The sequence below is a fragment of the Aquabacterium humicola genome (assembly GCF_030167915.1).
GTDB classification, from domain to species: domain Bacteria; phylum Pseudomonadota; class Gammaproteobacteria; order Burkholderiales; family Burkholderiaceae_C; genus Pseudaquabacterium; species Pseudaquabacterium humicola.
The window spans coordinates 843,109-1,072,392 of the sequence record NZ_JARGNB010000001.1 but is presented as its reverse complement, the minus strand read 5'-3'; the positions used below and the strand labels follow the sequence as shown (position 1 = coordinate 1,072,392).

The window sequence follows — 229,284 nt, the reverse complement described above, 5'->3', positions numbered from 1 at the left end:
GGAGTTCAACGACAAAGGCGGCGTGCTCGGCCGGCGCATCGAGGCGCTGCACATGGACACCGAGACCACGCCGGCCACCGGCTCGCGCGTGGCCGAACGCATGATCACGCGCAACGAGGCCGCGTTCCTGATCGGCGCGGTGCACTCGGGCGTCGCCAATGCGATCTCGCAGGTGGCGCAGAAGTACGGCACGGTGTTCCTCAACACCAACTCCAGCTCGCCGACCGAGGCCGGCAAGGACTGCCACCGCGTCAAGTTCGTCTGGGACGGCAACGGCAGCAACTTCTCGCAGGCCATCGTCAAGAACGCGATGAAGACCAGCGGCAAGAACTGGGTGCTGCTGACCAACGACTACGTGTGGGGCCACAACACCTCGAAGGCCACGCGCGCGGTGATCGAGGCCAATGGCGGCAAGGTGATCGACGAACTGCTGGTGCCGCAGAACACGCGCGACTTCTCGCCCTACCTGCTGAAGCTGCAGCAGCTGAAGCCGCAGGTGGTGGCCACCGCGGTCGGCGGCGACGACATCAAGGCGCTGCGCCAGCAGGTGGTGCAGCTGAAGATGCACCAGGCCGCCGCGTGGATCAACAACCAGCAGGACTGGCCCGACGTCTACGGCCTGGGGCCGGAGGCGATCTTCGGTGTCTTCGGCACCACCTGGTACTACCGGCTGAACCTGCCCGGCGTGAAGGAGTTCGTCGCCGCGTACCAGAAGCAGTACCCGGGCATGGCGATCCGCGTGCCGGGCAACGTCTATCACAACGCCTACATGGCCACGCGCGAGCTGCTGCGCTGCGTCGAGGAGGCCGGCACGACGAACAACCTGGCCGTCATCAAGAAGCTTGAGGGCCGCAAGATGGCCGCGGCCGACCGGCTGCAGCACTTCGATGCGTGGATCGACCCGGCCACGCACCAGTGCCAGCAGACGATCTACATGGCCAGCTACAACGACGCGCCGGCGGAGAAGGACGACATCTTCAAGATCCTCGCGCAGGTCGATCCGAAGGAGGTGCAGGACAAGGACGCGGCGGCGGCGTGCAAGCTGGAGAGCTACGAGGCCACGCCGAGTTACGAGGTCTGATCCTTCCCGCATGGCTCAGCTGCTGCCGCACCTGCTGAACGGGCTGTCGCTCGGCCTGCTGTTCGCGCTGATCGCGCTCGGCTTCATGCTGATCGTCGGCGTGATGGAGACGATCAACCTCGCGCACGGCTCGCTGTTCGCGCTCGGCATGTACGCGGCGCTGTTCGTGATTGCGCCGCAGCTCGGCTGGTTCCCCGAGCTGCAGCAGTGGTACCGCGGCCTGCCGGTCGAGCTGCGCTACGCGCTGGCATTGGCGCTGGCGCCGGTGTTCGTCGGCACCTTCGGGCTGCTGCTCGAGCTGTGCCTGCGCCGCACCTACGGCCGCGATCCGCTCTACGGCCTGCTGCTGACCTTCGGTGCCGCGCTGGTGATCGAGGAGCTGATCCGCCTGGGCTGGGGCGCCACCGAGAAGCAGTTGCCGCTGCCGGAGGCACTCAATGGCGCCGTCCTGATCGGCGACCTGATCTACGCGCGCTACCGCTTCTTCGCCACCGGCTTCGCGCTGGCGATGATCGTGCTGCTGTGGCTGTTCCTCGAGTTCACGCCCTATGGCGCGATCATCAAGGCCGGCGCGCACGACAGCGAGATGGTGCGCGCGCTGGGCATCAACCTCTCGCGCTTGCGCATGCTGGTGTTTGCGCTCGGCGTCGCCCTGGCGGCGCTGGCCGGCGTGGTGATGGCGCCGATCTGGGGCATCCGGCCCCAGGTGGGGGTCGATGCGGTGGTGCCGGCCTTCCTGATCATCGTGCTCGGCGGCGTCGGTTCGCTGTGGGGCGCGGTGATCGCCGGACTGATGGTGGGGCTGGTCGTCGGCCTGACCGGCGCCTACGCGTCGGAGTGGTCGCTGATGAGCATGTACCTGCTCTTCATCGCCATCGTCACCTGGCGTTCACGCGGGCTGTTCGGCAAGAAGAGCGTGCTGGACACTTGAGCCCATGACGAGCCTCACGCCGCCGCTCGATTCCGCCAGCCTGCGCGGGCTGTTCGACCTGCGCGGACAGCGCGCACTGGTCGCCGGCGCGACCGGCGGCATCGGCGAGGCGATCGCCTGGGCGCTGGCGATCGCCGGCGCCGGCGTGGTGGTGGGCGGGCGCGACGAGACGAAGGCGGCCGCTGTCGCCGAGCGGCTGCGCGCCGCGGGCCACGAGGCCGCGATCACGGTGATCGATGCCCATTCGGTGGCCTCGATCCGCGACGGCGTGGCCGCCGCCGGACCGCTGGACGTCCTCGTCAACTGCATCGGCATCCAGCGCGAGGAGCCGCTGCTCGACGTGACCGAAGCGGCGTACGACGAAGTGCTGCAGCTGAACCTGAAGGCGGCGATGTTCCTCGCGCAGGCGGCGGCGAAAGCGCAGATCGCCGGTGGCCGGGGCGGCGCGCAATTGCAGCTGCTGTCGGTGCGGGCGCAGCTGGGCCTGCGCGGGCGCGGTTACTCGGCCTACTGCAGCAGCAAGGGCGGCCTGCAGATGCTGGTGCGCCAGCATGCGGCCGAGCTGGCGCCGCACGGCATCCGCGTCAACGGCCTCGCGCCGACGGTCGTGCGCACGGAGATGGCCCGCCACTGGCTCGACAACCCGGCGACGCGCGAGCAGATCACCGCCCGCATCCCGCTCGGGCGGATCGCCGAGCCGGCCGACGTGGCCGGCGCGGCGGTGTTTCTCTGCAGCCCCGGCGCGGCCTTCGTCACCGGCCAGGTGCTGTACCTGGACGGCGGCATCACCGCGACGCAGTAACACTCGATCTACGCGGCAGCGAGCACCGGCTCCGGCGTGCGGATCAGGTGGTCGAAGGCGCCGAGCGCGGCTTTCGCGCCATCGCCGGCGGCGATGATGATCTGCTTGAACGGCACCGTGGTGACGTCGCCGGCCGCGAACACGCCGGGCAGGCTGGTCGCGCCGCGGGCGTCGACGATGATCTCGCCGTGCTTGCTGAGCGCGAGCGTGCCCTTGAGCCACTCGGTGTTCGGCTGCAGGCCGATCTGCACGAAGATGCCTTCGAGCGGGATCTCGTGTTCCGCGCCGACGGTGCGGTCCCGGTAGCGCAGGCCGTTGACCTTGCCGGCCGCGCCGGTGATCTCGGTGGTCTGCGCGTTCACGACCACGCGCACGTTCGGCAGGCTCTCGAGCTTCTTCACCAACACCGCGTCGGCACGCAGCTGCGGCGCGAACTCCAGCAGCGTGACCTCGCGCGCGAGGCCCGCGAGATCGATCGCCGCCTCGACGCCCGAGTTGCCGCCGCCGATCACCGCGACACGCTGGCCCTTGAACAGCGGGCCGTCGCAGTGCGGGCAGTAGGCGACGCCGCGGTTGCGGTACTCGCGTTCGCCGGGCACGCCCACCTCGCGCCAGCGCGCGCCGGTGGAGATCACGATGCTGCGCGCCCGCAAGGTCGCGCCGTTGGCCAGCTGCACGCCGATCGGCGCGCCCGGTTCGTCGGCCGGCAGCAGGCGTTCGGCGCGCTGCGCGTTCATCACGTCGACCTCGTACTCGCGCACGTGCTGCTCCAGCGCGACCGCGAACTTCGGCCCTTCGGTTTCCTTGACCGAGATGAAGTTCTCGATGCCCAGCGTGTCCAGCGTCTGGCCGCCGAAGCGGTCGGCGACCACGCCGGTGCGGATGCCCTTGCGCGCCGCGTACACCGCGGCCGCGGCGCCGGCCGGGCCGCCGCCGACGATCAGCATGTCGAACACCGGCTTGGCATGCAGGCGCGCGGCGTCGCGCTGCGCGGCACCGGTGTCCAGCTTCGCGACGATCTCCTCCAGGCCCATGCGGCCCTGGCCGAAGACGGCGCCGTTCAAGTGCACGGTCGGCACCGCCATGATCTGGCGCGCTTCGACTTCGGCCTGGAACAGTGCGCCGTCGATCGTCGTGTGGCGCACGCGTGGGTTCAGCACCGCCATCAGGTTCAGCGCCTGCACGACGTCCGGGCAGTTCTGGCACGACAGCGACATGGTGGTCTCGAAGACCAGGTCCTGCGCCGGATCGAGCGCGCGGATCTGCTCGATCAGCGCCGCCTCGACCTTCGCCGGGTGGCCGCCGGTCTGCAGCAGCGCGAGCACCAGCGACGTGAATTCATGGCCCATCGGGATGCCGGCGAAGCGGATGCGCGCCGGCTCGCCGGGCAGGCCGATCGAGAACGACGGCGTGCGCTGGCCCGCGTCGGTGCGTTCGACCAGGCTCACCTTGGCCGACAGCCCGGCGATGTCGACCAGCAGCGCGCGCAGTTCCTGCGACTTCGGCGTGTCGTCGAGCGCGGCGACCAGCTCGATCGGGCGCTGCAGCTTCTCGAGGTAGGCCTTCAGTTGCGTCTTCAGGGCGGTGTCCAGCATGGCGAATCTCCGTGCGAAGGCGAAAGTCAGCCCGGCACCTGCGCGCAGCGCAGGTGTCAGGGCTTCGTCAAGCGACCACCGCGGAACCGGCTCCGCCGGGCCGCTGGTGGTGCCCCCTTGAGGGGGAGAGGGCGAAGGCCCGAGGGGGCAACGGCCGCCAGGCCGCTACGGGGGTGGGAAGGTCAGATCTTGCCGACCAGGTCCAGCGACGGCGCGAGGGTCTCGGCGCCCGGCGTCCACTTGGCGGGGCAGACTTCGCCCGGGTGGCTCGCCACGTACTGGGCCGCCTGCACCTTGCGCAGCAGCTCCGAGGCGTCGCGGCCGATGCCGTTGTCGTGCACTTCCATCAGCTTGATCTGGCCTTCGGGGTTGATCACGAAGGTGCCGCGCAGCGCGAGGCCTTCTTCCTCGATCATCACGCCGAAGTTGCGCGTCAGCGTGCCGGTGGGGTCGCCGACCAGCGGGTACTTGATCTTCTTGATCGTGTCCGACGTGTCGTGCCAGGCCTTGTGGGTGAAGTGGGTGTCGGTCGACACGCCGTAGATCTCCACGCCCAGCGACTTGAAGGTGTCGTAGTGGTCGGCCAGGTCGCCGAGCTCGGTCGGGCAGACGAAGGTGAAGTCGGCCGGGTAGAAGAAGACCACCGACCACTTGCCCTTCAGGCTCGCTTCGGTCAGGTCGACGAACTTGCCGGCGTGGTACGCGGTTGCCTTGAAGGGCTTGATCTGGGTGTTGATGAGGGACATGTTCCGGCTCCTTGTAGTGGGTAGAGGGGTCACAACGAGCCAGACTTTAGCTGCGGCGCAGCATTGCGTGGTTTGATTGAACAGATAAGTGTCATTGCCAATCTTTATCGGCCGTCCGCGCGGTCGACCTCACCGGCCAGGCGCGCCCGGGGTCGCGTTCACCCGGGCGATCCAGGCGTCGACCTGACGCTCCAGCACGTCCAGCGGCATCGGCCCCTGGTCGAGGATCACCTGGTGGAACTGGCGGATGTCGAAGCGGTTCCCCAGCGTCTGTTGCGCTTTCTGCCGCAGCGCCAGGATGCGCTGCTGCCCCACCATGTAGGCCAGCGCCTGGCCCGGGTTCGACAGGTAGCGGTCGACTTCGGCGGCCATCGACTCGCCGTCCTTGGCGGTCTGCTCGATCATGTAGGCGAGCGCCCGCTCACGCGTCCACCCCTTGGCATGCAGGCCGGTATCGACCACCAGCCGCGCCGCCCGGAACATCTGCGCCTGCAGGTGGCCGAAGCGGCTGTAGGGGTCGGCGTACAGGCCGAGCTCCGGCCCCAGCGTCTCGGCATACAGCGCCCAGCCTTCGCCGTAGGCGGTGTAGAACGCGCCGCGGCGGAAGGCCGGCAGGTCCTTCTGCTCGACGGCGCGGGCGCCCTGCAGGTGGTGGCCGGGCACGGCCTCGTGGGCGACCAGGGTTTCCATCGTCCAGATCGGATGCGCCTTGTAGGCCTGGGTATTGGCGTTGAACCAGCCGGGGCGCAGGCCGTCGGCGGTGCCGCGCACGTAGGTGGCCGCGGCGCCGGGGCCCAGGTACGCCGGTATCGCGCGGATGCCGTAGGGCATGCGCGGCAGTTCGGCAAAGAGCTTGGGCAGCTCCGGATCGATGCGCTTGGCGATCTCGCGGTAGCCGGCCAGCATCGCCTCCGGGCTGGCGTGGAAGAACTTCGGGTCGGTGTTGAGGTACTTGATGAAGTTGTCCCAGGTGCCGGTGTAGCCGCTCCCGCGCATCACTTCTTCCATCTGCCGCCGCAGCTGGGCGACGAGATCCAGCCCCATCTGGTGGATCTGGTCCGGCGTCATCGTGGTGGTCGTGTGCTCCTGCACCAGCGCCGCGTAGACCTCGGCGCCGCCGGGATAACCGGACAGCGCGCCCTCGGCCGGCGCCGCCGCCATGTACGGGCCGGCGATGAACTCGCGCAACCGGCGCAGTGCGGGCTGCGCTTCGGTCGCGATCGACTTCAGCGCGCGCTCGCGCAGCTGGCGCTGCTCGTCGGGCGGAATGGCCGACCCCAGCGTCTTGAAAGGGTCGAAGATCGGGCTCGCCTCGGGCGCGACCAGCAGGCCGTCCAGCGCCACCAGCGCACGCTGCAGCACCGGCTTCGACGGCACCCAACCCAGCCGCATGCCTTCGCGCAGGTTCAGGATCTCCTGGTCGAGGAAGGCCGGCGCCGCGGCCAGGCGGGCCAGCATCATCTCGACCTGCGCCTTCGTGCCGCTCGGGTTGAAGCGCAGCACCTCGGCCAGCGCGGTGTGCACGCCGCGCATCGCACCGATCGTCATCGATCGGAAGCCGGCGAAGGCCTGGTGCCTGACGTCGCGCTCGGCGCGTTCGAGCGCCATGTCCAGCGACACCTGGTCGGTGGCGCCGAGCTTCGAGCGATCGATGCCGCGCAGCTGCTGCAGCCGCTCGCGCGTGGCGCGGTCGCGGGCGTCGCGGGCGGCCGGGCGGTTGTCGGTCCAGCGGTCGTTGAAGCGCTGGTCGCCGCGAAAGGTGGCCCACTCCGGGAAATCGCGCGCCGACGCTTCCCAGTGGGCGTCGAACAAGGCGTGCAGCTTGCGCGCTTCGTCGGCGTCCGGGCTGGCCGCGGCGGCCGGTGCGGCGGCGGGCGTGGTGACGGTCTGGGCCGAGGCGCCGGCGGCGGTCAGCGCGCCCGTGGCGACCAGGGCGATCAGGGCGAGGGCAGGGCGCTTCGTGGGCATCGTGCGGCTTGATCGTTGTCGAGGGCGGCCATGATAGGTGGGCGGCACAATGATCCGGCTCCAGCCAAGGTTCGCCCGCACACCGACATGACCCGCGCCGATGCCGCTTCCGAAGATCCGTCGCCCGGCCGCCGCCGCGGCCCCGGCCGCCTGAAAGGCCGCCAGCCCGATGAGCAGGCCCTCGCCGACGTGCGTGCGCTGGTCGGCGCGGGCCCCCAGGCGCGCGACCGCCTGATCGAGCTGCTGCACGCACTCAACGACCGCTACGGCCTGATCTACGAGCGCCACCTCGTCGCGCTGGCCGCCGAGATGCGCCTGTCTGTGGTCGAGGTCTACGAGGTTGCGAGCTTCTATCACCACTTCGAGGTGGCCGCCGACGACGTGCCGGCGCCGCGGGCCCTGGTGCGGGTGTGCGATGGCCTGGCCTGCACGATGGCGGGTGCGGCCGCGCTGCAGGCGGGGGTCGAAGCCATCGCCCCGGCCGACGTGCGCGTCGGCCACGTGCCCTGCGTCGGCCGCTGCGAGCAGGCGCCGGTCGCGGTGGTCGGCCAGCGGCCGCTGCCGCGAGCCGACGTGGCCGCCGTGCAGGCCGCGCTGGCCGGCGGCGGCTTCAGCCACGACCCCGGCCCGGACGCCGAGGCGGATTTCGATCCGGCTGCGATGGCCCCCTGCGCGATCACGCCGCCGCAGCACGGCATCACGCCGGGCCATGTCGGCTACGCGGCCTACCGTTCGCGTGGCGGCTACCGCACCGCGGCGGCCATCGCGCAAGGTGAGCGGCCTGGCGACGCGGTCATCGACGCGCTCGACCACGCCGGCCTGCGCGGTCTCGGCGGCGCGGGCTTCCCGGCCGGCCGCAAGTGGCGCATCGTGCGCGGCTACCCGGCGCCGCGGCTGATGGCGGTGAACATCGACGAAGGCGAGCCCGGCACCTTCAAGGACCGCACCTACCTCGAGCGCGATCCGCACCGCTTCCTCGAAGGCGTGCTGATCGCCGCCGCGGTGGTCGGCATCGAGGCCGTGTACCTGTACCTGCGCGACGAGTACGCCGGCTGCCGCGCGCTGCTCGAAGCCGAGCTCGCGCAGCTGCAGGCCGACCCGCCCTGCCCGCTGCCGCGATTCGAACTGCGCCGCGGCGCCGGCGCCTACATCTGCGGCGAGGAGTCCGCGATGATCGAGAGCATCGAGGGCCGGCGCGGCGAACCGCGGCTGCGGCCGCCGTACATCGCCGAGGTCGGCCTCTTCGGGCGCCCGACGCTGGAGCACAACTTCGAGACGCTGTACTGGGTGCGCGACATCGTCGAGCGGGGGGCCGCCTGGTACACGTCTTTCGGCCGGCATGGGCGCACGGGGCTGCGCTCGTTCTCGGTCAGCGGCCGCGTGCGCGAGCCGGGGCTGAAGCTGGCGCCGGCGGGCATCACGCTGAGCGAGCTGGTGGACGAATACTGCGGCGGCATGGCCGAGGGCCATGTGCTCTACGGCTACCTGCCGGGCGGCGCGTCGGGCGGCATCCTGCCGGCCACCCTGGCCGACGTGCCGCTGGACTTCGACACGCTGCAGCCGCACGGGTGCTTCATCGGCTCGGCCGCGGTGACGGTGCTGTCGCAGGCCGATCGTGCACGCGATGCGGCGCTGAACGCGATGCGCTTCTTCGCCGACGAGAGCTGCGGCCAGTGCACGCCGTGCCGCGTCGGCACGCAGAAGGCCGCGCAGCTGATGGAAGCGGCGCAATGGGACCAGGCGACGCTGGACGACCTGTCGGCGGTGATGATCGATGCGTCGATCTGCGGCCTCGGCCAGGCGGCGCCGAACGTCGTGCGCTGCGTGCAGCGGCACTTCCCTGACGAGGTGAAGTGATGGACACCGTGAACTTCACGCTCGACGGCGTCGCTTGCGAAGCGCAGCCGGACGAGACCATCCTGCAGGCCGCCGACCGCCTCGGCGTGCCGATCCCGCGCCTGTGCTACGCCGATGGCCTGCGCGCCGACGGCAACTGCCGGTCCTGCGTCGTCGAGGTGCAGGGCGAACGCGTGCTCGCGCCCTCGTGCTGCCGCGCGGTGCAGCCGGGCATGGTCATCGACACGCAAAGTGAGCGGGTGCAGCGCAGCCAGAAGATGGTGCTGGAACTGCTGCTGGCCGACCTGCCCGAGCACGGCTACCAGTGGGTCGACGGCGATGCGCAGCGCCCGCACGGCGAGCTGAGCGACTGGGCTGCGCGCCTGGGCGTGACGCCGCGTCCGGCGCTCACCGCGCTGCGCCGCGCGCAGCCGCCGGCCGATGTCAGCCACCCGGCGATGGCCGTCAACCTCGATGCCTGCATCCAGTGCACGCGCTGCGTGCGCGCCTGCCGCGAGGTGCAGGTCAACGACGTGATCGGCGTCGCGCACCGCGGCGCCGACGCGGCGATCGTCTTCGACCTGGCCGACGGCATGGGCGCGAGCTCGTGCGTGGCCTGCGGCGAATGTGTGCAGGCCTGCCCGACCGGCGCCTTGAGCGCGAAGACCTTGATCGGCGACCGCACGGTCGACCGCGAGGTCGACTCGGTGTGCCCGTACTGCGGCGTCGGCTGCCTGATCACCTACCAGGTGAAGGACGATCGCATCGTCGCGGTCCAGGGCCGCGACGGCCCGGCCAATCGCGGGCGCCTGTGCGTCAAGGGCCGCTTCGGCTTCGACTACGTGCACCACCGGCAGCGGCTGACGAAACCGCTGATCCGCAAGGCCGGCGTGCCGAAGGAAATCACCGGGCTCAAGCCCGAGCAATGGTCCGAGGTGTTCCGCGAAGCGAGCTGGGACGAAGCGCTGGACTTGGCCGCCAGCGGCCTGAAGCGGCTGCGCGACGCCCACGGCCCGAAGTCGCTCGCCGGCTTCGGCTCGGCCAAGGGCAGCAACGAGGAGGCGTATCTGTTCCAGAAGCTGGTGCGCACCGGCTTCGGCAGCAACAACGTCGACCACTGCACGCGGCTGTGCCATGCCTCCAGCGTCGCGGCGCTGCTCGAAGGCGTGGGCTCGGGGGCGGTCAGCAACCCGGTCAGCGACGTGCAGCATGCCGACCTGATCCTGGTGATCGGCGCGAACCCCACGTCGAACCACCCGGTGGCCGCAACCTGGATGAAGAACGCCGCGGCGCGCGGCACGCGCATCGTGCTGGCCGATCCGCGCCGCACCGACCTGTCGCGCCATGCCTGGCGCTCGCTGCAGTTCAAGGCCGACATGGATGTCGCGCTGCTGAACGCGCTGATCCATGCGGTGATCGACGAAGGGCTCGCCGACCAGGCCTTCATCCGCGAGCGCACCAAGAACTACGAGGCGCTGGCCGCTCACGTCGCAGACTATTCGCCCGAGCGCATGGCACCGCTGTGCGGCATCCCGGCCGCGACCATCCGCGAGGTCGCGCGCGCCTTCGCCACCGCGAAGGCGGCGATGGTGCTGTGGGGCATGGGCATCAGCCAGCATGTGCATGGCACCGACAACGCACGCTGCCTGATCTCGCTGGTGGCAGCGACCGGGCAGATCGGCAAGCCGGGCAGCGGCCTGCATCCGCTGCGCGGCCAGAACAACGTGCAGGGCGCCAGCGACGCGGGCCTGATCCCGATGATGTTCCCGAACTACCAGCGTGTGAACGATGCCGGCGCGCACGCCTGGTTCGAGAAGTTCTGGGGCACGCCGCTCGACGCCGCGCCCGGCTACACGGTGGTCGAGATCCTGCACAAGGCGCTCGCCGACGACAGCGATCCGCACAAGGTGCGCGGCATGTACATCCTGGGCGAGAACCCGGCGATGAGCGACCCGGACCTGAACCATGCCCGCGCCGGCCTCGCGGCGCTCGAGCACCTCGTCGTGCAGGACCTCTTCCTGACCGAGACGGCGTGGCTCGCCGACGTCGTGCTGCCGGCATCCGGCTGGCCCGAGAAGACCGGCACCGTGACCAACACCGACCGCATGGTGCAGCTCGGCCGCAAGGCGCTGCCACTGCCGGGCGACGCACGACTGGACCTGTGGATCGTGCAGCAGATCGCGCAGCGCATGGGCCTGCACTGGCACTACGAGGGCGAGGACGCGGGCGTGGCCGCCGTCTACGACGAGATGCGCCAGGCGATGCACGGCGCGATCGCCGGCATCACCTGGGAACGCCTCGAGCGCGAGCACAGCGTGACCTACCCGTGCCTGACCGAGGACGACCCCGGCCATCCGATCGTCTTCATCGACCGCGTGCCGACCGACGACGGCCGCATCCACCTCGTGCCGGCGGACATCGTGCCGGCCGACGAGCGGCCCGACGAGCAGTACCCGTTCGTGCTGATCACCGGCCGCCAGCTGGAGCACTGGCACACCGGCAGCATGACGCGCCGTACCGACGTGCTCGATGCGATCGAGCCGCTGCCGGTGGCCAGCCTGCACGGGCTCGATCTGCAGCGGCTGGGCGTCGCGCCCGGCGGCCTGCTGACGGTGGAATCGCGCCGCGGCCGCGTCACGCTGCATGCGCGGCGCGACGACGGCACGCCGCCGGGCACCGTGTTCATTCCGTTCGCTTTCGCCGAAGCCGCGGCCAACCTGCTGACCAACGCCGCGCTCGACCCGGTCGGCAAGATCGCCGAGGTCAAGTACTGCGCGGTGCGGCTCACGCCGGGCGGCGCCGCACCGGCGGACGTCGGTTATGGCGGCGGCATCACGTCGCAGCAGGAGACTTCGGCATGAGCCTCAGCATCGTTCGCCTCGGCACCCCGCGCGCGGCCGGCGAAGGCCTGCGCATCGGCACCGTGCGCCGCCCGCCGCGCGGCGTGCCGAAAGCCGAGTTCGCTAAGCGCGACTTCTACGACGTCTGGCTGCCGCAGCTGTCGCCCGAGGACGAGCTGATGAAGCTCGGCCAGGCCGCGGAGACCGAGGCGCATTGGAAAGCCTTCGCGCGTCGCTTCACCGCGCAGCTGAAGCAACCCGACACCGCGCACCTGCTGGATGCGCTGGCCGCGCTGTCGCACACCAGCGACTTCGCTGTCGGCTGCTACTGCGAGAACGAAGCGCGCTGCCACCGCTCGATCCTGCGCCAGCACTTCGAGGCCCGCGGCGCGGCGATTGCGCGTTAGGGCAGGTCGCTGCGCGGCACCAGCGCGGCGCTCGCGATGCTGACCAGCAGCAGCATCGTCGCCGCCGGCACCAGCGACGCGCCGCCGACGAAGGGCGCGATCGCCTGTGTCGCGATCGCGCTGACCGCCAGCAGCGCCAGCACCATCAGCGCCGACGCCCGACCCATCTGCGCCGGCGGCAGCTGCAGCGCGAGGCTGAAGGCCGCCGGCCCGCGCAGCGCGATCACCGCGCAGTAGGCGCACCAGAAGACCACCAGACCGGCGAAGCTCACGGCGTGCAGCAGCGCGGCCACCAGCAGCGCCGCACACAGCAGCACGTGCGCCGCGGCCCCCCAGCGCACCGCCCGCAAGGGCTGCAGCCGCTGGCTGACCCGCCCCGACTGGCTGGCCGCCAGCATGAACGCGCCGACGCCGAACACCTGCAGCACCGCGAAGGCCGAGGTCCCCAGCAGGAAGACCCGCGGCAGCAGCTGCGGCGCGCTGGCGACGAAGCTGATCAGCGCGCCGATGCACAGCGCATGCGACAGCGCCAGGCGCAGGTAGCGGCGGTTGCCGAGGATGTCCACGTAACGCGCGGGCACGCGGCGATCGAGGCCCGGCAGACTGGCCGGCGCGATGCGCACCACGAAGGGCAGCACGGCCAGGAAGGCCGCGGCCAGCACCCAGAAGGTGCCGCGCCAGTCGGTCCAGGCCAGCAGCGCGGTGCCCAGCACCGGACCCGCGGCGGGCACGATGGCCTCGATCGACGCGATCGTCGCCATGCCGCGCACCGCGTCGACATCGGCGAGGCTCGCGCGCACCACGCTGGGCGCGACCACCGTCGCTGCACCGGCCGCGATGCCCTGCAGCAGCCGCATCGCCAGCAGCCAGGTGATGTCGGGCGCCAGCGCGCAGCCGACGCTGGCCAGCAGCAGCAGGCCCACGCCCGCCTGAACGCAGCGGCGCGGGCCGATGCGGTTCAGCAGCTCGCCCCACAGCAGCTGCGAGGCCGCAAGGCCGCCGAGGAAGATCGCCACCGTTGCCTGGGCCTGGTCGATGCCGATGCCCAGGGCCTGCTGCAGCGCCGGCACCGCCGGCAGGAAGAGGTCCATCGCCAGCATGCTCGAGCCGGTCAGCACGGCCAGCGGCAGCACGGTGCGGATCGATGTCGCACTCATCGCGCCGTTTCCTCGTCGTCCAGCGGCGCCATCAGCGTGCGCAGCTCGGCTTCGTCGAAGGGCAGCGTTGGCCCGGCGTCGGCGTCGAGCACGCTGTCGGCGAGCACGCGCTTGCGCGACTGCAGCGCGCGCAGGCGCTCCTCGATGCTGCCGGCGGCGATCAGCTTGTAGACCAGCACCGGCTTGTCCTGCCCGATGCGGTGCGCGCGGGCGCTGGCCTGGTCCTCGACGGCCGGGTTCCACCACGGGTCGACGTGGATCACCGTGTCGGCCGCGGTCAGGTTGAGACCCACGCCGCCCGCCTTGAGCGATAGCAGCAGCAAGGGCACGGTGCCGGACTGGAAGTGGCCGACGATCTCGCCGCGTTCGGCCGGCGGTGTCGCGCCGGTCAGCGCCAGCCAGGGCAGCTGCAGCGTTTCGAGCTCGGCCTGGATCAGCGCCAGCATGCGGGTGAACTGCGAGAACACCAGCACGCGCCGGCCGTCCTCGACCAGCGAGGGCAGCATCGCCCGCAGCCAGTCGAGCTTGGCGCTGCCGGCGCCTTCCGGAACCGCCCGCCCGCGCAGCAGCCGCGGGTCGTTGCACACCTGGCGCAGCTTCAGCAGCGCGTCGAGGATCGACAGCCGTGCATGCGCGAAGCCGATGCGCTGCAGCAGGCGTTCCAGCGATTCGTCGGCGGCGGTGCGCACGCTTTCGTACAGCAGCCGCTGCGCGCCGTCGAGCTTCACGCGGTGCAGCTGCTCGGTCAGCGGCGGCAGCTCGGGCGCGACCTCGTCCTTGCGCCGCCGCAGCACGAAGGGCGCGATGCGCTGCGCCAGCAGCTGTGCGCGCAGCGTCTCGCCGTTCTTCTCGATCGGCGTGCGCCAGCGCCGCGCGAAGCTGCGCGCGTCGCCGAGGAAGCCGGGCATCAGGAAGTGGAACTGCGCCCACAGCTCGCCGAGGTGGTTCTCGACCGGCGTGCCGGTCAGGCACAGGCGGTGGCGCGCCTCGAGGCGGCGTGCGGCGGTGGCCGTGCGGCTGCCGGCGTTCTTCACCGTCTGCGCCTCGTCCAGGATCACGACGTGCCAGCGGCGCCGGCGCAGCGTGCCGGCATCGCGCCACAGCAGCGGGTAGGAGATCAGCACGACGTCGTGGTGCTCGATCGTGGCCGCGTCCTTCATGCGTTGGGCACCTTGCAGGGTCAGCAGCTTCAGCGCCGGCGCGACCCGCGCGCACTCGGCCTGCCAGTTGAACAGCAGCGAGGCCGGTGCGACCACCAGCGCCGGCCGGTCGAGGCGGCCGGCCTGCTGCTCCAGCAGCAGGTGGGCGAGCGCCTGCGCGGTCTTGCCCAGGCCCATGTCGTCGGCCAGGATGCCGCCGGCGCCCTGCGCACGCCACTGCTGCAGCCTCGCGAGGCCGTCGCGCTGGTAGCCGCGCAGCGTGATGCCCAGCCCCGCGGGCGGCGCGACCGGCCGCGGCGAACCGGACTCGGCCATCACGGCGGCGAGCCGGCGCAGTCCTTCGTCGCCGGCCAGGGCCCAGCCGGGTGCGGCCAGTTGCAGGCGCAGCGCTTCGAGCCGGCGCGCTTCCCAGCGCTGCAGCACCAGCCGGCCGTCGACCGGTGGCCGCGGCCCCAGCAGGTCGAGCATCGTGCGCAGGATGGCCTTCAGCGGCGCCGCCGGCGCATCGATGTGGCGCCCGCCGGGTGCACGCAGGCGGATGGTCGCCGCGTCCTCGATCGACTCGAGCTGCGCGGCATCGAGCCAGCGCCGGTCCTGGCCGAGCAGGCGGATCAGCATCGGCGCAAGGTCCAGCAGCTCGCCGTCGACCACCACGCCCAGGCTCAGCAGCCACGAGCCCTCGGGCTTCAGGCCCTTCAGCCGCGGCGGCGGCACGGCCAGCGGCGCGGCGACGGCGCGGCCGGCGGTGGTCTCGACACCGTCGATCGGCTCCAGCACCAGGCGCCAGGCCTCGACCGGCGTGCTCTGGTGCGCGAAGCCGGGCCATACCACCACCGCCCAGCCCGCCTGCTGCAGCGCCGGCAGCTGCTCGGCCCACCAGTCGCCGAAGGCCGCTTCCTGCACCATCGACCACAGCACCGCGTGCTCACCGAAGCCCTCGGGTGCCGCGCCGCGCCACTGCAGCGCGTCGGCCGGCAGGCGGCGCAGGCCGGTGGCCTGCAGGCGGGCGACGGCGTCGGCGACGACGGCCTCGGCCGGGGCAACGCTTGCGCGCTGGGTGCCGGGCTCGAACCACCTCAGCCGGGCGACGGTGACCTGCGGGCCACGCGCGCCGAACAGCGGCGTGCGCGCCGGCGGCAGCACCGGGCCGCAGGGGCGCAGGCCGAGCAGGCCATCGCCGCGCGTCAGCGTTTGCAGCAGCAGCGCGGCTTGCGGCCGGACGCCGCTCACGGCGCCGTCTGCAGCTCGCGCAGCGCCTGCCAGTAGGCCGGCGCGTCGCCGATGCTGTTGTGGTCGGTGCCGCGCAGCACGCGCACCTTGGCGACGCCGGAGGCGAAGTGACCGGCCAGCGCATGGCCGTGCTGCGGCGGGATCAGCGTGTCGTCACCGGCCAGCAGCAGCAAGGCCGGTGCACGCACGCGCGGCGCATCGCGCCAGGCTTCGTAGCGGTCGCGCAGCAGGAAGCGCACCGGCAGCCAGGGGTAGTGCCGCGCCGCGACGGCGGCGATGCTGTCGTAGGGCGTGATCAGCACCAGCCGTTCGACCGCGCGCTCGGCGGCCAGGCGCACCGCCAGCGCGGTTCCCAGGCTGCGGCCGACCACCGTGATCCGGGGGTGACGGTGGCGCAGCGCATCGAACAGCGCGCGCGCGTCGGCATGCAGCGCGTCTTCGCCGGGCAGGCCTTCGCTGCCGGCGTAACCCCGATAGTGCAGGCCATAGACCGCGTGACCGGGGAACGCGTCGGCGAAACCGGCCAGCGCCAGGGACGGGTCCTCCGCATTGCCCCCGAGGTACAGCAGCGCCCGCTCGCCCCCGCGCGGCTGCTCGGCATAGCGCAGCTCGATGCCGTCGACCCGCAGCGTGGCGTAGGCGCGCTTGGACGGCGGCGTCGGGAAGTACAGCAGCGAGTCCTGCATCAGGGCCATCGCCAGGCAGAGCGCGCCATAGGCCAGCACGGCCACCAGCAGCAGCCAGCCGATCAGGCCGGCAATCACTTTCATGCGGGAATCCCCGGTCTTCAGTTCGTTGCGGGCACGCCGATAAGCTCGTCCAGGCGGCCCTGTGCCGTGCATTGTCCGCGTCAATGGCGAGCGCGACGTGGTTTGCGTCGCCCGCTGTCTTGACGCTGCCTGCACGCCAAGCCACAGTGCGGTAACAAAAGGAAACCCCCGTCGTTGGGGGCAATGGATCCATGGGACTTCGGGCCTACGTAGCGCGCAGTGGCTGGCGCGAAACCCCGATCACGGCGGACGAATGGCACGACGCGGTGGTCACCTTGCCGGAACTCGAAGTACACCACGTGCAGGGTGGCGGGCCCGTGCGCGCGATGCTGCGGGGCAGCCAGCGCCGGGGGCTGAGCTGGCACGACGGCTACATCTCGGCGCACCATGCCAACGCGCGGCTCGTCGCCGCGATGTTCGTGCTGGCCGACCGGCTCGGCGCGCAGGTGTACAGCGCGCATCGTCGCCCCTACCTCGACGTCGCCGACTGGGAGCAGCGCACCCAGCGCTACCGGCGTTATCCCGGCGAGAAGAACGGCAGCGGCCGTCGTGGCGTGCTGGGTGCGGGCAGTCCCGCGCTGCGCGGCGCCGCGCAGGTGACCACGCTGTGGGGGCCGTTCATCGTGCTGCTGGTCGTGCTGGTGGTGGGCATCAGCTGGGCGATGCAGTAGGGCGGGCTCAGCCCGCCACCACGCGCACCGCGCCGGGTGTCTCGGGTTCCGGTTCGAATCGCTCGAAGCCCGTGTAGCAGAGGAAGTGGCGGTTCGCCGCGCGGCCGAACAGCGTCATGCCGAGCTGCGTCGCGAGCGCATGGCCCATCGCCGTCACCCCGTTGCGCGACACGATGATCGGCACGCCCATGTGCGCGGCCTTCATCACCATCTCGCTGGTCAGCCGGCCGGTCGTGTAGAACAGCTTGTCGGCGCCGCGGATGCCCCGCATCGCCATCCAGCCGGCGATCGTGTCGATCGCGTTGTGGCGGCCGACGTCCTCGACGAAGTGCAGCAGCTGGGTCCCGGCGAAGAGCGCGCAGCCGTGCACCGAGCCGGCGCGGCGGTGGATGCTGTCCTGCTGCCGCATCGACTCCAGCACGCCGACCAGCGTGCGCTGGCGGATGCGCGCGGACTGCGCATCGGGCAGGTGCACGGCGCCGAGCTGCGCCATCAGGTCGCCGAACACCGTGCCCTGGCCGCAGCCGGTGGTCACCACGCGCCGCGCGGTGCGGGCCTCGACGTCGGCGATGCCGGCATGCGTCTTCACCGCCGCGGCGGCGACGTCCCAGTCGACGGTGACCGACTCGACCTCCGCCGCCGCCCCGATCAGCCGCTGGTTCAGCAGGTAGCCCAGCACCAGCAGCTCGGGCGAGGCGCCGAGCGTCATCAGCGTGACCAGCTCGCGCTTGTCGACGAAGAGGGTCAGCGGGCGTTCGGCGGGGATGTGGATGGTCCGCTGCGTGCCGTACTCGTCGACGATCGTGATCTCGCGCATCGACTCGGCCGCGGCCTGGGTCAGGCGCGGCAGGGGCGCGGCGTGGTCGAGCGGCGAAGGGGAAGCCATCGCGCCAGCATAGACCCAAGCGGCTCCGGCCGATGCCAGGGCCTGCCCGACGCTACAGTCGGCGCGATGGACATCGCCGCCCGGATCGACCGCGACCACATCACCGGTCTGGTGCTGGCCGGTGGCCGCGGCAGCCGCATGGGCGGGGTCGACAAGGGCCTGCAGCTGCACCGCGGCCGGCCGCTGGCGCTGCATGCGCTGGAGCGCCTGGCGCCGCAGGTCGGCCGCACGATGCTCAATGCCAACCGCCACCTCGAGGCCTATGCGGCATTCGGCGTGCCGGTGTGGCCCGATGCGCTGCCCGACTACCCCGGCCCGCTCGCCGGCTTCCTCGCCGGGCTCGAGCATTGCGAGACGCCGTGGCTGGTCACCGTGCCATGCGATACGCCGGACTTTCCGCCCGACCTGGTCGCTCGCCTGTCACGCGCTGCCAGCGATGCCCGGGCCGACCTGGCGATCGCGGCGACGATCGAGGCCGGCGAGCACCGGCGCCAGCCGGTGTTCTGCCTGATGCGGGCGAGCCTGCGCGAGGCGCTCGCCGCAGCCGTGCGGGCCGGCGAGCGCAAGATCGACCGCTGGACCTCGGGCCAGCGCGGGGTCGAGGTGGTCTTCGACGATGCCGGCGCCTTCTTCAACGCCAATACGCTCGACGAGCTGCGCTCGTTGCAGGACGAATGACCAGCGAAGTGAGCGGCCATGACCTGCTGGCGCTGCTGTGCGCGCGCCAGTCGGTCGGCGCCAAGCACCTGGCCGAACCGGGGCCGGACGAGGCGCAGCTTCAACGCATGGTCGAGGCGGCGCTGCGCGCGCCCGACCATGCCGGGCTGGTGCCGTTCCGTTTCGCCGTGGTGCGGGGCGCGGCCCGGGAGGGCCTGGCGGCGCTGTTCGAACGGGCGGCGCTCGAAGGCGGCAAGGATGCCGCCGGCGCCGCGCTGGACGCCGACCGCGCGCGCCGCGCGCCGGTCACTGTCGCGGTGATCGCGCGGCTCGATCCCGGTCACCCGCAGGTGCCGGTGCACGAGCAGTGGGCCTGCCTCGGCGGGGCGCTGACCAACCTGCTGAACGCCGCGGCGGCGCTGGGCTTCGGCGGCAAGATGCTCTCGGGTGCGAAGGTGCGCCAGCCGGCGATCCAGGCGGCGTTCTGCCGGACCGGCGAACAACTGGTGGGCTGGGTGGCGCTGGGCACGCCGGTCGGCAGCCCGCAGCGGGTGCTGCCCAAGCCCCGTGCCGTGGACGTGCTGGGCGACTGGCAGCCGCCCGCGGATGTTCAGGGTAGCGTGTAGTCGAAGCGGTACAGGTGCCGGCCGTCGACGATGTCGATCTGGAACGTGCCGGCCAGGCCGATCAACTCCCCGGTGCCGGAATCGGGCACCACGCTGATCGTCAGCATCGGCGCCCCGCGGTTCATCTGCCCGCTGTGCTGGAACACGAAGCTGCCGCGGCGGCCGTGCAGCGTGCCGCTGACATGCTCGATCGCGACATAACCCGCCGAGCCGATCTCATCGGTGCCGGCGGTCAGCATCTCGCCGCGACCGGTGGCCTGCAGGTCGCCGCTGAACTGCTTGTCGAGCGTCAGGCGGCCCAGCAGCGGCGATGCGGCGTCGTCGCGCGCGGGCTGCGGCGTCATCTGCACCTCGAAGCGGCCGCTCGCGCAGCGGGTGGTTGGGGTGGGCACGGTGCCCGGATTCGTGGTCATGGTCGGCTCCCGGAGTTGGCGGTGGCCGATTCTGCGACGGATGACTGTGGATTTGTACAGTATCCGGGTGGGCTCACGCGGTTTCCAGCGCCCGGCACAGCTCGGCGCCGGCGAAGGGGTGGCGCCGCACCGGCCAGGCCTCGACCAGCGCCGCAATGCGCTGGTTGCGCGGCGCAGCGACGCCGTGGCGCTGCGCCAGCCGCACGACCTCGCCCTGCAGCGCGTCGACCTCGGTGATGCGGCCGAGCGCCAGGTCGTCGGCCATGCTCGAGCGGGCCTGGTGATCGATGCGCAGCATGCGCGCCGCGACGATGCGGAACAGAGGCGTCGGCAGCCGCAGCACCCGCGGGATCCAGCGCGGCGGCAGCGGCGACATCCGGGCCGGCGCGATGCCGGCGGCGGCCAGCACGTCGAGCGTTTCGTCGATCAGCGCCGCGGTGCAGCGGCGCAGGTCGCGGTCGAGCAGTTGCGCGCGCAGCGGCAGGCCGGACAGCGCATTGACCGCGTTGTTCAGGTTCAGCAGCAGCTTGCCCCATTGCACCGAGCGCAGGTCGGCATGCAGCTCGACCGGCAGCCCCGCGGCGGCGAACACCGGCTGCCAGGCCTCGAGCACCGGGTCGCGCTGCGCCGCCAGCACGCCATCGGTGCCGCGGTGCAGGTGGCCCGGAGCGAGCTCGGCGATGTTGTAGGGCACCATGCCCGGCAGACAGCGCAGCGACGGCGCCGCCTGCTGCGCGGCGATCGCGTTGGCGATGCCGTTCTGCATCGACAGCACCGGCGTGCCGGGCGGCAGCTGCGCGCCGAGCTCGCGCGCGGCCTCCGCGGTGGCCGCGCTCTTGACGCACAGCAGCACCAGCGCCGGCACGAGGCCGGCCGGCACGTGTTCGTGCAGGTGCAGCGCGTGGGCGCTCAGGCGCAGGTCGCCGCCGTCGAGGTCGGTCAGGCGCAGGCCCCGGCTGGCGAGCGCCTTCAGCACCCGCGGCCGGCCGACGAAGTGCACCTCGACGCCGGCGGCCTGCAGCCGGCCGCCGAGCCAGCCGCCGACGCTGCCGGTGCCCATCACCAGCACCGGGCCGCGGGCGGCCGGGCTCATCGCACCGGTCTTCAGGGCCGGCCTAGCGCGCCATCGGCGCGGCCAGGTCGCGCAGGTGCGCGGGGCCGGCGCGGCGCTCGATCTCGGCCAGCAGCTCGCGGCCCCAGCCGGCAGCGAAGAGCCACTCGGCGACCACGAACATCGGGCCGACCAGCAGGCCGACGAGGTCGTCGACGAAGGCCGGCTTGCGGCCTTCGTAGTAATGGCCGATGAACTGCAGCACCCAGCCGGCCGCGAACACGCCGAGGCCCCAGCCCAGCCAGCTGCCGAGCGAGCCGGCCGCCAGCGGGATCGCCAGCGCGATCAGGGCCCCGTTGACCACGCTGACCGCGATGCCCAGGGCCAGCTGCCCGCGCGTCAGGTACCAGGCCGTCGTCAGCGCCCAGACGATCCACGCGAGCTTCACGCCGGCGACATCGACGCGCGCCAGCAGCACGCCGATCGCGAAGACGATCAGCGGGATGCCGAAGAAGTGGGTGACGATGTTGCGGCGGTCGCGGTGGTACTCGGCGTACTGCACGAGCAGGTCGTTCGCCGGGCGGAACGGACTGGCGGCCATGACGGCTCTCCCAACTGTCTCGATTGCGCCATCTCAGCACAGCTGCAGATGGCCCGCCATGCGGGCTGGCCCGCACCCCGGTCCTTCTTAGAATCCAGGCCATGAGCATCAAGAGCGACAAGTGGATCCGCCGCATGGCCGAGCAGCACGGCATGATCGAGCCGTTCGAGCCGGGCCAGGTGCGCCAATCGGCCGACGGGCACAAGATCGTCAGCTACGGCACGTCGAGCTACGGCTACGACATCCGCTGCGCGCCGGAATTCAAGGTCTTCACCAACATCCACTCGACGGTGGTCGACCCGAAGAACTTCGACGAGAAGAGCTTCGTCGACATCGAGTCCGACGTCTGCATCATTCCGCCGAACAGCTTCGCGCTGGCGCGCACGCTCGAATACTTCCGCATCCCGCGCAACGTGCTGACGATCTGCCTCGGCAAGAGCACCTACGCCCGCTGCGGGATCATCGTCAACGTCACGCCTTTCGAGCCGGAATGGGAAGGCTACGTGACGCTGGAGTTCAGCAATACGACGCCGCTGCCGGCGAAGATCTATGCCGGCGAAGGCTGCGCACAGGTGCTGTTCTTCGAGAGCGACGAGGTCTGCGAGACCAGCTACAAGGACCGCGGCGGCAAGTACCAGGGCCAGCGCGGCGTGACGCTGCCGAAGACCTGAACTGACATCCCGCGCGGCCGTTTCTCGGCACATCGCGGTGCGGCGCGCACGCGCAAGATGGCTCCACTGCCCATCACGCCGAGGCCGCCGCGATGTCCACCGCGTCCCCCGCCACCCCCGCCGAACTCGAGCGCCTGCCGCAGGCCTACTTTGGCGGTGGCCGTGTTCTGCCGGCGCTGGTGCCGGCCTGTTGCATCGACATGGGACTGCTGGCGAGCTTCCAGTTCCGCATGGAAGGCTTCGGCGAGGCGGTCGCGGTCCAGCGCATGCGCTACGACCGCGCCTACGCCTTCGAGCGCATCGCGATGGCGCACGGGTCGGTCGACCCGCTGCTGCGCCGCCTGGCGCTGATGCTGTTCGAGATCTACCAGGGCGGGCGCTGACCGGCCGGTCCGGGCCGCGTCAGGCCACCGCGCTCGACAGCCAGTCGCAGCGCAGCACGCCCAGGCGATGCAGGCGCGCGCGCAGCCGCACGTAGAGCGACGGCGCGACGTACAGCAGGGGGCAGGCGAGCAGGCCGATCTCCGGCGCCAGCAGCATCGCGGCCGGCAGGCCCATCCAGCCCAGGATCCAGCAGGTCAGCATCGCGTCCCACAGCTGGTACTCCAGGCCCTTCTCGCGGTGATGCGCCTGGTGCCAGCGCTTCACCATCGACAACTGCTGCAGGCTGAGCATCGTGGGCCTCCTCGCGAACTGGGGACTTGCCCGGATCTTAGGCTTCCTGTCAGCTTCGTGTCAGCAAAATAGCGCGTCGGAAAGCTTCAATTGTCGGGGTAGGAGGAGACGCGACATGCCTCATTCATCCCATGCGCACCAGCGCATGAGCGCGCTGCGGGCCGGCAGCCGCGGCAAGGTGGTCAGCGCGGCGGAAGCGGTGCAATTGCTGGCCGACGGCGACATGCTGGCCACCGGCGGCTTCGTCGGCATCGGTTTCCCGGAAAACCTGGCGGTGGCGCTGGAGCAGCGTTTCCTGGCGACCGGGGCGCCGCGCAACCTCGGCCTGGTGTACGCGGCGGGGCAGGGCGACGGGCGCTCGCGCGGCCTCAACCACCTGGGCCATCCGGGCCTCGTCGGCCGGGTGATCGGCGGCCACTGGGGCCTCGTGCCGGCGCTGCAGAAGCTCGCGGTCGCCGGCGAGATCGAGGCCTGGAACCTGCCGCAGGGCGTGATCTCGCACCTGTTCCGCGACATCGCGGCGGGCAAGCCCGGGCACCTGTCGCGCGTCGGCCTCGGCACTTTCGTCGACCCGCGCCAGGGCGGCGGTGCGATCAATACCCGCAGCACCGAGGAGCGGGTGCGGCTGATGCCCATCGACGGCGAGGACTACCTCTTCTACAAGGCCTTCCCGATCGACGTCGCCTTCATCCGCGGCACCACCGCCGACACCGACGGCAACATCACGATGGAGCGCGAGGCCCTGACGCTGGAGGCGCTGGCGATCGCGATGGCCGCGCACAACTCCGGCGGCATCGTCATCGTGCAGGTCGAGCGCCTCGCGGCGCCGCAGTCGCTGCATCCGCGCGAGGTCAAGATCCCCGGCGCGCTGGTCGACTGCATCGTGCTCGCCGAGGACCCCAGCTACCACTGGCAGACCTTCGCCGAGCCCTACAGCGCGGCGTTCGCCGGCGAGCTGCGCGTGCCGGCGGGCCGGGTCGAGCCGATGGCCCCGGGCGAACGCAAGCTGATCGCGCGCCGCGCGGCGCTGGAGCTGAAGCCGAACGCGGTCGTGAACCTGGGCATCGGCATGCCGGAGGGGGTCGCCGCGGTGGCCGCCGAGGAGCGGGTGATCGACCTGATCACGCTGACCGCCGAGCCCGGCGTGATCGGCGGCATCCCCGCCGGCGGGCTGAACTTCGGCGCCGCGGTGAATACCCAGGCGATCATCGACCAGCCCTACCAGTTCGACCTCTACGACGGCGGCGGGCTGGACATCGCGATCCTCGGCCTCGCGCAGGCCGATGCCGAGGGCAATCTCAACGTCAGCCGCTTCGGCCCGCGCCTGGCCGGCGCCGGCGGCTTCATCAACATCAGCCAGAACGCGCAGCGCGTGGTCTTCGTCGGCAGCTTCTGCGCCAAGGGCGCCGACGGCCGGCCGGCGCCGAAGTTCGTGCGCCGCGTCGAGCAGGTGACCTTCTCCGGCCGCGAGGCCTGGCGGCGCGGCCAGCCGGTGCTCTACGTCACCGAGCGCTGCGTATTCCGGCTTCACGAACGTGGCCTCGAGCTGATCGAGATCGCGCCCGGCGTCGACCTGCAGCGCGACATCCTCGCGCTGATGGACTTCGAGCCGGTGATGGAGCGCCCGCCGGCGCTGATGGACGCGGCGATCTTCGCCGACGAGCCGATGGGCCTGCGCGCGCGCCTGCTGCTGCTGCCGCTGGCCGAGCGCTTCCATCTCGACGAGGCCCGGCGCACGCTGTTCATCAACTTCGAGCACCTGTCGATCCGGCGCCCGGAAGATGTCGAGGCGGTGCGCGGCGAGGTCGAGCGCCTGCTCGTGGCGCTGCCCTACAAGGTCGACGTCGTCGTCAACTACGACCACTTTGCGCTCGACCCGGAGGTCGAGGACGACTGGGCGGCCATGGTGCGGCTGATGGTCGAGCGGCACTACCGCAGCGTCGTGCGCTACACGACCTCGGCCTTCCTGCGCGCGAAGCTGGGGCCGGCGCTGGCCGCGCGCGGCGTCACGCCCAGGCTGTACGACAGCGCCGGCGCCGCGCAGGCCGGCCTGGACCAGGACCTGGGTCTGGGCCAGGACCAGGACCAGGACGCCGGCCGATCAGGCTGAGGCCACCGTGAAGCGCTGCCGGCGGTGCTTCGGCGTCGCGAGCTCGTCGGCGATCGCCACCGCGAGGTCGGCCACCGTGATGCCGGCCGGCTGCGCGCCGTCCATCAGCAGCTCTTCGCCACCGAGGCGGTAGGCGCCGCTGCGCGGGCCCGGCTTCAGCATGGCCGGCGGCGACAGGTAGACCCAGTCCAGCTGCGTCTCGCCGCGCAGCTCGCCCAGTGCATCGCGCGCGGCCTGCGCGCCGGGCACGATGTTCGGCGGCACGTGGTCCAGGAAGGCCGGCGTGTCGACCAGCTGCACGCCGGGCGCGACGAACAGGCTGCCGGCGCCGCCGACGATCAGCGCGCGCGGGGTGCCGGCGCGCTTGAGGCCCGCGACGATCGCGCGGCTGCCCGCGAGGAACAGGTCGTAGAGCTTCGGGTCGGACCAGCCGGGATTGAAGGCGCTGACCACGGCGTCGTGTCCTTCGACCGCCTGCGCGACCTGCGCGGCCTGCTGCACGTCGGCCGCGACCACGGTCAGGCCGTCGCGCGGTGCCAGCTTCGTGGCGTCACGAACGATCGCGGTGACGCGGTGACCGCGCTGCAGCAGTTCGTCGAGCACGGCGCTGCCGACGAAGCCGCTGGCGCCGATGAGGGCGATGTTCATGGGGAAGTCTCCGGGGGTGGAATGCAACGTTGCTTATGATTCCCGCTTCACGATCAGCCAACTAGCCGTTGAGAATCGCCATCTGATTGAAGTGCAGCTTCAAGATGGAGGGTCGACATGGATGACTTGCAGGCGATGTCGGTGTTCGCGGCCGTGGTCCGTGCGGGCTCGATGAGCGGTGCCGCGCGCCAGCTCGGCATGACCCCCTCGGCGGTGAGCCAGCGGGTGCGCGCGCTGGAGACCGCGCACGGCGTGACGCTGCTGCACCGCTCGACGCGCAAGCTCGCGCTGACCGAGGTCGGCCAGCGCGTGCATGCGCACTGCGAGGCGCTGGTGCAGTCGGCCGCGCAGGCGCGCGAGCAGCTGCAGCTGGCGCGTGACGCGCTCGATGGGGAACTGCGGCTGGCGGCGCCGGTGGGCTTCGCGCGCCACGTCGGCCCGGCGCTGGCGCCGCTGCTGGCACAGCACCCGGCGCTGAAGCTGCGGCTGCTGGTCGACGACGCGATGATCGACCTGATCGAAGCCCGCGTCGACCTCGCGCTGCGCGCCGGCCGCATGCCCGACTCCAGCTGGGTCGCGCGGCGCCTGTGCAGCTTCGGCTGGGTGCTGTGCGCGTCGCCGGCCTACCTGGCGCGCGCCGGCGTGCCGGAGACGCCGGCCGACCTGGCCCGGCACGAGTGGCTGGGCGGTGATGCGCGGTCCGAAGGCGGCCTGATGCTCGAGCTGGCGGCGGCCGACGGGCGCGTCGAGCGGCTTCGGGTCGAGCCGCGCATCGTCAGCAACAACCAGCTGACGATCGAGCAGCTGTGCGCCGCCGGCCTCGGGCTGGCGCTGCTGGTGCGGCCGGATGCCGACGAGGACCTGCGCGCCGGCCGCGTCGTGCCGCTGCTGACTGGCTGGCGGCTGCCCAGCACGCCGGTGTGGGGGGTGACCCCGCAGCGTGGTGCGCAGCCGGCCAAGGTGCGGCATGCGCTGGCGGCGCTGGAAGCCGCGTTGCGGCGCTTGCCGGGGGCCGAAGTGTGAAGAACGGCCGCCCCCTCGTCGCCGGGGGCGGCTCAGGCCTAGCTTCGCGCGGACCGCGCTCTCGTCGCGGGTGCCGGCGCTGGCGACGCAGCGGCAGCGGCCAGCGCCGCGGCTTCGCGCAGCTTGTCCTTCTTGCTCTTGCGCCGCCCCTTGATGCCACCGGTCGGATCGCTCGCCACCGGCACTTCGGTCGGCTCGAAGCCGCCGATCACTTCACGGGTTAAGCGAAGGCCCTGGCGCTTCTCGATCAGCCGGAAGTGCGCCTCGGTCGCGGCGGTGACGAAGCTGATCGCCAGGCCCGCTTCGCCGGCGCGGGCGGTGCGGCCGATGCGGTGCACGTGGTCGGCGGCCGAGCGCGGCAGGTCGTAGTTCACCACCACCGGCAGGCGCTGGATGTCGATGCCGCGCGCGGCGACGTCGGTGGCCACCAGCACCTGCACCCGGCCGGCCTTGAAGTCGGCCAGCGCCTGGCGGCGCGCCCCCTGGCTGCGTTCGCCGTGCAGCGCGGCCGCGGCGATGCCGGCCCGCCGCAGCTTGTCGGCCACGTGTTCGGTGGCGTACTGCGTCGCGACGAAGACCAGCACGCGGTCCCAGCCGCGATCGCCGTGGCCTTGTGCAATCAGGTGGCGCAGCAGCGGCGTGCGCTGCGCGGTGTCGACCTGCAGCGCGCGCTGGGTGATCGCGGGCGGGTCTGCCGCATCGACGGCCAGGTCGATGCGCAGTGGGTCGCGCAGCAGCGCCCGGGCCAGCGCCTGGACCGCGGGCGGGAAGGTGGCCGAGAACAGCAGCGTCTGCCGCTGCTGGCGTTGCGGCAGCAACGCGACCACGCGCTGCAACTCGTCCTCGAAGCCGGCGTCGAGCAGGCGGTCGGCTTCGTCGAGCACCAGCAGGCCGGCCCAGGCGAGGCCCAGCGCGTTGCGCTCGACGAGGTCCAGCAGCCGGCCCGGCGTCGCGACCACCACGTCGGCGCCGCCGCGCAGCGCCATCATCTGCGGATTGACCGACACGCCGCCGAAGAGACAGGCCACCTTCACCGGCTCGGCCAGGGGTTCGGCGAGCGTGCGAACGGTCTCGGCCACCTGGTCGGCCAGCTCGCGCGTGGGCACCAGCACCAGCGCGCGGGTGCGACGCGGGGTGCGGCGCACGCTGCGCGACAGCTGCTCCAGCAGCGGCAGCACGAAGGCCGCCGTCTTGCCGGAGCCGGTCTGCGCCGACGCCAGCAGGTCGCGGCCCTGCAGGGCCGCCGGGATCGCCGCGGCCTGGATCGGCGTGGGCGACGCGTAGCCCTGCTCGGCCACTGCACGCAGCAGCGGCTCGGACAGGCCGAGCGTCGCGAACAAGGCGCTCACAGCGCGCGTGCCTTCACCGTCTTGCCCTTCACCTTGCCGGCATTGAGCTTGCGCAGCGCGTCCTTCGCGATGCCGCGTTCGACCGCCACGTAGGTCGAGAAGTCGTTGATGTCGATCTTGCCGATCTGCGTGGCCGTGAAGCCGTGGTCCTTGGTCAGCGCGCCCAGCACGTCGCCGGCACGGATCTTTTCCTTGCGTCCGCCCAGGATCTGCAGCGTCGCCATCGGCGGGTGCAGCGGCTCGGCGGACGTGGGCACCAGCTCGCTCAAGGCATGCCATTCGCTCTCGCGGCCCTGCAGCTCGTCGATGCGGCCGACACGGCCCATCTCGTCCAGGCTGGCGAGGCTGAAGGCCCAGCCGGCCTCTCCCGCACGGCCGGTGCGTCCGATGCGGTGCACGTGCACCTCGGGCTCGGGCGAGATGTCGACGTTGATCACCGCTTCGAGCTGCGCGATGTCGAGGCCGCGCGCGGCGACGTCGGTGGCCACCAGCACGCTGCAGCTGCGGTTGGCGAACTGCACCAGCACCTGGTCGCGATCGCGCTGCTCGAGGTCGCCGTGCAGCTCGAGCGCCGACAGGCCTTGCGCGCGCAGCACCGCCACCAGGTCGCGGCACTGCTGCTTGGTATTGCAGAACGCCAGCGTGCTGACCGGCCGGTAGTGGTTCAGCAGCAGGCCGACCGCATGCAGGCGCTGGTCCTCGGCGACCTCGTAGAAGCGCTGGCGGATCGTGGCCGCCGCATGCTGCTCGGTGAGCTTCACCTGCTTCGGCTCGCGCAGGTAGCGGCCGGCCAGCTTCGCGACGTCGTCGGGGAAGGTGGCGGAGAACAGCAGCGTCTGGCGCTGTTTCGGGCAGTGGCCGATCACCGCGGCCATGTCGTCGGCGAAGCCCATGTCCAGCATGCGATCGGCCTCGTCGAGCACCAGCGTGTTCAGCGCGTCGAGCGCGAGCGTCTGCCGCGACAGGTGATCGAGCACCCGGCCCGGCGTGCCGACGATCACGTGCGCGCCGTGCTCCAGGCTGGTGATCTGGGTGCGTATCGCGGCGCCGCCGCACAAGGTGATCACCTTGATGTTCTCCTCCGAGCGGGCGAGGCGGCGGATCTCCTGCGCGACCTGTTCGGCGAGCTCGCGCGTCGGGCACAGCACCAGGGCCTGCACCGCGAAGCGGCGCGCATTCAGGTTGGCCAGCAGCGGCAGGCCGAACGACGCGGTCTTGCCGCTGCCGGTCTTGGCCTGCGCGATCAGGTCCTGGCCGGCCAGCGCCAGCGGCAGGCTGGCGGCCTGGATGGGGGTCATGCGCTCGTAGCCGAGCTGGCGCAGGTTGGCCAGGACCTCGGGGGCGAGCGGGAGGATGTCGAAGGCGGGGCCGGTCGGCGCGCCGGCAGGAGAGGCGGTCATGCCGGATTGTCGGCGACCCGCCGTGCCGGGCCGGCGCGGCCGGCCGGCCCGGCGTCAGGCGGTCGGGAAGGTGCCGGGCAGCAGGATGCTCTTGTCGACCTGCTCGATCTGCGTGCGGCCGCAGAAGGCCATCGTCAGGTCGAGCTCCTTGTGGATCACTTCCAGCGCCTTCGTGACGCCGGCTTCGCCCATCGCGCCCAGGCCGTAGATGAAGGCGCGGCCGATGTAGCAGCCGCGCGCGCCGAGCGCACGCGCCTTCAGCACGTCCTGTCCGGAGCGCACGCCGCCGTCCATGTGCACCTCGATCTGCGAGCCGACCGCGTCGACGATCGCCGGCAGCGCCCCGATGCTGGACTGTGCGCCGTCGAGCTGGCGGCCGCCGTGGTTGCTGACGATCAGCGCGTCGGCGCCGCTGGCCACCGCGAGCTTGGCGTCCTCGACGTCCTGGATGCCCTTCAAGATCAGCTTGCCGCCCCAGTGCTTCTTGATCCACTCGACGTCGCCCCAGTTGAGCGTCGGGTCGAACTGCTGGGCGGTCCACTCGGACAGCGAGCTCATGTCGTTGACGCCCTCGACGTGACCGACGATGTTGCCGAACTGGCGCCGCTTCGTGCCGGCCATGCCCAGGATCCAGCGCGGCTTGGTGGCCAGGTTGGCCAGCGCGGCGAAGGTCGGCTTCGGCGGCACCGACAGGCCGTTCTTCAGGTCCTTGTGGCGCTGGCCGAGGATCTGCAGGTCCAGCGTCAGCACCAGCGCGCCGCACTTCGCTGCCTTCGCGCGTTCGATCAGCCGCTGGCTGAACGCGCGGTCGCGCATCACGTAGAGCTGGAACCAGAACGGCTTGGTGGTGTTCGCGGCGACGTCCTCGAGCGAGCAGATGCTCATCGTCGACAGCGTGAAGGGCACGCCGAACTTCTCGGCCGCGCGCGCGGCCAGGATCTCGCCGTCCGCATGCTGCATGCCGGTGGAGCCGACCGGCGCCAGCGCCACCGGCATCGAGACGGGCACGCCGACCATCGTCGTCGCGGTGCTGCGGCCTTCCATGTTCACCGCGACGCGCTGGCGCAGCTTGATGCGCTGGAACTCCTCGCTGTTGGCGCGGTAGGTGCCTTCGGTCCAGCTGCCGGAGTCGGCGTAGTCGTAGAACATGCGCGGCACGCGCTTCTGGGCCAGCACGCGCAGGTCTTCGATGTTGGTGATGACGGTCATGGTCGGGCCTCGTCTCCTCGTTCGACGGCGATGCTAGCGGCGTGGCCGGCGCGCGGCCGGAAACTTCGTCAGCCGAGGCCGGAAAGCCATTCCGCCGCCCAGGCCTCGGCCTCGGCGCAGACCGCGCGCAGCCAGTCGGCGAAGGCGGCCGCGGCGCCCTGCACGTCGGTGGGCGACAGGAAGTACGGATTGGCCGCCGGCGAGGTGATGGCGAACAGCGGCTGCAGCGTGCCGGTCTCGAGCCAGGCGCGGGCGAGCGAGGGCCGCGCCAGCGCGATGCCCTGGCCCGACACCGCGGCCTCCAGCGTCAGCCCGAGGTCGATCAGCCGCGGCCCGCCGGTCGGCTCCGGCCAGTCGAGCCCTGCGGCGCGGAACCACGGCGTCCACGGCTCCAGCGGCGTGCGCAGCAGGGGCGCGGCGCCCAGGTCCGCCGGGCGCTGCAACGGCGGCAGCTTCGCCAGCAGCGCCGGTGCGGCCACCGGCAGCACGCGGTCGTCGAGCAGCGGCCGACCGATGCGTTCGGGCGCGCGGCCGCCGGCGGCCCAGACTTCGACGTCGCAGTCGTGCGGCGAGCGGTCGAGGTAGGGAATCGACAGCAGCAGCTCGAGCTCGATCTGCGGATGGGCCCGCGTGAACGACTCCAGCCGCGGCACGAGGATCTGGCGCGCGAAGGTCGGCGGCGCGGTGACGCGCAGCCGCTCGATGCGCTGCACGGTGCGCTGGTGCAGCGGCATCGCGGCGAGCAGCCCGAGCGCCGAGCGCACCTGCTCGAGGTATTCCTTGCCGGCGGCGGTCAGCGCCAGCGCCTTGCCGCTGCGCGTCAGCAGCGGCGTGCCGAGCAGCTCCTCGAGTGTCGCGAGGCGCTTGCCGACCGCGCTGGCGGTGATCGCGAGTTCGTCGGCGGCGCGCTCGAAGCTGCCCAGGCGTGCCGCGGCTTCGAAGGCGCGCAGGCCTTCGATCGACGGGAAGCGCAGGTCGCGCGGCGCAGCGGGCATGGCGGGGGACTGTAGCCGCTGGGCCGGACCGCCGGCCGCCCCGGCGGCGCCGATGCCGACGATGACGCCGGCGCCGCCGTGCCGGTCGCTCACGCGGTTAGCATGGCCCGATGACGGTTCCCACCGAGGCTGTCCCGCCGCCCGACCGCCCGCTGTGGCAGCGCTGGCTGTGGCTGATCGCCGGCTGGATGTGTCTGCTGACCGGCATCGTCGGCATCTTCCTGCCGCTGCTGCCCACCACGCCCTTCGTGCTGCTGGCGGCCTACTGCTTCTCGCGCGGCAGTGCGCGCTGGGAAGCGTGGCTGCTGCACCATCCGCGCTTCGGCCCGCTGGTGCGGGACTGGCGGCTGCACCACGCGGTGCCGCTGCGCGCCAAGCAGTTCGCGACGGTGATGATGGTCATCGGCTCGACCTGGGGCGCCTTCATGCTGCCGCTGCGCCTGGCCTGGCTGCCGGCGGCCTGCTGCCTGGCCGTCGGCACCTGGTTGTGGCGGCTGCCGACACGTCGGGCCACCGGCGCCTGACCGGCGCCCCGCGGGGCGCAACGATTGCGCAAACGCAACGCGCGCGACGGGCTGACTCCTAAGCTGGATTCACGGCTTGAAGGGAGTTGCGATGGACACCGGTCATCGGCATGGCGTGCGGCTGGCCTTCGCGGCCGCGTTGCTCGCAGTGGCGCCCCACGTGGCGGCGCAGGTCCCGGCGACCGCACTGGTGACGGTGCGTGTGCACCTGGCGCGGACGGCGTCCGACGCCGATGTGCTGCGCGTCCGTGACAACCTGGTGTCCTTCGGCGGCGTCATCAGGGGTTATGCGGCCGGCGACGTGCTGGTGGCGAGCCTGCCGCCGCATGCGCTCGCCGCGGCACGCAGCATCCACCGGGTCGAGCGTGTGCAGCCGCTGGCGGTGCCAGCACCCGCCGCAGCGGCCGCGCGTGCGCTGCAGCCGGCGATGTCGGCGCAGGAGCGCGTCGCGCTGATGCCTCGGCACTGCACCAGCGGCGCCACCGACGCGCAACGGGCCCGCGCCGGGCGCGTGGCCAAGCCGGCGCCGAACGCGCTGTCGAGGCGGCGGGCCCTGCTGGCCGGCGCGGCCGCCGGCCTTCCGGCGGCCGTCGACAACAGCCTGTCGCACCACTTCCCGCCGATCGGCGACCAGGAGGGGCGCGCTTCCTGCGTCGCCTGGTCGGTGGGCTACTACTGGGCCACCTACACGCAGGCGATGGACGAAGGCCTCGACGTCTCGGGCACCTGGCTGCCCCGCGACCCCGAGTGCCATGTCGCGCGCGCCGAACCGCCGGTCGGCGCCTTCGTGCTGCGCTGCACCGGCCAGCCCGACTGCCCGATCTCCAGCCCCGATCCCGCCAACCCCGGGCAGCACGTCTGGGACGGCGCGAAGTTCGATGCCTGCAATCAGACGATCGCCCCGCCGCGGCCGTCGCGAGCGACCGAGCACATCGCCAGTCCCGCTTTCCTGTACCCGCTGATCAAGTGGGCGGCCTTCGGCAAGGACGGCCAGTGGACGACCGATGACGGCGGCAGCTCGCTGTGGGACGGCATGAATGCCCTCGAGCGCTGGGGCATCGGCAACTGGCAGTCGCGGCCGTACGACCCGTGGCGCTTCGACGACGTGGTGTACGGGTGGCCGACCGAGGCGCAGTGGATCGAGGCGCTGCCGCGCCGCACGGCATCGAGCGCGTTCTTCGACATGACCAGCCCGGCCGGCTTCGACGCGCTCAAGCAGCATCTCGCGAACGGCGGCATCGCGGCCTCGGCCTTCATCCAGTACGAGAACGTGATGCACTGGGGCTGGGACCGCGGCTGCCAGCAGACCGGCGTCGACTGCCCCGGCATGAACAACGATGTGCTTTACGACAATGGCGGCAAGCTTTCCGGCGGGCACGCCGTCACCATCGTCGGCTACGACGACGACCGGCCCTATGTCGACGCGAGCGGACAGAACCGCCGCGGTGCGCTGCTGATGGCGAACTCGGCCTCGCCGCAGTGGGGCGTGCCGAACACCGCCGGCGGCACGTCGAACGGCTTCTTCTGGGTGGCCTACGACTACGCGAGGGCGCACATCGACGCGGTGACCGCCGAGGACCGTGCGCGGTACCGGCCGCGGCTGTACGCGGCCGGGCAGCTGGTATCGAGCCAGCGCACCAACGGCGAGGTGCGGGCCGGGCTCGGCGTTCCCGCGCTGTCGTTTGCGAGCTTCAGCACGCCCGACGTGCTGCCGCACCCGGACGAACACAGCCCGCGGGCATTCGCTCCGGACCAGCGCTTCATCGCCGACTTCACCGACGCGCTGCCCCAGTTCGACCTGAACGGCCCGCTGCCGGTGATGTTCATGTACTACGCCGGCCCGGCCGGCAGCTCGCTGGGCCCGGTCGAATTCCGTCTCGACCGCCTGGGCAACGGCAGCTTCACCCGCATCGCCGCGGTCGATCCGGTGCGCTTCATCGGGGTCGGCGCGCCCGAGGTCGCGGCCTGCAACCACGTGCTGCAGAACGGCGACGTGCTGCAGGACGGCCAGGTCGACCGCGACGACATCACGGCGATCACGCTGTCGATGCGCGGGCCGGCGCTGTGCCGCAGCGACCCGCGCGACATCGACCGCGACGGCCGAATCACGATCCTCGATGCACGCAAGGCGATGCTGCGCTGCGCGCATCCGGGTTGTGCCAAGTGACTTCACAGGGACCTTCGATGAGAACGCTGATCCATTCGCTCGCCGCCGGGTTGCTGGCGGTCGTGCTGGCTGCCGCCGCACACGCCGGACCGGTGCTGCAGTTCATTCCGGACCGCACCAAGGTGCACGGCACCGAGGCGCTGGAGGTCGACCTCGTGCTGTCCGGGCTGGCGCCGGGCACGCAGCTGGCCGGCATCGACCTGTCGCTGCACTACGACCCGTCCATGCTGACGCTCTACGACGTGACCGTGGGCCAGGCGCTCGGCGATCCGCAGGACGCGGCGCAGACGGTGGTCGACGTCGTCGACGCCTTCTGGCTCGGCCAGATCACGCTGGTCGAGGTCTCGCTTCTCGAGGGCTCGGCGCTCGGTTGCGCGTTCTGCGTCGGGCCCTACCTCGACGACTTGCAGTCCGGTGGCCCGTTGCTGCTGGCCACCCTGCTGTTCCACGGCACCGGGACCGGGGTCGGTGCGTACACGACGCTGCAGTTCACCGACCTGATGCTCGCCGACCAGGTGGGCGATGCGATCGGCGGCGTGATGGTTCAGAACGTCACGATCGCGATCGACGAACCCCCTGCCGGAGCGCTGCTGGCCGCCGCGCTCGTCGCCGCCCTCAGTACCGCGGCGGCGGTGCGGCGGCGCCGCGGCGGCGCGGCGCGAAGTTGAGCCTGGCGTCGGCGCTGGCGCTGCCCGCCACCTGCAGCCGGATCGCGGCCTGGTCGCTCAGCTGTTCGGGATGCCACAGCTTCAGCTCGACCTGGCCGTCGGGCACGCCGGCGATGGTCGCGACGCCCTTGTCGTCGGTGACCGCGAACCACGGCGTCGTGCTGACGACGACATGGCCGCGCATCGAGCCGTGCAGGTGGCAGCCGAGGGCGACGGTGCCGGGCACGTCCATCTTCAGGTCCGCCGGCGTGGGGTCCTTGCCCGCGGCGGCCATGCGGAACTCGAACTGCCTGGCCGGCGCGACGTTGCCGAGCGGCCCGCCCGGCTGCGAGCGCACGTGGTGGTCGAAGCGGTCCTGGTTGACGAAGCGCACCGTCGCACCGACCGGCACGACGGTCACGAAGGGCACGAAGCGGATGTTGCGCTGCGCGATCACCACCGGCTCGGGCAGCGGCTGCGCGGTCCATGCGGCCGTGGGATGCACCATCACCGCGACGTCGGCGGCCGGCTGGCCGTCCGGCGTCGTGACGCTGATCTGCACCTGCCCGCCGTGGGCGGCGGCCTGCAGCAGGGCGAGGAGGGAAGCGGCCAGGAGCGTGTTCTTCATCGTGCGTCCATCTTAGGTGGCGGGTCGTGCGGCGCACACCCCGGTGCGACCCGGGGCAGGCTCAGGCGCGCTGCCCGGCACGCCGCAGCGCACTTACGCGCACGCCGAGCAGGCGGATGCGCCTTGCCAGGTCCACGCGCTTCAGGCACAGCCCGGCGGCGAGCCGGATCGTCGCGGCGTCTGCGGTGGGGTCGGCGATCGTCATGTCGCGGGTGACGGTCTTGAAGTCGTCGAAGCGCAGCTTGATGCCGATCGTGCGGCCGACATAGCCCTTGCGCTGCAGGTCCAGCGCCAGCTGCTCGACCAGCCGGGTGAAGATGCCCGAGAGCTCGGCCTTGTCGCGCCGGGCGTGCAGGTCGCGGTCGAAGGTGGTCTCGCGGCTGATCGTCACCGGCTCGCTGTGCGTGACCACCGGCCGGTCGTCGACGCCGTGCGACGCGTCGTGCAGCCAGGCGCCGTAGGCCCGGCCGAAGTGCTGGATCAGCCAGGGCCGCTCGCGCTCGGCGAGCTCGCCGATCGTGTGGATGCCCAGCGTCGCGAGCTTCTCTCCGGCCTTCGGGCCGATGCCGTTGATGCGCCGCACCGGCAGCGGCCAGATGCGCGTCGGCAGCTCGTCGTGCGTCAACAGGGTCAGGCCATCGGGCTTGTCGAGCTCGCTGGCGATCTTCGACAACAGCTTGTTCGGCGTCACGCCGATCGAGCAGCTGAGGCCGGTGGCGCTGCGCACGTTGTTCTTGATGTCCAGCGCGATCGCGCGCACGCCGCCGTGCGGGTCGTGGCCGACCGGCTCCTGCGCGCCGGGCAGGTCAGTCAGGTCGATGTAGATCTCGTCGATGCCGCGGTCCTCGATCAGCGGCGCCACCTCGGCCACCGCGGCCTTGAAGCGGCGCGAGTACAGCCGGTACTGCTCGAAGTCGGTCGGCAGCAGCACCGCCTGCGGCGCCCGCAGCGCGGCCTTCATCAGACCCATGCCGGAATGCACGCCGAGGTCGCGCGCCGGGTAGGTGGCGGTGGTGATGACGCCGCGGCCGGTGTAGTCGGCCAGGCGCGCATAACGTCGGGTGCCGTCGGCCAGCAACTCCGGCTGGTGGCGCCGCCCGCCCCCGATGACCACCGGCTTGGCCCGCAGGTCCGGGTAGCGCAGCAGCTCGACCGAGGCGTAGAACGCGTCCATGTCGAGGTGCGCGATCCAGCGGCGGGCGCGGGGCGGGGACATCAGCGCCCGTCCGGCCGCCCGAAGGGCGCTGAGCCCCCCTTGGGGGGAGCGAACGCAGTGAGCAGGGGGTCGACAGTTCGCCCGCCCGGCCGCCCGAAGGGCGCTGAGCCCCCCTGGATCCAGGGAGGGATCCTTCGGATCCTTGGGGGAGCGAACGCAGTGAGCAGAGGGCGGACCATTCCGGGGATTGTGGGTGCACGCCAAGCAGGCTTCGGCGTACGATGGCCCGATCGAATTCGGAGACGCTCGAGATGATCAACAAGCCGGCCCGCCGGGCCCTCGCCGATTCGGCGCTGGCGCTGGTCGCCGCGGTCGCGGCGATCGCGATGTTCCTGCCGCCGATGGTCAACGACACCACCGGATCGGTGCCGCGCATGGTGGCACTGGGACTGGTGATCGCGGTCGCGATCCCGTTGCACTGGGTGCTGCTGGGCATCGGCGTGCGCCGCATGCGCCGTTCGGCGATCGCGCCGGTCGCGGCCGCGGTGCTGCTGTTCCCGATCGGCGGCGCCGCGGCGCTGATCCTGCTGCTGTGGCTGCTGCACGAGGAACCGCAGGCGCTGTCCGCGGCGTCGCGTTGAGATGCGGCCCGCCGTCCTCGGCGCCGGCCTGGTGGCGGCGGCCATGAGCCTGGGCGACGTGCACGCACAGGCGAGCGCGCCGGACCTCGCCGCGCTGCGCCAGCAGGTGGAGGCGGCCGAACGTTCGTTCGCCAGGTCGATGGCCGACCGCGACCTCGCCGCCTTCGGCCGGCACCTGTCCGAGCACGCCGTCTTCTACGGCAACAACACCGTGCTGCGCGGCAGGGCCGCGGTGATCGAAGGCTGGAAGGCCTTCTATGACGGCAAGCAGGCGCCTTTCTCCTGGGAGCCGGACCAGGTCGAGGTGCTGGCCGACGGCACGCTGGCCCATTCCACCGGGCCGGTGCGCGACCCCTCGGGCCAGCGCGTGTCGCGTTTCAATTCGATCTGGCGCCAGGAGGCGCCGGGCGTCTGGAAGGTGGTCTTCGACAAGGGCCAGCCGATCTCCGACGCGGAGAAGAAGTTGCCGTGATGTAAAGCGAGGCGGGCGCATTTCACGCGCCGCTCCGCCGTTATCGGCCGCACGGCCGATCGAGCGCCCGGCGCCGATAGCATCGCGCGCTTCGTCGATTGCCCGAGGGCTTGTCCACCATGTTCCTGCCGAGAACGGCCGCCGCCATCGCGCTGGCCTTGCTTGCCGTGCCCGCCGTCCATGCTGCCGATGTCGAAGGCTGCAAGGATCACCCCGCGTTCAACCGCATGCCGAACTACCAGATCGTCGACTGCGAGATGAAGGAGTTCGACGCGATGAGCTTCCAGACCAGGATCAGCGAGGACTGCTCGGGGGCCGAGCAGACCATCGAGGGTCGCACCTGGCGCTACGACTACCGCCTGATCGACGGCCGCCCGGCCGGCAGCGCGCTGCAGATCCAGCGCAACTTCGCGAACGCGGTGCGCGCCGCCGGCGGCACGGTGGTGGTCGAAGGCGCGGGCATCACCGCCGACAAGGCGCTGTGCCACAACGGCTCGACCCGCGACCGGGCGGCGCTGTTCAAGCTGGCGCGCGCGGCCGGCGAGACCTGGGCGATGGTGGTGCCCTTCGATGCCGGCGGCGGCTACGAGCTCTTCATCGTCGAACGCCAGGCCATGACGCAGGACATCGTCGCCAACGACCTGCTCGACAGGCTGAACAAGGACGGCCGCGTCAGCCTGTACCTGCACTTCGACACCGGGCTGGCGACGATCAAGGCCGAATCGCAGTCGCAGCTCGACCAGGCCGCGCAGATGTTGAAGGCCGCGCCGGCCCTGAAGCTGGAGGTCGGCGGCCACACCGACAACGCCGGCACGGCGGACGGCAACCTGAAGCTGTCGCAGGCGCGCGCCGCGAGCGTGATGCAGGCCCTGGTCGGCCGCGGCATCGCCGCCACGCGCCTGACGGCCAAAGGCTACGGCCAGACCGTGCCGCTGGCCGACAACCGCAGCGAGGACGGCCGGGCGAAGAACCGGCGCGTCGAGCTGGTGAAGCGCTAGACCCGACGCGGCCGGGCGCTGGGGTGGTTGCTCAGGCGGCCGGTGCGGACAACCTCGCGCGGTGCCGCGCCACCTGCAAGCGCACCTGCTCGGGCGCGGTGCCGCCGGCCACGCGGCGCGCCTCGAGCGAGCCGCGCAGGCTCAGCAGCGGCAGCACGTCGGCCTCGATCGACGGGTGGAAGGCCTGCAGCGCGGCCAGCGGCAGCGCCGACAGGTCGACGCCTTGCGCCATCGCCTGCTTCACCGCATGCGCGACGACCTCGTGCGCATCGCGGAAGGGCAGGCCTTTTTTCGCCAGGTAGTCGGCCAGGTCGGTGGCGGTGGCGTAGCCGCGCAGCGCGGCGCGCTCCATCGCCTCGGGCTTGACGACGATGCCCTCGACCATCTCGGCCATGATGCGCAGCGTGTCGGCCACCGTGTCGACGGTGTCGAACAGCGGCTCCTTGTCTTCCTGGTTGTCCTTGTTGTAGGTCAGCGGCTGGCCCTTCATCAGCGTGATCAGGCCCATCAGGTGGCCGACCACGCGGCCGCTCTTGCCGCGCGCCAGCTCGGCGACGTCCGGATTGCGCTTCTGCGGCATGATCGACGAGCCGGTGCAGTAGCGGTCGGCGAGGTCGATGAAGCCGAAGTTCTGGCTCATCCACAGCACGATCTCCTCGGCGAGCCGCGAGACGTGCACCATCGTGATCGAGGCGAACGAGGCGAACTCCAGCGCGAAGTCGCGGTCGCTGACGGCGTCGAGCGAGTTCTCGCAGATCCCGTCGAAGCCGAGCGCCTTGGCGACGGCGTGGCGATCCAGCGGGTAGCTGGTGCCCGCCAGCGCCGCAGCGCCCAGCGGCAGGCGGTTGACGCGCTTGCGCACGTCGGCCAGGCGCTCGGCATCGCGCGCGAACATCTCGACGTAGGCCAGAAGGTGGTGCGCGAAGCTCACCGGCTGCGCGACCTGCAGGTGCGTGAAGCCGGGCATCACGGTGTCGGCATGCTGCGCCGCCAGCTCGACCAGCGCGTGCTGCATCGCGACCAGCAGCGGGCCGAGGCGATCGATCTCGCCGCGCAGCCACAAGCGCACGTCGGTGGCCACCTGGTCGTTGCGCGAGCGGCCGGTGTGCAGGCGCTTGCCGGCATCGCCGACCAGCTGCGTCAGCCGCGCCTCGATGTTCAGGTGCACGTCCTCGAGGTCGAGCTTCCAGGCGAAGGTGCCGCCTTCGATCTCGGCGACGATCTGCGCCATGCCGCGCTGGATGTCGGCCAGGTCCTGCGCACCGATGATGCCCTGCGCGGCCAGCATGCCGGCATGCGCCAGGCTGCCGTCGATGTCGGCGCGCCAGAGGCGCTTGTCGAAGTCGACGCTCGCGGTGTAGCGCTTGACGAGCTCGCTCATCGGCTCGGAAAACAGGGCCGACCAGGCCTGGGACTTCTTGTCGAGTTGATTGCCGGACATGCTGGATGGAAGACGGGGGAGGGCTGCACGAACGCGCGGCCGACAGCCCGTATTATCCCGGGCACCTTCCGCCGCGACGCCGCCCGCAGCGCGTCCCTCGATGGCCACGCCGATCCGATCCGAGCCCGACCCCCCGGCGCCACCGGCCGGTGAATCGCCCAGCCGTCCCGCGAGCCTGTGGCCCGACACCACGCGGCTGCCGCGCAATGGCCGCAGCGCCTTCTTCGAGGTCAGCGCCTTCGACCCGCTGCACGAACACGAGCAGCGCGAACGCGAGCGCCTGAGCTCGCAGTTCGACCTGTGCCGGCCCGCGCTGGGGCTGCGCGTGATGATCTTCGTGCAGCTGGTGGTGGCGGTGGCGACGCTGCCGGCGTCGGTCGGCTGGATCGACTGGCTGTGGCGCGCGGCCACGCTGGCCTTTGCGTCGCTCGGCGCCAGCCTGGTCTGGCTGCCGACGGTGTGCGCGCTGCGGCCGTGGCTCGGGCGCCTGCGCCAGCGCGTGCGCCAGTCGCTGATCGCGCTGCTGGGCGCCAGTGCGGCGGTGATCGGCTGGGGCTCGATCGCGGTGCTCGCGCTGGCCCCGGCGACGCCCTTCGCCGCCGGGGCCGCCGCGGTCGGCGGCGCGGCGATCGCGACGCTGGTCTGGAGCTGGCTCGGCCTGCGCTCGCGCGCGGCGCAGCCGATCGAGATCGGTGCCCGACTGGCCGAGCTGCAGTCGCGCATCCGGCCGCACTTCCTGTTCAACGCGCTGAACACCGCGCTGGCGCTGGTGCGCATCGACCCCGACCGCGCCGAGACGGTGCTGGAGGACCTGGCGCAGTTGTTCCGCGTGGCGCTGGCCGAGACCGGTGCCGCGGTGACGCTGGACGAGGAGATCGAGCTCGCGCAGCGCTACCTGGCGATCGAGAAGCTGCGCTTCGGCGACCGCCTGCAGGTCACCTGGGACCTCGATCCGGCCGCGGCCGGCGCGCGCGTGCCGCCGCTGGTGCTGCAGCCGCTGGTCGAGAACGCGGTGCGCCACGGCATCGAGCCGGCGGTGGGCGGCGGCCGCATCCTGGTGCGCACCCGCGCGCGCCTGGGCACGGCCGAGCTGACCGTCACCAATACGCTGCCCGACGAACCCGGCCCGCCCGGCAGCGGCATCGCGCTGGCCAACGTGCGCGAGCGGCTGCGGCTGCTGCACGATGTCGCCGCCGGGCTGGAAACCGGCGTCGTCGATGGCCTCTGGCGGGCGCGCATCGACCTGCCGCTGTAGGAATCACAACGATGGAACGAACCCCGCTGTCGGTGCTGATCGTCGACGACGAGCCGCTCGCGCGGCTGCGGCTGCGCTCGCTGATCGAGGCCAATACCGAGCCGCCGGCGCGGGTGGTCGGCGAGGCCGGCGACGCGTCGGCCGCGCTCGCGCTGCTGCAGCAGACGCCCTGCGACCTCGTGCTGCTGGACATCGCGATGCCCGGCCGCGACGGCCTCGGCTTCGCCGACGACCTGCGGCGCCAGCCCGAGCCGCCACTGGTGGTCTTCGTCACCGCGCACGCCGACCATGCGCTGCGGGCCTTCGAGGTCGACGCGACCGACTACCTGACCAAGCCGGTGCGCCGCGAACGCCTGCAGGCCGCGCTGCTGCGTGCCGCCGAGCGCCGCGTGCAGCGCGCCGAGTCCGCGCCGACCGGGCCCGTGCTGGTCGTCAGCGACCGCGGCCGCGTGCTGCGGGTGCCGGCCGCCGAGGTGATCTACCTGAAGGCCGAGCAGAAGTACGTGACGCTGTGCAGCGGCCGCGGGCGCTGGACGCTGGACGACGCGCTGGCCGACCTGGAGCAGCGCCTCGGCGACGGTTTCCTGCGCGTGCACCGCAACGCGGTGGTCGCGGTGTCGGCGGTGCGCGCGCTCGAACGCCGCGGCGACGACGACGGCGAAGAAGGCTGGTCGGTGCAGATGAGCAATGGCGACTGGCTGGCGGTGTCGCGCCGGCAGCTGACGGCGGTGCGCGAGGTGCTGGCAGCCCAGCAGCGGGAGTGATCCGCCCGCTGGATGGTCCAAGGTTTCGCTGATCGCGAAGCCTGGATTTCTGTTTCCCGTGCACACGGCGCCGAGCCTTCGCGCATCATTGCGGTCCGCCCCTTCGCCGCCATGCGCTTCGACCTCACCAGCCTCAACCTCGTGCTCGCCATCGCCGAGACGCGCAGCATCACGCGTGGCGCCGAGCGCGAGCACCTGGCGCTGGCCGCGGCGAGCAAGCGGCTGTCGGACCTCGAGGCGCGCCTGGGCGTGCCGCTGTTCGAGCGCCGCGCGCGCGGCGTCGAGCCCACCGAGGCCGGCCGTGCGCTGGTGCGCCACATCCGCTCGCTGAACACCGCGCTGCATGCGCTGGAGAGCGAGGTGGTCGAGTTCTCGCGCGGCATCAAGGGCCACCTGCGGGTGGCGGCCAATGCCAGCGCGATCGCCGAATGGCTGCCGGCCGACCTGGCGGCGTTCTCGAAAGCCCATCCGGGCATCCGCATCAGCCTCGAGGACCTGACCAGCGCCGAGGTGCAGGCCGCGGTGGCCACCGGCCGCGCCGACGTCGGCATCTTCGTGCCGCCGCAGCACGAGGCCGAGCTGCGCTGCTGTCCGTACCGCGAGGGCCGTCTCGCGGTGCTGGTGCCGCAGGGCCACGTGCTGGCGAAGCGTGGCGCGGTGGCCTTCGATGCGCTGCTGGACTTCGACATCGTCGGCCTGCACCTCGGGGCCGCCGCGCATGAGCTGATGCGCGAGCGTGCGCAGGCACTGGGCCGGCCGCTGAACGAACGCATCCAGGTGCGCGGCTTCGATGCCATCGCGCAGCTGGTCGAGGCCGGCCTCGGCGTCGCGATCCTGCCGGCGCTGGTCGCCGAGCGCGCCGGCCGCATCTTTGCCGTGCAGCCGCTGGCGCTGCACGAAGACTGGGCGCGCCGCCACTACCTGCTGGCTGTAAGGCCGCAGGAGGTGCTGCCGACCATCGTGCAGCGCTTCGTCGACGCGCTGTGCCCCGCCGCTTCGCCTGATCTGCCCGTCGTTTCCGACATGCCCGCGCCCGTGGCCCAGGCTTCCGAGCCGAAACCCGCAGCGCGACAATCCCGCCCCCGACCGAGGAAGCCGTGACATGAGCGCCGCCCCCCGCACCCTCTACGACAAGCTCTGGGACGAACACGTCGTCCACACCGAGGAAGACGGCACGTCCGTGCTGTACATCGACCGCCACCTGGTGCACGAGGTCACCAGCCCGCAGGCCTTCGAGGGGCTGCGCCTGGCCGACCGCAAGGTCTGGCGCATCAGCTCGGTCGTCGCCACCGCCGACCACAACACGCCCACCACCGGCTGGGAGCGCGGCTACGACGGCATCGCCGACCCGATCAGCAAGCAGCAGATCACGACGCTGGACACCAACATCGCCGCCTTCGGCGCCGCCGCGTACTTCCCGTTCCTCGACAAGCGCCAGGGCATCGTGCACGTCATCGGCCCCGAGCAGGGTGCGACGCTGCCGGGCATGACGGTGGTCTGCGGGGACAGCCACACGTCGACGCACGGCGCCTTCGGCGCGCTGGCGCACGGCATCGGCACGAGCGAGGTCGAGCACGTGCTGGCGACGCAGACGCTGCTCGCCAAGAAGGCGAAGAACATGCTCGTGAAGGTCGACGGCACGCTCGCTCGCGGCCTGACCGCGAAGGACATCGTGCTGGCGATCATCGGCAGGATCGGCACGGCCGGCGGCACCGGCTACACGATCGAGTTCGGCGGCTCCGCGATTCGCGCGCTGAGCATGGAAGGCCGCATGACGGTCTGCAACATGGCGATCGAGGCCGGCGCGCGCGCGGGCCTGGTGGCCGTCGACGACATCACGATCGCGTACGTCCAGGGGCGGCCGTTCGCGCCCAAGGGCGTCGAGATGGAACATGCCATCACGCACTGGCGCACGCTGCATTCCGACCCTGGCGCGCACTTCGACAAGGTGGTCGAGCTCGATGCCAGCCAGTTGAAGCCGCAGGTCACCTGGGGCACTTCGCCGGAGATGGTGCTGTCGATCGAGGACCGCGTGCCCGATCCCGAGAAGGAGAAGGACGACGTGCGGCGCGGCGCGATCGAGCGTGCGCTGGCCTACATGGGCCTGGAGCCGAACAAGGCCATCGCGGACGTGCGCATCGACAAGGTCTTCATCGGCTCGTGCACCAACAGCCGCATCGAGGACATGCGTGAGGCTGCTGCCGTCGTGCGCCGCATCGGCGGCAAGGTGGCGGGCAACGTGAAGCTTGCGCTGGTCGTGCCGGGCTCGGGCCTGGTGAAGGCGCAGGCCGAGGCCGAGGGGTTGCACGAGGTCTTCAAGGCCGCGGGCTTCGAATGGCGCGAGCCGGGCTGCTCGATGTGCCTGGCGATGAACGCCGACCGGCTCGAGCCTGGCGAACGCTGCGCGTCGACCAGCAACCGCAACTTCGAAGGCCGGCAGGGCGCCGGCGGCCGCACGCACCTGGTCAGCCCGGCGATGGCCGCGGCGGCCGCGCTGAACGGCCACTTCGTCGACATTCGCCGCGTCTGAGGAACCACCCGCCATGCAAGCCTTCACCGTGCACCAGGGCCTCGTCGCCCCGATGGACCGCGCCAACGTCGACACCGACGCGATCATCCCGAAGCAGTTCCTGAAGTCGATCAAGCGCTCGGGCTTCGGCCCGAACCTGTTCGACGAATGGCGCTACCTCGACCCGGGCCAGCCCGGCCAGGACCCGGCCGCGCGTAAGCCGAACCCGGATTTCGTGCTGAACCAGCCGCGCTACGCCGGCGCCTCGGTGCTGCTGGCGCGCGAGAACTTCGGCTGCGGCTCCAGCCGCGAGCACGCACCGTGGGCGCTGGAGCAGTACGGCTTCCGCGCGCTGATCGCGCCCAGCTTCGCCGACATCTTCTTCAACAACTGCTTCAAGAACGGCGTGCTGCCGATCGTGCTGCCGGCATCGGTGGTCTCGCAGCTGTTCGACGAGGTCGCCGCCTTTCCCGGCTACCGGCTGACGATCGACCTGCCGCGGCAGGTGGTGGTCAAGGGCGATGGCACCGAGATCAACTTCGACGTGCAGCCCTTCCGCAAGTACTGCCTGGTCAACGGCTTCGACGACATCGGCCTGACCTTGCGCCACGCCGACAAGATCAAGGCCTTCGAGGCCGAGCGGCTGGCGAAGATGCCCTGGCTCGCGCACCGCGAGCTCTAGCCTTCAAAAGACGTGGCATCGGTGATCAAGCGCTGGTTCCATCGGATCGTGCTGAGCCGGCTGTGGCTCAGCTTCGTCGTGATGAGCCTCGCGTTCTTTGCGTTCGGCGTCGGCTCGCTGAACCTGTTCTTCCTGCTGCGTGCCAACGGCGCCCTGCTGCTCGACCACGGCTGGCAGGGCCTGATGGACGGCGGTGCCGCGCAGTTGGCCGAGCTGCTGGTCAGCGGCTTCGTCGCGATGGCCGCCTACGTCGTCTTCAAGGCCTGCGAGTACCGCCTGGTGCACTGGCTGGGCGACCCCCGAGATTCCCACTGATCCTTCGAAAGACATTCCCATGAAGATCGCGATCCTGCCGGGCGACGGCATCGGTACCGAAATCGTCGCCGAAGCCGTCAAGGTGCTGCAGGCCCTGGACCTGTCCTTCGAGTCGGAGACCGCGCTGGTCGGCGGTGCCGCGTACGAAGCGCACGGCCATCCGCTGCCGGAAGCCACGCTGAACCTCGCGAAGGCCGCGGACGCGGTGCTGTTCGGCGCCGTCGGCGACTGGAAGTACGACAAGCTCGAGCGCGCGCTGCGGCCCGAGCAGGCGATCCTGGGCCTGCGCAAGCACCTGGGCCTTTTCGCCAACTTCCGTCCGGCGATCTGCTACGAGCAGCTGACGCATGCGTCGAGCCTGAAGCCGGAGCTGGTCGCGGGGCTGGACATCCTGATCATCCGCGAGCTCACCGGCGACATCTACTTCGGCGCCCCGCGCGGCCGCCGCACCGCGGTCGACGGCCACTTCCCCGGCGCCGAGGAAGCCTTCGACACGATGCGCTACTCGAAGCCCGAGATCGAGCGCATCGCGCATGTCGCGTTCCAGGCGGCGCGCAAGCGCGGCAAGCGCGTCACCAGCGTCGACAAGGCCAACGTGCTGGAGACCTTCCAGTTCTGGAAGGACGTCGTCACCGAGGTGCATGTGCAGTACCCGGACGTAGCGCTCGACCACATGTACGTCGACAACGCGGCGATGCAGCTGGTGAAGGCGCCGAAGAAGTTCGACGTCGTCGTCACCGGCAACATGTTCGGCGACATCCTGTCAGACGAGGCCGCGATGCTGACCGGTTCGATCGGCATGCTGCCGTCGGCGTCGTTGGACCGGAACAACAAGGGCCTCTACGAACCCAGCCACGGCAGCGCGCCGGACATCGCCGGTAAGGGCATCGCCAATCCTCTGGCTACAATCCTGTCCGCAGCCATGATGCTCCGCTTCTCCCTCAACCAAGCCGAAGCCGCCGACCGGATCGAATCCGCGGTGCGCACGGTGCTGTCCGCCGGGCTTCGCACGGCCGACATCTGGTCCGAGGGCACGCAGAAGGTGAGCACGCGCGAAATGGGCGATGCCGTGGTCTCGGCCGTCCGTGGCGCGTCGGTCAAAACCATTACCACCATTACCAAGAGCTGACCCAGCTCCGGATTCGTTTCGCCCCACACCTGGACCCCGGCGATTCGAGCCGGGGAAGCTGGGGTCCGGATCGACGGAAAGGTGATTGATATGGCTCTCGTTGGATTGGTCGGCTGGCGCGGAATGGTCGGTTCCGTGCTGATGGAGCGGATGCAGGCCGAAGGTGACTTCGCGCTGATCGAACCGCTGTTCTTCTCCACCAGCAATGCCGGTGGCGCCGCCCCGGCGATGGCGAAGAACGAAACCCGGCTGCAGGACGCGTTCGACATCGAGCAGCTCAAGCGCTGCGACATCGTCATCACCGCGCAGGGCGGCGACTACACGACCGAGGTCTTCCCGAAGCTGCGCGCGGCGGGCTGGAACGGCCACTGGATCGACGCGGCGTCCACGCTGCGCATGAAGGACGACGCGGTCATCATCCTCGACCCCGTCAACATGCCGGTGATCAAGAACGCGCTGGCCAAGGGCGGCAAGAACTGGATCGGTGGCAACTGCACGGTCAGCTGCATGCTGATGGGGGTCGGTGCGCTGTACAAGGCGGGCCTCGTCGAGTGGATGAGCACGCAGACCTACCAGGCGGCCTCCGGCGGCGGCGCGCAGCACATGCGCGAGCTGCTGACGCAGTACGGCACGCTGAACGCATCGGTCAAGGCGCTGCTCGACGATCCGAAGAGCGCGATCCTCGAGATCGACCGCCAGGTCATCGCCAAGCAGCGTGCGCTGTCGGCCGAGGAGACGGCGAACTTCGGCGTGCCGCTCGGCGGCTCTTTGATCCCGTGGATCGACAAGGACCTGGGCAATGGCCAATCCAAGGAAGAGTGGAAGGGCATGGCCGAGACCAACAAGATCCTTGGCCAGGGCGAGGGGTTCGGCACTGCGGCCATTCCGGTCGACGGCTTCTGCGTGCGTGTCGGCGCGATGCGCTGCCACAGCCAGGCGCTGACCTTCAAGCTGAAGAAGGACGTGCCGCTGGCCGACATCGAGGCCATGATCGCCGCCGACAACGAGTGGGTGAAGGTGGTCCCGAATACGCGCGAAGCCACCATCCGCGACCTGACGCCGGTGGCGGTGACCGGCACGATGACGATCCCGGTCGGCCGCCTGCGCAAGCTGGCGATGGGCCCGGATTACCTCGGCGCGTTCACCATCGGCGACCAGCTGCTGTGGGGCGCAGCCGAGCCGCTGCGCCGTATGCTGCGCATCCTGCTCGACCAGTAACGCGGGCCGAAAACAGGCGTTGCCAGAAGGCAACATCTGGCAACCAGTCGCAACGGCTGTGCAGGATCATGCAGAACGTCAGGTTTTGCATGAGCTTGTCAGCCTATATGCTTGATGCTATTGTGGTTTCGGGCATTTAGGCTGTGCGCCAGGCGTTCGCCGGGTTCCTAGCGCCCCCGCACGGGGTGGCCCGGCGATGACTGAGATGATTGCTCTGGCGGCGGGCCTGAACAGGTCCGCCGAAGCCTTTGTGGAGACGCCTTGAACAAACGCACGTTCCTCACTGCCCGCACTGCACTGGCGCTTGCCGCGGCGGCTGCACTCGGTTCGCCCGTCGTCGACGCCTGGGCCCTCGGCCTGGGCCGGCTGAACGTGCAATCGGCGCTCGGCGAATCGCTGCGCGCCGAGATCGACATCACGACGCTGACGCCGGAAGAGGCGTCGACGCTGTCGGTGCGCATCGCGTCGCCCGACGCCTACCGCGCCGCCGGTGTCGAATACAACAGCGCGCTGGCCGGCGCCCAGGCCGTGCTGGCCCGCCGCCCCGATGGCCGCCCCTACCTGCGCGTGCAGACCGATCGTGCGGTGCAGGAACCCTTCGTCGACGTCATCCTCGAGCTGACCTGGGCCAACGGCCGCCTGGTGCGCGAGTTCACGCTGCTGATCGACCCGCCGACCTCGCGCCAGGCGCCGCCGGTGCAGGCGCAGGCCCCGGTCGCCCCGTCGATGGCGCCGGCGCCGGCCGCGCCCGCCCCGGCGCCCACGGCAGCCGCCCCCGCACCTGCGCCGCGCGCACCGGCGCCCCCGCCGGTGGCCGCCGCGCCGCGTCCCGCGCCCGCCCCCGCGCCGGCAGCGGGTGGCGACAGCTACACCGTGCGTCCGGGCGACACGCTGTCGCGCGTCGCCAGCCGCACGCAGCGCCCCGGTGTCGCGCTCGACCAGATGCTGGTCGGCCTGTTCCGCGGCAACCCGGACGCTTTCATCGGCAACAACATGAACCGGCTCAAGTCCGGTGTCGTGCTGTCGGTGCCGTCGGCCGAAACCGTCAAGGCGATCACGCCGGCCGAAGCGCGCGAGGTCATCGTCGCGCAGAGCGCCGACTTCGGCAGCTACCGGCATCGCCTGGCCGAAGGCGCGCCGGCGACCGGCACCGGTGAAGCCGGCCGGCAGGCGCGCGGCAAGGTGCAGGCCGCCGTCGACGACCGCAAGTCCGCCGGCGCCACCTCGCCGGACAAGCTGAAGCTGTCGCAGGCTGCGTCGGCGCCGGAAGCGGCGATCTCCAAGTCGACCGAGCGCAAGGACAACGCGACGCGCGTCGCCGAACTCACCCGCAACGTCGAGGAACTGAAGAAGCTGCAGCAGGGCACCGCCGCCGCCCAGGCGCCGTCCGCGCCGGCCCCGGCGCCCGCCGCTGCGCCGACACCGCCCGCGCCGGCGCCGGTGGCACAGGCGCCGGCTCCGTCCCCGGCGCCCGCCGCCACCCCGTCGGCGGCCGCACCCGCACCCGCACCCGCACCAGCCCCCGCGGCGGCGCCGGCGAAGCCTTCCGCACCGTCGCTCGGCGGCGCCAAGCCGACCCCGGCTCCCGCGCCGGAGCCGAGCTTCCTCGACACCATCGTCGACAGCCCGCTCGCGCTGCCCGGCGCCGGCATCATCGCGCTGGTGCTCGCCGGCCTGGCCTACTACCGCTTGCGCGGCCGCGGCCCGCGCAAGGACCGCTCGGAGACCTCGTTCCTCGAGAGCCGCGTGCAGCCGGACTCGTTCTTCGGTGCCAGCGGCGGCCAGCGGGTCGATACCACCGACCAGTCCGCCGGCGCCTCGTCGATGGGCTTCTCGCTGAGCCAGCTCGATGCGATCGGCGACGTCGATCCGGTGGCCGAGGCCGACGTCTACCTGGCCTACGGCCGCGACCTGCAGGCCGAGGAGATCCTCAAGGAGGCGATGCGCACGACGCCGGATCGCCTGGCCATCCGCACCAAGCTGCTCGAGGTCTACGCGAAGCGGCGCGACACCAAGGGCTTCGAACTGCTGGCGACCCAGCTGTTCTCGATCACCCAGGGCACCGGCGCGGACTGGGAAAAGGCCCAGGAGATGGGCCGAGGCATCGACCCGAACAATCCGCTGTACCAGCCGGGCGGCCGTCCGGAAGAGGTGATGCGCGACGGCCAGGCGGTGCACGAGCCGCTGAGCGCGACGACGCTGCCGCAGTCGGTGCTGCCGTCGCAGCAGCCGATGTTCGGCAGCGACGCGACCCTGCCGGTCGAACCGCCGGCGAGCGCGCTCGACCTCGACCTCGACCTCGACGACAGCCCCACGATGCCGCCGATGCCGGCGCCGTCGCCGATGGAGATGACGCGGCCGCTGCCTACCGATTCGACCGCCGCGCCGGCCAACGTCGACCTCGACTTCGATTTCGGCAACGAGCCGGTGACGATCTCCAAGCGCACCGGTGCCCCGGCGCCCGCGCCTTCGGCGATGGACTTCAACCTCGACGACCTGTCGCTCGACCTGACCGCCCCGCTGCCGCGCCACACGGCCGCCCCGGCACCGAGCAACGAGCCCGCGCTGGACTTCGGCGAGTTCTCGCTGAACACGCCCGCGCCGGCCGGCGACGAGACGCTGCCGATCAGCGCGCCCAACTCCGAACTGCCGCCGGACGAGGCCGACCCGATCGCGCGCAAGCTCGAGCTGGCCGAGGAATTCCGCCAGATCGGCGACATGGAAGGCGCGCGCGACCTGCTCGAGGAAGTCATCGCCAAGAGCAGCGGCACGCTGAAGGCCAAGGCGCAAGGCATGCTCGACGAATTGGGGTGACCACGCGCATCGCGCTGGGGGTTGCCTACCGCGGCACCGCCTACCAGGGCTGGCAGAGCCAGCCTGGCGGCCGCACCGTGCAGGACAAGCTGGAGGCTGCGCTGTCGGCCTTCGTCGACGCGCCGGTCACGACGCTCTGCGCCGGGCGCACCGATGCCGGCGTGCATGGGCTGAACCAGGTCGTGCACCTGGACAGCCCGGTCGAGCGGGATGCCTTCAGCTGGGTGCGCGGCACCAACCGCTACCTGCCGCCGGACATCGCGGTGCAGTGGAGCCGCGAGGTGCCGCCGGACTTCCACGCCCGCAACAGCGCGCGCAGCCGCCGCTACCGCTACCTGCTGCTCGAGTCGCCGGTGCGCCCGGCGCTGGAGGCCGACGCCGTCGGCTGGAGCTTCCGCCCGCTCGACCGCGATGCGATGCGCGATGCCGCCGCACGCCTGATCGGCGAGCACGACTTCAGCTCGTTCCGCTCGTCGGAGTGCCAGGCGGCCAGCCCGGTCAAGACGCTCTACGCCGTCGACATCACGCGCCACGGCGCCTACTGGCGCTTCGATTTCCACGGCAACGCCTTCCTGCACCACATGATCCGCAACATCATGGGCTGCCTGGTGGCGGTCGGTACGGCCCGGCAGCTGCCCGGCTGGATCGATGCCGTGCTCGCTTCGCGCGACCGCGACGCTGCCGCGCCGACCTTCGCCGCGGAGGGCCTGTACTTCGTCGGTCCGCAGTACGATGCCGCGCTCGGACTGCCCGAGCACACGCCGGCGATGGACTGGATCGCATGAGCCTCACCACCCGTACCCGCATCAAGATCTGCGGCCTCACCCGCGAGGGCGACCTCGACGCCGCCGTCGCCGGCGGTGCCGACGCGATCGGCTTCGTGCTGTACCCGAAGAGCCCGCGCGCGGTCAGCCTGCGGCGCGCCACCGAGCTGGCGCGGCGGCTGCCGCCCTTCGTGACGCCGGTGCTGCTGTTCGTCAACGCGCACCGCGACGAGGTCGAGGCGGCGCTCGACGCCATCCCGAACGCGCTGCTGCAGTTCCACGGCGACGAGCCGCCCGCCGACTGCGAACGCTTCCGCCGCCCCTACCTGCGTGCCGCGCGCATGTCGCCCGGCCTCGCTTTGTTAGACTTCGCCACCGCTTATGCAAGCGCCGCCGGCCTGCTGCTCGACGCCCATGTCGAAGGCTACGGCGGAGGTGGAAAGGCGTTCGATTGGTCTCTCGTTCCCGCCCACGTGCCCCTTCCGGTCGTTTTGTCTGGTGGGTTGAATCCTGCAAACGTGATCGATGGGGTCATGAGCGTCCGGCCCTGGGCCGTTGACGTGAGCTCCGGCGTCGAGAGCGCCAAAGGCATCAAGGATCCCGCGCTGATGCGCCGTTTCTGCGAAGCCGTGCGCGAGGCGGATGCCCGCATCGCCGACGCCGACAACTGAACCCCTTGGCGACCGCCCCGCGCGGCGCCTGCGTTGTCAGGACACCATCATGTTCGAATACCACCAACCCGATGCCGCCGGGCATTTCGGGCCCGTCAACAACACCTTCTATGGCGGCAGCTTCGTCGCCGAGACGCTGGTCCATGCGCTCGACGAGCTGAAGGCCGCGTACGACAAGTACCGCGTCGATCCGGCCTTCCAGGCCGAGTTCCGGCACGAGCTGCAGCACTTCGTCGGCCGCCCGAGCCCGATCTACCACGCGGCGAGGCTGTCGCGCGAGCTCGGCGGCGCGCAGATCCACCTCAAGCGCGAGGACCTCAACCACACCGGCGCGCACAAGGTCAACAACACCATCGGCCAGGCGCTGCTGGCCAGGCGCATGGGCAAGCCGCGCGTCATCGCCGAGACCGGCGCCGGCCAGCACGGCGTGGCCACCGCGACGATCTGCGCGCGCTACGGCATCGAGTGCGTCGTCTACATGGGCAGCGAGGACGTCAAGCGCCAGTCGCCGAACGTCTACCGCATGCACCTGTTGGGCGCCAAGGTGGTGCCGGTCGAATCCGGCAGCAGGACGCTGAAGGACGCACTGAACGAGGCGCTGCGAGACTGGGTCACCAACGTCGAGAACACCTTCTACATCATCGGCACGGTGGCCGGCCCGCACCCGTACCCGACGATGGTGCGCGACTTCCAGCGCGTGATCGGCGACGAGTGCCTGACGCAGATGCCGGCGCAGATCGGCCGCCAGCCCGACGCGGTGATCGCCTGCGTCGGCGGCGGCAGCAACGCGATGGGCATCTTCTACCCGTACATCCCGTACGACAACGTGCGGCTGATCGGCGTCGAGGCCGCGGGGCAGGGCCTCGACAGCGGCAAGCATGCGGCGTCGCTGTCCGCCGGCTCGCCGGGCGTGCTGCACGGCAACCGCACCTACCTGCTGCAGGACGACAACGGCCAGATCACCGAGACGCACTCGGTCTCCGCCGGACTCGACTACCCCGGCGTCGGCCCGGAGCACGCCTACCTGAAGGACATCGGCCGCGCCGAGTATGTCGGCATCACCGATGCCGAGGCGCTGGAAGCTTTCCACCGCCTGTGCCGCACCGAGGGCATCATCCCGGCGCTCGAATCCAGCCACGCCGTGGCGTACGCGATGAAGCTCGCGCCGACGATGAAGCCCGACCAGCACCTGCTGGTGAACCTGTCCGGCCGCGGCGACAAGGACATCGGCACCGTCGCCGACCTGTCCGGCGCCGAGTTCTTCTGCCGGCCCTCGTGCCGCGGGCAGACGGTGAAGGGAGGCCGCGCATGAGCCGCATCACCGCCACCCTGAACGCGTTGCAGCAGGCGAATCGCAAGGCGCTGATCCCCTACGTCACCTGCGGCGATCCCTACGCCGAGACCTCCGCCGACGTGATGCGCGCACTGGCCGACGGCGGCGCCGACATCATCGAGCTCGGCGTGCCGTTCTCCGACCCGATGGCCGACGGCCCGGTGATCCAGCAGGCGTCCGAACGCGCGCTGGCCAAGGGCATCGGGCTGCCGCAGGTCTTCGACACGGTGAAGGCCTTCCGCCGCCATGACGACAAGACACCGGTCGTGCTGATGGGTTACGCGAACCCGGTCGAGCGTTACGACCAGCGGCTCGGCGCCGGCGCCTTCATCGCCGCGGCGAAGGAGGCCGGTGTCGACGGCGTCTTGGTCGTCGACTACCCGCCCGAGGAGTGCGAAGCCTTCGCCGGCGATCTCAAGGCGGCCGGCCTCGACCTGATCTTCCTGCTCGCACCCACCTCGACCGATGCCCGCATCGAGCAGGTCGCACGCATCGCCTCGGGCTACGTCTACTACGTGTCGCTGAAGGGCGTCACCGGCGCCGGCCACCTCGACACCTCGGCGGTGGCCGACGCCGTGCCACGCATCCGCCGGCATGTCAAGATTCCGGTGGGTGTAGGCTTCGGGATTCGCGATGCGCAGACCGCCCGGGCCGTGGCCCGGGTCGCCGATGCGGTGGTGATCGGGTCGCGGCTGGTGCAGATCCTCAACGACCAGCCGCGCGAACAGGTCGCCGCCGCGGCGAAGGCCTTCATGGCCGAGATCCGCAGCGCGCTGGACACGCCCTGATGCTGCCGATGCAGCGCAAAGGAACACGATGAGCTGGCTCGAGAAACTGCTGCCGCCGAAGATCCAGCAGACCGACCCCACCGAGCGCCGCTCGGTGCCGGAAGGCCTGTGGGTCAAGTGCCCGGCGTGCGAGACGGTGCTCTACAACACCGACCTCGCGCAGAACGTCAACGTCTGCCCCAAGTGCGACCACCACCACCGCATCGGTGCGCGGGCACGGCTGGACGCGTTTCTCGATGCCGAGGGCCGCTACGAGATCGGCCAGGAAGTGGTGCCGGTCGATCCGCTGAAGTTCAAGGACAGCCGCAAGTACCCCGAGCGGCTGAAGGACGCGCTGGAATCCACCGGCGAGACCGATGCGCTGATCGTGCTCGGCGGCGCGGTGATGAGCGTGCCGCTGGTGGCCGCCTGCTTCGAGTTCGACTTCATGGGCGGCTCGATGGGCTCGGTGGTCGGCGAGCGCTTCGTGCGCGGCGTCGAGACGGCGATCGAGCAGAAGGTGCCCTTCGTCTGCTTCACCGCCACCGGCGGCGCCCGCATGCAGGAGGGCCTGTTCAGCCTGCTGCAGATGGCCAAGACCAACGCCGCGCTGACACGCCTGGCGAAGGCGAAGCTGCCCTACATCAGCGTGCTGACCGACCCGACGATGGGCGGCGTCTCGGCGAGCTTCGCGTTCGTCGGCGACGTGGTGCTGGCCGAGCCGAAGGCACTCGTCGGCTTCGCCGGGCCGCGCGTGATCGAGAACACCGTGCGCGAGAAGCTGCCCGAAGGCTTCCAGCGCGCGGAGTTCCTGCTGAAGAAGGGCGCGATCGACCAGATCGTCGACCGCCGCCAGCTGCGCCCGCGCATCGCGCAGATGCTGGCGATGCTGCAGCGGCAGAGCGCCGACGCCGTGGCCTGACGAGCACGCTCCTGCAACTTCAAGACCGGGCCCTCGCGGCCCGGTTTGTCTTGATGCACACGCCCACCACTCTCGATGACTGGCTCGCGCATTGCGAGCGCCTGCATCCGAAGACCATCGACATGACGCTCGACCGGGTGATCGCGGTGCGCGACCACCTCGGCCTGTCGTTCGGCGACACGCCGGTGGTCAGCGTCGCCGGCACCAACGGCAAGGGCTCGACCTGCGCGATGCTGGAAAGCATCGCGCTGCAGGCCGGCTACCGCGTCGGGCTGTACATCAAGCCTCACCTCGTGCACTTCGAGGAGCGTTGCCGCATCAACGGCGCGATGTGCGACGCGGCGACGCTGCTGCCGCACTTCGAGGCGGTGGAAGCCGCGCGCCTGGCGCTCGGCCTGACGCTGACCTACTTCGAGTTCACGACGCTGGCCATCATGCGCGCACTGGCCGAGTCGAAGCTGGACTTCGTCATCCTCGAGGTCGGCATGGGCGGGCGGCTTGATGCGGTCAATGCGATCGATGCCGACTGCGCGGTGATCACCAGCATCGCGCTCGACCACACCGAGTTCCTCGGGCCCGACCGCGAGTCGATCGGCCGCGAGAAGGCCGGCATCGCGCGTGCGGGCAAGCCGGTGGTCGTCAGCGACCCGCAGCCGCCGGCGAGTATCGCCGCGCATGCGCAAGCGCTCGGCGCCGACCTCTGGCTGATCGGCCGCGACTTCAACTTCCAGGGCGACCAGCAGCAGTGGAGCTGGAGCGGCCGCGGGCGGCGCTGGAATGCACTGGCCTATCCGGCGCTGCGCGGCGCGAACCAACTGCTGAACGCTTCCGGCGCGCTCGCCGCGTTCGAGGCGCTGCGCGAGCGCCTGCCGATCACTGCGCAGGCCGTGCGCCAAGGCTTTGCGCTGGTCGAGCTGGCCGGGCGCTTCCAGATCATCCCGGGGCAGCCGACGCTGGTGCTCGATGTCGCGCACAACCCGCAGTCGGTCGCCGCGCTGGCGCTGAACCTCGACCAGATGGGCTTTTTCCCGACCACGCACGCGGTGTTCGGTGCGATGCGCGACAAGGACATTCCGAGCCTGCTGAAGCACGTCGCGCCGATCGTCGACCGCTGGTACCTCACCGACCTGCCACTGCCGCGCGCGGCCACGGCGCAGGAACTGGCCGACGCGGTGCGCGCCGCGCAGCCGGCCGGACGCAACGTGATGGTCAGCACCCATGCGAACCCCTCGGACGCGCTGCGGCAGGCCGCGGCCGCGTCGGACCCGACGGATAGAATCGTCGTCTTCGGATCGTTCTACACCGTCGGCGGTGTGCTGAAGGAGGGCCTGCCCCGGCTGACGGCCCGGCACATGGGCTGACGGCTTCAGTCCGCACCGCGGCGGCCACCCTGGCTCGCATGGGTCTGTTGTCCTTCTTCCAGCGCAAAGCAAGCACCCCGGCGAGCGATGCCGCCGCGTCCCCCGATGCCGTGGCCCAGGCCCGCACGAAGGCGCGCCAGCGGCTGATCGGCGCGACGGTGCTGCTGGGCATCGGCGTCATCGGCTTCCCGCTGGTCTTCGAGACCCAGCCGCGGCCGATCCCCGTCGACATCCCGATCGAGATTCCCCGCAAGGAGAACGCGCCGCCGCTGCAGCGGCCGCAGGCGGTCACGCGGGCGGCGCCGGTGCCGGCGACACCGCCGGCGCTGGTCGAGGCCCCAGTGCCAGCGGCGCGGACGGCGTCGGCCGCGCCGGCGGACGTCACCACTGAACGCGCGACCGATCAGGGGCGCGACGTCACGGCCCGCGTTGTTGCTTCGGCGCCGGCGGCCGCGTCAAGGCCGCCGGCCGTCGCGGCCTCGAAGCCCGCATCGGCCGCGGTCGCGCGCGCTGCCTCGGCACCGGCGCCCGCGCCGGCACGCGCCAGCGCCCCGGCCGCCAGACCGGCCGACGACGGCCAGCGTGCGCAGGCGCTGCTCGAAGGCAAGGCCGCCGCCGCGAAGGCGGCTTCCGACGCCGCCGGCCGCCTCGTCGTGCAGGTCGGTGCCTACACCGATGCCGACAAGCTGCGCGACGCGCGTCTGAAGGTCGAGAAGCTCGGCATGAAGACCTATACGCAGGTGATCGAGGCCGACGGCGCCAAGCGCACCCGCGTGCGCGTCGGCCCGTTCGCGACCCGCGACGAAGCCGACAAGGCCGCCGCGCGCCTGAAGGCCGCCGGCCTGCCGGCGGCGATCCTCACGCTGTAGACAACGATGGCCGACACCGTGATGCTGCCCGCGCTCGGCTGGGTCGACTGGACCCTGCTGGCGGTGCTGCTGCTGTCGGTGCTGATCGGCCTGTGGCGCGGCTTGGTGTTCGAGCTGATGTCGCTCGCCGGCTGGGTGGTCGCCTACATCGTCGCGCAGGCCTTCTCGCCGGCGCTGGGCCGGTACATCCCGATCGGCGCGCCCGGCAGCGCGCTGCACCAGGGCGTCGCGTTCGCCATCACGTTCCTGCTGGCGCTGCTGGCCTGGTCCCTGGTCGCGCGCCTGGTGCGCCTGATCATCCATGCGACGCCGCTGACGATCCCCGACCGCGCGCTCGGCGGCGCGTTCGGCCTGCTGCGCGGCCTGGTGCTGCTGCTGGTCGTCGCGACGCTGGTCACCTTCACGCCGGCCGCGCGCTCGGCCGCATGGACCGAATCGAAGGGCGCCGCCTGGCTCGGCAGCCTGCTCAAGGGCCTGAAGCCGGTGCTGCCGCACGAGATCGCGCGCCACCTGCCCGCCTGACCGTCTCATTCGCTTTGCCAAGGACCTCCCCATGTGCGGCATCGTCGGCGTCATCTCGAAGACGCCCGTCAACCAGCTGATTTACGACGCGCTGCTGCTGCTGCAGCACCGCGGCCAGGACGCCGCCGGCATCGTCACGATGCAGGGCACGCAGTGCTTCATGCACAAGGCGCGCGGCATGGTCAAGGACGTCTTCCGCACGCGCAACATGCGCGCGCTGCCGGGCACCGTCGGCCTCGGCCAGGTGCGCTACCCCACCGCCGGCAACGCGTTCAACGAGGAAGAGGCGCAGCCCTTCTACGTCAACGCGCCCTACGGCATCGTGCTGGTGCACAACGGCAACCTGACCAACGCGCATGCGCTGAAGCAGGAGCTGTTCGACATCGACCGCCGCCACATCAATACCGGCAGCGACACCGAGGTGCTGATCAACGTGCTGGCGCACGAGTTCGAGCGTGCCGGCCGCGACGTGCCGCTGACGCCGCAGCTGGTGTTCCGCGCGGTGCGCGAGGTGCACAAGCGCATCCGCGGCTCTTATGCCGTGGTCGCTCTGATCGCGGGTTATGGACTGCTGGCGTTCCGCGATCCCTACGGCATCCGTCCGCTGGTGATCGGCGAATCCGACACGCCCGACGGCCACGAAGTGATGGTCGCCAGCGAGACGGTCGCGCTCGAAGGCACCGGCCACCAGGTGCTGCGCGACGTCGCGCCCGGCGAGGCGGTGTTCATCGACCTCGACGGCCGCATCCACGCCGAGCAATGCGCCGAGAAGCCGTCGCTGAACCCGTGCATGTTCGAGTTCGTCTACCTCGCCCGGCCGGATTCGGTGATCGACGGCATCTCGGTCTACCAGGCGCGGTTGAACCTCGGCGAGACGCTGGCGCAGCGCGTGATCTCGACGATGCCGCCGACCGAGATCGACGTCGTTATCCCGATCCCCGAGTCGAGCCGCCCGTCCGCGATGCAGCTGGCGCAGAAGATCGGCAAGCCCTACCGCGAGGGCTTCGTGAAGAACCGCTACGTCGGCCGCACCTTCATCATGCCGGGGCAGGGCGTGCGCAAGAAGAGCGTGCGCCAGAAGCTCAACGCCATCGCGCAGGAGTTCAAGGGCCGCAACGTGCTGCTGGTCGACGATTCCATCGTGCGCGGCACCACCAGCAAGGAGATCGTGCAGATGGCCCGCGAGGCCGGCGCGCGCAAGGTCTTCATGGCCTCGGCCGCGCCGCCGGTGCGTTATCCCAACGTCTACGGCATCGACATGCCGACGCGCGAGGAACTGATCGCGCACAACCGCAGCGTCGAGCAGATCCGCGAATACATCGGCGCCGATGCGCTGATCTACCAGGACGTCGACGCGATGAAGCGCGTCGTCAAGCAGCTGAACCCGTCGCTCGCCGGCTTCGAGGCCTCGTGTTTCGACGGCACCTACATCACCGGCGACGTCAGCGTGGCGGACTTCGAGGCCATCGAGCAGCAGCGCACCGAAGCGCGCAAGGACGACGAGGACGGCGACGCGCGCACGCGGCTGACTCTGCAGAGCCGGGTCGAACAATGAGCGATTCGACGGCACCGAAGGGCATTCCCCGCGTTGCGCTGCCGCCCGACGCACGGCTCGATACGCTGGCCGTGCGCGAAGGCCTGCCGCCGTCGCCGTGGGGCGAGAACTCCGAGGCGCTGTACCTGACCTCGAGCTTCGTGCATCCCGACGCCGCCACCGCCGCGGCCCGCTTCGCGAACGAGGAGGAGGCCTTCGTCTACAGCCGCTTCTCGAACCCGACGGTGACGATGATGGAGCGCCGGCTCGCGGCGCTCGAAGGCACCAGCGGCTGCATCGCGACGTCCAGCGGCATGGCGGCCATCATGCTGCTGGTGATGGGCCTGTTGAAGGCCGGCGACCACGTGATCTGCTCGCGCAGCGTGTTCGGCTCGACGATCAAGCTGCTGCAGGGCGAGTTCGGCAAGTTCGGCGTCGACACCACGTTCGTCTCGCAGACCGACGTCGCCGAGTGGCAGGCGGCCCTGAAGCCGACCACGAAGCTGCTCTTCGCCGAGACGCCGAGCAACCCGCTGACCGAGGTCTGCGACATCGCCGCGCTGGCCGAGATCGCGCATGGCGCGGGCGCGGTGCTGGCGGTAGACAACTGCTTCTGCTCGCCGGCGCTGCAGCGGCCCGCCGAGTACGGCGCCGACTTCATCATCCACTCGGGCACCAAGTACCTCGATGGCCAGGGCCGCGTGATCGCCGGCGCGATCTGCGGGCCGGCTGACGCGATCGAGTCGAAGTTCGTGCCGGTGATGCGCTCGGCCGGCATGAGCCTGTCGCCCTTCAATGCGTGGGTCGTGTTGAAGGGGCTGGAGACGCTGTCGATCCGCATGCGCGAGCAGAGCGCGCGGGCGCTGCAGCTGGCGCAGTGGCTGCAGGCGCAGCCGCAGGTCGAGCGGGTCTACTACCCGGGGCTGGAATCCCATCCGCAGCACGCGCTGGCGATGCGCCAGCAGGGCGGCTCGGGTGGCGCCGTGGTGTCCTTCATCGTGCGCGGCGAGGGCGCCGAGGCCGGCCGCCGCAATGCCTTCGCGCTGATCGACCACACCCGCATCTGCTCGATCACCGCCAACCTCGGCGATACCAAGACCACCATCACGCATCCCGCGAGCACGTCGCACGGCCGGCTGACGGAGGCGCAGCGCCTGGCCGCCGGCATCACGCAGGGCCTGATCCGCGTGGCCGTCGGCCTCGACGACGTCGAGGACCTGAAGAACGACCTTGCCCGCGGCCTCGCCACGATCTGACTTCCCCGATGAGCACTCCATCCAAGATCCGCACCCGCATCGCCCCGTCGCCGACGGGCTTCCTGCACCTGGGCACCGCGCGCACCGCGTTGTACTCGTGGGCCTTCGCGCGCCACTTCGGCGGCGAGTTCGTGCTGCGCATCGAGGACACCGACGTCGCGCGCTCGACGCAGGACTCGGTCGACCAGATCCTCGCGGCCATGCGCTGGCTGGGCCTCGACTACGACGAAGGCCCGATCTACCAGATGCAGCGCCTCGATCGCTACCTCGCGGTGATCGAGCAGATGATCGCCGCCGGCACCGCCTACCGCTGCTACTGCACGCCCGAAGAGCTCGATGCGATGAAGGCCGGCCAGGAAGCGCGCGGCGAGAAGCGCCGCTACGACGGCACCTGGCGCCCGGCGCCCGGCAAGGTGCTGCCGCCGGTGCCGGCTGACGTGAAGCCGGTGGTGCGTTTCGCGAATCCCGTCGACGGCGTCGTCACCTGGGACGACCTCGTCAAGGGCCCGATCTCGATCGCCAACGAGGAAATCGACGACCTGATCATCCTGAGGCCGGACGGGGTGCCGACCTACAACTTCGCGGTCGTCGTCGACGACTGGGACATGGCGATCACGCATGTCTTCCGCGGCGACGAGCACATCAACAACACGCCGTGGCAGATCAACATCTTCGAAGCGCTGAAGGCACCGCTGCCGCGCTTCGGCCACTGCCCGATCATCCTCGGCGACGACGGCCTGAAGCTGTCGAAGCGCCGTGGCGCGGTCAGCGTCACCGCGTACGAGGAGGGCGGCTACCTGCCTGAGGCGATGCTGAACTACCTGGCGCGACTGGGCTGGAGCCATGGCGACCACGAGCTCTTCACGCGTGAGCAGGTCGTGCAGTGGTTCGATGGCACGCATCTCGCGAAGAGCCCGGCGCAGTGGGACCCGGCGAAGCTGGCGTGGGTCAACGCGCAGTACCTGAAGCAGGCCGACGATGCGCGGCTCGCGACGCTGGTCGCGCAGCAGTTCGCGCGGCGCGGCCTCACCGTCGCCGCCGACGAACGCCTGGCCGCGCGCTGCGCGCTGTTCAAGGACCGCTGCAGCACGACGGTGGAGCTGGCCGACTGGCTCGCGATGTACGAAGCGCCGGTGACGCCACCGGCCGACGAACTGGCTGCACAGACGACCGATACCGTGCGCACTGCGCTCGCTGCGCTGCGCGAGCGCCTGGCGACCGTGGCCTGGGACAAGGCCGCGATCAGCCAGGCGATCAAGGACACGATCGGCGAGCACAAGCTCAAGATGCCGCAGCTCGCGATCCCGGTGCGCCTGCTCGTCTGCGGCCGCGCGCAGACGCCGTCGATCGATGCGGTGCTCGCGCTGTTCGACCGTGAAACCGTGCTCGCGCGCCTGGCTGCGTGACCCGGAATGCGGGCTGCGTGCCTTGCACGCGAAAAGTCCTGTGCTATAGTCGCGGACTCGCTTGAACAGTGCTTTTCGCGAAACCCTCGGGGGTATAGCTCAGCTGGGAGAGCGCTTGCATGGCATGCAAGAGGTCAGCGGTTCGATCCCGCTTACCTCCACCAAGATTCACGGTGGCGCTGTTCAAGGGAATGAAGGATCACAGTCCCCTTCGTCTAGAGGCCTAGGACACGACCCTTTCACGGTTGTAACAGGGGTTCGAATCCCCTAGGGGACGCCAGCGTTAGATGTTGAGTCGCTGATTCTCAAGAAGAATCGCGACGGTGACCTGGCAAATGTCGAGAGTGGTTACGCTTGAGGCGTTGACACCTTATGGCATGAAGCAGCAAAGCAAACGGCGCCTTCGGCGCCGTTTGTCTTTTGGCGATCTCGACAACGGGCGAGGGAGTGGTGTCCTCGGTCGCCACCGAGCGCCGAATCGGCCCGCTCGTGGTCCGAAGCGATGCGCCGAGGCGCGAGGCGCGCTAGAGGAGCGGTCAAGGGACTCTGTCAAGTCCGGGGCACGTTGCAGACCTTCGAGCGCTGGGCCCGTCGTCCCTGATGCCCATCACCGCTGGCGCGCGTCGATGCGTGCTCAGCGGTTCGCATGGTTTCCTGCTGATGAGGCGGCGCCCGTGGCGTTTCGCTGGACGCCCCAAATAGAAGCTAGCGGAACGGGCAGGATTGCGCGATGCGGGCGATCGGGGCCATCGGACCCCACAACGTCGTGCCGGTGCTCGCCCGCTTTCGCGCGCAGCGGCCGCGCGTGAGGATCGTCGTGACGATCGGGGACTCGCGCACGGTCGCCCGGCGCGTGCTCGAAGGGTCGTCAGCTGCCGCCGCCCATCTGCGATTGCAGGTAGTTCTGCTCACCGGCCTTGCCCACCAGGTCGAGCTGTGTCTCGAGGTGGTCGTAACGCGGCGCGGTGGTGTCATCAAGTCATCAAGCTGCAGCTGACTCGGCGCCTCAGCCGCCAGCTTGTCGGAGCTGCCCCGGTAGACCCGGCCGGCTCGCTCAGACCCGTTCGATGGCCAGCGCGATGCCTTGTCCGCCGCCGATGCACAGGGTGACGATGCCCCGCTGTGCCTCGCCGCGCTGGATGGCGTGCAGCAGCTTGGTGGCCAGCACGGCACCGCTCGCACCGATCGGATGGCCGTGGGCGATCGCACCGCCATCGACGTTGACGATGTCTTCGGGGAAGCCGATCTCCCGCAGGCAGGCGAGCGCGATGGCCGCGAAGGCCTCGTTGATCTCGACCCGGTCGACGTCACCCGCCGACCAGCCCGCGCGCTGCAGCGCCTGGTGCACGGCCGGTACCGGCCCCAGGCCGAAGAATCCGGGCTCAACCGCGCCGACGCCGTAGCTGACCAGGCGAGCCATCGGCAGGAGGCCCTGCTTCTCGGCCCACGCGGCGTGCGTGACGACCATCGCCGCACCGGCCGAGTTCAGGCCCGGCGCATTGCCGGCGGTGATGGTGCCCTCCTTGCGGAAGGCGGGCTTGAGCTTGGCCAGCGACTCGGCGGTGGTCTCCGGTCGGTTGTGTTCGTCCTTGGCAAACAGCGTCGGACCCTTGCGGCCCGGCACCTCGACGGCAACGATCTCCGCCTCGAACTTGCCTGCGGCCTGGGCCGCTGCGAAGCGCTGCTGCGAACGCAGCGCCCAGCGGTCCTGGTCCTCGCGGCTGATGCCGTTCTTCAGGACCAGGTCCTCCGTGTGCCAGCCGGAGTGCTTGCCGCTGAAGGCGTCGTTCAGGCCGTCGTAGAGCATGCTGTCGAACATCGTCACATCGCCCATGCGGGCGCCCCAGCGGCCCTGCGGCAACAGGTAGGGCGCACGGTCCATGTTCTCCATGCCGCCGGCGATGGCGCAGTCGATCATGCCGGACCAGATCTCGAGTGCCGCGCTCACGACACCCTGGGCACCGGAGCCGCACACGCGGTTCACCGACAGCGCCGGCACCTCGATCGGCAGCCCCGCGGCGATGCCGGCCTGCCGGGCCGGGTTCATCTTGCCACCGGCCTGGATGACGTTGCCCATCACCAGCGTTTCGATCTTGTCGGCCGCGAGGCCTGACCGCTTCAGCGTTTCGCGGATCGCCGCGGCACCCAGGTCGGTGGCAGGCACGTCCTTGAGGCTGCCGCCATAGGTGCCGATCGCAGTGCGGACCGGATGGCAGAGAACGATGTGTCGGCTGGTCATGGTGTCTTCTCCTGTAGGAACAAGCGGCGCACTGGCGATCAGATACCTGCGGACCGCTGCGCTCGTTGATCGCCATCAATCGGCCCGGTCGCCATACAGGTGGCGCAGTTCGGCGGCCATCCGCTCGCGCACGTCCACTCCGGGGCCGAAGACCTTGAACCAGCGACGCGGGCGGCCCTCGCAGCGGAAGTCCACCACCCAGGTCGTCGAGGTCCTGAAGAATTCAGACGGCATGGCTGCCGCTACTCCGCCCGCAACGCCTCCACCGGATCCAGCCGCGCTGCCCGCCGCGCCGGAAGCACCCCCGCCGCCAGTCCGATCACCAGCGCCACGCATTCGGCCAGCACGAGGAACAGCAAGGGCGTCTGCACCGGCAGCGCCGGCACCGCCAGCCGCAGCGCCTGCGCCAGCGCGATGCCGATCGCCAGGCCGAGCAGCCCACCGGCGGCGGACAGCACGACTGCCTCGCCGAGGAAGAGGCGCAGCACGGTGGCGCGGCGCGCCCCCAGCGCCACCAGCAGGCCGATCTCGGCGGTGCGCTCGGCCACAGCGATGGTCATGATCGTGACGATGCCGACGCCGCCGACCAGCAGCGAGATGCTGCCCAGCGCGGCCACCGCCATCGTCAGCACGTCGAGGATGTTCGACAGCGTGCGCAGCATGTCTTCCTGCGTCACCAGCGTGAAGTCCTCGCGGCCGTGGCGCGCCGCCAGCACCGCCTTCGCGGCATCGGCCACCTGGTGCGCATTGGCGCCTTCGGCGTAGCTCAGGTTGATCTCCATCAGCCCGTCGCGGTTGAACAGTTCCAGCGCGCGCGCCGCCGGGATGTAGGCCACGTCGTCGAGGTCGATGCCCAGGAACTGGCCGCGCGGCTGCAGCACGCCGATGACGCGGAACTGCAGGCTGCCCACCCGCAGCCGCGTGCCCAGCGGGCTGTCCGCGCCGAACAGCTCGCGCTGCAGCTTGGCGCCCAGCACGACAAAGTTGCGTGCGCTGTCGGCATCATCGGGCGGCAGGAACCGGCCGCTGCGGATGCTCAGCTTGAAGGCCTCGATCAATGTCGGCGTGGTGCCGTAGACCATCACGCGGCGCAGCCGGCCGTTGCCTTCGACCTCGGCATTGCCGGTCACGCCGGGCGCGACCTGCAGCACCTGCGGAACGCGGCGCAGCGCCTGCGCGTCGGCCAGCGTCAGCGGCCGCACCGACGACGGAAAGCCCGGGTTGGCGCCGCCGGTGGTGGTCCTGCCCGGCGTGATGCCGATGACGTTGGTGCCGAACTGCGTGAACTCGGCCAGCACGAAGCGGTGCAGCCCCTCGCCGATGGAGGTCAGCAGGATCACCGCGGCGATGCCCACCGCGATGCCCAGCAGCGTGAGAAAACTGCGCAGCCGGTGCGCGCTGAGCGCGCGCCACGACATGCCGATCGCGTCCTGCAGCCGCATGCCTGTGTGCCGTGCTAACGCCGTCCCAGCGCGGCCACGGGGTCGAGCGCGGCGGCGCGCTGCGCCGGCAACACGCCGAACAGGAGGCCGGTGAGCAGCGCAGTGGCCAGCGCCGCCAGCACCGCCCAGGTCGGCGGCCAGGCCGGGAAGGCCGGGTAGAGCTGGCGGATCACGAAGGCACCGAAGTGGCCGACGCCGTAGCCGAGCACCGCGCCGGCCACCGACAGCAGCGCCGCCTCGGTCAGGAAGGCGGCGCGGATGGTGCGCGCGCTGGCGCCCAGCGCCTTCAGCAGGCCGACCTCCGCGCTGCGCTGCGTCACCGACACCAGCATCACGTTCATCACCAGGATGCCGGCCACCGCCAGGCTGATCGCGGCGATGCCGGCGACACCGGCGGTCAGCGCCGCCAGCACGCGGTCGAAGGTGGCCAGCACCGCGTCCTGCGTGATCACGGTGACGTCTTCCTCGCCGTCGTGGCGCTGCTTCAGGATCTCGCTCACCTGGGCCTTGGCGGCGGGAATGGCCTCGCGGCTGCGCGCCTCGACCAGGATGCGGAACAGCGTGTTCGAGTTGAACATCGCCTGCGCCAGCACCACCGGCACGATCGCCAGCTGGTCGGTGTTCATGTTCAGCCCCTGGCCGGCCGGGGCCAGCACGCCGATCACGCGCAGCCGGCGCTCGCCCAGGCGCATCCACTGGCCCAGTGCCGGCTGCGCGCCGAACAGCTCGCGCTTGAGTTCCGCGCCGAGCACGACCACCGAGGAGCCGCGGCTCCATTCGTCGTCGGGCAGGAAGCGGCCCTGCGCCAGCGGCAGCCGGCGCACCGCGGTGAACTCGCTGGTGGTGCCCAGCACCGCGGTCTCGCGCAGCCGGCCGGTGGTGCTGGCCTCCGACAGGCCGACGATGATCGGCGCCAGTCGGCGCACCGCGCCGGCACGCTCCAGCGCGCGGGCGTCGGCGATCGTCAGGTCGCGCGTGGTGCTGGTGATCGCGCTGGCCGGGCTCAAGCCGCCGGTCTGCGAGCGGCCGGGCAGCACGATCACCAGGTTGCTGCCGATCGAGGAGAACTGGTCGACCACGTAGCGCCGCGCACCGTCGCCGAGCGCGGTGAGCACCACCACGGCGGCGACGCCGATGGCCATCGCCACCATCATCAGCGCGGTGCGCAGCGGGCTGCCGCCGGCGGCGCTGCCGGCGAAGGCGAGGATGTCGCGCGCTTTCATCGAGGCGCCGCGCTCACGTGACTGCCTGCGCGACGCGCTTCATGTGCTGGCCACGGCCGCGGCCGCGCTGTCGTGCCGGATCGCGCCGTCTTCCATGGCCAGCCGGCGCCTGGCACGCGCGCCCATCTGCGCGTCGTGCGTGACGACGATCAAGGTCACGCCGCGTGCGTTGAGCCCTTCGAGCAGGCGCATCACTTCGTCGCCGGTGGCGCGGTCGAGGTTGCCGGTGGGCTCGTCGGCCAGGATCAGCGCCGGCTGCATGATCGTCGCGCGGGCGATCGCCACGCGCTGGCGCTGGCCGCCCGACAACTCGCTGGGCTTGTGCGCTGCGCGGTCGGCGAGGCCGTAGTCCTGCAGCGCCTGCGCCACACGGGCAGCGCGTTCACGCGCCGGCGTGCCGGCCAGCACCATCGGCAGCGCGATGTTCTCGGCGGCGCTCAGCCGCGGCACCAGGTGGAAGCTCTGGAAGACGAAGCCGATGCGGCGGCTGCGCACCTGCGCCTGCTCGTCGGGCGTCAGCGTGGTCACATCGCGGTCTTCGAGCCGGTAGCGGCCGGCGTCGGGGCTGTCGAGCAGGCCGAGCACGTTGAGCAGCGTCGACTTGCCCGAGCCCGAAGGCCCCATCACCGCGACGTACTCGCCGGCGCCGATGCGCAGGTCGAGCGCGCGCAGCGCATGCACCGGGCTGCCGCCGAGGTGGAAGACCCGCGCGATGCCTTCGAGCTCGACCTGGGCCATCGTGTTCGGCGCGGCTTCAGCGTGCCCTGGCCGGCGCGGCCTCGACGGTCACGCGCGCGCCGGGCTTGACGCCTTCGCGTTCGAGCGAGGTGACCACCCGCTCGCCAGCGGCCAGGCCTTCCAGCACCTCGGCATGCTCCCAGTTGGCCAGGCCCGTCTTCAGCCGGCGCTCGACCAGCCGGTCGCCCTCGACCACCAGCGCACGGTTGCCTTCGCCCAACGCGGCCGCGGGCACGCGCAGCACCTGCTCGCGCACCTCGAGCACCACCTCGACATCGGCGCTGTAGCCCACCAAGAGCGCACCGATCGCTTCGCGCTGGTCGAAGCTCACGTCGATGTCGACGGTGCGCGCCTGCTTCTCGATCGCCGAGACGAAGGGGGCGATGCGCTTGACGCGGCCCGGAAAGCTCTGCCGCGGCAGCGCGTCGATCGAGATGCGCACCACCTGGCCGGGCCGGATGCGCGGCGCGTCCACCTCGTCCAGTGGCGCCTTGACGTACAGGCAGGTGTCGTCGATCAGGTCGATCGCCGGCGGCGTCGGCACGCCGGGCGGCGAGGGCGTGGAGTACTCGCCAACCTCGCCGACGATCTTGGCCACCGTGCCGGCAAACGGCGCCCGCAGCAGCGTGCGGCTTTGCTCGACGCGGGTGACCTCCACCCGCGCCTGGGCCTGCCGCACGTCGGCCTGCGCGGCGGCACAGCTGCCGCGGCGTGCATCGGCCTCGCTGCGCGCGGCGTCCTCACGCGCGCTCGATACGAAACCCTGCTCGCGCAGCGTGGTCTGGCGCCGTGCCTCGCGTTCGGCCGCGTCGGCCATGGTGCAGGCCTCGGCCACGCGGCGGCGCGTGGTCTCGAGCTGCGCCTGCGCCAGCGCCTGCTGCGCCTGCTGGTCGTCGTTCCACAGCTTCATCAGCAGTTGGCCCTTCTTGACGCGGTCACCCTCCTTGACCGCCAGCAGCTCGATGCGGCCGCCGCTGATGGTCGACAGCCTGGTGCGCTGGCAGGCCTCGATGCTGCCGGCGCGTGTATTGGCGACGGTCGATTCGACCCTGCCACGCGTGACCTCGGCCACCACCACCGCGACCGGCTTGCTGCGGCCGAACCACGACACCGCGGCGGCCAGCGCGGCGATCATTGCCAGCAGCAGCAGCCCGCGGCGCCACCACCGTTGTGAGCGGGAAGGGAGCTTCATCGTCGCGGCGATTCTGCCCCCCGCGGACCCGATCGGTCCCTGGCGGCTCGACGTGCTCGTGGCCGACGGCTCGGGCAAGACGCCGACGCACCCGGATCACGGCCATGCCAGCAAGCTGGCGGAGGCATCTCCCGCGCTGCGCGCATGGATCTCAACGAACGGGGCCGCGGCCTCGGTTTCGATCGCGCGCACGAGCGCGGCCTGCAGCGCCCCCGGTCGCCGGGTCTCGAACGTCATCCGGAAGACCGTGCCCCTGCGCTGCACGCCGTGGCAGGTGCTCCGGTCGATCGACGCCGCCAGACGCGCCAGGCGCCGGTGCAGGTCGGCGATCTCCGGTCCCCAGCCCATTCTTGCGCCGCCCACGGCGTCCTCGATGTCGAGGAAAAGCAGCGTCGTCGGCTCGACGGCGCCCGCAGCCCGGGCGCGTCGCCACGCGCGGCGCAGCGCGTTCACGAGCGTCAGACCGAAGCTGGCCGTCGGCCCGGCAGACGCGTCCTGCATGGGGCGCACCGGTGCCCGGCCTCAGCGACGCCAGTCGCGGCCGTCGTGGCGATCGTGCCAGTTCGGGATGCCGTCGCCGTCGCGATCCCGGTCGCGCCGGTTGGGGATGCCGTCGCCATCGACGTCCCAGCGTGGGTTGTACACGCGGTCGTGGCGATTCGGGATCCCGTCGCCGTCATGGTCCCAGCGCGTCGGCTCGCGGTAGAAGCGGTGATCGCGGTACGGCCCGTGATAAGGCCCGTGATACGGCCCATGGTAGAAGGGGGCGGCGACGCGGTAAACGGGATAGGGCTGCACGACCACCGGCGCCGGCCGGGTGTAGACCGGCGTGCCGATCGTCACCGACCACTGCACGTCGGCCCCGTGGCCGGCACGTGCCGCACCGGCGCCGAGCATGCCTGCCAGCGCCAGCGCGCTGAAGACGAACCACTTGCTCTTGCTCATCGCAGACTCCATCGGGGTTGGCATGGCGCCATGTTGTGCCCCCGTGGATGAACCGAAGCTGAACCGAAGTCAGATCGGTCAGAAGGCCGGGAGGGTGATGTCGAGCCGCGCACCGCCCAGGTCCGAGCGGGTCAGGGTCATCTGTCCTTCATGGCTGGCCACCAGGTCGTTGACCACGGCCAGGCCGACGCCGTGGCCGGGCACCTGCTCGTCGCCGCGCACATGCAGCCGCAGCACCGACTGCGTATCGCTGAATCCCGGGCCATCGTCGTCGATGCGGATGTTCAACCCCTCCGCATCGCGCCAGGCCTTCACGGCGACCCGGTGCCGCGCCCACTTGGCCGCGTTGTCCATCACGTTGCCGAACATCTCGAAGGCATCGCCTTCGTCGATCCGCCAGCTGAGTTCGGGCGGGCAGTCGACCGAGAACGCCAGGCCCTTGTCGGCATAGACCTTCTGCAGCGAGTCGCGCGTGCGGGTCAGGACCGGTGCAAGCGGCAGGTAGGGCACGAAGCGAGCCGCGCCGCTGGCCGCCGCCCGGCCGAGCTGGTGCTGCACGATGTCGTCCATGCGCGCCACCTGCTCCTTCACGGCGGCTTCCAGGCGGGCCGGCTCACGCACCGCGGTGCGCAGCACGGCCAGCGGCGTCTTCAGGCTGTGGGCGAGAAAGCTCAGGGCCTCCTTGTAGCGCGTCTGGCGCACGCGCTCCTGCCGGATCAGGGTGTTGAGGTTGCCCGTCAGCGCGGCGATCTCCGCGGGGTAGCGTCCCGCCACCTCGGCCTGCTCGCCATGCTCGATGCGGCGGATCTCCCGCGTGATGCGCCGCAGGGGCGACAGCCCCCATTCCAGCAGCACGGTCTGCGCCAGCAGCAGCAGCACGGCGGCGCCGCCGAGCCAGGTCCACAAGGTGCGCTCGAAGATGCCGACCTCGCGGTCGAGCTCCGCCTTGTCCTCCAGCACCGACAGCACCAGCGGTGCCGCCTGCGTTCGCCCCGCCCACTTCACGCCATAGCCGACGGCAAGGTACGCCCGATCGCCTGCCGCAAGCGTTTCCTGCCGCCACTGACCCACGGCCACGCCGCGCTGGAAGGGCGGGTTCAGGCCAACGACCGACGACGAGTGCCACGCCTCACCGCGAGCGACGTCGACGATGCTCGCGTACAGGCCGGAGCCCGGCAACGACAGTCGGGGCTCGGGGAAGCTCTCGGGCATCACCAGCGCGCCGCCGGCGTCGACCTCGGCGCCGGCCAGCAACAGGTACACGGTGCTGCGCAGCTGGGCGAAGCGGGCCGCGCGCACGCTGTCGGCATGCGCGCGCTGCACGGCGAGCCCGGCCCCCGCCACGAAGGCGATCAGCACCAGCGTGGCGCCGATGATCAGGCGGGCACGGATCGAGTCGTGAAACCTCATCCGAGGGTGAATCGGTAACCCCGCCCGCGCAGCGTCTCGATCGGCGTCAGGCGGCCGTCCGGGTCGAGCTTGCGGCGCAGCCGGCCGATCAGCACCTCCAGCACGTTGCTGTCCCGGTCCTCGTCGTGCGGGTAGAGGTAGTCGGAGAGTTCCTGCTTGCTCACCACCCGCGCCCGCTCGCGCACCAGGTACTCGAGCAGCCGGTACTCGAAGGCGGTCAGGTCGAGGGCCTCGCCGTTCAGGCGCGCGACCTGCGCCGCGAAGTCGATGGCGATCGGCCCCAGCGTCAGCACGTCCGACGTGGCCTTCAGTGAACGCCTCAGCAAGGCCTTGATGCGCGCGGCCAGCTCGGGGTACTCGAAGGGCTTGACCAGGTAGTCGTCGGCGCCCGCTTCCAGCCCCACCACCTTGTCCTGCCAGTTGCCGCGCGCCGTGAGGATGAGGATCGGCAGGGTTCGACCGTCCGCCCGCAGGCGCTGCACCACCGTCAGGCCGTTCAGCTTCGGCAGTCCCAGGTCCACGATCGCCAGGTCGACCGGATACTCGCGCGCCTGGAAGAGGCCGTCTTCACCGTCTGCCGCCTGATCGACCCGGTGCCCGTCTGCTTCGAGCTGGCGCGCGAGCCCGAGCCGCAACGCGGCATCGTCCTCGATCAACAACAGGCGCATGCTTGCCGCCGCACGGGCACACCTACACCGGTCGCCCGCTGACGGCGTCGATCAGGATCACCCGGACTTCGCCTTGCGCGGTGAGGATCTTCACCCGCCACACCGGCCGGCGTTCCGACTCGACCTTCTCCACCGACAACACGCGCCCGGCGCTCACGCGCTGCGCCGCCGCGGCAGCTTCGTCCCGGCCGATGTCGGCCCACGCGGGGGTGGTCATCACGATCAGCAGGGCGCAGGCAAGCTCGAGAAGCGACTTCATGTGCGGCAGGATCGTACTACCGTCGAAACGGGTGTCAGGCGGGATCAACGGAGACGCGCACCCGCAGGTTCGGCCCGGGGTTCTCGCGCATCAGCGTGGTGAAGTGCTGTCCGCGGTACTCGTAGGTGACCTGGTAGCCGACGATGCGGGCCTGGACCTCGTGCACGGTGCGGCAGGTCGTCACCTCACGCGGGACGTCGTCGTGCTGCTCCCACCGGTCACCGCGGTTGGCGATGCGGTCGCCGGCCAGTGCGCCCACGACCGCACCCACGGCCGTCGCGGCTTCCCGTCCATGGCCCTTGCCGACCTGGTTGCCGAGCACGGCGCCCGCGATGCCCCCGATCACGACGCCGCCAGGGTTGCGATGCGGTCCGACAGGTTGGCGCTCGTTGACCCACTGCCGGGTGCACTCCTCCCGCGGAACGCTCACGCGCTCGTACTGCGGCTCGACGTCGCGCACACGGGCCTGGTCGAAGAACGGCTCGGCGTGCACACCGAGGGCTGCGGTTGCCAGCAGGGAAGCAAGGCCGAGGTGTTTCATGGAGGCTCCGGTGTAGGTCATGAGCGCATCCTGCCGGTGCCTGCGTGAACGAACGCTGAACGGAGGCGGCGCTGTCTGCACGCGCGTTCATGTGTCCTGCGCCCCATCGCCGCGCATGCCTGGCCAGGACCGCGGCGCTGCTTGGCGGAATCAGAAGGGCAAGCGCCCGCTTCTGAGCTTCCGACGTTGGGATGCTCAGAAGAAGTAGTCGCGCGCAGCCGCGCAGCCGGCGCAGATCCGTCGCAGCGGTGCCGGGGCTCCGGCGCCGGGCGCGGCCGCCGCGACATGCGCTGGCGGAAAGTGGTCGCCTGTGAGCGGACCACCGGCCAATGCATCCCATCCCAGCGCCACGTTGCCGTTCAGATGCCCCTGGGCGTTGGCCTGTGCAGGCGTGGCGGGGACGGCCACGGGCAAGGGGTCGTAGGGCTGCGCACTTTCGAAGTCATGCGGAGCGGTGTCGAGGCGGTGGAAGGTGGACGTCACGGGCGGTGCCGGCAGCACCGGGGCGTTGCCCCAGCCATTGGCCTGATAGGCCGCCAACGCCGCAGGTCGCGGATGACCCGGACCGCCCACCGCATAGCAGTGCGCGCCGTTGTGGGGCCCGCCGATGCGTGTGCCGTACGAGTAGACGATCTTGTCGCTTGCTGCGACGGGGGCGGCCAGTACGCCCGCGATGCCGGGCTCCAGCGGGATGTGCTGCAAGGCCGCGGCGGCGCCAGCGGCCGGGATCCAGCTATCAGAGCCGTGGTGCGTGGCGACCAAACCCACCGCGTGCAACGGCACGGCGCCGGCGGCCGCCGCGCCTCCCGCAGCGGCAAGTGCCGCCGGCCAGCCGGCAAGCGCGGGCAGGTGGTGGTAGCCCGCATCGCCCGGCAGCACGACATAGCGCTCCTGCGGTGTCACCGGGGCGGCGCCGGGTGTCGTCGGCAGCGCCGCTGGCCCACCGGGAAGCGGAGGAATGGCGGCCGCAGCCACCGGCTGCAGAGGAATCGCCCAGCACGCGCCGGCCCCGCCGCCCCAGATGGGTTGCCACATTGCGGCGCCGGCGGCGAGGCCGACCGCAGGCACCACCAGGGCGCCCGGCGCTGGCAGCGCCCCGGGCGCGCCCGGCAGGCCCGCCGCCACTGGGAGCCAGTTGCTGCCCGGCGTCGGGGACAAGCACATCATGTGCTGGTGCGGGGCGCCGGTGGCAGCCGGCGGGAAATCAACAATGAAACCGCCCAGCGCCACAAAGTCGGCCGCGCTGACCGCCCACCATCCCAGCGCGCTGGGGACGCTGGGCACGTAGTTGCCGCCCACGGCCGGGGGCAGAGGCGCCCCGGCGGGCGGAATCCACAAGGCCATGTTGCCGGTGGCTACCAGCACCTGGCCGAACCCCGCAGGTTGAGCGGCCGCCGGAGGCGCAAGGCCGCCGCCCGCCACAGCTGCGATCGCCACCAGCGCCGGGTTGAAGACCCCGGCCAGCATGTAGTCCACCCACTCGCCGTCGATGAATCCGGGTGCGACAGGCGGCGTCACGATGACGGCGGTGTTCAGCACCATGCCGGGCACCATGCCCGGCGGCACCGCGACCGCGGGAGCGACCCGCGCCCCGAAGCCTGGAGGCATGGCGGCGGCCGGAATCGCGGCTGGATCGTCCTGCACCCGCACGTACATCACGATGCCATCGTCATTGACAGCCGGGCCGGTGGCCCGTTCGGCGAACCCGAACGGCGTCATCAGGTGGCTTGGCACGGCAGCGACCCCGGGCGTCGGCCACAGTTGTAGCGCCGCGCCATTGGGCACTTCGACCAGGAGGCGCACATACAGCTCGCGCCCTGCAACGCTGCCGAAGACCTGTTGCGGTGCGATCCAGCGTCGCCTCAATGCGGCAGGCACCTGCCGCACCATCGCGTAGTGGTCGTAGTCCCAGTGCGATAGCACCATCAGGGGGTCGTCGCAGACACAGGGGTCGGGCGCCGCCGCCGGATAGGTGTTGATGTTCACGTTCGTCGGCAGGCCATAGTCGACAAAGGCCACGATCCGGCCGGCACGGTCGTACAGCGCGATGTTGTTGCCAGCGCCGACCAAGTTGGCGCCGACGAAGGGTTGGAACGCGCCCGGGTGCGGCGCCATCGGGTTCAGCGGCGGCGCCACGGCCACCGCCGGGCCGCCCCCAGGTGGTCCGCCCACCGCGGGCAGCCCGACCGGAGCGCCACCCGCGCCACCCACTGGGGGTCCGCCGCCGCCGCCGGCGGGCAAGCCGGCTCCTCCCCCCACGTCGATACGGCGCCGCTTGTTCGCCCGTGCGAACTGGCGCATCAATGGTGGCGAACCGCCGGATGGTGGAATTGCGGCCGAGGCCCCGGCCGGGCCGCTGATGGGCACAACGCCGCTGTCGGTGTGCCAGTAGAGCGTGCCCTGCAGGTCGACCGCGAGGACCGGATCGCCGCCTCCCGGGGTTCCCCCTGGCGGCGCAGCGTGGCCGGGCTTTGCATCGGGATCAGGCTGAGGGAAGTGCAGCGCCTGCAGCATTGCGTGCAAGGGTGGGTCGAGCCGCGCCAAGGGCTCGATGCGCAGCAGGTCGCACAGCCGCGGTGGGCCGTCCTGCGCGCGGGTCAGGCCCAGGGGCGCGTACGTGAGTTCGCCCTCATCCTCCGGCTGACGCAGCGGGTCCAACGGCGGGCCGGCAATGAACTCCACGACGAACCAGTCGCCCTCACGCAGGGCATCGCGGTCGATGAACGCGTCGCCCGCCAGCAGCTCGATCAGCCCGACCGGGGCCGGATCGCCAGCCAGCATGGTGCGGGTCATGTAGCGCAGGTGCAGTTCGAACAGCCGCCGCCGCACGTCCGGTGGAAGCTGGGGGTGGCCGGCCTGGATCGACTGGCCGCCGAGCGCTGCCGCCAGCGTGGTCTGCAGCGCATCGCCGCCGAACTGCGTCTTGAGCACCTGCCAGACGGCGGCGAACCACTCCGCCTCCAAGGCTTCGAGGCGCAAGAGCCAAGGTCCTGGCGTTCCACGAGGAGACTCATCCTGGTACAGGAACGCGAGGTGGACGTCGTGCTGTTCGAAGACGTTGATCTTGCTGTCCTCGTTCGAAGTCGGTTCGAGTCCGCCGAAGCCGCCCATTGGCTGCGCCGCGCTGAGCACCCACACTGATTCCTGCCGAGGGCGCCGCGGTGATGGCCACTTTGCCCCGCGTGCCACGGCGGTGTGCAGCGGCTCGAGCGTCTGCGGCTCCGACCGCAGCGGCCCCGGCAGAAGGCTACGCGCCATGCACGTCCCGTAACGCATGGCCGGTCGCTTCGTCGAGCGATCCGGTGATGGCGAGGCCGTGTCGGCGCTGAAAGCGCCGCAGCGCCCTGGCGAAGCCTTCCGTGCCGGAGTCTTCGCTGTCCAGCAGCCCCAGGTTCACGAGGCGGCGCCGCGCGCCACTCGCCTCTTCGGAGGGCTCGAGGCCCCCGAGCTGCAGCCGGAACCGTTCATGCGCGCCCAGCATCAGCGTGGCCTCGCGCGCCGCCGGCGGAATGTGTACGACGATGCGGCCCTCGTCGTCGGTCGTGCCCGTGCTGAGCTGGCCGTCCACCCACAGTTCGTAGGCCAGGCCGACGCGCGGCCGGCCCCCGCGCAGGAACTGCAGGCGCAGCAGCTCCGGTACGCCGCGCCGGCGAAAGACATGACGGCGGTCCGTTGCGCAGGCGCAATGCTTCGGATGCGGGTCCGGGACGGTCACGACGTCGCCGGGCGCCAGCACGTTGCCGTCGCGGCGCTGTGCGCGCAGCGAGCCATTGGCCGCATCGTTCCAGATCGTGTCCGGCAGGAAGCCGTGAAGGAAACCGATGCTGGCGATGCAGTCACCCGCTTGCACCACGTGCTGGCGTGCCATCGTGCTCATCTCCCTGATCGACGCTGCGGCTGGCATAACCGGCCAAGTCAGCGGGCAGCCAGTCTGCGCCATGCGCGGCGCTTCGCGCGCAGGCGAGTGACAAATTCCATCGCGTATGAGCGCCTGGGGCGGGGGCGCCTAAAGTGGCATCGGAAGCAGCTGTTGCGTGACGGAGTCGCTGGAGGCCGGGACCGGTATCAGGAGGATGGCGATGTGGTCGGTGCAGTTCATGGCGGATGTGGCCACGGTCGAGCTTCGCCCGGCATCGCCGGATGCCGATGGCAGCCAGTTCGGGCACTCGGTCGAGCGAGTTGCGCTGGCGCCGGAACGCGTGCGGGGAAATGTGCGGCGCTGGTTGCGCGCTTGTGGGGCTGCTCGACTGCGGCCGCTGCTCGATGACATCTGGCTTGATCTCTGGCGGCGCAGCGACGAACAGGTGTTCGAGCAGGTCGAGCACATGCTGGGCTCGGGCGAACTGCGGCTTTGGGAACTGCGCCAGCGCCCGATGGCCCATGCGGAAGCGACAGGTTGGGCGCGTCACACGCGCGAGCTGGCCGTCTCGCCCTCGATGCTTCGCGGCACTCCGCCGGCCGCTACGGAACCGTCCGCCGCAGCGACCGTTCCTCTTGCCCAACCAGCACATTGGATCGAGATCGAGTTGATCGGCGAGGACGACCGGCCGATTCCTGCAGAACCGTTCGCGGTTCGCCTGCCCAGCGGCGAGCAGCGAAGTGGCCAGCTAGACGCCCGCGGCTTCGCCCGGCTCGACGGCTTGCCGCAGGCTGGAACGTGTTTCGTGAGCTTCACGAGACTGGATCGAGATGCGTGGTTCCCAGTTACTTCGACAGGCGCTCGGCGCCATCAGCCGCCAGCGTGAAGCGTTCGGCTGGCTGGCCTGATGTACCGCTGTCTGCATACCAATTCCGGCCGACAAGCAGTTCGATGGGCGTCTTTCGGGGGGCGCGGCTTCGACGCGTCAGATGCCGTCGGCGACATGCAGGGTGTGCTCTCGACAGCAACTCGGGAATGGTCCACCTCGAGTGGCGCGGTCGGGCCACATTGGGCTCGGGTGCACCCCAGCTCGCGGAGGGTCGGGTGTAGTCGGCGAGTCGGCGTTGACGTCCGTCGGGCGGCGGATCACCATGACAAATCACCGCCATGGCGGCGGGGTGAAGGACAGTGGAATGCGCGCATGGATCGACATGACCGGAGTGCGCTTCGCCCCTGCTTGGCACGTCGCGCCGTCGGCGTTCGGATCGGCGTTGGTGCGCATGGCCTTGTGCGCCGGCGCGGCGCTGCTGCCCTCATTGGCGGCCGCGGCCGACCGCCCCGTGGTTCGCGCTTGTGGTCATCACGACTACCCGCCCTGGAATTGGCAGCAGGATGCGCACATCGTGGGTGTCTGTGCCGACGTGGCACGGCGTGCGATCGAACGCCTGGGCTACCGAGTCGACCTGGGTTTCGTCGGGCCCTGGAAGCGCTGTCAGGAGATGGTGGCCTCCGGCGACGTCGACGTGAACATCTGCGCCTTCCGCAACCCTGAGCGCGAACGCTACGCCGTCTTTTCGGAGCCGCGCATGGCGCAGAACCGGATCGCCGTGTTCGTGCCTGCCGACAAGGTCTCCAGCCTGCGGGCGCAGCCCTGGCAAGCGCTGGCCGGTTCCCGCACCGGCCTGGTCCTGGGGGTCAGCATGGGGCCGGACTTCGACGCGTTCCTGGAACGCGAGACGCAAGTCAGCCGCGTCAGTGTCGTGCAACAGGCGCTGCGCATGTTGACGCTCGGCCGCCTGGACATCGTGCCCTTCGGCTGGGAAGCTGGGCTGATCGAGATCGAACGCGCGGGCTTGGCCGGCCGGGTGCTGCCGCTGGAGCACCCTGCGCTCGTCGGTGACTTGTGGCTCTCCGTATCCAAGCGTTCGCCGCTGGCCGGACGCATCCAGGAGGTCGGAGCCTATTTCGCGCGGCCGGAGTACGCCGAGGAACTGCGCACCCTGTTGGCCGAGCATCACCGCCGGGCCCTGCAACGCGAAGCGCCGGGCGCCAGTGCCCGCTGAGCCGCACCGGAGCGAATGGCCTCCCGAAGCGACCGGATCAGCTCCTGAACTCCTCGGCCGCAATGCCGAAGCGCCGCAGCTTGTCATGCAGCGTCTGCCGCGCGATGCCCAACGCCGTGGCGGTGGCGGGCTGATCGCCCTTGTGCCGCCGCAGTTCCTCGACGATCACCGAGCGCTCGAAGTGTTCCACCTGCTGCGGCAGCCCCAGGGGCAGGCCGGGGGTGCCTTCTGCGGCGCCGCGCGCCAGCGTCAGCCGGTCGCCCAGCAGGCCGAGCACGAATCGATCGGCCACGTTGCGCAGTTCGCGCACGTTGCCGGGCCAGGCGTAGGCGGTCAGCTCGGCCAGCTGCGCGCTGCTGAGCAGCGGCGCTGCGCGTTCGTAGCGGCTGGCCGCCAGCAGCGTGAAATGCTCGAAGAGCAGCGGAATGTCTTCGCGCCGCTCGCGCAGCGGCGGCAGCTCGATGAAGGCCACGCCGATGCGGTAGTACAGGTCGGCCCGGAACTTCTGCTGGTCGCTCAGCGCCTTCAGATCGTCCTTGCTGGCGGCCACCACGCGGCAGTCGATCGGAATGGCCTTGTTCGATCCGACACGCTCGATGCTGCGCTCCTGCAGCGCCCGCAGGAACTTGATCTGCACGGCCATCGGCATGCTCTCGATCTCGTCGAGAAACAGCGTGCCGCCGTTCGCATATTCGAGCTTGCCGACGCGCTGCTTGTTGGCGCTGGTGAAGGCCCCGACTTCATGGCCGAAGAGCTCGCTGTCGGCAAGGGTTTCGGGCAAGCCGCCGCAATTGAGCGGCACGAAGTGATGGCGCCGGCGTTCGCTGTGGTCGTGCAGGCAGCGCGCGACCAGCTCCTTGCCGGTGCCGGTCTCGCCGTAGATCAGCACGTCGGCGGCCGTCTCGGCCAGCGTCATCACCATGCGGCGCACCCGCTGCATCTGCGCCGAGCGACCGATCAGCACCGCCTGGATGCCGTGCCAGTTCTCCAGCGCATCACGCAGCGTGCGCACCTGCAGCGACAACTGACGTCGCTCGACGGCATGCCGCACCACCGCCAGCAGGCGCTCCGACGTGAAGGGTTTCTCGATGAAGTCGTAGGCGCCCTCCCGCATGGCCTGCACCGCCATCGCGATGTGGCCGTGGCCGGTGACCAGCACCACCGGCAGCTCGGCGTCGATCTTGCGAATCTCGGGCAACCACTCGGCGCCGCTCAGGCCCGGCAGCCGAACGTCGCAGACCACGATCAACGGCGCGCCGAAGCTGATGTGCGTACGCGCGCGTTCGACGCTGCCGCAGGCCTCGACCTCGAAGCCGGCCAGCGTCAGCGCCTGCGTGATGCCGACCTGCACGTCTTCGTCGTCCTCGACCAGCAGGACCCGGATGGATGGCGCTTCGCTCACGTTCGATTCACTCCTCGGGGACGCCACCGGGCAGCTCGACGGTGAAACAGGCCCCACCGTCGGGACGATTGGCCGCGCGCAGCGTGCCGCCTGCAGCACGCACCAGCTGGGCCGAGATCACGAGCCCCAGACCCAGCCCCGCCCCGGCCGGTTTGCTGGTGACGAAGGGCTCGAAGAGTCGTGCCAGGATGTCGGCGCGGATGCCGGGGCCGCTGTCGCTGACGGTCAGCACCACGCGGTCGCCGGCGCCGCGCGCGAACACCTCGAGCCGGCGCTTCGGCGCGTCCTGCATCGCATCGATGGCATTGCGGAAGAGGTTGACGAGCAGGCTGCTCATCGTGGCCTCGTCCGCCAGCACCTGAAGCGCGGTCGGTTGCACGTCGCTGTCGAAGGCGATGTCACGCGCCTTCAGCTCCGCGCCGACGAGGGCCTGCGCGTCGGCGATGCAGCGCGCCAGCGGAACGGCCGCCGGCGGCGCTTCGCTCTTGTGCGCGAAGGTCCGCAGCTGCGACGTCAGCCGGGCCAGGCGGTCCACCAGACCGGCGATGCGGCGCAGGTTGCCGTGCACGTCGTCGCGACGGTCCTGGTCGAGCAGGATGCCCGCGTTCTCGGACAGCGTGCGCATCGCCGTCAGCGGCTGGTTCAGCTCGTGCACCATGCCGGCCGACATCTGCCCCAGCGCGGCCAGCTTGCCGGCGTGGACCAGGTCGGCCTGCGTCGCGCGCAGCTCGGCCGTGCGCGCGACGACGGTGGCTTCCAGGCTGTCGTGCGCCGCCTGCAGCGCGGCCTGGCTGGCCAGCTTCTGGCGCACGGCGCGCTGGCGCTGCCACAGCGTGACGCCGGCCAGCACCAGCACGGCCATCGCCAGGCTGGCGGTGACGGCGGCGTAGCGCGCCATCGCATGCACCGGCGCCAGATCGTCCAGCGCCACCACGCGCCACGGCGTGCGCTGCAACGCGCGCGTCGAGGCGAGGTGCGGCCGTCGGTCCAGCGCCACCTGTTGCACGTTCGCGGCCGGCGCTTCGAGCGCGGTCCAGTCCAGCGGCGTCAGGCTGGCTTCGCCGTAGGGCCGCGAACGCTGCACTTCGGCGCGCTGGCCGGCTTCCAGCGGCGCCACCGGCCGGTACTTCAGGTCCTCGCGCGTCGACAGGATCACCACGCCGCGCTCATCGATCAGCATCACGTCGCCGGGCAGGTTGCGCCACGCGCGCTCGGCGTCCTCGATGTTGACCTTGACGGCCGCCACGCCGCGCAGCCGCTCGCCGCGCCGCAGCGCATACGACAGGTAGTAGCCGGGCCGGCGGCTGGTGATGCCCACGCCGTAGAAGCGGCCGCGCCCTTGGCGGATGGCATCGACCACGTAGGGCCGGAACGAGAGGTCCTGGCCGATCGTGGTGCCGCTGTCCTGCCAGTCGGATGCGGCCAGCGAGGTGCCACCTGCATCCAGCACGTACAGCATCTCGGCGCCGACAGTGGCGCCGACGCTGTTCAGCGTGCGGTTGGCGGCTTCGCGCAGCGCGGGGTCGGCCGGGGCGTCCAGCAATGCGGGGATGATCGGCGTTATCTCCAGCAGCGCCGGCAGGTAGTCGAAGCGCGACAGGTCGGCTTCCAACCCGGTGGCCAGCATGTCGAGCCGGTGCGCTGCTGCTTCGCGCAGGCGCGACAAGCCCGACTGCAGCGCCACCTGGTGGCCGATCCAGGCGGCCAGCAGCACCGCGCCGAGCGCGGCGCACCAGCGCGGCAGCCCGCGCCAGCGGCGCTTTGATATTGCCCGGGCATCCCGTGCCGTTGAGGTCATCGGACGGGTATCGCACAGGGCGGGGGCCGCTGGCATCCGTAAGAGCACTATGCGCTCAGTCGCTCGAGAGCGGCTGCAGCTTGAACACGTGTTCCAGATGCGGGCTCATCGGCAGGTTGAGATTCCCACCGTCGGGCAGGCGCTGCTGGAACCAGCGGCGATAGATCGCGCGGGTCTCGCCGGTGCGTGCCATGCGCTCGAAGGCCTGGTTGATCACCTCGGCGAACTCGGCATCGCCGCGGCGGAACATCAGCGCGTAGTCCGCGTACGTGAGGAAGTCCCCCACCACGCGGTAGTCGCTGGCGGCATTGCGCAGCGCGATCGCGCCGTAGAGCTGGATGTCGTCGTTCGCGAAGGCGTCCGCCTTGCCTTCGGCCAGCATCTTGAAGGACGCGTCGTGGTCCGGCGCGAACACGAACTGGATGGCCACCTTCTGGCGCTGCGCCAGCCGCGGCACGGTGTCGGCGTGCACGGTGCCGCTGGTGAGCACGACGGTCCTGCCCTGCAGGTCGCGCAGCGAACGGATGCCGCTGCCGCGCTTGACCAGCAGCTTGGTGCCGGTGATGAAGATGGCGGGCGAGAAGTCGAAGGCCGTGCGCCGCTCCGCGCTGGCCGTCGTCGAGCCGCATTCCAGGTCCACGGCACCCGACTTGACGAGCTCGAAGCGATTGCTCGGGCTCACCGGCACGTATTCGACGCGCGGCACCTGGCGAAGCAGTTCGCCCACCTGTTCGACGACGACGTCGCACAGGTCGAGCGAGTAGCCGATGGGTCGGCGCTGGGCATCGAGGAACGCGAACGGCGGAGAGTTCTCGCGGTGCCCGAGGCGGATGACGCCGGTTTCGTGGATCTTCTGCAGCGTCCCGGTGAAGGGTGCGACGGCCGGGGCCGCCCGGGGCTGGGCCACGGCCGAGCCCATCACCAGCAAACCGACCACCAGGGGCCCGACCAGGGGCCAATGACGAACACAGGCGCGAAAGTCCATCGTTGTCTCCGTGCGCCGGACACGGCGGCGCGTGGGTGGATGAAGGGTCAGGCGTACTTCAGCTCGCTCGTCTTGCCGCGGAACACCCGGTACGAAAAGATCGTGTAGCCGGCGATCGCCGGCACCGCGATCAGCACGCCGACCAGGATCACCTTCAGCGCCGCCGGGCTGCTGGCCGCCTGCCAGATCGTCATGCGATCGATCACCACGAAGGGGTAGAGGCTGTAGGCCAGGCCCAGGAAGCCGAGCAGGAACACCACCACCAGCAGCACGAACGGCATCCAGCACAGCGGCCCGCGCACGAAGCGCGTGTGCAGCAGGCCGCGCACCGCCAGCAGCGCGAGCAGCGCCGTCAGCGGGATCGCCATCAACGCGATGATCTCGGGCAGCGTGAACCAGCGCTCGCGCACGGTCGCGCTGACCCAGGGCGTGGCCATCGAGATCAGCACCAGCCCGCCGACCATCGGCGCCCAGGCGATGCGCGCCCAGTGCACCGCCTTCTGCTGCAGCTCGCCGTCGGTCTTCATGACCAGCCAGGTGGCGCCCATCAGCACGTAGGCCATCGGCAGCGCCAGCGCGATCGCCGCAGCGAACAGCGGGTAGTTCCAGCCGGTGCCGAAGCCGCTGACGTAGCGCCCGAGCATCCAGCCCTGCGCCACCGAGGCCAGCGTCGAGCCGGCGAAGAACAGCCGGTCCCAGGTGCGCTTGTGCGTGTCCTTGGCCTTGACGCGGAAGTCGAACGCCGCGCCGCGCAGGGTCAGCCCGATCAACATCAATACGACCGGCAGGTACAGCTCCCCCAGCACCAGGCCATGCGCCTTCGGGAAGGCCACCAGCAGGATGCCGATGCCCAGCACCAGCCAGGTCTCGTTGGCGTCCCAGAACGGGCCGATGGAGGCGACCAGGATGTCCTTCTCGGCATCGGTGGCGCGGTGCATCAGCATGCCCACGCCCAGGTCGTAGCCGTCGCTGACCACGTAGATCAGCATCGAGGCGCCCATCAGCGCCATGAAGATCACCGGCAGCGCGTCGTCGAAGCTCATGGCGCTCATCCCACCCGCTCCTCGACCAGCGGCGCGGTGATCGCGCCGGCGGGCGTCACGGCCCGTTCCACCGCCTCGCGCTGCAGCACCTCCTCGGGTTTCTCGGCCATGTACTTCAGCACCGACAGGTAGGCGACGATCAGGCCCAGGTACAGCGCGACATACAGCGCCAGGCTCAGCCCGATCATCGACGGCGGCACGGTCGAGACCACGTCGGCCGTGAGCACCAGGCCGTGCACGATGTAGGGCTGGCGGCCGATCTCGGTGACGTACCAGCCCGCCACCGTGGCAACCCAGCCCGAGAACGCCATGCCGGCGAAGAGCCACAGCAGCGCCCGGGGCAGACGCGCCGGCTGCCACGCGGCGCGCCGGTACAGCCACCAGCCCAGCCAGCTGGTTCCGAGCATCGCCAGCCCGGTGCCGACCATGATGCGGAAGGCGAAGAACACCGGCAGCGGCGGCGGGTGCGCGCCGGGGAAGTCGTTCATGCCGCGGATCTCGCCATCGGCGCGGTGCGTGAGGATCAGGCTCGCGCCGTTCGGCACCGCGATCTCGAAGTGGTTGCGGCGCTGCGCCGCATCGGGGATCGCGAACAGCAGCAGCGGTGCGCCGCGCTCGGTCTGCCACACGCCTTCCATCGCGGCGATCTTGGCCGGCTGGTGCTTCAGCGTGTTCAGCCCATGCAGGTCGCCGACGACGATCTGCAGCGGCACCAGCACGGCCGCCAGCGTCAGGCCGGCGCGCATCACGCGGGGCGCCGAGCGCTGGCCGACGCCCGAGAGCACCTGCCACGCCGACAAGCCCGCCAGCAGGAAGGCGCAGGTCAGCGCCGAGGCCAGCACCATGTGGCTGAAGCGGTACGGAAACGACGGATTGAAGATCACGTCGAACCAGCTCTTCACGTGGTAGACGCCGTCGATGACCTCGTGGCCGGCGGGCGTCTGCATCCACGAGTTCAACGCCAGGATCCAGAACGCGCTCAGCGTCGTGCCGAAGGCGACGAAGAAGGTCGACAGCAGGTGCACCCGTTCGCTGACCTTGCCGTGGCCGAACAGCATCACGCCGAGGAACCCGGCCTCGAGGAAGAACGCCGTCAGCACCTCGTAGCCCAGCAGCGGGCCGGCGATGTTGCCCACGCGCTCCATGAAGCCCGGCCAGTTGGTGCCGAACTGGAAGCTCATCGTGATGCCGCTGACCACGCCGAGCGCGAAGGTCAGCGCGAACACCTTGGTCCAGAAGCGGTAGGCATCGAGCCAGCCCTGGGCCTGCAATGCATCGCCGCCGCGCCGCGTGCGCAGCCAGCGCCAGCGGAAGAACAGCAGCACCCAGCCCAGGCCGATGCTGATCGTCGGGAACAGGATGTGGAAGGTGATGTTGGCCGCGAACTGCACGCGTGCCAGGATCAGGGCGTCCATCGATGGGCTCTCTGCGCGGCCGCTGCCGGCCGCGCGGCTGCGATGTCAGGCCTTGCGCGAACGGCCCGGGGCTGCTGCAGCGCCGGCGGGCTGCAGCGCGTCGGACAAGCCGATCAGCACACCGCTGACGAGCGCGCTGTAGCCGTCGAGCATGGCCTGCGAGGCCCGCAGGCCCAGCGCGCGCCCGTCCTTCAGGCTCTGCTGCGCACCGTCCATCAGCTGCTCGACGGTGGCGCTGGCCAACGCGCCGGTGCCGGTGCCCTTGCCCTGCATCGACTGCAGCACACCGGCCCATGGCCCTTCGAGCGATGGCCCGGCGCCGGCCGCGGCCTTGCGCACCGCGGCGAACAGGCTGTCCTCCATCTTCTCGATGTCGGCCACCGCCTTCTTCAGCTGGGTCTCGCGCAGGCTCGCGCCCTGGTCGACCAGCTGCTGCAAGGCCTTGCGATGCGCCTGCACCGCCTGCGCCAGCGCTGCATCCATGCCGGCGAAGGCCTTGGCCAGCAGGCCCTCGATGTCGGCCTGCGGCAGCGTGCTGCCGGCGGCACCGGCCGAGGCCGCCTTGGCCACCGTGCCCAGCACCTGCCTGATGTTGGCCAGCGTCAGCTCGCGGCCCTGCAAGGCCTTCAGCGTGGCCTCGTTGACGGCCTTGCGCAAGGCTTCGCCCTGCCGGGCGCCGGCCTGCGAGAAGCGGGTGATCAGCGCGTCCTGATCGATGCCGTGTTTGATCATGGCTGCGGCCTCATTGCATGTGCTGGCCGCCGTTGATGGCGATGTTGGCGCCCGTCACGAAGGCGGCTTCTTCCGAAGCCAGGTAGATGATCAGGCCGGCCACTTCCTCGGGCTTGCCCAGGCGGCCGACCGGGATGTGCGGCAGGATCTTGCTGTCCAGCACGTCCTTCGGGATCGCCGTGACCATCTTGGTGCCGATGTAGCCCGGCGAGATCGTGTTGACGGTGACGCCCTTCCTGGCCACTTCCAGCGCCAGCGCCTTCGTGAAGCCGTGCACGCCGGCCTTGGCCGCCGAGTAGTTGGTCTGGCCGAAGGCGCCCTTGGAGCCGTTGACCGACGAGACGTTGATGATGCGGCCCCAGCCGCGCTCGGCCATCGCGTCGGCGACCTGCTTGCTCATGTTGAACAGGCTGTCGAGGTTGGTGCGCAGCACCGCGTCCCAGTTGACCTTGTCCATCTTCTTGAAGGTCATGTCACGCGTGATGCCTGCGTTGTTGACCAGCACGTCGATGGCGCCCAGCTTCTGCTGCACCACGGCCACCGCCTCGGCGCAGGAATCGAAGTCCGCCACGTCGCAGGGCACGGCCAGGATGTCGTAGCCGCGGGCCTTCATCTGCTGCAGCCACTCACCATGGGTCTTGTTGCCGGGCGAATACGTCACCGCCAGCTTGTAGCCGGCATCGACCATCTTGGTCGAGATGGTCTCGCCCAGGCCGCCCATGCCACCGGTGACCAGCACCACACGTTGTTTGCTCATTGCTCTACTCCGTTCGAGTGAAAAGTTGGATGCCTTGAACCAAGTGAACACCGCGGAACCGGCTCTGCCGGGCCGCTGGTGTTGCCCCCTTGAGGGGGGGCGGCCGAAGGCCGTTACGGGGGTGGGTGATCACGCGCGCTCGACCGCGAGCGCCACGCCCATGCCGCCGCCGATGCACAGCGAGGCCAGGCCCTTGTTCGCCTTGCGGCGGCGCATCTCGTGCAGCAGCGTGACGAGCACGCGGCAGCCCGATGCGCCGATCGGGTGGCCGATGGCGATGGCGCCGCCGTTGACGTTGATCTTGCTGGTGTCCCAGCCCATCTCCTGGTTCACCGCGCAGGCCTGCGCCGCGAAGGCCTCGTTGATCTCCATGAGGTCCAGGTCCTGCGCCGTCCAGCCGGCCTTCTGCAGGCACAGGCGCGAGGCCGGCACCGGGCCCATGCCCATGATCGACGGGTCCAGCCCGGCGCTGGCATAACCGCGGATCACCGCCAGCGGCTTCAGGCCCAGCGCCGCGGCGCGTTGCGCCGACATCACCAGCACCGCCGCCGCGCCGTCGTTGAGGCCCGAGGCATTGCCGGCCGTCACGCTGCCGCTCTTGTCGAAGGCCGGCCGGAGGCCGGCGAGGGCGTCGGCGCCGGTCTTGCGGTTGATGAACTCGTCGGCCGCGAAGACGATCGGGTCGCCCTTCTTCTGCGCGATGCTGAGCGGCAATATCTCGTCATTGAAGCGGCCGGCGTCCTGTGCCGCCGCGGCCTTCTGCTGTGAGGCCAGCGCCAACGCGTCCTGCGCCTCGCGGCCGATGCCGTACTTCTTCGCCACGTTCTCGGCCGTGGTGCCCATGTGGATCTGGTTGTAGACGTCCCACAGGCCGTCGGTGATCATCGAATCGATCAGCTTCCACTCGCCCATGCGGTTGCCTTCGCGCGAGTTCAGCAGCACGTGCGGCGACGCGCTCATGTTCTCCTGGCCGCCCGCGACCACGATCTCGGCGTCGCCGCACTTCACCGCCTGCGCGGCCAGCATCACCGCCTTCAGGCCCGAGCCGCAGACCTTGTTGATCGTCAGCGCGGGCACCGATTGCGGCAGCCCGGCTTTGATCACCGTCTGGCGCGCCGGGTTCTGGCCCGAGCCCGCGGCCAGCACCTGGCCCATGATCACTTCGGAGACGGCGTCGGCGGGCACGCCGGCCTTGGCGAGCAGCCCCTTGACGACGTGCGCGCCGAGCTCCGGCGCGGCGGTGCGGGCCAGCGTGCCGCCGAACTTGCCCACCGCGGTGCGTTGCGCGGCGACGATCACGATGTCGGTCATGTCATTCTCCTTCGGGGTTGGGAACTTGGAAGCGGCGTTCAGGCGGCCGCGGTCTTGACGTAGCGCCCGGGGGCAGCTTCGATGACGGGGAAATCGCGGTGGCCGGCCTGGCGCGGCGCGGCGACCAAAGCGCCGGCGTGCGCGCGCAGCCAGTCGATCCAGGCCGGCCACCAGCTGCCGTCGACCTGTTGCGCGCCATCCAGCCAGTCCGATGCCTCGGGCTGCAGCGCGCCGGTCCAGTGGTGGCGCTTGCGCTTGGCCGGCGGGTTGATCACGCCGGCGATGTGGCCGCTGGCGCCGAGCACGAAGCACGTGTCGCCGCCGAGCAGTTGCGTGCTGGCATAGGCCGTCTGCCAGGGCACGATGTGGTCCTCGCGCGAGGCATAGACGAAAGCCGGTACGTCGATCAGCGACAAGTCCACCGGCACGCCGCACTGCACCGTGCCGCCGGATTCGCGCAGCTTGTTCTCGAGGTAGGTCTGGCGCAGGTACCAGCAGTACATCGGGCCCGGCAGGTTGGTGTCGTCGCCGTTCCAGAACAGCAGGTCGAAAGCCGCCGGCGCCTGGCCCTTCAGGTAGCCGTTGACGACGTAGGGCCAGATCAGGTCGTTGGCACGCAGCGCGGCGAAGACCTGCGCCAGCTCACGCCCGCGCAACAGCCCGCCCTGGCCGATGCTGGCTTCACGCGCGGCCACCAGCCCCTCGTCGACCATCAGGCCGAGCTCGCCGGTGTCCGAGAAGTCGAGCATCGTCGTCAGCAAGGTCAGGCTGGCCGCGGGCTGCTCGCCGCGCGCGGCGGCCACCGCCAGCGCGCTGGCCAGCAAGGTGCCGCCGATGCAGAAGCCGAGCGTGTTGATGCGGTCTGCGCGACTGATGCGGGCCGCTACCGTCAAGGCCTGCAGAACGCCCTGCTCGAGGTAGTCGTCCCAGCCCAGCTGGCCCTGTTCGGGCCCGACATTGCGCCACGACACCAGGAACACGGTGTGGCCCTGCGCCACGGCATGGGCGACGAAGGAGTTCTCGGGCTGCAGGTCGAGGATGTAGAACTTGTTGATGCACGGCGGCACGATCAGCAGCGGACGTTCATGCACCTGCGCGGTCGCCGGTGCGTACTGGATCAACTGCATCAGCGCGTTCTCGAACACCACGCTGCCCGGCGTGGTGGCCAGGTTGCGGCCGACCTCGAAGGCCTGGTCGTCCGACATCGCGATGCGGCCGCGGCTCATGTCTGCCAGGAACAGCCGCGCGCCTTCGACCAGGCTCGCGCCGCTGCTGTCCAACGCCGTCTGCAGCGCCTCGGGGTTGGTGGCCAGGGCATTGGCCGGGCTCATCGCATCGACCACCTGGCGCATCGCAAACGCCCATTGCGCCTTGCTGCGCTCGTCCAGCGGCGCGGCGGCCAGCGCCTGGTTCATCCAGCTGCTCAATTGCAGGTAGCCCTGGGCCAGCGGTGCGAAACGCGGGTCCTTCTGCCACGCATCGGCGGCGAAGCGGCGGTCCGTGGGCGCGTGCGCTGCAGGGTTCAGCGCGCTGGTCCACAGACTCAGCCAGGTGCTCGGATCGAAGGGATTCGGCGGGGCGGTCATGTCGGTTACTCCACTGCGCTTCGCGTGACTTGACGCATGAAACGAGCGTGGGCGTTCGCCGTCGCATGCGTGCCACCGCGCAAGATCAGGCCGACGGGGCGCTCTGTTCCGCTCATGTCCCCCGGGCCGTCGCATGCCACGGTGTCTCTAGAGCCAAGGGCGCTGGGTGCCCGGCGTAGCGAAGTCAAGGAGGAGGGCCGGCCGGGATCCAGCCTGGGCATATCAGCGCCGTACGGCCCGGGGGACATGAGCGGAGCCGGGCACCCAGTGGCCTTGGCGCGCTCGGTGCCGGCATTCCCAACCCCAGCACGCGCTCCCTGCTGGCCTGATCCTTCAAGCGGCTGATGTCGCATCTCGGCGCCCCCTTCAATGCAGCTTGACGTGCGGCTCGGTGCGCCGCGTGATCAGGCGCGCCAGCGTGTCCAGCGCCATCTTCGGAAAGCCGTGCAGCGCGAGCTCGTGCATCTTGTAGAGCGACACGTACATCAGCCGCGCGAAGGCGCCCTCGATCATCAGGCTGCCACCGATCAGCCCGCCCATCATGTTGCCCACGGTGCTGAATTCGCCCAGCGAGACCAGCGAGCCGAAGTCGCGGTATCGGTACGGCTTCATGGGCTTGTTGGCCAGGCGACGCTTGATTTGCGCGGCCACGTGCGTGGCCTGCTGGTGCGCCGCCTGCGCGCGCGGGGGCACGAAACCACCCTTGCCGCCGTTGGCCTGCGGCCAGGCGCAGGCCGCGCAGTCGCCGATGACGAAGATGTCGTCGTCGCGCGTGGTCTGCAGGCTCGGCTTGACGAGCAGCTGGTTGCTGCGGTTGGTCTCCAGCCCGGCGATGTCCTTCAGGAAGTCGGCGGCCTTGACGCCCGCGGCCCACACCACCAGTTCGGCCGGCAGCACGCGCCCATCCGACAGCTGCACGCCATCGGAGCGCACCGCGGCCACCTTGGCGTTCGTGTGCACCTGCACGCCCAGCTTGCGCAGCAGGTCCTCGGTGGCCTGCGACAGACGCGGCGGCAGTGCCGGCAGCACCCGGTCGGCCGCTTCGATCAGGTTGACCTGGATGTCCTTGTCGGCATCGACGCGGTCCAGCCCGTAGGCCACCACCTCGCGCGTCGTGCGGTGCAGTTCGGCGGCCAGCTCCACGCCGGTGGCGCCGGCGCCGATGATGGCCACGTGCAGCTGCTCGGGCCGCAGCGGCGTGCCCTGGGCATGCGCGCGGATGCAGGCATTGACCATGCGGGCATGGAAGCGCTGCGCATCGGCCTTCGATTCGAGCTTCAGCGCGTGCTCGCCGACGCCCGGCGTGCCGAAGTCGTTGCTCTGGCTGCCCAGCGCCAGCACCAGCGTGTCATAACCGAACACACGATCGGGCGTGACCTCGCGCCCCTCGGCATCCCGGTAGGGAGCCACGCGCACCTCGCGCCGCTGCCGGTCCAGCGCAATCATTTCGCCGATGCGGAAGCGGAAGTGATGCCAGTGCGCCTGCGCCAGGTAGTCCACCTCGTGCGCGCTCAAGTCCATGCTGCCGGCGGCGATCTCGTGCAGCTTGGGCTTCCAGACATGGGTGCGGTTCTTGTCGATCAGCGTGACCTCGGCGCGGCCGCGCCGGCCCAGCGTGTCGCCCAGGCGGGTGGCCAGCTCGAGGCCGCCGGCACCGCCGCCGACGACGACGATGCGGTGCTTGGTGGCGCTGCTGTTCATGCGGCGGCTCCTGTCAACGAAGGCAGCGTCGGCATCGGCAGCCGCATCACTGCGCGGCGCGGGCGGGCATCTGGACCTCGGTCGCGTCGAGCACCTGCTCGGGCTCCTCGGCGATCGCGTCGGACTCCTGGTCCAGCATCCGTTGCATGCGGCTGGTGTCCAGGTCCTTGGTCCACTTCGCGACGACCACGGTCGCCACGCCGTTGCCGATCAGGTTGGTCAGCGCGCGCGCTTCCGACATGAAGCGGTCGATGCCGAGGATCAGCGCCAGGCCCGCCACCGGCACGTTGCCCACCGCCGACAGCGTGGCCGCCAGCACGATGAAGCCGCTGCCCGTCACGCCGGCCGCGCCCTTGGAGGTCAGCAGCAGCACCAGCAGAAGCGTCAGCTGCTGCGTCAGCGACATCGGCGTGTTGGTGGCCTGGGCGATGAAGACGGCGGCCATCGTCAGGTAGATCGAGGTGCCGTCGAGGTTGAACGAATACCCCGTCGGCACCACCAGGCCGACTACCGACTTCTTGGCGCCCAGGTTCTCGAGCTTGGCCATCATGCGCGGCAGTACCGATTCGCTGGACGAGGTGCCCAGCACGATCAGCAGCTCTTCCTTGATGTACTTGATGAACTTCCAGATCGAGAAGCCGTGCGCCCGCGCAATGCCGCCGAGGATCACGAAGATGAACAGCAGGCAGGTGATGTAGAAGGTCGCCATCAGCTGGCCCAGCTGCAGCAGCGAGGCCACGCCGTACTTGCCGATCGTGAAGGCCATCGCGCCGAACGCGCCGATCGGGGCCACCTTCATGATGTAGCCGACGATCACGAACAGCACGTGCGAGAACTTCTCGATGAAGTCGAACACCAGCGTGCCGCGGCCGCCGAACTTGTGCAGCGCGAAGCCGAACATCACCGCGAACAGCAGCACCTGCAGGATCTCGCCCTTGGCGAAGGCATCGACCACCGTGCTCGGGATCACGTTGAGCAGGAAGTCCGTGGTGCTGGCCATCTTGCCGGGGGCGGTGTAGGCGGCGATGCCCTTGGTGTCGAGCGAGCTGGCATCGATGTTCATGCCGACGCCGGGCTTGACGATGTTGATGATCAGCAGGCCCACCACCAGCGCGACGGTGCTGACGATCTCGAAGTACAGCAGGGCAAGACCGCCGGTCTTGCCGACCTTCTTCATGTCCTCCATGCCGGCGATGCCGACCACCACGGTGCAGAAGATGATCGGCGCGATGATCATCTTGATCAGCTTGATGAAGCCGTCGCCCAGCGGCTTCATCGCCGCGCCGGTCTGCGGCCAGAAATGGCCCAGCAGGATGCCGATGACGATCGCCGTGATCACCTGGAAATACAGGGACTGGTAAAAGGGCTTGGGTCGCGGATCGTGGTCCATCGCGGGTTCTCCTTCCGATGTGGGCAGTGATGTCAGGGTTCAGAGGCCGGCCGCGTGGGCCTGGCTGTCGGCGTGGTAGCTCGAGCGCACCAGCGGCCCGCAGGCCGCATGCGCGAATCCCATGGCCCGCGCCTTCTCGGCGAGGGCTTCGAACACCGGCGGCGCGACGTAGCGCTGCACGCTCAGGTTGCCCGGCCGCGGCTGCAGGTACTGGCCGACGGTCAGCATGTCGACGTCGTGCAGGCGCAGGTCCTGCAGCACCTCGATCACCTCGTCGTCGGTCTCGCCCAGGCCCAGCATCAGCCCGGACTTGGTCGGCACGTGAGGGCAACGCTGCTTGAAGGACTGCAGCAGTTGCAGCGAATGGCCGTACAGCGCACCCGGCCGCGCCTGTGCGTACAGCCGCGGCACGGTCTCGAGGTTGTGGTTCATCACGTCCGGCGGATCGGCCGCCAGGATGTCCAGCGCGATCGTCGCGCGGCCGCGGAAGTCCGGCGTCAGCACCTCGATGCGCGTGCCCGGCGACTGCTGCCGCAGCGCGCGGATGCAGGCCGCGAAATGCGCCGCGCCGCCGTCGCGCAGGTCGTCGCGGTCGACACTGGTGATGACGACGTACTTCAGGCTCAGGCGCGCCACCGTGTCGGCCAGGTGCTGCGGCTCCAGCGGATCAGGCGGCTGCGGCCGGCCGTGCGCCACGTCGCAGAACGGGCAGCGCCGCGTGCACAGGTCGCCCAGGATCATGAAGGTCGCCGTGCCCTTGCCGAAGCACTCGCCGATGTTCGGGCACGAGGCTTCTTCGCACACCGTGTGCAGGCCGCCCTCGCGCAGCAGCTGCTTGACGGCGCGGAAGCGCTCGGCCTGCGGCAGCGGCACGCGGATCCAGCCGGGCTTGGGCAAGGCGGGCGCCACCTCGACCTTGATCGGGATGCGCGCAGTCTTCGCCGCACCGCGTTGCGCGGTGGCGTTGGTGAGGTCGCTCATCACGGGCCTTCAGTCGATGGCGTGCGAGGCCGCGCGCTGCGAGCTCGCGTCGACCACCGCGAGTGCGGTCATGTTGACGATGCGCCGCACCGTCGACGACGGCGTCATGATGTGCACGGGCCGCGCCGCGCCGAGCAGGATGCCGCCGACGGTGATGCCGTTGCCGGCCGCGATGCGCAGCAGGTTGTACGAGATGTTGGCCGCATCGACGTTGGGCATCACCAGCACGTTGGCTTCGGTGCTCAAGCCCGAGTCGGGGAACTCGTGGTCCAGGATGGTCTTGGACAGCGCGGCGTCGCCACGCATCTCGCCTTCGATCGCCAGCCGCGGGTCGGCGGCCTTCACGAGGCCCAGCGCCTGCCGCATCTTCAGCGCCGAGGGCGCGTCCGAGCCGCCGAAGCTGGAGTGCGACAGCAGCGCCACGCTGGGCGTCACGCCGAAGCGGCGCACCTCCTCGGCGGCGAGCAAAGCGATCTCGGCGACCTGTTCAGCGCTCGGGTCGCGGTTGACGTGGGTGTCGCAGATGAAGAGCTGGCGCCCCGGCAGCATCAGCATCTGCATCGCGGCCAGCGTCTGCGAGCCGGCGCGCAGGCCGATCACGTCGCGCACGTGGCGCAGGTGCTCGGCATAACTTCCAAAGGTACCGCACAGCATCGCGTCGGCGCGTCCCTGGCGCACGAGCATCGCCGCCAGCAGGCTGCAGCGGCTGCGCATCTCGACACGCGCTACCGCACGCGACACGCCTTCGCGGCGCTTGAGTTCGTAGTAGTCGTCCGCCGCATCGCCGTAGACCGCCGGGTCGTGCAGGTTGACGAGCTCGCAGTCGATGCCCGGCTGCAGGCGCAGGCCGTACTCGGCCAGGCGGTGGCTGATGACCTCGGGGCGGCCCAGCAGCAGCGGCCGCGCCAGGCCTTCGTCGACCACCACCTGCGCGGCGCGCAGCACACGCTCGTCCTCGCCTTCGGCATAGACCACGCGCTTGGGCGCCCTCTTGGCCGCGGCGAACAGCGGCTGCATGCTGCTGCCGGACTGGTAGACGAACTGCGACAGGCGCTGGCGGTAGGCCGGCAGGTCGGCGATCGGCCGCGTCGCGACGCCGCTGTCCATCGCCGCCTGCGCCACGGCCGGCGCCACCACCTCGATCAGGCGCGGGTCGAAGGGCTTGGGGATCAGGTAGTCGCGGCCGAAGCGCAGGCCGCTGGCGCCGTAGGCCTGCGCCACCACTTCCGGGATCTCGGCATGCGCGAGCTCGGCAATCGCCCGCACGGCGGCGAGCTTCATCGCTTCGTTGATCGTCGTGGCGCCGGTGTCCAGCGCGCCGCGGAAGATGAACGGGAAGCACAGGACGTTGTTGACCTGGTTCGGGTAGTCCGAGCGGCCGGTGCCGATCACCGCGTCGGGGCGCGCGGCCAGCGCGTCCTCGGGCAGGATCTCCGGCGTCGGGTTCGCCATCGCCAGGATGATCGGATCGCGCGCCATCTTCTTGACCATCTCGGGCTTGAGCACACCGCCGGCCGACAGGCCCAGGAAGATGTCGGCGCCCGGAATCACGTCGGCCAGCGTGCGGGCGCTGGTGTCGCGCGCATAACGCGACTTGTTCGGGTCCATGCCCTCGGTGCGGCCCATGTAGACCACGCCCTTGGCATCGCTGACGAAGATGTTCTGGGGCTTCAGGCCCAGGCTCACCGCGAGGTCCAGGCAGGCCAGCGCGGCCGCGCCGGCGCCCGAGGCCACCAGCTTGACCTCGGCGATGTGCTTGCCCACGTGCTTCAGTGCATTGAGGATCGCCGCCGCGGCGACGATGGCCGTGCCGTGCTGGTCGTCATGGAAGACCGGGATCTTCATGCGCTCGCGCAGCTTGGTCTCGATGTAGAAGCACTCGGGCGCCTTGATGTCCTCGAGGTTGATGCCGCCGAAGGTGGGCTCCATGCGCGCGATGGTCTCGATCAGCGCGTCGGGGTTGTTCTCGGCCAGCTCGATGTCGAAGACGTCGATGCCGGCGAACTTCTTGAAGAGGCAGCCCTTGCCTTCCATCACCGGCTTGGCGGCCAGCGGCCCGATGTCGCCCAGGCCCAGCACCGCGGTGCCGTTGGTGATCACCGCCACGAGGTTGCTGCGGGCGGTGAGGTTGCCGGCTTCGCGCGGATCGTCGGCGATGGCCAGGCAGGCGTCGGCCACGCCGGGCGAATAGGCCAGCGACAGGTCGCGTGCCGTGGCCATCGCCTTGGTCGGGGTGACCGAGATCTTGCCCGGGGTCGGATAGCGGTGGTAGTCCAGTGCGGCTTCGCGCAGGGTGTCGTCGCTCATGTCGGTCTCCTTGTCTTGTGCGCTGGTGTGTTCAGGTGGTGCTGGCCGCCGGCGCGCGCCGCACCGACGCCGATCGCTTGAGGGCCTGTTTCACGCTGACCACGAATGCCGCGGGCTGGTCGGCGTGCACCCAGTGGCCGGCGCCGGCGACCACGTCGAGCTGCGCCCGCGGGAACATCGTCGGCGCGAAGGCCGCGCCGTCGCGCGCTTGCACGTAGTCGGAGCGCTCGCCGGCGATCACCGTCACCGGCCGCTCGAAACGGGCGCCCAGCAGCTCCGCCGGGAAGCCGCACAGCTGCGGCATCGCGGCGCAGATGCCGACCAGGTTGATGCGCCAGTCGAAGTGGTCGTTGTGGCGCACCAGGTTCTGCATCAGGAAGGGCACGACGCCGGGATCGGGCACGGCCTGCTGCAGCCGCCGCTGCACTTCGGCGAGGCTGGCTGTGGCCATCACGTCGGCCGCGCTCATCGCCTGCGCGAACGGCGTCAGCGTGTCGGCATACGACACCGGCGCGATGTCGACGACCACCAGGCCGCCGATGCGCTGCGGCTGCCGCAGCGCCAGCGCCATCGCCACCTTGCCGCCCATGCTGTGGCCGATCACCGTCGGCGCCCGCAGGTCCAGGCGATCCATCAGCTGCAGCACGTCGTCGGCCATCTCGCCGTAGCCCATCGTGTCGGCCCACGGCGACGAGCCATGGTTGCGCAGGTCCACGCTGTGCACCGTGTGCGTGATCGCCAGGTGCCGCGCGACGCTGCGCCAGTTGGCGCCGGAGCCGAACAGGCCGTGCAGCACCAGCACCGGCGGGCCGCTGCCCACCGTCTCGAAGGCCAGGTTGAGTGCCATGCTGCGGCGCCTCACTTCTTCTTCTGCGGCGGCAGGTCGGTGCAGTGGCCGGCGAAGACCTCGGCGGCCATGCCGATCGATTCACCCAGCGTCGGATGCGGGTGGATGGTCTTGCCGATGTCGGCCGGCTCGCAACCCATCTCGATGGCCAGGCAGACCTCGCCGATCAGGTCGCCGGCGTGCGTGCCGACGATGCCGCCGCCGACGATGCGCTGCGTGGCCTCGTCGAACAGCAGCTTGGTGAAGCCTTCGTCGCGGCCGTTGGCGATGGCGCGCCCCGACGCAGCCCATGGGAACACCGCCTTGCCGACCTTCAGGCCTTCGGCCTTGCACTGCTCCTCGGTCTTGCCGGCCCAGGCCACCTCGGGGTCGGTGTAGGCCACCGAGGGGATCTGTCGTGCGTCGAAGAAGGCCGCCTCACCATGCGCCGCTTCAGCCGCCACGTGCGCCTCGTGCACCGCCTTGTGCGCCAGCATCGGCTGGCCGACGATGTCGCCGATGGCGAAGATGTGCGGCACGTTGGTGCGCATCTGCCGGTCGACCTCGATGAAGCCGCGCTCGGTGACGAGCACGCCCGCCTTGTCGGCGGCGATCTTCCTGCCGTTGGGGCTGCGGCCGACGGCCACCAGCACCAGGTCGTAGAACTGCGGCTCCTTCGGCGCCTGCTCACCCTCGAAGCTGACCTCGATGCCGAACTTCGTCGCCTTCGCGCCGACCGTCTTCGTCTTCAACATCACCTTGTCGAAGCGCGGCGCGTTCAGCTTCTCCCACACCTTCACCAGGTCGCGGTCGGCGCCTTGCATCAGGCCGTCGAGCATCTCGACCACGTCGACGCGCGTGCCCAGCGTCGAGTAGACGGTGGCCATCTCCAGGCCGATGATGCCGCCGCCGACCACCAGCAAACGCTTCGGGATGCCCTTGAGCAGCAGCGCGCCGGTGGAGTCGACGACGCGTTCGTCGTCGGGCATGAAGGGCAGCTTCACCGCCTGCGAACCGGCGGCGATGATGGCCTTGGCGAACTTCACGATGCGCCTGCTGCCGTCGGCCGCCAGCACCTCGAGGTGGTGCGGATCGACGAAGCTGCCGACGCCCGTGAGCACCTCCACCTTGCGTGCCTTGGCCATGCCGGCCAGGCCGCCGGTGAGCTTCTTGACCACGCCGTCCTTGAAGCCGCGCAGCGCGTCGATGTCGACCTCGGGCGCCGCGTATTTGATGCCGTGGTGGCCGAGCGACTTGACCTCGTCCATCACCGCTGCCGTGTGCAGCAGCGCCTTCGACGGGATGCAGCCGACGTTCAGGCAGACGCCGCCGAGCGTGGCATAACGTTCAACCAGCACGGTCTTCATGCCGAGGTCGGCACTGCGGAAGGCGGCCGAATACCCGCCGGGGCCCGCGCCGAGCACCAGCATCTCGCACTCGACGTCGGCCTTGCCGGCGTAGCTGCCGGCGCTGGGCGCGGGCCGGGTTGCGGCCGGTGCCGGCGCGGAGGCCGCGGGCGCCGGGGCCGGGCTCGGCGCGGCAGCCGCAGCGCCCGCCGCTTCCAGCACCAGGATCACCGAGCCTTCGCTGACCTTGTCGCCCAGCTTGACCTTCAGCGCCTTCACGGTGCCGGCATGCGTCGACGGGATCTCCATCGAGGCCTTGTCGGACTCGACCATGATCAGTCCGGTCTCGACGGCGATCACCTCGCCCGGCTTGACCATCAGTTCGATGATCGCCACATCCTTGAAGTCACCGATGTCCGGGACCTTCACTTCGATCAATTGCGTCATGTCGTGCGCCCCCGGGGTTCAGAACAGCACGCGCCGGAGGTCGGCGAGCACGCTGGCGAAGTAGACGTTGAAGCGAGCGGCCGCGGCGCCGTCGATCACGCGGTGGTCCCAGGACAGCGACAGCGGCAGGATCAGGCGCGACTGGTACTGCTTGCCGTCGCTGGACACCTGCTTCCAGTAGCTCTTGCATACGCCCATGATCGAGACCTCGGGCGCATTGATGATCGGCGTGAAGTAGATGCCGCCGATGCCGCCCAGCGAGCTGATCGTGAAGGTGCCGCCCTGCATCTGGTCGGGCTTCAGCTTGCCGTCGCGCGCCAGCTTGGCCAGCTCGCCCATCTCCTTCGCGATGTCGGGCACGGTCTTCCTGTCGACGTCGCGGATCACCGGCACCACCAGGCCGTTGGGCGTGTCGGCGGCGAAGCCGATGTGCCAGTAGTTCTTCAGCACCAGGGCGTCGCCCGAGTTTGTGGATTCAAGGCTGGCGTTGAACTCCGGGAACTTCTTCAAGGCCGCCACCGCCGCCTTCATCATGAAAGGCAGCATGCTGAGCTTGACGCCCGACTTCTCGAGCTCCTTGTTCATCTGCACGCGGAAGGCCTCGAGCTCGGTGATGTCGGCCTCGTCGTGCGTGGTGACGTGCGGAATCACCACCCAGTTGCGGTGCAGGTTGGCGGCCGAGATCTTCTTGATGCGCGACAGCTCCTTGCGCTCGACCGGGCCGAACTTCGCGAAGTCGACCTTCGGCCACGGCAGCAGGTCGAGGCCGGCGCCACCGCCGGCCGGTGCGGCGGCCGCCTTGGCTGCCGCGGGGGCCGCCGCTGGCGCACCCCCCTTGGCGAAGGCCAGCACGTCCTCGCGCACGATGCGGCCGTGCGCGCCGCTGCCCTTCACGAGGCCGAGGTCGACGCTCATTTCACGCGCCAGCTTGCGCACCGCGGGGCCGGCATACGCCAGCGAGAAGGCCGCTTCGTCGATGCGGCTGCCGGCAGCGGCCGCTGCGGGTGCCGGCGTGGCAGCGGCTGCGGCTGGCGCAGCCACGGCAGCCGCCGGTGCATCCCCGGTGGCCAGCGTCAGGATCACCGAGCCTTCGCTGACCTTGTCGCCGACCTGGATCTGGATCGCCTGCACCACGCCCGACAGCGGCGCGGGCACGTCCATCGTCGCCTTGTCGGACTCCAGCGAGACCAGCGGATCCTCGGCCTTCACCGCATCGCCGACCTTGACGAAGACCTCGATCACCGGCACGTCCTTGAAGTCGCCGATGTCGGGCACGCGCACCTCGGCGAGGCCGGTGGGCGCGTTGACCGGCGAGGGCGGGGCGCTGACGCTGGGCTTGGCGGCCGCGGCCGGTGCCGCGGCAGGTGCGGCGACGCCGTTGTCGAAGGCCATGATCACCGTGCCCTGGCTGACCTTGTCGCCGACCTTCACCGCGATGGAGCGCACCGTGCCGCCGCGCGGTGCCGGCACGTCCATCGTTGCCTTGTCCGATTCCAGCGAGACCAGCGGGTCCTCGGCCTTCACCACGTCGCCGACCTTGACGAAGATCTCGATCACCGGCACGTCGTTGAAGTCGCCGATGTCGGGCACTTGGATGTCGATGTTGCTCATGGGTGCCTCAGACCGTCCAGGGGGCTGCACGCTCGGTATCGAGCCCATAACGCGTGATCGCCTCGGCCACGATCGCCGGCTTGATGACGCCGTCGTCGGCCAGCGCCTTCAGCGCGGCCACGGCCACGTGCCAGCGGTCGACCTCGAAGAAGCGGCGCAGCTTGCGCCGGTAGTCGCTGCGGCCGAAGCCGTCGGTGCCGAGCACGGTGTAGCGCCGGCCCGCGGCCTGCACGTACTCGCGCACCTGGTCGGCATAGTTGCGCATGTAGTCGGTGGCGGCGATCACCGGGCCGTCGTGGCCTTCGAGGCAGGCCTCGACATGGCTCTTGCGCGGCGGCTCGGCCGGGTGCAGCCGGTTCCAGCGCTCGGCGGCCATGCCGTCGCGACGCAGCTCGTTGTAGCTGGTGGCGCTCCACACGTCGGCGGCGATGCCGAAGTCGGCCTTCAGCAGCTCGGCCGCGGCCATCACTTCGCGCAGGATGGTGCCGCTGCCCATCAGCTGCACGCGGTGGCCCTTCTTCGGGGTTTTGCCGCCGTCGCTCAGCTGGTACAGGCCCTTGAGAATGCCCGCCTCGCTGCCCTCGGGCATGCCGGGGTGCGGGTAGTTCTCGTTCATCAGCGTGACGTAGTAGTACACGTCCTCCTGCTCGGCATACATGCGCCGCATGCCGTCGCGGATGATCGTCACCACCTCGTACGCGAAGGTCGGGTCGTAGCTGATGCAGTTGGGGATCGTGCCGGCCAGGATGTGGCTGTGGCCGTCCTCGTGCTGCAGGCCTTCGCCGTTCAGCGTCGTGCGGCCGGCGGTGCCGCCGAGCAGGAAGCCGCGGGCGCGGATGTCGCCGGCCAGCCAGGCCAGGTCGCCAACGCGCTGCAGCCCGAACATCGAGTAGTAGATGTAGAACGGGATCATCGGCACGTTGTTCGTGCTGTACGACGTGGCCGCGACGATCCAGCTCGACATCGCGCCGCCTTCGTTGATGCCCTCCTGCAGCACCTGCCCGTCTTTCGACTCGCGGTAATACATCAGCTGGTCGGCGTCCTGCGGCTTGTACAGCTGCCCCAGCGACGACCAGATGCCCAGCTGCCGGAACATGCCCTCCATGCCGAAGGTGCGCGACTCGTCCGGCACGATGGGCACCACGTGCTTGCCGATGGCCTTGTCGCGCACGAGGCTGCCCAGCATCTGCACGAAGGCCATCGTGGTGGAGATCTCGCGCTCGCCGGTGTCCTTCAGCAGCCGCTCGAAGCTCGCCAGCGGCGGGATCTCCAGCGCAGCCGACTTGCGGCGGCGCTGCGGCAGGTAGCCGCCCAATGCCGCGCGCCGCTCGCGCAGGTACTTCATCTCCGGGCTGTCTTCGGGCAGCTTGACGAAGGGGACCGAAGCAAGGTCTTCGTCCGAGACGGGGATCTGGAAGCGGTCGCGGAAGCCGCGCAGCGCGTCCTGCGTCATCTTCTTGGCCTGGTGGGCGATCATCTGGCCTTCGCCCGATTCGCCCATGCCGTAGCCCTTGACCGTCTTCGGCAGGATCAGCGTCGGCTGGCCGGTGTGCTTCACCGCGGCGGCATAAGCCGCAAAGACCTTGACAGGGTCGTGCCCGCCGCGCGTCAGGCCCCAGATCTCGTCGTCGCTCATGCCGGCGACCAGGGCCTTGGTTTCTTCGTACTTGCCGAAGAAATGCTCGCGCACGTAGGCGCCACTCTTGCTCTTGAAGTCCTGGTACTCGCCGTCGACGCACTCTTCCATGCGCTGCAGCAGCTTGCCGCTCTTGTCGCGCGCCAGCAGCTCGTCCCAGCCGCTGCCCCACAAGACCTTGATGACGTTCCAGCCGGCGCCGCGGAAGACGCTCTCGAGCTCCTGCACGATCTTGCCGTTGCCGCGCACGGGGCCGTCCAGGCGCTGCAGGTTGCAGTTGATGACGAAGACCAGGTTGTCCAGGTTCTCGCGGCCGGCCAGCGAGATCGCGCCCAGCGATTCGGGCTCGTCCATCTCGCCGTCGCCCATGAAGGCCCAGACCTTGCGCTGGCTGGTGTCGGCCAGGCCGCGGCCCTGCAGGTACTTCAGGAAGCGCGCCTGGTAGATCGCCATCAGCGGCCCCAGGCCCATCGACACCGTGGGGAACTGCCAGAAGTCCGGCATCAGCCACGGGTGCGGGTAGGACGAGAGGCCCTTGCCCTCGGTCTCCTGGCGGTAGTTCAGCAGCTGCGATTCGCTGAGCCGGCCTTCGAGGAAGGCGCGCGCATAGATGCCCGGCGCGCTGTGGCCCTGGATGAACAGCAGGTCGCCGCCGTGCGTGTCGGTGGGCGCGTGCCAGAAGTGGCCGAAGCCGATGTCATAGAGCGTCGCTGCCGACTGGAAGCTGGCGATGTGGCCGCCGAGCTCCGACGAATCCTTGTTGGCGCGCAGGATGATCGCCATCGCGTTCCATCGGATGATCGAGCGCAGCCGGTGCTCGATCGCGCGGTCGCCGGTGCTCTTCTCCTCGCGCTCCGGCGGGATGGTGTTGCAGTACGCGGTGGTCAGCGAGCGCGGCACGTAGACACCCTCGCGCCGGCCCTGGTCGACCAGGCGGTTGAGGAGGTAGTTGCTGCGCTCGCTGCCGCGGTGTTGCCGGACCGCGCTCAGCGCGTCCATCCATTCGACGGTTTCGGTGGGGTCGAGGTCGCCCATGCCTGTCTCCTTCAGTCGTGGTCTTGTCGCGCACCGGGCGATGCGGCTTGTTAGACGATTCGCAACCCCCGTGCCACGTGACATCGGGAACGGGATGCGCGCCAAGTGATTGATTTAAAAGACCTTCGCCGATGTCCGGCGGAGCGGTCGTCCGCCGATCCGGATTTCGGGCCGATGGCTTGTCCGGCGTGCCGGGCCGGCTTCTACGAACAAACCCCGAGGGGCTTCGATCAGGGCGGGCGGAGGGGCGGGCAGGGGCGGGCGGGGCGGCCCGCGCCCTTCGAGCCCCCGCGTGTGGCGGGCGCCGCTGCGAACGCCGTTCGTCGCCGGGGCCTAGGCGACGTAGCGGCAGGCCGAGGCGGGCGCGCGCGTGTCCATATCGCGGCCGCGGCTGAGGTGGTCGTCCGCCTCGGCCGCGCAGCCGAGCATGCGGGCGTACAGGAAGATCGTGAAGGCGGCCGCTTCGAGCGCCGGCGCGTCGATCTCGCCGCTGCGGTAGCCGGGCCACACCATCTTCAGCAGCAACGCGGCGATCACCGCGTCGATGTTCACGCAGTACACCGTGCGCGCGACGCCGGCGTCGAACAGCTGCTGCACCAGCGCGCGGTAGAAGTCGTGGAAGACGTTGTGCTCGCCGCGTTCGCGCATCAGCCGGGCGACGAAGACCTCGCGCGGGTCCTGGTTCACCGGCTTGTCCTTGAACACCGGATGGTTGACGCCCGGGATCTTCTGGATCTCGAGGCTGCCGGCGTGCTTCTTCTCGGCCTTGTACCGCGCATAGCGCTCGACGCAGCGCGCGACCAGCGCGGCGACGTCGACACCGTGCTGCGGGTCGGAGGGGTCCTTCAGCCCGCTGCCCTCGAACTGCTGCAGCAGGAAGGCCACGCCCTCGTAGCCGTTGCCGCCGTGTGCATAGCCGCAGTGGCTCAGGAAGCCGAGCAGCGCCTTGTTGAGCTGCACGCGGTCGGGCTGCTCGGGCCCGTCGGAGGACACCGCGCCCTTCGCGCCCTGGGCCGAGATGGTGCCGGGGCCGTTGGACAGCAGCAGGCCCAGCAGCGTCTGGAACGCGAACAGGTCGCCGGCATTCGGCGTCGACTTCAGCAGCGCGACGAACGCCACCTCGCCGATCGAGCGGCGGCCCAGCAGCTCGGCCTCGTCGATGCCGCAGAAGCGCGTCGGCTCGTGCCGCGCGGCCGGCACCGAGGCGCCGATCAGCGTGCCGAAGAGCTGCAGCCAGGCCGGCAGGCACTCGGCCGTCAGCCGCGTGACGCGCTTGCGCTGCAGCGGGCCCCAGGCCAGCGTGGCGCAGATCGCGGCCAGCACGCCGTCCGCGCTGGGATGGCCGCCGAGCGCCTCGATGAAGCGCACGAAGACCGAGCGCGCGCCGCGCTGTCGCAGGCCTTCGAGCAGCGCCTGCGCGCGCGCATCGGGCGCCGGCGCCAGCAGCGCGGGGCCGCCGCCATCGAGCAGGGTCCCAAGCTCGAAGCGCTCGTCCAGCGCATCCTTGAGCCCGGCGGCGCTGAAGCGATCGACCAGCTCGCGCACCAGCGCGCGTGCGCGTTCGCTGTAGCGGGGGCCGACGATCGCCAGCGCGGCGGCAACCACGGCGTTCGGTGCGTTGCCGCCGGCGCGCGCGGCTTCGGCCGCCGCGAGCATCGGCGTGCCGTGCAGGTTCAGGTGCGCGGCGAGCGCCACGTTGACCAGCTTGCAGTCGTTGTCGCCGCCCGGCTCCTTCAGCAGCGCCAGGCCCACGTTGGCCTCCAGCGGATGCTGCGCGGCCTCGAGCATCGAGACGCCGTGCAGCCGCGTGATCTGCGTGCGCGGGTCCATCTGCGACGCGCCGGACGCGTCCTTCATCGTCTCGCGCGCGAACACCGCGCCGATCTGGCGCGACAGCGCATCGATCTGCGCGTCGTACGGCGGCAGCGCGCGCACCACCGGCAGCGCCAGCTCGGGCGGCAGCGTCAGCCCGCGGTCGGAGGCGAACCAGGGCTTCAGCGCCATCGTGCCTTCGGGCGCGAAGTCGGGCGCGTGGCCGTTGGCGGCCATCACCGCGGTCAGCGCGGCCGGGATGTGCGCGATGTTGGTCACCACGGCGCCGCGTGCCGAGCACACCGGCCGCTCCGGCGTGAACAGCGCGTCGACGCCGAACTTCTCCATGAACCAGCGTTCCTTCGACGCCGCGTCGTCGCCGCCGCCGGCCATCGCGCCGGCATGGCCGACCGCGCGCGTCAGGCGGCTCTTCCAGCGGCCGACGACGCAGGCGACGACCGGCTTGGTGAACTGCGCGTCGAGCTCGTAGTAGCCGCCGGGCTCGCAGTACAGCACCGCGGCCTTGCTGCGGTCGTCCTGGCCGAGCGCGAAGGCGAACTCGGGCGCCGCGTAGTGGATGTAGACGTCCTTGCCGGAGCTGACCAGCGTCGTCGTGCCCCAGCCGCCCATGCGCAGGTACTGCGCAATCGTCGTCGTGAAGCCGCCGGAGTTGGACAGGATGGCGATCGAGCCCCGGCGCAGCGTGTCGCCGGGCCGGTCGCCGCCCAGGGCGCCGCCGATGCGCACCTGGTGCCAGCTGTCGGCCACGCCGAGGCTGTTGCCGCCGAAGATGTCGATCCCGCGCGACTGCGCCAGCGCGCGGATCTCGCGCGCGTCGTGCACGCTCATCTTCTCGGTGGGGATGAAGATCTTCGTCAGCTCCGGGTTCACGCGGATCAGCTCGACCACGCCGTCGTCGGCCGCGCTCGGCGGCAGGTAGACCACGCCGCAGTTGAAGCGGTGGCCGTCCTCCAGCCCCTCGCGCACGTTGTTGTAGACCGGGATCGGGCCGGCCGGCGTCTCCAGCACCTGGCCGCGCCGCCCGGGCGAGGTGCCGAAGACGACGTTGCCGCCGCTCCAGGAATGGCCCACCGGCGTGACCTCGCTCGATTCGCCGCCCAGGATGTTCAGCACGCAGACGCGGTCGTCGCGGGTGGCGATCTGCGCGAGCGACTGGATGCCGGTGTAGTACTTGAACGGGCCGACGCCTTGTCGAAACATGCGAATCTCCTTGATGACGCGTACTTCGGAGGTCAGACGGCCGCGCCGGCCGCAGGGGCCGCATCCACTGCGTCGACCGGCTCGGCCGCGGCGCCGGACAGCCCGAGCCGGGCCGCGATCTGCGCCCGGCCGCCGGACTTCATCCAGGCGTCGATGCGGCGCGCGTAGTCGACGACCTCGCTCATCGCCGAGTCGAAGCCGAACAGCCGGTACGGCAGCCCCAGCGACTCGCAGGTGTCGCGCAGCACCGCCATGCCGCGCACCAGGTTCGGTCCGCCGCGCCCGGCGACGACGTACAGCGGCTGCGGCCCGTGCGCGCCGACGTGCTCGCGCAGCGCGTCGGCCATCGCGCGGAAGGTCTCGAAGATGTCGGTGTTGTTGCTCTTGCCGCCGATGATGAACAGCACGTTGCTCTGCGCCAGCCAGTGCTTGAAGCACACGCGGGCCACCGACTTCATCTTGGCGTACGGCGGGTTGCCGCCGAAGTCGGAGCTGATGATCGCGTCGTCGCCGAGCATCTCGGTCACCAGCGAGTTCGCGCCGCCGCCGAAGGTGGGCGCGAGGATCGTGCCGCGCGGGTTGATCACGTAGACGTCGCTCTGGCCCTGGTAGGTGCGCAGCTGGTTGATCTCGGACTCGAAGTCCGAGTAGTCGGCGGCGAACAGCTCGGACGGCAGCTCCAGGCGCGACCAGCGCGGATCGTCGCGGTCGAAGCCGCACTTGAAGTCGCATGCCACCGGTGTCAGCCGGCCCTTGGCATCGGGCCGCAGGCGGATCGGGTTCAGCTCCAGCGTCGTCATGCCGTAGTCGTGGAACAGGTCCCACAGGTTCGGCAGGTGCTGCACCAGCGGCGAGATCAGCGCCTGCGGCGCGTTGATCTCCGACAGTGCGTTGGCCACGACGAAGGCCTTCAGTCCCGTCAAGGGGTTGAACGGCACCACCGCGATCTGGCTCCGGTCGAGCTCCTCGATGTCGACGCCGCCGTGGTGCGTGAGCGTCATCGTCGGCGCGCGGAAGTGCGTGTTGTCGGTGAGCGAGAAGTACACCTCGTGGTCCGACGGCACCGCGGCCTCGAAGGTCACGCCGTTGGCCTTGGCCACCTGGTGGCCGTGGCGGTGCTCGCAGAAGTACAACCGTTCCTTCTCGGCCAGCGCGGTCTTCAGGTCCTTCGCGCGGCCGACGAGGCCCGCCTTGCCCTTCTTGCCGACGCCGCCCTTGAAGACCGGCTTGACGAAGACCATGCCGTGGCGGGCGATTAGCGCCTTGATCTCGGATTCGCTGGCGTCGGGGCCGAGCACTTCGGGGGTTGGGAAGCCCGCCAGCTTCAGCAGGCGCTGGCCGTGCAGCATGCCGGTGATGTTCATCGGATCCTCCGCTTCGGGGCGTGTCGACGGAACCTGCCGACCGATGTGTCGACAGGACGTGTCGAGGGCATGCTAGGAAGGCACGGGCCGCGCGGGCTTTCGAAAGCCTGTCATCGGCCCCTGCGGGATTCCCGATGCGGGAAAACCCCGGCGAGCGGGGTCGCCCGATGAAAGGTGGCCGACAGCTTCGGGCGCCGCCACCGCCGCAACATCGCTGCCCACAGCCCCGCAACACCAACAAGGCGACGAGGAGACCTGCGATGCGGCCAGACACGATGGAGCCCGCCACTGCCCGCGGCTCGGTCCACCAGACGCTGGTGGGCCTGGGCGCGGTGCTGCTGGGCATCGCCTACGGCATCGGCGCGGTGGCGATCCCGGGCGAGGCCGGCTACGGCGGCGTCGGCCCGAACTTCCTGCCCTGGCTGGTCGCGGTGGCGCTGGTGGGCTGCGGCGGCTGGCTGGCCTGGGAGGCGCAGCACGGGGGCTTTCGCGGCGTGGCCGAAGGCAGCGTCGAGCGCGGCGACTGGGACGCGCTGGCCTGGATCTCGGCCGGCGTGCTGCTGAACGCCGCGGCGATCGAGCGCATCGGCTTCATCCTGAGCTGCGCCTGCTGTTTTGCCTTCGCGGTGCACGGCCTGCGCCGCTCGGAGGGCCGGGCCGGCCGCGGCCTGCGCGGCGCGGTGGCCGACCTGCTGACCGGCATGCTGATCGCGGCGCCCGCGTACTGGCTGTTCACGAAGCTGCTCGCGATCAACCTGCCGGGGCTCACGCGCACCGGCTGGCTGTAGGCCCGCACACGAGGGGAAACCGATGATCGACCTGTGGTCGCACCTTCTGGCCGGCTTCGCGACGGCCGCCACGCCGATCAACCTGCTGTGGGCCTTCGTCGGCTGCGCGCTGGGCACCGCCATCGGCGTGCTGCCAGGGCTCGGCCCGGCGGTGACCATCGCGATGCTGCTGCCGATCACCGCGCAGGTCGAGCCGACCGCGTCGATGATCTTCTTCGCCGGCATCTACTACGGTGCGATGTACGGCGGTTCGACGACCTCGATCCTGCTGAACACGCCGGGCGAGACCGGCTCGATGGTCACCGCGCTCGAGGGCTTCAAGATGGCCAAGAACGGCCGCGCCGGCGCCGCGCTGGCGACCGCGGCGATCGGCTCGTTCGTCGCCGGCACGATCGCGACGGTGCTGGTGACGCTGTTCGCGCCGGTGGTCGCCGAATACGCGGTGCAGTTGGGCCCGCCCGAGTACTTCATGCTGATGATGCTGGCCTTCACGACGGTGACGGCGGTGCTCGGCAGCAGCACGCTGCGCGGGCTGACCGCGCTGGTGGTCGGCCTGGCGATGGGCCTGGTCGGCCTGGACCAGATCACCGGCCAGGTGCGCTACACCGGCGGCATTCCCGAGTTCCTCGACGGCCTCGAGGTGGTGCTGGTCGCGGTGGGGCTGTTCGCCGTCGGCGAGACGCTCTACACCGCGCTTTACGAAGGCCGCGTGAAGTCGTCGCTGAACGAGATGAACCGGGTGCACATGACGCGCAGCCAGTGGCGCCGCTCGTGGCCGGCATGGCTGCGCGGCACCTTCCTGGGCTTTCCGTTCGGCGCGGTGCCCGCCGGCGGCAGCGAGATCCCGACCTTCCTCAGCTACGCCACCGAGAAGAAGCTGTCGAAGCACCCGGAGGAGTTCGGCACCACCGGCGCGATCGAGGGCGTGGCCGGGCCCGAGGCCGCCAACAACGCCGCGATCACCGCGACGCTGGTGCCGATGCTGACGCTCGGCATCCCGACCTCCACCACCGCCGCGATCATCCTGTCGGCGTTCCAGAACTACGGCATCCAGCCCGGGCCGCAGCTGTTCGACACCAATGCGTCGATGGTGTGGGCGCTGATCGCGTCGCTGTACATCGGCAACGTGATGCTGCTGGTGCTGAACCTGCCGCTGGTGGGGCTGTGGGTCAAGCTGCTGCGCATTCCGCGCGCGCCGCTCTACGCGGGCATCCTGGTGTTCGCGACCGTCGGCGTTTACGGCATGCGGCAGAGCGCGTTCGACCTCTTCCTGATGTACGCGATCGGCCTGTTCGGCGTGCTGATGCGGCGCTACGACTTCCCCGCCGCGCCGGTCATCGTCGGCATGATCCTCGGGCCGATGGCCGAGGCGCAGCTGCGCAACGCGATGGCCATCGGCGAAGGGCGCTGGAGCGTGTTCGTGCAGCGGCCGGTCTCGCTGGCGCTGCTGGTGATCGTGATCGCGGTGCTGGTGGCGCCGCGCGTGGCCGCGGCGCGCCGGCGGCGGCGCATGATCGCGGCCGCGGCGGCCGGTCAGGCGAGCGCCGCGTGAGGCGGTGGCGCGCGAGGTGGCGGCGCTGAAGGGGTGGCGTTGCGGTGGCGCCGTCGTGGTGGCGGCGTCACCCGGCATCCGCTCACTTCAGGTGTTGGACGGCCACATCCCCCGCCCGCTGCCAGCGCCGCAGGATTGCCTGACGCTTGCTGCGGTCGAGGTGCGCGATCAGCCCCGGCCCCAGCGGAATCGGCCGTGCCGCTCGACCCAGGCGCTGCTGCAGGCCGGCGGCCGAGCGCGGCAGCGAGGAGTCGGCGCGCACGCTGTAGAGGCCGCAGCGCTCGGCCAGCACGTGCTGCCCGGCCGGCGACAGCAGGTGGTCCAGCCACAGCCGTGCTCCCTCGGGCTGCGGCGCGCGGCGCGGAATCAGCGCGACGCGCGAGGCGATCAGCGTGTAGTCGCGCGGGTAGACCACCACCAGGTCCGGATGGCGCTGCGCGAAGGCCTCGGCGTACGGGCCGAGCACGTTGTAGGCCAGCAGCGTGCGGCCGGCGGCCACGCCGTCGAGCAGCGCCTGGGTGTCCGCGTGCAGCTCGGCGCCGCAATGGCGCAGCGCCTCCAGCAGCGGCCACGCATCGGACGAGGCCTGCAGGTCCTGCGCCGCCAGCAGGAAGCCCAGGCCCGCGCGTTCGATGTCGTAGGTGGCCACGCGCTGGTGGAAGCGCGCGCGCTGCTGCTGCAGCAGCACGCGCAGCGCCGCATGGCTGTCGGGCGCGCTCGCGCTGTCCAGCAGCGCGCGGTGGTGCACCAGGGCCACCGGCTCCCAGGTGGTCGCGAAGGCCTCGTGCTTCCAGACCGCCCCGTGCGGCAGCCCGCCGGCATGCTCGCTCGCGTGGCGCTGCGCATGGCCGTCGTTGACCAGCTTGATCTGCAGGTCCATCGCCGAGCTCCACAGCACATCGGCGCCGGCGCCGTCGGCGGCCAGGAAGCGCTCGTGCAGCGTCTGGCTGCCCAGCGCCTCGTAGTCGACCTGCCACGGCGCGTGCCGCTGCTCGAAGTCATCGATCAGCGGTTGCACCAGCGGGCGGTCGGTGGTGGCCCAGACGCGCACCTTGCGCGGTGCCGCCGCGGCGCGCGCCGCTGCGCCCGACGGCGTGCCCGCGGCTGCGCCGGCGAGCGCGCTCGCGATGGCCAGGCCGGCGCTGCGTCGGTTGGGCATGCCCTTGTCTCCGTCGTCCCCGCTGCGGGGGCTGGCTGGATTATCGGCGCCGGCCGGCAGGCGCTCGCGTGCCGCCGCGCGCCCGATCACAATCGCCGCCACATCCCATGCGCATCCTGCTGATCGAAGACCAGGCCGAGCTCGCGCGCACCCTGCAGCAGTCGCTGGCGGCGCTCGGCATCCAGGCCGACGTCTGCACCGACGGGCTGGCCGGCGACAGCGCACTGCACGACCACGCCTTCGACGCGGTGGTGCTCGATCTCGCGCTGCCGCGGCTGCACGGGCTGGACCTGTTGCGCCGCCTGCGCCAGCGCCGCGACGCGGTGCCGGTGCTGGTGCTCACCGCCAGCGGCGAGATCGGCGACCGTGTCGAAGGCCTGAACGCCGGCGCCGACGACTACCTGCCCAAGCCCTTCGCACTGGCCGAGCTGGAGGCGCGGCTGCGCGCGCTGCACCGGCGCAGCCTGGGCGCGACGCACGCGGTGCAGCAGGTCGGCACGCTGGCGTTCGACACGGTGACGCGGCGCTTTGCGCAGGGCGGAAGGGCACTGGAGCTGCCGCCGCGCGAGCACGACCTGCTCGAGGCGCTGATCGCGCACCCGGGCAAGCCCGTCAGCAAGCAGGCGCTGGTGCAGCGGCTGTGCAGCAGCGACGAGGTGCTGAGCCATGACGCGCTCGAGGTCTACGTGCACCGGCTGCGGCGGCGTCTGCAGGGCAGCGGCGCGGCGATCCACACGCTGCGCGGTCTGGGCTACGTGCTCGATGCGGTCGACGACCCGCCTGCGTAGCCAGTTGCTGGCCTGGCTGCTGCTGCCCACGCTGACGCTGTGGGCCGCGGGCTTCGGCTTCAGCTACTGGCGCAGCCTCGCGCAGGCCCATGCGGCCTATGACCGCACGCTGCTCGGCTCGGCGCAGGTGATCGCGGCGCACCTGCGGCTGCAGGACGGCGAGGTCGTGGCCGACCTGCCGTTCGCGGCGCTGGAGATGCTGCGCACCGATGCGCAGGACCGCATCTTCTACCGCGTCGCCGACCTCGATGACGGCGACGAGGTCGGCGGTTATCCCGACCTGCCCGCGCCGGCGCGGCCGCCGGCCGAGCAGGCCACCTTCTACGATGCCGACTACAAGGGCGAGCGCGTGCGCATCGCCGCGCTGCGTCATGCGCTGCCCGACGGCGCACGCCAGCGCCAGCTCGTCGTGCAGGTGGCCGAGACCTTGGAGGCGCGCCACCAGCTCACGCGCCGCATCACCCTCGAGGCGGCCGCGCTGCAGCTGGCGCTGATCGGCCTGGCCGCGGCCTTCATCGCCTATGGCGTGCGCCGCGGGCTGGCGCCGTTGAAGCGGCTGCGCGACGAGGTGCGCCGCCGCGGCATCGACGACCCGACGCCGATGGACGCCGCCGCGGTGCCGCGCGAGGTGGCGCCGCTGATCGAGGCGATCAATGCCCACACCGGCCGCCAGCGCCAGCTCACCGAGGCGCAGGTGCGCTTCGTCGCCAACGCCTCGCACCAGCTGAAGACGCCGCTGACGCTGCTGCGCGCGCAGCTGGACCACGCGCTGATGCAGGCCGACCTGCCGGCGATGCGCGGCGTCGTCGAGCGCATCGGCGAGACCACCGAGCTGACCGGGCGCCTGGTGGCGCAGCTGCTCGCGCTGGCGCGCAGCGAGCCGGGGCGCCCGCTGGCGGCGGAGGCCGTGGAGCTGGTCGCGCTGGCGCAGCAGGCCACCTTCGACCTGCTGTCGCAGGCGCGCCGCAAGCGCATCGATCTGGGCTTCGAGGGGTCGCCGCCGGTCGTGCTGCAGGGCGAGCCGGTGCTGCTGCGCGAGCTGGTGACCAACCTCGTGCACAACGCGATCAGCTACACCCCGGAAGGCGGCACGGTGACGGTCGCCGTGGAGCCCGGCCCGCGGCTCGTCGTGGTCGACAACGGCCCCGGCATCCCGGCCGCCGAGCGCGAACGGGTGCTCGAGCGCTTCTACCGGCTGCCCTCGGATCAGGCCGAGGGCAGCGGCCTGGGCCTGGCGATCGTCAAGGAAATCTGCGCGCGGCACGGCCTGGCGCTGCAGCTGGACGACGCGCCGGGCGGCGGCCTGCGGGTCGTGGTGGCGGCAGCGTGCTAACGCCTATCACCGCTGGCGCTGCGTCGATCATTGTTCTGGTGTACGAGGCTTGGGTCGTTGCAACTCGGTGATACGCCTTGCGGGTTTCTGGCGGCACTGCCGCGTGTCGCTGCGCGGCCTGGTGCCGGGCGACAACGCGTGCTCGTGCCCCGCTCGCGACCAACCCCATCCTTCTGACTGGCCGGGCGCAGTTCTTGCGATGTCTGCAGCCAGAGGCACCAAGTTGGCAATGGGCATGGACCACGAGCGAATCTACCGAATCGACGATCATCTGCGCCCGACGGACGAAACGGATGAGCCGTTGCGATCGGTCGTCATCGAGACGGAGCAGGCGGCTGTCGTGGCGTGGATCGTTCTGCCGGGGCAGCGCATCGCGTCCCATGTCCACCCGCAAGGACAGGACACGTGGATCGTGCTGCGCGGTGGCGGTGACTATGCGACCGGCCATGGAGGTGCAGTGCGCATGCTGGGTGCAGGCGACATCGCGATCGCGCGCACCGGCGACGTGCATGGCGTCTACAACGCGGGACACGAACCCCTGGTGTTCATCTCGGTCGTGTCGCCTGCGGGGGCAGGCTACGAACGCATCGACGAAGCCGGGGCTCGAACTGCGCTCGCGCCGGAAGGCCGAGGCGCGTAGACACCGCGCCTCAGACGAAGTCGACGAACGTGCTGAACGTACGTCACGCTGATGAACTGACCGCGCAGCCGAACAACGTTGGATCGTTGTGATCGGGCTCTGTGAACATGAAACAAAACTACTAACTGTCGATATCGCTGAGATGCATTGCTAGGTGATTGGCTGCTGTAATCCCTAGATTCGCATCGGGATTCCCCCGACTCGCGATGTAGTTTTACTTCGTTAGCATCGCGCCGATTCCAAACAGGGGATGGCGATGACGGCATCGGCTGGCGGGCTCGCGAGACAGGCGCGGCGGTGGATCGGCGCGATGGCGCTCGGACTGAGCGGCTTGCTGGCCGCCTGTGGCGGTGCCGGGGGCGAGGCGGTGTCGCCGCAGGCCCAGGCGCTGGCGCTGGACGGCCGCGCGGCGGTGGGTGGGGGCGACAGCGAGGTGCTGAGCAGCGTGCCCACCACGCCGCCCGCTGCACGCGCCCGCATCGCGGCCGCGGCCACGCCCGGCGAGCCCGCGACCTCGCTGCGTGTGCACTACCGCCGCGCCGACGGCAACCACGCCGGCTGGCAGATCCACACGTGGGGCGCGGCGCAAAGCCCGAACTGGAACGCCGGCTTCAACCCCTCCGGCAGCGACGACTACGGTGTCTATTTCGACGTGCCGCTGGCCGCCACCAGCGGCACCGTGGGCTTCCTGTTCCACAAGGGCGACGACAAGGACAACGGGGGCGCAGACCAGAGCTACGTGCTGCAAGGCGGCGCCAACGTCTTCTGGCGCCTGCAAGGCGACAGCACCAACTATCCCGCCAACCCGCTGGCGCTTCCGGTGCCCGACATCAAGACGGTGCGCGTGCACTACAAGCGCTTCGACGGCGCCTACAGCGCCTGGGGCCTGCACCTGTGGAACGGCAGCGGGCTCGACGTCTCGCGCCTGCCCGGCGGCATGGCCATCGACAACTGGAACCAGCCGGTGCCGCTGGCGAGCATGCCGGGCTACGCCGTGGGCGACGGCGAGGTGGTGTTCGACATCCCCGTGCTCAACCCGCAGGGGGACAACCAGCGGCGGGGACTGGAATTCATCATCCATGGCATGCCGCCGAACCAGAACGACAAGGACGGCCGCAACGACAACATCCGCGTCGAGTACGCCGCGCTGACCATCGCCAACCAGGTGGGCCACGTGTGGCTGGTCGAGCGCGACGCCACCGTCCACCTGGCGCCGCCCGATCTGCGCGAGGTGTCGAGCACCGACGCCCGCGCCGTCTGGCTGAACAAGGCGCTGGTGAAGTGGCCGCGCGTGGCCGCCGCCGGGCCGGTGCGGCTGTACCACTCGGCGACCGGGCAGCTCGCCGTGGCCCGCGATGCGCCGGTGCAGGGCGCGGACGGCTTCATCACGCTGGACCCGTTCACCGGCACCGTGCCGCCGGCCGATGCCGAGCGCTTCAAGTACGTGGCCAGCGGGGCCGTCTTCGCCGTGCGCGGCGCCGACCTCGCGCGGCTGCCCGCGCTGCACCGGCAGCAACTGCTGCTGGTACAGGAAGACGCCCAGGGCCGGGTGCAGAACGCGACGGCGACGCAGATCGCCGGCGCGCTGGATGACCTGTATGCCGCGGCCGGCGACGAGCCGGACCTCGGCGCCGTGGTTTCCCATGGCCACACCAGCTTCAAGCTGTGGGCGCCGACGGCGCAGGCGGTGTCGCTGCAGCTCGGCAGGCGGGTGCCCGGCTCGGAGAGCGTGGTGCGCACCACCACCGAACCGATGACCCGCGACGCCGCCACCGGCGTGTGGCGTCTGGTGAAGCCGGGCAACCTGCACGGCGTCACCTACCGCTACCAGGTGCAGGTGTTCGTGCGCGGCACGGGTGTGGTGCGCAACCTCGTCACCGACCCGTATTCGCTGGGCCTCACGATGGGCGGCCAGCAGAGCGTGGTGATGGACCTCGACGCCGCCGTCACCAAGCCGCCGGGCTGGGATGCCGGCGCGCCGCCGCCCACCGTGGCCGCGCCCTCGGACCTGAGCATCTACGAGCTGCACGTGCGCGACTTCTCGATCAACGACGCCACGGTGCCGGCGGCCCGGCGCGGCAAGTACCTGGCGTTCACCGAGACCCACAGCAACGGCATGCGCCACCTGGCCGGGCTGGCCGCCGCCGGGCTGACGGACGTGCACCTGCTGCCGGTGTTCGACATCGCCAGCGTCAACGAGAAGAGCTGCGTGACGCCCAATGTGAGCGGCCCGCCGGACGGCGAAACGCAGCAGGCGACCATCGCCGCCACGGCGGGCAGCGACTGCTTCAACTGGGGCTACGACCCGCACCACTTCACCACGCCCGACGGCAGCTACGCCAGCAGCGCGGCCGACCCGGTGGCGCGCGTGCGCGAGTTCCGCAGCATGGTGCGCGCGCTCAACGCCGCCGGCCTGCGCGTGGGCATGGACATGGTCTACAACCACACCACCTCGTCGGGCCAGGCCGCGACGTCGGTGCTGGACAAGGTCGTGCCGGGGTACTACCACCGCTACAACGCCAGCGGCGGCATCGAGCGCTCGACCTGCTGCGAGAACACCGCGTCCGAGAACCGGATGATGGCCAGGCTGATGATCGACTCGGCCGTGACCTGGGTGCGCGACTACCGCATCAGCTCGCTGCGCTTCGACATCATGGGCCACCACCCGCGTTCGGTGATGGAGCAGCTGAAAGCCCGCGTCGAGGCGGCGGCAGGCCGGCCGGTGCAGATCGTCGGCGAGGGCTGGAACTTCGGCGAGGTGGCCAATGGCGCGCGCTTCAAGCAGGCCGAGATGCTGAGCCTGAACGGCTCGGGCATCGGCAGCTTCAACCCGCTGATCCGCGACGCGGTGCGCGGCGGCGGCTGCTGCGATTCGGGCAACGCGCTGATCGCCAATCAGGGCTACGTCAACGGTTTCCACTACGACCCGAACGGCCACAACGGCAACCAGAGCCGGGGCGAGCTGATGTGGTTCGCCGATCGCCTCAAGGCGTCGCTGGCGGGCTCGATTCGCAGCTTCACGATGCAGACGAGCTGGGACGCCACGCTGCGGCTGGACCAGATCGACGTCGGCGGCATCCCGGCGGGCTGGGTGCTCGAGCCGGGCGAGGTGGTGAACTACGTCGAGAACCACGACAACCTCACGCTGTTCGACAACAACGTATTCCGTCTGCCCACCGCCACCTCGCGCGAGGACCGGGCGCGCGTGCAGATCCTGGCCAACGCCATCAACGCCTTCAGCCAGGGCGTGGCCTATTTCCACGCCGGCACGGAGACGCTGCGCAGCAAGAGCCTGGACCGCAACAGCTACGACAGCGGCGACTGGTTCAACCGGCTCGACTGGAGTTTCGCCGACAACAACTTCGGCGTGGGCCTGCCGCCTTCTCGCGACAACGGCGATAACTGGAATCTGGCGCGGCCGCTGCTGGGCAACCCGCTGATCAAGCCGACCGCCGCCGAGGTCGCCTGGACCCGCGATGCCTTCCGCGACCTGTTCAAGATCCGCAGGAGCAGCACGCTGCTGCGCCTGCGCACGGCCGAGGACATCAAGCAGCGCCTGAGCTTCCTCAACACCGGCTCGGCGCAGGAGCCCACGGTGCTGGTCGGGCGGCTCAACGGCGTGGGCTACCCCGGCGCGAACTTCGACGAGTTGGTCTACCTGATCAACGTGGACAAGTCGGCCAGGCAGCTGACGCTGCCGGCGCTGGCCGGGCGTGCGCTCGAGCTGCACCCCGTGCACACCGCTGCCGACGCCGCCGACCTGCGCGCGCGCCAGGCGGGCTTCGACAGCGCCACCGGTGCCTTCAACCTGCCGGCGCGCACCGCGGTGGTGTTCGTGGCCCGTGCGACGCGGGCGTCGTCGAAGTGAACCAGGAGCGGATCGTTTGGCCGCCGGTGCCGACGGCCCGCTGCGCATCGAGTTCAGCGAGCGAACGGTTAATCTGGCGACATGGATCTGATCGACCTGAGCCACACGCTGCAGCGGGATGTCGTCGCGGTCGTCTTCGTCAACGTCCTGCTGCAGCAACTGGGTCTTCCGGTGCCCGCCGTGCCCACCTTGCTGCTCGCAGGCAGTCTGGCGGTTACCCCGGGTCATGCCGGCAAGATCGCGGCGGCCGCCGTGCTCGCTTCCGTGGTGGCGGATTGGGTCTGGTACCACGCGGGCCGGCTGTTCGGCTACCGGGTGCTGACGGGCCTGTGCAAGCTGTCGATCAACCCGACGTCCTGTGTCTCGCAGACCGAGTCGCGCTTCGTGCGTTGGGGCCTGCCGTCGCTCGTGGTGGCCAAGTTCGTGCCCGGATTCTCGACGGTTGCGCCGCCGATCGCAGGGGCGATGCGCATGAACCAGTGGGGCTTCCTGCTGGCTGCCGGCGTCGGCGGCGCCCTGTGGGCGGGCCTGGCGATCGCGGCCGGCTGGGTGCTCAAGGACACGGTGCGGGACGTGATCGTCGTGCTCGACCGGCACATCGCCACGGCACTGGCTCTGGCGCTGGCGGCAGCGGGCCTCTGGCTGGCCTGGAAGCTGTGGCGAATGGTCTGGTTCAGGAAGCTGCGCGCCATCCCGCAGATCACGACGGCGGACCTCATCGCGGCCATGCAATCCGAACATCCGCCGCTGGTGCTCGATCTGCGCGGCCCGACGATGATCTCGGTCACCGGTCCCATTCCGGGGACCAGGGCCGTCGAGCATGAGCAGGTGCGTGAAGCCGTCGCTGACTGGCCCAAGGATCGACCCATCGTGACGCTGTGCGCGTGCCCCGAGGACGCCGGCGCCGTTCTGGTGGCGCGCGAACTGCTCCGCGACGGCTACTTGTCGGTCAAGCCTCTGCGCGGGGGCTACGAGGCTTGGGTCGCGGCAACCCGGTGATGCGCCTGGCGGGATTCCTGGCGCGCCTGCGCCGAAGCCGCCTGCGTCCGAAGGGCGTGCCGCCGTCATCCGTGCGGCGAGCCTCACGTATCCACGCCGGCACTTGACGTTGCCATCGCGGCAAGGTTGACAGTGCGCTGCATCGGGCGTCCCTGCCCGTTCGCCACAGGAGCCACTGCGATGAATCACGCCGCACACCACGGGTCGCATCACCACCCGGCCCCGTCCACGCCCGGCCGTTCGGCTCGGCCGGCCGCCCCCGGCCTGAACCGCACCGCGTTCCTGGCCACGCTGCACTGCCTGTCCGGCTGTGCGGTGGGCGAGGTGCTGGGGATGGTCATCGGCACGGCCCTCGACTTGTCGAACGGCGCGACCATCGGCCTCGCCGTGCTGCTGGCCTTCTCCTTCGGCTATGCGTTCACGATGCTGCCGCTGCTGCGCAGTGGCCTGCCGCTGCGAAAGGCCGCCCGGCTCGCGCTGCTGGCCGACACGGCGTCGATCGCGGTGATGGAGCTCGTCGACAACCTCGTGATGCTCGCCGTGCCGGGTGCGATGGACGCGCCGCTGTCGTCGCCGCTGTTCTGGGCGGCGCTGGCATTCGCGCTCGTGGTCGCCGCCGCCGCGGCATTCCCGCTGAACCGGTGGCTCATCGCGCGTGGCCAAGGCCATGCCGCAGTGCACGCCCACCACCACCACCATCATTGAGCCGGCCCATGCACACGACGACCAGCAGCGCGAGAGCACGTGCCTTCGAGGCCGTCATGGCGGAGGCCGCGCTGCAGGGTCGGGGCGGCGATCCGCGGACGGCCCTCGAGCGCATGCGCGAGGACCCCGGATCGAGGGCCGCCTCAGGAAGGGCCCGCAAGATCGACGGATGAGACTCGATCGCGACCTTCCGCCTTGGCCCGGTAGAGAAGCTTGTCTGCGATCTCGACGAGCTGACGCGCGCTGGGCAGGGCGGAATCCGCCTCCGACCCCGCCGTGCGCGACGGGACCGTCACCACGCCGGCGCTCACCGTCACGTGGGACCCGGAAGGTGAGGCTGCGTGCGCAATGGCCGATGCGGCAAGCCCGGCACGAACGTGCGCGACGACGGCCAGGGCGCCGTCATGGGCGGTGTGGGGAAGGATCAGCATGAACTCCTCCCCGCCGAATCGTGCAGCGGTATCCGCCGGGCGCCGCGCCGCGTCCGCCAGCAGCCTGGCGATCGCCTGCAGGCAGGCGTCGCCTTGCGCGTGCCCGTAGTGGTCGTTGTAGGCCTTGAAGTGGTCCACGTCCAGCATCACCAGCGACAGCACCCCCTCGATGCGCCTCAGTCGCGCCAGTTCACGCTGGAGGACGGCATCGAAGTGGCGCCGGTTCGCCAGCCCGGTGAGTTCGTCCGTGTTGGCCAGCCGGTCCAGCCGGTCCTTCGCTGCCCTCAGCTCTTCGTTGCGCCGCGCCAGCTCTTGCAGGCGGTCGTTCAGCTCCCCGGTCCGGGCATCGACGGCTTGCTTCAGGCGCCTGCGCTCGAGGTCGAGCGCATCCAGCGCGCGCAGACGCGCCACGTTGATCCTCCACAGGCTCAACGACAGCGCGAGCAATCCGCAAGCAATGGCGGCCGCTGCGAGGATTCGCCCGCCGTAGCGTTCGAACACGCTCGGTTCCTCGAACTTCATCGAGCTGCCGGGGGCGGTGGCGGAGCGGTCGATCCCGAGCCTCTGCAGCTGACGCCAGTCATAGGCATGGCGCATGCCGCTGACGCGCACGACAGGCGTCGGTGCCGCCGCGTTGTCGCCCGCCGTGGCTTCGCCCATTGACAGCGCCAGCCGGCCCAGTTCCTCGCCGATCACGTGGTGGCTGATGACATAGCCCCCCAGCACCCCGCTGCCCAGCAGCGACTCCCACGGCGACAGCACCGGCACTGCAGAACGCTCGGCAATCCGGGCGGCGATGTCATAAGGCCTCGATGGCCGCGTTCCGTCGCTGAACATCAGCAGGTAGTAGACCGCGCTGCCGGGCCCCAGCTCGCCGGCCCGTGCGAGCACCTCCTGCAGCGGCCGGTCCAGCAGGTATTCGACCTTCAAGTCACGCCGCCTCGACTCGAGGGCCCGTCGAAACAGCGTGAGCCGTGTGGCTGCGCTGACATCGGCTGTCTCGCCCACGACGAGAAGATGCCGCACGCCGGTCACCCTCAAGGACTCGTCGAGCGATGGTGAGTAGTCGTGTTGCGCCGCGACGATGACGGCGCGCGGGTCGGCCGCCCTGATCTGCTCGAACGAGGGCGATTCCAGTTCGACGTAGGCTCGCCGCACCTCTGGCAGCGTTGCACGCAGGCCCGCGAGGGCCTGCCCCGCCGCGGGCGCGAAGGCCACGATGAGGGTCAGGTTCGCATCGCGATACTTGTCCGAAAGATAGAGGCCGAGCGACTGCGGCGGCGCGCTCAGACGTGCGCTGTCCAGATACTCGACGAAGACCCGATGCCTGCCGGAACGGAAGTGCAGCACCGAGTCCAGTCCATCCTCCAGTTGCTGCTGCGCCGGCAGGTCCTTGTGGAAGCTGGACAGCATCAGCAGGTTGACGCGCGCCGAAGGGGGCTCGGCGTTCGTGGGCGTTCCGTGCAGGTTGGCCGCCACCCCGAGATGGACCGCGACGGTCGCGGCGACGGCAAGAAGCGGCCTGACCAGTACTGCTCGCAAGGTCCGCGCTCCCGCGCTGCTCAGCGCCTTCTCACCGGTGCGCCGTTCGTGGCGACGCACGCTCTTCTCCCGCTGCTGCTCATCGTAGCTCGCTTGCCGGGCAGGCGCTCGACTTCGCGGCCGCACGGCTGATATCCGTGCTGGCTGGCCAGGCTGCCGCTTTCGCGGCGCCCATCACGGCTCCGTGAGCCGGTGGTCCCAGGATTCCACCAACTGCTCGAGGGTCCGCGCCACGACCCGGCAGGCCGGCGACAACTTCCCCTGCTTCGGGAAGGACAGGCTGACGTAGCGGCAGAGGTCTGGACGGACCAGCTGGCTGGCCTGCACGCGCCCGCTCTTCAGGTCCGCCGCGATCGAATACGGCCCGAGCACCGAATAGAGCCCGGGCGTGCGCGCGACGAGCTCCTTCTGAACCGTCAACGAGTCGGCTTCGGCGACCGCCTCCAGACGAAAGCCGAGGCTGCGCGCGGTGTCGTCCAGGGCATTGCGCCAGTGACTCGGCCGACGCGGCAATACGAGGCGCAGGCCTTTCAGGCGCGCGAAGTTCAGCGTCGGCGCGCGCGTCAGCGGATCGTCCGGCGCTGAGACGAGGTAGGTCTTCGCCACGCCCAGCTGGCGCTCGTCGCTGCCGCTGGGCTTGCTGAAACGGAACAGCACCGCCAGGTCCACCGTCGCGCTGTCGAGCATGGCATCGAGCTCGGCACCCTGCGCCTCGGCGATGCTGAGGCGGACCGCCGGATGCTTGTCCTGAAGTTCCGCGAAGAGGTGGGTGACCAGCGGATGGGCCGCCGACGGAATGATGCCCAGCCGGACCTCCCCCATCAGCTGGCCGGACTCGGACCGCAGGTCCTGCTCGAGTTGCTCCGTCGCCTGCACCCACGCGCGAAGCCGCGCCGCCGCGCGCGTGCCCAGCTCGGTCAGCTCGACGCCGCGGCCGGTGCGCCGGAAGAGCTTTCCCCCGCACTGGCTCTCGAATTCGGTGATCTGCCGGCTCACGTGCGACTGCACGATCTGCCGGCGATTCGCGACCTTGCTCAGGCTGCCGGCTTCGGCCACTTCGAGGAACAGCTTGACCAGGGAGATGTTCATCAGGGCTCCTGCGCACAGAGTTGCCATGCCAGGCAAGTCTGAATTATGCGAAGTCTATCTAGCGGCAAAGGTGCGGGGTGCCTAAAGTGAAGCCACTCACCCACCGCCCAACCCCCCTCCAAGGAGACGCACCATGAGCAAGCCCGGTTTCGACATGCGCGGCCTGAACCCCGCTCCGATCACCCCCTTCAACCGTGATGGCTCGGTCGACTACGCCGCCATCCAGCGCCTGGGCAGCTGGCTGGCCAGCGTGCCCGGCGTCAAGAGCCTGACGGTGCTCGGCCACGCCGGCGAAGGCACCTTCCTTGAGCGCGACGAGCAGTTCAAGGTCATCGAGGCCTTCCGCGAGTCGGTCGGCGACCGCATCCCCATCATCGCCGGCATCACGCTGGAAGGCACGCAGGTCGCGGCCGAGGAAGCCAAGCGCGCGGTGAAGGCCGGCGCCAAGGCGGGCCTCGTCTATCCCTCCCACGGCTGGCTGCGCTTCGGCTACCAGAAGGGCGCGCCGCAGGACAAGTACAAGGCCATCTACGAAGCCAGCGGCCTGCCGCTGATCCTGTTCCAGTACCCCGACGCGACCAAGTGCACGTACGACCTGGAGACGCAGCTGGAGATCGCCGCCCAGCCTGGCGTGTTCGCGATGAAGAACGGCGTGCGCAACATGAAGCGCTGGGACCGCGAGATCCCGGTGATCCGCAAGGAGCGTCCGGACCTGCAGATCCTCACCTGCCACGACGAGTACCTGCTGCACACGATGTTCGACGTCGACGGCGCGCTCGTGGGCTACGGCTGCATCGCACCGGAGCTGCTGGTCGAGATGATTGCCGCGGGCAAGGCCAAGGACTACAAGAAGGCGCGCGAGCTGCACGACCGCCTGCTGCCGGTGACCGCCAACGTGTACCACCGCGGCTCGCACATGGAAGGCTCCGTCGCGCTGAAGTGGGCGCTGGTGGCGCGCGGCATCCTCGAGCACGCGACGGTGCGCTCGCCGCTGCTGCCGCTGGCCGAAGGTGCGGACAAGGAGATCGCCGACGCCGTGCGCGCCGCGGGCCTGGGCCGGGTGGCCTGAAGCCCGACGCCCATTCGAGCCGAGGCGCACGTCAGCGCTCCGGTCATCACGGTGGCACGGCCCGACTTGTCGCGGCGTGCCACCGCACGGCCGGTCTCACCGGCTCACGGAGACAATCATGACGACGCTATTGAAGTTGGCCACGGCCGCCGCGCTCGCCCTTGGGGCCATGGCCTCGACCTTGGCCGCGGACGCCAGGCTCCTGGACAAGGGCCAGACGCTGAAGATCGTCGTGCCGTTCGCTGCCGGCGGCGGCGTCGACAACGCCGCGCGCCTGCTCGGCGAACAGCTGCGCAAGGCGCACGGCGTCACGGTGATCGTCGAGAACAAGGCCGGCGCCAGCGGCAGCATCGGCGGAAAGGCGGTGCAGACGGCCGCCGCGGATGGCACCACGCTGCTGTTCTCGGCCGCCACGCACGTGCTCGCGAAGCAGGTGCTGGGCAGCCCGCCCTACGACCCGCAGGCGGACTTCGTTCCGGTGGCCCGCGTCGGCGAGGCGCCGCTGCTGCTGGCCGTGTCCCCGCAGGCGGACCAGAAGAAGCTGTCCGACGTGCTGGCCGCGGTACGCGCGCAACCGGACAAGTGGACGGCCGGCATCCCGGCCGCCGGTGCCCCCAGCCACCTCGCCACGCTGCTGCTGGCCAGGCAGGCGAATCTCAAGCTGACCTATGTGCCGTACAAGGGCACGCAGCCGGCGCTGACGGATCTTGCCGGCGGGCACATCCAGATGCTGATGGACTCGATGGTGTCGATGCTGCCGCTGGCCAAGGCGGGCAAGGTCAGGCCCATCGCCATCACGTCGAAGAAGCGCAGTGCGCTGGCGCCCGACATCGCGACCGTCGATGAGAGCGGCCTCGCCGGCTTCACCTATGCGTCCTGGTATGGCGTCTGGGCACCCAAGGGCACGCCGGACGAGCGCGTCAAGGCACTGAACCAGGCCATCAACGCCGCGGTGGGCGAACTGGGGAAGTCCGGCGCGTTTGCGGCGCTGGGCATCGAGCCGGTCAGCGAGACGCCGGACCAGTTCAGGCGCTTCATCGCCAACGACGTCGCGCAGAGCGCCGAGCTGCTGAAGAACGCCGGGTTCAAGCCCGAGTGACGTTCCACCCCTGACGAGGAGACAGACATGAAGAAGTCGCTTTGCGCGGCGGGGCTGGCCGTTGCCTGCGCCGGCGCGATGGCCCAGTCGTCGGTGACCGTGTCGGGCACCGTGGACGTCGCGGCCCGCCGCGTGCGCAATGATTCGCTGGGGTCGCTGACCTCCGAAGTGAGCGGCTCCAACTCGACGAGCAAGCTCATCGTCCGAGGCACGGAGGACCTGGGCGGGGGACTCAGCGCCGGCTTCTTCCTGGACAGCACGATCCTGGCCGATACCGGCGGTGCGGGCGGGCTCGTCTTCTGGGACCGGCGCTCGACCGTGAGCGTCGCGTCCGCCAGGCTGGGCGAGTTGCGCCTCGGTCGCGACTGGGTGCCGACGCACCTGGTGTGGAGCGGCTTCGATCCGTTCTCGACGCTCGGCATTGCCAGCGCCAATACTTTCCGGTCGTTCACCGCATCGCGTGCACTGGGTCAGGCCTTCGGCACTGCGCCGGAATCGCAGGCCGCCAACCCGACGCTGCGGGTGGCCAATGCGGTCGAGGTGTTCGCGCCGCCGAACCTGGGCGGGTTCTACGGCGGCCTGATCAAGACCTTCGGCGAGAACGGCACGACGGCGAGCGGCTTCACCAAGGGCGAAGGCTTTCGCGCCGGCTGGACGGGCAGCGGCGTGCATGTGGCCGCGGCCCAGTTCACCACGCGCAACGCGACGGCCGGCCAGCACTTCCGCGACCAGGCCTATGGCGCGTCGTACGACTTCGGCGCCGGACGCGTCAGCCTCGCGCAGCGGCGCTGGACCTTCGGCTCGGACCGCACCGTCAATACGCAGCTCGGCGTGGTCTTCGTCGTGGGCCTGGGCCAGATCAAGCTGAGCGTCGTGCAGGCCGACCAGACCGGGGCGACTGCTGCACAGAGCGCCAATGACGCCCGACTGGTCGGTGTGGGCTACGTGCACAACCTGTCCAAGCGCACCGCCGTCTATGCGCACGCCGCCCGCGTGCACAACCGCGGCGCAGCGGTCTTCGCGGTTCCGGGCGGGCCGGCGGTCAGCGCGTCACCGACGGCCGCCAACTTCTTCGGCGGCAAGGCCTCGACCGCGTTCGAGACGGGATTGCGGCTGGACTTCTGAGCTGAGCAAAGCGATCGCATGACCAGCCGAGAAGCCGCGGGAGGATTCTTCCCAGGCCTGGTCATGCGCCTGCGGGCGCGCCTGCGGCCGGGTCGGCTGCCGCCGCCCGGCGGGCCAGGCGCTTCATCTCCCAGGTCTTCACCAGCGCGTACAGCGCAGGAATCACCACCAGCGTCAGCACGGTGGACGACACCATGCCGCCCACCATCGGCGCGGCGATGCGGCTCATCACTTCCGAGCCGGTGCCTGTGCCCCACATGATCGGCAGCAGGCCGGCCATGATCGCGACCACGGTCATCATCTTCGGCCGCACGCGCTCGACCGCGCCTTCCATCACCGCGGCGTAGAGCTCCGCCGGCCCGGCCGACGTGCCCGCGGCCGCGCAGCGTGTCTGCGCCGCCGTCCACGCGTGGTCCAGGTAGATCAGCATCACGACACCGGTTTCCGCCGCCACGCCGGCCAGCGCGATGAAGCCCACCGCCACCGCGACCGACAGGTTGTAGCCCAGCGCCCACATCAGCCACACGCCGCCGACCAGCGCGAAGGGCACCGACAGCATCACGATCAGCGTCTCGGTCAGGCGGCGGAAGTTCAGGTACAGCAGCAGGAAGATCGTCAGCAGCGTCACCGGGATCACGACCTTCATCTTCCCGATCGCGCGCTCCATGTACTCGAACTGGCCGCTCCAGGTGATGTAGTAGCCGGGCGGGAACTTCACCTGCTCGGCCACCGCGCGGCGCGCGTCGGCCACGTAGGAGCCGATGTCGCGCTCGCGGATGTCGACGTAGATGTAGGCCGACAGCAGCGCGTTCTCGGTGCGGATGCCCGGCGTGCCGCGCACGACGTGCACGCGCGCCACCTGCCCCAGCGGCACCATCGCGCCGTCCATCGTCGGCACCAGCACGCTGCGCTCGATCTGCTCGGGGCTGCCGCGCAGCTCGCGCGGGTACCGCACGGTGACGCCGTAGCGCTCGCGCCCCTCGACGGTGGTGGTTGCCATCTCGCCGCCGAGCGCCGTGCCGATCACCTCCTGCAGCTCGCCGACCCCCAGGCCGTAGCGCGCCAGCTGTGCGCGGTCCGGTTCGATCTCGAGGTAGGAGCCGCCGGTGATGCGCTCGGCGAAGGCCGAGCTGGTGCCGGGCACGGTCTTGACCACCGACTCGATCTGCCGCGCCAGCTTCTCCATCTCGTCCAGGTCGCGGCCGAAGACCTTGATGCCGATCGGCGTGCGGATGCCGGTGGACAGCATGTCGATGCGCGCCTTGATCGGCATGGTCCACGCATTCGACAGGCCGGGGAACTGCAGGGCCTTGTCCAGCTCTGCGATCAGCTTGTCCGTCGTCATGCCCGCACGCCATTCGGACTCGGGCTTCAGGTTGATGATGGTCTCGAACATCTCCAGCGGCGCCGGATCAGTGGCGGTGTTGGCGCGGCCGGCCTTGCCGTAGACCGAGGCGACCTCGGGGAAGCTCTTGATGATCTTGTCCTGCGTCTGCAGCAGCTCGGCGGCCTTGGTGATCGACATGCCGGGCAGCGAGGAGGGCATGTAGAACAGCGTGCCTTCGTTGAGCGTCGGCATGAACTCGCTGCCCAGGCGCGACGCCGGCAGCGCCGTGACCGCCAGCACCGCGAGCGCCGCCACGATGGTGGCGAGCTTCCAGCGCATGACGCCCGAAATGATCGGCCGGTAGATCCAGATCAGGAAGCGGTTCACCGGGTTCCTGGCCTCCGGCAGGATGCGGCCGCGGATGAACAGCAGCATCAGCACCGGCACCAGCGTCACCGACAGCAGCGCCGCGCCGGCCATCGAGAAGGTCTTGGTCCAGGCCAGCGGCGAGAAGAGCCGCCCCTCCTGCGCCTCCAGCGTGAACACCGGCAGGAAGGACACGGTGATGATCAGCAGCGAGAAGAAGAGCGCCGGACCGACCTCCTTGCAGGCGGCCAGCATGGCGTCGGCGCGTTCCTTGGTCGTGTGCTGCGCCGGCAGCCGCTCCAGGTGCTTGTGCGCGTTCTCGATCATCACGATCGCCGCGTCGACCATCGCGCCGATGGCGATGGCGATGCCGCCCAGGCTCATCAGGTTGGAGTTCATGCCGAGCAGCCGCATCGCGATGAACGCGATCAGCACGCCCACCGGCAGCATCAGGATCGCCACCAGCGCGGAGCGCACGTGCAGCAGGAACACGATGCACACCGCGGCGACGATCAGGCTTTCCTCGATCAGCGTGCGCGTCAAGGTGTCGATCGCGCGGTGGATCAGGTCGGAGCGGTCGTAGACCGTGCGCAGGCTCACGCCCTCGGGCAGGCCGGACGAAAGCTCGGCGATCTTGGCCTTCAGGTTGTGGATGACCTCGAGCGCGTTCTGGCCATAGCGGGCCATCGCGATGCCGGAGACGACCTCGCCCTCGCCGTCGAGCTCGGTCAGGCCGCGGCGCTCGTCGGGCACACGTTCGACGCGCGCGATGTCGCGGATCAGCACCGGCGTGCCGGCCTCGCTGCGCACGACCAGCGCCTCGATGTCGCCGGTGCCGCGCAGGTAGCCCTTGCCGCGCACCATGTACTCGGTCTCGGCCATCTCGACGACGCGGCCGCCGACGTCGCGGTTGGAGTCGCGAATCACCTGCGACACCTTGGCCAGCGGGATGCCGTATGCGCGCAGCTTCACCGGGTCCACGGTCACCTGGTAGGTCTGCACGAAGCCGCCGATCGACGCCACCTCGGCCACGCCATGCGCCTTCGTCAACTGGTAGCGCAGGTACCAGTCCTGCAGGCTGCGCAACTCGGCCAGCGTGCGGTTCTTCGCGACCAGCGCGTACTGGTAGACCCAGCCGACGCCGGTGGCGTCCGGACCCAGCGACGGCGTCACGCCGCGCGGCAGCCTGCCGGAGGCGAAGTTCAGGTACTCGAGCACGCGCGAGCGGGCCCAGTAGATGTCGGTGCCGTCCTCGAAGATCACGTAGACGAAGGACGCGCCGAAGAACGAGAAGCCGCGCACGACCTTGGACTTCGGCACCGCGAGCATCGCCGCCGTCAGCGGGTAGGTGACCTGGTCCTCGACGACCTGCGGCGCCTGGCCGGGGTACTCGGTGTAGACGATGACCTGCACGTCCGACAGGTCGGGCAGCGCGTCCAGCGGCGTGCGGATGACCGCGTAGATGCCGGCGATCACGATGAACAGCGTCGCCAGCAGCACGAGGAAGGGGTTGCGGCCGGACCACTCGATGAGCCTCGAAAGCATGGCGGGCTCCTTTTCAGCGGCGGACGTGGTCGTGCCCGGCGGCGGCGATCGAGGTGATCACCCATTCGCCGGGCTGCCGTTCGACGAACTCGAAGCGCACGCTCGCGCCGGACTTCAAGCCGTCCAGCAGCGCGCTGTTGGCGACCTTGAAGTCCATCGTCATCGCCGGCCACTTCAGCGAGGCCACCGGGCCGTGGTCGATGCTCAGGCTGCCGGCCTTCGCATCGATCGTCTCGATGCGGCCCTGCGCGACGTGGCCGACCCCGGCCTTCGACGGCTCGGCGGGCGCGGCCTTCGCCCCTTCGGCCGGCACGGCCTTCGCCGCTACGGCCGGCCCGGCCTTCGACGGCTCGGCCGGCGTGGCCTTCGGCGCATCGCCGGTCCCGCCCGGGCTGCCGAAGCCGCGCACGGCGGCCTGCAGGTTGCTCTCGGCGTCGATCAGGAAGTTGGCCGAGGTGACCACCGCTTCGCCCGCGCGCACGCCGTCGAGCACCTGCACGTAGGCGTCGCCGCGGGCACCGAGCTTGACCTCGCGCGGCTCGAAGCGGCCTTCGGCCAACTGCACCAGCACGATGCGGCGCGTGCCGCTGTCGATGACCGCGGACTCGGGCACGGTCAGCACGGGGTCCCGGCCGCCGGTGCTCAGTTCGACCTGCGCGAACATCGCCGGCTTCAGCAACTGGCCGGGGTTGGGCATCTCGATGCGCACCGGCACCGTGCGCGTGTTGCCGTTCAGCGTCGGGTAGACATAGGTGACCCGGCCGGTGAAGGTGCGCTCCGGATAGGCGGTGATCACCAGGCGGGCGGTCGCGCCAGTCTTCACCTGGCCGAGGTCCTGTTCGGGGATGTCGGCGATGACCCACACCGCGCCCAGGTCGGTGACGGTGTAGAGCGTCTCGCCGGGCATGAAGCGCATGCCCTGCAGCGCCTTCTTCTCGGTGACGATGCCGCTGGCCGGCGAGCGGAAGGTCACGGTGCGCCGCGGCTCGGCGCCGGCGGCCAGGGCGGCGATCTGCTCCCTGGGCACGTCCCAGTTGCGCAGCCGAAGCAGGCTGGCTTCGGCCAGCTGCTGCAGGCCACGCGCGGACTCGCCGGTGAGCGACGCAGCGCCCTGCGCGGCGATGGCGTATTCGCGCTGTGCCGAGACCAGCTCCGGGCTGTAGACCTCGAACAGCGGCTGCCCCTGCGACACTACCTGGCCGCTCACATTGACGTGCAGGCGCTCGACATAGCCCTCGAACTTCGGCGTGATCGCGACGATGCGGCGTTCGTCGGGCTCGACGCGGCCGCTGGCGCGCACCAGCCGGCCCAGCGGGCGCATCGCGGCAGCTTCGGTGCGCACGCCGAGCTTCTGCACCTTGTCGGCGCTGATGCGCAGGCTGCCCGGGCCCGCGGCGACGGCCTCGGTGGCCTCGCCTTCGTAGACCGCGATGTAGTCCATGCCCATCGGGTCCTTCTTCGGCGTCGGCGAGATGTCCGGCAGGCCCATGGGGTTGCGGTAGTACAGCAGCTTGCGTTCCTTCGGAGCCGCGGCTGCCGCGGCCGCCGTGGCGGTGGTCGCGCCGGCGCGCGCGTCGCCGTGCGCGCGGGTGCCCCACCAGTAGCCGCCCGCGACGCCGAGCACGGCGACCGAGGCGATCGTGACGATGACGGACGTGTTCTTCACAGGTCTTCTCCGACGGTGCGTTCGATCTCGGCCAGGCGCATGCGCGCCTCGGCCTGGGCCATGAGCAGGTCCTGGCGGACTCTGCGGATCTGGCGCTGCGCTTCCAGCAGCGTCGCGAAGTCGGCCTTGCCGTTCTCGTAGGCGGCCAGCGCCGAGCGGAACCCGAGCTCCGATTGCGGCAGCAGCTCGGTGCGCGCGAGCGCCTCGGTGCGCCGCGCGGCCTCCAGGCCTGCCAGCTGCCCGGCCAGCTCGCCGGCGAGCTGGTGCGCCGCGGCGGCGGCGCGGGCCTGCGCGGCGTCGACCATCGCCACGGCCTCGCGCTCCTGCGCGCGCCGGGCCGCCTGCTGCAGCGGAATGCTCATCTCGACCATCACGCTCCAGGTCGTGATGCGCGAGCCCATCTGCGTCGGCGACAGCCCGACGCTGATGTCCGGATAGCGGTTGCGCCAGGTCAGCTCGCGGTTCGCCTGCGCACTCTCGACGCGGTGCGCCTCGCCCTGCAGCGCGGGATTGGCACGGCGCGCGCGCTGCAGCAGCGCCTCGGCCGACAGCGCCGGCGCCGGCGGCAGCGGCAGCAACGCCTGCGGATCGGCCAGCGGCGCCGACATCTCGCGCGCGAGCAGCGCGTTCAGCCGCGCGCGCTGCTGGCGTTTCTCGTTGTCCAGCGCGATCAGCTCGGTGCGCATCGCGGTCTGCTCCACCTGCGCCCGGATCGCATCCTGCTGCGGCACCAGGCCGCCGGCATAACGCGCCTGCGCGATGCGCTCCAGGCGCGTCATCAGGTCCAGCACGTCCTTCGCCAGCCGCTCGCGCTCGACGGCCAGGTACAGCTGCGCGTAGGCCGCCTTGACGCGCATCGCCAGCTCGTTCCAGGTCGCGGCGGCGCGGGTGCGGGCCTGCTCGGCGTCGGCGCCGGCGAGCTGCTCGCGCAGCGCGCGCTTGCCCCACAGCGGCAGCGACTGCATCAGCGTGTACTTGGTCTCGCCGACCTTCGACGGCAGCAGGCTCGCGCGCGCGTCGTTGCCGTAGTTGTTGACGTTCTCCAGCTCGACGCGCAGCACCGGGTCGGGCAGTGCGCCGGCGGGCTGGATGCGCTGCGCGGCGGCGTCGGCCTCGAGGCGCATCGCGCCGAATTCGGGGTTGGCGCGGCGGGCCTGCTCGAGCAGGCCGGGCAGGTCGGCGCCCAGCGGCGGCGATTGCGCCGCCGACAGCAGGGGCGTGGCCGACAACATCATGCACAGCAGGGCCTGCACCATGCCGCTGGCCGAGCGTGCACGCGAGCCTCGCGCGGGCTTCCGGTTCATTCTCGTCTCCGGGTGGGCCGCTGCGCCGGGCAGCGGCCAGGTCCATCAGGCGCGCCAAGGCGGCGCGCGCTTGCCGGAATGGCGGCAGGTGCGCCCTGCCGGCACGCCTGGCCGCAACGCTCGGGCTATAGCGTCAGGCGCAGGAAGACGATGGACAGCGGGGAGGGGCCGACCGGCGGGTCGGCGAGGGCATCGGGCGGGGCGGTGTCCCTCGCGTGTTGGCCCGGATCGAAGTGCCAGTGCAGCACCGGCAAGGCCGCGTGGGGCACGTGGTCGGGCGAGAGATCGGCGGGCGCGGCGGGGCTCTTCGGCACCGGCGCCGGCGCCTCGGTGCAGAGCTTCTCGCAGGCCACCGTCGCGCCGTCGGGTGTGCCGCGATCCGGTGCGGTGTCTGCGGCGTGGAAGTCGCAGTGCGCCGCCGGCGACGGCGCCGCGGCGGCCCGGGTGATGCACGCCTGTGCCACGCCGGCGGCGAACAGCAACACCCACACCACCAGCATCGCGGTTGAAACGTGGCGGATCCGGTGGCGGGTGAATCGCACGGCAGGGGGCATCGATCTACGGCAAGTGACTCGAAGCTTAGAGGCGATCCTGCGATGGCCTTTGATGGGCGTCAAGCGCCGCGGCAGGAGACGGCTGCCCCCTCAATCGGCCATGCGCTGCACGGCCGCACGCAACAGGTTCCTGAGCCACACCAGACCCGGATCCTGCGTGCGGTACTTGTGCCACTGCACGGCCTGCTGCATGCGTTCGATCGGCAGCGGCGGCGCCTTGATGGCCACGGGCCAGGCCTTGACGAAGGCCCGCGCAAGACGCGCGTGCACCGTCGCGACGTACGCCGTTCCGCAGACCAGCGCCGGCATCGCGGCGAACCCGTACGTCGTCACGGCGACCCGTCTCGACACGCCGTAGCGCTTCAGGAACCAGGCCTCGAACGACTCGCCGACGGCGCCGGCCGGTTGCATCACCACGTGGCCTGCCGCGAGGTAGCGCTCGAAGCTCAGTTCGCCGTCGGCCAGCGGGCCGTCGCGCCAGACCACGCAGACGAACTCCTCCTCGTAGAGCACTTCCTCCGGATGGTCCGGTGAGAGGAAGCCGCGCGGGATGATCAGCAGATCGGCTTCGGCGCGCTCGAGGCTGCGCTGCGGGTTCGTCACCTGGGGCAGGAACTCGAAGCGCGCGGAACAGTGCTGCTCGGCCGCCAGCGCCAGCATGTGCGGCGCGAAGACGAGCTGCGAATAGTCCGACAGGAAGATCCGGAACGTGCGGTCGGTGTTGGCCGGGTCGAACTGCGGCTGCATGGCGATCGTGCTGTCGATGCGCACCAGCACGTCCCGCACGGCTTCGTGCAGCCCCTCGGCGCGCGGCGTCGACTCCATCTTGCGGCCGACCTGCACGAGCAACTCGTCGTCGAAGTACTCCCGCAGGCGCGCCAGCGCGCTGCTGACGGCCGACGGCGTGAGCTTCAGTCGCTCGGCCGCGCGCGTGATGCTGCGCTCGGTCAACAGCGCATCCAGCGCCACCAGCAGGTTGAGGTCGAGGCGGTTGAAGCGCATGGTGGACTGCTCGGGTTATCCCTTGATCGTTAGACGGCATCGAATCGACGCCTCCATCGAAGTCATTTTTCAAGAACGTTGCGGCTGCGTAATCTCTCGCTAACCCGCTTCCCCCACACATACAACGGAGACAACGAATGGCCGCGTGCCAAGCGTCAGGCGAACTCACGCCCGAATTTCCTGTTCCGCCTTTGCGGCAGGGCTGACGCATGGCGCGCCGCTTCCATCGCGTGGGGATCGTCGGTGCCGGGCTCGCGGGCCTGACCGCCGCCGTGGCCTGCGCCGCCGCGGGAGCGCACGTCGATGTCTTCGATGCGGCCGACGGCCTGGCCGCGCCGCCTGCGCCCATCAACGTGGTGCCCAACCTGATGCGCGAACTGGCGGGCCTGGGCCTCGCCGAGCGCTGCGTGCGCGCAGGGTTCCCGTACCACGGCGTGTCGTTCCTCGATGCGGATGGACGCTCGCTGTTCGAGCTGCCGACGCCGGCCCTGGCAGGCGCCCACTTGCCGTCGTCGGTCGGCATGCGCTACGGCGAGCTGTTGCGCATCGTGCGGGACGCCGCGCTCGATCGCGGCGTCGCGATGCACTGGCGGTCCCGGGTGGGGGCCATCGAGGCCTCACCGTCGGGCAGCCGGATCGCGCTGGACGATGGCCGTGAAGTCGCGGTCGATCTCGCCGTGCTGGCGGGCGGCAGGGGCGTCCAGGGTGTCGCGATGGCGATCGAGCGTGAAGCCGACCGCCTGCCGCAGCGCTGGGACCATGTGCTGATGCGCCGCCCGCGGGGCCTCGATCGAGCCACGTGGGTGATCGGGCCGGATGCCAAGGCGCTGCTGGTGCCGGTCGACGTTCACCAGACCGGCCTCGCGCTGCTGCGCGACGAGCGGATGGCGCATGAGCACGCCAGCCGACCGCTGCGCGACGTGCTGATGGCCGCCAGGGGCCTGATGAGGACCTTCGCGGCGCTGGTGGACGACGAGTCGCCGGTCATCGCACGGCCCGTCATGACGGGCATGTTGAGCGGCCCGTGGCACGACGGCCTCGTGCTGCGCATCGGCAGCAGCGCCCACCTGCTGCCGCCGCACTTCGGGCAGGCCGGCGCGCAGTCGGTGGAGGACGCGGTCGTGCTGGGGGCCTTGCTGCGCGACGCCGGCAGCCACGACGAGCTTTTCGTGCGCTTCATGGCGCGCCGCGCCGGGCGCGCCGCCCGCGTGCACGCCCTGACGACGCAGGCCGCGCGCTGGGACCTGACGCCGGAGCCGGCCACCGACCTGTCGTCGCTGGCACGGCAGCTCAGCCCGCTCGTCGAGCAGCCCGCCTGACCCCTTGCCTGACACCCCACCGGAGGAGACCCGATGAATTCCCTGACCCCGCGATCCGCCCCTCGCGCTGCGCTGCTGGCCGCCGCCGCGGTCCTCGCGCTCGATGCGCAGGCGCTCGAGATCGACACCGGCCAGCCCGACCTCAAGCTGCGCTGGGACACCACCGTCAAGTACAGCGCCGCGGCGCGCATCCAGGAGCGTTCGCCCGGCCTGTCGGTCACCCGGTTCGGCCCGACCGGTATCAGCGGGCCCAACAACCTCAACCAGGACGACGGCGACAACAACTTCGATCGTGGCCTGGTCTCGAACCGGCTCGATCTGTTCAGCGAGCTCGATGCGGTCTACGGCAGCTTCGGCGGCCGCCTCAGCGGGGCCGCCTGGTACGACGCGGTCTACAACCGCGGCAACCGCAATGCGACGACCAGCGCGAACCACGCGCCGCGCAACGCGTTTCCCGACGACACGCGCGAGATCATGGGCCGCAAGGCCGAGCTGCTCGATGCCTTCGTCTTCGGCAAGTTCCAGCTCGGCGAGCGCTCGGCCACGGTGCGCGCGGGCCGCCACACGCTGCTGTGGGGGGAGAGCCTCTTCTTCGGATCGAACGGCATCGCCGGCGGCATGGCGCCGCTGGACCTGCCCAAGCTGCTGTCGGTGCCGAACGCCCAGTTCAAGGAGATCGCGCGACCGACCGGCAAGGTGTCGGGCCAGCTGCAGCTGTCCTCCGACGTCTCGCTGGGCGCCTATGTCGCGTACGAGTGGGACAAGACGCGGCTGATGCCGGTCGGCGCCTACCTGTCGACCAGCGATTCGCTCGGCCCCGGCGCCGAGCGCATCAACGCCGGCCCCACCGGCACCTTCGCCAACGCCGGGGACCTCGAAGCGCGCGACAGCGGGCAGGGCGGCGTGCAGCTGCGCTGGCACGTCGACGCGCTGGACACGGACTTCGGCGCCTATGCCATTCGCTACCACGCGACCGGTCCGAGCAACATCTACACGCGGCTCGACGGCGCGCCGCCGGCGCTGCGGGCCCACAGCTTTCGCTGGGCCTACCACGAGGGCATCCGCGCTTACGGCCTGAGCTTCGCGAAGACGGTGAACGAGTGGAGCCTCGCAGGCGAGGTGTCGTATCGCCAGAACACGCCGCTGGCGAGCTCGGGCCAATCGGTCATTCCCGCCATCGGTGTCGGCGTCAATTTCGACAACCGCGACAACCCCGGCTATGCGGTGGGCGAGACCGCGCACGCGCAGTTCTCCTGGCTCGCGAGCCTGGGGCCGAGCCTGCTCTGGCAGGAAGCGAGCTTCCTCGGCGAGATCGCCTGGAACCGGCGCGCCAAGGTCACGAAGAACGAGCGCATGCTGAATCCGAACGCCGACACCTCGGCCACCGGCCTGCGCATGGTGTTCTCGCCGACCTACCGCCAGGTGGTGCCGGGCCTGGACCTCACGCCGAGCCTCGGCGTCGGCTACACGTGGGGCAAGTCGTCGGCAGTCGGCCCCGCGTTCGGCGTCGACAAGGGCGGCGACGTGAGCCTGGGCCTGGGCGCGGTGTACCTCGGCACCTGGTACGCCAACTTCAGCGTCGTGCGCTTCGTCGGACCTGAAGGCCCGACGCTGGACAACGCCAGCAACGCCCAGTTCAAGCAGGCCTTGAAGGACCGCCACTTCGTGACCTTCTCGCTGCGCACCACCTTCTGATCATCGGAGACATCCCATGCGACACACCTGGCGAGCACTGATCCTCGGCTCGACGCTCATCTCGGCCACAGGCTATGCAGCGGTCACCGCCGATGAAGCGGCCAAGCTCAAGTCCACGCTGACGCCCTTCGGCGCCGAGAAGGCCGGCAACGCCGATGGCAGCATCCCGGCCTGGACCGGTGGCTATACCACCGCGATCCCCGGCTTCAGGAACGGCGGCCGCCGCGGCGACCCCTTCGCGGGCGAGAAGCCGCTGTACTCGATCACCGCCGACAACCTGGCGCAGCACGCCGCGAAGCTCACCGAGGGCACGCAGGCGCTGCTGAAGAAGTACCCGAAGAGCTTCCGCGTCGACGTCTACAAGACGCATCGCACCGCGGCCGCGCCGCAGTGGGTCTATGACGCGACGCTCAAGAACGCGACGAACGCGAAGCTCGAGGGTGAAGTCGTCAAGGGCGCCTTCGGCGGCATCCCGTTCCCGATCCCGAAGAGCGGCAAGGAGATCGTCGCCAACAACGAACTGCACTGGCGCGGCGAAGCCTGGCAGAACGACTTCCGCGGCTACCTCGGTACCGCCAGCGGCCAGCGCGTGCTGTCGGTCGAAGGCCTGGGCGAGTGGCAGATGCCTTACTACGCGCAGGGCCAGGAGGACAAGTTCGGCGGCGACTACTGGCTGATCCGTCTCGTCAACAGCGGGCCGCCGGTGCGCGCCGGCGAGGCGATCACCGGCCGCCAGAACCTCGACCAGGACAAGACGCAGGTCTGGGTCTACCTCACCGGCCAGCGCCGCGTGCGCAAGCTGCCGAACGCCTGCTGCGACACGCCGACGCCCGCCTCGGCCGGCGTGGCGAGCTTCGACGAGGTCGACGTGCTGTCCGGCCGCACCGATCGTTTCGACTGGAAGATCGTCGGCAAGCAGGAGATGCTGATTCCGTACAACAGCAATCGACTGCACGTGCCGGCCAAGGACAGCGACGTCCTGATGGCCAACCACCTGAATCCGGATCACGTGCGCTGGGAACTGCATCGCGTGTGGATCGTCGAGTCGACGCTGAAGCCGGGCCAGCGCCACCAGGCCCCCAGGAGCCGCTACTACATCGACGAGGACACCTGGGTCGCCGTGCTGGGCGACCGCTGGGATGCCAACGGCCAGTTGTGGAAGACGCTGTGGGCGCATCCGGTCGTGATGCCCGACCTGCCGGCGACCACGCCGCAGCAGCAATGGGGCTTCAACGATCTGCTGTCCGGCGCGTGGTACGCGAGCGGTGTCGTCAATGAACGCTCGACCCAGTACAAGGCCGTGCCGCGCCGCGCGGACAGCTTCTTCACCGGCGAAGCGATGGCCGGCGAAGGTGTCAGATGAGCCCCCCCCCGGAGCGCCTGCGGCGATGCCCCCTCGGGCTTGGCCCTCTCCCCCCCAGGGGGGCCACGCCGACGGACCGGCGGAGCCGGATCCGTGGCGTGTGCTTGATGGCACTGAGCCTTTGGCTGGCGTGGCCGGTTGGCGCGGCGCCCGTCGGCGACGCCTGGCAGCGCCCGGCGCTGATGGTGCGCCAGCCTGAACGCAGCGTGCTGCTGGCCGCCGCATGGGCTGGCGACCGCATCGTGGCGGTCGGCGAACGCGGCATCGTGGTGGTCAGCGACGACGCGGGCGGCCAGTGGCGGCAGTCGCCGAGCCCGGTCAGCGTCACGCTGACCATGGTGCGCTTCGCCGATGCGAAGAATGGCGTCGCCGTCGGGCACGGCGGCACCGTGCTGATCACCACGGACGCCGGCGCCACCTGGCAGCGACGGCTCGATGGACGCCGGATCGCCAAACTCGCGAAAGACGCGGCCAACACACCGGAAGCCCGCAAGGACGCGGAGCGCCTCGAGGCCGATGGTCCGGACAAGCCGCTGCTCGACGTGCTCGTCTGGGACGCCCAGCGCATGCTGGTGGTGGGGGCCTACGGCATCGCCTTGCAGACGTCGGACGCCGGCGCGACCTGGACGCCGTGCATGGGGCACCTGCCCAACCCGAAGGGCCTGCACTGGTACGTGGCGCGGCGCGCGGGCGACGTGCTGCTGCTGGCCGGCGAGCAGGGCCTGCTGGCACGCTCCGACGATGGCGGCGCCACCTTCAAGCCGCTCGCTTCGCCCTACAAGGGCAGCTGGTTCGCCGGCGAGATCGACGCCGATGGCCGGATGCTGATCGCCGGGCTGCGCGGCAACGTCTGGCGATCGAGCGACGGCGGCGCGAGCTGGGCCGCGATCCCGTCGCCGGTGCCGGCGACCATCACCGCGACCGCGCGTGCGGCCGACGGCAGCACGCTGCTGGCGAGCCAGGCAGGCATCGTGATGAAGCTGCAGCACGACGCGATCGCGCCGCTGAGCAGCACGCCGGTGCCGATGCCCGCCGCGCTGCTGGCCCGTCGCGACGGCTCGGTGCTGACCCTCGGTGTCGCCGGTGCGGTCCCTCTGCCGATGACGGGAGGCCGTCCATGAACGTCGACCGGTTCGATCACCGCTCGGGCTCGTTCGTCGAGCGGCTGCTCTTCAATCACCGCGCGGTGGTGGTCGTGTTGTGCGCGCTCGTCACGGCCTGGCTGGGATGGCAGGCCTCGAAGCTGCAGCTGAACGCCAGCTTCGAAAAGACGATCCCGGCGAGTCATCTGTACATCCGCAACTTCCTGCAGCACCAGGCGGACCTGAGCGGCCTGGGCAATGCGGTGCGCATCGCCGTCGCCCGTCCCGATGGCACCGTCTACGACGCCAAGTACCTCGACACGCTGCGCCGCCTCTCCGACGAGGTCTTCCTGCTGCCGGGCATCGACCGCGTGCGCATGAAGTCCCTGTGGACGCCGACGACGCGCTGGGTCGGCGTCACTGAGGACGGACTGGAGGGCGGGCCGGTCATCCCCGATGGCTACGACGGCTCCGCGAAAAGCCTGCAGCAGCTCGGCGCCAACATCGCGCGTTCGGGCGAGGTCGGCCAGCTCGTTGCGCGCGATGCCCGGTCCACCGTGATCTTCGTGCCGCTGCTGGCCGCGGATGCGCAGGGCCGCCCGCTCGACTACGCCGCGCTGTCGCAACGGCTCGACACCCTGCGGGCCAGGTACGAAGCCGAAGGCGTGCGCATCCACGTCACCGGCTTCGCGAAGATCGTCGGCGACCTGATCGACGGCGTGCGCGCGGTGCTGCTGTTCTTCGCGCTCGCGGTGGCGATCGCGACGGCAATGGTGTTCTGGTACACGCGCTGCGTGCGCTCCACCGCGCTGGTGGTGCTCGCATCGCTGGTGGCCGTCGTCTGGCAGCTGGGCCTGCTGCCGGTGCTCGGCCAGTCGCTCGACCCGTATTCCATCCTCGTGCCCTTCCTCGTCTTCGCCATCGGCATGAGCCACGGGGCGCAGAAGATGAACGGCATCATGCAGGACGTCGGCCGCGGCATGCACCGGCTGGTGGCCGCGCGCTTGACGTTCCGTCGCCTCTTCCTGGCCGGGCTGACCGCGCTGCTGGCCGACGCCGTGGGCTTTGCGGTGCTGCTGGTCATCGACATCCAGGTGATCCGCGAACTGGCGCTGGCCGCCTCCATCGGCGTTGCGGCGCTGATCTTCACCAACCTGATCCTGCTGCCGATCCTGCTGAGCTACGTCGGCGTCAGCCCGGCGGCCGCCGCGCGAAGCCTGCGCGACGAGCAGGCCGATGCCAATGGCGCGGCGCGCCATCCGCTGTGGGCCTTCCTGGATCGGTTCACGCAGCGCCGGTGGGCGGGCATCGCCGTGATCACGGCCGCCGTGCTGGGCGCGGGCGGCTTCGCGGCCAGCACCCGGCTGCAGATCGGCGACCTCGATCCGGGCGCGCCGGAGCTGCGGCCGGACAGCCGCTACAACCGCGACGTCGCGTTCATGAATACCGCCTACGGGGCGTCCAGCGATGTGCTGGCGGTGATGGTGAAGACGCCGGAGGGGCAGTGCTCGCGCTACGAGACCCTGAACAAGGTCGATGCGCTCGAATGGGAGCTGCGCCAGCTCGACGGCGTGGAGTCCACCAGCACGCTGGCGCTGCTGAACCGCCGCGTGCTGTCGGGCCTGAACGAGGGCAACCCACGCTGGTACGAGTTCCTGCCGAACCAGGACATGCTCAACACCGTCACGGCGGGTGCGCCGCGCGGCCTCTACAACGACGCCTGCGGCCTGCTGACGATCTACGTCTACCTGCGCGACCACAAGGCGGCCACGCTCATCCGGGTGGTCGACCACGTGGCGCAGTTCGCCCGGGTCAACGACAGCGCGGACACGACGTTCCTGCTGGCCGCCGGCTCGGCCGGCATCGAGGCCGCCACCAACATCGTCGTCAAGGACGCGTGGCGAACGATGCTGGTGCTCGTCTATGCCGCGGTGGTGCTGCTGTGCTTCATCACGTTCCGGTCCTGGCGCGCGGTGCTCGTGGCCGTGCTGCCGCTCGTCCTGACCTCGTTCCTCGCGGAAGCCCTGATGGTGGGCCTGGGCATGGGCGTCAAGGTGGCAACGCTGCCGGTGATCGCGCTGGGCGTGGGCATCGGCGTCGACTACGCGCTCTACATCCTGTCGGTGACGCTGGCGCAACTGCGTGAAGGGCGCAGCCTGTCGCAGGCTTACTACCGCGCCTTGCTCTTCACCGGCAAGGTGGTGATGTTGACCGGCGTGACGCTCGCCATCGGTGTCGTCACGTGGGTGGCCAGCCCCATCAAGTTCCAGGCCGACATGGGGCTGCTGCTGGCCTTCATGTTCCTGTGGAACATGCTGGGCGCGCTGATCCTGCTGCCGGCATTGGCGCACTTCCTCCTCGTGCGGCATCCGCGCCCCAGCGAAGACTCCGCGACCTTCATGCGCTCGCTGCAGGCCTGAGACCGTTGCGATCGACGCTGACTTCCTGACCCGAAAGACTTCCATGTTCCGCTACTTCCCTACCAACTACGTCTGGAACCTGTCCGTCGACCTGGCCATCGAGATGGGAGCCAAGCTCGGCGAGATCGAGGAGATGTGCGCCCCGCTGCAGGAGGCGGCAAAAGCGCCGGACGCCGCGGGCACGCGCGCCTTCCGCGAGACCTGGTCGCGCATGGCCGACAAGCTGTGCACCCTGGCGGCCGAAGACGAAGCGGGCCAGCGCCTGCTGTCGGCCGGCGAGAAATACGGGCGCGCCGCCACCTACTACCTGACGGCCGAGCGCCTGCAGGCGCATGGCGCGGAAGGCCGGGAGGCGCTCTATGCACGATTCCTCGAGGTCTTCGCACGCGGGCTGGCGCTGGCGCGCGAGAACTGCGAGCGGGTCGAGATCCCCTACGAGGGCCGGCATCTCTCGGCGCTCTACGTGCGTGCCGACGGCGTGCAGGGCAGGGCACCGGTGCTCGTGCAGCTCAACGGCCTGGATTCGACCAAGGAGATGAAGTACCGGGTCGGCCTGCCCGCGCTGCTGGCGCGCCGCGGTATCTCGTCGCTGATCGTCGACCAGCCCGGCACCGGCGAGGCGCTGCGCCTGCACGGCCTGACCGCGCGCTTCGACAGCGAGCACTGGGCCAGCCGCGTCGTCGACTGGCTCGTGCAGCGCGACGATGTCGACGCGTCGCGCATCGGCTGCGAAGGCGTGTCGCTCGGCGGGTACTACTGCCCGCGTGCGGTGGCCTTCGAGCCGCGTTTCGCCTGCGGCGTCGTCTGGGGCGCGAACCACGATTGGCGCGACGTGCAGAAGAAGCGCCTCGCGAAGGAAGGCAACCTGCCGGTGCCGCACTACTGGGAACACGTGCGCTGGGTCTGGGGCGCGAAGGACATGGACGAGTTCATGACCATCGCCGAGCGGGTGCACCTCGACGGCATCCTCGACCGCATCACCGTGCCCTTCCTCGTCACGCACGGCGCCAAGGATTCGCAGATCCCGCTGCACTGGGCGCAGCGCACCTACGAGCAGCTGGTCAACAGTCCCCGGCGCGAGCTGAAGGTCTTCGACGAGCGCACCGGCGGCGTGCAGCACTCGAGCTTCGACAACCCGGCCAACGCCGGCGCCTACATCGCCGACTGGGTGGCCGAAACCCTCGGCGGCCGCACCCGTTGACCCCTTCCTCCCTCGAACGACTGCCCCATGAACATCATCGGACCTGACGCCCTGGTCTTCGGCGTGGACGACCTCGCCGCCTGCCGGCAATACCTGATCGACTATGGCCTGAAAGACGCGGGCGATCACCGCTACGAAGCACGCGACGGCACGGCCATCGTGCTGCGATCGAAGCACGACGCCAGCCTGCCGACCGAGCTCGGCACCGCGAGCCAGCTGCGCAAGACGCTCTACGGCGTGGCCGACGCCGCGACGGTGGAGGCCATCGCGAGCGAGCTCGCGCGCGACCGCGAGGTGAAGCGCCTGCCGGATGGCTCGATCGAGGCGCTCGACGACATGGGCTTCGCACTGGGCTTCCAGGTCACCACACGTCGCCCGCTGGCGGTCGCCGGCGAGACCGTCAACTGCCCCGGCGCGGCCGCGCGGCGGGCGCTCAACCAGGTGGCCGTCGACGAGCAGGCCGACTGCCGCCCCCTGACGCTCTCGCACGTCGTCTACTTCGTGCCCGACGAGGCGCGGGCGACCGCCTTCTACACCGAGCGCCTGGGCTTTCGCATCACCGACCGGCTGGGCGGCGCCGGTCCCTTCCTGCGGCCGGCCGGCACGCAGGACCACCACACGCTGTTCCTGATCCAGACCCCGCCTTTCATGAAGGGCGTCGAGCACTTCACCTTCCACATGAGCGGCCCCACCGCGGTGATGCAGGCCGGCTACCGCTTCCAGGCCAAGGGCTACGAGTCGTTCTGGGGACCGGGCCGGCATCGCATGGGGTCCAACTGGTTCTGGTACTTCAACAGCCCGCTCGGCTGCCACGTCGAGTACGACGCCGACATGGACCTGCACGACGACGCGTGGACCGCCCGCGAGGCACCGATGAGCGCCGACGCCTCGCAGCTGTTCCTCTTCCAGCACCGGGCCAAGTGGGCGCCCGGCGGTCCGCCTGCCGAGGCTGCCGCCGGAGCCGGCGGCGCCGCGCACTGATCCGGCCACCTGGACCTCGATCCCCATGCGTGCCGTGCTGTGCCATGTCGACGACATCCCCGATGGGCAGTCGCGCGGCTTCGACCCGGGCGCCACGGGCCGGGACACGGTGTTCATCGTCCGCCAGGGTGAACGGCTGCACGGCTACCGCAATGCCTGCCCGCACATCGACGGCGCACCGATGGCCTGGCGCAAGGACGCCTACCTCAGTGGCGACCGACGCCACATCGCGTGCCATGCGCATGGCGCGCGTTTCGACATTCAGACCGGTCGCTGCGTGCTCGGCCCCTGCCTGGGCCAGTCGCTGACGCCGGTCCCCCTGCAACTGCTTTCCGGAGGCCAGGTCCTGATGACCGGCCCCGCACACGAGGAGACATCCCCATGAACCGTTCGGCGCGTCGGATCCTGATCATCGGTGGCGGCTTCTCCGGCATGGCCGCTGCGATCGAACTGCGCAGGCGTGGCGACGACGTCGACCTGGTCGAGATCGATCCCGGCTGGCGCAGCTACGGTGCCGGCATCAGCCTTGGCGGCGCCACGCTGCGGGCCTTCAAGCAGTTGGGCATCCTCGATCAGTTCCTCGCGCGGGGGCATGCCGCGGATGGTGTCGAGCTGCGATTGCCGAGCGGCGAGCTGATCGGCTCGCTGCCGACGCCCCGCCTGGCCGGCCCGGATGTCCCCGGCGGCGGCGCCATCATGCGGCCGGTGCTCGCTTCGATCCTCGCCGAGGCGACGAGGGCCTCGGGCACGCACGTGCGGCTGGGCTGTACGTTCACGTCGATCGAGCAGGATGCGCAAGGGGTCGAGGTCGGCTTCACCGACGGCCAGCGGCAGCGCTACGACCTCGTGATCGGCGCCGACGGGCTGTACTCGAAGACGCGCGAGGCGCTGTTCCCGCAGGCGCCCAAGCCTCGCTACAGCGGCCAGGCCGTCTGGCGCGCGGTGCTGCCGCGGCCGCCCGAGGTGACGACGGCGACGATGTGGATGGGCCGCGTCAAGCCGGGCGTGAACCCGGTGTCGAAGGACGAGATGTACCTCTTCGTCACCGAGCACCGACCCACCAACGAGCACGTCGATCCCGAGACCTTCGCACCGCAGCTGCGTGCGCTGCTGGCCGAATTCCCCGCGCCCGCGCTGCAGGCCATGCGCGCGCAGATCACGCCGGATTCGAGCATCGTCTACCGGCCGCTCGAGGCGCTGCTGCTGCCGCAGCCGTGGCATGCCGGCCGCGTCGTGCTGATCGGCGACACGGTGCATGCCACGACCCCGCACCTCGCGTCAGGGGCCTGCATCGGCATCGAGGACGCGCTGGTGCTCGCGGAGGAACTGCATCGGCATCAGGCGCCGCAGGACGCCTTGCGCGCGTTCGAGGCGCGCCGCTGGGAGCGTTGCCGCATGGTCGTCGAGAACTCGATACGCCTCGGCGAGATCGAGATGAGCGGCGGCAGCAAGGACGAGCACGCGCAGATCATGCGCGACTCGCTGATGGCGCTGGCGCAGCCGATCTGAGCCGCCGGAGCCCGCATGATCAGCACCGACTCCCGACGCGGCCGCGCCGCGCTGATGGTGGCGCACTGCGCCGGCATGGTCGATCTCGTCGCCCTGCCGGTGTGGGTCGGCACGCTCGTGCAAGCCTACCGGCTCGATCCGCAGCAAGCCGGCCTGCTGGCGACGCTGTTCCTCGCCGGCGCCGTGATGGCCAGCCTGACGCTGGCGCCGCGATTCCATCGCACGCCGGCACGACCGGTCGCGACGATCGGCTTCGCGCTCGCCGCCGGCGCGTTCGCGCTCGCGGCCGCGTCGCGGGACTTCGCCCTGCTGGCGGTGCTGCACGCCGGCGCGGGGCTGTCGGCCGGCGCTGCGCTCAGCGTCACGCACGGCACGATCGGACGCAGCGCTCGCCCGCACCGGCTGTTCGCGCTGGTGGGCATGTCGCTGGGTGTGTTCGCGATCGTCTTCCTCGGCAGCACGCCGCCGCTGGTCGCGGCCTTCGGCGGCGCGACGCTGTTCGTCGCCTTCGCAGGCGTGATGGCGATCGCCGCCGCGGTGTGTGCGGCGTGGTTCCCGGGTTCGCAGGCTGGTCCGGCAGCGAGCGCGGCGGCGAGCGAACGCCCGGCACGCATGTCGCCCACCGCGTGGTTCGGCATCGTGGGCATCGGCTGCATGGCCCTCGTGCAGGCGATGACCTTCAGTTTCCTGGAACGTGTCGGCATGGACCGCGGCTTCGGGCTCGCGGCGATCACCGGGGTGCTGGTGGCGCTGGGCGTGGTCAACCTCTTCCCGGCGGCGCTGGCGGCGCTGCTGGAGCGGCGCTGGTCGGCGCGCGCCGTGCTGCTGGCCGGGCCGGTCGTGCAGGCCGGGCTGGCCATGGTCATCATGAATGCCGCTCACTTCGTTCCCTATGCGATCGCCGCCGCGGTGTTCGCCGCGGTGATGATCTTCACCCACACCTTCGGCTTCGGCCTGCTGTCGCGCCTGGATGCCAGCGGCCGGGCACTGGCGGCCACGCCGGCGATGCTGATGGTGGGCGCCGCGCTCGGCCCGATCGTCGGCGGCACGCTGGTGAAGTCCCACGGCTACGGCAGCCTGGGCCTGGCCGCCGTCGTGATCGCCACGGTCGCGGTCGGCTGCTTCCTGCGCCTGCCATCCGCTGCTCGTCCATCCGTCCAGGAGGCCACCGCATGAGACCGCCGCGCCAGAAGAAGCGCTTCGTCGACCTCTCGATCTACCTCGAGAACGACGTGTTGTCCGATCCGCCGCCGCTCGCGCCGAAGATCACCTACCAGAAGCACGCCGATACGCTGCCCGAGTTCATGGCGATGCTGCCGGGCACGCGGGCCGAGGACTATCCCGAAGGCGAGGCCGCCGCTGCCGAGTGGGTGACCCTGACGACGCACAACGGCACGCACCTGGACGCGCCCTACCACTTCCATTCCACGATGGACGCGAAGCTGGGGGCGAAGAAGAAGTCGACCACCATCGACGAGGTGCCGCTGGCGTGGTGCTTCCAGCCGGGCGTGAAGCTCGACTTCCGCCACTTCCCCGACGGCTATGTCGCGACGGCCGCAGACGTCGAACGAGAGCTCGCCCGCATCGGCTGGCAGCTCGAGCCGCTCGACATCGTCGTGGTCAATACCCGCGCCGGCGCGCGCTACGGGCACGCCGACTACGTCAGCGCCGGCTGCGGCATGGGCTACGAGGCGACGATGTACCTGCTGGAGCGCGGCGTGCGCCTGACCGGCACCGATGCATGGAGCTGGGATGCGCCGTTCTCCTATACCGCGAAGAAGGTGGCCGAGACCGGCAACAAGGCGCTGATCTGGGAAGGGCACAAGGCGGGGCGCGACATCGGCTACTGCCATCTCGAAAAGCTGCACAACCTCGAAGCGTTGCCACCTCACGGCTTCTTCATCAGCTGCTTCCCGCACAAGATCCGCGGCGCCTCCGCCGGCTGGACGCGCGCGGTCGCCATCTTCGACGAGACCCTTTCATGAGCTTTCCTCCCATTCACCGAGTCGTCACCGGGCATGACGCCGACGGCAAGGCCATCGTGACGAGCGACGGTGCGTTGCCGACCGTGGTCGAGTTGCAGGCCCTGCCCGGCACGGTCTTCCACGAGGTGTGGAGCACCGTCGGTGCGCCCGCCACCGTCGACAACGGCGCCGATCCGACGCTGGGCCCCATCGTGCTGCCGCCGCCCGTGCGCGGCACGCGCATGCGCTTCGTCGACATCCCGCCCGACAGCGCCGAGTTCCTCGCCCACGGTGCGGCACGCATGAAGGACGCGTTCAGCCAGATCGGCGACGTGGCGGCGTCGACGGTGAAGGCGGAATCGCCCCATCCGCTGATGCACCGCACCGAGTCGGTGGACTACGGCATCGTCATCGACGGCGAGATGACGCTCGTGCTCGACGACAGCGAAGTGGCGCTGAAGCCTGGCAGCGTGGTCGTGCAGCGCGGCACCAACCACGCCTGGGCCAATCGTTCCGGGCGGCCCTGCCGCATGCTGTTCGTCCTGGTGGACGGCGCGTACGAGCCCGCCATCGCCAAGGCGATCGCATCGCGCTGATGGTGGACACGCGCTTCGATCTGCGCCGCACCGACGCGCCCGTCGCCGGCGCTTCCGATGCTGGAACGACCATCAGCGACAGCGCCTGAGAACCAGAGAAGGATGCAATGAAACTCGCCACCTTGCGCGACGGCAGCCTGGACGGCCGCCTGCTCGTCGTCTCGCGCGATCTGACCCAGGCCGTCGAGGCGCGCGGCATCGCAGCGAACCTGCTGGACGCGCTGCAGCGTTGGGAAGAGACCGAACCTGCGCTGCGGCGCCTTGCCGGCGCGCTCGAAGCGGGCGCCTGCGACGACGCACGGCCCTTCGAGCCCGCCGCTTGTGCGGCGCCGCTGCCGCGCAGCCCGCAGTGGATCGATGGCTCGGCTTTCCTCAACCATGGGCGCTTGATGGAGCAGGCGTTCAATGCGCCCCCGATCCCGCACTTCGACAGCGTGCCCGTGATGTACCAGGGCGCCAGCGACGACTTCCTGGGGCCTCACGACGACGTGCCGCTGCCGAGCGAGCAGGACGGCATCGACTTCGAAGGTGAATTTGGCGTGATCGTCGGTCCGGTGCCGATGGCGGCGACGGCCGACGAAGCGCTGCGACGCGTGCGCCTCATCGTCCAGATCAACGACTGGAGCCTGCGCGCGCTCGGCCCGCACGAGATGAAGACCGGCTTCGGCTTCCTGCAGGCCAAGCCGTCGACCGCGTTCGCGCCGGTCGCGGTGACACCCGATGAGCTGGGCGAGGCCTGGTGCAACGGCCGCGTGCACATGCCACTGCACGTGCGCTGGAACGACGAGCGCTTCGGCGAGCCGCATGGGCGTGAGATGAACTTCTCGTTCGGGCAACTTGTCGCGCATGCGGCGCGAACACGCCGGCTGACGGCCGGCACCATCGTCGGCTCCGGCACGGTCTCCAACGTGGCGCGCAGCGCGGGCTCCGCCTGCATCGCCGAGCGGCGGGTGATCGAGAAGATCGACCTCGGCGAGATCCGCACCGGCTTCATGCACTTCGGCGATCGTGTGCACATGCAGGCCTGCTTCGACGACGGGCGGCCCGGGCCCTTCGGGGTCCTCGAGCAGCGCGTGATCGCGGCGGGCTGAAGGCGTCGCCATGCATGTGCTGATCACCGGCGCCAATGGATTCGTCGGTCGCGCGCTGGCGCGGCGGCTGGCCGAAGCCGGGCGACTCGACGGCCGATCCATCGACCGGCTGACGCTGGTCGACCTTGCGCTCGAGGGCCTGCCCGAAGCCGACGCCGTCCATGCGGAGGCCGGCGACCTGGCCGATGCGCCGTGGCTGAGGCGCGTCGTGGCGGAGCGGCCGGTCGACGTCATCTATCACCTGGCCAGCATCCCGGGTGGCACGGCGCAGCAGCAGTACGCGCTCGCACGCCAGGTCAACCTGGAGGCCACGACGACGCTGCTCGAGTCGGGCAAGGCGCAGGTCGAAGCCGGCCAGCGCGCGCCTGTCTTCGTCTTCGCGAGCTCGATCGCGGTGTTCGGGACGATGCCGCCGAAGGTCGACGACGAGACACCGCCCCGGCCCGTGATGGCCTACGGTGCGCAGAAGCTCATCGGTGAAGTGCTCGTGGCCGACTTCAGCCGGCGCGGATGGATCGATGGCCGCTCACTTCGACTGCCAGGCGTGCTGGCGCGGCCACCCGCCCGGACCGGCCAGCTGTCCGCCTTCATGAGCGACATCATCCGCGAGCTTGCTGCCGGACGCCCCTTCGTCTGCCCGACGGCGCCGGGTGCGACGACCTGGGCGTCGTCGTTGCCCTGCATCGTCGATCAGCTGCTGCATGCGGCGACCGTGGCGGGCGATCGCTGGCCTCAAGGGCGTGCCCTGACGCTGCCGACGCAGCGCTTCTCGATGGCCGAGCTGGTCGACGCCATCGCCCAGGTGCACGGCTCGCATGCCCGCGACCTCGTGCGCTACGAACCCGACGAGCGCATCGAAGCGCTCTTCGGTCGCTTTCCTCCCCTCGACACCGCAGCCGCCGACGCCCTGGGTTTCCGCGGCGACGCCGACCTGCCCTCGCTGGTACGACAGGCGCTGGCGCCTGGCCGGACGTCATGAACCCGCGTCTGCAGACTGTCGCCCGCGCCGACGCTCGTCAGGTGCCCCGGCACCCCGACCCGCTTCCTGCATCAACCAGGCGCTGAACGCCGCCACCGCCTTGGGCTGCGCCGACCGGACGGGATGAACGATGTAGTAGCCGAAGCGAAGCAGCGTCCTGCGCGCAAACGGGCGCACCAGCCGCCCGCTGGACAGGTCGTCCGCGACCAGCACGCTTCTGCCCAGAGCGACGCCCTGTCCTTCGATCGCCGCCTGGATGGCGAGCATCGAGGCGTTCAGGTGCAGGCCCCGGCGTGAATCCACGCCCGTGACGCCCGCGGCTTCCAGCCAGGCCGACCATTGCGGGAAGGCACTCGCCTTCGGCATCGAGGCGTCGTGGATCAGCGTGCAGTGCGCCAGGTCCGAGGGGTGGCGCAGCGCGCGACGGCCGACGCGCAGCTTCGGACTGCAGACCGGGAACACGTCCTCGCTCATCAGCGGCGTGACCGTCATGCCCGGCCAGCGGCCGGCGCCGTACCGCAGCGCGAGGTCGACCTGCTCGCGCGCGAAGTCCACCAGGCGGGTGGTCGTGTCGAGCCGGATCTCGATCTCCGGATGCAGCGCCGTGAAGCGCTCCAGCCGTGGCATCAACCACTTGGCCGCCACCGAGGGCGTGAGGCTGACGACCAGCGTGCGGCGCGCACCGCTGCTGCCGGCCCGGGCGAGCGCTTCGGCCAGCAGGTCGAAGCCTTCCTTCAGCAGCGGCAGCATCGCGTGCCCCGCGTCGGTGAGCTCGACTCGCCGCGGCAATCGCTCGAACAGGCGCACGCCGAGGTAGTCCTCGAGCCGCTTGATCTGCAGGCTGACCGCAGCCGGCGTCACGGCCAGCTCCTCGGCGGCGAGCGCGAAGCTCGCCTGGCGCGCGGCGGCCTCGAAGGCCCGCAAACCATTCAAGTGTGCAAGGCGGCGCATGGCAGCTGGGTCGGCGGTAAGAGCAAGTTTTTCTAATGTTAACCCGGTGCGAAGTGTCGTTTGTCCATGGGAAACCGAGCACCTAGAGTGCGTGCCAAGCATCAGGTTTTCGAAGCCTCTTACCTCCCGTTGACGCTGATCCGGCCGATGCGACGCCCGAACCCCCTGCTCACTGGAGATCGCATGTTCGAAGTCAATCGCGCCCTTCCGATCGAGGCCCATCGCGGCTATCGGCGGGTCTTCCGGCAGGACCGCCTGACCCTGGGCGTGATGGTGCCCATCGAGTCATATGCCGGCGATCGCCCCACGATGAGCCACCACGTCGAGCTCGCGCAGTTCGCCGAGGCCGCCGGCTTCGACGCGCTGTGGGTGCGTGACGTGCCGCTGCGCGACCCGGGCTTCGGCGACGTCGGGCAGGTCCACGACGCGTTCGCCTACCTGGGCTACATGGCTGCGCAGACGCGGTCGATCGCACTGGGGACCGCCGCGATCATCCTGCCGCTGCGGCACCCGCTGCACACGGCGAAAGCGGCCGCGTCGATCGATCAGCTCAGTGGCGGCCGGCTGGTGCTCGGCGTGGCTGCCGGCGACCGTCCGAGCGAATTCCCGGCGTTCGGGGTCGACCACCTGGAACGGGCCGAACTGTTCCGCGACAACCTGATGGTCCTGCAGCGGGCACTGACCGAATCGTTTCCAGCCATCGACAGCCGATACGGTCATGCCGAGGGTGTCGACCTGGTGCCGAAGCCGGTCGCGCACGGCATCCCGCTGCTGGTGACGGGACGCGCCGGCCAGACACTCGAGTGGATCGCCGGCCATGCGCACGGCTGGTTGTCCTACCCGCGGCCGGCGGCCGCCCAGGCGCAGGTCGTGGCGGAGTGGCGCCGGGCCCAGCGCAGCGTGCGCACGCAGGCCGATCTGCCCTTCGCGCAATCGCTGTACATCGACCTGCTGCGCGACCCCGATGCCGATGCTGTGCCGATGCACCTGGGCTACCGCCTCGGCCGACGCGCGCTGGTCCGACTGCTGAAGGCGCTGCACGCCGCCGGGGTCGCGCACGTCATCTTCAACCTCAAGTACGGCCACCGTGGGGCCGGCGAGGTCATGCGCGAGTTGGCCACCTCGGTGCTGCCCGACCTGCAGTCCCCGAGCGCTTTCGGCGCCTCCCCGGCCTCGCCGGTGTCTGCAACGGAGGCCCGATGATTGCCACCGACGAGATCGCCAGCGGCCTCCGCCCGCCGCAGGCGCTGCGCGCAGCGATGGCCCGGCACGCCGCTTCCGTCGCCGTGCTGACGGTGCACGCAGGCGATCGCGTGCTGGGCGTCACGATCAGCTCGTTGATCAGTCTTTCGCTGCACCCGCCGCTGGTGCTGTTCGCCCTTCATCGCCACAGCTCGATGCTCGATCGGCTCGAGAATCAGCCCTTCGGCCTGACTGTGCTGAACGATGGGCAGCACGACATCGCAACCCGCCTGGCGCACCCTCATCGGCCGCCCGTGCCGACGGCCTGGCTGCAACCGCCACTGGCCACGGGCGAGGTCGCGACGATCGCCGGTGGTGCCGTGGCCATCACCGCCGAGCTGGATTCGCGCTGCGACGCAGGGGACCACGTCTGCGTCATTGCGCGCGTGATCAGCGCTCGCAGCGCGAGCCGTCGACCTTTGCTGCACTTCCTCGGCGGGTACACCGGGGTGGGTTTCAGCGAATAGGCCATGGACCCTCTCAACCGCATTCCCGCACAAGTGCCCGCGCCGCTCGGTGCCTACGAGGCCGTCGTACTGCGCGGCGCGGCCGGCTACGTCTCGGGCCAGTTCCCGATCGCCGACGGACGGATGCTGCACCGCGGCCGTCTCGGCGACACGCTGGACCTGCGCGCCGGCCGTGAAGCGGCGCGAGCCGCGGCGCTCAACGTGCTCGGCCAGATCGACAAGGCGGTGCCCGGTGGGCTCGAAGCGATCGAGCTCGCGCGCGTGGACGGCTACATCGCCTGCGTTCCCGGTTTCGACGCACTGCCCGCCGTGCTGGACGCGGCGTCGGAAACGTTCGTCGAATTCCTCGGCTACCGTGGCCGGCACGCCCGGGGGCTGATCCCCCTCGCGCATCTTCCCGGCGGCGCGCCCATCGAGCTGCTGGTTTCCTTCACCCTTTCTCCCGCCACCAACCACACGCCATGAAAGCAGCACTGTTCAGAGAATTCGGACCCGCGAGCGTCCTCAAGCTCGAAGACGTCCGCACGCCGCAAGCGCAGGCCGGCAACGTCCTCATCAAGGTCCTCGCATCCGGCGTCAACCGGCTCGAGGTCTTCCTGCGCCAGGGCACGATCACGCGCGACATCGCCTTGCCGCACGTGCTCGGCTCGGACGCATGTGGCGTGATCGCCGACGTCGGACCCGGCGTCACCGGCTTCGCGACCGGCGACCGCGTGATCCCCATGCCCGGGTACCCGCTCGACGAACGCGACGACGGCGCCAGTCCGCTCAGCGCGGCACCCAGCTACGCCATCGGCGGCATCCTGCGCTGGGGAACGTACGCGGAATACGTGGAGGTGCCCGCGCGCTGGGTGGTCAAGGACCCGACCGACCTCACGCCGGCGCAGGTCGCGACCTTGCCGATGGTGCTTGTCACCGGCGTGCGCGCCGTGCGCACCGTCGGGCAGGTGCGCGCCGGCGACCACGTGCTGATCCAGGCCGGTGCTGCCGGCACCAGCACCTTCAGCATCCAGCTGGCCAAGTCGCTCGGTGCCCGCGTGGCGACCACGGTGGACTCGGACGCGAAGATCGAGCTGGTGAAGCGGCTCGGCGCGGACCTCGTGGTGGACGTGCGCCGCGACGACTTCGTCAAGCAGGTCATCGACTGGAGCCATGGGCGCGGCGCCGACGTGACGATCGACAACCTCGGGGGAGCCGTCCTGCAGCGCAGCATCGACGCCACGCGCGTGGGCGGCACGGTCGTGACCATGGGATTCGTCACCGGCAACGAAGCGACGTTCAAGGTGCGCGAGTTCTTCTTCGCCCACAAGACGCTGCGCGGCACGCTGATGGGCGACCTGGAGGAGTTCAAGTGGGGGCTGGCGCAGGTGGCCCAGGGGCGCATCAAGCCCGTGCTGGACCGCGCGTTCGCCCTCGCCGATGCGGCCGCTGCGCACGAACTCGTCGGCGCCAACGGCGCGCTCGGCAACGTCGTGCTGGTGAACGAATGAACGCCAGGGAAGGATCGGCGATGAGCACGCGGACCGTCGGCATCCTGGGAACCGGGCGCATGGCCGTGAGGATCGCGGACCAGCTGGTGCGCAACGGGCACGAGGTGATCCTGGGCTCCAGGACACCCGCGCGGGCCCGGACGATCGCCAACGAACTCGGGCCGTACGGGATCACGGCCGGGAGCTACGACTTCGCCATGGAAGCACCCTTCGTGCTGCCCGCGGCCTTCATCCGCGACGGCCTCTTCGACCTGCTGCGACAGCACCGCGATCAGCTCGCCGGCAAGGTGGTCATCGACATCCTGAACCCGTTCAACGACGACTACTCGGACTTCATCCTGCCGTGGGACACGAGTGCCGGCGAGGAGCTGGCGAAGCTGCTGCCCGACTCGAAGGTCGTGGGCATCTTCAAGAACATCTTCTGGGAGACCTTCGGCCACCCGCAGTTCGACGAAGGCGTGAGCGACGTGTACGTGCTGGGTGACGACCAGCACGCGAAGCAGGCGGTGACCACGCTGTTCGCCCGGTCGCCGTTCAGGTTCGTCGACGGGGGCGGCACCCGCAATTCGCGCGTGGTGGAGCGCATGACGCTCTTCGCGTCGGAGCTGAGCCGCCGCTACGCCTACGCGCCGCGCCTGGGCTGGCGCTTCCTGGGCGGGCCGCCGGCAGAGGGCCGCGTGGACCCGTACGCGCACCTGGCCTGAGGGACTGCATGTGGCGGGCTGCGCACGGTGTGTTCGGCACCCCCGCTACCGAGCCTTTCGGGCGCTGATTGCGCTGGCGCAATCGGCGCCCGTCGCGGCGGCGCAGACTGCCATGGGATTCGCCAGGGTTCATCACAGGAGCGGCCATGACATCCTGGACCGAGCGACACCCCGATGACAGTCCGGCCTTCGCGAACCGCGCGGAAGCCGGAAGGCTGCTGGCCGAGCGCGTGGCTGCGGTTGCGCTGCGCGCGCCGCCGGTGGTGCTGGCACTGCCGCGCGGCGGCGTGCCGGTGGGCGCGGCCGTGGCGAGGCGGCTGCAGGCGCCGCTGGACCTGCTGCTGGTGCGCAAGATCGGCGTGCCGTGGCAGCCGGAGCTGGCGCTCGCGGCGGTCGTCGAAGGCGACCCGCCGGACCTGGTGATCGACGAGCCGGTGCAGCGTGCCGTCGATGTCGGCCGCGACTACATCGAGCTCAAGATGGCCGCGGCGCTGCAGGAGATCGCCCGCCGGCGCGCGCTGTACCTGCGCGGCCGCGCCGCGGTGCCGATCGAAGGTCGCTGCGCGATCGTCGTCGACGACGGCATCGCCACGGGTACGACGGTGCGCGCCGCGCTGCGCGCGCTCAAGCGCCGCCGCCCGGCGCAGCTGCTGCTGGCGGTGCCGGTGGCGCCGCCCGACACGGTCGCCGCGCTGCGCGACGAGGTCGACGAGTTGATCTGCCTCGCGCAGCCGGTGCCCTTCGTGGCGATCGGCGAGCACTACCGCGACTTCCACCAGATCGAAGACGACGAGGTGCTGGCCGCGCTGGACAGCGTGGCCGGCGCGCAGCCCCGGTGACCTGGCGGCCCTGGAGCGGGGACCTGCCAGCCATGAACGACGCCTGGCTGCGACGGCTCGGCATCCGGCTGCCGCTGCTGCAGGCCGGCATGGGCGGCATTGCCGGGCCGGCCCTGGCCGCCGCCGTGGCCGAAGCCGGTGCCGGCGGCATCGTCGCCATGTACCGGCTGCCCGGGCCTGCGGTGGCCAGGCGCGTGCGCGAGACCCGCGCGCTGACGGCCGCGCCCTTTGGCGTCAACCTGATCCCGGAACTGCAGACCGAATCAGCGCTGGCGGCGCAGGTGCAGGCCGCGCTCGCCGCCGATGCGCGCGTCTTCTTCAGCATCTACGGCCTGCCGCCAGCTTCACTCGCGGCGACGGTGCGCGACGCCGGCCGCGCGCTGGTGGTCATGGTGGGCACGCCCGAGGACGCGCTGGAGGCCGAGCGTCGCGGCGCCGACGTGGTCGTGCTGCAAGGCGTCGAGGCGGGCGGCCACCTGCTGGGCGACTGGCCGCTGCAGGCGCTGCTGCAGGCATCGCAGGCGGCCGGCTGCCGGGCGCCGCTGGTCGCGGCCGGCGGCATTGCCCACGGCGCGGCCTGGCGCACGCTGCAGCGGCGCGGCGCGGCCGGCTGCCTCTGCGGCACGCTGTTCGTCTGCACCACGGAGAGCGAGGCGCACCCGCACTACCAGCGGCGCCTGCTGGCCGCGGACGCCCATGACACCGTCGTCAGTCGGGCGTTCGAGACCGGCTGGCCGGGACGCGCGCACCGGGTGCTGCGGGTGGCGGCGGCCCCGCACACGCAGGCGCCGCCCGGCTTCGTCGGCAGCGTGCTGATCGACGGCCGGCGCCACCCGCTGCCGCGCCACTGCGCGATGGTGCCGACGATGCATACCACCGGCCGCATCGACGAGATGGCGATGTACTGCGGCACGGGCGTCGGCGCGCTGAGCGAGGTGCTGCCCGCGGCGCAGCGCATCGAGCGCTTCTTCGCCGAGGCACGGTCCGTGCCGTACGCAGACCCGGCTACCACCGTGGCAGAACGCGGATGCAACTCGTCGACCGCCTGAAGGTCGCTGCGCGGCGCGTGGCGCGTGGCGCGAACGGCCGGCTCGACAGCGCGGAGTTTGTAGTCCGAAGCGATCAAGGCAGGAGCCACGAATCCGTGTTCGCCCTTCACCGCGTCGTTACGGTACTAGAACGGCGGCGCCCTGCACGCGGCCGAGGCGCAGGTCGTCCAGCGCCTCGTTGGCACGCGCCAGCGGATAGGTCGTGACGTGCACGTGCAGCGACGCGCGGCGCACGGCTTCGAGGAATTGCCGGCCGTCGTCGCGCGTCAGGTTCGCCACCGAGCGCAGCTCGCGCTCCTGCCACAGCAGGCGGTAGGCAAAGGCCGGGATGTCGCTCATGTGGATGCCGCCGCAGACGACGCGGCCGCCCTTGCGCACGGCCGCCAGCGCGCGCGGCACGAGTGCGCCGTCGGGCGCGAAGATGATCGCGGCGTCGGGAGGCGCGGGCGGCTGCTCGTCGGCTGCCCCGGCCCAGGCGGCGCCGAGGCTGCGCGCGAAGTCCTGCGAGGCCGTGTCGCCCGGCCGTGTGAACGCGTAGACCTGCCGCCCTTCGTGCAGCGCGAGCTGCGTGACCAGGTGCGCCGCGGCGCCGAAGCCGTAGAGTCCGAGGCGCCGTACCTCCGCGCCCCCCGCGCGGCGCAGGCAACGCCAGCCGATCAGGCCGGCGCACAGCAGCGGCGCCAGCTCGGCCGGCGAGCCCGCCAGCCCGTCCAGCGGCAGGCAGTACGCGGCCTCGGCGATCACGTGCGTGGCGAAGCCGCCGTCGCGGCCGTGGCCGGTGAACAGCGGTGCGTCGCACAGGTTCTCGCGGCCGCGCAGACAGTCGGTGCAGTGGCCGCAGGTGTGGGCCAGCCAAGGCACGCCGGCGCGCTGTCCCGGGCGCCAGCCGCTCACGCCGGGGCCGAGCGCGTCCACGATGCCGACGATCTCGTGTCCCGGCACCAGCGGCAGCCGCGGCAGCGCGAGCTCGCCGTCGACCACGTGCAGGTCCGTGCGGCAGACGGCACAGGCCTCGATGCGCAGCCGCAGCTCGCCGGCGGACGGCAAGGGCAGCGCGCGTTCGACCAGCCGCAGCGGACTGCCCGGGGCCTCGAGCACCATCGCCTGCATCGTCAGGGCCGTGTCCATGGGAGCCTCTCCAGGGGGCGCCCGACCATCGGGCACGCGTGGATGGCCAGGAAGGCGACGGACATCTGCCGCAACCCGGTGGAGAAGCCCTTGAAGACCCCGCCATGAGCATCGCTTCGCCCAGGGTTCAGGATGGGGTGGCGCGCCGCCGCAGCTCGCGGATCTCGTCGAGCAGTTCCAGCGCCAGCGCTGCGCCGGCGATGTTGACCGACAGGTCGCGCGTCAGCCGCCATGCGGCGTGGGTGCGCGCGATCGCGGCTTCGTCGAAGCGCCATTCGATGGGCTGTCGGCCGGCGGGCACGACCACCCCCTCGTCGACCAGATCGATCACCCACTCGACGCTGCAGCCGCAGCAGCGCGACAGCTCGACCAGCGAGAGCTCGTCGACGACCTGCGTCGCATTGGCGGCGGTAGCCTGCTGATCCTTCATGACCTTGCTCCATGAAAGCCCGGGCGCGGATCGAACTCGAAGGCCGCACCGAATGTGCGATAGGCGTCCCGCCGCTGATCGGTGTCGGCCGGCGGCAGCACGATCGCGATCTGGGCGAACAGGTCGCCGGGCGGCTGGCCCGGCAGGCCCTGGCCCTTGAGCCGCAGGCGCTGGCCTGCGGCCGAGTTCGGCGGCACGCGCAGCTCCAGCGGGCCGGCCGGCGCGGGAACGACCACGGTGGTGCCGAGCGCCGCTTCCCACGGCGCCAGCGGCAGCGTCAGGCCCAGGTCCCGGCCGTCGACCTGGAACACCGGGTGCGGCTTGAAGCCGATTTCGAGGTACAGGTCGCCCGCCGGTCCACGGCCGGCACCCGGTCCGCCCTGGCCCGTCAGACGCAGCCGCTGGCCCGCGCGGATGCCGCGCGGGATCTGCACCTCGAGGCGGCGCTCGCGCCAGCGCAGGCGGCCCCGGGCATCGTGCTCGGGCACGTTCAGAACCATCGTCTGCGTGGCGCCGCGAAAGGCGTCCTCGAGATCGATCAGCACCTTGGCATGGTGGTCTTCGCCGGCCCCATCGGCCCGCGCTTGCGCATGGCCGCCATGTGCACCGAACAGGGCCTCGAAGAAGTCGCTGAACGCGGCGTCCCGCTCGGGGTGGCCGGACGGGCCGCCGCCGAACTCGTAGCCGGCGTCCCAGTCCGGCGGCGGGCGGCCGTCGCCCCAGTCGCGGCCGATGCGGTCGTAGGCGGCGCGTCGTTCGGGGTCCTTCAGCACCTCGTAGGCTTCGGCCACTTCCTTGAAGCGCGCCTCGGCATCGGCTTCACGGCTGACGTCGGGGTGGTACTTGCGGGCAGCCTGACGATAGGCACGCTTGATCGCCGCCTCGTCGGCGGAACGCTCGATGCCGAGCACGGCGTAGTAGTCCTTGTAGTCCACGGGGTCTGCGCTCCTGGTCGTTCCTAGTGCGCCAGCAGCACCGGCAGGCTCATCTCGTTGAGCACGGTGAAGGTCGCGCCGCCGAGCAGCAGTTCGCGGGCCCGGCCTGGGCCATTGCCTGCCGTCCCAACCTCGAAGCGGGCCTCCGCGGCGTCGTCCTCGTCGGTGAGGGGCAGCGAGCCGAGCAGCGTGGGCTGGATCGTGAGCATGGCCTGCAGGCGGGCTTCGAACGCGCCGGCGAGCAGGCGCGCCGCGTCCAGCCGTGCTGCAGCATGACGGCCGGTATCCAGGTGGACCAGCAAGGAGCGCAGGGCAGGGCTTGACATCGTCACTCGGCTTTCAGTTCGTTGATGACGGCGCGCGTGCAGGGCAGATGACCCGCGCCCGGCACCGCTGTGTCTCCCGAGGGTGCGGGTGCAGTCTAGACAGGGCCTCGCCGAGGCGCTTGCGCGGCATCAATGCGCCGGAACGGAGAAGCCGCGCGAAGTGAGCGTCCCGCGCAGATCGGGCCGCTAGCGCCCTGCGCTGTCCGACGTCAACCGGACTTCCGGCAGGGAGACCTCGCGACCCACGCCGGCACAGACGCGCAGATAGCTGCGCTGGCCGACGTCACTGAGGGAGGCCATGTCGACCTGGCCAGAGGCGTCGCACGGAAACGCGAACGAGCGCCCGACATCGAAAAGCAGGTGGAAGCGCAGCTCATAGCGCGAGCGCTCCAGCGAAGGTTTCTTGCCGTCCATCGCCGACTCCCTCGGCGTGACCTGGTTCGAGACTGGATCTGCGCACGCCGGCGCGCGATGGCCTCGTCCGCAACCCCTGCGGCAGGGCGTCTGGTGGACGACCAGGCGTCGATCGCCATGTTCGCGCTCCCTCGCCGGTCGCTCTGTTCGCTGCCGCACGTGCGCCCGGTGGCCCCGGCTCGCCCTTTCTCCTTCTTTCATGCAGCAGGTTGCCGGCTTGCCCTGCCTTCTGACCCAGGTCGATCCGACGCAGCAAGTTGCTGCCGGACGATTCCCCCAGGCAACCGTCTACCCGGCGGCACGCGAAGCCCTCGAAGAGCAGGAACTGCTGGACGATGTTCCCAAGATCCGCAAGGCCGACCTCGACCTGAAGGAACTCGGCGCGGAAATGGCGCAGCGCAAGGAAGCGCTGATGAGCGAGATGCTCTGATGCCCGCCGCCGGGGCGGCACCGAGCGTGCCGACCCCGGCCCGGACTCGTGATGGCGAGGGGCGCAGGGCGGCGCAGCGCTCGATTGGCTTCGAGCGCGCCGCCGGTTCGGTTCACCCGTGCGAGGGGCGGTCTCCGCTGCTGCTGCCCCCGGATGACCTGAGGTGTTCCTTCACCTTCTCCGCGTTGTCGCCCACGGCGCGCACGGCTTCCTTGAGCTGGTCCTTCGTGACACCGAGCTTCCTGGACCAGTCCTGCAGCTCGTAGTCCTGGTTCACGTTGATGCGCTGGCGGTCCTGGCCGCCTGTGCGGTCCTTGTTGTCGGGCATGTGCGTCTCCTGTCGGCTGATCGGCAGGAAAGGCCGGCAAGGATCGTTCCTGACTGCCGCAGATGGCCGGGCGGTGGTTGCGAATGCAACGGGGCGTCGGCCGATCGACCGCTGCGCCGCACGGCTCCTTGCAGCCAATGGACGCGGCATTGTCCGACGAGCACCCGTGCTTCTCTCCGAGCGCGGGCAGCGGTGCGGCCACTCACACTGACCCCGACGCCAGTCCTCTAGAAATGGCGCACGACGAGGGCACCCCAGGAGTTCATATGGCAACGAAACAATCGAAGAGTGGCAATCAAGACTCACGCAGCAAGTCGGAGCCCGGTTCCGCAGCGAACGACACCAAGTCGTCGGACGGCCAGGCCAAGGCGTCGAGCAAACGCAGCAGCCAGGGCGGCGAGAAGAAGCCGTCACGCAGCTCGAAGTAGTTGCGACCTGTTCGACAGGGCCCGCAGCGCAAGCCGCGGGCGCTGTCGTTTTTTCTTCGGGCCCCTGGGCACGGCCTGCCTTAGCAGCACGCCGTCGAGCTCGCGCAGGGCGTGCTCATGCCGGAGGCGCCGACGTCGTGGCATACGGCTGCCAGCGGTCCTCGCGCTGGCCCAGGCGGTCCGCGATCACCGCATAGACCGACGCGTTCCAGCCGAGCCCGCAGTGGCTGCCGGCGACCTCGATGTTCTCGCTCTGTGCATGGTCGCCGTCCTGCAGGCAGGCCTGCCACGCCACGATGCCGTCGCTGCGGCTGTAGATCGAGGTCGTGGGCACACGCGGCGGTGTCTTGAGCCGCTCGATGAGGTCCTGGTCGAGCGGCGGCGATCGGCCGTTGAGCAGCCGGTAGACGAGGGTGGCGTTCGTGCTGCCCGGGCCGCCGGCGAACGGCGTTCCGAGCGTGATGATCTGGCGCACGCGGTGCGGCAGGCGCTTGCCCACCTCGCGCGCGTAGATGCCGCCCAGGCTCCAGCCGACCAGGCTGACGCGCGGGCCGTGGGCCTGCGTCAGTTGGTCGATGTCCTGCGCCAGCGCATCCAGCCACGCGTCGATCTCCTGGTCGGGACCGGTGTTGAAGCCGCGGCCCCAATCGAGCGCGACATAGCCCAGCGACTCGCAGAAGTGCTGCAGCGGCACCGTGGCATGGCGATCGGAGGCCAGGCCCGGGAACAGCACCACGGCATGGCCGTCACCGGCAGGCAGGGATTGCCGATCCATCAGTTTCATGGCCGCGTATTCGATGGCGGCACGCAAGGGTTCGATGCCCATCAGCACCCAGGAGGGCGGGGCGGGGGTCTGGCGGTCGGGCGAGGTCATGGAGGAAGTTCATGTTGCGATGCAGCATGATGCGTGGGCCCGGCGGCGGTCCGGGGGTGCAAATCGATGAGCTTGCGGTAAGACCGCTCCTACCCGGCGCTGCGGGCGCGAACGTTGCCGGCGGTGCCTGCGATGCACCGTGATCACCTGACGCGACCGTTCATCCGCGTGCGCGGTGCGCGCGAGCACAACCTCAAGAACGTCGACATCGACATTCCGCGCGATGCCCTCGTCGTCTTCAGCGGCGTCTCGGGTTCGGGCAAGTCCTCGCTCGCCTTTGGAACGATCTACGCGGAAGCGCAGCGGCGCTACCTCGAGTCGGTCGCCCCGTACGCGCGGCGCCTGATCGAGCAGGTGGGCGTGCCGGAGGTCGACGGCATCACCGGCCTGCCACCGGCCGTGGCGCTGCAGCAGCAGCGCGGCACGCCCAGCGTGCGCTCCTCGGTCGGCAGCGTCACCACGCTGTCGAGCCTGCTGCGCATGCTCTATTCGCGCGCCGGCAGCTATCCGCCGAAGCAGCCGATGCTGTACGCCGAGGACTTCTCGCCGAACACGCCGCAAGGCGCCTGCCCCGTCTGCAGCGGCCTCGGCATGGTGCATGAGGTGAGCGAACAATCGATGGTGCCCGACCCGTCGCTGACGATCCGCGAGCGGGCGATCGCGGCGTGGCCGCCGGCCTGGCACGGCCAGAACCTGCGCGACATCCTCGTCACGCTGGGCTACGACGTGGACCGGCCCTGGCGCGACCTGCCGAAGAAGCACCGGGACTGGATCCTCTTCACCGAGGAGCAGCCGCAGGTGCCGGTGTATGCGGGCTTCACGCCGGCCGAGACGAAGGACGCGCTGCGCCGCAAGCTCGAGCCGAGCTACCTGGGCACGTACATGGGCGCGCGAAAGTACGTGCTGCACACCTTCGCGACCACGCAGAGCGCGATGATGAAGAAGCGCGTCTCGCGCTTCATGCTCGGCGCGCCCTGTGCGGCCTGTCACGGCAAGCGCCTGAAGCCCGAGGCCCTCTCGGTGACCTTCTGCGGGCTGGACATCGCGCAGCTGTCCCACCTGCCGCTGGCGGCGATGGCCGAGGTGCTGCGACCGGCCGCCGAAGGCCGGCTGGCCGCGGCTGACGGATCGCAGGAGGCCACGCTCGGCCGCGCCGCCGCGCGCCGCGACACCGCGCGGCGGATCGCCGCCGGCGGGTCGGCGCATGCCGCCGCGGCGGACGTGCGCCGCACGCCGAACCTGTCCGACGAGAAACGCCTGGCCGCCCAGCGCATCGCCCACGACGTGCTCGAGCGCATCGATGCGCTGGTGGACCTGGGGCTGGGCTACCTGTCGATCGATCGCAGCACGCCGACGCTGTCCGCCGGCGAGCTGCAGCGCCTGCGCCTGGCCACGCAGATGCGATCGAACCTGTTCGGCGTGGTGTACGTGCTCGACGAGCCCTCGGCCGGTCTGCATCCTGCCGATGGCGAGGCGCTGCTGAGGGCGCTGCAGCAGCTGAAGCAGTCGGGCAACTCGGTGTTCGTCGTCGAGCATGACCTCGAGCTGATGAAGGCCGCCGACTGGCTGGTGGACGTGGGACCCGACGCCGGTACCGAAGGGGGCGAGATCGTCTACAGCGGGCCGCCGGCCGGACTGCGCGGCGTGGCCGCTTCACGAACCGCGCGCTACCTGTTCGACGACGGGCGCGACGAACCCGCGCCCGCACGGGCCCGGCCGTCGCTGAAACCCGGGGGCTGGCTCAGACTGCAGGGTGTGCGGCGCAACAACCTCGCAGGCATCGACGCCGCGTTCCCGCTGGGGGCATTGACCGCCGTCACCGGCGTGTCCGGCTCCGGCAAGTCCAGCCTCGTCAGCCAGGCGCTGGTCGAGCTGGTGGCGATGGCGCTGGGCCATGAACCACCGCTGCCCGACGAGGACACCGACGGCGGCGACCCGGTGATCGCCCGCACCAGCGGCCATGTCACCGAGGGCCTGGATGGCGTGCGCCGGCTCGTGCAGGTCGACCAGAAGCCCATCGGCCGCACGCCGCGCTCGAACCTCGCCACCTACACCGGCCTGTTCGACCACGTGCGCAAGCTCTTCGCCGCGACCCCGGCGGCGCGCAGCCGGCGCTACGACGCGGGCCGCTTTTCGTTCAACGTCGCCAAGGGCCGCTGCGACACCTGCGAAGGGGAGGGCTTCGTGAGCGTCGAGCTGCTCTTCATGCCCAGCGTCTACGCGCCGTGCCCGACCTGCCACGGGGCGCGCTACGACGAGCGCACGCTGCAGATCCGCTGGCGCGAGCGCAACATCGCGCAGGTGCTCGAGATGACGGTCGACGAAGCGGCCGCGTTCTTTGCGGACCAGGCCCCGCTGTGCCGGCCGCTAGAGCTGCTGCAGCACATCGGCCTGGGCTACCTGCGGCTGGGCCAGCCCGCCACCGAACTCTCCGGTGGCGAGGCGCAACGCATCAAGCTGGCCACCGAGCTGCAGCGCGCGCAGCGCGGCGCCACGCTGTACGTGCTCGACGAACCGACCACCGGCCTGCATCCGCTGGACGTCGACCGGCTGATGGCCCAGCTGCGCCGGCTGGTCGACGCGGGCAATACCGTGGTGATCGTCGAGCACGACATGCGGGTGGTGGCGGACTGCGACTGGGTGCTCGACATCGGCCCGGGCGCAGGCGCGGCGGGCGGACGCGTGATCGTCGCCGGACCACCGGACGAGGTGGCGAACTGCGGCCACAGCCCGACGGCGCCCTATCTTCGAGCGAAGCTGCGGTGATGTCGCCGGGCCGAGGGGGCCTGCAGCGCAGCATCGGCTACGGTCGTGCCGAGGCCGATGGCGCCGCGGTGGTTCCGCGCTGGACCAGCTGGATGGGCAGCACGTCGTGCACCGCCGGCGCCGTGCCGCGGGCCTGCATGCGCGCCAGCAGGCGCCGGGCCGCGGTGCGTGCCATGGACTCCACCGGCTGGCGGATCGTCGTCAGCGAGATCAGCGGCGATCCCGCAAGCGGGATGTCGTCGAAGCCGATGACCGACAGGTGTTCCGGGACGGCCATGCCGCGCCGGCGGGCGGCTTCGAGCGCACCGATGGCCATCGTGTCGTTGCCCGCGATGATGGCGGTGAGCCCGGGATGGGCGTTGAGCATCGCCATCGTGCCCGAGTAGCCGCTTTCGTTGGTGTACTCGCCGAAGGCCAGCGGAATGTCCGCGGCGGCCAGGCCCTGCGCCTGCAGGTAGCGCAGCGCGCCTGCGGCGCGATCGCGACTGGTCGAGGTGTTGCGCGGCCCCATCAGCAGGCCGATGGCCCGATGACCCAGCTCGTGCAGATGGCGCGCGGCCTCCTCGCCGGCGTGCACGTTGTCGATCTCGACGGTGTCGATGCCCGGCTCGTCGACCGATCGCACCACCAGCACCAGCGGCACGCCGCGCCGCCGCAGCTCGGCCACCAGCGGCGAGTCGAGCGTCGCGGTGGCGAAGATCAGGCCGTCGAGGTAACCGTCGATCAGGGGCCGCAGGGTCTGCAGCGCGCTGGCCTCGTGCATGGTGTCGATGATCAGCGTGATCTGGTAGCCCGCGTCGTGCAAGGCGTCGTGCAAATGCTCCAGCAGCAGCGTCATGAACCGGTTGTGCAGCGCACCGATGACCACCCCGACGATGCGGTTGGCCGACTTGCGTGGCCGCCGGCCCTGCTCGGGCAGCCGATAGCCCATCTCGGCCGCGGCTGCCTGCACCTGCTCGCGCATGCTGGCACTGATGGCCGGGTTGCCGGCCAGCGCGCGGGACACGGTGGACACCGCCACGCCCAGCTGCATGGCGATGTCCTCGAGGCGGGCGGGAGCGGGCATGTTTCGGGCGGCCGAATGGGCGATCCCGCAATTTGCCCAAACGGGTGCGATCGCAAACTCGGGATTTTCCCGAATGTTTGCACTGCAATTGCATTGCCTTTGCATGCACACTGGCGTCATCAAGTCCTCGTCGGAGACCCGCATGAAGCTCACCGTCGGCCACGTGATCGGCAAGGCCCTGAAGGCGTACGGCGTGCCCTACATCACCGCGCTGCCCGGCCACGGCAACTGGAACCTGCTGGACGCGTTCAACGACGCCGGCAGCGACGTGCCGGTGGTGCAGGTCATGCACGAGCAGGCCGCGGTGCACATCGCCGACGCCCACTACCGCGTCACCGGCCAGCCGATCGCCGCCTGCACCTCCATCGGCCCCGGCGCGGCCAATGCCGTCATGGGCCTGGCCAACGCCTACTGCGACAGCACCGCGCTGCTGCTGCTGAGCGGCAGCGCCAGCACGCACATGCGCGGCCACGGCGTGATGCAGGAACTCGACCGCGAGAACGTGCCGGACTTCCTGCAGGTCACGCGCTCGGTCACCAAGCGCAACTTCGACCTCTTCCGCCCCGACCACGCGCCCTTCGTGATGCATCGCGCGTTCAACGCCATGCTGACCGGCCGGCCCGGGCCGGTGCACGTGGAGGTGCCGCTGGACGTGCAGACCGCGACCACCGACATCGACGTCGCCGACCTCGCGCAGCGCCTGCCAGTGGGCCAGCCGCGCGGCGATGCGCGCGCCATCGAAGCGGCCATCGCGCTGCTGCTGTCGGCCGAGCGGCCTTGCATTGCCGTCGGCGGCGGCGCGATCACCAGCAACGCCAGCGCGGCGCTGAAGACCCTGGTCGAGCGGCTGGGCATCCCGGTGGTGTTCACCTGGAACGGCAAGGGCGCGCTGCCCGAGGACCATCCGATGAATGCCGGCACCGTCGGCTGGCCGGGCTCCCTGACCGGCAACACCTTCGCCTCGCAGGCCGACGTCATCATGACCCTCGGCTGCCGCTTCACCGACTGGTCGGCCTCGTCGTGGCGCAAGGGCGTGAGCTTCTCGATCCCCGGCAGCCGGCTGATCCAGGTCGACATCGATCCGCGCGAGATCGGCAAGAACTATCCGGCCGAGGTCGGCATCGTCGGCGACATCCGGCTGGTGCTGGAGGACATCGCCGCCGGCATCTCGGCGCCGCAGGCCGCGGCCGCGCTGGCCCGGCGCGAGCCCTATCACGACGAGCTGCGCCGGCTGTGGACCGAATGGGACGCGATCCAGGCCCCGCGCCGCGAGCACGACCGCATCCCGACGACCATGCTGCGCACGCTGCGCGAGCTGCGCAAGGTGCTGCCGCGCCACGGCATCGTCACCGTGGGTTCGGGCCATCCGCAGAGCAGCACGAAGCAGGACTTCCCGATCTACGAGCCGCGCACGCACATCACGCCCGGCAGCTACTCGCCGATGGGCTTTGCGCTGCCCGCGGCCATCGGCGCCAAGCTGGCCAGGCGCGACACGCCGGTCGTCTGCATCATCGGCGACGGCGACTTCATGATGTGCGTGCAGGAGCTCGCCACCTGCGTCGCCTACAACATCCCGGTGGTGTTCCTGGTGCTGAACAACGCCGGCTACATCAGCATCCGCGACGGCCAGAACGCGTTGATGGGCCGCAACATCGCCAGCGAGTTCACCGACCGTCGCACCGGCCAGCCGTACTCGGCCGACTTTCCGGCCCTGGCGAAGAGCTTCGGCCTCGAGGTCGCGGTGCGCGTGCAGCGGGTCGACGACATCGGCCCCGCGATCCAGCGCGCGCTGGACGCCAAGGCGCCCGCGCTGGTGGAGGTGCCGATCACCCGCGATGTCGGCATCGCGGCGAGCAACGTCGTCGGCTGGTGGGACTTCCCGCCGGTGCCGGGCGCACCCGAGGGCGTGCGCACCGACTACGAGTCCGGCCTGCAGGCCGAGCAGCACGAGGGCCGCGACACCTCGCAGGTCCGCATCGTGAAGGCCAGCGGCGCGGTCGGCTGAAGGCCGCGTCTTTCGCCCGTCAGCAAAGCAACTTCCTCCAAGGAGATCCCCATGAAGTCAACCGCCGCGCGCGGTGCGGCTCGGCTGCGCCGTTCCCTCGTCTGCGCCACCCTGCTGGCCGCCGCCGTGCACGCCCACGCCGACTACCGCGGCGTCTCGCGCTCGTTCCTCTGGAACCCGTCGTTCAACGAGCTGGCCGACACCGCCCGGTTCAAGAAGGACGGCCCGTACACCATCGGCTTCGCCAACGCCTCGCAGGGCGACCTGTGGCTGGTGGCCTTCACGCACGGCGTGCAGTGGTCCGCGGCGCAGAACAAGTCGAAGATCAAGCGCCTGATCGTCACCGACGCGAACGGCAACGCCGCCAAGCAGATCAACGACATCCAGGACCTGGTCAACCAGAAGATCGACCTGCTGATCGTCAACCCCGCGGCGGCCGACCCGCTGGACCCGGTGCTGCAGCGGGTGATGAAGCAGGGCATCCCGGTGATCACGGTGGCGCGGCGCCCGAAAAGCGACAGTTCCTTCGTCAGCTTCGTCACGGCGTCCGACCAGGCGCTGGCCCGGCTGAACGCGACGTGGCTGGCCGAGAAGCTGGGCGGCAAGGGCAACATCGTGCTGCTGCCGGGCCTGGCCGGCGCCAGCCCGGCCGAGATGCGGCTGAAGGCCGCCAGGGAAGTCTTCGCGATGTTCCCCGACATCAAGATCCTGGACACGCAGTACACCGGCTGGAGCCCGGCCACCGGCAAGACGGTGACCGCCGCGATGATCCAGAAGCACGGCAAGTCCATCCAAGGGGTCTGGGCCGACTCCGGCCTGCAGGGCTCGGGCGCGGTGGAGGCCTTCCTGGCGGCCGGCTGGGCGGGCAGCACCGTGCCGCCGATCACCGGCGGCGACCTGAATCGCATGTACAAGCTCGCCTTCGAGCACAAGTTCCCGTACGTGGGCATCGACTACACGCCGTCGATGGGCATCAAGGCGGTCGAGACGGCGCTGGACGTGCTGCAGGGCGTGTCGGTGCCGAAGACGCTGTCGATCAACTTCCAGATCGTCACCGCCGACAACGACGACACGCTGTCGGTGCGCGGCGATACGCGGCTGAAGAACTACGTGCAGATGGCCGCGCCGGACGACCTGATCATGGGCCACGGCATGGGGCCCAACTACAACCCGAAGACCTTCAAGGTCGATCTGCCGCAGTGACGCCACGGTGACGGGCATGTCGGACATGGGCGCGGGCACGAGCACTTCGGGAGTCAGGCGATGGACGCGATGATCGAGCTGCGCGGCATCCACAAGGCCTTCCCGGGCGTGAAGTCGCTCGACGGCGTCGACTTCAGCGCTGCGCCGGGCGAGATCCACGCGCTGCTGGGCGAGAACGGCGCCGGCAAGTCCACGCTGACGAAGATCATCGCCGGCGCCTACCAGCCCGATGCCGGCACGATCGTCTTCGACGGCGCCGTGCGGCGCTGGGCCACGCCGGCCGAGGCCCGGCGTGCCGGCATCGCGGTGATCCACCAGGAACTGCAGCTGTTTCCCGAGCTGACGGTTGCGCAGAACGTCTTCCTCGGCGACGAGCCGCGCAACCGCTGGCGGCTGATCGACTACGCCGCGATGCGCCGCCGCACGCGCGAGGCGCTGCAGGGGCTGGGGCACGACCTGGACCCCGACAGGCCGGTGCACGCGCTGTCGGTCGCCGATCGCCAGATGGTGGAAATCGCCAAGGCGCTCGTGCGCGAGGCCAGGCTGCTGATCCTGGACGAGCCGACCGCGGCGATCTCCGGGCGCGAGGCCGAGCGCCTGTTCGTGCGGCTGCGTGCGCTGCGCGACCGCGGCGTGGCCATCGTCTACATCTCCCACCGCCTGGAGGAGATCGAGGTCCTGTGCGACCGGCTCACCGTGCTGAAGGACGGGCGCCTCGTCGGTGCCCGGCCGGTGGCGGACACGCCGCGGGCGCAGATGGTGGCGATGATGATCGGCCGGCCGCTGGCCGACATCTACCCTCCAAAGACCGCGGCCACGGCCTCCGCCCCGGTGGTGCTGTCGGTGCGCGGGCTGCGCAGTGCGCCGCGCGTGCACGACGTCAGCTTCGAGCTGCGCGCCGGCGAGGTGCTGGGGCTGGGCGGCCTGGTCGGCGCCGGCCGCACCGAAACGGCCCACGCCATCTTCGGCAGCGCGCCGCGCCAGGAAGGCAGCGTCTTCGTCGATGGCCGGCCGCTGCCCCCGGGCGACGTGCGCGCCGCGATCGCGGCGGGCATCGGCCACGTCACCGAGGACCGAAAGGGCGAAGGCCTGCTGATGCGCCATTCGATGGCCGCCAACGTCAGTGCGCCGCTGCTGGGCCGCCATGCCCGCGCGGGCTTCATCGACGTCGCGGCCGAGCGCGATGCCGCGGCCGAGGAGATCCGGCGCTTCCGCGTCGCGATCCCGGGCCCGATGGCCGGCGTGCACAAGCTCTCCGGCGGCAACCAGCAGAAGATCCTGCTCGCACGCTGGTCGCGCGCCTGCCGGCACGTGCTGATCCTCGACGAGCCGACGCGCGGCGTCGACATCGGCGCGAAGGTGGAGATCTACCGCGTGGTGCGCGAGCTGGCGGCCGCGGGCATCGGCGTGCTGGTGATCTCGTCCGAGCTGCCGGAACTGATCGGCCTGGCCGACCGCGTGGTCGTGCTCAGGGAAGGGCGCAGCGTCGGCGAACTGGGCGGTGCCGCCGTCACCGAAGAAGCCGTGATGACGCTGGCCACGATGGGCCCCAGCGCGCCCGCGCTGGCCGCCTGAGGAGACCCCCATGAGCCTCGCCGTTCGTGCCCTGCACCGCATCGACCCTTCGCACCTGGTGGTGCTGGCGCTGTCGCTGGCGCTCGCCCTCTGCGGCGTGGCGGTCAACGATGCCTTCGCCACCACCGGCAACCTGTCGAACCTGCTGGAGCAGTCGGTGGCGGTCGGGCTGGTCAGCCTGGGCCAGACCGTCGTGGTGCTGGCCGGCGGCATCGACCTCGCGGTGGGTGCGCTGGTCAGCGCGCTGGGCGTGCTCTTCGCCACGCAGGCGGAGCGCCATCCGGACGCCGCCGGCTGGCTGCTTGCCGGCACCCTGGCCGCCGGCGCCGGCATCGGCGCGCTGAACGCGGCGCTGATCCTGCTGCTGCGGCTGCATGCGCTGGTGGTCACCATCGGCATGGCGGCGCTGCTCAACGGCCTGACGCTGATGGTGACGCGCCAGCCCGCCGGCAGCGTGCCGGCGTGGGTGCAGGAGATCGCCTACGGCCAGTGGGCCGGCTGGTCGTACGCCGGGCTCGGCATGCTGGCCGCCTTCGCCGCGCTGGGCGTGTGGCTGCGCCATGCGCCGGGCGGCCTGCGCCTGCTGGCCGCGGGCGGGCAGCCCGAGGCGGCCCGCGTGACCGGCCTCGGCGCCGGCCGCGCGACGGTGATCGCGTTCACGCTGAGCGGCCTGTGCGCCGGCTGCGCCGCGGTGGTGCTGGTGGCGCGCACCGGCACCGGCGACCCGCTGGTCGGCGAGCCGCTGACGCTGGCCTCGATCACCCCGGTGGTGATCGGCGGCACGCTGCTGGGCGGCGGCAAGGGCGGCGTGCTGGGCACGCTGCTGGGCGTGTTCATGCTGGTGCTGCTGGGCAACGTGCTGAACTACATGAACGTCTCCACCTTCCTGCAGTGGACGATCCAGGGCCTGATCATCATCGCCGCGGTGCTGTTCCAGCGCCGGCGCGGGCACGGCGCCTGAGGAGGAACGGATCGTGAACACCCGCGCACTTCGCATGTTGGCATCCGCGGCCCCGCGCGAGTCCGGTCGCGACAACCCCGTGCTGGCACGCGAGGTCTGGCTGCTGGGCGGCGTGCTGGCGCTGCTGGTCGGCGTGGCCGGCTGGCTGTCGCCGGCGTTCCTGGGCGCCGGCAACCTGGGCAACCTGGCGGTGCAGGCGGCCCCGCTGTGCCTGGCGGTGCTGGGCCAGATGCTGGTGATCCTGGCCCGCGGGCTGGACCTGTCGGTGGGGTCGCTGATGGCCACCGTCGCGGTGGCCGCGACGGCCTTCGAGACCACGTCCAACGCGATGACGCTGCCGATCTGCGCGGCCACGCTGGCGCTGGCTGCCGCGGTGGGCTGGGCCAATGGCTGGCTGGTGGTGCGGCGCGGTGTCAGCCCGTTCCTGGCGACGCTGGCGATGATGATCGTGCTGCAGGGGGCGCGGTTCGCGTACACGAAGGGCGCGCCTTCGGGCGAGCTGCCGCCCGCGCTGCGCCTGCTGGGCACCGGCACGCTGGTCGGCGTGCCCGTGTCGCTGCTGCTGGTGGCGGCGGTGTCGGTCGCGCTGGTGCTGCTGCTGCACCGCACGACCTTCGGCCGCCGGATCTACGTCACCGGCACCAACCCGCGCGCGGCGGCGCTGGTGGGCATCGACGCCGGCGCCGTCACCATCGCGTGTTATGTCCTGGGCGCGCTGCTGTCGGGCCTGGCCGGGCTGGTGCTGATCGGCTACGTCGGCACGGTCGACAACTGGGTCGGCCGCGGCTACGAGCTCGACTCGATCGTCGCGGCCGTGATCGGCGGCGTCGTGCTCGGCGGCGGCGCCGGCAGCGTGCTGGGTGCGCTGCTGGGTGCGCTGATCCTGGTGGTGCTCTTCAACCTGGTGCTGCTGCTCGGCCTGCCGGTCGAACTGCAGCTGGTGATCAAGGGCCTGGTCATCCTGCTCGCCGCGGCGGTGCATGCCACGCGCATGCCGCGCTAGCACCGGCGCAGCGGGTCGTTCGTTTTCCTCAAGGAGCTGTCATGGTTCGATTCCTGAAGACCGGCCGCACGGCCGAACAATCCGCCACCGACGCGCAGGCCGTGCGCGACACCGTGGTCGCCATCCTGCGCGACATCGAGGCGCGCGGCGATGCCGCGGTGCGTGAACTGTCGGCGAAGTACGACCGCTGGAGCCCGGAGTCCTTCCGGCTGTCCGAGGCCGAGATCCAGGCGTGCGTGCGGCAGCTGACGCCCGGTCAGCTCGACGACATCCGCTTCGCGCAGCAGCAGATCCGCCACTTCGCGCAGGTGCAGAAGGAGGCGCTGCGCGACGTCGAGGTCGAGACCTTGCCGGGCGTGGTGCTGGGCCACCGCAACCTGGCCGTAGAGAGCGTGGCCTGCTACGTGCCCGGCGGCAAGTTCCCGCTGGTGGCCTCGGCCCACATGGGCGTGGTGACGGCCAAGGTGGCCGGCGTGCCCCGAATCGTCGCGAGTTCGCCGCCGGTGAACGGGCAGGCGCTGCCGGCGGTGGTGGCGGCGATGCACCTGGGCGGCGCCGACGAGATCTACACGCTCGGCGGCGTGCAGGCGATCGGTGCGATGGCGCTGGGCACGCCGTCGATCGCGCCGGTGACGATGCTGGTCGGTCCCGGCAATGCCTACGTCGCCGAGGCCAAGCGCCAGCTGTTCGGCCGGGTCGGCATCGACCTGCTGGCGGGTCCCTCGGAGACCCTGGTGATCGCCGACGACTCGGTCGACGCCGAACTGTGCGCCACCGACCTGCTGGGCCAGGCCGAGCACGGCTACAACACCCCGGCGATCCTGCTCACCACCAGCGAGCGCCTGGCGCGCGAGACGATGGCCGAGGTCGAGCGGCTGCTGGCGGTGCTGCCGACGGCGGCGACCGCCGGCGTCTCCTGGCGCGACTACGGCGAGGTGATCGTCTGCGACAGCGACGAGGAGATGGTGCGCGAAGCCGACCGCATCGCGAGCGAACACGTGCAGGTGATGACCCGCGACCCGGACTACTTCCTGGCGCACATGCGCAACTACGGCGCGCTGTTCCTGGGGCCGCGCACCAACGTCGCCTACGGCGACAAGGTGATCGGCACCAACCACACGCTGCCCACCGGCAAGGCCGCGCGCTACACCGGCGGGCTGTGGGTCGGCAAGTTCATCAAGACCTGCACCTACCAGAAGGTGCTGACCGACGAAGCCTCCGCGCTGATCGGCCGTTATTGCTCGCGGCTGTGCGCCATCGAGGGCATGGTGGCCCATGGCGAGCAGGCCAACATCCGGGTGCGGCGCTATGGCGGCGAGGCGGTGCCCTACGCCGGCGTCGCCTCCTGACCAGCCCGGACGACAGGCGGCGGCATGAACGCCAGGCGACGCGGCCTGTTGCGTGGCGCCGCTGCGCTGGCGGCGGCGGCGACCCTGCCGCTGCGGGCATCGCCCGGCGAGCGCCTGCGTTTCCTCGCCTGGGAAGAGCCGCCGCTGCTGGTGGTGCGCGGCCGCACGCACAGCGGGCCTGCCGTCGACCTGGTGCGGGCCGTGGCCGGCCGGGCAGGCGTCGACCACAGCCTGGAGGTGCTGCCGGTCCCGCGGCTGCTGATGGTGCTGGAACACGAGCCGGCAGTGGCGGTGTGCATCACGCGCCTGGCGGCCAGGGAGCGCGCGTTCGACTGGATCGGCGAGGTCCACCAGGACCGCTTCCGCTTCATCTCGGTCGGGCCGCCGGTGCACAGCCTGGCCCAGGCCAGTGCGTTGCGGCGGGTCGGCGTGCGCGGCGGCACCTCGCTGCACCGCACGCTGGTCGATGCCGGTTTGATCAACCTGGAGACGGTGCCGAGCGAGGATCAGAACGTGCGCAAGCTGGTGGCGGGGCGCATCGACGCCTGGTTCTCCAACACCTTCACCGCCGCCGCCCGCATTCGTGACGCCGGCTTCGCGCCGGAGGCGTTCCGCATGGGCAGCCCGGTGGCCGACAACCCGCTGTGGATGGCGGCCTCCTGGCGCCTGCCGGCCAGGGTTCGGACGCTGCTGCGGCGCAGCTTCGAGGCGGTGGCGCGCGACGGCAGCCTCGCGGCCATCACCGCCCCCCTGGCGGTCGTCGACGCCGAGACCCACGCGCCCGCCGGGACGACGGCGATGCCGTCGGCGATGGCCGCGTTCGAACGGCGTTAGAAACGGCGCTTGCAGGCCAGGGCGGCATCGCGCCCCGGCGTCACCCGATCCGCCGCTCGAACACCGGCCCGCCGTCGTCGATGCGCACGTGGTGCCCGCGCGCGAAGCCGTTGTCCAGGAGCGCCTCGGCGATCGCCGCGCTGCCGGCGTCCACCTGGCCGATCGCCGACTGGGCATCGGGCGACAGCATCGAGACGTAGATGCACTGGCGGGGCATCAGCGCGGCGACCTGGGTGCGCCAGGCGACGCCGAACCGGGCGCGGGCCTCGTCCGGATCGCCGGCATGGAAGTGCCGCCCCAGCCCGTCCCAGAACGGCGAGCGTCCGGCCGCGTCGCGCCGCCCCGGCAGTTCCGCGACGATCGTGTCGGCCGTGCATCGGCCGGCGGCCGCTTCGGCGTGGAGTCTTCGCAAGCACTCGGCCTGCAGCGCCCGCTGCGCCTGCCGGGCCTGCTCGTGGTCGAGGCGCGCGGCATCGACGGCCAGGTCGGCCAGCTCCGCCGCTCCGGTGTGGTCGTTGCCCAGCTGCAGGGTCGACTGGCGCTGGAACAGCCCCAACTCGGCCGCGGCATGCACCATGCAGCCGACGCGGTACCAGTAGCGCGGCCGGTCCAGGCCGAGCGCCGTGCGCACGCGCAGCGCGGCGATCGGCGTTTCGGCGCCGGGTCCGACCGCCGCGAGCCACCATTCGCCGGCCCCTTGCGCGGGGAGCGTGCGCTCGGCATCGGGTGGCAGCCAGCGCGCCATGGCGTCCAGGTCCGCGGGCTGCACCTCGCGCAGGCGATAGGTCTGCATCATTCGTCCTCCGGCCGGCCGCCGGCATCGAGTGCCGCGCTCAGCAGTGCATCGTCGTCCCGCACGCCCAGCTGCGCCGCGGTGGCCTGTGGCAGGGGCAGCGATCCGGCGTCGCCCGCGTCGGGCGCCAGCGCGGCGCGGAAGTGATCGCGCCGCGTGGTGCTCACCAGCTGCCAGGCGCCCGGTGCAGCGCCGGCGGCCGCGCCCTCGCGCAGCACCAGGGCCTGGCGATGCCGCATGCGCCCCACGGTCTTCAGCATCGCGAGCCGCGCCTCGACCGTCGGGCCGCCGTCGAAGATGTCGATGTAGGTGTCGGCATCGAAGCCCTCGTCGAGCAGGATCGAGAACGGCAGCTCGGCCACCGGATGCAGCTGGCCGATGGCCCACTGCGCCTCCTCGGGCAGCAGCGGCACGTACACCGGCGAGTGCGGCAGCAGCTCGGCGATGAAGGCCTTGCTGCGCCCGCCGGCAAGCCGCTCGATCTCCGGGTAGTCGACGCCGAAGAAGCGCCGGCCCACCGCATCCCAGAACGGGCAGCGCCCGCGGTCGTCGGCGAGCCCGGGGCTCTCGGCGGCGATGCGGTCGGAGAAGCGTTCGGGGTGCGCGCCGATGAACAGCAGCCGGGCGCGCGAGAGCAGCTGCGGCGCCAGCGTGCGCTCGTAGGCCGGCTCGATGTAGAAGGACGTCAGCAGCGTCACGTCCGTCAGGTCGTGGCACAGGTGCAGCGTGTGGATGCGGTTGCTCACGCCCAGCGCCGCGCTCGCATGCACGATGAACTCGTTGCGGTAGCTGTAGAAGCGGTCGGCGAATCCGGCGCTCGCCGCGATGCCGCTGGTGCCGACGATGCCGCCGGTCGCGCGGTCCTCGAGCACGAACAGGTAGATCTCCTCGCCGCTGGCATCGTCGGACGTGGCGAAGGCATGCGCCGAGCGGTCGAGGCGTTCGGCCAGCTTCTGGCGGTCCGCCGGCAGCGTGGTGATGCCGTGCGCGCTGGCGGCCGCGAAGCGCTCGAACGCCGGCAGGTCGTCGGGGGTGGAGGGCCGCAGCACGAAGCGGCCCGGGTCGACATCGGACAGGGTCATGGAGCCTCCTCGCTCGGTGAAGCCGCGGCCGGGACCGCATCGCCCGGACGGGCCGCCCGCCACGCGGCGGCGCGGCCGGCGCGTTCGTCGCGGGGGGTGCGCCCGAAGTGGGCGCGGTAGGCATTCGAAAAACGCGGGCCGGACGAGAAGCCGCAGGCCAGCCCGATCTGCAGGATCGACTGCGAGCTTTCCTGCAGCAGGCGCCGGGCCTGCGCGAGCCGCAGCTCGGTGTACCAGCGCGACGGCAGCGCATCCAGGTGCTGCTTGAACAGGCGCTCGAGTTGGCGCCGCGAGACGCCGACCAGCTGCGCGATGTCCTCGGTGGCGAGCGGCTCGCCGAGGTTGGCTTCCATCAGCGCGATCGCCTCCGAGAGCTTGCTCGACGTGCCGGGCAGCGCGGCGCTCGGCGTCGGCTGCCGCTCGTCGGCGGCGCGCAGGCGCGTCAGGCCGAAGTGCGCGATCAGCTGCTGCACCACGCGCTGGCCGTGGCGCCGGCCGAGCCAGGCGATCATCATGTCCAGGCTCGCGCTGCCGCCGGCGCAGCCGAGGCGCTCGCGGTCGATCTCGAAGACGTTGCTCGAGACGACGACATCCAGGTGCCGTTCGGCCAGGCCGCGCACCTCGCGCCAGGGCAGCGTGGTGCGGTAGCCGCCGAGCACGCCGCAGCGCGCGGCCCAGACCGCGCCGCTGCCGAGGGTGGCGATCGTCCGGCCGGCCGCGGCGGCCGCGCGCAGCAACCCGCCCAGCGGGCCGAGCCGGTCGTCCGGGTCGAGCGGGGGCGCGTCGGTGGCCAGCACCAGCAGGTCGTCCAGCGCGACATCGTGGCCGTCGAGCGAGCCCTGCACGCTCACTTCGCTGCTTATCGTGTCGGCCACCGGCCGGCCGTCGATCGACAGCAGCCGCACCGCATAGGTCCGGCTGCCGAGCGCCTGGTTGGCCGCCTTCAGCGCCTCGAGCGCGCCGCCCAGCGCGAGCAGCGACACGGGCGGCAGCAGCACGAAGGTGGCGCGCCGGGGGGCCGAGCTCATGCCGCCCCCTGCGCGCTGCGCGCCGTCCCCCCGAGGGGGGATTCGCCCTTCGGGCGGCCGTGCGAGCTCATGCCGCGTCCATCCGGTGCTACTTCAATCCGCCCGACAGGAACTGCCGCAGGCGCTCCGAGCGCGGCTGCGCCAGCACCTCGCGCGGGGGGCCTTGTTCCTCGATGCGCCCCTGGTGCAGGAAGACGACGTGGTTGGCCACCTCGCGCGCGAAGCCCATCTCGTGCGTGACGACGAGCATCGTGCGCCCTTCGGACGCCAGCTCGCGCATCACCGCGAGCACTTCGCCGACGAGCTCGGGGTCGAGCGCCGAGGTGGGTTCGTCGAACAGCATCACCTCGGGGTCGACGGCCAGCGCGCGGGCGATCGCCACGCGCTGCTGCTCTCCGCCGGACAGCTGCGCCGGGTACACGCCGGCGCGGTGGGCCACGCCGACGCGGGCCAGCAGCGCCTGGGCGCGTTCGGTGGCCTCGGCCTTGGAGCGCCCCAGCACGTGCACCGGCGCCTCGATCACGTTTTCCAGCACGGTGCGGTGGGCCCAGAGGTTGAAGTTCTGGAACACCATCGCCAGCCGCGCGCGCCAGCGCCGCAGCTGCGCGGCATCGGCCGCGCGCAGGCTGCCGTCGTGGTCGGGCACCAGCCGCAGCGCCTCGTCGCCGAGGCGGATCGTCCCGGCATGCGGCTGCTCCAGCAGGTTCAGGCAGCGCAGCAGCGTGCTCTTGCCGGAGCCGCTGGAGCCGATCAGGGCGACCACGTCGCCGGGCCGGGCGCGCAGGGACACGCCCCGCAGCACCTCGCGGTCGCCGAAGCGCTTGTGCAGGTCGTCGACCTCCAGGCTGGCGGAACTCATGCGGCGATTGTCCTTGCGGTTCATGCGGAGAGCAGCGCGCCGTGGCGGCGCGCCTCGGTGCCGGCGACCTTCGCGATGCGCGCGCCGGCGGGCACGTAGCGGCGATGGTCGCGGGCGTACAACAGGCCGTCGACCGGGCTGGTGACCGGCGTCACGAGGCCGCGCAGCGGACAGACGAGCTCGGCGATCGTGTCGCCGGCGGCGAGCTGGTCGCCCACCTCGCTGCGGAACACCAGCACGCCGCCGGTCGGCGCGAGCACCGGGATCGAGCCGGCGAGCGGCCGCGGCGCGCGCTTGAGCGGCGGCAGCGCCGCATCGTCGCCGACGAGGCAGCCGCAGTGCGCCAGGAAGCGCATCAGCGCGTCGGCGTCGTGCCGCGCCAGCGCATCGGCGACGTCGGCCTCGCCGCGCAGCTCGACAGTCACCGCGAGGCCCGGCCAGCGAACCGGCGCACCGCCGCGCTGCGCCCAGGCGTCGGCCGCCGCCTGCCAGGGCGACGAGCAGGCCTCGTCGAACGGATCGCCGCCGGAACGGGCCGCCAGCAGCGCCAGCTCGGCGCCGAGCAGTCGAGCCAGCGGCTCGGCATCGTCCCAGCGCGCCTGCGGGCTGTACAGGTGCAGCACCGCTTCGTTGTCGCAGTGCAGGTCGAGCACGATGTCCGCGTCGATGGCCAGGCCCAGCAGCGTGCGCCGCAGCGCCTGCAGCTCGGTCGGCGCCGGCAGCGCGTCCGCCGCCTGGCGCAGCGCGCGGCGCAGCGGCGGCAGCGGGTCGTGCGCCAGGTCCGCGGCCATCGCGGCGGCCACGGCCACCGCGCCGAGGTCGGCGAAATGCCGGTTGAAGTTCTCGCCGCTGGCCAGGTCGAAGCGGCCCTGCGCGCCGTGCAGCAGGCGCTGCGACAGCCCGATCGGGTTGGCCATCGGCACCAGCGTGATCTCGGCGGCCAGGCGCCCTTCGGCCTCGGCGGCGGCGAGGCGTTCGCGCAGGTGGTGCGCGACGAGCATCGCCGGCACCTCGTCGGCGTGCAGGGAGGCCTGGATGTAGACCTTCGGCGGCGCGTCGGATGCCGGCCCGGTGGGTTCGAAGTGCAGCGACTGCAGCTGGCGTTGCGTGCCCGGGGCGTCGCAGGGGAGTGGATGGTGGCGGATCAGCATGGAAGGAGGGCGGCGGCGCCTCAGCGGCCGGGCTGCGTGGGCAGCAGCCAGCGGCGCTCGGCGGCGCGGAAGGCGGCGACGAGCACCATCGTCAGCAGCAGGTAGATCAGCGCCGCGGTGAGGAAGGCGGGAAAGGGCAGGTAGTGCCGCGAGTTGACCTCGCGCGCGGCGCCGGTCAGGTCGAGCAGCGTGACGACGCTGGCCAGCGAGGTGCCGTGCAGCATCATCACCACCTCGTTGCCGTAGGCCGGCAGCGAGCGGCGCAGCGCCGACGGCAGCACCACGCGCCGCAGCAGCACGCCGCGCGACATGCCGAACGCCAGCCCGGCCTCGATCTCGCCGGCGGGCAGCGCGCGGATCGCGCCGTGCAGCATCTCGGTGGTGTAGGCGCAGGTGTTGATCGCGAAGGCGGCGATCGCGCAGAACCAGGCCGAGCTGAGCCAGGGCCACAGCACGCTCTCGCGCACCGTCTCGAACTGCGCCAGCCCGTAGTACAGCAGGAACAGCTGCACCAGCATCGGCGTGCCGCGGATCACGTAGGTGAAGGCCTGCACCGGCGCGCTGCACCACGGCGAGGGCAGCGAGCGCAGCACGGCCAGCGGGATCGCCGCCGCGAGGCCCAGCACCAGCGCCGCGACCAGCAGGCGCAGCGTGGTCCACAGGCCGCTGGCGTACAGCGGCAGGTTTTGAAGAACCGCGTCCATGGGGGGTTAGAAGTCGGTGCGCCGCGTGCCGACCGCGAGCCGCCTGCGCAGCAGCGCGAAGCCGGCCTCGGACAGTGTCGTGAAGCCCAGGTACACCAGCGCCGCCGCGGCATAGAACAGGAACGGCTCGCGCGTCGCGCCGGCGGCCAGGCCGGCGCGGTGCATCAGGTCGGTCAGGCCGATCACCGAGACGATCGCCGTGCTCTTGAGCAGCACCAGCCAGTTGTTGGCCAGCGGCGGCAGCGCGTGGCGCAGCATCTGCGGCGCGACCACCCGCGCGAAGACCTGCCAGCGCGTGAAGCCGAAGGCGCGTGCCGCCTCGGCCTGGCCGGGCGGCACCGCCAGGAAGGCGCCGCGGAAGGTCTCGCTGAGGTAGGCGCCGAAGACGAAGCCGATCGTCGCGACGCCGGCGACGAAGGGGTCGACGTCGACCGGTTCGCGCCCGGCGCGCTCGGCCAGGTCATTGACCAGCATCTGGCCGCCGTAGAACACCAGCAGCATCAGCACGAGGTCGGGCACCGCGCGGATCGCCGTCGTGTACGCGGCGGCGAGCGCGCGCGCGGCGCGGTGGCGCGACAGCGCGGCGCTGGCGCCGGCGATGCCGAACGCCAGCGCGATGGCCAGCGCGCACAGCGCCACCGCCAGCGTCATCGCGGCGCCTTCGAGCAGGGCGAAACCGTAGCCGTGCAGCATCTCGTCGTCCGGGGACTCAGGCCGCGCGTCGCGTCACTTCGACGCCTCGCCGTAGATGTCGAAGTCGAAGTACTTGTCCTGGATGCGCTGGTAGGTGCCGTTGGAGCGGATCGCCGCGATCGCGCGGTTCAGGCGCTGCACCAGCTCGGTGTCGGTCTTGCGCACCGCGATGCCCGCGCCATGGCCGAAGTAGGCCGGCTCGACGTACGCCGGCCCGGCGAAGGCGAAGCCCTTGCCCTGCGGCTTCTTCAGGAAGCCGGCATCGGCGGCCACCGCGTCGACCAGCGTCGCGTCGAGCCGCCCCGCGGCGAGGTCGAGGTAGATCTCGTCCTGCTTGGCGTAACGCACGATCTCGCTGCCCTTGAAGGTGTCGGTCGCGAAGCGGTCGTTGATCGACGCGCGCTGCACGCCGATGCGCTTGCCCTTCAGCCCCTCGGGGCTGACGGTGAGGTTCGCCGCGCTGCGCACGATCATGCGGTTGGGCGTCTTGTAGTACTTGTCGCTGAAGGCCACGGCCTTCTTGCGCTCGTCGGTGATCGACAGCGACGCGACGATGGCGTCGAACTTCTTCGCGTTCAGCGCCGGGATCATGCCGTCGAAGTCCTGCTGCACCAGCGTGCACTCGACCTTCATCTCCGCGCACAGCGCCATCGCGATGTCGATGTCGAAGCCCTTGAGCTTGCCGTCGGGGCCGACCTCGGAGAAGGGCGGGTAGGCGCCTTCGACGCCGAGGCGCAGCTTGGACGGCTGGGCGAACGCGCTGCCGGCCAGCAGCACGGCGCCGGCCAGCAGGATCTTGACGAGGGGGCGGCGTTGGGTCATCGGGGTCTCCGGTGGTTCAGGAAGGCAGGGGGGCGGGTTCAACGTGTCCACGGCCGGTGCAGCGGCTGCTGCACGCGCACCGGCAGCACGTCGAGGTACAGGTTGGCGACGGTGTAGTCCTCGCCGCCGAAGCTGCCGGTGAACCAGCCCAGCGTGTCGGCGCCCTTGTAGAGGCGGAACTCGAAGCCGAGCGCCGGCTGCGGATCGTCGGCCGGCGGCCGCGCGTCGAACGCCAGCCCGCGCAGCTCGCGCTCGGGGCTGTCCAGCAGCTGCGCCATCGCGTTGGCGATCGTCGTGTCGCCGAGCATGTCCAGCGGGTAGGGCACGCGGGGGAAGTAGGGCTTGAAGCCGGGCGCGTTCGGGTCGATGCGCAGGTCCGCCGCCTTCTGCGGCGAGGGCGTCACGACCCGTGTCCTCAGGTTCACGCGGTCGCCGCGATCGAGGTAGCTCAGCTTCGCGCCGCGCAGGTTGAAGGCGCCGAGGGCGCGGTCGCTGGTGGCCTCGGACAGGTCGGCCAGCAGCGCGCCCTTCGCGCCGATCACCTCGACCTCGTCGCCGCGGATGATGGCCGCGGAGTCCTCGTCGACGCCCAGGCCCAGCCGGTAGCCCTTGGCGTCCATCAGCGCCAGCAGGCGACCGACGCGTCCACGCTTGAGGAAGTGCTGGTCGACGAAGAGATCGGGGCCGACGAAGCCGAGGCCGCGGTCGATCTGCCGGCCCTCGGCGAGCGCGCCCTTCATCACGCGCATCACGTCCTGCGCGTCGCGGAACATCAGCGTGCTCATGATGGCGGCACCGGCCGAGCTGCCGGCCACCACGCCGCCGCCGCGGTAGACGTCCCACACCGCCTGCAGCAGCGGTGTGGGCCGGCCGCCCGGCTGCAGCGTATCGACGATGCGCTCCTGCGCGCCGCCGGAGAAGTACACGCCGCGCGCGGCGCGCACCGCGTCGATCCAGCGCGGGTTCTTCGTCTCGGCGTCGAGGTCGATGCCCTTCAGGCGCGGGGCCACCGGGATCACCTGCACGTCCGCGCCGCGGCGCTTCAGTGCGTCGGCGATCTGCGCGCCGGACTTCTCCGGGTTGCCGGCGGCCGTCGCGAAGACCACCCAGCGCGAGCCCGGGCCGCCGGTCAGCTGCACCAGGCGCGACCAGACGGCATCGTTGTCGACCTTCAGCGCGCCGCCGATCGGCACCGCAACTCCGGCCGGCTTCGATGGGTCGGACTGGGCCAGTGCACAGGCGCTGGTGAGCAGCGCGAGCAGCATCGCGAACCAAACGCGGCGGGTGGACAGGAAGGTCATCGGTCGGGGGGGCAAAGCGGCCTGACAAGGCCAACGGGCCGCGATGCTGCCAGCGCCGGCCGCGCGACAGCACCGGGTTCCCCCGCGACTGCTGGCGCGATGACCGATCGCGGCAACTGCGTGTCGCCTGCGGTGAAGCGGCGGGTCGCGTCGGGTGGTGCGCCGGCGATGCTGTTTTCGCGAAAGCGACGACGACTTTTCATGCGGCGACGGCTCGGTGTGCACCCGGTTACCGCCGGACAGCGCCGTTCGTAGAGTCCGCCGCCAGTCGATTCCCAACCCACGGCAGGACCCCCATGCGCATGCATTCCTCTACGGCCGCCGGCCGCCTCGCCCTCCACCGCGGCCGCTGGCCGCTTCGTCCCGCGTCGCAGGCCGCGATGCTGCTGGCCTGTGCGATGGCGGCGACCGCCGCGCACGCGCAGGAGGCCGGGCCGCAGCGCGTCGAAGTGACGGGCTCGTCGATCAAGCGCATCGACGGCGAGACCGCGCTGCCCGTGCAGGTGCTCAAGCGCGAGGACATCGACCGCACCGGCGCGACCACCGCGGCCGAGCTGCTGAAGACGATCAGCGCGAACACCGCGCCGCTGTCCGACGGCGTCAGCATCACCGACGGCACCTCGGGCCAGCGCGGCTTCAACGGCGCGAACCTGCGCGGCATCGGCGTGTCGTCGACGCTGGTGCTGCTGAACGGGCGGCGGCTCGCGAACTTCGCGTCGCCCGGCGACAACGCGGGCGTCGACCTGAACAACATTCCCGCCGGCGCGATCGCGCGCGTCGAGGTGCTGAAGGACGGCGCTTCGGCGATCTATGGCACCGACGCGATCGGCGGCGTCATCAACTTCATCACGCGCAAGGACTGGCGCGGCGTCGAGGTGGCGGCGTCCTTCGCGGACACCCAGCACGGCGGCGCCGGCAAGAAGACCGCGACGCTGTCCGCCGGCTTCGGCGATCTCGCCAGCGACCGCTTCAACGTCTTCGGCGTGATCGACGTGCAGAAGCTCGACAGCCTGCGCTCGACGCAGCGCGACTGGGTGGCCGAACGCGCGCTGGCCAGCACACTGCCGGCGCTGATGTCGTCGAACACCTGGCCGGCGAACATCGACATCTCGAGCGCGCAGCGCAACGCGCTGATCGCCGCCGGCGTGCTGCCGGCCGGCACCACGCGCACGCGGCTGAACCCGTCGGCGCCCGGCTGCAACCCGCCGGCCACCGTGCATGCGCCGCAGGGGCCGGGCGGCCCGCTCGCCTGCAGCTACGACTACATGCAGGACACCGAGATCTATCCCGAGGCCGAGAAGATCGGTTTCGTCGGCCGCGCGACCTGGCAGCTGGCGTCCGACCACCAGCTGTTCGCCGAAGTCGTGCAGGCGCAGGCCAAGACCGACTACCGGCTGAGCCCGAACCCGATCCGCATCCGCAACCTGCCCGTCAGCCTGCTGCCCGACCCGTACCGCTCGGTGCTGGTGGCGCAGAACCCCAACGGCACGTTCAGCGGCATCCGCTACCGCATGACCGAGGCGGGCAACCGTACCAACGAAGTGACCAGCGAGGCGCAGCGGCTGGTGGTCGGCGCGGTCGGCACCGTGGCCGGCTGGGACTACGACACCGCGCTGAGCCGCGCGGAGAACCGGGCGGTGGACAAGTACGTCGACGGCTACGTGCTCTTCAACGAGTTCAATGCGGCCGTGCGCAGCGGGGTGATCAATCCGTTCGGCACCTCGTCGGCCGAGGGCCTGGAGCGCCTCGCGCAGATCAAGGTGAACGACGAGGCGCGCAAGTCCAAGGGCATCACCGAGGCGGTCGACCTGAAGCTGTCGAAGGCGATCGGGCAGCTCGCCGGCGGCGACCTGGCGCTGGCGGTCGGCGGCGAGCTGCGCCGCGAGACGACCAGCTTCACGCCGTCGGCGCTGCTGCTGTCGAACAACATCGCCGGCGACCGCTCGGCCTCGGGCGACGTCGAAGGCATCGTCGCCACGCGCGACAGCCGCCAGGTGCGCGGCGTGTATGCCGAGCTGGTCGCGCCGTTCACGAAGTCGCTGGAGGCGCAGTTCGCGATCCGCCACGACCGCTACAGCCAGGTCGGCAGCACCACCAACCCCAAGGTCGGCCTGCGCTGGCAGCCGTCGAAGGCGCTGCTGGTGCGGGCGTCGGCGAACACCGGCTTCCGGGCGCCGTCGCTGGCCGACCTGAAGCGGCCGACGACCTTCGGCTCGGCGTCGAGCTTCCTCACCGACCCGCAGTGCGTCGCGCAGGAGGGATCGATCGACCTGTGCACCGACCAGTGGCCGGTCGAGCGGCGCAGCAATCCGGACCTGAAGCCGGAGAAGTCGCAGCAGGTCTCGCTGGGCCTGGTATTCGAGGCGACGCGTACCTTGAACGTCAGCATCGACTGGTGGGCGATCGACAAGAAGGACGTGATCAGCACGCTGGGCGAGCAGGTGATCGTCGAGAGCCCCGAGAAGTACAACGGCACCTACATCGAGCGCGATGCCGACGGCTTCATCACCAACATCCTGCTGCGCAAGGAGAACCAGGGCCGGCTGAAGACCGCCGGCGTCGACCTCGGCGCCGAGTGGCGCGGCGACATGACGGCCGCGGGCCGCTTCAGCGCGGCGCTGAACGGCACCGTGGTGCTGAAGTACGACCGCCAGTTCGGCCCGCTGGAGCCGTACCGCAGCAACCTCGGCGTGTTCCTCAACGACCAGGTCATCCAGCGCTGGCGGCACCGGCTGTCGTTCGGCTGGGACCGGGGCCCCGTCTCGCTGACGCTGGCGAACCAGTACTCGTCCGGCTACACCGACCAGAACACGACCTACGACCCGGTGAGCGACAAGCTGCTGCCGTCGCGGAAGGTGTCGGCCTACTCGCTGTGGGACCTGACGGGCAGCTGGAGCGTCAACAAGCAGCTCAAGCTGCGCGCGGGCATCCTGAACCTGGCCGACAAGGCGCCGCCGTTCTCGAACCAGGCCTACTACTTCCTGGCCGGCTACGACCCGACCTACGCCGATCCGCGCGGTCGATCGTTCTACCTGAGCGTGAGCTACGCCCTCCGTTGACCCGGGGCCGGCCCCCTTGCCCGGGGCCGATCATCGACCCGCCGACGTCCGGAACGCAGGCTAGGTGTTTGCACGCAGTTGATTCATTCGACGCTCGAACTAACATGCCGTCGGGCTTGATACTTCGAGAGATCAGTGGAGAGACGACGCTTTTCCATCCTCGTGGGCACGGCACCGCTCGCGCTGGGCGGCCTGATGTCCGGCTGCGGCGGCACGGGCAACGGCTCGGGCTCTGCGGGCCCGGCGGAGGCCGGCGCCGGCACCGTCGGCAGCGCGGGCATGCGCAACCTGACCAGCGTGCAGATCTCGCGCGAGATGTCGCCCGGCATCAACCTGGGCAACACGCTGGAGGCGATTCCCGAGGCCACGTCCTGGGGCAATCCGCCGCCCACGCGCGCGCTGATGCAGGCCTACAAGGCGGCCGGCTTCCGCAGCGTGCGCATTCCGGTGGCTTGGACCCAGTACGCCGACGTGCAGGGCCGGATCGGCGCGGCATGGATGGCCCATGTGAAGCAGGTGGTCGGTCACGCGCTCGACGCAGGCCTCTACGCCATCGTCAACATCCACTGGGACGGCGGGTGGATGAACCACCCGACCTACGACAAGCAGGCGTCGATCAACGCACGCATCACGACGTACTGGGCCCAGATCGCCCGCGCCTTCCAGGAGTTCGACGACCGGCTGCTCTTCGCCGGCACGAACGAGGTGGGGCAGGAGGGCACCTGGCAGGGGCCGACGCCCGAGTACGCCGCGGTGCAGAACAGCTTCAACCAGACCTTCGTGGACACGGTGCGGGCCACCGGCGGCAACAACGCCGCGCGCCACCTGATCGTGCAGGGCTACTGGACCAACGTGGCGTACACGCTGGCCCACAACACCCTGCCCAGTGACCGCATCGCCAACCGCCTGTTCATGGAGGTGCACTTCTACGATCCGTACAACTTCACGCTCAACGGCGACAGCAAGATCTGGCAGTGGGGCGCCGGCGCCACCGACCCCGCCGCCACCGAGGCCTGGGCCAGCGAAGCCGCGGCCGATGAGCAGTTCCGCCGCCTGAAGGCGCACTTCGTGGACCGCGGGGTCGCGGTGCTGGTGGGCGAGTACGGCGCCTACGTGAAGCCGGCCTACCCGGGCATGGCGCCCTACCGCAAGGCCTGGGCCCAGAGCATCACGCGCGCCATCGTCCGCCACGACCTGGTGCCGGTGTGGTGGGACACCGGCGAGCTGATCGACCGCCACACGGCCCAGCCCAAGGTGCCGGACGTGCTGGCCGCCATCGTCGACGCGGCGCGGCGATGAAACCGGTGCACGACGCCCGCGTCCTGCCGGCGCCGGGCCCGCGGGCGACGAGGGCGACGAGGGCGACGAGGGCGGCTTTGGCCCTGGCTTGCGCGGTCCTGGTGACCGCCTTCGACGCCCATGCCGCCGATGGGCAGCCGCCGGCGTCGCCGGTGCGCCGGCTCGCCGAGACGCAGGCCGCCGCGCTGGTGGCGCGCATGAGCACGGACGAGAAGATCGAGCAGTTGCTCAACGTGGCGCCCGCGGTGCCGCGGCTGGGCATCCCGTTCTACAACTGGTGGACGGAATCGCTGCACGGTGCCATCGGCATCGTGCCCACGACCAACTTCCCCGAGCCCATCGGCCTGGGCGCCACCTTCGACGCGCCGCTGGTGCAACGCGTGGCCGAGGCCATCAGCCGCGAGGTGCGTGCGCTGCATGCGCTGGGCCGCGAGAGCGGCCGCCCGGGCCCCGGGCTGAACACCTGGGCGCCCAACATCAACCTGTTCCGCGATCCGCGCTGGGGGCGCGGCCAGGAGACGTACGGCGAAGACCCGCACCTGACGGCGATGCTGGGCGTGGCCTACGTGCGCGGCATGCAGGGCCGGGACCCCGACCAGCCCGATGTCATCGCCACGCCCAAGCACTTCGCCGTGCACAGCGGGCCGGAATCGACGCGCCACTCGGCCAACGTGTTCGCCTCGCCGCACGACCTGGAAGACAGCTACCTGCCGGCCTTCCGGGCCGCGATCGTCGACGCCCAGGCGGGCTCGACGATGTGCGCCTACAACCGCGTGGACGGGCTGCCGGCCTGCGCCCACGGGCCGCTGCTGAAGCACAAGCTGCGCGGCGCCTGGGGCTTCCAGGGCTACGTGGTGTCCGATTGCGACGCGGTGCAGGACATCGACCTGCACCACAAGTTCGCGCCCGATCCCGTGGCCGGCGCGGCCGCGGCCCTGCGCGCCGGGGTGGACAACGAGTGCCACACCGGCGTGTGGTCGAAGGCGCCGCAGCTCCGCGGCCACTACCGGCAGGCGCTCGAGCGGGGCCTGATCAGCCACGCCGACATCGACCGCGCGCTGGTGCGCCTGCTGTCCGCGCGCCTGCGCACCGGCGACCTGCCCGGCGTGGTGCAGAAGACGCCCGTGCCGGCCAGTGCCATCGGCACGCCCGCGCATGCGGCGCTCGCCCTGGAGAGTGCCGTCAAGAGCCTGGTGCTGCTGAAGAACGACGGCACGCTGCCGCTGGCCTCGCGGGCGCGCATCGCGCTGATCGGGCCGCACGGCGACAGCACGCGCGTGCTGCGCGGCAACTACTCCTCCGAGCGCACGCTGGCCGCGGTATCGGTGCTGGACGGCCTGCGCCGGGCCCTGCCGCAGGCCCGCATCACGCACGTGCCCTTCACGCCCTCGATCACCGACGGCGATCCCGTTCCCGCCGCCGCCTTCCTGACGCCGGAGGGCCGTCCAGGCCTGAGGGCCGACTACCACCATGCCGCGTCCGATGGGGGTTATGAAACGGCGCCTGCGGCGACCCGGGTGGAGACACACGTGGTCTCGAATGCCGACCAGGTGCGCGAGGTCGGCGGGCGCCACAAGGTGGTGTGGACAGGCTTCCTCGTGCCGCCGGAGAGCGGCACCTATCGCATCGGCATGACCGGCCTCAAGGGCGAGGTGGCCACCGGCGGCGACGGCATCCGCGTGGCTGCCTACTCCGGCTGGAACGAGCCGCCGCGGCTGAGCGACGTGGTGCTGGAGAAGGGCCGCCGCTATGCCGTGCGGCTGGAGTCCGAGCCGGGCGTCGGGCCGACGCCGGGCCTGCTGTGGAAACGGATCGCCACCGACCTGCAGGCCGAGCTGAAGGCGGCGGTGACCCGCGCCGACGTGGTGGTCGCTGCGGTCGGCCTGACCTCGGACATCGAAGGCGAGGAGATGCCGATCACCGTCGATGGCTTCTCGGGCGGCGACCGCACCTCGCTGGCGCTGCCGGCCGACCAGCGCCGCCTGCTCGAATTCGCGCAGACCTTGGGCAAGCCGCTGGTGGTGGTGGCGATGAGCGGCAGCGTCGTCGACCTGCGCTGGGCCAAGGCGAACGCCGCGGCCATCCTCCAGGCCTGGTACCCCGGGCAGGCGGGCGGCCTGGCCATCGGCCAGGTGCTGGCCGGCCAGGCGGACCCGGGCGGCCGGCTGCCGCTCACTTTCCACGGCAGCGTGGACGAGCTGCCGCCGTTCGACGACTACCGCATGAAGGGCCGCACCTACCGCTACTTCGGCGGCACGCCGGTGTACCCCTTCGGCCACGGCCTCGGCTACACCCGCTTCGGCTACACCGGCCTGCAGGTCGCGCCCGAGCGCGGTGCGGCGGAGAACGGCCTGCGTGTCACGGCCAGCGTGCACAACACCGGCGCGCGCGCCGGCGACGAGGTGGTGCAGCTCTACATCACGCCGCCCGCCTTCGACGGCGCGCCACGCCACGCGCTGCGCGGCGCCCAGCGGGTGACGATCGCGGCCGGTCAGTCGCAGTCCGTGAGCTTCACGTTGTCGCCACGCGACCTGAGCTTCGTCAGCGCCGACGGCCGGCGCAGGCTGGTCCCCGGGCGCTACCAGATCTCGGTGGGCTCCGGACAGCCCGGCACCGGGGTCGCGGCGGTGGACGGCAGCTACATGGTCGAGCGCGACATCCCCCTGCCGGAATGACCGGCGCCTTCGAGACCACGATGACCACCGGCGTGCCGGCGCACTGAGATTGCCCTTGAAGACCACAGCCTCCATCGTCCTGGCCTGCGGGCTCGCGGCGCCCCTGGCAGGGGCCGGCGCGGGCATGGCCGCGCCTGTCGTTCCCTATGCCCACGAACACGTGATCGAGCCAGGCGACAGCCAGGCCGTCGTCGTCGAGAAGGCGGCCAAGGTGTTGCCGCGTGCGAACCAGCGCGCGTGGATGCGGCTGGAGCGCACGTTCTTCCTGCACTTCGGCGTCAACACCTTCAGCGAAGTGGAGTGGGGCAGCGGGCGCGAGGACCCGGCGATCTTCAACCCCACGGCGCTGGACGCGACGCAATGGCTGCGCGCCGTCAAGCAACTCGACGGCAGGCTGCTCGTGCTGGTGGCCAAGCACCACGACGGCTTCTCGATGTGGCCGACGCGCTATTCCGGGCATTCCACGCCCGCGAGCCCCTGGCGCGCGGGCAAGGGCGACCTGGTGCGCGAGGTCGCCGACGCTGCGCGCGCCGCCGGCGTGAAGCTGGGCATCTACCTGTCGCCCGCCGACCTGTACCAGCTCAGGACGAATCCGAAGAATCCGGCCGGCTACTACGGCAACGGCAGTGCGAAGCGGCCGTCGACCATCCCCACCGACCCGGCGCGCTTCACGAGCGACCCGTCCCAGGGGCGCCCGCCGACGCCCGGCTTCGGGTCGTTCCGCTACGACGTCAACGACTACAACCGCTATTTCCTCAACCAGCTCTACGAGTTGCTCACCGAGTACGGCCCGGTGCACGAGGTGTGGTTCGACGGCGCCAATCCCGACCCGAGCGTGCCCGAGCGTTACGACTATGCCGCCTGGTACGACCTGATCCGCCGGCTGCAGCCGAACGCGGTGATCATGGGCAAGGGCCCGGACGTGCGCTGGGTCGGCACGGAAAGCGGGTACGGCCGCGCGACGGAGTGGAGCGTGATCCCGCTGCCGACGGCGCCGGCGAGATTCGACTGGCCCGACTGGCAGGGCGCCGACCTCGGCAGCCGCGCGCAGCTCAAGCCCGGCTCGCACCTCTGGTGGTACCCGGCCGAAACCAACGTCACGCTGCTCGCCAACGGGGCCTGGTTCTGGGCACGCGACAAGCAGCCGCGCCCGGTGACCCAACTCGTCGACATCTTCTACGCGTCGATCGGCCGCAACGCCAACCTGATCCTCAACCTGTCGCCCGACCACCGCGGCCTGGTGCCCGACGACCAGGTGCAGGCGCTGGGCCAGATGGCCGAGATCGTGCGCGAGACCTTCGCGCGCAACCTGGCCGCCGGCGCGAAGGTGACGGCCGATCATGCGGCGCGCGGGCGCCGCGCCGGCGCCGCGCTCGACGGCCGGCTCGACACCTGGTGGGAAGCCGCCCCCGGCCGCAGCGACGGCACGCTGACCTTGCAGCTGCCCCAGCCGAGGAGCTTCGACGTGATCTCGCTGCAGGAGGCGGTGGACCGCCGCAGCCAGCGCATCGAGTCGTTCGTGATCGAGACCTGGAACGGCAGCGCCTGGGTGACGGCCGAGAAGGTCGGCAGCGACGCGCTGACGACCGTCGGCTACAAGCGGCTGATCCGGCTGCGGCAGCCGGTGAGCACCGATCGCCTGCGCATCCGCATCACCGGCGCGCGGCTTCAGCCCACGCTGGCCGAGGTGGCGCTGTACAAGCAGTCGGTCGACCTGCTGCCGCCGACCATCGGCGATCGCGGCGGCGACGGCTCGGTGCGCATCAGCCACCCCGCCGGTGGCCGCATCGTGCACACCACCGACGGCACGCCGCCCACGCTGGACTCGGCCGTCTACGCCGGGCCGCTGACGCTCACCTCGAGCGGCATCGTGAAGGCCGCGCGCGTGCTGCCCGACGGGCGGCTGGGTGTGGTCGGCTCGCGCACCTTCGCCGGCCTGTCGCCGCAGGGCTGGAAGGTGGTGGCCGTCGACAGCGAGGAGGTGACGCAGGGCGCCAACGGCGCGATGCTGGCGATCGACGGCGACTCGTCCACCCACTGGCACACGCGCTGGAGCAGCGACCTGAAGCTGCCGCACGCGATCACCGTCGACATGGGCCAGGCGCACCGCATCGGCGGCGTCGCCTACCTGCCGCGGCAGGACGGCATGCTCAACGGCACGGTCGAGAACTTCCGCTTCGAGACCAGCGAGGACGGCACACGCTGGCACACGGCGATCGAGCGCGGCCACTTCGCCAACGTGCGCAACAACCCCGACCTGCAACGGGTGCGCTTCCAGCCGGTGACGGCGCGCTACTTCCGCTTCACCGCGCTGGACGAGGTGTGGCGCAACGGCTGGACCAGCGCCGCCGAGCTGTCCGTCCTGCCGGCCGATTGACGCGGCAGCCGGCCGCGAAGCCCCGGGGCCCACGACACCAGGACCATGAAGAAGACATTGACGACGCTGATCCTGGCCGGCAGCTGCGGCGCCGTGGCCCTGCACGCCGGCGCGCAATCCGCCGCGGCGCTGCCCACCATCCGGGTGGCGGCCGACCGCGAGCAGGCGCGCATCAGCCCGATGCTCTACGGGCTGATGACCGAGGAGATCAACTTCGCCTACGAAGGGGGCCTGTACGGCGAGCTGATCCGCAACCGCAGCTTCAAGGCCGAGGCCGGTTATGCCTACCAGGCCGAGGAGCCGGTCTACTGGAGCACCGTGGGCGCGGCCGGCATCGCGCTGGACCGGAAGCAGCCGCTCAACGAGGCGCTGGACCTCAGCCTGGTGCTCACCATCCCCACGGCCAGCGCGGCGCAGCCTGCGGGCATCCGCAACGGCGGCTGGTGGGGCATCGGCCTGCGGCCCGACACCGAGTACCGCGTGTCGTTCCACGCCAAGGCGGAAGCCGACCCCGGGCCGCTGACCCTGGCGCTGGCCAAGGCCGACGGCACGACGCTGGCCTCGTCCACCGTCGGCGGCGTCGGTGCCGAGTGGCAGCGGTTCGAGCTCACGCTGCGCACCGATGCCGCGCTGGCGCCGTCGAAGGACAACGTGTTCACGCTCACCGCCGCGCGGCCGGGCAAGTTGTGGCTGCAGCAGGTGTCGCTGTTCGGCCCCACGCACAAGAACCGGCGCCATGGCCTGCGCCCCGACCTGATGGCGCTGCTGGCCGGCCTGAAGCCGAAGTTCCTGCGCTTTCCCGGCGGCAACTACGTCGAGGGCGACACCTTCGCGCAGCGCTTCGACTGGCGCAAGACCGTCGGCGACCCCGCCCGCCGGCCCGGCCACCGCAGCCCCTGGAACTACTGGTCGACCGACGGCATGGGCCTGCTGGAGTTCCTGCTGTGGTGCGAGGACCTGCAGATGGAGCCCTTGCTCAACGTCTTTGCGGGTTATGCGCTCAACGGCGAACGCCTGAGCACGGCCGAGGAGCTGGCGCCCTATGTGCAGGAGGCGCTGGACCAGATCGAGTACATCATCGGCGACACGGGCACGATCTGGGGCGCGCAACGCGCACGCGACGGCCATCCGGCGCCGTTCCGGTTGCGCACCGTGGAGATCGGCAACGAGGACTTCTTCGACAAGTCCGGCTCCTACGACCGGCGCTTCTCGATCTTCTACCAGGCCATCAAGGCGAAGTACCCGCAGTTGCAGCTGGTCTCGACGATGGCGCGCGAAGCCACGCCATCGCAGCGCCCCGACCTGGTGGACGAGCACACCTACGCCTGGGGCGAGGCGATGATGTACGAGCGCCTGAACGACTACGATGCGCGGCCGCGCAGCGGCCCCAAGGTCTTCGTCGGCGAATGGGCCACGCACGAGGGCTGGCCGATGCCGAACATGCTGGCCGCGATCGCCGACGCGGCCTACCTCACCAGCCTGGAGCGCAACGCCGACCTGGTGGCGATGTCGGCCTACGCGCCGCTGCTGGCCAACGTCAGCCAGGTCACCGGCCACAGTCGCGAGCGGTCGATGCAGTGGTCCACCAACCTGATCGGCTACGACGCGCTGCGTTCCTACGGCACGCCGTCGTACTACGTGCAGAAGATGTTCTCCGAGTCGCTCGGCGAGGTGGTGCTGGCGTCCTCAGGCCGAGACATCCCCACCTGGTCGAGCAAGGAGAACAAGACCTTCCCCTCGCTGCACTGGGTGGCCACGCGCAAGGACTCCGCGACCGGCGGCAGCCGCATCCAGCTCAAGCTGGCCAGCCGCAGCGCCACGGCGCAGCCGGTGCGCATCCAGCTCGACGGGCTGAAGACCCTGGCGGGCACCGGCACGCTCACGGTGCTGAGTTCGCCCGACCCCGCGGCCGGCAACTCGCTCGACGAGCCGACGCGCATCGCGCCGAAGACGCAGGTCCTGGAGGGCATCGCGCGCGCGTTCACGCTGACGCTGCCGGCCTGGTCGGTGGCGGTGCTGGAGCTCGAGGGGCGCTGAGCCCTGTCCGCCCCTCTCCGGCAGGCGTGGCGTGCCGCGCCGTGCGGAGTCCGTTACCCTTGTCGGTTCGAAGCCGGACAGGAGGGCGCACTTTGTTCGTTGACAAGACCGAGGCTGCAGGCCACCAGCAGCTGCTGAAGAGCATCAACCGGATGGCGCTGGTGCGCCACCTGTGCAGCCATCCGGGCCTGTCGCGGGCCGACCTCGCCGGCGCGGTGCAGCTGACGAAGTCGACGATCAGCATGCTGGTGCGCGAGTTGATCGAGGAAGGCTGGCTGGTCGAACACGAGGTGGTCGCCACCGGCGACCTGGGGCGGCGGCCGACGCCGTTGTTCGTCGACCCGGGGCGGCTGGTGCTGCTGGGGGCGGAAGTGGGCATCGAGGGCGTGCGGGCGGTGGTCACCTCGCTGACCGGCGAGGTGCTGGCGCAGGCCCGCTCGGGGTATGGGGGCGCGCGCAGCGCCAAGGCCAGCATCGGCGTGCTGGCGGCCACGGTGCTGAAGGTCGCCGGCCGGCTCGACAGCGGCACGCAGCGGGTCATCGGCATCGGCGTCGGCCTGCCCGGCGGCGTCGACGAGGCGACCGGGTTCCTGCACTTCGCGCCGAACCTGCGCTGGCGCGACGTGCCGGTGGGCGAGCTGCTCGCCGAGAAGCTGGCGGGCTCCGCGTTGGCGCGCGTCCCGCTGTTCCTGCAGAACGAGGCGGATGTCGCGGCCATCGGCGAGATGGAGTTCAACCCGGCCGAATTCGTCGATCCGCTGCTGTACGTCAGCGTGAACCAGGGCGTCGGCGCCGGCGTGATCGTCGGCGACCGCCTGCTGCGCGGCCGCCGCGGCTTCGCCGGCGAGGTCGGCCACATCGTGCTGCAGATCGGCGGGCCGGCGTGCTCCTGCGGGCGCCGCGGCTGCGCCGAGGCCTTGATCGCCCCGCGGGCGATGCTGCCCGGCCACGGCGACGACGACCCGCTGGCCGAGGTGCAGCGCCGCCTCGAGGCGGGCGATGCGGAGATGCAGCGCGCGGTCAAGAAGGCCGGCAACCACCTGGGCGTGCTGCTGCAGAACCTGGCCGCGGCCTATGACCCCGGCTGCATCGTGCTGGGCGGCTCGGTGATCGAGCTGGGGGAAGCCTTCGTGCAGCCGGCGCTGCGCACGCTGAACGACTATGCCGAAGCGGCGGGCCTGCCGCCCCCGCCGGTGCGCATGTCGCGTTTCGGGGCCGACGCGGTGGCGGTGGGCGCGGCGGCGCTGGCGCGCTACCGGATCACGCGGCCGCTGATCGGGCCGGCGTTCGCGGTCGCGCGCGACGCCGCGGCCGCCGCCTGAAGGACGTGGCCGGCGAGCCCAAGCCCCGCAGGGCGCGCCGCGCCGCGACGCTGGCGGACGTCGGCCGCGAAGCCGGCGTTTCGGCCATGGCGGCGTCGGCCGTGCTCAATGCGGCGAAGACCTCGACCCGCATCTCCGAAGAGACGCGCGTGCGCGTGCTCGCCGCCGCCGAGAAGCTGCGCTACCGGCGCAACGCCACCGCGCGCGGGCTCGCGCACCGGCGCATGAATACGCTGGGGGTGGCCGCCACGCTGATCGGCGACGAGCCGAACCAGTACTTCCTGGAGGTCTTCAACGGCATCATCCAGCGCGCCGCGGCGCGCGGGCAGACGGCCACCGTCTTCACGCTGAGCGACTGGCACGAGGCGCCGCTGCGCATTCCGGCCTTCTGCGACGGGCGCATCGATGGCCTGATCCTACTGGCGCCGCTGCTCCAGCCCGATGCCGCGTCCTGGCTGCCCGAGCACACGCCGATGGTGTCCGTGCATGCGAACCACGTCATCGCCGGCGTCGTGAACCTGGAGTCCGACGAAGAAGCCGGCGCCTTCGAGATGACCGGCCGGCTGCTGGCGATGGGGCACCGGCGCATCCTGCACGTCGGCGGGCCCCTCGATGCGATGGGGGCCGAGCGCCGGGTGCAGGGGTACCTGCGTGCGCATGCCGCGGCGCGCGTCAAGCCGCCCGCCGGCCACGTGCTGCGCGGCACCTTCAGCGTCGAGGGCGGTCGCGACGCGCTGGAATCCTGGCTGCGACGGCACCGCGGCGAACCGCTGCCCGACGCGGTGTTCGCCGCCAGCGACGCCATCGCGCTGGGCTGCATCGACCGGCTGCTCGCGCGGGGCCTGCGCATCCCGGCCGACATCTCGGTCGTGGGGTTCGACGACATCGTGCTCGCGCGCACCGCGCGCATCGCCACCGTGCGCCAGCCGCTGCGCGAGCTCGGCGCGAAGGCGGTGGACGTGCTGCTGACGCGCATCGAGGCCGGCCTGCACGCCGGGTATGGCGGGCCGCGCAACATCGTGCTGCCCACCGAGCTCGTGGTGCGCGGCACGCTGGCGGCGCCGCGCACGGCGCCGCTGGCCATTGCCTGACCGGGCAGCGGCGCCGCTGCGCATTGCCTGAGCGGGCAGCGGTGCCGCTGCCCGTCGCCTGACCAGGCACCCGGCACTGGCGCAGGCCGCCACGCTCGCTTTCCCCTAGTCGACGGTTGGCCGCTGGTGGCAGCCGCTGTGTATAGTTTGGGCATCGAATTTAATAAGCCGGCGGCTTGAACGCATCGACGGATCGGTCATCGACGGATCCGTCGACGGGTGAGGCGGCCGGTGTGAGCTCACGTGGTGGATTCCCGCTCCAGCAGCACGTGCCGGGTCCGGCAGCGCGGCACCGGCCTGCGGCATGCAGGCCGCGAGGTCACCGAGTACCTGCTCGATGCGGGGGGCGGTGTCTCGATGGCGGTGCTCGACCTCGGGGGCATCGTGACCGCCGTGCACTGCCCCGACCGCCAGGGCCGCGCGGGCAACATCGTGCTCGGGCCGGCGCGCCTGGACGACTACCTGGGGGGTGCGCGCAACTTCAACAGCCTGATCGGGCGCTACGCCGGGCGCATCGCCGGCGCGCGTTGCCGGCTCGATGGCCGCGACGTGCGGCTGGCCGCGAACGAGGGACCGAATGCGCTGCACGGCGGCCCGCAGGGCTTCGGCAGCCGGCTGTGGCGAGTCACGGCGCTGCCGGATGCCGCCGATGGCAGCGCCGCGATCGAACTGGCGCTCGACAGCGAGGACGGCGACCAGGGCTTTCCCGGCCGGCTGCAGGTGCGGGTGCGCTACACGCTGACGCGCGCCGCCGAATGGCGCATCGACTACCACGCCGTCACCGACCAGCCGACGGTGATCAACCTGACGCACCATGCCTACTGGAACCTGGGCGGCGGCGGCAGCATCGAGGACCACCGGTTGACGCTGCCGGCCGGCCGCTATGCTGTATTGGGCGCGGCCATGATCCCGCAGGGCCTCGAGGACGTGGCCGGCACGCCGCTGGACTTCCGTGCCGGGCGGCGCATCGGCGACGGCCTGCGCGCGGCGCATGCGCAGATCATCGCCGGCTGCGGGTACGACCACTTCTTCGAGCTGCACCGCAGTGCGCCGGGCCTGGTGCCGGCGGCGCGGCTCGAGGACCCGGCGAGCGGCCGCGTGCTGCACATCGAGACCACCGAGCCCGGCATCCAGTTCTACTCCGGCAACTTCCTCGACGGCACGCTGCAAGGCCACCATGGCGCGATGCTGCGCCAGGGCGACGCGCTGTGCCTGGAGACGCAGCACATCGGCGATGCGCCGAACCGGGCAGATGCGCCGGGCACCGTGCTGCGGCCGGGAGAGGTGTTCACCAGCACCACGGTGCACCGGTTCGGCGTGATGCCCTAGCGCATGAAGGACACGTCCACGCCACGCCTCGACCGGCGCGCCCGTGCGCGGCGCCGGTCAACCGGCGTAGGCGTGCGCCGGCAGGCCGGTGGCGTCGGTGTCGACGGCGAAGAGCGCGCCGGCCAGCGGCTCGGCGGCCCGCTGCGCCGCATCGAGCCCGAAGCGCGCGCTGGTGACGAACAGCGTGCACAGGTCGGGGCCGCCGAAGGCGACGTTGGTGACGTGGCTCGTCGGCAGCGGCACGCGCAGCAGCTCGGCGGTGGTGCCGGGATCGTGGCAGGTGACGCAGGCGGCGCCCCAGTGCGCGATCCACAGCCGGCCGGCGGCGTCGGTGGTCATGCCGTCGGGGAGGCCGTCCTGCGCATCGAAGCGAAGCCAGGTGCGCGGTGCATCGAGCCGGCCGGTGGGGGGGTCGAAATCGTACGCGCGGATCTCGCGCCGGACGGTGTCGTTGACGTAGAAGGTGTGGCCGTCCAGCGACCACGTGGGCCCGTTGGTCACCGCCCAGCCGAGGTCGGCCGCGCGCCAGGGGCGGCGATCGGCGCCGTAGCAGTACAGCGCACCGGTCGGCGCCTCGCAGCCGAAGTCCATGCTGCCGAGCCAGAAGCGGCCGGCGGCGTCGCATCGGCCGTCGTTGAAGCGGTTGCCGGTGCGCTCGGGTTCGGGTTCGTCCAGGCGCTCCAGCGCGCCGCTGTCCGGATCGAACAACGCCAGCCCGCGGCGCAGCGCCAGCGCGAGGCCCGTGCGGCCGCGGCGTTCGGCGACCGCCGAGACCGTCTCGCCGTCGAAGTGCCACTGCCGGCGCCCGCCGCCCGCCGCGTCGCAGCGCAGCAGGGTGCCGTTCAGGATGTCGACCCAGTACAGCGCCTGCTCGTGCACCGACCAGCAGGCGCCTTCGCCGAGCGTCGCGCCGGCGTCCCACAGGCAGCGCACGGGCGATTTCAGGCGCGGGGCGGTGGTCATCGCGGCGTCGCCTCAGTGAGAATCGCGCGGCACCGGCGCGCCGCTGCCGCCGACCAGGAAGTCGAGGTCGGCGCCGAGATGGGCCTGCTGCACATGGTCCACGTACAGCTTGTACCAGCCGCGCTCGGGCCTGGGCGGCGGCGTCCACGCGTCGCGGCGGCGCGCCAGCTCCGCGTCGCTGACTTCCAGGTGCAGGCGGCGGCGCGGCACGTCGAGCTCGATGATGTCGCCGTTTTGCACCAGCGCCAGCGGCCCGCCGGCCGCCGCTTCGGGCGAGGTGTGCAGCACCACGGTGCCGTAGGCCGTGCCGCTCATGCGCGCATCGCTGACGCGGACCATGTCGGTGATGCCCTTCTTCAGCACCTTCGGCGGCAGCGGCATGTTGCCGACCTCGGCCATGCCCGGATAACCGCGCGGCCCGCAGCCCTTGAGCACCATCACGCAGGTCTCGTCGATGTCCAGCGCCTCGTCGTCGATGCGCGCATGGAAGTCCTCGATGCTCTCGAACACCACCGCGCGGCCGCGGTGCTGCAGCAGGTGCGGCGACGCGGCCGACGGCTTGATCACCGCGCCGTCGGGCGCCAGGTTGCCGCGCAGCACGGCGATGCCGGCGGCCGGCTTGAACGGCTCGGCCAGCGGGCGGATCACCTCGCGGTTCCAGCACGGCGCCTGGGCGATGTTGTCGCCGAGCGTCTTGCCGTTGACGGTCAGCGCGTCCGCGTGCAGCAGGTGGCGGATCTCCTTCATCACCGCGGGCAGGCCGCCGGCATAGAAGAAGTCCTCCATCAGGAAGCGGCCCGACGGCTGCAGGTCGACCAGGCAGGGCACCTCGGCGCCGAAGCGGTCCCAGTCGTCCAGGTTCAGCGTCACGCCCATGCGGCCGGCCACGGCCAGCAGGTGGATCACCGCATTGGTCGAGCCGCCGATCGCGGCATTGGTGCGGATGGCGTTCTCGAAGGCCGCGCGCGTCAGCACCTTCGACATGCGCAGGTCTTCCTTGACCATCTCGACGATGCGGCGGCCGGTCAGCTGCGCCAGCCGGTTGCGGCGCGTATCGGCCGCGGGGATCGCGGCGTTCTCCGGCAGCGACATGCCCAGGGCCTCGACCATCGAGGCCATCGTCGAGGCCGTGCCCATCGTCATGCAGCTGCCCTTGGAGCGGTGCATGCAGCTCTCGGCCTGCGTGAACTCCTCCATCGTCATCTCCCCGGCACGCACCATCTCGCTCATCTGCCAGACGCCGGTGCCCGAGCCGATGTCCTGGCCGCGGAACTTGCCGTTGAGCATCGGCCCGCCGGACAGGCCGATGGTCGGCAGGTCGCAGCTCGCCGCGCCCATCAGCAGCGAGGGCGTGGTCTTGTCGCAGCCCATCAGCAGCACCACGCCGTCGATCGGATTGCCGCGGATCGACTCCTCGACGTCCATGCTGGCGAGGTTGCGGAACAGCATCGCGGTGGGCCGCAGCTGCGTCTCGCCGAGCGACATCACCGGGAACTCCAGCGGGAAGCCGCCGGCTTCGTAGACGCCGCGCTTGACGAACTCGGCCAGCTCGCGGAAGTGGCCGTTGCACGGCGTCAGCTCGCTCCAGGTGTTGCAGATGCCGATCACCGGCCGGCCGTCCAGCAGGTCGTGCGGGTAGCCCTGGTTCTTGATCCAGCTTCGGTGCACGAAGCCATCGCGGTCCGGCCTGCCGAACCAGGCCTGGCTGCGGCGGACGGGCTTCTTCGGATCCATAACGCTCCTTGACGCTTGACGGCCGGGAGCTTATCGCCGCAAACTGATATCAGAAAAATAACAAAATGAACACTAAACATATCAATTCACGTATACCTCATTCGGAGCAACGCATGCCGCCTGTCGCCCACCCGGCCTCGTACCCCAGCCTCGCGGGCCGCCGCGTCTTCGTCACCGGGGGCGGCTCCGGCATCGGAGAAGCCATCGTCGAGGCGTTTGCGCGCCAGGGCGCGCTGGTCGCCTTCGTCGACGTGGCCGACGCCGCCAGCGCCGCGCTCGCCGAGCGACTGGCCGGCGGGGGACTGCCGCGCCCGTGGTGGCGCCGATGCGACGTGCGCGACGTGCCCGCGCTGCAGCAATGCATTGCCGAGGCGGCCGAGGGCCTGGGCGGCGACTTCGACGTGCTGGTCAACAACGTCGCCAGCGACGACCGCCACGCGCCGGAGGCGGTGACGCCGGACTACTGGGACGAGCGCATGGCCGTCAATGCGCGGCCGGCGTTCTTCGCGATCCAGGCGGTGCTGCCCGGCATGCAGCGGCGCGGCGGCGGCGCGGTGGTGAACCTCGGCTCGATCGGCTGGCAGATCAAGGAGGGCGCCTACCCGTGTTATGCGGTGGCGAAGTCCTCGGTCAACGGCCTCACGCGCGGCCTCGCGCGGCCGCTCGGCGCGCATGGCATCCGCATCAACACCGTGACGCCGGGCTGGGTGATGACAGAGCGCCAGCGGCGGCTGTGGTGGACGCCCGAGGGCGAGGCGGAGCGCCGCCGCAGCCAGTGCCTCGTGGACGAGCTGCTGCCGCACGACATTGCCGCGATGGTGCTGTTCCTCGCCTCGGACGACGGCCGCATGTGCACCGCGCAGGAATTCAAGGTCGACGCGGGGTGGGCCTGAGCCCGCACGGCCGCCCGTTGGGCACAGGCCCGCGGGCGCAGCCCGACGGCGCCCCCGGGCGGAGCGGCCGCCGGGGCCTACGGCGCCGCGTCGAGGGCCACGTTGTAGACCGTCATCGCCGCCTGGCGCAGCGCGGCCAGCATCGCCTTGGCGCCCGGCGACAGCAGCCGGTCGCTGCGCGTGATCAGGCCGAAGCCGTCCATCTTGCAGGGCAGCTGGATCGGCAGCACGGCGACCATGCCGTGTTCGGCGTAATAACGCGCGACGTCCGCGGCCAGCACGGCGACCATGTCGCTGCGCTGGAGCATGCGCGTGATGAACAGCAGCGCGGTGGTCTCGATCAGGTTGACCGGCGGCTCCAGCCCGTCCTCCTGGAACATCAGCTCGAAGCGGTGGCGCAGCACGCTGCCCGACGGCGGCACGATCCAGCCGGCGCCGACCAGGTCGCGCAGGCCCAGCTTGGCCACCGACAGCAGCGCATGGCCGGGGCGCGCCACCGCCGCCACCGGCTCCTCGACCAGCGGCTGGTAGCGCAGCGCGCTCTTGTCGTGGGTCTCGAACAGGCGGCCGATGACCATGTCGAGCTTGCCCTGCTGCAGCCGCTCCATCAGCACGTCGCTGGTCTCGATCTGCAGCGCCACGCGCAGGTTGGGATGCGCCTGCTTCACCAGCGCGGTGGCCGCCGGCAGCAGCGTCATGCCGGGCGCGGTGATCGCGCCGACGCTGACCTGGCCGAAGCGGCCGGCCTTCAGCGCCTCGATCTCGTCATGCGCCTGCGACAGGCTGGCCAGCGCCATGCGCGCGTGCCGGATCATCGTCTCGCCGTACCACGTCGGCCGCATGCCGCGCGGCAGCCGCTCGAACAGCGGCGCGCCCAGCGCGTCCTCCAGGTCCTTCAGCAGCTTGGACGCCGCCGGCTGGGTCATGTTCAGCACCTGCGCGGCGCGGTGGATGTTGCCTTCCTCCTCCATCGCCACCAGCAGCAGCAGCTGCCGCGTCTTCAGCCGGGCGCGGATGAACCAGTGGGTGTACGGAGCGGGCATCGGTCGCAGCCTCGGATTGACGGATGCCAAATCGTATATGACTCCAGCCGCAATCTCTATTGGTTAGTTATCGGTCGCGTTCGTACCATCGCCCCGCACGAACACCGGTGGACGGACATCGGTGCGCAGGAGACACGATGCGACTGATCCAGTACCTCGACGCCCAGGGGCGCGAGCAGGTGGGCGTGACCGCCGGCCGGGCCGAACCGGTGCGCGTGGTGGTGGGCGCCGGCAGCACGCGCGCGCTGGCGCTGGCCGCGCTGGCCGCCGGGCGCTCGCTGCAGGCGCAGGTGCACAGCTTGCCGGCCGAGCCGAGCGCCGAGACCTACGGCGAGCTGCTGGACGAAGGCCGCGTGCTGCCGCCGCTGACGCATGCCGATCCGTCGCGCTGCCTCGTCAGCGGCACCGGCCTGACGCACCTGGGCAGCGCCGCGACGCGCGACGCGATGCACCAGAAGCTCGCCGGCGACGAGGCCGCGCTGTCGGACTCGATGCGCATGTTCAAGTGGGGCGTCGACGGGGGCCGGCCGGCCGCCGGTGCCGCCGGCGTGCAGCCCGAGTGGTTCTACAAGGGCGACGGCGACATCGTCGCCCGGCCGGGTGCGCCGCTGGCGTCGCCGGCATTCGCGCTCGACGGCGGCGAGGAGCCGGAGCTCGTCGGCCTGTACGTCATCGGGCCCGACGGCCGGCCCGCGCGCCTGGGCTTCGCGATCGGCAACGAGTTCTCGGACCATGTGGTCGAGCGCCAGAACTACCTCTACCTCGCGCATTCGAAGCTGCGGCCCTGCGCCATCGGGCCGGAGCTGCGGCTGGGCGCGCTGCCGGCCGACCTGCGCGGCGCGAGCCGCATCCGCCGCGGCGATGCGGTGCTGTGGGAGAAGCCCTTCGTCACCGGCGAGGCCAACATGTGCCATTCGCTGGCGAACCTGGAGTTCCATCACTTCAAGTACGCGGCCCACTGCCGGCCGGGCGACGTGCACCTGCACTTCTTCGGCACCGCGACCCTGAGCTTCGCCGATGGCATCCAGGCGCAGCCGGGCGACCGCTTCGAGATCGAGCTGCCGGGCTTCGGCGAGCCGCTGGTCAATGCGCTGGCGGCCGCGCCCGCCGCCTTCGCGCCCGGCGGCATGCACCTGCTGTGACCGCCATGCCCGCGCTGAAGCACCTGATCAACGGCCGCTGGGAGACCGGCGTCACGCTGGGCAGCAGCGAGAACCCGTCGGACCTGTCGGACACGGTGGCCGAGTTCGCCCGCGCCGATGCGACGCAGACCGAGGCCGCGATCCGCGCGGCGGCCGATGCGCGCGAGGACTGGGCGCACAGCACGCCGCAGCGCCGCTTCGAGGTGCTGGATGCGATCGGCAGCGAGATCCTCGCCCGCAAGGACGAGCTCGGCCGCCTGCTGTCGCGCGAAGAAGGCAAGACGCTGCCCGAGGGCATCGCCGAGACCGCGCGCGCCGGCCAGATCTTCAAGTTCTTCGCCGCCGAGGCGCTGCGCATCCCCGGCGAGAAGCTGGCCTCGGTGCGCCCGGGCGTCGAGGTCGACGTCACGCGCGAGCCGGTGGGCGTGGTCGGGCTGATCGCGCCGTGGAACTTCCCGCTCGCCATTCCGGCGTGGAAGATCGCGCCGGCGCTGGCCTATGGCAACAGCGTGGTCTTCAAGCCCGCCGAGCTGGTGCCGGCCTGCGGCGCGGCGCTGGCCGAGATCATCAGCCGCGCGGGCCTGCCCGCGGGTGTGTTCAACCTGGTGATGGGCAGCGGCCGGCTGGTCGGCCAGACCATCGTCGACAGCCCGCTGGTCGATGCGATCAGCTTCACCGGCTCGGTCTCGGTCGGGCAGCAGCTGCTGAAGGCCGCCGCCGCGCGCCAGGCGCGCGTGCAGCTCGAGATGGGCGGCAAGAACCCGCTGGTGGTGCTCGACGATGCCGAGCTCGCGCGCGCCGTCGACTGCGCGGTGCAGGGCAGCTTCTACTCGACCGGCCAGCGCTGCACGGCCTCCAGCCGCATCATCGTCACGCCCGGCATCTTCGACCGCTTCGTCACGGCGCTGCGCGAGCGCACGCGGGCCCTGGTGGTGGGCCATGCGCTCGAGCGCGGAACCGACATCGGCCCGGTGGTCAGCCAGGCGCAGCTGGAGCAGAACCTGGCGTACCTGGAGATCGGCCGCGCCGAAGGCGCCGAATGGCTGGCCGGCGGCGAGCGGCTGCAGCGCGACACGCGCGGCCACTACATGAGCCCGGCGCTGTTCATCGCCGAGCCGCAGCACCGCATCGCGCGCGAGGAGATCTTCGGACCGGTCGCCTGCCTGATCCGCGCCAACGACTACGAGCATGCGCTGGCGCTGGCCAACGACACGCCGTTCGGCCTGTGCGCCGGCATCTGCACGACGAGCCTGAAGCATGCCGCTCACTTCCGGCGCCATGCGCAGGTCGGCATGGTGATGGTGAACCTGCCGACCGCCGGCGTCGATTTCCACGTGCCCTTCGGCGGCCGCAAGGGTTCCAGCCACGGCCCGCGCGAGCAGGGCCGCCATGCCGTGGAGTTCTACACCACGGTCAAGACCGCCTACATCCACGCGTGACCACACGCACGACCGCAGAGGAGACCCGCATGAGAACCACCCGTCGCACCACCCTGGCGGCCGCCGGGGCCCTGGCCCTGAGCGTCGCGCTGCCCGCCTTCGCGCAGAAGAAGATCGTGCTCGGCTTCAGCCAGATCGGCGCCGAGAGCGAATGGCGCACCGCCAACTCCGAGTCGATCAAGTCCTCGGCCAAGGACGCCGGCATCGAGCTGAAGTTCTCCGATGCGCAGCAGAAGCAGGAGAACCAGATCAAGGCGATCCGCTCGTTCATCGCGCAGAAGGTGGACGTGATCGCGTTCTCGCCGGTGGTCGAGAGCGGCTGGGGCACGGTGCTGCGCGAGGCCAAGGCCGCGAAGATCCCGGTGATCCTGACCGACCGCGCGGTCAATGAGAAGGACGACTCGCTGTGGGTCACCTTCATGGGCTCGGACTTCGTCGAGGAAGGCCGCAAGGCCGGCCGCTGGCTCGTCGAGAAGATGAAGGACCACAAGGGCGAGGTCAACATCGTCGAGCTGCAGGGCACCGTGGGCTCGGCGCCGGCGATCGACCGCAAGAAGGGCTTCGAGGAGATCCTGAAGGCCGACCCGAAGTTCAAGATCATCCGCAGCCAGACCGGCGACTTCACCCGTGCCAAGGGCAAGGAGGTGATGGAAGCCTTCCTGAAGGCCGAGGGCAAGAAGATCAACGTGCTCTACGCGCACAACGACGACATGGCCATCGGCGCGATCCAGGCGATCGAGGAAGCGGGCCTGAAGCCGGCCAAGGACATCACGATCATCTCGATCGACGCGGTCAAGGGGGCGTTCGAGGCCATGATCGCTGGCAAGCTCAACGTCAGCGTCGAGTGCAGCCCGCTGCTCGGGCCGCAGCTGATGCAGGCCGTCAAGGACCTGAAGGCCGGCAAGACATTGCCCAAGCGCATCGTGACCGAGGAGACCATCTTCCCGATGGAAGTGGCCGCCAAGGAATTCCCCAAGCGCAAGTATTGAGTTGTCGAGATCATCCAGGAGACGACGATGAAGCAGTGGATCACGCGGCTGGCCGCGGTTGCGGCCTGCACGGCCGCCTTCATGCAGCCGGCGGCGGCGCAGGACAAGGGCACCATCGGCATCGCGATGCCGACCAAGTCGTCGTCGCGCTGGATCGCCGACGGCCAGAACATGGTCAAGGAGTTCCAGGCCAAGGGCTACAAGGCGGACCTGCAGTACGCCGAGGACGACATCCCGAACCAGCTGGCCCAGATCGAGAACATGATCACCAAGGGCGTGAAGGTGCTGGTGGTGGCGTCGATCGACGGCACCACGCTGTCCGGCGCGCTGCAGAAGGCGGCCGACAAGGGCATCAAGGTCATCGCCTACGACCGCCTGATCAAGGGCACGAAGAACGTCGACTACTACACCACCTTCGACAACTTCCAGGTCGGCGTGCTGCAGGCGAACTCGATCGTCGACAAGCTCGGCCTGAAGACCGGCAAGGGCCCGTTCAACATCGAGCTCTTCGGCGGCAGCCCGGACGACAACAACGCCTTCTTCTTCTACGACGGCGCGATGAGCGTGCTCAAGCCCTACATCGACTCGGGCAAGCTCGTCGTGCGCAGCAAGCAGATGGGCATGGACAAGGTCGGCACGCTGCGCTGGGACGGCGCGACCGCGCAGGCGCGCATGGACAACCTGCTGTCGGCCTTCTACGGCAAGGAGAAGGTCCACGCGGTGCTGAGCCCGTACGACGGCATCTCGATCGGCATCCTGTCGTCGCTGAAAGGCGTGGGCTACTGCAGCGCGCAGCAGCCGTGCCCGGTGGTCAGCGGCCAGGACGCGGAGATCCCGTCGGTGAAGTCGATCCTCAAGGGCGAGCAGTCGTCCACCGTGTTCAAGGACACCCGCGAGCTGGCGCGGGTAACGGTGAACCTGGTCGACGCCATGCTGGCCGGCAAGCAGCCCGAGGTCAACGACACCAAGACCTACAACAACGGCGTCAAGGTGGTGCCGTCCTACCTGCTGAAGCCGGTGGCCGTGGACAACGGCAACTGGAAGAAGACGCTCGTCGACAGCGGCTACTACAAGGAATCGCAGGTGCGCTGAAGGCCGGGCCGCCCGCGCACGCTGCCCGGCGCACACGTTGCCGGGCGTGCGCGGGCCCCGGCGCCCTCGCCATGGACGTACTGCTCGAAATGCGGGGCATCCGCAAGACCTTCCCCGGCGTCGTCGCGCTCGACGGCGTGAACCTGTGCGTCCGTGCCGGCGCGATCCACGCCATCGTCGGCGAGAACGGCGCCGGCAAGTCGACGCTGATGAAGGTGCTGTCGGGCGTCTACCCGCACGGCAGCTTCGACGGCGAGATCCGCTTCGCCGGCCAGTCGCGCCGCTTCGGCGGCATCGCCGACAGCGAGGCGCAGGGCATCATCATCATCCACCAGGAACTCGCGCTGGTGCCGCTGCTGTCGATCGCCGAGAACATGTTCCTGGGCAACGAGCCGGCCCGGCATGGCGTGATCGACTGGGCCGAGGCCCACCGCCGCACGCGCGAGCTGCTGGCGCGCGTGGGGCTGGATGAATCGCCCGCCACCCTGGTGACCGACCTCGGCGTCGGCAAGCAGCAGCTGGTCGAGATCGCCAAGGCGCTGGCCAAGCAGGTCAGGCTGCTGATCCTCGACGAGCCGACCGCCAGCCTGAACGAAAGCGACAGCGCCGCGCTGCTGCGGCTGCTGCAGGAGCTGAAGCGGCAGGGCATCGCCTGCATCCTGATCTCGCACAAGCTCAACGAGATCGAGCAGGTCGCCGATGCGCTCACCGTGCTGCGCGACGGCGCGACCGTGGCGCACTTCGACTGCCGCGACGTGGCCGTCGGGCAGGACGTGGTCGTGCGCCACATGGTCGGCCGCGAGATGGCGGACCGCTATCCGAAGCGCACGCCGAAGATCGGCGACACGCTGTTCGAGCTGCGCGATTGGTGGGTGCACCACCCGCAGCATGCCGATCGGGCCGTCGTGAAGGGCGTGAACCTGCACGTCCGGCGCGGCGAGATCGTCGGCATCGCCGGGCTGATGGGCGCCGGCCGCACCGAGCTGGCGATGAGCGTGTTCGGCCGCAGCTGGGGCCAGCGCATCCGCGGCACGGCGCTGGTGCACGGCCAGCCGCGCGACCTGTCGACGGTGCGCAAGGCCGTCGCCGCGGGCCTGGCCTACGTCACCGAGGACCGCAAGTCGCTGGGGCTGGTGCTGAACGACTCCATCGCGCACAACACCTCGCTGGCGAACCTCGAGGGCGTCTCGCGCCGCGGCGTGATCGACGAAGGCCGCGAGCACCGCGTGGCCGAGGACTTCAGGCGCAAGCTCGCGACGCGCTGCGCCGGTGTTCACCAGCCGGTGGCCAACCTCTCGGGCGGCAACCAGCAGAAGGTGGTGCTGGCCAAGTGGCTGTTCTCCGGGCCCGAGCTGCTGATCCTCGACGAGCCCACGCGCGGCATCGACGTGGGCGCCAAGTTCGAGATCTATTCCCTGATCGCGCGGCTGGCCGAAGACGGCGTCGCCATCCTGCTGATCTCCTCCGAAATGCCCGAGCTGCTGGGCCTGTCCGACCGCCTGTACGTGATGAACGAAGGGTCCTTCGTCGCGGAGCTCACGGCGGCCGAGGCCTCGCAGGAGCGGATCATGCATGCCATCGTCAACGGGTCGAGACATGAACGCCGTGCCTGAAGTCCATCTCCCCGCAACCCGGCCGCAGCCCGCGGGCACGCGACAGGCCGTGCACTTCCTGAAGCAGAACCTGCGCGAGTACGGCATGCTGCTGTCGCTCGTGGTGATCATGGGCTTCTTCCAGGTCGTCACCGACGGCACCTTGCTGCAGCCGCTGAACCTGACCAACCTGGTGCTGCAGAACAGCTACATCGTCATCATGGCGCTGGGCATGCTGCTGGTGATCGTGGCCGGGCACATCGACCTGTCGGTCGGTTCGGTGTGCGGCTTCGTCGGCGCGCTCGCGGCGGTGCTGATGGTGCAGTTCGACTGGCACTTCGTGCCGGCCACGCTGGCCTGCCTGGCCGCCGGCGCGGTGATCGGCGCGGCGCAGGGCTGGTTCGTCGCGTACTTCAAGATCCCCAGCTTCATCGTCACGCTGGCCGGCATGCTGGTGTTCAAGGGGCTCGCGCTGGCGCTGCTGCAAGGGCAGTCGCTCGGGCCGTTCCCGGAGTCCTTCCAGCTGCTGAGCTCGGGCTTCATTCCCGAGGCCCTCGGCACCGGCGGCGGCGAGCTGCGCATGACGTCGCTGCTGCTGGGCATCGGCGTCGCCGTGACGCTGGTGGTGGCGGCCTGGCGCGCGCGGGGCCATGCGCAGGTGCACGGCATGGAGACCGAGCCGGTCGTGCTCTTCGTCGTGCGCAACGCGGCCTTCGCGGGCATCCTCGTCGCGCTGTCGTGGCTGATGGCCTCGTACAAGGGCCTGCCGAACGTGCTCGTCGTGATGTTCATGCTGACGCTGGCCTACGACTTCGTCACCACCCGGACGGTGCCGGGCCGCCGCCTCTACGCGCTGGGCGGCAACGAAAAGGCGGCGCGGCTGTCGGGCATCAAGACCGAGCGCCTGGCCTTCCTCACCTTCGTCAACATGGGCGTGCTGGCGGCGCTGGCGGGCCTGGTATTCGCCGCGCGGCTGAACACCGCGACGCCGAAGGCGGGCCTCGGCTTCGAGCTGGACGTGATCGCCGCCTGCTTCATCGGCGGCGCGTCGGCCTCCGGCGGCGTCGGCAAGGTGATGGGCGCGGTGATCGGCGCGTTCGTGATGGGCGTGATGAACAACGGCATGTCCATCCTCGGCGTCGGCATCGACTACCAGCAGGTCATCAAGGGCGGCGTGCTGCTGGCCGCGGTGTGCCTGGACGTCTACAACAAGAACAAGTAGCCGATGCTGCGGTTGTCCGGGATCAGCAAGCGTTTCGTCGGTGTCCAGGCGCTGCGCGACGTGCAGCTGCACCTGCGCGCGGGGGAGGTGCACGCGCTGATGGGGCAGAACGGCGCTGGCAAGTCCACGCTGATCAAGGTGCTCACCGGCGTGCATCCGGCCGACGGCGGCGAGATCCGGCTGGCGGGCCAGCCGATCCACCCGCGCTCGCCGGCCGAGGCGCAGGCGCTGGGCGTCGCCACCGTCTACCAGGAAGTGAACCTCTGCGGCAACCTCTCGGTGGCCGAGAACATCTTCGCCGGCCGGCTGCCGCGCCGTGCCGGCTTCATCGACCGCGGGCGCATGGCGCGCGAGGCGCAGGCGCTGCTGGGCCGGCTGCACCTGGAAATCGACGTGCGGCAGCCGCTGGGCCGCTTTCCGGTGGCCGTGCAGCAGATGGTGGCCATCGCGCGGGCGCTCGGCCTGCGATCGCGCGTGCTGATCCTCGACGAGCCTTCGTCCAGCCTCGATGTCGACGAGGTGCAGCATCTCTTCGCCGTGCTGCGCGAGCTGCGTTCGCAGGGCCTGGCGATCCTCTTCGTCACGCACTTCCTCGACGAGGTCTATGCGCTGGCCGATCGCATCACCGTGCTGCGCAACGGCGAATTCGTCGGCGAATACACGCCGGCCCGGCTGCCCGCGCCGGCGCTGGTGGCCGCGATGATCGGCCGCGAGCTGGCGGCCGATGCCGCCCGCCAGCCTGCCTCGGTCGTCGCGCCGGATGCCGCGCCGCTGGTCGAGGCGCGCGGCCTCGCGCGCCGCGGCGCATTGCAACCGGCCGACCTGCAACTGCGGCCCGGCGAGGTGCTGGGCCTGGCCGGCCTGCTCGGCTCCGGCCGGACTGAGCTCGCACGCCTGCTCTTCGGCATGGACCGGCCCGACCGCGGCGAGCTGCGCGTCGACGGCCGCGCGGTGCGCCTCGAGCACCCGGCGCAGGCCGTCGCGCTCGGCCTGGCGATGTGCCCGGAGGAGCGCAAGGTCGACGGCATCGTCGCCGAGCTCTCGGTGCGCGAGAACATCGTGCTCGCGCTGCAGGCGCGGCAGGGGCTGTGGAAGGTGCTGTCGCGGCGGCGGCAGCAGGAGATCGCCGAGCGCTACATCCGCGCGCTCGACATCCGCACCGCCGACGCGGACACGCCGATCGGGCAGCTGTCGGGGGGCAACCAGCAGAAGGCGATCCTGGCGCGCTGGCTGGCGACCGAGCCGCGTCTGCTGATCCTCGACGAGCCGACGCGCGGCATCGATGTCGCGGCGAAGCAGGAGATCATGGGCGAGATCGTGCGGCTGGCGCGCGCGGGGCTGTCGGTGCTGTTCATCTCGTCCGAGCTCGACGAGATCGCCCGCCTGGCCGACCGCATCGTCGTGCTGCGCGAGCGGCGCGTCGCCGGCGAGCTGCCCGGCGGCAGCGACGAGGCCACCATCGGCCGGCTGATCACCGGGGCCGCGGCATGATCCTGTTTCGCAAAGTGAGCGGCCACCGGCTGTTCTGGCCGGTGTTCACCCTGTTCGCGCTGCTGGCGCTGAACGCAGCGTTCAATCCCGGCTTCCTGCAGCTGCGCTGGCGCGACGGCCACCTCTACGGCAGCCTGATCGACATCCTCAACCGCGCCGCGCCGCTGGTGCTGGTGTCGCTGGGCATGACGATGGTGATCGCGACGCGCGGCATCGACATCTCGGTGGGCGCGGTGGTGGCGATCAGCGCCGCGATCGCCGCGCTGATGGTCGGCGGCGAGCTCACGATGGTGGACGGCGTGAAGACGGTCGGCAGCCGCTTTCCGATGCCGCTCGCGCTGGCGGCGGCGCTCGGCGTGGCCGCGCTGTGCGGTCTGTGGAACGGCGTGCTGGTGGCAGGCGTCGGCATGCAGCCGATCATTGCGACGCTGATCCTGATGGTGGCCGGGCGCGGCGTCGCGCAGCTGCTCACCGGCGGCCAGATCATCACCGTGTACTACTCACCGTACTTCTACCTCGGCAACGGCTACCTGCTGGGGCTGCCGTTCTCGGTCTTCGTCGCCGGCGCGGTGGTGCTGGCGCTGCACCTCATGCTCACGCGCACCGCGCTCGGCCTGTTCGTGCAGGCGATCGGCATCAATCCGGCGGCCGCCCACATGGCCGGCGTGCGCCAGAAGCGCCTGACCGTCGCCGCCTACGTGTTCTGCGGCCTGTGCGCCGGGATCGCGGGCCTCTTGATCAGCTCCAACGTCAAGAGCGCCGACGGCAACAACGCCGGCCTGCTGATGGAGCTGGACGCGATCCTCGCCGTCACGCTCGGCGGCACGCTGCTGACCGGCGGCCGCTTCAGCCTGGCTGGCACCGTGCTCGGCGCGCTGATCATCCAGACGCTGACCTCGACGATCTACTCGATCGGCGTGCCGCCCGAGGTGAACCTGCTGGTGAAGGCGGCGGTGGTGTTCGTCGTGATGCTGCTGCAGTCGCCGGAGTTCCGCGCGATGCTGCGGCAATGGGCGCTGCGGCCGGCGCCAGGGGGTGCTCGTTGAGCGCCGCCGCCCGGCCGGAGGGGCCGCCGATGGGCATCGAGGCGCCGCAGCCACCGGCGCGACGGGCGCGCGGCCCGCGTCTCGACCCGCGCCATGTCCCGCTCGCGGTCACGATGATGCTCTTCGCCGCGATGGTCGGCTACGGCGGCATCGCCTACGACAGCTTCTTCTCCGCCCAGGTGCTGCTGAACCTGCTGATCGACAACGCCTTCCTGCTGATCGTCGCGATCGGCATGACCTTCGTGATCCTGTCCGGGGGCATCGACCTGTCGGTGGGCGCGGTGATCGCGCTGTCGACGATGCTGCTGGCCTGGCTGGTCGAGCGCCAGGCTTGGCCGCCGGTGGCGGCGATCACGCTGGTGCTGGTGCTCGGCACCGCCTTCGGCGCGCTGCAGGGCTGGCTGGTGCAGCGCTTCCGGCTGCAGCCCTTCATCGTCACGCTGGCCGGCATGTTCCTCGCGCGCGGGCTGTGCTACGTGATCAGCATCGATTCCATCAGCATCGAGCACGCGGGCTTCGTCGCCGTCTCGCAGGCACGCGTGGCGCTGGGCGAAGACGCCTCGGTCAGCGTCGGCGCGCTCGTCGCGCTGGCGCTGCTGGCCGCCGGGCTGTACCTCGCGCATGCCAGTGACTTCGGCCGCGCCGTCTATGCGATAGGCGGCAACGCACACTCGGCGCTGCTGATGGGTCTGCCTGTCGCGCGCACGACGGTGCTGGTGTATACGCTGTCGGGCCTGTGCTCGGCGCTGGCGGGCCTGGTCTTCGCGTCCTACATGCTGTCCGGATACGGCCTTCACGCGATGGGGCTGGAGCTGGACGCCATCGCCGCCGTGGTGATCGGCGGCACGCTGCTGTCCGGCGGCGTCGGCACGCTGGCCGGCACCTTGTTCGGCGTGCTGATCCTCGGCGTGATCCAGACGCTGATCAGCTTCGACGGCAGCCTCAGCTCCTGGTGGACGCGTATCGTGATCGGCGCGCTGCTGTTCGGGTTCTGCGTGCTGCAGCGGCTGTTCGAGCGCCGGCCGGGACCCTCGACCTGAGAACCTCATGACCTCGACCGACACCTTCTCCGGCCACGCGGCCGGTTATCCCCGCCTGGTCGCCGACATCGGCGGCAGCAACGCGCGCTTCGGCTGGATCGACCTGCCCGGCGCCGACGTCGCGCACGTGCGCAAGCTGCCGGTGCCCGGCTACGACAGCCCCGCCGGCGCGGTGCGGGCCTACCTGGCCGAGCTGGCGCCGGTGCTGGGAACGGCCTTCCGCTCGCCGCGGCAGGCGGCGCTGGCCGTGGCGACGCCGGTCGAGGGCGACCAGATCCGCTTCACCAACAGCCACTGGTCCTTTTCGCGCCGCGGCCTTCAGCACGAGCTGGGCCTCGCCGGCCTCCAGGTGCTCAACGACTTCGAGGCCCTGGCGCTGGCACTGCCGCACCTGAAGCCGGCCCAGCTGCGTGCGCACGGCGCGCTGCCGCGGGCCGATGGCGGCGTGCTGGCGGTGGTGGGCCCCGGCACCGGCCTCGGCGTGGCCGGCGTGGTGCGCACGCGCGCCGGCTGGCAGGCGCTGCCGGGCGAGGGCGGCCACAGCACGCTGGCCGCCGGCGACGACTTCGAGGCCGAGGTGCTGCGCGCCGCGCGTGCGCAGCACGGCCACGTGTCGGCCGAGCGGCTGCTGTCGGGCATCGGCCTGCCGACGCTGCACCAGGCGGTCGCCGCGGCGCTGGACCGACCCACCGGGGTGATGTCCGCCGAGCAGGTGGTGGAGCAGGGCGGCGACGGGGCCGATCCGCTGTGCGCACGCACGCTCGACACGTTCTGCGCGCTGCTGGGCAGCTTTGCCGGCAACGTCGCGCTGACGCTGGGCGCACGCGGCGGCGTCTTCATCGGCGGCGGCATCGTGCCGCGCATCGCCGAGCGCTTCTTCGCGTCCGCGTTCCGCGAGCGCTTCGAGGCCAAGGGGCGCATGCGGCCCTACGTCGAGTCGATCCCGACCGCGCTGATCACCGACACGCTGGTCGCGCTCACCGGCTGCGCGGCCGGCATCGAGCCGGTGGCCGGCGAATGAACATGCCGATGCCCCCGCACGCCGAGCCCGGCAGCGCGTTGCGCCGGCCGGACTTCATCGGCATCGACTGGGGCACGAGCAACCGCCGCGCCTGGCTGCTGGATGTGGCGGGCGAGGTGCTCGCCACCTATCGGGACGAGCAGGGCAGCCTGGCCTGTCGTGGCCGCTTCCGAGCGGCGTTAGAGGACTTGTTGTCGCTGTGGCCGCAGGCCCGGCAGGTGCCGGTCGTGATGTCCGGCATGGTCGGCTCGGCACTGGGCTGGCAGGAGGCGCCGTACCTGGACGCCGGCGTGCCGCTGAGTGCGCTGCCGCGCCACCTGGTCGCGGTCGGCGACGCCCCGGCGCGGGCGCGCTGGCGCATCGTGCCCGGCATGTGCTGGCGCGATGCGAGCGGGCGCGCCGACGTGATGCGCGGCGAGGAGACGCAGCTGCTGGGCGCGCTCGCGCTCGCCGCCGGCGACGGCTGGACGGTGCTGCCCGGCACGCACGGCAAATGGGTGCGGCTGCAGGCCGGCGCGGTGAGCGTGCTGCGCACCTACCTGACCGGCGAGCTGTTCGCGTCGCTGCGCGCGCAGGGCACGCTCGCGCCGCTGATGGCCGTTGCCGCCGATGATGCCGGCGAGGCGTTCGACCGCGGCGTGCGCGCGCTGGGCGACGAGGAGATCAGCCACGCGCTCTTCGGCGCGCGGGCCCGCGTGATGGCCGGCGGTGCAACCGCCGCGGGCAGCGCCGAGCACGTCAGCGGTCTGCTGATCGCCGCGGAGTGGCGCGACGCGCTGCGCCGGGGTCTGCCGCGCGAGCAGCCGGTGCGCCTGCTCGGCGAACCGGCGCTGGTCGAGCGCCATGCCCGTTGCGCGCGCCACTTCGGCTGCCGCACCGAGACGCTGGACCCGCAGGCGGCGCAGCACGCCGCATGGCGGGCCTTCCAACGAGCGCTGACGGAGCCCCCGCGATGACCACTGCCAACGCCACCCCGCTGCCGCCGCTGGTGGCCATTCTTCGCGGGCTGCAGCCCGAGCGCGCGGCCGCGGTCGGCCGGGTGCTGTTCGACAGCGGCTTCCGCGGCCTCGAGGTGCCGCTGAACCGCCCGGGCGCGCTGGCGGCGATCGCGACGCTGGCGGCGATGGCGCCGCCCGGTGCGCTGGTGGGGGCCGGCACCGTGCTCGACGCGGCCGACGTCGACGCGGTCGCGCAGGCCGGCGGGCGGCTCATCGTGTCGCCGCACTTCGATGCCGCGGTCGTCACCCGTGCGGTCGAGCGGGGCTTGATCGCCGCGCCCGGCATCTTCACGCCCAGCGAAGCCTTCGCCGCGCTGCGTGCCGGTGCGCAGGTGCTGAAGCTGTTCCCTGCAGAAGCCAGCAGCCCGGCGGCCCTGCGCGCGTTGCTCACCGTGCTGCCGCGGGGCACGCCGGTGTGGCCGGTCGGCGGCATCGAGCCCCGGCATCTGGGCGCGTGGCGGGCGGCCGGCGCCACCGGCTTCGGCATCGGGGGCGCCTTGTTCAAGCCCGAGTTCGAGCTCGACGAGATCGCGGCCCGTTCACGCGCCTTCATGGCCGCCTGGAACGCCTGAGTGCCCGCGGGGCGTCGCCCCGCCGCATCGTCGAGCCACCGGCAGGTCCCGCCTTTCGCCGCGGGGCCGTTGCGCACAGAATGGTGCGTGTCGACGACACGGAGGTGACCATGGTGTACAGGTGGATCGCCGCATTGATCGGGCTGGCCGCGGTCGCGGCACCGAATGCCCTCGTGGCGCAGACCGCCCCGGCGGCGCGGCCCGAGAGCACCACGACGACGGTGGTGCAGCCCGCCGACCTGCCGGTGCCAAGGGTGCTGCCGCCGTGCGCCGCGGGCAAGTGCCCGTTCGCCGGGCAGAAGGTGACGGTGATCGCCACCCGCAGCGCCATCAGCCTGGCCCTGCTCGAGGTCAAGGACGAGTACGAAGCCGCCACCGGCGCCGAGCTCGAGATCGTGCGCCTGCCCGGCGTCGAGCACTACCCGACCATCATTTCGGACATGACGAACAAGGTCGGCAAGTACGACGCGTCGATCGCCGGCGGCTGGTGGATCGGCGACATGGTGGCCGGCGGGCACCTGCTGCCCTACGACCGCTTCTACGACGACCCCCGCTTCCCGAAGTGGAGCGTCGACGACGTGCTGCCGGGCCCGCGCCACCTGCTCAGCTACGGCGGCCGCAAGTACATGGTGGCCTACGACCACGACGGCCAGGTCATGTACTACCGGCGTGACCTCCTCAACGATGCGCGCCACCAGGCGGCGTTCCGCCAGAAGTACGGTTATGCGCTCGGCGTACCGCAGACCTGGGCCCAGTTCCGCGACGCGGTGGCCTACTTCAACGGGCAGGACCTGGACGGCGACGGCGTGCCGGACCACGGCATCGTGCTGGCGCTGAAGCCGGGCAGCCAGGGCATGTTCAACTTCATGACGCTGTCGGCGTCGTTCCTGATCGGCCCCGGCAACCCGCGCCTGTACTGGTTCGACCCGCAGTCGATGAAGCCGCTGGTCGACAGCCCCGGCCATGTGCGCGCGCTGGAGCTGTTCACCGAGCTGGTCAAGAGCGGTCCGCGGGAGATGCTGGGCTGGGACCACGGTCGCGGCTGGGACCACTTCCTCGCCGGGCGCGCCGCCTTCGCGATCACCTGGGGCGACCTCGGGGCGCTGGCGCAGCAGCCCGGCAGCAAGGTCAAGGGCCGCACCGGCGCCGCGCAGGTGCCGGGCACGCAGGAGTACTACGACATCGCACAGGGCCGCTGGGTGCGGACCGAAGGCATCAACCGTGTCGGCAATACCACCGGCGCCTCCTGGGCGGGGGTCATCTCCCGCTACTCGAAGGTGCCGGAGGCCACCTACTTCCTGCTGGCGCTGCTGGCCGCCAAGGACAAGCAGATGGTCTACGGCGCGCGCGGCTCGGACGGCGTCGACCCCGGGCGCAGCTACCAGTTCCTGCCGCCCGAGGGCACCGGCTCGATCGAGCCCTACCTGCGCATGGGCTGGGACGAGGCCGACGTCCGTGACTACCTGCGCGCGTTCCAGCGCACCTTCGCCGACAAGCAGCAGTTCCCCTACCTGCGCATTCCGGGGGCCTACAGCTACTGGCTGGCGCTGGACCTGCACCTGGTCGCCGCGGCGAGCGGCCAGATGAGCGCGGCCAGTGCGCTGCAGGCGGCCGTCGTCGACTTCGAGGAGATCACCATCCGGCTCGGCCGCGAGCGGCAGCGCGAGGCCTATCGCACGTCGCTCGGATTCTGACGACGGCGCATGCGGCGCTGGCTGCAGACCCAGGCGCCGGGCATCGGCACCCGCCTGACCGCCGGCATCGGGGTCCTGGTTTTCTTCACGCTGACGGTGGTGACGCTCGCCTTCGTCGCCGGGCGCGAGGCCACGCGCGACATCGAAGCCAGCGAAGCCGTGCGCGCACCGGCCGCGCTGACCGCAGCGCAGGCGCAGGAGGCGCTGCTGCGCATGCAACTGAACGTGCGCGGTTACCTTGTGCTGTCGGACCCGGCGAACATCGAGCAGTACCACGCCGCGCGCATGACCTTCGAGAGCGGACTGGCCGCGCTGCAGCGCTCGTCCCGCGCCTGGGACGAGGACGACGGCCGGCGCGTGCAGGCGCTGACCGAAAAGTATGCGCTGTGGAAGAAGCTGCCGCCGCAGCTGTTCGATCTGCATGACAACCCGCTGCGCAACCGGCCGGCGCTGCGCCTGTCGCGTGTCGACGTGCAGAGCCAGCGCGTGCGCGTGATGGCCGAGGTCGAGGCGATGATCGCGCTGCAGAAGGCCCGCCCGGCCCGCGAAGCGAATGCCGAGACGATGGCCGCCATGGTCGCGTTCCAGAGCTCGATCGACGCGATGACGACCAACGTGATCGCCTACGGCGCGTCGGGCGACAACGGCTTCCGCCTGAACTACGCGCCGCAACTGGTGGCCAACGCGGCGCTGTGGGACGCGCTGCTGGCGCGGCGCCCCTCGCTGACGCCGGCGCAGCGCGAGCAGCTGGACCGCATCGGCCGGGCGCGCCAGCGGCTCACCGAGTCCGCGCTGGAGGTGCGTGCGATCCTCGAGGGCGATCGTGCGTTCGAAGACCTCTACCTGTACCGAACGCAGGTGGTGCCGCAGTCCGCGGCGCTGCTCGACTTGCTGCGCCAGGTGACGGCGCGGCAGCAGCAGCTGCTGCAGGGCGAGCTGGCCCACGCCCGGAAGAGCCTGGCGCGCGCGCGCACCTGGACCTTGACCGGTGGTGCGCTGGCGCTGGTATTCGGCATCGTGATGGCCTTCCTGCTGCGTCGAAGCATCGTCGAGCCGGTGCGACGCCTGACCGCGGTGGCCGGACGGATCGCGGGCGGCCAGCTCGAAGCGCGCGCGCCGGTGGAGGCCCGCGACGAGATCGGCCGCCTGGCAGAAAGCTTCAACATCATGACCGACCGCCTGGCGGAGACCATCGCGCGGCTGGAAGCGGCCTATGGCGAGGCGAGCCAGGCCAAGGACGCGGCCGAGACGGCCAACCGCGCCAAGAGCGCCTTCCTCGCCACCATGAGCCACGAGCTGCGCACGCCGCTGAACGCGATCCTCGGCTACGCGCAGATGCTGCAGCACGCGCAGGGCCTGCAGGCGCGCGATGCCAAGGGCGTCGACATCATCCGGCGCAGCGGAGAGCACCTGCTGCTGCTGATCAACGACGTGCTCGACCTCGCGCGCATCGAAGCCGGCAAGGTGGACCTGGACGTCCAGGTGACGGACCTGCCCGTGCTGCTGCACACGGTGTGCGACATCGTGCGCGTGGAGGCGCAGCGCAAGGGGCTGGCCTTCACCTACGAGGTCGTCGGTGACCTGCCGCGCACCGTGTACGCCGACGACAAGCGTCTGCGCCAGGTGTTGCTGAACCTGGTCAACAACGCGGTGAAGTTCACCGCGCAGGGCAGCGTGAGCCTGCGCGTCAGCGCGCTCGCTTCGGACGGGCAGCGGACCCGTCTGCGCTTCGAGGTGGTGGACACCGGCATCGGCATCGCCGCGGACCAGCTGGCGCGCCTGTTCCAGCCCTTCGAGCAAGCCAGCGGCGTGCAGCGCCGCTTCGGGGGCGCCGGGCTGGGCCTGGCGATCTGCCGTCAGCTGGTGCAGCTGATGGACAGCGACATCCGCGTCGACAGCCGCGAGGGCGCGGGCAGCCGGTTCTGGTTCGAGCTCGAGTTGCCGCTGGCGACGCCTGCCGCCGCGCCGGACGCGCCGGCCACCGAGGACATCGTGGGTTATGAAGGGCGGCGGCGGTGCGTGCTGATCGTCGACGACCTGCCGGCGAACCGCATGCCGCTGGTGCAGGCGCTGACGCGGCTGGGCTTCGGCACGATGGAGGCGGCGCACGGCGGCGACGCGCTGAGCCAGATCGAGCAGGCGCCGCCGGACCTGGTGCTGATGGACAGCGTGATGCCCGTGATGGACGGGCCGGAGACCGTTCGCCGCCTGCGCAGCGACGAGCACTTCCGCGCGCTGCCGATCATCATGGTGTCGGCCAACGCCTCCGAGGCCGACCGCGAGGCGAGCCTGCAGGTCGGGGCCGATGCCTTCATCGCCAAGCCGGTCGACTTCGCGCGGCTGCTGGGCGAGATCGCGCGCCTGCTCGGTGTGCGCTGGGTCCGCCGCGGCGCGGTCGCCGAGGCCGGGCCGCCACCCGCGCCGCTGGTGCCACCGCCGCCCGAGGAGCTCGAGGTGCTGGTCCGGCTGGCCCGCATCGGCAACATGCGCAGCATCCGCGAGCGGGCCGAGCAGCTCGGTGCGCTCGACAAACGCTTCCAGCCGCTGGCCGAGCGGCTGTGCACGCTGGCCGAGGGTTACGAATCGGCGGCCATCACCGAGCTGCTCGCGGCGATGCAGCAGCAGGGGCGCCTGGCGGACGCCGCCAAGCCGGCGGTGGCGTCCTGACGGATCGCGCCGCCGGCGGGCCGGGCGGCGGCGCTACTGCGGGGTGTCGGTCTCCAGGCCGGCGGCGAGCCTGTCGGTGACGGCGGCGATGTCGCTGGCGATGTCGGTGAGGGCCACCAGGGCCTCCGCCAGCAGGGCACCGGCCGGGCGCAGCAGCGGGTCCGCGTGCATCTGCGCCAGCGCCGGTCGAAGGTCGTCGCACAAGCTCTGCAAGCGCTCGCCCTGGACAGCGACGACCGCCAGCCCAGCCGCCATCTGCTGAACCGCCCGCTCAGGACGCACACGCCCGGTCGGGCGGGTCGAGTCGATTGGACCATCCATCAGTTCTCTCCAGTCGGTACCGCCTTGACATATGATCGCTCAGATCAGAACTGATCGTGATCCGGAATTGTGAGATTTCCGGCCGATCCGGTGCGCGGTGGCGCCCGTCAGGGGCCACGAGGCGGCATCAGCAGGCGCTCACTGTCGATCCAGCCAGGCGCGGTAGGCATCGAACCAGTGGTCGCTGGTGGCACCTTGCTTGCGCAGGCCGAAGCCGTGGCCACCGCGTTCGTACAGGTGCAGTTCGGCACGCTGGCCGGCGCGGCGCCAGTCGTCGAGGATGGCCAGCTGCCCGCTGTCGAACAGCGGGTCGTCGGCAGCCTGGGCCAGGAACAGCGGCGGCACCGGCGCGCGCGGCACGGTGGCGGCGAATCCGCCGTAGACCAGTGCCAGGCTGTCGGGCATCTCCTCGGCCGTGGCCTGCGCCACCAGCGCGCGGCCGCAGCGCGCGCCGGCCGAGAAGCCCAGCAGGCCGAGCCGCGCGGGATCGAAGCCGAAGCTCGCGGCGTGCGCGCGCAGCCAGCGCATCGCCGTGCGGGTGTCGTCCAGCGCCGGGCCATGCAGCGCGAGGTCGCCGTCGGCCTGGATGCGTTCTGCCAAGTCCTGCCAGGCTCGCGGCAATCCCTGCTCGAAGCTGCGGTCGTCGTCGGTCGTGGGCCGGGTGCGGTAGACGAGCACGAAAGCGGTGTAGCCCGCCTTGGCCAGGCGCCGGGCGACTGGCAGACCTTCGTTCTCGACGGCGACGAAGAGAAAGCCGCCGCCCGGCACGACCAGCACCGCGCGGCCGTTGCCGCGGCCCGGCGCCGGCTCGACGGGCAGCAGCGCCGCGGCGCCGACGTTGCGCAGCACGCGTTCGTGTTCCAGCCGCGTGACCTGCCACCCGCACGCTTCGGGTGTTATCGAGATTGCGCCCGGCAGGTCCATCGACAGCGGGCCGGGACGACCGCGACTCAGGAGCGCGCCGGCGCGTCCGGCTCGGCCGCATGCGGGAACGGAGCCAGCCACGCCAGGATCACCGGCGGCACCGAGAACAGCAGCACCAGGCCGAAGAAGCTCGCGTAGTCATGCCCGACCGCGTTCCACACCCAGCCGCTGACGGTGCCGGTGGACCACTTGGTCAGCGCCATCACGCCGGTGGCCATCGCGTAGTGCGCCATGCGGAAGGGGCCCGGCGCCACCTGCTGCATCATGTACAGCATGTGGCCCACCGAGCCCATGCCGAAGCCGAACTTCTCGGCCGCGACGATGGCGCCGATCCACAGCGGGTCCTGCGGCAGTGCCGTGGACAGGTAGAAGTAGGTCAGGTGCGGCACGTTCAGCACCAGCGCCAGCACGAAGAACGAGCGCGGCAGCGTGCGCCGGGCCACCAGGAAGCCGCCGAGGAACGCGCCGGCGATGAAGGCGATCGTGCCCACCGTGCCGTTGATGTGGCCGAGCGCCGCGTTGTCCAGGCCCAGCCCGCCGGCCGCGCGCGGGTCGAGCAGGAACAGCGGCCCGAACTTCTCGATGAAGCCTTCGCCGAAGCGGTAGAAGAAGATGACCGCCAGCATCATCCAGATCTGCGGCTTGGCAAAGAAGCTGACCCAGGCCTCGCGCATCGCGGCGAAGCTGCCCGCGCCCGCGCCCGCGCCGCTGGCCATCGCGGGCGGCCCGCCTGGCGGCAGCACGCGCAGGTGCCACAGGCCGAACAGCGCCATCGTGGCCGCGGCCATGCACACCACGATCATCCAGCACTGCACCCAGGGCAGTCCCTGCCGCTCGTGCAGCCAGCCGGTCAACGAGACCAGCAGCCCCGAGCCGATCACCGCGCCCAGGTTCCAGCACATGCCCTGCAGGCCGGAGTAACGCGCCTGGTCCTTCAGCGAGACGGTGCTCATGAACACGCCGTCGGCGCAGGTGTCCTGCGTGGCGCTGGCGAAGCCGGTGATCCAGAAGAACGCCAGCGACAGCTTGAAGAAGCCTTCCAGCGGCAGGCAGAAGGCCACCAGGCCCAGCGAGGCGGCCATCAGGAACTGCATGCTGATGACCCACCAGCGCTTGGTGCGATGGGCTTCGAGCAGCGGCGCCCACAGCGGCTTGAGCACCCACGGCAGGTACATCTGCGAGGTGTAGAGCGCGATGTCCTCGTTCGAGACGCCGAGGTTCTTGTAGATGATCGCGGCGACCACGCCGACCATCACGTTGGGCAGGCCCATCGCCAGGTACAGCGTGGGCACCCAGGCGAGCGGGTGGCGCCGGCGGGCTGTCTCGGGCGCCACGGCGCGGGCGGTGTCGGCGAGCGTGTTCATGGTCGGGCTCCGGGTGTGAGCACCTGCAGCGCCGCGCTGACGTAGACCAGCGGCGCGTTCCAGTTGATCGCCACCTCGTTCGTCGTGTAGCTGCAGAAGCGGTCGAGCCAGGCCTTGGCCGCGGCTTTCGAGGGATAGGCGAGCGGCCTGCAGTCGTCCGAGGTCTCGTGGCGAGGGCCGCCGACGATGAAGCCCGGCACCGGATCGGTCACGCCGTCGGCGCCGGAGGGGCGGTGGTGCGGCTCGCGCGGCGCGCGTTCGCCGAAGCCGGTGACCATCGAGTAGCCGGTGGGATGGCGGCCGAGCACGAAGTCGAGCGCGGCCTGCGCGGCATCGAGCTGGCGGCGGTCCCCGTTCAGGCGATAACCCTGGACCAGCATCAACGCCTGATTCAGCGCCACCGCGTTGCTGCCCCAGTAGAAATCGTCGCGCTGCATCGCGACGCGGTAGGGCGAGGCCTGCCACTGCGCGGCGAGCTTGCCGGCCTGCGCGGTGATCTGGCGCGCGATCTCGGCGCGGTCGGCCGCGGGCGTCAGGCGCTCGCGGTGGTGCGCCAGCGTGATCCAGGCCAGGCTGCCGACGTCGCCCCAGCCGGGCACGCCGGCCGGCTGGGCCCGGGCCTTCAGCGCGGCGAGGTAGGCGTCGTCGCGCGTCGTCACGTACAGCTCGGCCGCGGCCCAGGCGAACTCGTCGCCGAGCTTGCTGTCGTCGTAGCCGCCGGTGTGGATGTCGGCGGGCTGCTGGTAGACCACCGCCGGGTGCGCATGCGCCCAGCCCCAGGCCGCCTTCGCCGCGGCCAGCAGGCGCGCCGACAGGCCGGGGCGTTGCGCCTCGAAGGCCGCGAAGACCCGGCTGGCCTGTGCGGCCACGGCCGCGAAGTCCAGCGTCGCGGCCGTCGTCTTCATCACGACGTAACGCTCGTTCCTCGCCTGGTGCGGCATCACCACGCCGTCGAAGCCCTTGTCGGTGAGCTTGTGGTAGACGCCGCCGTCGGCGGGGTCCTGCATCGCCAGCATCCACTCGAGGTTCCACAGCACCTCGTCGAGCAGGTCGGGCAGCGCATCGCCGCTCTCGGGGATGTCCAGGCGCTGACGTTCGAAGTGAGCGGGGAAGTGTTCCCAGGCGGCGAGCAGCGTGTACATCGTGATGCCGGAATTGACGATGTACTTGTTGTAGTCGCCGGCGTCGTACCAGCCCTTGGGCGCGCTGATCACCGTGCCGGCGGGCCGGACCGGTCCGGCGGCCGAGGCATGCACCAGCACGCGGGTGTCGGGGTGGCCGGCCGGCCGGGCCCAGGGGCCGGCGTGTTCGGGCTTCAGCTCGATGCCGGCGCGGTTGAAGAAGAAGGCCCGCAGCGCGGCCGCGTTCACCCGCTCGTAGGCCCGCGCGTCGATCACGAAGCGCGCCGACTCGGGCAGGCCCTCGACGCGCAGGCGGTACTCGCCGGCGATGCGGAAGCCGGAGAAGTCGGCCAGTCGCAGCGCTTCCTGCGCGGGCTCCCAATGCGCGGCGGCGGCGAGCGGACCGCGGAAGACCTCGCGCCCGGAGGCGGCATCGATCAGCGCGAACTCGGCCGGTACGACGGTCGGCACGGCGGCCGGCACGACGGCCCATTTCGCCGCGCCCGGCAGGAAGCCGACCTGGTTGACCTGGATGGCGGGCGTGGCCGCGCCGGGCGCCGAGCCGGGCGTCGTGGCGGCCGGCGAGGACGAGGTGCCCGGTGCCTGGGCGCAGGCCTGCAGCACGAAGACGAGGGCCAACGCGGCGGCGTGGCGGACAGGGGTGTTCAGCACGGGGATCGACATGGGCATGAAGACGAGGGGGCGCATCAGCGCGGCGACCACTGCAGGTGCACGACGCGCCAGCCGTCGTCCTTCAGGCGGCGCAGCAGCAGGGGCATCGCGGCGGCGGTCTGGTCCATCGCGTCGTGCAGCAGCACGATGCCACCGCCGCGCTCGCGCAGGCGGGCGATCAGGCGGTCGGCGAGCACCGCGGGCGACTGCCCCGGCTGCCAGTCTTCGATGCCGACGTCGGTGGACAGGACCGTGATGCGTTCTTCGCGAAGCCTCTCGCGCAGGGCGTCGGACTCGTGAAGGTACGGGTAGCGCCAGGCCGGCGGGTCGCCGCCCAGCACGCTGCGGTGGGCTTGCTGCATCGCCTGCAGGTCGGCCCGCTGGTCCGGCGGCGACAGGCTGGGCAGGCTCTGGTGGCGAAAGCTGTGCATCGCCACCGTGTGGCCCTCGGCCTGGATGCGACGCGCGAGCTCGGGGTGGCGCAGCAGCGGCTCGCCGATCAGGAAGAAGGTGGCGCGCACGCACTCGGCCTTCAGCGCCTGCAGCACCTGCGGCGTGGCCTCGGGCCGCGGGCCGTCGTCGAAGGTGAGCACCACCTCGCGCGGGCCCAGCGGCAGCGGGCCGTGCTGGACACGGCCGTAGGCCGCGCCCTCGCGCGGCAGCACCAGCGTGCGGTGGGTGCCGAGCGCCGTGGCGTCGCAGCCCGTCGCGGCGGGCGGCGGCAACGCGAGCGGCCCGGCGCAGCCGGCGAGCGCCAGCAGCGTGGCCATCGCCAGCGTCGATGCCAGCGGCCTGCGCGACCGAGGCGCCGGCATGCGGGTGGCGTGGCCGGCCGTCATGGCGTGACCTCCCACGCGACGCTGTCGCCGGCGCCGTGGTCGCCGCGCACGACGATCTGCTGCCGACCCGGCGCCAGCACCACGCCGGGCCAGGTGGCGATGCGGTCGATCACGTCCGCGCTGCCGACCACGCGGCCGCTCACTTCCAGCGTCAGGCGGCGGGCATTGCTGTAGGCCTTCAGCGTCACGCTGCCCGCCGGGCGCGGGCTCAGGCGGCGGCTGGCGATGTGCACCATCGGCTCTTTCGACCAATGCGCCTGGTAGAGAAAGTACGCGTCCTTGCGGTAGCGCCGGTCGTAGGTGACGAGGCCCTTGTCGTTGATGCCGGTGGCGTCGCCCTCGTGGCGTCCGGCCGAGGCATGGTCGAAGCCCAGCCAGACGAAGCGGCCCCAGAAGAAGGGCCGGCGCGAGATCTCGGCCGCGTAGGTCTCGTGGAACAGCGCCTGGTACTGCTCGGGGTGCCAGCGGCCGCCGGGCTCGGGGCGCTGCGGCGGGTCCTGCTGCTGCAGCACGCTGGCGCCGGCGCCGTATTCGCCCAGGCCGATCGGCCTGGCCGGCAGCTTCGCGTGCAGGCGGTCGGCCCACGGGCCGATGTCGGCGAACTGCCCGTCGTACCAGCCCCAGTAGCGGTTGTACGACGCGAGGTCGGTCTGCAGCGCCATCGGGTGGTCGTCGGGCGCGCAGCAGTGGGCGTAGCTGGTCAGGCGCGACGGGTCTTCCTGCTTGGCCAGCGCATGCAGCTCGCCCAGCAGCCTCGTGATCGGCTCGTCGGCACGGTAGACCTCGTTGCCGACGCCCCAGACCGCCACCGACGCATGGTGGCGGTTCTGCCGCACCAGCTCGCGCAGCTGCTGGTGCAGGTTGTCGCGGAAGGCCGGCGTCTGCTGCATCGCCGCGTTCAACGGGATCTCGGTCCACAGCACCAGGCCCAGCTCGTCGGCACGCTCGTAGGCGCGCGGCGGGTGCTGGTAGTGCACCAGGCGCAGGGCGGTGAGGCCCAAGTCCTTCAGGATGCGCAGGTCCTCGTCGACCTCCGCATCGCCCACCGCCACGCCGCGGCCGGGCCGGCCGGCGTGGAAGTAGTTGACGCCGTGGAGCGGGTAGGGCCGGCCGTTGAGCAGGAAGCCGCGCTGCGGATCGACATCGAAGCGGCGCAGGCCGAGCGGCAGCTGCACGCTGTCGCCCACGCGCCTGCCATCCAGCAGCTCGACCTGCAGGCGATAAAGGTGCGGGTCGTGCACGCCCTGCCACAGGCGCGGCTTGGGCACGTGCAGCAGCACGCTGGCGCGCTGCGCGGCGGTGGCGGCCAGCTGCACCGGCTGGCGATGGCGCAGCACCACCTGGCCCTCGCCATCACGCAAGGTGAGCAGCAGCTCGCGTTCGGCCGCGGCACCGTGGTTGCGCAGGTCGACCTGCACGCTCAGCCGGGCCGCGGCGGCGACCAGCGCTTCGGTGTCCACCTTGACGCCCGGGCTGCCGTGGTCCAGCAGCTCGATGTGCGCGCTGTCGGTCTCGACCAGGCGCACCGGCCGCACCAGGCCGCCGAAGACGGTGAAGTCGCCGCCCAGCGGCGCGACGTGCGGCAGGGGGCTGTTGTCGACCCGCACGGCGAGCACGTTGCGCCCGGCCTTCAGCAGCGGCGTGATGTCGAAGCGGAAGCGGGCGTAGCCGCCTTCATGCCGGCCGGCGAGGCGGCCGTTGACCCACACGTCGGCGGCCAGCGTCGCGCCGTCGAACTCCAGGAACTGGCGCCGGCCGGGCGTGGCGCCGGCGGGCCGGTCGATGATCCGGCGGTACCAGCCGGCGCCGCGATGGTAGGCGCCGCCCACCTCGCCGTCCGGCGCGTTCCAGGTGTGCGGCAGCGTCACGCGCTGCCAGGCGGTGTCGTCGAACGCCGGCTCGGCCGCGCCGGCTGAATCTGCGCGCTGGAAGCGCCAGGGGCCGTCCAGCAGCGTGGTGGTGCGCATCGCGGACGCCGCGCCAGCTGCCAGCAGGCCGGCGACGAGCAGTGCCGCGCGCACGAGAGGCAGCCCCCTCATGGCGTCCCGGCCTCGGCGAATACGCGGCCGGTCAGGCCCGAGGGCTGGCCCGGCTGCGCGCGCACCAGCACCGTCAGCGTGCGCCAGCCCGAGCCGGCGACGAGGGGCACTGTCAGCGGGCTCGCCTCGAAGGTGGTCTTCTCGCCGAGCTTCACGCCATCGGCCCACACTTCGGCCTGGCCGACGATCTCGCGGAACACCAGGCGGCCGCGGCCGTCGTTGCGGTCGGCGCGCAGCTTGAGGTTGGCACGGTAGGCGCGCCAGGACGCGGGCTCCGGCGTCTGCCGGATCGGCGGCGTGCCCCAGCCCCAGCTGTTCATGTCGTTGCCCGCCAGCACCTGGTTCGGGTCGGGCCGCTCGGCCTGCGGCGGCGAGATGCGCCAGCCGTCGACCCGCGTGACCGCCTCGGCCACCGGCACCGCGGCGACCGGCGCCACCGGCTGCACCGGCAGCGCGAGCTCGGCGCCTTGCAGCCCCGGCGCGCTGGCGCGCAAAGTGAGCGTGCCCTGGCTGTTGCGCCGGCTCTGCAGGATCACCTGCGCCAGGCCGTTGAACAGCGAGCGTTCAGGCGCCTTGGACGACTCGTGCGAGTTCGGGTCGCCATTGCCGACGCCGATGAGCCGGCCCGCGCCCGCCACGTCGAAGCGCACCGGCAAGTTCGCAGTCGGCACGGCGCGGCCCTGCGCATCGACGGCGCTGACCATCACGGCGATGGCGTCGCGCCCGTCGCCGGCCAGCACGGCCCGGCCGTCGGTGCCGGGCATCGCGCGGTCCGACATCGCGCGGTCGGGGGTCAGCACCAGACGCACCGGCGCGCCGGTGGTCTCCACGACGTCACGGCCGAGCTCGCGGCCCGCCTGGGCGCCGGCGCCCAGCGCCACCGCCTCGAGCCGGCCGGGCGCGTAGGGCACCTGGAAGCTGACCATGTCGATCGGGTCCACGTCCTGCTCGCCGACCACGCTACCGTTCAGCAGCAGCCGCACCCGCGGCGCGTTGCTGGCCACCATCACCTTCACCGGCTGGCCTTCGCGGCCGGCCCAGTTCCAGTGCGGCAGCACTTTCACCACGGTTCGGCCCGAGTCAGCGAAGGGCCGTTCCCGGGACGACTCACCCCCCTTGCCGGGCGACGGCGGGTGTTTGCCGCCGTCCGGGGGCGGTTTCACCCAGTGCGCCTGGCGGATGTGGAACGCCGCCTTGGGCGCCCCGGTGAGGTCGATCGCGCCGAAGAAGGTGCTGGC

General features: G+C 70.9%; 194 protein-coding genes and 2 tRNA genes (2 of these 196 cut by a window edge). 108 read left to right on the top strand and 88 right to left on the bottom strand.

Annotated features, from left to right (window positions below; all coding sequences use genetic code 11):
- The 3 genes in view from P1K89_RS04725 to P1K89_RS04715 are tightly spaced (at most 10 nt apart) and all read left to right on the top strand, a layout consistent with a single transcriptional unit that may run on beyond the window.
- Positions 1 to 1,081: the 3' portion of an ABC transporter substrate-binding protein gene (locus tag P1K89_RS04725; RefSeq protein ID WP_284615211.1), read on the top strand. Its footprint begins 233 nt before the window's first position; 1,081 of the gene's 1,314 nt are visible here — the last part of the coding sequence; its start codon lies beyond the left edge, outside the window; its stop codon occupies positions 1,079 to 1,081.
- Between the two features lie 10 nt (positions 1,082 to 1,091).
- Positions 1,092 to 2,012 carry a branched-chain amino acid ABC transporter permease gene (locus P1K89_RS04720; protein ID WP_284615210.1) on the top strand — a complete coding sequence of 307 codons (921 nt, stop codon included), beginning with the start codon at positions 1,092 to 1,094 and terminating at the stop codon, positions 2,010 to 2,012.
- Between the two features lie 4 nt (positions 2,013 to 2,016).
- A complete protein-coding gene (locus P1K89_RS04715; RefSeq protein ID WP_284615209.1) occupies positions 2,017 to 2,814 on the top strand; it encodes an SDR family NAD(P)-dependent oxidoreductase in 798 nt (265 codons plus the stop codon).
- An 8-nt stretch (positions 2,815 to 2,822) separates the two neighbouring features.
- Here the strand turns inward: P1K89_RS04715 and ahpF are convergent, their stop codons facing one another.
- The 3 genes from ahpF to P1K89_RS04700 all read right to left on the bottom strand — a co-directional run bounded on the left by ahpF (position 2,823) and on the right by P1K89_RS04700 (position 7,123).
- The gene (gene ahpF / locus P1K89_RS04710; protein ID WP_284615208.1) at positions 2,823 to 4,409 is read right to left on the bottom strand and encodes an alkyl hydroperoxide reductase subunit F; all 1,587 of its coding nucleotides are present in this window, start codon (positions 4,407 to 4,409) and stop codon (positions 2,823 to 2,825) included.
- 182 nt (positions 4,410 to 4,591) lie between these two features.
- Positions 4,592 to 5,155, bottom strand: a complete 564-nt coding sequence (gene ahpC, locus P1K89_RS04705) for an alkyl hydroperoxide reductase subunit C (RefSeq protein WP_284615207.1) — start codon at positions 5,153 to 5,155, stop codon at positions 4,592 to 4,594.
- 129 nt (positions 5,156 to 5,284) lie between these two features.
- Positions 5,285 to 7,123 carry a DUF885 domain-containing protein gene (locus tag P1K89_RS04700; RefSeq protein ID WP_284615206.1) on the bottom strand — a complete coding sequence of 613 codons (1,839 nt, stop codon included), beginning with the start codon at positions 7,121 to 7,123 and terminating at the stop codon, positions 5,285 to 5,287.
- Between the two features lie 87 nt (positions 7,124 to 7,210).
- Here P1K89_RS04700 and P1K89_RS04695 point away from each other — a divergent pair, with 87 nt between their 5' ends.
- Genes P1K89_RS04695 through P1K89_RS04685 form a run of 3 tightly spaced genes read left to right on the top strand, consistent with a single transcriptional unit; the run spans position 7,211 to position 12,206 of the window.
- Positions 7,211 to 8,980, top strand: a complete 1,770-nt coding sequence (locus P1K89_RS04695) for an NADH-ubiquinone oxidoreductase-F iron-sulfur binding region domain-containing protein (RefSeq protein WP_284615205.1) — start codon at positions 7,211 to 7,213, stop codon at positions 8,978 to 8,980.
- Positions 8,980 to 11,820, top strand: coding sequence for a formate dehydrogenase subunit alpha (gene fdhF / locus P1K89_RS04690; RefSeq protein WP_284615204.1), 2,841 nt, complete (start codon positions 8,980 to 8,982; stop codon positions 11,818 to 11,820). Before P1K89_RS04695 ends, fdhF begins: the two co-directional genes overlap by 1 nt.
- The gene (locus tag P1K89_RS04685) at positions 11,817 to 12,206 is read left to right on the top strand and encodes a DUF488 domain-containing protein (RefSeq protein WP_284615203.1); all 390 of its coding nucleotides are present in this window, start codon (positions 11,817 to 11,819) and stop codon (positions 12,204 to 12,206) included. The genes fdhF and P1K89_RS04685 overlap by 4 nt, the downstream gene beginning before the upstream one ends.
- Here the strand turns inward: P1K89_RS04685 and P1K89_RS04680 are convergent.
- Genes P1K89_RS04680 through P1K89_RS04670 form a run of 3 tightly spaced genes read right to left on the bottom strand, consistent with a single transcriptional unit; the run spans position 12,203 to position 16,523 of the window.
- Positions 12,203 to 13,363: an MFS transporter gene (locus tag P1K89_RS04680; protein ID WP_284615202.1), complete on the bottom strand. Its 1,161-nt coding sequence runs from the start codon at positions 13,361 to 13,363 to the stop codon at positions 12,203 to 12,205. The two genes, P1K89_RS04685 and P1K89_RS04680, sit on opposite strands and share 4 nt — an antisense overlap.
- Entirely contained in the window at positions 13,360 to 15,753 is a 2,394-nt protein-coding gene (locus tag P1K89_RS04675; RefSeq protein WP_350080178.1) for a DEAD/DEAH box helicase, read from the bottom strand. Before P1K89_RS04675 ends, P1K89_RS04680 begins: the two co-directional genes overlap by 4 nt.
- Positions 15,750 to 16,523 carry an alpha/beta hydrolase gene (locus tag P1K89_RS04670; protein WP_284615201.1) on the bottom strand — a complete coding sequence of 258 codons (774 nt, stop codon included), beginning with the start codon at positions 16,521 to 16,523 and terminating at the stop codon, positions 15,750 to 15,752. The genes P1K89_RS04675 and P1K89_RS04670 overlap by 4 nt, the downstream gene beginning before the upstream one ends.
- 191 nt (positions 16,524 to 16,714) lie before the next feature.
- On the opposite strand from P1K89_RS04670, the gene P1K89_RS04665 reads away from it, so the two are divergent.
- The gene (locus P1K89_RS04665; RefSeq protein ID WP_284615200.1) at positions 16,715 to 17,194 is read left to right on the top strand and encodes a hypothetical protein; all 480 of its coding nucleotides are present in this window, start codon (positions 16,715 to 16,717) and stop codon (positions 17,192 to 17,194) included.
- A 7-nt stretch (positions 17,195 to 17,201) separates the two neighbouring features.
- On the opposite strand, the gene P1K89_RS04660 is transcribed toward P1K89_RS04665, so the two are convergent.
- The gene (locus P1K89_RS04660) at positions 17,202 to 18,080 is read right to left on the bottom strand and encodes a formate dehydrogenase accessory sulfurtransferase FdhD (RefSeq protein ID WP_284615199.1); all 879 of its coding nucleotides are present in this window, start codon (positions 18,078 to 18,080) and stop codon (positions 17,202 to 17,204) included.
- Positions 18,081 to 18,146: 66 nt separating this feature from the next.
- Here P1K89_RS04660 and mobA point away from each other — a divergent pair, with 66 nt between their 5' ends.
- The gene (gene mobA, locus P1K89_RS04655) at positions 18,147 to 18,758 is read left to right on the top strand and encodes a molybdenum cofactor guanylyltransferase MobA (protein ID WP_284615198.1); all 612 of its coding nucleotides are present in this window, start codon (positions 18,147 to 18,149) and stop codon (positions 18,756 to 18,758) included.
- Positions 18,755 to 19,363 (top strand): nitroreductase family protein, encoded by a 609-nt coding sequence (locus P1K89_RS04650; RefSeq protein WP_284615197.1) that lies wholly within the window; start codon positions 18,755 to 18,757, stop codon positions 19,361 to 19,363. Before mobA ends, P1K89_RS04650 begins: the two co-directional genes overlap by 4 nt.
- Here P1K89_RS04650 and P1K89_RS04645 read toward each other — a convergent pair.
- The 3 genes from P1K89_RS04645 to P1K89_RS04635 form a co-directional block, all read right to left on the bottom strand.
- Positions 19,348 to 19,776: a DUF3224 domain-containing protein gene (locus P1K89_RS04645; protein WP_284615196.1), complete on the bottom strand. Its 429-nt coding sequence runs from the start codon at positions 19,774 to 19,776 to the stop codon at positions 19,348 to 19,350. The genes P1K89_RS04650 and P1K89_RS04645 overlap by 16 nt on opposite strands.
- Positions 19,777 to 19,849: 73 nt before the next feature.
- Entirely contained in the window at positions 19,850 to 20,869 is a 1,020-nt protein-coding gene (locus P1K89_RS04640) for a 2-dehydropantoate 2-reductase (protein ID WP_284615195.1), read from the bottom strand.
- Positions 20,870 to 20,891: 22 nt separating this feature from the next.
- The gene (locus P1K89_RS04635; protein WP_284615194.1) at positions 20,892 to 21,428 is read right to left on the bottom strand and encodes an Mpo1 family 2-hydroxy fatty acid dioxygenase; all 537 of its coding nucleotides are present in this window, start codon (positions 21,426 to 21,428) and stop codon (positions 20,892 to 20,894) included.
- Between the two features lie 101 nt (positions 21,429 to 21,529).
- Here P1K89_RS04635 and dcd point away from each other — a divergent pair, with 101 nt between their 5' ends.
- A complete protein-coding gene (gene dcd, locus P1K89_RS04630; protein ID WP_284615193.1) occupies positions 21,530 to 22,099 on the top strand; it encodes a dCTP deaminase in 570 nt (189 codons plus the stop codon).
- A 92-nt stretch (positions 22,100 to 22,191) separates the two neighbouring features.
- Positions 22,192 to 22,482: a hypothetical protein gene (locus P1K89_RS04625; RefSeq protein ID WP_284615192.1), complete on the top strand. Its 291-nt coding sequence runs from the start codon at positions 22,192 to 22,194 to the stop codon at positions 22,480 to 22,482.
- 19 nt (positions 22,483 to 22,501) lie between these two features.
- On the opposite strand, the gene P1K89_RS04620 is transcribed toward P1K89_RS04625, so the two are convergent.
- Positions 22,502 to 22,774, bottom strand: coding sequence for a hypothetical protein (locus tag P1K89_RS04620; RefSeq protein ID WP_284615191.1), 273 nt, complete (start codon positions 22,772 to 22,774; stop codon positions 22,502 to 22,504).
- A gap of 115 nt (positions 22,775 to 22,889) precedes the next feature.
- Here P1K89_RS04620 and P1K89_RS04615 point away from each other — a divergent pair, with 115 nt between their 5' ends.
- Entirely contained in the window at positions 22,890 to 24,884 is a 1,995-nt protein-coding gene (locus P1K89_RS04615; RefSeq protein WP_284615190.1) for an acyl CoA:acetate/3-ketoacid CoA transferase, read from the top strand.
- Here P1K89_RS04615 and P1K89_RS04610 read toward each other — a convergent pair.
- A complete protein-coding gene (locus P1K89_RS04610; RefSeq protein ID WP_284615189.1) occupies positions 24,876 to 25,532 on the bottom strand; it encodes an NAD(P)-dependent oxidoreductase in 657 nt (218 codons plus the stop codon). The two genes, P1K89_RS04615 and P1K89_RS04610, sit on opposite strands and share 9 nt — an antisense overlap.
- Before the next feature lie 117 nt (positions 25,533 to 25,649).
- Between P1K89_RS04610 and P1K89_RS04605 the strand changes: the two genes are divergently transcribed.
- Entirely contained in the window at positions 25,650 to 26,555 is a 906-nt protein-coding gene (locus P1K89_RS04605; protein WP_284615188.1) for a LysR family transcriptional regulator, read from the top strand.
- A 38-nt stretch (positions 26,556 to 26,593) separates the two neighbouring features.
- Here P1K89_RS04605 and P1K89_RS04600 read toward each other — a convergent pair whose 3' ends face one another.
- The 4 genes from P1K89_RS04600 to P1K89_RS04585 all read right to left on the bottom strand — a co-directional run bounded on the left by P1K89_RS04600 (position 26,594) and on the right by P1K89_RS04585 (position 31,508).
- Positions 26,594 to 27,904 (bottom strand): DEAD/DEAH box helicase, encoded by a 1,311-nt coding sequence (locus tag P1K89_RS04600; protein ID WP_284615187.1) that lies wholly within the window; start codon positions 27,902 to 27,904, stop codon positions 26,594 to 26,596.
- Positions 27,901 to 29,304: an ATP-dependent RNA helicase DbpA gene (gene dbpA, locus P1K89_RS04595; RefSeq protein WP_284615186.1), complete on the bottom strand. Its 1,404-nt coding sequence runs from the start codon at positions 29,302 to 29,304 to the stop codon at positions 27,901 to 27,903. The genes P1K89_RS04600 and dbpA overlap by 4 nt, the downstream gene beginning before the upstream one ends.
- A 54-nt stretch (positions 29,305 to 29,358) precedes the next feature.
- Entirely contained in the window at positions 29,359 to 30,513 is a 1,155-nt protein-coding gene (locus P1K89_RS04590; protein WP_284615185.1) for an alpha-hydroxy acid oxidase, read from the bottom strand.
- Positions 30,514 to 30,581: 68 nt separating this feature from the next.
- Positions 30,582 to 31,508 (bottom strand): LysR substrate-binding domain-containing protein, encoded by a 927-nt coding sequence (locus tag P1K89_RS04585; protein WP_284615184.1) that lies wholly within the window; start codon positions 31,506 to 31,508, stop codon positions 30,582 to 30,584.
- 110 nt (positions 31,509 to 31,618) lie between these two features.
- Here P1K89_RS04585 and P1K89_RS04580 point away from each other — a divergent pair, with 110 nt between their 5' ends.
- The 3 genes from P1K89_RS04580 (at position 31,619) to P1K89_RS04570 (ending at position 34,867) form a co-directional block, all read left to right on the top strand.
- Complete coding sequence (locus tag P1K89_RS04580; RefSeq protein ID WP_284615183.1) at positions 31,619 to 32,032, top strand: YbaN family protein; 414 nt, start codon at positions 31,619 to 31,621, stop codon at positions 32,030 to 32,032.
- Positions 32,033 to 32,123: 91 nt separating this feature from the next.
- The gene (locus P1K89_RS04575; protein ID WP_284615181.1) at positions 32,124 to 34,199 is read left to right on the top strand and encodes a C1 family peptidase; all 2,076 of its coding nucleotides are present in this window, start codon (positions 32,124 to 32,126) and stop codon (positions 34,197 to 34,199) included.
- 17 nt (positions 34,200 to 34,216) lie between these two features.
- A complete protein-coding gene (locus P1K89_RS04570) occupies positions 34,217 to 34,867 on the top strand; it encodes a hypothetical protein (protein ID WP_284615180.1) in 651 nt (216 codons plus the stop codon).
- Here the strand turns inward: P1K89_RS04570 and P1K89_RS04565 are convergent.
- Both P1K89_RS04565 and dinB read right to left on the bottom strand, forming a co-directional pair.
- Positions 34,815 to 35,474, bottom strand: a complete 660-nt coding sequence (locus tag P1K89_RS04565; protein ID WP_284615179.1) for a cupredoxin domain-containing protein — start codon at positions 35,472 to 35,474, stop codon at positions 34,815 to 34,817. The genes P1K89_RS04570 and P1K89_RS04565 overlap by 53 nt on opposite strands.
- A gap of 61 nt (positions 35,475 to 35,535) precedes the next feature.
- Positions 35,536 to 36,690, bottom strand: a complete 1,155-nt coding sequence (gene dinB, locus P1K89_RS04560) for a DNA polymerase IV (RefSeq protein WP_284615178.1) — start codon at positions 36,688 to 36,690, stop codon at positions 35,536 to 35,538.
- A 221-nt stretch (positions 36,691 to 36,911) separates the two neighbouring features.
- Between dinB and P1K89_RS04555 the strand changes: the two genes are divergently transcribed.
- The 3 genes from P1K89_RS04555 (at position 36,912) to P1K89_RS04545 (ending at position 38,741) form a co-directional block, all read left to right on the top strand.
- Positions 36,912 to 37,271: a hypothetical protein gene (locus tag P1K89_RS04555; protein WP_284615177.1), complete on the top strand. Its 360-nt coding sequence runs from the start codon at positions 36,912 to 36,914 to the stop codon at positions 37,269 to 37,271.
- A 1-nt stretch (position 37,272) separates the two neighbouring features.
- Positions 37,273 to 37,743, top strand: a complete 471-nt coding sequence (locus P1K89_RS04550) for a YybH family protein (protein ID WP_284615176.1) — start codon at positions 37,273 to 37,275, stop codon at positions 37,741 to 37,743.
- A gap of 119 nt (positions 37,744 to 37,862) precedes the next feature.
- The gene (locus P1K89_RS04545) at positions 37,863 to 38,741 is read left to right on the top strand and encodes an OmpA family protein (protein ID WP_284615175.1); all 879 of its coding nucleotides are present in this window, start codon (positions 37,863 to 37,865) and stop codon (positions 38,739 to 38,741) included.
- Positions 38,742 to 38,772: 31 nt separating this feature from the next.
- On the opposite strand, the gene argH is transcribed toward P1K89_RS04545, so the two are convergent.
- A complete protein-coding gene (argH, locus tag P1K89_RS04540) occupies positions 38,773 to 40,182 on the bottom strand; it encodes an argininosuccinate lyase (RefSeq protein ID WP_284615174.1) in 1,410 nt (469 codons plus the stop codon).
- A gap of 100 nt (positions 40,183 to 40,282) precedes the next feature.
- On the opposite strand from argH, the gene P1K89_RS04535 reads away from it, so the two are divergent.
- The 23 genes from P1K89_RS04535 to P1K89_RS04425 all read left to right on the top strand — a co-directional run bounded on the left by P1K89_RS04535 (position 40,283) and on the right by P1K89_RS04425 (position 63,270).
- A complete protein-coding gene (locus P1K89_RS04535) occupies positions 40,283 to 41,437 on the top strand; it encodes a sensor histidine kinase (protein WP_284615173.1) in 1,155 nt (384 codons plus the stop codon).
- A gap of 11 nt (positions 41,438 to 41,448) precedes the next feature.
- A complete protein-coding gene (locus P1K89_RS04530) occupies positions 41,449 to 42,201 on the top strand; it encodes a LytR/AlgR family response regulator transcription factor (RefSeq protein WP_284615172.1) in 753 nt (250 codons plus the stop codon).
- A 111-nt stretch (positions 42,202 to 42,312) separates the two neighbouring features.
- Entirely contained in the window at positions 42,313 to 43,302 is a 990-nt protein-coding gene (locus tag P1K89_RS04525; RefSeq protein ID WP_284615171.1) for a LysR family transcriptional regulator, read from the top strand.
- 1 nt (position 43,303) lies between these two features.
- Positions 43,304 to 44,731, top strand: coding sequence for a 3-isopropylmalate dehydratase large subunit (gene leuC / locus P1K89_RS04520; RefSeq protein WP_284615170.1), 1,428 nt, complete (start codon positions 43,304 to 43,306; stop codon positions 44,729 to 44,731).
- Positions 44,732 to 44,744: 13 nt separating this feature from the next.
- Positions 44,745 to 45,392, top strand: a complete 648-nt coding sequence (leuD, locus tag P1K89_RS04515; protein ID WP_284615169.1) for a 3-isopropylmalate dehydratase small subunit — start codon at positions 44,745 to 44,747, stop codon at positions 45,390 to 45,392.
- A 21-nt stretch (positions 45,393 to 45,413) separates the two neighbouring features.
- Positions 45,414 to 45,707, top strand: coding sequence for a hypothetical protein (locus P1K89_RS04510; protein ID WP_284615168.1), 294 nt, complete (start codon positions 45,414 to 45,416; stop codon positions 45,705 to 45,707).
- Positions 45,708 to 45,726: 19 nt separating this feature from the next.
- Positions 45,727 to 46,836, top strand: coding sequence for a 3-isopropylmalate dehydrogenase (leuB, locus tag P1K89_RS04505; RefSeq protein WP_284615167.1), 1,110 nt, complete (start codon positions 45,727 to 45,729; stop codon positions 46,834 to 46,836).
- Between the two features lie 90 nt (positions 46,837 to 46,926).
- A complete protein-coding gene (gene asd / locus P1K89_RS04500) occupies positions 46,927 to 48,054 on the top strand; it encodes an aspartate-semialdehyde dehydrogenase (RefSeq protein ID WP_284615166.1) in 1,128 nt (375 codons plus the stop codon).
- A 261-nt stretch (positions 48,055 to 48,315) separates the two neighbouring features.
- Positions 48,316 to 50,868 (top strand): motility hub landmark protein FimV, encoded by a 2,553-nt coding sequence (locus P1K89_RS04495; protein WP_284615165.1) that lies wholly within the window; start codon positions 48,316 to 48,318, stop codon positions 50,866 to 50,868.
- On the top strand, positions 50,865 to 51,653 hold the full coding sequence (truA, locus tag P1K89_RS04490) for a tRNA pseudouridine(38-40) synthase TruA (protein ID WP_284615164.1): 789 nt from the start codon (positions 50,865 to 50,867) through the stop codon (positions 51,651 to 51,653). Before P1K89_RS04495 ends, truA begins: the two co-directional genes overlap by 4 nt.
- Positions 51,650 to 52,303, top strand: a complete 654-nt coding sequence (locus P1K89_RS04485) for a phosphoribosylanthranilate isomerase (RefSeq protein ID WP_284615163.1) — start codon at positions 51,650 to 51,652, stop codon at positions 52,301 to 52,303. Before truA ends, P1K89_RS04485 begins: the two co-directional genes overlap by 4 nt.
- A 49-nt stretch (positions 52,304 to 52,352) precedes the next feature.
- Positions 52,353 to 53,615 (top strand): tryptophan synthase subunit beta, encoded by a 1,263-nt coding sequence (gene trpB, locus P1K89_RS04480; RefSeq protein ID WP_284615162.1) that lies wholly within the window; start codon positions 52,353 to 52,355, stop codon positions 53,613 to 53,615.
- Positions 53,612 to 54,424 carry a tryptophan synthase subunit alpha gene (gene trpA, locus P1K89_RS04475; RefSeq protein WP_284615161.1) on the top strand — a complete coding sequence of 271 codons (813 nt, stop codon included), beginning with the start codon at positions 53,612 to 53,614 and terminating at the stop codon, positions 54,422 to 54,424. Before trpB ends, trpA begins: the two co-directional genes overlap by 4 nt.
- A gap of 28 nt (positions 54,425 to 54,452) precedes the next feature.
- Positions 54,453 to 55,325, top strand: coding sequence for an acetyl-CoA carboxylase, carboxyltransferase subunit beta (accD, locus tag P1K89_RS04470; RefSeq protein ID WP_284615160.1), 873 nt, complete (start codon positions 54,453 to 54,455; stop codon positions 55,323 to 55,325).
- Between the two features lie 53 nt (positions 55,326 to 55,378).
- Positions 55,379 to 56,686, top strand: a complete 1,308-nt coding sequence (folC, locus tag P1K89_RS04465; RefSeq protein ID WP_284615159.1) for a bifunctional tetrahydrofolate synthase/dihydrofolate synthase — start codon at positions 55,379 to 55,381, stop codon at positions 56,684 to 56,686.
- A 38-nt stretch (positions 56,687 to 56,724) separates the two neighbouring features.
- The gene (locus tag P1K89_RS04460; RefSeq protein ID WP_284615158.1) at positions 56,725 to 57,555 is read left to right on the top strand and encodes an SPOR domain-containing protein; all 831 of its coding nucleotides are present in this window, start codon (positions 56,725 to 56,727) and stop codon (positions 57,553 to 57,555) included.
- A 6-nt stretch (positions 57,556 to 57,561) separates the two neighbouring features.
- A complete protein-coding gene (locus P1K89_RS04455; protein ID WP_284615157.1) occupies positions 57,562 to 58,077 on the top strand; it encodes a CvpA family protein in 516 nt (171 codons plus the stop codon).
- A gap of 31 nt (positions 58,078 to 58,108) precedes the next feature.
- Positions 58,109 to 59,632 (top strand): amidophosphoribosyltransferase, encoded by a 1,524-nt coding sequence (gene purF, locus P1K89_RS04450; protein ID WP_284615156.1) that lies wholly within the window; start codon positions 58,109 to 58,111, stop codon positions 59,630 to 59,632.
- Positions 59,629 to 60,867, top strand: coding sequence for an O-succinylhomoserine sulfhydrylase (locus P1K89_RS04445; protein WP_284615155.1), 1,239 nt, complete (start codon positions 59,629 to 59,631; stop codon positions 60,865 to 60,867). The genes purF and P1K89_RS04445 overlap by 4 nt, the downstream gene beginning before the upstream one ends.
- Positions 60,868 to 60,875: 8 nt before the next feature.
- Positions 60,876 to 62,273, top strand: coding sequence for a glutamate--tRNA ligase (gene gltX, locus P1K89_RS04440; protein WP_284615154.1), 1,398 nt, complete (start codon positions 60,876 to 60,878; stop codon positions 62,271 to 62,273).
- An 88-nt stretch (positions 62,274 to 62,361) separates the two neighbouring features.
- Positions 62,362 to 62,437: transfer RNA gene (locus tag P1K89_RS04435), tRNA-Ala, on the top strand.
- Between the two features lie 40 nt (positions 62,438 to 62,477).
- Positions 62,478 to 62,553: transfer RNA gene (locus P1K89_RS04430), tRNA-Glu, on the top strand.
- 450 nt (positions 62,554 to 63,003) lie between these two features.
- Positions 63,004 to 63,270 carry a hypothetical protein gene (locus P1K89_RS04425; protein ID WP_284615153.1) on the top strand — a complete coding sequence of 89 codons (267 nt, stop codon included), beginning with the start codon at positions 63,004 to 63,006 and terminating at the stop codon, positions 63,268 to 63,270.
- Positions 63,271 to 63,327: 57 nt separating this feature from the next.
- Here the strand turns inward: P1K89_RS04425 and P1K89_RS04420 are convergent, their stop codons facing one another.
- From P1K89_RS04420 to P1K89_RS04355, 14 genes are all read right to left on the bottom strand, one after another.
- Positions 63,328 to 64,512: a thiolase family protein gene (locus P1K89_RS04420; protein WP_284615152.1), complete on the bottom strand. Its 1,185-nt coding sequence runs from the start codon at positions 64,510 to 64,512 to the stop codon at positions 63,328 to 63,330.
- A gap of 75 nt (positions 64,513 to 64,587) precedes the next feature.
- Positions 64,588 to 64,746 carry a hypothetical protein gene (locus P1K89_RS04415; RefSeq protein WP_284615151.1) on the bottom strand — a complete coding sequence of 53 codons (159 nt, stop codon included), beginning with the start codon at positions 64,744 to 64,746 and terminating at the stop codon, positions 64,588 to 64,590.
- Positions 64,747 to 64,754: 8 nt separating this feature from the next.
- Entirely contained in the window at positions 64,755 to 65,954 is a 1,200-nt protein-coding gene (locus P1K89_RS04410; protein ID WP_284615150.1) for an ABC transporter permease, read from the bottom strand.
- A 14-nt stretch (positions 65,955 to 65,968) separates the two neighbouring features.
- The gene (locus P1K89_RS04405; protein ID WP_284615149.1) at positions 65,969 to 67,177 is read right to left on the bottom strand and encodes an ABC transporter permease; all 1,209 of its coding nucleotides are present in this window, start codon (positions 67,175 to 67,177) and stop codon (positions 65,969 to 65,971) included.
- A 39-nt stretch (positions 67,178 to 67,216) separates the two neighbouring features.
- Positions 67,217 to 67,915: an ABC transporter ATP-binding protein gene (locus tag P1K89_RS04400; protein ID WP_284615148.1), complete on the bottom strand. Its 699-nt coding sequence runs from the start codon at positions 67,913 to 67,915 to the stop codon at positions 67,217 to 67,219.
- A 16-nt stretch (positions 67,916 to 67,931) separates the two neighbouring features.
- Positions 67,932 to 69,107 (bottom strand): efflux RND transporter periplasmic adaptor subunit, encoded by a 1,176-nt coding sequence (locus tag P1K89_RS04395; RefSeq protein WP_284615147.1) that lies wholly within the window; start codon positions 69,105 to 69,107, stop codon positions 67,932 to 67,934.
- A 96-nt stretch (positions 69,108 to 69,203) separates the two neighbouring features.
- Entirely contained in the window at positions 69,204 to 69,608 is a 405-nt protein-coding gene (locus tag P1K89_RS04390) for a hypothetical protein (RefSeq protein WP_284615146.1), read from the bottom strand.
- 21 nt (positions 69,609 to 69,629) lie between these two features.
- Positions 69,630 to 70,052 carry a hypothetical protein gene (locus P1K89_RS04385; RefSeq protein WP_284615145.1) on the bottom strand — a complete coding sequence of 141 codons (423 nt, stop codon included), beginning with the start codon at positions 70,050 to 70,052 and terminating at the stop codon, positions 69,630 to 69,632.
- Positions 70,053 to 70,130: 78 nt separating this feature from the next.
- Positions 70,131 to 71,462: a sensor histidine kinase gene (locus tag P1K89_RS04380; protein ID WP_284615144.1), complete on the bottom strand. Its 1,332-nt coding sequence runs from the start codon at positions 71,460 to 71,462 to the stop codon at positions 70,131 to 70,133.
- On the bottom strand, positions 71,459 to 72,130 hold the full coding sequence (locus P1K89_RS04375) for a response regulator transcription factor (protein ID WP_284615143.1): 672 nt from the start codon (positions 72,128 to 72,130) through the stop codon (positions 71,459 to 71,461). Before P1K89_RS04375 ends, P1K89_RS04380 begins: the two co-directional genes overlap by 4 nt.
- Before the next feature lie 22 nt (positions 72,131 to 72,152).
- Positions 72,153 to 72,389 (bottom strand): PepSY domain-containing protein, encoded by a 237-nt coding sequence (locus P1K89_RS04370; RefSeq protein WP_284615142.1) that lies wholly within the window; start codon positions 72,387 to 72,389, stop codon positions 72,153 to 72,155.
- A 34-nt stretch (positions 72,390 to 72,423) separates the two neighbouring features.
- On the bottom strand, positions 72,424 to 72,951 hold the full coding sequence (locus P1K89_RS04365; RefSeq protein ID WP_284615141.1) for a glycine zipper 2TM domain-containing protein: 528 nt from the start codon (positions 72,949 to 72,951) through the stop codon (positions 72,424 to 72,426).
- Positions 72,952 to 73,125: 174 nt separating this feature from the next.
- Positions 73,126 to 76,041, bottom strand: a complete 2,916-nt coding sequence (locus tag P1K89_RS04360; protein ID WP_284615140.1) for a hypothetical protein — start codon at positions 76,039 to 76,041, stop codon at positions 73,126 to 73,128.
- Between the two features lie 136 nt (positions 76,042 to 76,177).
- Positions 76,178 to 76,798, bottom strand: coding sequence for a peptidoglycan-binding domain-containing protein (locus tag P1K89_RS04355; RefSeq protein ID WP_284615139.1), 621 nt, complete (start codon positions 76,796 to 76,798; stop codon positions 76,178 to 76,180).
- A gap of 166 nt (positions 76,799 to 76,964) precedes the next feature.
- Between P1K89_RS04355 and P1K89_RS04350 the strand changes: the two genes are divergently transcribed.
- Positions 76,965 to 77,675: a hypothetical protein gene (locus P1K89_RS04350; RefSeq protein ID WP_284615138.1), complete on the top strand. Its 711-nt coding sequence runs from the start codon at positions 76,965 to 76,967 to the stop codon at positions 77,673 to 77,675.
- A gap of 307 nt (positions 77,676 to 77,982) precedes the next feature.
- On the top strand, positions 77,983 to 78,852 hold the full coding sequence (locus tag P1K89_RS04345) for a substrate-binding periplasmic protein (protein ID WP_284615137.1): 870 nt from the start codon (positions 77,983 to 77,985) through the stop codon (positions 78,850 to 78,852).
- Positions 78,853 to 78,889: 37 nt separating this feature from the next.
- Here P1K89_RS04345 and P1K89_RS04340 read toward each other — a convergent pair whose 3' ends face one another.
- The 19 genes from P1K89_RS04340 to P1K89_RS04250 all read right to left on the bottom strand — a co-directional run bounded on the left by P1K89_RS04340 (position 78,890) and on the right by P1K89_RS04250 (position 107,558).
- Positions 78,890 to 80,254: a sigma-54-dependent transcriptional regulator gene (locus P1K89_RS04340; protein ID WP_284615136.1), complete on the bottom strand. Its 1,365-nt coding sequence runs from the start codon at positions 80,252 to 80,254 to the stop codon at positions 78,890 to 78,892.
- A 7-nt stretch (positions 80,255 to 80,261) separates the two neighbouring features.
- A complete protein-coding gene (locus tag P1K89_RS04335) occupies positions 80,262 to 82,052 on the bottom strand; it encodes a sensor histidine kinase (protein ID WP_284615135.1) in 1,791 nt (596 codons plus the stop codon).
- A gap of 55 nt (positions 82,053 to 82,107) precedes the next feature.
- Positions 82,108 to 83,037, bottom strand: a complete 930-nt coding sequence (locus P1K89_RS04330) for an amino acid ABC transporter substrate-binding protein (protein ID WP_284615134.1) — start codon at positions 83,035 to 83,037, stop codon at positions 82,108 to 82,110.
- A gap of 47 nt (positions 83,038 to 83,084) precedes the next feature.
- Complete coding sequence (locus tag P1K89_RS04325) at positions 83,085 to 84,080, bottom strand: cytochrome d ubiquinol oxidase subunit II (protein ID WP_284616309.1); 996 nt, start codon at positions 84,078 to 84,080, stop codon at positions 83,085 to 83,087.
- Positions 84,081 to 84,085: 5 nt separating this feature from the next.
- Complete coding sequence (locus P1K89_RS04320; RefSeq protein WP_284615133.1) at positions 84,086 to 85,495, bottom strand: cytochrome ubiquinol oxidase subunit I; 1,410 nt, start codon at positions 85,493 to 85,495, stop codon at positions 84,086 to 84,088.
- Positions 85,496 to 85,540: 45 nt separating this feature from the next.
- Positions 85,541 to 86,227 (bottom strand): DUF6781 family protein, encoded by a 687-nt coding sequence (locus tag P1K89_RS04315; protein ID WP_284615132.1) that lies wholly within the window; start codon positions 86,225 to 86,227, stop codon positions 85,541 to 85,543.
- Between the two features lie 10 nt (positions 86,228 to 86,237).
- On the bottom strand, positions 86,238 to 86,984 hold the full coding sequence (gene phbB / locus P1K89_RS04310; protein ID WP_284615131.1) for an acetoacetyl-CoA reductase: 747 nt from the start codon (positions 86,982 to 86,984) through the stop codon (positions 86,238 to 86,240).
- A 129-nt stretch (positions 86,985 to 87,113) separates the two neighbouring features.
- Positions 87,114 to 88,295, bottom strand: a complete 1,182-nt coding sequence (locus tag P1K89_RS04305) for an acetyl-CoA C-acetyltransferase (protein WP_284615130.1) — start codon at positions 88,293 to 88,295, stop codon at positions 87,114 to 87,116.
- A gap of 38 nt (positions 88,296 to 88,333) precedes the next feature.
- A complete protein-coding gene (locus tag P1K89_RS04300) occupies positions 88,334 to 89,881 on the bottom strand; it encodes a PHA/PHB synthase family protein (RefSeq protein ID WP_284615129.1) in 1,548 nt (515 codons plus the stop codon).
- Positions 89,882 to 90,247: 366 nt separating this feature from the next.
- Positions 90,248 to 91,582 carry an NAD(P)/FAD-dependent oxidoreductase gene (locus P1K89_RS04295; RefSeq protein ID WP_284615128.1) on the bottom strand — a complete coding sequence of 445 codons (1,335 nt, stop codon included), beginning with the start codon at positions 91,580 to 91,582 and terminating at the stop codon, positions 90,248 to 90,250.
- 46 nt (positions 91,583 to 91,628) lie between these two features.
- Positions 91,629 to 92,972, bottom strand: a complete 1,344-nt coding sequence (locus tag P1K89_RS04290; protein ID WP_284615127.1) for a dicarboxylate/amino acid:cation symporter — start codon at positions 92,970 to 92,972, stop codon at positions 91,629 to 91,631.
- 39 nt (positions 92,973 to 93,011) lie between these two features.
- Positions 93,012 to 93,953 (bottom strand): lipoyl synthase, encoded by a 942-nt coding sequence (gene lipA / locus P1K89_RS04285; protein ID WP_284615126.1) that lies wholly within the window; start codon positions 93,951 to 93,953, stop codon positions 93,012 to 93,014.
- Between the two features lie 9 nt (positions 93,954 to 93,962).
- Positions 93,963 to 96,260: an NADP-dependent malic enzyme gene (locus P1K89_RS04280; protein ID WP_284615125.1), complete on the bottom strand. Its 2,298-nt coding sequence runs from the start codon at positions 96,258 to 96,260 to the stop codon at positions 93,963 to 93,965.
- 31 nt (positions 96,261 to 96,291) lie between these two features.
- The gene (locus P1K89_RS04275) at positions 96,292 to 97,107 is read right to left on the bottom strand and encodes an alpha/beta fold hydrolase (protein WP_284615124.1); all 816 of its coding nucleotides are present in this window, start codon (positions 97,105 to 97,107) and stop codon (positions 96,292 to 96,294) included.
- A gap of 11 nt (positions 97,108 to 97,118) precedes the next feature.
- Positions 97,119 to 98,879 (bottom strand): dihydrolipoyl dehydrogenase, encoded by a 1,761-nt coding sequence (gene lpdA, locus P1K89_RS04270; RefSeq protein WP_284615123.1) that lies wholly within the window; start codon positions 98,877 to 98,879, stop codon positions 97,119 to 97,121.
- An 18-nt stretch (positions 98,880 to 98,897) separates the two neighbouring features.
- Entirely contained in the window at positions 98,898 to 100,490 is a 1,593-nt protein-coding gene (gene aceF / locus P1K89_RS04265; protein ID WP_284615122.1) for a dihydrolipoyllysine-residue acetyltransferase, read from the bottom strand.
- A gap of 7 nt (positions 100,491 to 100,497) precedes the next feature.
- Positions 100,498 to 103,161, bottom strand: a complete 2,664-nt coding sequence (gene aceE / locus P1K89_RS04260; RefSeq protein WP_284615121.1) for a pyruvate dehydrogenase (acetyl-transferring), homodimeric type — start codon at positions 103,159 to 103,161, stop codon at positions 100,498 to 100,500.
- Positions 103,162 to 103,494: 333 nt separating this feature from the next.
- Positions 103,495 to 106,194, bottom strand: a complete 2,700-nt coding sequence (locus P1K89_RS04255; protein ID WP_284615120.1) for a CoA-binding protein — start codon at positions 106,192 to 106,194, stop codon at positions 103,495 to 103,497.
- 32 nt (positions 106,195 to 106,226) lie between these two features.
- Positions 106,227 to 107,558 (bottom strand): ATP citrate lyase citrate-binding domain-containing protein, encoded by a 1,332-nt coding sequence (locus tag P1K89_RS04250; RefSeq protein WP_284615119.1) that lies wholly within the window; start codon positions 107,556 to 107,558, stop codon positions 106,227 to 106,229.
- Positions 107,559 to 107,818: 260 nt separating this feature from the next.
- Between P1K89_RS04250 and P1K89_RS04245 the strand changes: the two genes are divergently transcribed.
- Both P1K89_RS04245 and P1K89_RS04240 read left to right on the top strand, forming a co-directional pair.
- Complete coding sequence (locus P1K89_RS04245; protein WP_284615118.1) at positions 107,819 to 108,346, top strand: tripartite tricarboxylate transporter TctB family protein; 528 nt, start codon at positions 107,819 to 107,821, stop codon at positions 108,344 to 108,346.
- Between the two features lie 22 nt (positions 108,347 to 108,368).
- On the top strand, positions 108,369 to 109,898 hold the full coding sequence (locus tag P1K89_RS04240) for a tripartite tricarboxylate transporter permease (protein WP_284615117.1): 1,530 nt from the start codon (positions 108,369 to 108,371) through the stop codon (positions 109,896 to 109,898).
- Positions 109,899 to 109,980: 82 nt separating this feature from the next.
- Here P1K89_RS04240 and P1K89_RS04235 read toward each other — a convergent pair whose 3' ends face one another.
- On the bottom strand, positions 109,981 to 111,057 hold the full coding sequence (locus P1K89_RS04235; RefSeq protein ID WP_284615116.1) for an ABC transporter substrate-binding protein: 1,077 nt from the start codon (positions 111,055 to 111,057) through the stop codon (positions 109,981 to 109,983).
- A 107-nt stretch (positions 111,058 to 111,164) separates the two neighbouring features.
- Between P1K89_RS04235 and P1K89_RS04230 the strand changes: the two genes are divergently transcribed.
- From P1K89_RS04230 to P1K89_RS04205, 6 genes are all read left to right on the top strand, one after another.
- A complete protein-coding gene (locus P1K89_RS04230) occupies positions 111,165 to 111,845 on the top strand; it encodes a response regulator (protein WP_284615115.1) in 681 nt (226 codons plus the stop codon).
- Positions 111,820 to 113,178 (top strand): sensor histidine kinase, encoded by a 1,359-nt coding sequence (locus P1K89_RS04225; protein WP_284615114.1) that lies wholly within the window; start codon positions 111,820 to 111,822, stop codon positions 113,176 to 113,178. The genes P1K89_RS04230 and P1K89_RS04225 overlap by 26 nt, the downstream gene beginning before the upstream one ends.
- 229 nt (positions 113,179 to 113,407) lie before the next feature.
- Complete coding sequence (locus P1K89_RS04220; protein ID WP_284615113.1) at positions 113,408 to 113,818, top strand: cupin domain-containing protein; 411 nt, start codon at positions 113,408 to 113,410, stop codon at positions 113,816 to 113,818.
- Between the two features lie 310 nt (positions 113,819 to 114,128).
- Positions 114,129 to 117,686, top strand: a complete 3,558-nt coding sequence (locus P1K89_RS04215; RefSeq protein WP_284615112.1) for an alpha-1,6-glucosidase domain-containing protein — start codon at positions 114,129 to 114,131, stop codon at positions 117,684 to 117,686.
- An 81-nt stretch (positions 117,687 to 117,767) separates the two neighbouring features.
- Positions 117,768 to 118,685, top strand: coding sequence for a VTT domain-containing protein (locus tag P1K89_RS04210; protein ID WP_284615111.1), 918 nt, complete (start codon positions 117,768 to 117,770; stop codon positions 118,683 to 118,685).
- A gap of 180 nt (positions 118,686 to 118,865) precedes the next feature.
- Positions 118,866 to 119,390, top strand: coding sequence for a DUF4396 domain-containing protein (locus P1K89_RS04205; protein WP_284615110.1), 525 nt, complete (start codon positions 118,866 to 118,868; stop codon positions 119,388 to 119,390).
- A gap of 143 nt (positions 119,391 to 119,533) precedes the next feature.
- On the opposite strand, the gene P1K89_RS04200 is transcribed toward P1K89_RS04205, so the two are convergent.
- The gene (locus tag P1K89_RS04200) at positions 119,534 to 121,423 is read right to left on the bottom strand and encodes a GGDEF domain-containing protein (RefSeq protein WP_284615109.1); all 1,890 of its coding nucleotides are present in this window, start codon (positions 121,421 to 121,423) and stop codon (positions 119,534 to 119,536) included.
- A gap of 114 nt (positions 121,424 to 121,537) precedes the next feature.
- A complete protein-coding gene (locus P1K89_RS04195; protein ID WP_284615108.1) occupies positions 121,538 to 122,452 on the bottom strand; it encodes a LysR family transcriptional regulator in 915 nt (304 codons plus the stop codon).
- A gap of 133 nt (positions 122,453 to 122,585) precedes the next feature.
- Between P1K89_RS04195 and P1K89_RS04190 the strand changes: the two genes are divergently transcribed.
- The 3 genes from P1K89_RS04190 to P1K89_RS04180 all read left to right on the top strand — a co-directional run bounded on the left by P1K89_RS04190 (position 122,586) and on the right by P1K89_RS04180 (position 125,745).
- On the top strand, positions 122,586 to 123,521 hold the full coding sequence (locus P1K89_RS04190; protein WP_284615107.1) for a dihydrodipicolinate synthase family protein: 936 nt from the start codon (positions 122,586 to 122,588) through the stop codon (positions 123,519 to 123,521).
- Between the two features lie 169 nt (positions 123,522 to 123,690).
- Entirely contained in the window at positions 123,691 to 124,620 is a 930-nt protein-coding gene (locus P1K89_RS04185; protein ID WP_284615106.1) for a Bug family tripartite tricarboxylate transporter substrate binding protein, read from the top strand.
- A 27-nt stretch (positions 124,621 to 124,647) separates the two neighbouring features.
- Complete coding sequence (locus P1K89_RS04180) at positions 124,648 to 125,745, top strand: porin (RefSeq protein ID WP_284615105.1); 1,098 nt, start codon at positions 124,648 to 124,650, stop codon at positions 125,743 to 125,745.
- Between the two features lie 61 nt (positions 125,746 to 125,806).
- On the opposite strand, the gene P1K89_RS04175 is transcribed toward P1K89_RS04180, so the two are convergent.
- The 5 genes from P1K89_RS04175 to P1K89_RS04155 all read right to left on the bottom strand — a co-directional run bounded on the left by P1K89_RS04175 (position 125,807) and on the right by P1K89_RS04155 (position 133,509).
- Positions 125,807 to 128,983, bottom strand: coding sequence for an efflux RND transporter permease subunit (locus P1K89_RS04175; protein ID WP_284615104.1), 3,177 nt, complete (start codon positions 128,981 to 128,983; stop codon positions 125,807 to 125,809).
- 13 nt (positions 128,984 to 128,996) lie between these two features.
- Entirely contained in the window at positions 128,997 to 130,649 is a 1,653-nt protein-coding gene (locus P1K89_RS04170; protein ID WP_284615103.1) for an efflux RND transporter periplasmic adaptor subunit, read from the bottom strand.
- Complete coding sequence (locus P1K89_RS04165) at positions 130,646 to 131,953, bottom strand: TolC family protein (protein WP_284615102.1); 1,308 nt, start codon at positions 131,951 to 131,953, stop codon at positions 130,646 to 130,648. The genes P1K89_RS04170 and P1K89_RS04165 overlap by 4 nt, the downstream gene beginning before the upstream one ends.
- A 125-nt stretch (positions 131,954 to 132,078) precedes the next feature.
- Positions 132,079 to 132,495, bottom strand: a complete 417-nt coding sequence (locus P1K89_RS04160; RefSeq protein ID WP_284615101.1) for a hypothetical protein — start codon at positions 132,493 to 132,495, stop codon at positions 132,079 to 132,081.
- A gap of 102 nt (positions 132,496 to 132,597) precedes the next feature.
- The gene (locus P1K89_RS04155; RefSeq protein ID WP_284615100.1) at positions 132,598 to 133,509 is read right to left on the bottom strand and encodes a LysR family transcriptional regulator; all 912 of its coding nucleotides are present in this window, start codon (positions 133,507 to 133,509) and stop codon (positions 132,598 to 132,600) included.
- A gap of 209 nt (positions 133,510 to 133,718) precedes the next feature.
- Between P1K89_RS04155 and P1K89_RS04150 the strand changes: the two genes are divergently transcribed.
- From P1K89_RS04150 to P1K89_RS04085, 14 genes are all read left to right on the top strand, one after another.
- Entirely contained in the window at positions 133,719 to 134,828 is a 1,110-nt protein-coding gene (locus P1K89_RS04150) for an FAD-dependent monooxygenase (protein ID WP_284615099.1), read from the top strand.
- Positions 134,829 to 134,861: 33 nt separating this feature from the next.
- Positions 134,862 to 136,523, top strand: coding sequence for a DUF1302 domain-containing protein (locus P1K89_RS04145; protein ID WP_284615098.1), 1,662 nt, complete (start codon positions 134,862 to 134,864; stop codon positions 136,521 to 136,523).
- A gap of 16 nt (positions 136,524 to 136,539) precedes the next feature.
- On the top strand, positions 136,540 to 137,886 hold the full coding sequence (locus P1K89_RS04140) for a DUF1329 domain-containing protein (protein ID WP_284615097.1): 1,347 nt from the start codon (positions 136,540 to 136,542) through the stop codon (positions 137,884 to 137,886).
- Positions 137,887 to 137,993: 107 nt separating this feature from the next.
- Positions 137,994 to 139,007: a WD40/YVTN/BNR-like repeat-containing protein gene (locus P1K89_RS04135; protein WP_284615096.1), complete on the top strand. Its 1,014-nt coding sequence runs from the start codon at positions 137,994 to 137,996 to the stop codon at positions 139,005 to 139,007.
- Complete coding sequence (locus tag P1K89_RS04130) at positions 139,004 to 141,388, top strand: efflux RND transporter permease subunit (RefSeq protein WP_284615095.1); 2,385 nt, start codon at positions 139,004 to 139,006, stop codon at positions 141,386 to 141,388. Before P1K89_RS04135 ends, P1K89_RS04130 begins: the two co-directional genes overlap by 4 nt.
- A gap of 43 nt (positions 141,389 to 141,431) precedes the next feature.
- The gene (locus P1K89_RS04125) at positions 141,432 to 142,589 is read left to right on the top strand and encodes an alpha/beta hydrolase family protein (RefSeq protein ID WP_284615094.1); all 1,158 of its coding nucleotides are present in this window, start codon (positions 141,432 to 141,434) and stop codon (positions 142,587 to 142,589) included.
- A gap of 27 nt (positions 142,590 to 142,616) precedes the next feature.
- Complete coding sequence (locus P1K89_RS04120; protein ID WP_284615093.1) at positions 142,617 to 143,570, top strand: VOC family protein; 954 nt, start codon at positions 142,617 to 142,619, stop codon at positions 143,568 to 143,570.
- A gap of 25 nt (positions 143,571 to 143,595) precedes the next feature.
- The gene (locus P1K89_RS04115; RefSeq protein WP_284615092.1) at positions 143,596 to 143,955 is read left to right on the top strand and encodes a Rieske (2Fe-2S) protein; all 360 of its coding nucleotides are present in this window, start codon (positions 143,596 to 143,598) and stop codon (positions 143,953 to 143,955) included.
- The gene (locus P1K89_RS04110) at positions 143,952 to 145,079 is read left to right on the top strand and encodes an FAD-dependent oxidoreductase (protein WP_284615091.1); all 1,128 of its coding nucleotides are present in this window, start codon (positions 143,952 to 143,954) and stop codon (positions 145,077 to 145,079) included. The genes P1K89_RS04115 and P1K89_RS04110 overlap by 4 nt, the downstream gene beginning before the upstream one ends.
- 15 nt (positions 145,080 to 145,094) lie before the next feature.
- Positions 145,095 to 146,255, top strand: a complete 1,161-nt coding sequence (locus tag P1K89_RS04105; protein WP_284615090.1) for an MFS transporter — start codon at positions 145,095 to 145,097, stop codon at positions 146,253 to 146,255.
- Entirely contained in the window at positions 146,252 to 147,064 is an 813-nt protein-coding gene (locus P1K89_RS04100) for a cyclase family protein (protein WP_284615089.1), read from the top strand. The genes P1K89_RS04105 and P1K89_RS04100 overlap by 4 nt, the downstream gene beginning before the upstream one ends.
- Positions 147,061 to 147,639: a cupin domain-containing protein gene (locus tag P1K89_RS04095; protein WP_284615088.1), complete on the top strand. Its 579-nt coding sequence runs from the start codon at positions 147,061 to 147,063 to the stop codon at positions 147,637 to 147,639. Before P1K89_RS04100 ends, P1K89_RS04095 begins: the two co-directional genes overlap by 4 nt.
- Positions 147,640 to 147,746: 107 nt before the next feature.
- Positions 147,747 to 148,730: a fumarylacetoacetate hydrolase family protein gene (locus tag P1K89_RS04090; protein WP_284615087.1), complete on the top strand. Its 984-nt coding sequence runs from the start codon at positions 147,747 to 147,749 to the stop codon at positions 148,728 to 148,730.
- Between the two features lie 10 nt (positions 148,731 to 148,740).
- The gene (locus P1K89_RS04085; protein ID WP_284615086.1) at positions 148,741 to 149,709 is read left to right on the top strand and encodes an NAD-dependent epimerase/dehydratase family protein; all 969 of its coding nucleotides are present in this window, start codon (positions 148,741 to 148,743) and stop codon (positions 149,707 to 149,709) included.
- On the opposite strand, the gene gcvA is transcribed toward P1K89_RS04085, so the two are convergent.
- Positions 149,704 to 150,882 carry a transcriptional regulator GcvA gene (gene gcvA, locus P1K89_RS04080; protein ID WP_284615085.1) on the bottom strand — a complete coding sequence of 393 codons (1,179 nt, stop codon included), beginning with the start codon at positions 150,880 to 150,882 and terminating at the stop codon, positions 149,704 to 149,706. The genes P1K89_RS04085 and gcvA overlap by 6 nt on opposite strands.
- On the opposite strand from gcvA, the gene P1K89_RS04075 reads away from it, so the two are divergent.
- The 7 genes from P1K89_RS04075 (at position 150,844) to P1K89_RS04045 (ending at position 156,451) form a co-directional block, all read left to right on the top strand.
- A complete protein-coding gene (locus P1K89_RS04075; RefSeq protein WP_284615084.1) occupies positions 150,844 to 151,863 on the top strand; it encodes an LLM class oxidoreductase in 1,020 nt (339 codons plus the stop codon). The two genes, gcvA and P1K89_RS04075, sit on opposite strands and share 39 nt — an antisense overlap.
- Positions 151,860 to 152,369 carry a flavin reductase family protein gene (locus tag P1K89_RS04070; protein WP_284615083.1) on the top strand — a complete coding sequence of 170 codons (510 nt, stop codon included), beginning with the start codon at positions 151,860 to 151,862 and terminating at the stop codon, positions 152,367 to 152,369. The genes P1K89_RS04075 and P1K89_RS04070 overlap by 4 nt, the downstream gene beginning before the upstream one ends.
- Positions 152,370 to 152,372: 3 nt before the next feature.
- Positions 152,373 to 152,834 (top strand): RidA family protein, encoded by a 462-nt coding sequence (locus tag P1K89_RS04065; RefSeq protein WP_284615082.1) that lies wholly within the window; start codon positions 152,373 to 152,375, stop codon positions 152,832 to 152,834.
- A complete protein-coding gene (locus tag P1K89_RS04060; protein WP_284615081.1) occupies positions 152,831 to 153,859 on the top strand; it encodes a quinone oxidoreductase family protein in 1,029 nt (342 codons plus the stop codon). Before P1K89_RS04065 ends, P1K89_RS04060 begins: the two co-directional genes overlap by 4 nt.
- Before the next feature lie 20 nt (positions 153,860 to 153,879).
- Positions 153,880 to 154,563 (top strand): NADPH-dependent F420 reductase, encoded by a 684-nt coding sequence (locus tag P1K89_RS04055; RefSeq protein ID WP_284615080.1) that lies wholly within the window; start codon positions 153,880 to 153,882, stop codon positions 154,561 to 154,563.
- A gap of 146 nt (positions 154,564 to 154,709) precedes the next feature.
- The gene (locus P1K89_RS04050; RefSeq protein ID WP_284615079.1) at positions 154,710 to 155,402 is read left to right on the top strand and encodes a phosphoribosyltransferase; all 693 of its coding nucleotides are present in this window, start codon (positions 154,710 to 154,712) and stop codon (positions 155,400 to 155,402) included.
- Positions 155,403 to 155,434: 32 nt separating this feature from the next.
- A complete protein-coding gene (locus tag P1K89_RS04045; RefSeq protein WP_284615078.1) occupies positions 155,435 to 156,451 on the top strand; it encodes an NAD(P)H-dependent flavin oxidoreductase in 1,017 nt (338 codons plus the stop codon).
- 117 nt (positions 156,452 to 156,568) lie between these two features.
- On the opposite strand, the gene P1K89_RS04040 is transcribed toward P1K89_RS04045, so the two are convergent.
- From P1K89_RS04040 to P1K89_RS04020, 5 genes are all read right to left on the bottom strand, one after another.
- Positions 156,569 to 157,561, bottom strand: a complete 993-nt coding sequence (locus P1K89_RS04040; RefSeq protein WP_350080813.1) for a zinc-dependent alcohol dehydrogenase family protein — start codon at positions 157,559 to 157,561, stop codon at positions 156,569 to 156,571.
- Between the two features lie 145 nt (positions 157,562 to 157,706).
- Complete coding sequence (locus P1K89_RS04035; RefSeq protein ID WP_284615076.1) at positions 157,707 to 158,009, bottom strand: chaperone modulator CbpM; 303 nt, start codon at positions 158,007 to 158,009, stop codon at positions 157,707 to 157,709.
- Complete coding sequence (locus tag P1K89_RS04030; RefSeq protein WP_284615075.1) at positions 158,006 to 158,944, bottom strand: DnaJ C-terminal domain-containing protein; 939 nt, start codon at positions 158,942 to 158,944, stop codon at positions 158,006 to 158,008. The genes P1K89_RS04035 and P1K89_RS04030 overlap by 4 nt, the downstream gene beginning before the upstream one ends.
- Positions 158,945 to 158,967: 23 nt before the next feature.
- Positions 158,968 to 159,270, bottom strand: a complete 303-nt coding sequence (locus tag P1K89_RS04025) for a hypothetical protein (RefSeq protein ID WP_284615074.1) — start codon at positions 159,268 to 159,270, stop codon at positions 158,968 to 158,970.
- Between the two features lie 186 nt (positions 159,271 to 159,456).
- The gene (locus P1K89_RS04020) at positions 159,457 to 159,684 is read right to left on the bottom strand and encodes a hypothetical protein (protein ID WP_284615073.1); all 228 of its coding nucleotides are present in this window, start codon (positions 159,682 to 159,684) and stop codon (positions 159,457 to 159,459) included.
- Positions 159,685 to 159,883: 199 nt separating this feature from the next.
- Here P1K89_RS04020 and P1K89_RS04015 point away from each other — a divergent pair, with 199 nt between their 5' ends.
- Positions 159,884 to 160,114, top strand: coding sequence for a hypothetical protein (locus P1K89_RS04015; protein ID WP_284615072.1), 231 nt, complete (start codon positions 159,884 to 159,886; stop codon positions 160,112 to 160,114).
- 112 nt (positions 160,115 to 160,226) lie between these two features.
- On the opposite strand, the gene P1K89_RS04010 is transcribed toward P1K89_RS04015, so the two are convergent.
- On the bottom strand, positions 160,227 to 160,442 hold the full coding sequence (locus tag P1K89_RS04010; RefSeq protein ID WP_284615071.1) for a DUF3606 domain-containing protein: 216 nt from the start codon (positions 160,440 to 160,442) through the stop codon (positions 160,227 to 160,229).
- Positions 160,443 to 160,985: 543 nt separating this feature from the next.
- Positions 160,986 to 161,744 carry an esterase/lipase family protein gene (locus P1K89_RS04005; RefSeq protein WP_284615070.1) on the bottom strand — a complete coding sequence of 253 codons (759 nt, stop codon included), beginning with the start codon at positions 161,742 to 161,744 and terminating at the stop codon, positions 160,986 to 160,988.
- Positions 161,745 to 161,876: 132 nt separating this feature from the next.
- On the opposite strand from P1K89_RS04005, the gene P1K89_RS04000 reads away from it, so the two are divergent.
- Entirely contained in the window at positions 161,877 to 164,510 is a 2,634-nt protein-coding gene (locus tag P1K89_RS04000; RefSeq protein ID WP_284615069.1) for an excinuclease ABC subunit UvrA, read from the top strand.
- A gap of 37 nt (positions 164,511 to 164,547) precedes the next feature.
- Here P1K89_RS04000 and P1K89_RS03995 read toward each other — a convergent pair whose 3' ends face one another.
- Positions 164,548 to 165,576, bottom strand: coding sequence for a LacI family DNA-binding transcriptional regulator (locus P1K89_RS03995; protein ID WP_284615068.1), 1,029 nt, complete (start codon positions 165,574 to 165,576; stop codon positions 164,548 to 164,550).
- Between the two features lie 142 nt (positions 165,577 to 165,718).
- Between P1K89_RS03995 and P1K89_RS03990 the strand changes: the two genes are divergently transcribed.
- The 7 genes from P1K89_RS03990 to P1K89_RS03960 are packed head-to-tail and all read left to right on the top strand — an operon-like array spanning position 165,719 to position 174,506.
- Complete coding sequence (locus P1K89_RS03990; protein ID WP_284615067.1) at positions 165,719 to 167,581, top strand: thiamine pyrophosphate-binding protein; 1,863 nt, start codon at positions 165,719 to 165,721, stop codon at positions 167,579 to 167,581.
- Positions 167,582 to 167,632: 51 nt separating this feature from the next.
- Entirely contained in the window at positions 167,633 to 168,784 is a 1,152-nt protein-coding gene (locus P1K89_RS03985; RefSeq protein WP_284615066.1) for a substrate-binding domain-containing protein, read from the top strand.
- A 60-nt stretch (positions 168,785 to 168,844) separates the two neighbouring features.
- Positions 168,845 to 170,359: a sugar ABC transporter ATP-binding protein gene (locus tag P1K89_RS03980; protein ID WP_350080093.1), complete on the top strand. Its 1,515-nt coding sequence runs from the start codon at positions 168,845 to 168,847 to the stop codon at positions 170,357 to 170,359.
- A gap of 10 nt (positions 170,360 to 170,369) precedes the next feature.
- Positions 170,370 to 171,320: an ABC transporter permease gene (locus tag P1K89_RS03975; RefSeq protein ID WP_284615065.1), complete on the top strand. Its 951-nt coding sequence runs from the start codon at positions 170,370 to 170,372 to the stop codon at positions 171,318 to 171,320.
- A 34-nt stretch (positions 171,321 to 171,354) separates the two neighbouring features.
- Positions 171,355 to 172,323 carry an ABC transporter permease gene (locus tag P1K89_RS03970; RefSeq protein WP_284615064.1) on the top strand — a complete coding sequence of 323 codons (969 nt, stop codon included), beginning with the start codon at positions 171,355 to 171,357 and terminating at the stop codon, positions 172,321 to 172,323.
- 41 nt (positions 172,324 to 172,364) lie between these two features.
- Entirely contained in the window at positions 172,365 to 173,672 is a 1,308-nt protein-coding gene (hisD, locus tag P1K89_RS03965; RefSeq protein ID WP_284615063.1) for a histidinol dehydrogenase, read from the top strand.
- Positions 173,673 to 173,696: 24 nt separating this feature from the next.
- Positions 173,697 to 174,506: a substrate-binding periplasmic protein gene (locus tag P1K89_RS03960; RefSeq protein ID WP_284615062.1), complete on the top strand. Its 810-nt coding sequence runs from the start codon at positions 173,697 to 173,699 to the stop codon at positions 174,504 to 174,506.
- 40 nt (positions 174,507 to 174,546) lie between these two features.
- On the opposite strand, the gene P1K89_RS03955 is transcribed toward P1K89_RS03960, so the two are convergent.
- From P1K89_RS03955 to P1K89_RS03915, 9 genes are all read right to left on the bottom strand, one after another.
- Positions 174,547 to 175,299: an arginine N-succinyltransferase gene (locus P1K89_RS03955; RefSeq protein WP_284615061.1), complete on the bottom strand. Its 753-nt coding sequence runs from the start codon at positions 175,297 to 175,299 to the stop codon at positions 174,547 to 174,549.
- Complete coding sequence (gene astA, locus P1K89_RS03950; protein WP_284615060.1) at positions 175,299 to 176,381, bottom strand: arginine N-succinyltransferase; 1,083 nt, start codon at positions 176,379 to 176,381, stop codon at positions 175,299 to 175,301. Before astA ends, P1K89_RS03955 begins: the two co-directional genes overlap by 1 nt.
- Positions 176,378 to 177,409 (bottom strand): GlxA family transcriptional regulator, encoded by a 1,032-nt coding sequence (locus tag P1K89_RS03945; protein ID WP_284615059.1) that lies wholly within the window; start codon positions 177,407 to 177,409, stop codon positions 176,378 to 176,380. The genes astA and P1K89_RS03945 overlap by 4 nt, the downstream gene beginning before the upstream one ends.
- An 88-nt stretch (positions 177,410 to 177,497) precedes the next feature.
- A complete protein-coding gene (locus tag P1K89_RS03940) occupies positions 177,498 to 178,268 on the bottom strand; it encodes an ABC transporter ATP-binding protein (protein ID WP_284615058.1) in 771 nt (256 codons plus the stop codon).
- A 20-nt stretch (positions 178,269 to 178,288) separates the two neighbouring features.
- Positions 178,289 to 179,419, bottom strand: a complete 1,131-nt coding sequence (locus P1K89_RS03935) for a succinylglutamate desuccinylase/aspartoacylase family protein (protein ID WP_284615057.1) — start codon at positions 179,417 to 179,419, stop codon at positions 178,289 to 178,291.
- Between the two features lie 20 nt (positions 179,420 to 179,439).
- On the bottom strand, positions 179,440 to 180,123 hold the full coding sequence (locus P1K89_RS03930) for an ABC transporter permease (protein WP_284615056.1): 684 nt from the start codon (positions 180,121 to 180,123) through the stop codon (positions 179,440 to 179,442).
- 6 nt (positions 180,124 to 180,129) lie between these two features.
- Positions 180,130 to 180,816: an ABC transporter permease gene (locus tag P1K89_RS03925; protein WP_284615055.1), complete on the bottom strand. Its 687-nt coding sequence runs from the start codon at positions 180,814 to 180,816 to the stop codon at positions 180,130 to 180,132.
- Between the two features lie 33 nt (positions 180,817 to 180,849).
- A complete protein-coding gene (gene aotJ, locus P1K89_RS03920; protein WP_284615054.1) occupies positions 180,850 to 181,638 on the bottom strand; it encodes an L-arginine-binding protein AotJ in 789 nt (262 codons plus the stop codon).
- 38 nt (positions 181,639 to 181,676) lie between these two features.
- Positions 181,677 to 182,939, bottom strand: coding sequence for a cyanophycinase (locus P1K89_RS03915; RefSeq protein WP_284615053.1), 1,263 nt, complete (start codon positions 182,937 to 182,939; stop codon positions 181,677 to 181,679).
- Positions 182,940 to 183,241: 302 nt separating this feature from the next.
- On the opposite strand from P1K89_RS03915, the gene P1K89_RS03910 reads away from it, so the two are divergent.
- The 8 genes from P1K89_RS03910 to P1K89_RS03875 all read left to right on the top strand — a co-directional run bounded on the left by P1K89_RS03910 (position 183,242) and on the right by P1K89_RS03875 (position 198,128).
- Positions 183,242 to 185,998, top strand: coding sequence for a TonB-dependent receptor (locus P1K89_RS03910; RefSeq protein WP_284615052.1), 2,757 nt, complete (start codon positions 183,242 to 183,244; stop codon positions 185,996 to 185,998).
- 135 nt (positions 185,999 to 186,133) lie between these two features.
- Positions 186,134 to 187,297: a glycoside hydrolase family 5 protein gene (locus tag P1K89_RS03905; protein ID WP_284615051.1), complete on the top strand. Its 1,164-nt coding sequence runs from the start codon at positions 186,134 to 186,136 to the stop codon at positions 187,295 to 187,297.
- Between the two features lie 101 nt (positions 187,298 to 187,398).
- On the top strand, positions 187,399 to 189,972 hold the full coding sequence (locus P1K89_RS03900) for a glycoside hydrolase family 3 C-terminal domain-containing protein (protein WP_284615050.1): 2,574 nt from the start codon (positions 187,399 to 187,401) through the stop codon (positions 189,970 to 189,972).
- Between the two features lie 55 nt (positions 189,973 to 190,027).
- A complete protein-coding gene (locus P1K89_RS03895) occupies positions 190,028 to 192,349 on the top strand; it encodes a discoidin domain-containing protein (protein ID WP_284615049.1) in 2,322 nt (773 codons plus the stop codon).
- Positions 192,350 to 192,394: 45 nt separating this feature from the next.
- On the top strand, positions 192,395 to 194,386 hold the full coding sequence (locus P1K89_RS03890) for an alpha-L-arabinofuranosidase family protein (RefSeq protein ID WP_284615048.1): 1,992 nt from the start codon (positions 192,395 to 192,397) through the stop codon (positions 194,384 to 194,386).
- A gap of 92 nt (positions 194,387 to 194,478) precedes the next feature.
- Positions 194,479 to 195,708 carry an ROK family transcriptional regulator gene (locus P1K89_RS03885; protein WP_284615047.1) on the top strand — a complete coding sequence of 410 codons (1,230 nt, stop codon included), beginning with the start codon at positions 194,479 to 194,481 and terminating at the stop codon, positions 195,706 to 195,708.
- Positions 195,709 to 195,713: 5 nt separating this feature from the next.
- Entirely contained in the window at positions 195,714 to 196,799 is a 1,086-nt protein-coding gene (locus P1K89_RS03880) for a LacI family DNA-binding transcriptional regulator (protein ID WP_284615046.1), read from the top strand.
- A gap of 246 nt (positions 196,800 to 197,045) precedes the next feature.
- The gene (locus P1K89_RS03875; RefSeq protein ID WP_284615045.1) at positions 197,046 to 198,128 is read left to right on the top strand and encodes an aldose epimerase family protein; all 1,083 of its coding nucleotides are present in this window, start codon (positions 197,046 to 197,048) and stop codon (positions 198,126 to 198,128) included.
- Between the two features lie 57 nt (positions 198,129 to 198,185).
- Here the strand turns inward: P1K89_RS03875 and P1K89_RS03870 are convergent, their stop codons facing one another.
- Together P1K89_RS03870 and araD are read right to left on the bottom strand one after the other, a co-directional pair.
- A complete protein-coding gene (locus P1K89_RS03870) occupies positions 198,186 to 199,091 on the bottom strand; it encodes an SMP-30/gluconolactonase/LRE family protein (protein WP_284615044.1) in 906 nt (301 codons plus the stop codon).
- Positions 199,092 to 199,103: 12 nt separating this feature from the next.
- Positions 199,104 to 200,825 (bottom strand): L-arabinonate dehydratase, encoded by a 1,722-nt coding sequence (araD, locus tag P1K89_RS03865; RefSeq protein WP_284615043.1) that lies wholly within the window; start codon positions 200,823 to 200,825, stop codon positions 199,104 to 199,106.
- Between the two features lie 113 nt (positions 200,826 to 200,938).
- Between araD and P1K89_RS03860 the strand changes: the two genes are divergently transcribed.
- The gene (locus P1K89_RS03860; RefSeq protein WP_284615042.1) at positions 200,939 to 201,718 is read left to right on the top strand and encodes an SDR family NAD(P)-dependent oxidoreductase; all 780 of its coding nucleotides are present in this window, start codon (positions 200,939 to 200,941) and stop codon (positions 201,716 to 201,718) included.
- A 77-nt stretch (positions 201,719 to 201,795) separates the two neighbouring features.
- Here the strand turns inward: P1K89_RS03860 and P1K89_RS03855 are convergent, their stop codons facing one another.
- Complete coding sequence (locus tag P1K89_RS03855) at positions 201,796 to 202,761, bottom strand: LysR family transcriptional regulator (RefSeq protein ID WP_284615041.1); 966 nt, start codon at positions 202,759 to 202,761, stop codon at positions 201,796 to 201,798.
- Positions 202,762 to 202,898: 137 nt separating this feature from the next.
- Here P1K89_RS03855 and araD1 point away from each other — a divergent pair, with 137 nt between their 5' ends.
- The 14 genes from araD1 (at position 202,899) to P1K89_RS03785 (ending at position 220,766) form a co-directional block, all read left to right on the top strand.
- The gene (gene araD1 / locus P1K89_RS03850; protein ID WP_284615040.1) at positions 202,899 to 203,903 is read left to right on the top strand and encodes an AraD1 family protein; all 1,005 of its coding nucleotides are present in this window, start codon (positions 202,899 to 202,901) and stop codon (positions 203,901 to 203,903) included.
- A 5-nt stretch (positions 203,904 to 203,908) separates the two neighbouring features.
- Complete coding sequence (locus tag P1K89_RS03845) at positions 203,909 to 205,342, top strand: aldehyde dehydrogenase family protein (RefSeq protein ID WP_284615039.1); 1,434 nt, start codon at positions 203,909 to 203,911, stop codon at positions 205,340 to 205,342.
- Positions 205,343 to 205,371: 29 nt separating this feature from the next.
- Entirely contained in the window at positions 205,372 to 206,331 is a 960-nt protein-coding gene (locus P1K89_RS03840) for an ABC transporter substrate-binding protein (protein WP_284615038.1), read from the top strand.
- Between the two features lie 27 nt (positions 206,332 to 206,358).
- On the top strand, positions 206,359 to 207,423 hold the full coding sequence (chvE, locus tag P1K89_RS03835; protein ID WP_284615037.1) for a multiple monosaccharide ABC transporter substrate-binding protein: 1,065 nt from the start codon (positions 206,359 to 206,361) through the stop codon (positions 207,421 to 207,423).
- A gap of 71 nt (positions 207,424 to 207,494) precedes the next feature.
- A complete protein-coding gene (gene mmsA / locus P1K89_RS03830; protein WP_284615036.1) occupies positions 207,495 to 209,036 on the top strand; it encodes a multiple monosaccharide ABC transporter ATP-binding protein in 1,542 nt (513 codons plus the stop codon).
- Entirely contained in the window at positions 209,020 to 210,237 is a 1,218-nt protein-coding gene (gene mmsB / locus P1K89_RS03825; protein ID WP_284615035.1) for a multiple monosaccharide ABC transporter permease, read from the top strand. The genes mmsA and mmsB overlap by 17 nt, the downstream gene beginning before the upstream one ends.
- Positions 210,238 to 210,240: 3 nt before the next feature.
- On the top strand, positions 210,241 to 211,728 hold the full coding sequence (locus tag P1K89_RS03820) for a sugar ABC transporter ATP-binding protein (RefSeq protein ID WP_284615034.1): 1,488 nt from the start codon (positions 210,241 to 210,243) through the stop codon (positions 211,726 to 211,728).
- Positions 211,725 to 212,774, top strand: a complete 1,050-nt coding sequence (locus P1K89_RS03815) for an ABC transporter permease (protein ID WP_284615033.1) — start codon at positions 211,725 to 211,727, stop codon at positions 212,772 to 212,774. Before P1K89_RS03820 ends, P1K89_RS03815 begins: the two co-directional genes overlap by 4 nt.
- A 29-nt stretch (positions 212,775 to 212,803) precedes the next feature.
- Entirely contained in the window at positions 212,804 to 213,814 is a 1,011-nt protein-coding gene (gene yjfF / locus P1K89_RS03810; protein WP_284616307.1) for a galactofuranose ABC transporter, permease protein YjfF, read from the top strand.
- A 7-nt stretch (positions 213,815 to 213,821) separates the two neighbouring features.
- Positions 213,822 to 214,835, top strand: a complete 1,014-nt coding sequence (glk, locus tag P1K89_RS03805) for a glucokinase (RefSeq protein WP_284615032.1) — start codon at positions 213,822 to 213,824, stop codon at positions 214,833 to 214,835.
- 2 nt (positions 214,836 to 214,837) lie between these two features.
- Positions 214,838 to 215,791: a 2-dehydro-3-deoxygalactonokinase gene (locus P1K89_RS03800; RefSeq protein WP_284615031.1), complete on the top strand. Its 954-nt coding sequence runs from the start codon at positions 214,838 to 214,840 to the stop codon at positions 215,789 to 215,791.
- Complete coding sequence (locus P1K89_RS03795; RefSeq protein ID WP_284615030.1) at positions 215,788 to 216,405, top strand: 2-dehydro-3-deoxy-6-phosphogalactonate aldolase; 618 nt, start codon at positions 215,788 to 215,790, stop codon at positions 216,403 to 216,405. Before P1K89_RS03800 ends, P1K89_RS03795 begins: the two co-directional genes overlap by 4 nt.
- A 110-nt stretch (positions 216,406 to 216,515) precedes the next feature.
- On the top strand, positions 216,516 to 218,099 hold the full coding sequence (locus P1K89_RS03790) for an ABC transporter substrate-binding protein (protein ID WP_284615029.1): 1,584 nt from the start codon (positions 216,516 to 216,518) through the stop codon (positions 218,097 to 218,099).
- A gap of 9 nt (positions 218,100 to 218,108) precedes the next feature.
- Entirely contained in the window at positions 218,109 to 220,766 is a 2,658-nt protein-coding gene (locus P1K89_RS03785) for an ATP-binding protein (protein WP_284615028.1), read from the top strand.
- A gap of 33 nt (positions 220,767 to 220,799) precedes the next feature.
- Here the strand turns inward: P1K89_RS03785 and P1K89_RS03780 are convergent, their stop codons facing one another.
- From P1K89_RS03780 to P1K89_RS03750, 7 genes are all read right to left on the bottom strand, one after another.
- Entirely contained in the window at positions 220,800 to 221,087 is a 288-nt protein-coding gene (locus tag P1K89_RS03780; protein WP_284615027.1) for a hypothetical protein, read from the bottom strand.
- A 138-nt stretch (positions 221,088 to 221,225) separates the two neighbouring features.
- Positions 221,226 to 222,011 (bottom strand): alpha/beta hydrolase, encoded by a 786-nt coding sequence (locus tag P1K89_RS03775; RefSeq protein ID WP_284615026.1) that lies wholly within the window; start codon positions 222,009 to 222,011, stop codon positions 221,226 to 221,228.
- A 26-nt stretch (positions 222,012 to 222,037) separates the two neighbouring features.
- Complete coding sequence (locus P1K89_RS03770; protein ID WP_284615025.1) at positions 222,038 to 223,375, bottom strand: MFS transporter; 1,338 nt, start codon at positions 223,373 to 223,375, stop codon at positions 222,038 to 222,040.
- Positions 223,372 to 225,186 carry a glycoside hydrolase family 9 protein gene (locus P1K89_RS03765; RefSeq protein WP_284615024.1) on the bottom strand — a complete coding sequence of 605 codons (1,815 nt, stop codon included), beginning with the start codon at positions 225,184 to 225,186 and terminating at the stop codon, positions 223,372 to 223,374. The genes P1K89_RS03770 and P1K89_RS03765 overlap by 4 nt, the downstream gene beginning before the upstream one ends.
- A 17-nt stretch (positions 225,187 to 225,203) precedes the next feature.
- The gene (locus P1K89_RS03760) at positions 225,204 to 226,007 is read right to left on the bottom strand and encodes a polysaccharide deacetylase family protein (protein ID WP_284615023.1); all 804 of its coding nucleotides are present in this window, start codon (positions 226,005 to 226,007) and stop codon (positions 225,204 to 225,206) included.
- Complete coding sequence (locus P1K89_RS03755; RefSeq protein ID WP_284615022.1) at positions 226,004 to 228,046, bottom strand: glycoside hydrolase family 2 protein; 2,043 nt, start codon at positions 228,044 to 228,046, stop codon at positions 226,004 to 226,006. The genes P1K89_RS03760 and P1K89_RS03755 overlap by 4 nt, the downstream gene beginning before the upstream one ends.
- Positions 228,043 to 229,284, bottom strand: partial view of a glycoside hydrolase family 2 TIM barrel-domain containing protein gene (locus P1K89_RS03750; protein WP_284615021.1) — the final stretch only. 1,752 nt of this gene lie beyond the right edge of the window; only the last 1,242 of its 2,994 coding nucleotides appear in the window; its start codon lies off the right edge, out of view; the stop codon is at positions 228,043 to 228,045. Before P1K89_RS03750 ends, P1K89_RS03755 begins: the two co-directional genes overlap by 4 nt.

Coding starts and splice junctions, on each gene's coding strand:
- P1K89_RS04020 (WP_284615073.1), bottom strand. CDS start 159,684: ATGGACGGCAAGAAACCTTCGCTGGAGCGCTCGCGCTATGAGCTGCGC.
- P1K89_RS04625 (WP_284615192.1), top strand. CDS start 22,192: ATGTCCACCGCGTCCCCCGCCACCCCCGCCGAACTCGAGCGCCTGCCG.
- P1K89_RS04665 (WP_284615200.1), top strand. CDS start 16,715: ATGGGACTTCGGGCCTACGTAGCGCGCAGTGGCTGGCGCGAAACCCCG.
- P1K89_RS04650 (WP_284615197.1), top strand. CDS start 18,755: ATGACCAGCGAAGTGAGCGGCCATGACCTGCTGGCGCTGCTGTGCGCG.
- folC (WP_284615159.1), top strand. CDS start 55,379: ATGCACACGCCCACCACTCTCGATGACTGGCTCGCGCATTGCGAGCGC.
- P1K89_RS04190 (WP_284615107.1), top strand. CDS start 122,586: ATGAGCAAGCCCGGTTTCGACATGCGCGGCCTGAACCCCGCTCCGATC.
- P1K89_RS04620 (WP_284615191.1), bottom strand. CDS start 22,774: ATGCTCAGCCTGCAGCAGTTGTCGATGGTGAAGCGCTGGCACCAGGCG.
- P1K89_RS03770 (WP_284615025.1), bottom strand. CDS start 223,375: ATGAACACGCTCGCCGACACCGCCCGCGCCGTGGCGCCCGAGACAGCC.
- P1K89_RS04140 (WP_284615097.1), top strand. CDS start 136,540: ATGCGACACACCTGGCGAGCACTGATCCTCGGCTCGACGCTCATCTCG.
- P1K89_RS03910 (WP_284615052.1), top strand. CDS start 183,242: ATGCATTCCTCTACGGCCGCCGGCCGCCTCGCCCTCCACCGCGGCCGC.
- P1K89_RS03945 (WP_284615059.1), bottom strand. CDS start 177,409: ATGAGCTCGGCCCCCCGGCGCGCCACCTTCGTGCTGCTGCCGCCCGTG.
- P1K89_RS04250 (WP_284615119.1), bottom strand. CDS start 107,558: ATGAACATCACCGGCATGCTGCACGGCCAGCGCCTGCTGAAGCTGGCG.
- P1K89_RS03940 (WP_284615058.1), bottom strand. CDS start 178,268: ATGAGTTCCGCCAGCCTGGAGGTCGACGACCTGCACAAGCGCTTCGGC.
- trpA (WP_284615161.1), top strand. CDS start 53,612: ATGAGCCGCATCACCGCCACCCTGAACGCGTTGCAGCAGGCGAATCGC.
- P1K89_RS04295 (WP_284615128.1), bottom strand. CDS start 91,582: ATGAACAGCAGCGCCACCAAGCACCGCATCGTCGTCGTCGGCGGCGGT.
- P1K89_RS04530 (WP_284615172.1), top strand. CDS start 41,449: ATGGAACGAACCCCGCTGTCGGTGCTGATCGTCGACGACGAGCCGCTC.
- P1K89_RS04025 (WP_284615074.1), bottom strand. CDS start 159,270: ATGTCAAGCCCTGCCCTGCGCTCCTTGCTGGTCCACCTGGATACCGGC.
- P1K89_RS04325 (WP_284616309.1), bottom strand. CDS start 84,080: ATGAGCTTCGACGACGCGCTGCCGGTGATCTTCATGGCGCTGATGGGC.
- araD (WP_284615043.1), bottom strand. CDS start 200,825: ATGGATCCGAAGAAGCCCGTCCGCCGCAGCCAGGCCTGGTTCGGCAGG.
- P1K89_RS04685 (WP_284615203.1), top strand. CDS start 11,817: ATGAGCCTCAGCATCGTTCGCCTCGGCACCCCGCGCGCGGCCGGCGAA.
- P1K89_RS03915 (WP_284615053.1), bottom strand. CDS start 182,939: ATGACCTTCCTGTCCACCCGCCGCGTTTGGTTCGCGATGCTGCTCGCG.
- leuC (WP_284615170.1), top strand. CDS start 43,304: ATGAGCGCCGCCCCCCGCACCCTCTACGACAAGCTCTGGGACGAACAC.
- lpdA (WP_284615123.1), bottom strand. CDS start 98,879: ATGACGCAATTGATCGAAGTGAAGGTCCCGGACATCGGTGACTTCAAG.
- P1K89_RS04605 (WP_284615188.1), top strand. CDS start 25,650: ATGGATGACTTGCAGGCGATGTCGGTGTTCGCGGCCGTGGTCCGTGCG.
- P1K89_RS04045 (WP_284615078.1), top strand. CDS start 155,435: ATGAACGACGCCTGGCTGCGACGGCTCGGCATCCGGCTGCCGCTGCTG.
- trpB (WP_284615162.1), top strand. CDS start 52,353: ATGTTCGAATACCACCAACCCGATGCCGCCGGGCATTTCGGGCCCGTC.
- aotJ (WP_284615054.1), bottom strand. CDS start 181,638: ATGACCCAACGCCGCCCCCTCGTCAAGATCCTGCTGGCCGGCGCCGTG.
- dbpA (WP_284615186.1), bottom strand. CDS start 29,304: ATGACCGCCTCTCCTGCCGGCGCGCCGACCGGCCCCGCCTTCGACATC.
- aceF (WP_284615122.1), bottom strand. CDS start 100,490: ATGAGCAACATCGACATCCAAGTGCCCGACATCGGCGACTTCAACGAC.
- P1K89_RS04645 (WP_284615196.1), bottom strand. CDS start 19,776: ATGACCACGAATCCGGGCACCGTGCCCACCCCAACCACCCGCTGCGCG.
- P1K89_RS03795 (WP_284615030.1), top strand. CDS start 215,788: ATGACCACTGCCAACGCCACCCCGCTGCCGCCGCTGGTGGCCATTCTT.
- P1K89_RS04195 (WP_284615108.1), bottom strand. CDS start 122,452: ATGAACATCTCCCTGGTCAAGCTGTTCCTCGAAGTGGCCGAAGCCGGC.
- P1K89_RS04330 (WP_284615134.1), bottom strand. CDS start 83,037: ATGGACTTTCGCGCCTGTGTTCGTCATTGGCCCCTGGTCGGGCCCCTG.
- P1K89_RS03870 (WP_284615044.1), bottom strand. CDS start 199,091: ATGACCACCGCCCCGCGCCTGAAATCGCCCGTGCGCTGCCTGTGGGAC.
- P1K89_RS04425 (WP_284615153.1), top strand. CDS start 63,004: ATGCGGGCGATCGGGGCCATCGGACCCCACAACGTCGTGCCGGTGCTC.
- P1K89_RS04445 (WP_284615155.1), top strand. CDS start 59,629: ATGAGCGATTCGACGGCACCGAAGGGCATTCCCCGCGTTGCGCTGCCG.
- P1K89_RS04635 (WP_284615194.1), bottom strand. CDS start 21,428: ATGGCCGCCAGTCCGTTCCGCCCGGCGAACGACCTGCTCGTGCAGTAC.
- P1K89_RS04115 (WP_284615092.1), top strand. CDS start 143,596: ATGCGTGCCGTGCTGTGCCATGTCGACGACATCCCCGATGGGCAGTCG.
- P1K89_RS04110 (WP_284615091.1), top strand. CDS start 143,952: ATGAACCGTTCGGCGCGTCGGATCCTGATCATCGGTGGCGGCTTCTCC.
- P1K89_RS03980 (WP_350080093.1), top strand. CDS start 168,845: ATGGACGCGATGATCGAGCTGCGCGGCATCCACAAGGCCTTCCCGGGC.
- P1K89_RS04320 (WP_284615133.1), bottom strand. CDS start 85,495: ATGGACGCCCTGATCCTGGCACGCGTGCAGTTCGCGGCCAACATCACC.
- P1K89_RS04385 (WP_284615145.1), bottom strand. CDS start 70,052: ATGAGCAAGAGCAAGTGGTTCGTCTTCAGCGCGCTGGCGCTGGCAGGC.
- P1K89_RS04485 (WP_284615163.1), top strand. CDS start 51,650: ATGAGCCTCACCACCCGTACCCGCATCAAGATCTGCGGCCTCACCCGC.
- P1K89_RS03840 (WP_284615038.1), top strand. CDS start 205,372: ATGAGAACCACCCGTCGCACCACCCTGGCGGCCGCCGGGGCCCTGGCC.
- P1K89_RS04585 (WP_284615184.1), bottom strand. CDS start 31,508: ATGCCCGCTGCGCCGCGCGACCTGCGCTTCCCGTCGATCGAAGGCCTG.
- leuD (WP_284615169.1), top strand. CDS start 44,745: ATGCAAGCCTTCACCGTGCACCAGGGCCTCGTCGCCCCGATGGACCGC.
- P1K89_RS04060 (WP_284615081.1), top strand. CDS start 152,831: ATGAAAGCAGCACTGTTCAGAGAATTCGGACCCGCGAGCGTCCTCAAG.
- P1K89_RS04390 (WP_284615146.1), bottom strand. CDS start 69,608: ATGCAGGACGCGTCTGCCGGGCCGACGGCCAGCTTCGGTCTGACGCTC.
- P1K89_RS04720 (WP_284615210.1), top strand. CDS start 1,092: ATGGCTCAGCTGCTGCCGCACCTGCTGAACGGGCTGTCGCTCGGCCTG.
- glk (WP_284615032.1), top strand. CDS start 213,822: ATGACCTCGACCGACACCTTCTCCGGCCACGCGGCCGGTTATCCCCGC.
- P1K89_RS04120 (WP_284615093.1), top strand. CDS start 142,617: ATGAACATCATCGGACCTGACGCCCTGGTCTTCGGCGTGGACGACCTC.
- P1K89_RS03780 (WP_284615027.1), bottom strand. CDS start 221,087: ATGGATGGTCCAATCGACTCGACCCGCCCGACCGGGCGTGTGCGTCCT.
- P1K89_RS04695 (WP_284615205.1), top strand. CDS start 7,211: ATGACCCGCGCCGATGCCGCTTCCGAAGATCCGTCGCCCGGCCGCCGC.
- P1K89_RS04220 (WP_284615113.1), top strand. CDS start 113,408: ATGGGCATGGACCACGAGCGAATCTACCGAATCGACGATCATCTGCGC.
- gltX (WP_284615154.1), top strand. CDS start 60,876: ATGAGCACTCCATCCAAGATCCGCACCCGCATCGCCCCGTCGCCGACG.
- P1K89_RS03775 (WP_284615026.1), bottom strand. CDS start 222,011: ATGGACCTGCCGGGCGCAATCTCGATAACACCCGAAGCGTGCGGGTGG.
- P1K89_RS03765 (WP_284615024.1), bottom strand. CDS start 225,186: ATGCCCATGTCGATCCCCGTGCTGAACACCCCTGTCCGCCACGCCGCC.
- P1K89_RS04345 (WP_284615137.1), top strand. CDS start 77,983: ATGCGCGCATGGATCGACATGACCGGAGTGCGCTTCGCCCCTGCTTGG.
- fdhF (WP_284615204.1), top strand. CDS start 8,980: ATGGACACCGTGAACTTCACGCTCGACGGCGTCGCTTGCGAAGCGCAG.
- mmsB (WP_284615035.1), top strand. CDS start 209,020: ATGAACGCCGTGCCTGAAGTCCATCTCCCCGCAACCCGGCCGCAGCCC.
- P1K89_RS03955 (WP_284615061.1), bottom strand. CDS start 175,299: ATGCAGACCTATCGCCTGCGCGAGGTGCAGCCCGCGGACCTGGACGCC.
- P1K89_RS04240 (WP_284615117.1), top strand. CDS start 108,369: ATGATCGACCTGTGGTCGCACCTTCTGGCCGGCTTCGCGACGGCCGCC.
- P1K89_RS04225 (WP_284615114.1), top strand. CDS start 111,820: ATGCGGTCGACGACCCGCCTGCGTAGCCAGTTGCTGGCCTGGCTGCTG.
- P1K89_RS03935 (WP_284615057.1), bottom strand. CDS start 179,419: ATGCTGATCCGCCACCATCCACTCCCCTGCGACGCCCCGGGCACGCAA.
- P1K89_RS04005 (WP_284615070.1), bottom strand. CDS start 161,744: ATGACCTCGCCCGACCGCCAGACCCCCGCCCCGCCCTCCTGGGTGCTG.
- dcd (WP_284615193.1), top strand. CDS start 21,530: ATGAGCATCAAGAGCGACAAGTGGATCCGCCGCATGGCCGAGCAGCAC.
- P1K89_RS03755 (WP_284615022.1), bottom strand. CDS start 228,046: ATGAGGGGGCTGCCTCTCGTGCGCGCGGCACTGCTCGTCGCCGGCCTG.
- P1K89_RS03930 (WP_284615056.1), bottom strand. CDS start 180,123: ATGGACGCGGTTCTTCAAAACCTGCCGCTGTACGCCAGCGGCCTGTGG.
- P1K89_RS04375 (WP_284615143.1), bottom strand. CDS start 72,130: ATGCGCCTGTTGTTGATCGAGGACGATGCCGCGTTGCGGCTCGGGCTC.
- P1K89_RS04545 (WP_284615175.1), top strand. CDS start 37,863: ATGTTCCTGCCGAGAACGGCCGCCGCCATCGCGCTGGCCTTGCTTGCC.
- mmsA (WP_284615036.1), top strand. CDS start 207,495: ATGGACGTACTGCTCGAAATGCGGGGCATCCGCAAGACCTTCCCCGGC.
- P1K89_RS04125 (WP_284615094.1), top strand. CDS start 141,432: ATGTTCCGCTACTTCCCTACCAACTACGTCTGGAACCTGTCCGTCGAC.
- P1K89_RS04040 (WP_350080813.1), bottom strand. CDS start 157,561: ATGCAGGCGATGGTGCTCGAGGCCCCGGGCAGTCCGCTGCGGCTGGTC.
- P1K89_RS04180 (WP_284615105.1), top strand. CDS start 124,648: ATGAAGAAGTCGCTTTGCGCGGCGGGGCTGGCCGTTGCCTGCGCCGGC.
- P1K89_RS04370 (WP_284615142.1), bottom strand. CDS start 72,389: ATGAAGTCGCTTCTCGAGCTTGCCTGCGCCCTGCTGATCGTGATGACC.
- P1K89_RS03800 (WP_284615031.1), top strand. CDS start 214,838: ATGCCGATGCCCCCGCACGCCGAGCCCGGCAGCGCGTTGCGCCGGCCG.
- gcvA (WP_284615085.1), bottom strand. CDS start 150,882: ATGGGCCTCGATCGGAAGGGCGCGATTGACTTCGAACATGCGATCTCC.
- P1K89_RS04300 (WP_284615129.1), bottom strand. CDS start 89,881: ATGACCGCCCCGCCGAATCCCTTCGATCCGAGCACCTGGCTGAGTCTG.
- P1K89_RS03990 (WP_284615067.1), top strand. CDS start 165,719: ATGAAGCTCACCGTCGGCCACGTGATCGGCAAGGCCCTGAAGGCGTAC.
- P1K89_RS04715 (WP_284615209.1), top strand. CDS start 2,017: ATGACGAGCCTCACGCCGCCGCTCGATTCCGCCAGCCTGCGCGGGCTG.
- P1K89_RS03890 (WP_284615048.1), top strand. CDS start 192,395: ATGAAGAAGACATTGACGACGCTGATCCTGGCCGGCAGCTGCGGCGCC.
- P1K89_RS04090 (WP_284615087.1), top strand. CDS start 147,747: ATGAAACTCGCCACCTTGCGCGACGGCAGCCTGGACGGCCGCCTGCTC.
- P1K89_RS04210 (WP_284615111.1), top strand. CDS start 117,768: ATGGATCTGATCGACCTGAGCCACACGCTGCAGCGGGATGTCGTCGCG.
- hisD (WP_284615063.1), top strand. CDS start 172,365: ATGGTTCGATTCCTGAAGACCGGCCGCACGGCCGAACAATCCGCCACC.
- P1K89_RS04360 (WP_284615140.1), bottom strand. CDS start 76,041: ATGGGCGGCTTCGGCGGACTCGAACCGACTTCGAACGAGGACAGCAAG.
- P1K89_RS04610 (WP_284615189.1), bottom strand. CDS start 25,532: ATGAACATCGCCCTCATCGGCGCCAGCGGCTTCGTCGGCAGCGCCGTG.
- P1K89_RS04185 (WP_284615106.1), top strand. CDS start 123,691: ATGGCCTCGACCTTGGCCGCGGACGCCAGGCTCCTGGACAAGGGCCAG.
- P1K89_RS04130 (WP_284615095.1), top strand. CDS start 139,004: ATGAACGTCGACCGGTTCGATCACCGCTCGGGCTCGTTCGTCGAGCGG.
- ahpF (WP_284615208.1), bottom strand. CDS start 4,409: ATGCTGGACACCGCCCTGAAGACGCAACTGAAGGCCTACCTCGAGAAG.
- P1K89_RS04575 (WP_284615181.1), top strand. CDS start 32,124: ATGGACACCGGTCATCGGCATGGCGTGCGGCTGGCCTTCGCGGCCGCG.
- argH (WP_284615174.1), bottom strand. CDS start 40,182: ATGTCCGGCAATCAACTCGACAAGAAGTCCCAGGCCTGGTCGGCCCTG.
- P1K89_RS03925 (WP_284615055.1), bottom strand. CDS start 180,816: ATGCTGCACGGCTACGGTTTCGCCCTGCTCGAAGGCGCCGCGATGACG.
- P1K89_RS03855 (WP_284615041.1), bottom strand. CDS start 202,761: ATGCCCGCTCCGTACACCCACTGGTTCATCCGCGCCCGGCTGAAGACG.
- astA (WP_284615060.1), bottom strand. CDS start 176,381: ATGACCCTGTCCGATGTCGACCCGGGCCGCTTCGTGCTGCGGCCCTCC.
- purF (WP_284615156.1), top strand. CDS start 58,109: ATGTGCGGCATCGTCGGCGTCATCTCGAAGACGCCCGTCAACCAGCTG.
- P1K89_RS04245 (WP_284615118.1), top strand. CDS start 107,819: ATGCGGCCAGACACGATGGAGCCCGCCACTGCCCGCGGCTCGGTCCAC.
- P1K89_RS03815 (WP_284615033.1), top strand. CDS start 211,725: ATGATCCTGTTTCGCAAAGTGAGCGGCCACCGGCTGTTCTGGCCGGTG.
- P1K89_RS04415 (WP_284615151.1), bottom strand. CDS start 64,746: ATGCCGTCTGAATTCTTCAGGACCTCGACGACCTGGGTGGTGGACTTC.
- P1K89_RS04100 (WP_284615089.1), top strand. CDS start 146,252: ATGAGACCGCCGCGCCAGAAGAAGCGCTTCGTCGACCTCTCGATCTAC.
- P1K89_RS04105 (WP_284615090.1), top strand. CDS start 145,095: ATGATCAGCACCGACTCCCGACGCGGCCGCGCCGCGCTGATGGTGGCG.
- P1K89_RS04615 (WP_284615190.1), top strand. CDS start 22,890: ATGCCTCATTCATCCCATGCGCACCAGCGCATGAGCGCGCTGCGGGCC.
- P1K89_RS04525 (WP_284615171.1), top strand. CDS start 42,313: ATGCGCTTCGACCTCACCAGCCTCAACCTCGTGCTCGCCATCGCCGAG.
- yjfF (WP_284616307.1), top strand. CDS start 212,804: ATGGGCATCGAGGCGCCGCAGCCACCGGCGCGACGGGCGCGCGGCCCG.
- P1K89_RS04700 (WP_284615206.1), bottom strand. CDS start 7,123: ATGCCCACGAAGCGCCCTGCCCTCGCCCTGATCGCCCTGGTCGCCACG.
- P1K89_RS04680 (WP_284615202.1), bottom strand. CDS start 13,363: ATGAGTGCGACATCGATCCGCACCGTGCTGCCGCTGGCCGTGCTGACC.
- P1K89_RS04215 (WP_284615112.1), top strand. CDS start 114,129: ATGGCGCTCGGACTGAGCGGCTTGCTGGCCGCCTGTGGCGGTGCCGGG.
- P1K89_RS04410 (WP_284615150.1), bottom strand. CDS start 65,954: ATGCGGCTGCAGGACGCGATCGGCATGTCGTGGCGCGCGCTCAGCGCG.
- P1K89_RS04010 (WP_284615071.1), bottom strand. CDS start 160,442: ATGCCCGACAACAAGGACCGCACAGGCGGCCAGGACCGCCAGCGCATC.
- P1K89_RS04420 (WP_284615152.1), bottom strand. CDS start 64,512: ATGACCAGCCGACACATCGTTCTCTGCCATCCGGTCCGCACTGCGATC.
- P1K89_RS03845 (WP_284615039.1), top strand. CDS start 203,909: ATGCCCGCGCTGAAGCACCTGATCAACGGCCGCTGGGAGACCGGCGTC.
- leuB (WP_284615167.1), top strand. CDS start 45,727: ATGAAGATCGCGATCCTGCCGGGCGACGGCATCGGTACCGAAATCGTC.
- P1K89_RS03995 (WP_284615068.1), bottom strand. CDS start 165,576: ATGCCCGCTCCCGCCCGCCTCGAGGACATCGCCATGCAGCTGGGCGTG.
- P1K89_RS03820 (WP_284615034.1), top strand. CDS start 210,241: ATGCTGCGGTTGTCCGGGATCAGCAAGCGTTTCGTCGGTGTCCAGGCG.
- dinB (WP_284615178.1), bottom strand. CDS start 36,690: ATGTCCCCGCCCCGCGCCCGCCGCTGGATCGCGCACCTCGACATGGAC.
- araD1 (WP_284615040.1), top strand. CDS start 202,899: ATGCGACTGATCCAGTACCTCGACGCCCAGGGGCGCGAGCAGGTGGGC.
- P1K89_RS03860 (WP_284615042.1), top strand. CDS start 200,939: ATGCCGCCTGTCGCCCACCCGGCCTCGTACCCCAGCCTCGCGGGCCGC.
- P1K89_RS04055 (WP_284615080.1), top strand. CDS start 153,880: ATGAGCACGCGGACCGTCGGCATCCTGGGAACCGGGCGCATGGCCGTG.
- P1K89_RS04235 (WP_284615116.1), bottom strand. CDS start 111,057: ATGCCCAACCGACGCAGCGCCGGCCTGGCCATCGCGAGCGCGCTCGCC.
- P1K89_RS04550 (WP_284615176.1), top strand. CDS start 37,273: ATGCGGCCCGCCGTCCTCGGCGCCGGCCTGGTGGCGGCGGCCATGAGC.
- P1K89_RS04555 (WP_284615177.1), top strand. CDS start 36,912: ATGGCCCGATCGAATTCGGAGACGCTCGAGATGATCAACAAGCCGGCC.
- P1K89_RS04305 (WP_284615130.1), bottom strand. CDS start 88,295: ATGACCGACATCGTGATCGTCGCCGCGCAACGCACCGCGGTGGGCAAG.
- P1K89_RS04580 (WP_284615183.1), top strand. CDS start 31,619: ATGACGGTTCCCACCGAGGCTGTCCCGCCGCCCGACCGCCCGCTGTGG.
- P1K89_RS04335 (WP_284615135.1), bottom strand. CDS start 82,052: ATGACCTCAACGGCACGGGATGCCCGGGCAATATCAAAGCGCCGCTGG.
- P1K89_RS04095 (WP_284615088.1), top strand. CDS start 147,061: ATGAGCTTTCCTCCCATTCACCGAGTCGTCACCGGGCATGACGCCGAC.
- P1K89_RS04175 (WP_284615104.1), bottom strand. CDS start 128,983: ATGCTTTCGAGGCTCATCGAGTGGTCCGGCCGCAACCCCTTCCTCGTG.
- P1K89_RS04205 (WP_284615110.1), top strand. CDS start 118,866: ATGAATCACGCCGCACACCACGGGTCGCATCACCACCCGGCCCCGTCC.
- P1K89_RS04660 (WP_284615199.1), bottom strand. CDS start 18,080: ATGGCTTCCCCTTCGCCGCTCGACCACGCCGCGCCCCTGCCGCGCCTG.
- P1K89_RS04165 (WP_284615102.1), bottom strand. CDS start 131,953: ATGAACCGGAAGCCCGCGCGAGGCTCGCGTGCACGCTCGGCCAGCGGC.
- P1K89_RS04255 (WP_284615120.1), bottom strand. CDS start 106,194: ATGTTTCGACAAGGCGTCGGCCCGTTCAAGTACTACACCGGCATCCAG.
- P1K89_RS04670 (WP_284615201.1), bottom strand. CDS start 16,523: ATGAAAGTGATTGCCGGCCTGATCGGCTGGCTGCTGCTGGTGGCCGTG.
- P1K89_RS04135 (WP_284615096.1), top strand. CDS start 137,994: ATGGCACTGAGCCTTTGGCTGGCGTGGCCGGTTGGCGCGGCGCCCGTC.
- ahpC (WP_284615207.1), bottom strand. CDS start 5,155: ATGTCCCTCATCAACACCCAGATCAAGCCCTTCAAGGCAACCGCGTAC.
- P1K89_RS04085 (WP_284615086.1), top strand. CDS start 148,741: ATGCATGTGCTGATCACCGGCGCCAATGGATTCGTCGGTCGCGCGCTG.
- P1K89_RS04565 (WP_284615179.1), bottom strand. CDS start 35,474: ATGAAGAACACGCTCCTGGCCGCTTCCCTCCTCGCCCTGCTGCAGGCC.
- P1K89_RS04075 (WP_284615084.1), top strand. CDS start 150,844: ATGTTCGAAGTCAATCGCGCCCTTCCGATCGAGGCCCATCGCGGCTAT.
- P1K89_RS04275 (WP_284615124.1), bottom strand. CDS start 97,107: ATGGCACTCAACCTGGCCTTCGAGACGGTGGGCAGCGGCCCGCCGGTG.
- P1K89_RS04365 (WP_284615141.1), bottom strand. CDS start 72,951: ATGACCTACACCGGAGCCTCCATGAAACACCTCGGCCTTGCTTCCCTG.
- P1K89_RS04380 (WP_284615144.1), bottom strand. CDS start 71,462: ATGAGGTTTCACGACTCGATCCGTGCCCGCCTGATCATCGGCGCCACG.
- accD (WP_284615160.1), top strand. CDS start 54,453: ATGAGCTGGCTCGAGAAACTGCTGCCGCCGAAGATCCAGCAGACCGAC.
- P1K89_RS04065 (WP_284615082.1), top strand. CDS start 152,373: ATGGACCCTCTCAACCGCATTCCCGCACAAGTGCCCGCGCCGCTCGGT.
- mobA (WP_284615198.1), top strand. CDS start 18,147: ATGGACATCGCCGCCCGGATCGACCGCGACCACATCACCGGTCTGGTG.
- P1K89_RS03790 (WP_284615029.1), top strand. CDS start 216,516: ATGGTGTACAGGTGGATCGCCGCATTGATCGGGCTGGCCGCGGTCGCG.
- P1K89_RS04290 (WP_284615127.1), bottom strand. CDS start 92,972: ATGGACCACGATCCGCGACCCAAGCCCTTTTACCAGTCCCTGTATTTC.
- P1K89_RS04315 (WP_284615132.1), bottom strand. CDS start 86,227: ATGATCAAACACGGCATCGATCAGGACGCGCTGATCACCCGCTTCTCG.
- P1K89_RS03970 (WP_284615064.1), top strand. CDS start 171,355: ATGTTGGCATCCGCGGCCCCGCGCGAGTCCGGTCGCGACAACCCCGTG.
- lipA (WP_284615126.1), bottom strand. CDS start 93,953: ATGAGCGACCTCACCAACGCCACCGCGCAACGCGGTGCGGCGAAGACT.
- P1K89_RS04640 (WP_284615195.1), bottom strand. CDS start 20,869: ATGAGCCCGGCCGCCCGCGGCCCGGTGCTGGTGATGGGCACCGGCAGC.
- P1K89_RS04590 (WP_284615185.1), bottom strand. CDS start 30,513: ATGACCGTCATCACCAACATCGAAGACCTGCGCGTGCTGGCCCAGAAG.
- P1K89_RS04155 (WP_284615100.1), bottom strand. CDS start 133,509: ATGCGCTTCAACCGCCTCGACCTCAACCTGCTGGTGGCGCTGGATGCG.
- P1K89_RS03785 (WP_284615028.1), top strand. CDS start 218,109: ATGCGGCGCTGGCTGCAGACCCAGGCGCCGGGCATCGGCACCCGCCTG.
- P1K89_RS04000 (WP_284615069.1), top strand. CDS start 161,877: ATGCACCGTGATCACCTGACGCGACCGTTCATCCGCGTGCGCGGTGCG.
- P1K89_RS04570 (WP_284615180.1), top strand. CDS start 34,217: ATGAGAACGCTGATCCATTCGCTCGCCGCCGGGTTGCTGGCGGTCGTG.
- P1K89_RS04050 (WP_284615079.1), top strand. CDS start 154,710: ATGACATCCTGGACCGAGCGACACCCCGATGACAGTCCGGCCTTCGCG.
- P1K89_RS04035 (WP_284615076.1), bottom strand. CDS start 158,009: ATGAAGGATCAGCAGGCTACCGCCGCCAATGCGACGCAGGTCGTCGAC.
- P1K89_RS03760 (WP_284615023.1), bottom strand. CDS start 226,007: ATGACGGCCGGCCACGCCACCCGCATGCCGGCGCCTCGGTCGCGCAGG.
- P1K89_RS04455 (WP_284615157.1), top strand. CDS start 57,562: ATGGCCGACACCGTGATGCTGCCCGCGCTCGGCTGGGTCGACTGGACC.
- P1K89_RS03975 (WP_284615065.1), top strand. CDS start 170,370: ATGAGCCTCGCCGTTCGTGCCCTGCACCGCATCGACCCTTCGCACCTG.
- chvE (WP_284615037.1), top strand. CDS start 206,359: ATGAAGCAGTGGATCACGCGGCTGGCCGCGGTTGCGGCCTGCACGGCC.
- aceE (WP_284615121.1), bottom strand. CDS start 103,161: ATGGGCGACCTCGACCCCACCGAAACCGTCGAATGGATGGACGCGCTG.
- P1K89_RS04400 (WP_284615148.1), bottom strand. CDS start 67,915: ATGGCCCAGGTCGAGCTCGAAGGCATCGCGCGGGTCTTCCACCTCGGC.
- asd (WP_284615166.1), top strand. CDS start 46,927: ATGGCTCTCGTTGGATTGGTCGGCTGGCGCGGAATGGTCGGTTCCGTG.
- P1K89_RS04145 (WP_284615098.1), top strand. CDS start 134,862: ATGAATTCCCTGACCCCGCGATCCGCCCCTCGCGCTGCGCTGCTGGCC.
- P1K89_RS04535 (WP_284615173.1), top strand. CDS start 40,283: ATGGCCACGCCGATCCGATCCGAGCCCGACCCCCCGGCGCCACCGGCC.
- P1K89_RS04280 (WP_284615125.1), bottom strand. CDS start 96,260: ATGAGCGACGACACCCTGCGCGAAGCCGCACTGGACTACCACCGCTAT.
- P1K89_RS03985 (WP_284615066.1), top strand. CDS start 167,633: ATGAAGTCAACCGCCGCGCGCGGTGCGGCTCGGCTGCGCCGTTCCCTC.
- P1K89_RS04395 (WP_284615147.1), bottom strand. CDS start 69,107: ATGAAGCTCCCTTCCCGCTCACAACGGTGGTGGCGCCGCGGGCTGCTG.
- P1K89_RS04460 (WP_284615158.1), top strand. CDS start 56,725: ATGGGTCTGTTGTCCTTCTTCCAGCGCAAAGCAAGCACCCCGGCGAGC.
- P1K89_RS04355 (WP_284615139.1), bottom strand. CDS start 76,798: ATGGCACGCCAGCACGTGGTGCAAGCGGGTGACTGCATCGCCAGCATC.
- P1K89_RS04015 (WP_284615072.1), top strand. CDS start 159,884: ATGCAGCAGGTTGCCGGCTTGCCCTGCCTTCTGACCCAGGTCGATCCG.
- P1K89_RS04070 (WP_284615083.1), top strand. CDS start 151,860: ATGATTGCCACCGACGAGATCGCCAGCGGCCTCCGCCCGCCGCAGGCG.
- phbB (WP_284615131.1), bottom strand. CDS start 86,984: ATGAGCAAACAACGTGTGGTGCTGGTCACCGGTGGCATGGGCGGCCTG.
- P1K89_RS04405 (WP_284615149.1), bottom strand. CDS start 67,177: ATGAAAGCGCGCGACATCCTCGCCTTCGCCGGCAGCGCCGCCGGCGGC.
- P1K89_RS03960 (WP_284615062.1), top strand. CDS start 173,697: ATGAACGCCAGGCGACGCGGCCTGTTGCGTGGCGCCGCTGCGCTGGCG.
- P1K89_RS04150 (WP_284615099.1), top strand. CDS start 133,719: ATGGCGCGCCGCTTCCATCGCGTGGGGATCGTCGGTGCCGGGCTCGCG.
- P1K89_RS04230 (WP_284615115.1), top strand. CDS start 111,165: ATGCGCATCCTGCTGATCGAAGACCAGGCCGAGCTCGCGCGCACCCTG.